The following is a 230,686-nucleotide window of genomic DNA, read 5'->3' on the forward strand; positions in this document are numbered from 1 at the left end:
TGTCTTAATAAAAATATTTTTTCTATTCAGAGCACAAAGCATATTGCGTGTTGCAAAGAAGAGTTTATGATTGGCGCCTGAAAACTGCGTTTTCTATTCTTTACGTTACTACGATTCCCTTAGAGCGACCGCTTAAGTATAGTTAGGTAACCTATAGCTACATTATTTATGGACTTAACTCGGGAAATGTAAGGAAGGTACTATGCAGTTTCTTTGGCCTGTTCGTGTTTATTATGAAGATACTGATGCTGGTGGTGTTGTTTATCACGCCAGTTATCTGAAATATTTTGAACGCGCTAGAACTGAACTACTCAGAGAAAAAGGTTTTCATCAGCATGATTTACGGGAGTATAATCATGTTGTATTTGTTGTACGTAAATTATCAATAGAATATATTGCGCCAGCTCGACTTGATAATCTTTTGCAAGTAGAAAGTGAAATTACCACATTGCGTGGTGCTTCGATGACATTTTCTCAAAAAATTATTAATGAAGATGGTTGTGTATTGTGCAGCGCAGAAGTGCTCGTTGTCTGCGTAGATTCATCAAAAATGAAGCCAGTAGCGCTTCCTAAGTCCATTATCGCGGAGTTTAAGTAGTGGCTGACATGAATGTTATCGATCTCTTCCTAAAAGCAGGGCTTTTAGTCAAGTTGATCATGTTGCTTTTAATCGGATTTTCTATTGCATCTTGGGCGATTATTATTCAGCGAACTAAAGTTCTGAATGCCGCCGATCGTGAAGCTGCAGATTTTGAAGATAAATTCTGGTCAGGTACTGATTTGGCACGTTTATATAAAGATAGCCAAGCTCGTCGTGATGAATTATCTGGCTCAGAGCAAATTTTTCATTCTGGCTTTAAAGAATTTGCCCGTTTGCATCAAGCAAACGTTCATGCTCCTGATGCGGTTGTTAATGGTGCATCAAGGGCTATGCGTGTTTCTTTCAATCGTGAATTAGAATCTTTAGAGAATAATATTCCTTTCCTTGGTACTGTCGGTTCTATCAGCCCATATATTGGTCTGTTCGGTACAGTCTGGGGGATTATGCACGCATTTATTGCATTAGGTAGTGTTAAACAAGCAACATTACAAATGGTCGCCCCCGGCATTGCTGAAGCTCTGATTGCAACAGCTATCGGTTTATTTGCGGCAATCCCCGCAGTTATGGCTTATAACCGGTTTACGCAGCGTGTAAATAAACTGGAACAAAGTTACGATAACTTTATGGAAGAGTTCCTGACGATTTTACATCGCCAAGCTTTTACCTCCGCAGAAAAGAAATAGTTAACGCAGAAGGAGAGAGCTGATGGCACGGGGTCGCAGTAGCCGCCGAGGCGTAAAATCAGAGATTAACATTGTTCCTTTGCTCGACGTATTATTAGTGCTGTTACTTATTTTTATGGCAACAGCACCTATTATCTCGCAAAGTGTTGAGGTTGATCTTCCTGAAGCAACAGAGACACAAACTGTTTCAAGTAACGATAACCCTCCTGTAATTGTTGAAGTTGCAGGTGTTGGGCAATACAACATTCGTGTTGATCAGGAAGTGTTAGAATTATTACCACAAGAACAGATTATGGCTGAAGCTAAACGACAACTGGAAAAAAATCCGAAAGTTGTCTTTCTTATTGGCGGTGCTAAAGATGTTCCTTATGATGAGATAATTAAAGCGCTCAACATGTTACGTCAAGCAGGTGTTAAGTCTGTAGGTTTAATGACTCAGCCTATGTAATTAGGTTGAAATAAGTTTGGATGATAGCGTGGGAAAGAAGACGAAACCAACCCGAAGTAAATTGAGCGGTTCAGTTATCTTGTCTACCGCCTTGCATTTACTCGTTGTCGCATTGCTTATCTGGGGGTCATTAACTCAGAAATGGGATTTAGGTGGTGGCGGTGGATCTGATGGACAAGTTATTGATGCTATTATGGTTGATCCTAATGCGGTGGTACAACAGTATAACCAGCAAAAAGCGCAACAAGCTAACGTCCAAAAAGCCGAGCAAGAGCGAAAAGAGCGTGCTGAGCAACAAGAAGAAGAGTTGCGTCAGCAGCAAATGAAAGAACAAGAACGTTTGAAAACGTTAGAAGTTGAACGTTTACAAGCGAAAGAAGCGGCAGAAGCTCAAAAACGTGAATCTGCATTAGCTGCCGCTAAAGCAAAAGAAGAACAAAAAGTTGCAGAAGAAGCGGCTGCACAAGCGAAAGCAGAGCGCGATCGCATCTTAAAAGAACAAGCTGATGCTAAAAAACAAGCTGAGGCAGAAGCCAAGAAACAAGCAGAATTAGCCGCGAAACAAAAAGCGGAAGAAGCGAAGGCTAAAGCAGAAGCCGATGCTAAAGCCAAAGCTGAAGCGGATGCTAAAGCCAAAGCTGAAGCGGATGCTAAAGCCAAAGCTGAAGCGGATGCAAAAGCCAAAGCAGAAGCCGATGCTAAAGCAAAGGCTGCCGCAGAAGCGAAAGCTAAAGCAGCGGCAGAAGCCAAAGCAAAAGCGGCAGCTCAACAGCAAAGTAAAACAGTAAATAATTTACTTGATGGTTTAGTGGCTGATGGTAGCAAACAAAGCGGTGCATCAGCAGCAGGCCAAGGCGGTGGAAATCGTACTGGCGCAAATGGTGAAGGTGTAGATCGCTATAAAGGCCAACTGAAAATTGCAATAGAACAGAAGTTTATTGATCCTGAATTATACAAAGGTAAAACTTGTGAGCTAAGAATTAGCATTGCACCTGATGGGATGCTAATTAATGCGAAGATTGCAGGTGGCGATCCTGCATTATGCCAAGTGGCATTAAGAGCGGCGAATACAGCTACACTACCGAAGCCACCGAAAGATGTTTATGAACAAGTAAAATCATCAGTAATTGAGTTTAAACCATAAAACTGTCTGATTGTAGGAAAACATACACTAATTTATAGCTATTTTAGAATGTTATTGATGCGTTGTATGGTGTTGTTGAAAAGCGTTTGTTACTATTCTGTGCGTTATTGCGTAATAACCGCAATAATAAAAGGGAGACATGATGAAGCAGGCATTAAATGTTATTTTCGGGCTTTTGATTTTATGCGTAACCACTCTGGCTAACGCTGAAGTTCGAATTGAAATTACACAAGGGGTAAATACTGCACGCCCTATTGGTGTTGTTCCTTTTAAATGGGAAGGCACAGGTCAAATGCCAGAAGATGTTGCTGGTATAATTGCGGCTGATTTACGAAATAGCGGAAAATTTAATCCGATTGATGTGTCTCGTATACCTCAACAACCAGTTACTGCTTCTGAAGTCCAACCTGCACTTTGGACGGCATTAGGTATTGACTCTGTTGTCGTAGGACGTGTGCAACCATCAGCGGATGGCCAATATTTAGTGAGCTATCAGTTAGTTGATGTTGCTGGCTCTCCAGGTGCGGTTTTATCTCAAAGCGAGTTTAAAGTTCCATCTAAATGGTTACGTTACTCTGCACATACCGCTAGTGATGAAGTTTTTGAAAAACTGACGGGTATTCGTGGTGCATTCCGTACACGTATTGCTTATGTTGTTGTGACAAATGGTGGCGCATATCCTTATGAATTGCGCGTTTCAGATTATGATGGATTTAACCAAGATCGTGTTTATCGTTCATCACAGCCATTAATGTCACCAGCATGGTCACCAGATGGTGCTAAACTTGCATATGTAACCTTTGAAAGTGGTCAATCTGCTTTAGTGGTACAAACATTAGCAACAGGTGAGATTCGCCAAATTGCATCATTCCCAAGACATAATGGTGCACCTTCGTTTTCACCTGATGGCTCTAAACTTGCATTTGCTCTTTCTAAAAGCGGTAGTTTAAATCTGTATGTTATGGATTTAGCAAGTGGGAATATGACACAGGTAACCAATGGTAGAAGTAATAATACTGAGCCATCTTGGATGCCAGATGGGCAGACTTTGGTCTATACTTCAGATCAAGGTGGAAACCCTCAAATTTATAAGGTTAATATTAACGGAGGAACACCAGAGCGTATTACTTGGGAAGGTAGACAAAACCAAAACCCAGCAGTAAGCCCAGACGGTAGTTTCTTAGTTATGGTAAGTTCTGCAAGCGGTAGGCAACATATCGCTAAGCAGGATCTAGAAACTAATTCTGTACAATATCTAACAGATACGTTTCTGGATGAAACGCCAAGCATCGCTCCTAATGGCACAATGGTTATTTATAGCTCTACACAAGGCTTAGGCACCATTTTGCAGCTAGTATCGACAGATGGACGTTTCAAAGCGCGTCTTCCGGCGACTGACGGTCAGGTTAAATCACCTGCCTGGTCACCGTTTATGTGATGCATAAAAATTATGTATGGCAAACAAATAAAGGAACAAATAGAGATGCAATTAAACAAAGTGTTTAAAGGGTTGATGTTAGCATTACCACTCGTTGCTGTTGCAGCATGTAGCTCAAACAAAAACGACGATCAAACTGATACAAACAATGTACCAGTTGTTGAACAAGGTCCTACTGCTGAAGAATTAGCACGTCAGCAATTAGAACAACTGAAACAACAAAACATCGTTTACTTCGGTTTTGACAAATATGACATTAGCTCAGACTACGCTAACCTGTTAGATGCACACGCAGCATTCCTGCGTTCAAATCCATCAGTACGTATCACTGTAGAAGGTCATGCTGACGAACGCGGTACTCCAGAATACAACATCGCTCTGGGCGAACGTCGTGCAAACGCTGTGAAAATGTACCTGCAAGGTAAAGGCGTATCTGCTGATCAACTGTCAATCGTTTCTTACGGTAAAGAAAAACCAGCTGTACTGGGTCATGACGAAGCCGCTTATGCGAAAAACCGTCGTGCAGTACTGGATTACTAAGAGAACGGCATGAACAACAGTAACTTCAGACCTTTCTTGATGAGTCTGTTGTTACTGGTTGGCGTAGCGGCTCCTGTAGCCGCTATTGCCCAAGCGCCAATCAGTAATATCGGTTCAGGTTCGACCGATGAACGACTCGCCCAACTTGAGCGTTTTTCAAATGCTCACAGCCAGCTTTTGACCCAATTACAGCAACAACTCGCTGATTCTCAGCGTGATATTGATATGTTACGTGGTCAAATTCAGGAAAATCAATATCAGTTAAATCAAGTTGTTGAACGCCAACGCAACATCTATCAACAATTAGATAGCCTTGGTGGCGGAGCTTCAACATCAACAGAAGCCACTCAACCTGATAATACTGCTTCTTCAACACCTCCTGCGGCAACTAATTCAGGACAAGGTGATGAGAAGGCCGATTATAATGCAGCAATTGATATCGTATTGAATTCTAAAGATTACGATAAGGCAATTGTTGAATTAAACAACTTTATCAATAACTATCCGAAGTCTAGCTATCAATCAAATGCACAATTTTGGTTGGGTCAGATGTATTATCTAAAAGGTAATAAGGATCAGGCTGCAAGCACATTTGCTATTGTTGTTAAAAACTATCCAAAATCTCAAAAAGCAAGTGAAGCCTTTTATAAAATAGGTTTGATCATGCAAGAGAAAGGGCAAAAGGATAATGCTAAAGCTGTTTACCAACAAGTGATTAAGCAATATCCAAATAGCGCTGGCGCTAAATTAGCGCAAAAGCAGCTAGGAACACTCTAATTATTGACCCCGTAATGTAAAATGTTGCATTTTCGGGGTTAAATGATTGTTTTTTCAGCGGTTGAATGTTTTTTTGAAAAAAAACATTGCACAAAAACATTAAATCAGTATTATTACCCGCCGTTGCCACAGAGAATGTGGCGAGTTCGAAAAAGGGTCGTTAGCTCAGTCGGTAGAGCAGTTGACTTTTAATCAATTGGTCGGGCGTTCGAATCGCCCACGACCCACCATTTTCGAACATCAATCCGTTTTTATTGAAATGGGTCGTTAGCTCAGTCGGTAGAGCAGTTGACTTTTAATCAATTGGTCGGGCGTTCGAATCGCCCACGACCCACCATTTCAATCCCTTCTCCGTATATCTATCATTCCCTAAACAGAACAGTAAACAAACTCTTAGCTATTTTTCTATTTTTTGATAATGCAGTGCATTGTTTTATTAAACAATGAAGATAGTTTTCTCAAAATTGAAAAAACTACCTTGCTTTAATTAACAATCACATTGAAATCAGTAATGACAAACAATCGATGATGTAATCTGGGTGTATTCATTTTCAGTCAAAAATTCATTGTCAATTAGCCAATTACTGACAAGTTCTTGCGTTTTTATCGCAGTATCAATTGGGTGATTTAGCTGTTTTGAAGCATCAAGAAAAAATGCCATCATCACAGAAAGGGCGGCGGCGGCTTCATAAGGGGTACTCATTGCAAGTGTACTTTCTAATGAACGTAATGAATAAAACTTAGGTAGCCACTCTTTTAGGTTTTTTCCTTGATACCACACATCTTGTGTTGATGTTTGTAATGCAACTTGTTCAAGTAAGGCTATCAACCATTCACGCATATCATTCATGCGATAATTAGCAAACCAAAACTCATGGCGTAGAATGGCTACAGCGACTTGTGTGGCTTCAAACCAGAATTCTTGAGCATTACTGTAAGCTTCCTCTTTTGAAAGCATAGGAGGCGTTATAACGCTAATTTCAGGAAGCCCGTCACATAAACCTGTTTTATCAAGTAGGATTTGATATCCACGCTGGTAAACTGGGCTGAGCCCTTCACTTTTCATGTTAAAAATACGTTCAGGCTCTGCCATCATGATATCCATTTTGCGACCTTGAGCTAAAACATGTAAATAAATAGGCCAAAGCTTACCTTTAGGATCTTCACACTCTAATTGTAAGTTAACAAGGTCATCACCAAATTGTGATAACCAATGTCGGTTTTTTGCGAGTTCAGTCGCACCATGACCGATAAGCTCTATATCAATATCAGAATAACTGTCTATCTTTTTATTGCGGCCTAATGATCCTGTTAGTACTACAGCTTCAATTCTAGGATCAAGGAGGGCAAAAGATAGTATGTGATCGATTAAACGTGTTGTTGGCTCCATATTTCTCTCTAGTAAGTAAAACGTATAAAGTTATTTGTCGTTTTTATTGTTTAAAAAGTGAATCAGAATAATTTGTTTAGTATATAAAACATTTATTTGTTATTTTTATTAACTAGCAACATAATATTTAGTATCAAAAACACAGTACTATTATAAATATGAATTTATAATATATCTTTACTACTTTGCAAAGATGTCGCAATAACCCATATTTTCTTTGTTTTTTTCTATGATTAAGTCGGGGTTGTAAAATGGATGTCATGAGTTGGTTTAGTATCAATAATCTTTTAGTCAATATTCCGTTAGGAGAGGGAGGATATCCACTTTCATGGATTGAAGCTGTCGGTACTATTGCTGGACTATTGTGTATTTGGCTTGCCAGTCAGGAAAAAATTATTAACTATTTATTTGGACTGATTAATGTCACCTTATTTGCCATTATATTTTTCCAAATTCAGCTGTATGCAAGCTTATTACTTCAAATTTTCTTCTTCGCAGCCAATATTTATGGATGGTATGCATGGAGCAGAGTGAATGACTTTGAGCAAGCGGAGTTAAGAATACGTTGGTTAAAATCAAGTCATCGTCTCTTTTTAATTGTTGTTTCAATAGCTGCCATTGCCGCTCTTACTTTCAATATTGATACTGTATTTGGCTATTTAGCCGTTGTTGCTGTTGATATATTAAATGTCTTTGGTGCAAATTTAGCTACGCCAGTTCTTGAACCTGATGCATACCCATTCTGGGACTCAGCAATGACAGTGCTTTCTATTGTCGCGATGATCTTAATGACACGAAAACTAGTTGAAAATTGGCTAGTTTGGTCTGTTATTAACGTGATTAGTATTGTTATATTCTACAAACAAGGTGTTTATGCAATGTCTGTTGAATATATCATCTTACTGGCTATCGCGATTAATGGTTCTCGCTTGTGGATCAAAACAGCAAAACGCTCTAGCAGAAATAATTATCTCTCCTAATAAAAAAGGCTGGTAGAGTTATCTTTCTCTCCAGCCTTACTATTCATTGTTTTTATTCTTATTATTAACGCAATTTCGAATCATTATTTTGCTTAAATGCGCTATTTCCATTTATGTTGAAATTTTTAGAAAGGTGACTATAGGTGCTTTAGATTGAAAGGGTGTTTACAGATAGAAAACGAATGGTTAGATTGGAAAAGCAATAATAACATTGACTAGATAACATAGAGTGGATACACGGGAATGAATTATCAAAATGATGACCTTAAAATAACACAAATTAATGAACTCTTACCGCCAGTGGCTTTATTGGAAAAGTTTCCAGCGACTGATAATGCGGCTTTTACAGTTCGTCATGCCCGTGAAGCTATTCATCAAATCCTAGCTGGAAAAGATGATCGTCTATTAGTAGTAATTGGACCTTGTTCTATTCATGATCCGAAAGCTGCGCTGGAGTATGCACAACGTTTAAGTCTTATTAGAGAAGAGCTTAAAGACAAACTTGAAATTGTAATGCGTGTTTATTTTGAAAAACCACGCACAACTGTAGGTTGGAAAGGTTTAATTAATGATCCTCATATGGATCATACTTTTGATATTAATGAAGGTTTACGCATTGCTCGTAATCTTTTATTAACGATTAATGATAGTGGCTTGCCAACGGCTGGCGAGTTCTTAGATATGATAACGCCGCAATACGTTGCTGATTTAATGAGTTGGGGCGCAATTGGCGCTCGTACTACAGAATCACAAGTTCATCGTGAGCTTTCATCTGGCTTATCTTGCCCTGTTGGTTTTAAAAATGGTACAGATGGCACCATTAAAGTGGCGATTGATGCGATTAATGCTGCGGGATCGCCACACTGTTTTCTTTCTGTAACCAAATGGGGACATTCTGCCATTGTGCGCACAGCAGGTAATGGTGATTGCCATATTATTTTACGTGGTGGCAAAGAGCCGAATTACAGTGCTGAACATGTTGCCGCTGTAAAAGAAGGGCTTAAAAAAGCCGGTTTACCACAAAACGTCATGGTAGATTTCAGTCACGCAAATAGTTGCAAGAAATTTGAGAAACAAATGGAAGTTGGTGCTGATATTTGCCAACAAATTAGCGCGGGTGAAAAAGCATTAATTGGCGTTATGATCGAAAGTCATTTAGTGGAAGGTAGCCAATCATTAGAAAGCGGTGAGCCTTTAGTTTATGGCAAAAGCATCACGGATGCATGTATTGGTTGGGATGACACCGAAACGCTATTACGCCAATTAGCAGATGCGGTTGTGGCTCGTCGTAATAAAGCGTAATAATTAAATTTAGAGTATAAAAAATGCCACTTTTACGTGGCATTTTTTTATGTAACTCAAAATAAAATTATTTTGCTTTACCTTGGTTAGCAACAGCGGCTGCTTTTGCTGCGATTTCGTCAGCATTACCTAAGTAGTAACGTTTGATTGGTTTCATGTTTTCATCAAATTCGTAAACTAAAGGTACAGCTGTTGGGATATTCAGCTCAAGAATTTCATCTTCGCTCATGTTGTCTAGGTATTTAACCAGAGCACGCAGTGAGTTACCGTGAGCTGCGATGATAACTTTCTCACCAGAAGCAACACGCGGTTTGATAACTTCTTCCCAGTATGGTGTTACACGGTCGATAGTTAATGCTAGGCTTTCAGTTAATGGCAGTTCTGCCGCAGTTAAAGATGCATAACGTGGATCTTTACCTGGGAAACGTTCATCATCTTTAGTTAATTCTGGTGGAGTGATAGCAAAACCACGACGCCATTGTTTAACTTGCTCGTCACCGTATTTTTCAGCGGTTTCAGCTTTGTTTAAGCCTTGCAGAGCGCCGTAATGACGTTCGTTTAATTTCCAGCTTTTTTCAACTGGCAGCCATTGTTGATCAACTTGATCAAGAATGTTCCACAGGGTGTGAATTGCGCGTTTCAGAACAGAAGTATATGCATAGTCAAAAGCAAAACCTTCAGCTTTCAGCAGTTTACCTGCTTCTTGCGCTTCATTACGGCCTTTTTCGGACAACTCAACGTCAGTCCAGCCTGTAAAACGGTTTTCTTTGTTCCATACACTTTCACCGTGTCGAACTAGCACAAGCTTAGTTACTGCCATAGTTTAGACTCCTATAATTACTTTCTTAATATAAGTTTAAAATTAGCACTTCAATCATTATATGGATCATCGACAAGAACGCCAAACATAAGTGACAAAACAAGGGGGATTAAGTCAAAAATGTCGTTTGTTCGATGAATTATTGCACAGTTGTCACACCTTTTGCTTAATCGTTCAAGCTATTAATCTAGCGGGATCGGCGTGAAAAAACAAAATATCCGTTTTGTATAAAAAATAGACGAAAATGGCGTCCATAAAAACGACACATTTTTTATTTATTATTGTTCAAATAATATGCAAAAAATGTCGATTTAAATAAAAAATTCAGACCTAATTTTAGCGTTAATTTCTAAAATCATTGCCCTGATTATGACAGTAAAAATCCATCTTTAACAAATTTCTTGCTGATAGCGATAAATTTCGCCGTCTTTAATAAAAGTCAATCGATGAGTAATACATAATGGTGCGTCTTCCTGATGGTGACTCACAAATAAAAGCTGTGTATTACTATGGCTTATCATGATATCAATAAAACGCTGTACTAAGAGTCGATTCGTTGTGTCTAATCCTTGCAGTGGCTCATCTAGAATAAGCAAAGTAGGGTGCTTAACTAACGCTCTAACAATTAACACTAAACGTTGTTGTCCCCAAGATAAGGAATGAAATGGATTATTGGCATGGGCTGTTAAACCAATCAATGCTAACCATTCATCAGCGAGTTTAAGCTGTTTATCTGTCATAGCCTGATAAATACCAATGGAGTCATGAAAACCTGAAATAATGACATTTTTTACACTTGAAGAGACGCGATAGCTTTGGTGTAAGGCATTACTGACATAACCGATATGGCGTTTAATTTCCCATACTGTTTCGCCACTTCCTCTTTTACGGCCAAATAACGTTAAGTCATTACTGTAACCTTGAGGGTGATCGCCTGTAATCAAACTTAGCAATGTCGATTTGCCTGCGCCATTAGGGCCTAAGATTTGCCAATGTTGTTGCGGTTTTACTTCCCAAGTTAAATGATAAAGTACAGGTTTGTCGTTATAACTCACTACACCATTTTTTAAAATGATTGGGGAAAGTGTGGGAGATAATTGTGGGATTGCATCTGGCGAGTCTTGTTCAGGTAATGTGAAGCTTTTAAGTGTTTCACTGTGAGATAATTGTGCGATCACTGAATCAGATAAAATCGACTCCTTTTCACCTTTAGCCACTAATTCGCAATGAATAAGTAAACCTGCATGTTGAATAAAATCAGGAATATCATTAAAACGATTTAAAATAAGTACAATCGTCAGATTTTGTTGATGTAATAGTATGAGTAATTCATTTAGTGCACGACGAGAATCAATATCTAGACCATCAAAAGGCTCATCTAAGATTAATAGATCAGGTTCATTCATTAACAGTTGAATAAGCAGTATTTTGCGAGATTCACCAGTAGAAAGATATTTAAAACGTCTTGATAATAAGTATTCAACACCAAATTGTTTTGCTAATAAAAGACACTTATCATTATCTTTTACCTGCATTTGGATAACTTGAGCAACCGTTAAACCTGTGTCGTCTTCACCTTCACTAAGTAAATCTGTGTTATTGCGACGCCACTCTTCTTCGATTATTTTTTGTAATTTTTCAAAAGAGAGGCTTATCGGACGAGTAAAGGTATTAATGAACTCACCTGATAGCAAGACACTTTCTTGACATAATGCGTTTGCTAATGCGCTTTTCCCACTTCCATTACTGCCTACAAATGCCCAACTATCACCTTCATTAATTGTTAAATCATTAATTTGCAAACAGAGTGTATCGCTTAATCGAAATTGTGTTTTTTTGAGTTGCAAGTATTTCATTATTTTTATCCGTCGCTTTTTAGAGCAAGTAGAGTACTTACCAATATCGGGTTAACTAATAATTGTCAATATTTGCTGAATTATTCTTAGGCAAAAAAAGCTTAAGTGTCTTTTAAAAAATGATAACTATTTAGTCAGAAATTTTATGCAATCATATAAAAAATAACTCAAGGATGATTTTTATATGCATAAGTTTAAAAATAAAAAGATTAAACTATTATTATTTCTATTGCTAATATTAGTAAGTAAAATGAGTTTTCCCAATATTAATAATAATGGTGTTGATAAAAATAATTGTTTTTTGATTAATGAAATAAAAATAGAAAATGCTGAGTTATTAAGTGGCAAAAAGCAGAATAAACTAACATCAAAATATCTACATCGATGTTTAACAGTAAATGATATACAGAGTATTGTTAGTGTTATAACAAATGAATATATTAAAAAAGGTTATATCACTTCACAAGCATTTATTTCTCATCAAGATCTCACTAATAGTAAACTTACAATTAAAGTGATAGAGGGAAAAATAAAAGATATTTTTATTGATAATATTTCTTCTCGATTAGTCAATATTATCTTTCCATCGTACAAAGAAAAAAGACTTAATTTACGTGATTTAGAGCATGGGCTTGAACAGCTTAATCGATTAACAACGGCACAATATACATTGGATATTAAACCTAGCGATAGTGTGGGAGATTCTTCTATTTTTATTGTTCAAAACAACAAAAAATTGCCTTTTAAAAATCAATTAACCTTTGATAATTCAGGTACTAAAACAACAGGTAAAACTCTATTAGCCAATACCACAACAATAGATTCGTTATTTGGATTAGGCGAACAATGGAGTTTCTCACTGAGTACAAATACAGATTTATCTCGTTCGCACTATTCTCGCTCTTATTCTGCAAGTGTAAATATTCCTTATGGGTACTGGTTTTATCAGTATCAATTATCTCATAGTCAATCCTCTTATCCTTTCCTCAGTCATAATGTTCAACACGCTTATAAAAACAAAAATAGAGATCAGCAATTTGATATTAGTCGTTTAGTCTATCGTGATAATAAGCAGCGAATAATATTAAAGAGTTCGCTGAAAAATAAAAAAGTAAGGACACAATTAGCACAACAGAAACTACAAATAAATAGCCCCACATTAACCTCTTTATCATTTAGTCCTCAATATAGTTTAACTCTCAAACGAGGATATTTAACGATTAATCCAATGGTAGAAATGGGGCTTTCTTTTTTTGGTGCATCACCTGATTATATTGCTGAAAACTCACCTCGTAGTCATTACCGAAAACTAAGCATAAATTTAAGCTATCAACATTTATTTCTTAACAAATTTTCTTATATTACGTCATTTTATGGGCAATATACGCCAGATAATCTTTATAGTATAGAACGAGTAACAATTGATGGAATAAAAGCAGTCCGTGGATATAAAGAAACAAACCTGAATGCAAATAATGGTTTTTATTGGCGTAATGAAATAAACACACCACAGATAAATTATTTTTTAGGTGATGTTAATTTTATTTTTGCACTTGATTATGGTGTTGCTTATTCAGATAAATATGAAACAAAGAAGAATAAAATAATAGGAAGCGCAATAGGTGTTTCTTTTTATCATTCCATTTTATTTTCTCAGATATTAATGAATAAACCGTTAATTTACCCAAAATCACTAAAACCAGAACACTGGTCATTATTTTGGTCTATTTCTTTGGCTATTTAAAATTTGGAGTTTTTATGGACGAAAAGGATATCTCTCGAAAACAGCGTTTAATTAGTTATAGCATTATTTATTTAACCGCTATTTACCCATTACATCCCGCTTGGAGTTCTATAATTACTCCATCCGATAAAACAATAAAAATAAGTCAGCAAAATACAGTTCCTATTATTAATATTGCAACACCTAATGATATTGGTGTTTCTCATAATCAATTTCATTCTTTTAATGTTGGTAAACAAGGTGTTGTACTTAATAATGCAACAACTCCTGTTAATACACAATTAGCTAAACAAGTGAATGCCAATGCTAATTTAAAAGGTAATGCAGCGCATTTAATTATTAATGAGGTTGTGGGAAATGGATATTCACAGTTATTAGGAAAATTAGAAGTTGCAGGTAAACAGGCGAAAGTGGTTATTGCAAACCCGAATGGTATTACGTGTGATGGCTGTTCGTTTATTAATACCCCGGTAATTACGCTTACGACAGGAAAACCTCAATTTAGCCCTCAAGGTGCCTATTCAGCAATAGAAGTAAAAAAAGGCAGTGTTGTTATTGGTAAACAAGGTATGAATACCGAGCTGCAAAATTATGCTGATATTATTAGTCGTAGTATTGAATTAAATGGAAAAATAAACGCTAAAAATCTTTCTTTAATGCAAGGAAATAACCGTATTGATTTTGAAAAAGGAACGGTAAATAGCCTTAATGGAGAAAGTATAAAACCAACAATATCTATTGATACAAAAGCACTGGGGGGAATGTATGCCAATCAAATACGCCTAGTCAGCACAGAAAAGGGCGTTGGTGTTAATTTAAGTGATATTCAGACAACTCAAAACAGTATGAATTTAACTGTTGATGGAAAAATTACCTTTAATGGCAATATTCAATCTGAACAAGATATTAATGTTAGCAGTAAAGAACTACAAATTAACAGTAATGCAAAGTTAAAAGCAAAAAGGGATATAACTTTAGCAACTCATGCGCTAACTAATCATAGTGAAATTATCTCAGAAAAAGATATGCGTTTATTTGCAGATAAACTCACTAATAAAGGCGAAAAAGCACTTATTCAAGCAAAAGATAATTTATGGATACAAAAAAATGCACAGGGTGATCCCAGTAGTTTAATTGAAAATCAATCCGCCACGATAAAAACAGAAAAGGGTGATTTGATTATTAGAACAAAGAAGTTGGTTAATGAATCTATTACACCTTTATTTAAAGAGATAAAACAAGAGCCTGATTCTAAAAAATTTTACAGTGTTAGAAATCAATTTATTCCACCTTATCCTAGTAGCGGTTTTTTTCAGGGTAATTATGAAGCATATATTATTGCTTACATACCCGAGTTAATAGATGAAAGAAACAAGAAATGGTTTGGTATGGCAAATTTAAATGATGATTATGGTATAAATAGTGAGAGGAAAAAAATAGATTTAATTTCAAGTTATATTGCTTCTAAAATTATCTCTGGTAATAATTTATATATTCAATCCAATAGTATCTCAAATCATCAATCATATATTTTTGCAAATAATAATTCAATTTTAACTGGGAGAGATGCTTATTTTTTAGATTATTCAATAGGGCAATTAGATAAATGGGTGATATATAAAAATAGAGGCGTTTTTCCGGAAATAAATCCACTTTTTGAAATCCCCAATAATCAGGTTGAAAAATCGAAATATAGAAAAGAATATGAATATATACCATATGTTTCCACTGATATTTGTAGTTATGATTTTAAATTTGAAAATAATAATGAACATATCATGGCGAAAGGAAATTTAACTTTAGATTTTAAAAACTCTATAAATATAGAAACTAAAGTACCATTTAAATATTCTAAAATAAAAAGGCTAATAAACAAATTACACTCGGGATATAATATTTTAGCTAGTAATATACTGATTAATTCTGATTCTATTAATATATCATCAAATATAAAATCAAATAATGATCTATCTATTATCTCTAATGATGACATTACAATAAATGATGTACAACTCTCATCTAAAAATTCGTTAAGTTTAATTTCAAATAAAAATATAGAACTTAACCAAGTAGATTTAACTGCAAAAGATAGTGTTGTTCTTGCAAAAAATGGAAATATTAATTATACATTAAACCCCATTTCTGCATTTAATCAAAATAATGTTTTAACTCCTCCTGTTATTAATGTTCCTAATTCTATCTTATTTCAGTCAGGAGGGGATATTACTTTTAATAATATTGAAGTTAATAATTCTAATTCTTTCAATTTAATTTCATCTGGTAATATAAAAATTCAGAGAAATGAATCAGCACTTTTTAAGATATTACCGTATTTCCATTTATATACTCAAGAAACTGCATTATCAAAAACGGAAAGCTGGAAAGCACGAGGTGATATTACATTCACAGCTGGTAAAGATATTATTAGTCAAGGAATAAAATATCATAGTGATAAAGCCATAACCTTTAATGCCGGACAGGATATTTTTCTTTCCTCTAAATCAATAAAAGAAGCCGATCCTTTCTTTAGTGATATTCATTATCCTCAATTACAATCTAAGTTATTTTCAGATAATAACCTTATTTTAAATGCCGCTCGTGATATTGATTTAAGTTCAACAGTATTAAATTCAAAAGATAAAGTCATTGTATTAGCAGGTAGGAATATAAAGCTGGGTGCAAACGCTTATTCTGCTATTAAAGATCCCCATGAAGATGCTCAAGATATTCAGTATGCCACAGCAACGATAACCGGCAATAAATGTATTTCTATTACGCCATCAGGCACTTTAATCACAGAAGGCGGTTCACTTAAATCAGAGGGTGACATTACGATATCCAATGGTGGCAATATTCAATTGGGAGCAGTAAGAACACATTTTCGTAAAGAATCGGGTTCTGAGTTAGAAGATCTTCGTAAACAAATTAGTACTGAAATTAATAGTAGTAATAATTTAACATTATTATCTGAAGGCAGTATTTTATTTCAGGCATCAAAATTAACTGCCAATAAAGAGATTGATATCGCGGCTAAAGGTGGGTTCCTTTACGTGAAAGCGATGGAAGAAATCAGTTATTACAAAGAAGAAAAGAAAAAATGTAATAGGTGGACTTTGTGTATTACTAAAAAGAAATATACGAAAACATTTTATAACACCAATAATAAAGTCACCGAGTTTATTGCAAATAGCAATATTAATTTATTTGCTAAAGATGATATCACTTTAGAAGCTACTAAAATTGATACAGCAAAAAATGCCAAGCTAACAAGTAAAACAGGAAAAGTTAATTTTAAAGCAGTAAAAAACACTGCCTTTAAACAAGTTATTACCAATTCAAAAGATATTTATATTACTCAGCGTGATCAGGGATATACCAAAGGAACATGGGTATTACCTGAACTTTATATTGGCGGAAAGCTTACTATTGATGCCCCAAAAGGCATAACTGCAGATATTAAAGCCCAAAAAGAGCAATCATTAGAACAAGCATTAACTGTTTTAAGTAATACACCAGAATATGCTTGGCTTAAAGATCTCCAACGTCAAGAAAATATTAATTGGAATTTAGTTAAAGACACTTATTCCAATTGGGATGATAAAACTCAGCAATTAAATCCTGTTGTCGGTGCCGTTATTGCCATCGCAGTAGGGGTTGCAACTTACGGTACTGCAACGGCGGCAACCATTGGTGGAATGGCAAGTGAAGCCACCATTGCGGCAGGTGCATCAGCCAGTGTGGCTTCAACGGCATCGGTTGCGGCACAAGCGGGTTTTGCCTCTTTAGTATCTCAAGCTGCAGTCTCTTTAGCTGAGAACAAAGGCAGTATTTATAAAACTATTGAATCCCTCGGCCGTAGTGATACCGCTAAATCTATTGTTACAAGCATGGTGGTGGCAGGGGCATTGCAAGGTCTTGACCTATTTATGGGGTGGGATCAGGCAATCCAAGGAGGAACCTTACCTTCAACAGGTAAGTTACTGCTTACTGATAACGCAACATGGAATCAAGTTGCACAGCGTGTCGCCTCGCATTCAGTTGTTAGCTCAACACTGGGTACTGCCATTCAAGGCGGTAGTTTTATTGATAATTTTAAAACCGCGCTATTAAGCAATATTGGTAGTCAATTCCATGCAGAAGGTGCCAACCTAATTGGTGATAACGGTGCGGTATTAGGGCATGCAGGAAAGGTGTTAAGTCATGCAACATTATCTGGTTTATCTGCCCAAATTAGTGGAGGAAATGTTAAAGGTGCAATTGTTGGCAGTTTAGCTGCTGAAATTGCGGCTATTTCGTTGGGTGATAATACTATTAAGGCTGAGGAGTGGCAGAAAAAATCAGAATCACAAGCTCAATTTGTTAGATTATTTGGTGGCATTGCAGGTGGAATTTTTACTGGTGAGCCAGGTGGTGTATATAGTGGCGCTAGAGGGGCTGAAAATAGTTTCCGTTACAATTATCTCTCTCATCATCAGCAAAAATTAATGGAGAAAGAATTATCTGCTGAAACTAATTATTTTAAAAAGACAGCAATTTATCTTAAATGGCTATCAGCAGATATAGGACAAGATACAGGGTTTAATGCAGGCCTTGTAGCAGGTATACCAACAGGATTGTATGAAACGATTGAAGGGCTCGCTTCTCTTGCTACAAATCCATTAGAAACATACCAAGCTATCAAAGCGGTTATTCAAAGTGATAATGCTTTGGATACATTAACTCAAGCGGTTAAACAATCTTATATCGATCGTATTGAAAAGCTAGAAGCAGAATATCAAAGAGCAGGTGTATCTGGTTCATTTAATGCGGGTGTTGAAAGTGGAAAACTCATTTTTGATCTCGTAGGCTTATTTTCTGGTGGTGTTGGAGTTGCGAAAGGAAGTTCTCAGCTTATAGCTAAGACATCAGCTAAAATAATAGGAAAAACAACAAGAGTTTCATTTCCTGATGGAATAAGTTTCCAAATTGAATTACCAAAACATTTAGCTACAGTAGATAAATTTACTCAGAAAATGGGAATTTCAGGTGGTCATAATGCTAATGTATTTTATAATGTTGTAAAGGATAAAGATTTGAAAATTATAAAAGAGCTCCCAACAAATGTGCGAGGGATAACGTATATTGAATATAAAATACCTGCGAAGCATCCCCAAACCGGAGAAATAACTCATTATAAAGGTAATGGCGCTCAACCTTTTAAAAAAACAATTTATGATCCCAAAGTTTTTTCAGACCAAAAAATACTTGAATTAGGTCAAAAAGCAGCTGCAAATGGATATAAGAATGCGTTAGATAAAAATTTGCAATCTTATGATGCAATATCAGAAGGCATTACTTTTAGAGTATATTTAGATAAAGAAACAAAGATAATTACTAACTTCCATCCTAAGTAGGAGCATTATTAATGAAATTTCTATTTGAATTACCCTATGAAAAAAGTGAGCCTAGTTGGACTATAAAAAGTTATTTTGATCTTATATATAATGAAGGTTGTTTTTTAGAAGCTGTTTCTAATATTGTTCAAAAAGAGTCTTTTGTCCTTGATGGAATATATTGTTTTTTCCCAGATATGAATAGCGCTGATGCATCTGATCATTTTTTAGGTGTTGAATTTGGAGTAGGATATCCTCTAACAGATAAAGATATTGTTATTGTAAGCGAAGATACTTGTTATCAATATATTAGATTATCTTGTGAAAAGTATTTGTTAATTCATCCTGAAGATAAGATAAAAATTAAAATATTGCTATCAAAAAATAGATTAAATCACTTTAGTTTATAAATAAAATTGTAAAATACAAAAATCATTTATGTATGGATCATTGGATAGGTGAGGGAATACCCGACAGTGCAATTATTACATTGAAAACCAATTGTAGTGACGAGGTTTTAGGTGCCTCAATAAAAGAAGCTTTTACGCGTTGTATTAGTCGTAAAATTTAAATGGATACTAAGTAAAATCACCTTATGTTAATTATGGGTAAGGTGATTTTTTATTATATGAATTTATCCATGAATAATAATCAATTAATAAATAATTTACATTCTATCTATTCAGAGCTTCCTATCAATATTCATAAAATAAAGGGATATTCTGATGATGAGATAAAAAAATTGAACGTTTATATCGTATTAATGTAACAGAGCAATTATATGATTTTCTAAGTTGTATGGGGCGTTGCAGTGGTGGTTTCTTTGGTGATTCCTCGTTGTTATTTTACCGTAATAGTTTCTCTGTTAGAGATCATGTGCAGTTTCAAATAGGTAGTTGTTCTGAGCTTTGTGGCATACAAAAACACGATTTATGAGATCAAAAACCTTTCTTTTTTTCGATAGAGTCAGAAACGCAACATCTATTTTTATTAACTTATTCAGATAATCCAAATAAAGTTTATCAGTATGATGAAAATGAAGAAGTGATAAAAATACTCATTGGAATTTTAATGATTATCTAATGTATTTAATAGATAAGTCAACAAGAAATAATATAAATAATATTTTAAAATATTATTTTATTGGTGAGATGATTGAAATTTAATGATGTAAAATTATATAGTTTAAATGGGTTTTAAATAAAATTACCTTATTCTAATGATGTGTAAGGTGATTTTTTATCATATGAGTTTATTTATGAAAAATGTTCAATTAATAAATAGTTTACATTCTATCTATCCAGAACTTCTTATCAATATCCATAAAATAAAGGGGTATTCTGATGATGAGATAAAGTAGCAATAAGTGCAAAAAGCCTAGATACTCAAACGATGAGTAAACTTAATCGACCAAAACAAATTTATAATACAATTAAAGGTAATATAGATGATGTTGCAAAATTTGAAGGTTATAGATTGTCAGGAGTCAATTTACATTCAGAAATGATAGCAAAACGAGAAATTTGGCTTGCTGTACTACAATCGACAACAAAGGCTCAATGGATTGAAATTAACCGTGCGGTAGCTTATGGTAAAAGTATGAATATTGAAGTAAAGATAACGCAGGTAAAATGATGACGTTTATTAACGATAATGAGTATTGTGCTTTGATAGTAATGACAGATAAATTTTTTTGCTTAAATACTGAATCTGGTTATGGGCTAATGACAATCGATCCGAATTTTTCATCAATTATACTTTCTTTAACGTGTTCAAATAAGGAGCTTGGTGAAAGTTTAATTAAAGTTTTAGAAAATAGTCGAACTCAGCTCAAAGATGAGGAATATGACAAACTCTTTAAAAAGGAAAATATAAAAAAAACTGGAATTCATGGTTAGAATTATTACGGTATAAATATGATTATCGCTCAAAACGCCAACTTTTAGCTAATATGCTAAACTGTTCTATTTATCTTTCTAATAACAAAATATTAATTTCACCTTCTTACCATTCAAGTCTTGAAGGGTGGGAAGGAATTGGGGCATCTCATAAGGTTATTTTATCGTTAGATAGCTCATTTGATGAGATAGGTTCGGGTATTCGTCTTGCATTTAGTCGGTGTACTACTAAGAAATTTTAACTTAACGAAAGTGAGAATCCTGTATAATTGAAATGTAATATATATGTAAATTTTAGGTAATGGATACTAAAATAAATAATTAAATAATTAAATAATTAAATAATTAAATAATTAAATAATTAAATAATTAAATAATTAAATAATTAAATAATTTGATTTTGAATTAAAAAGATTGGAATGTTTCTTTTTGAAGCTCTTAATGAACTATATGAAAATTATCCAGTAGGCTATGAAGGTAAAACGAAAATAGCTGACTATTTTCGTTTTATTGTTCCAACTATTTATGCAACGATAAAAGATATTCCTGAAGAGTTAAGAAAATATATTGTAGTTTCTGATAGTATTGATTTTACCAAAGATAGATTGCTCGATAACAATAAAATTAGCGATTATTTTACTCGTATGTATTCAGAGTAAATAAACTAGCTACTCATTTTTAATAGAAATATTAATCAAGCCAAAACCATTGCTTAATATTATTTTAAAAATAATAATTAGGTGGTAGTTCTTATTTAAAAACACTTAAATGGATAAATATTCTGGAGAAAGAAAGAGAAGCGCTGAGATTTTACCAAGTGATGTTAAATCAAAAACTCTAGAATTAGGTGTTCCTGCAAGAACAACCAAACAACAATGAGATGCTATTAATAATTTTATTAAAAATGCATCTTCAAAAAATATTAAGGTTAATATTACAATAGTTGAGGAGTAAATAGTGTCTATATCAAAAAAAATAACTTAAGAGCAAGTATCTATTTTAATAATGATTATTATATTATAATAACGCTTTCAAAAAGCGGTATTTATTTGATGGATTTTAAAAAAGGTTATAAGGTTTTATCCAAAGATCCATTTGATGCAGATTTGGGGTTCTTTACAAGAAATGCATTAATCCAAAGCGAAATATTAGATGCTAATTCATCTGAATATCATGAAATGCGTAATAACGATGGATTATATTCTGAATGGATAAAAAAAATAATTAAAGAATGTGATTATAAAAATAAAACGACACTATTCAAAAACATGAACTTATGTAATGTGAATGTGACTGATGGTATTATATCTATTATTCCTTATGATCACTTACGATTGGATCATTGGATTGGTAAAAGTATACCTAACAATGCAATTATTACATTAAAAAGCAATTGCAGTGACGAGGTTTTAGGTGCTTCAATAAAAGAAGCTTTTACACGTTGTATTAGTCGTAAAGTTTAAATACTTTATTTCTACTGAGACTACTAAATAATTATTCTAATAAATAGAACTAATTAGTATTAACAATATATAGTGATTTTCTACCATATTAACTATAAAAAACAATCAATCAGTAAAGGAATATATATGTATAGCTTACGTTTTTTTATTATTTTATTTTTATTTCTACCTTATTTGTTATTTTCTTTTGTCTATGCAACGAATAAGCCTTCATTGATAAATAGTAAAATTAATCCATTATCTATAATTAGGATCCATGATCGTGTGAATTACATGGTGTCATTAACGGATAATAATGGAGAAACGGTTCAGCATTGGCATTCTGTTGATTGTAAGCAGAACAAAGCTCAGCTTTTATATAAGGATGTATTGAATGAAGAAGGGCTAACCAAAGCTCGCTATTACGGTAATAATTATCTTCGTTATGCACCAGCTCAAGACAATAAGCTGATGACAACAGAAGATATCCGCATGGTTTGTCAATTTCCAATAAAAGAATCGCGATGGGAAAGATTATCTGACACGTCTATCGGCGGTATGACTAACCTTGTTGATACTAATAGTATTCAGCATATTGGTGACATCTTATCAGTGCGCACAGGATATGATTTTGCAGAAACCATCTGGGAACCACCTTATGATGCACCTCTTGAGCTAAAGATTGAGCACTATTTATATAATTGTAAAACTCATCAGGGCGACGCTGTAGTTGCAATGAACCTAGATCGTGAGGGGTACATTACTGATTCGCTGATCACTGATGATATTATTCGTCGTAAAAATAGTTTCAAAATAGATCTTCAAATGAGACAACTTTTCAATCAATTATGTCAGTTACCAGAAGGAAAAACGTTCACTGCTGAGGGACACTTTGTACCTGCTATTAATAAGCCTGTATCAACATTGATGGGGCCAACAATGCCCAATTTAAGTAATAATAATCCGCAATGGCTTAATAAATATCCACTTTCTACAGGAATTAATAATCAAACTCAATCATTGATAAAACCATGGGCACTTCCTCGCTTTAAACAGATCCGTTATACCATAGTAAGCGAATACGGTAAGGTCAATGTACAGTTGGATGCCCAATCGGATGGTTATATACGTAATCTAGAAGATTATGGTATCTGGACAGTACAACGTTTAATGTTGGCTAATCAGTTACAATTAAAGTTTGTTATGTCTATCAGTCACGATATTTCACTACTCCGTAAGTTGCAGACAGATCTGCAATTTCCATTAGTCGTTGGCCAACAATATCAAGCACAGTGGGAAAGTATTGATTCTAAAAAAGAAGTAATAACTTCATCAATACGTTGTAATGTGTTAAGCGAAGGAGATGCAGGTAGTATAGCATCTGAGTTTAGTGGAAAATATCTGTTAGTTCAGTGTGATGAAACTCATGAAGGACAACAGAAAATCAGTAGCAAACAAGCTTGGTTGCAAGATTTTAACGTTTTTGTTCCAGTTACCATGCAAGTAGGTGATAGACTAGAAAGTTCAGTAAAACTGGAAAATATTAATGTAATACGTTAATCAGAAGTTTATTAGAATAAATTTGATTTATGTAAATATTATTTCCAATTAAAAACCATCACTTAATATTATTTCCAATTAAAAACCATCACTTAATATTATTTCTAAAATAATAACTAAGTAATGGTTTTATTTTTTTATTGAAAAGCAACCATGCTAATAATTAACACAGTGTGGCGACAATCACCTGATCGGCATTAAATAAAGCCGTTACGCTGTCATTAATATGCAATTTTTGCTCTTTAACATGCTGATTAGAACAGGTGGCACACACTTCTTGCCCACCTTCTAATGTCACCACTAATTCGCTGTTTTCACTACCCGTCTCAATTTGAGTGAGTGTGCCTGAAAGGGCATTATCATATTGTTGCGCTAAGGATGAGCCTTTTTCAATATTAACCCATGGCGCTTTAATTAAGATCAGTACTTCTTTGCCTTTTTTCAGGCCTAAGCGATCTGCACTTTTTTCTGTTAAGGCAGCACGAATAGTCGTTTTTCTATCTGCAAGTTGCACATTAACATGCTGTTGAACTTGAAGATTATCACGCTCAATAATCGTGCCAAAAAACTGGTTTCTGGCACTCGTTTGTAATGAAAAGCGAGAAATCGCCGCTAAAAGGCTATCAAGAGGGAGTGAATCGTCTTTCAATACATCAAAGGCTTTTTGCTGAATTTGACCTAGCAGATCGTAAAGTTGTAGTAAGCGCTCACAATAATGAGTAAGAGTTGCACCACCACCGCCTTTGCCACCTGTTGCTCTATCAACGAGAAGTTCGTCTGCGAGTTGATTCATTTCATTAATGGCATCCCAAGCACTTTTATAGCTAATGCCTGCCATTTTTGCCCCTTGACTAATTGAACCCGTCGCTTTGATCTGTTTTAACAGCGCAACACGGCGAGGATCGGCAAAGAGCTTATCTTGAAGTTTTAGTGTTAATAATATTTCTGCTTGCATAATGATAGGCTTCTTCTTTTTTGTGTGTTTATCGCATTTTTTGTACCGACACAAAGCGATAATTCTCTAGAATATATACAACTATAGCGTTATTATTCGTTATTCGTGAAGAAATGCCAACTCTGGCTTTCCGAATATACCATGATAAAGAGGTTATCATGCTTGAATTATTGAAAAGTTTAGGGTTTGCTCTCTTGATGGTACCCGTTGTAATGGTACTCATTATGGGCATCATTTATGGTTTGGGTGAAGTGTTTAACCTGATTTCACCAAGTCAGCCAAAAGCAGACAAAAAATCATAAAATCTCCCTCCCTGATTTAGAACAGCCCTCTAATTTTTTAGAGGGCTGTTTTTTTATTCGCCATACTCGTCATACTTCAAGCCACAGCGGTGTTGACTACACTCATTCGCACTAGTCACATACTTATGTATGCTCTTAGTGACTCATTCATTTTTCGCCTAGCTGTGACTTAAATTATTTAGAGTATATAACCTTTTCTCTATTTGTTTTTTTATCCTTATTTTTATGGTTATATTTATTGATATATAACTAGTTTCTAACATCTAATTCTTTCATTTTACGCTGTATCTTGGTATATACAGCGTGGTCATCCTTTAATTTAAGTGGAATTAGAACATGAAAAAATTATCAGGTAAGTTACTTGCTGGTGCGGTTATCTCTTTTGCTTTAGTGAGTCAAAGTTTTGCATCGGAAAAAGTAACGGTATTTGCGGCCGCTTCTCTTACTAATGCTCTTAATGAAATTTCGGCACAATATAAGCAAGAAAAGCAAACTGAAGTTGTTGCATCTTATGCATCTTCTTCAACACTAGCTCGTCAAATTGAACAGGGCGCACCTGCAAATCTGTTTATTTCAGCAGATCAGCAGTGGATGGACTATGTCATTGATAAAAATTTAATGGTTGCAGATTCACGTCATACATTATTAGGTAATGATTTAGTACTCATTGCCCCTAAAGATAGTCAATTAAATGACGTTGTTATTAATAAGGAAACCAAATGGAAATCCTTACTTAATGGCGGAAAATTAGCTGTTGGCGATCCGGATCATGTGCCTGTTGGTATCTATGCTAAAGAATCATTAGAATATTTAGGTGCATGGGATACAGTAAGCCCAGAAATGGCTCGTACTAATAACGTGCGTAGCGGTATGGCGCTAGTTGAACGTGATGAAGCACCATTAGGTATCGTATACGGTTCTGATGCGGTTGCGAGTGATAAAGTGAAAGTGGTTGGCGTATTCCCAGCTGATAGCCACAAACCTGTTGAGTATCCAATGGCAGTTGTAAAGGGTCAGGACAATAAAGCAGTTCGTGATTTTTATGACTATCTGAAAACACCTCAAGCCGCAGAAATCTTTAAGAAATACGGCTTTAGCCCACTGTAGGAATTATACTTTTGGAGATGTTAAGTGAATACGAATGGCAAGCCATCATACTAAGCCTTAAGGTATCGACTGTCGCAGTTATAATCAGTCTACCTTTTGGTATTTTTATGGCTTGGCTTTTAGTTAGGGTACGTTTTCCTGGTAAATCATTGCTTGATAGCATTATTCATTTACCTTTAGTTCTGCCACCTGTTGTGGTCGGTTATCTTTTACTGATCAGTATGGGGAGACGTGGATTTATTGGTGAATGGTTGTATAACTGGTTTGGTTTTAGCTTTACCTTTAGTTGGCGAGGCGCAGCACTTGCATCCGCAGTAGTTGCATTTCCACTGATGGTAAGGGCAATTAGACTAGCATTAGAAGCTGTCGATCAACGCATGGAGCAAGCTGCAAGAACCTTAGGGGCTTCGCCGTTGCGAGTCTTTTTTACCATAACGTTACCTTTGTCTATGCCAGGGATCATCGCAGGAATTGTGTTGGCATTTGCGCGCTCATTGGGAGAATTTGGCGCAACAATCACTTTCGTTTCCAATATTCCAGGGGAAACAAGAACCATTCCTCTGGCAATGTATACCTTGATTGAAACACCAGGTGCGGAAATGGATGCCGCCCGTTTATGTGTGATTGCAATTATTTTGGCGCTCGTCTCTTTAATGGCTTCAGAGTGGCTAACTCGTTGGGGTCGTAAAAGATTGGGGGGCGTATGCTAGAGATGAATTTTAAACAGGCGCTAGGATCACTGCGTCTGGAAGTAAATACTGAACTGCCAACAGAAAGTATTACGGCAGTTTTTGGTTTATCTGGTGCGGGTAAAACTTCACTGATTAATGTGATTGGCGGGTTAACCAAACCAGATTCAGGGCGGATTGTATTAAATAATCACACACTGGTTGATACTGAAAAGAAAATTTATCTGCCACCTGAAAAACGTAAAGTGGGTTATGTATTCCAAGATGCACGGCTGTTTCCTCATTACACAGTGAGAGGAAATCTGCTTTACGGTATGTCACCGACAATGAAAGTGCAGTTTGATCGCATTATTTACTTATTAGGCATCGAACATTTACTTTCGCGTTTTCCTATCACCTTATCAGGCGGTGAAAAGCAACGTGTTGCTATTGGACGAGCGTTGCTGACAGCTCCTGATATTATGCTAATGGATGAACCTTTAGCATCGCTTGATTTACCGCGTAAACGTGAGTTACTGCCGTATTTAGAAAAGCTCTCTCAAGATGTACAAATTCCTATTTTGTATGTGAGCCATAGCCTTGATGAAATTATTCGACTTGCAGATAATGTTATTGTGATGGATGCAGGAAAAATTAAGGCGACAGGTAAGCTAGAAGATGTATGGGCAAGTAGTGCATTACGTCCTTGGTTACAAAAAGAGACGTTAAGTAGCATCGCCAATGTCATGGTGGTAGAACACCATAGCCATTACGATATGACGGCAACGGCTTTTGGTAATCAAGTGCTGTGGTTGCCTCAAATAGAGGCGAAAATCGGTCGTGATGTGCGTGTGCGTATTGATGCTTCTGATGTATCACTGACTACCACTCGTCCTTCAAATAGTAGTATTCGTAATATTTTGCATATGAAAGTGGTTGAAACCATAACGAATGATGGTCAAGTTGATGTAAAACTTGTCAATGATGGCAATTATTTATGGGCGAGGATCACACCTTGGGCAAAAGATGAATTAAATATCCAAGAAGGACAATGGCTTTATGCGCAAATAAAAAGTATTTCGCTAAGTCGCCATCTTTGATTTTTTCGTTTTATCAATACATAAAAAAACCTCATCTTAGATGAGGTTTTTGTCTTTTAAAGAGAGTGATCAAGACAAAATATATTTATGGATAGTCTCAGCAATACCTGGCTGTGAATTCACTTTAGTGACCATTTTAGCGCGCGCTTTTACTTCATCTGAAGCATTACCCATTGCAACACCTAAACCAACATGTTCTAACATACTAAGATCATTAAAATTATCACCAAAGGCAATAACATCATTCATACTCATGCCATTTGCTTCAACCCAGCGTTGTAAACGACGGCCTTTGCTGTTGCCTTTTTTGGCGATATCAACTTGATCAATCCAAGACCATTCACACTCTAAGCCTACTTGTTGCTCAATTTTCTCAACTAAAGTACGCAATTCATCGTGATCAGGCGTTGTAGTGGCTATTTTCCAAATTTCATTAACATCATGCATGGCTTTATAGAAATCATCGACTTTAACGAGATTAGGGCGTTGTGCGATAGGTAATGTTTCTGACCATTTTAAAGTGCGTTGAACAGGGGAGGATAATTGGTCATAAAGCATTGCATCGTCGGCATAAACCAAGTGATGGATATCGGTTTGTTTAACGAGATCTAATACAGCTCTGGTTTCTTGTGTAGTTAGTGGATCAGACTCTAATACTTTTTTACCAATATAATCATAAAGGTAAGTTCCATTACAGCAGATTGCAGGGGTATCAAGATCGAGCGCTTGATAGAATGGATGAATAGCAACATGATGACGACCTGTTACAATTAAAACTTTAACGCCTGCTTTTCTTGCGAGATTGAGTGCTTCTAAAGATTCTGGCAGGATACGTTTTTGGTCATCAAGCAGTGTGCCATCAAGATCCAAAGCAATAACGCGATATGACATAAATAAGCCCCTTGATAGTATTAAGATGCAATGGTGTTGATGTTACACGTTAACCAATAAAAGATAAACTAGCTTAATCGTTACAATCAAACGTTAGTTATTCTATTATTCTTTATAAATCAATGGGTAATGGGTTTTAAGGAGAAGGGATGAAACAGGTAGTCTACGTAGCAAGTCCAGAGAGTCAGCAAATTCATGTTTATGCGTTAAACACCGAAGGTGAAATGGATTTATTGCAGGTTGTTGAGGTTGCAGGGCAAGTGCAACCAATGATTGCAAGTGCTGATGGAAAATACCTTTATGTGGGTATTCGTCCTCATTTTAGTGTGGTGACATTTGCGATAGCTTCTGATGGTCAGTTAGAACAAAAGGCGACAACGTCAATTCCAAGCACGCCTGTCCATTTATGCTTAGATAAAACAGGGCGCTTTTTGTTTGTTCCTTCTTATCATCAGGGTAATTTAGCTGTTTTACCTATTAATGCGAAGGGGATCCCTCAATCACCTATTCAAATTATTGAAGGCTTAAATAAGCCTCATTCATCTAACATCGATTGGAATAATAAACAACTGATTGTGCCTTGCTTAGGTGAAGATCATATCCGTTTATTTGATTTATCAGAAGACGGTCGTTTAACAGAAGCGGGTACTGAAGAGCTGACAACAGCACAAAATGCGGGCCCCCGTCATATGGCATTCCATCCTAATGGTGATGTGTTTTATTGCCTTAATGAATTAGATGCGACAATCAATATATATCGTCGTATGGGTGATTTATATCGCTTAATGCAAACGGTCGATATTGTGCCTGAAACATTTAACAGTACCCGTTGGGCGTCAGATATTCATATTACACCAGATGGCCGTTTTCTTTATGCAAGCGAACGCTCTGAAAGTTTTATTTGTGCGATGGCAATTTCAGAGGCGGGCGACTATCTGCAACCTGTGGGTTATTACCCAACACAAACACAGCCTCGTGGTTTTAATCTTGATAACACAGGCAATTATCTTATTTCTTGTGGTCAAAAATCAGATTTTGCGTCGGTTTCTCGTATTGATAAATACACTGGCGCATTAACTGAGTTAGCGTGTTACCCAGTAGGTAAAGGCGCTATGTGGGTTACCGTTGTGACGAAGTAAAGATTACTGTACCTCTAGCAAAATATTTCCTTGCTAGAGGTTTTATTTTTTATAAAAGGTTTATGAGAGATTAACAACTTTCTCAATAGCTTGAGTGAGTTTAGTGAGGTTTTCTGGCAGCATAATAAATGGTGGCATAATATAAATCAGCTTACCAAAAGGTCTTATCCAAACGCCTTCAGCAACAAAGATTTTTTGTAATTTTGCCATATTGACAGGCTCATGCATTTCAACCACACCAATTGCGCCTAAAACACGTACATCTTTCACACTTTTTGCCTGTTTTAACGGTAATAACTCGCATTTTAGTTGTTTTTCAATTTCTGCAACTTGGTTTACCCAATCGCCTTTTGCTAATAGAGATAAACTGGCATCAGCAACTGCACAAGCCAAAGGATTTCCCATGTAGGTAGGACCATGCATAAAGCATCCTGCATCGCCTTGGCTTATGGTTTCTGCAATATGGCGCGTGGTTAAGGTTGCCGATAACGTCATATATCCACCTGTCAATGCTTTACCTACACACATTATATCTGGCGATATTTCAGCATGTTCACAGGCAAACAGCTTACCTGTTCGACCAAAACCAGTGGCTATTTCATCTGCAATTAATAACACATCAAATTCAGTACATAAGGCTCTTGCGTGTTTCAAATATTCGGGATGATAAATTCGCATTCCACCAGCACCTTGAACAATGGGTTCAAGCATAACGGCAGCAATTTCTTGATGATGTTGCTCTAGCGTTGAGCGTAATGAGTGGATATCAGCGGGATCCCATTCTTCATAAAAACCTGTTTTTGGCGCATCCACAAAGAGATGATTAGGCAGATAACCTTTGTAAAGACTGTGCATGGAGTTATCTGGATCACACACTGACATGGCACCAAATGTATCGCCATGATAGCCCTGTTTTAACGCCACAATACGTTGGCGTTTTTCACCTTTAGCCTGCCAATATTGCAAAGCCATTTTAAGCGCAACTTCAACAGCAACCGAGCCAGAATCTGCGAGAAATATGCATTCAAGAGGCTCTGGTGTTATCGCTAATAATTTTCGACAAAGTGATACTGCTGGTGGATGAGTAATGCCACCAAACATCACATGAGACATATTGCTGAGCTGTGTTGTAACGGCATTATTGAGCTCTGGATGATTATATCCATGAATTGCTGCCCACCATGAAGACATTCCATCAATCAATTTTCTACCATCGGCCAAGACTAATTCAACGCCTTTTGCACTGACGATAGGGTAAGCAGGTAACGGATTACTCATCGAAGTGTATGGATGCCAAATGTGGCGTAAATCGAAAGCGATATCTTCAGGTGTCATTATATTTTTCACTTAATCATGTAAACCAATGGTGATCAATTTTAGTTGACATGATAACCCTATTATTTAAACTGGCAATCACTTTTAAAAAGGAGATTGTATTGTGAGCGCACTAAAACGTTGGACATTAAAAGAAGCCAGAGCATTGTTTGATATGCCATTTTTAGATTTGGTTTTTCAAGCACAACAAGTTCATCGTCAACATTTTGACCCTTCACAAATTCAAGTGAGCACTTTGCTTTCTATTAAAACAGGGGCTTGTCCTGAAGATTGTAAGTATTGTGCCCAAAGCGCGCGGTATAAAACGGGATTAGAAAAAGAGCGCTTAATGGAAGTGCAGCAAGTGATTGAATCTGCGAAAAAAGCAAAAGCGGCAGGTTCAACACGTTTTTGTATGGGCGCGGCATGGAAAAATCCGCATGAGCGCGATATGCCTTACCTTGAGCAAATGGTAAAAGAAGTTAAAGCGCTGGGTATGGAAACCTGCATGACACTCGGCAAATTAGATGATTCACAAGCTAACCGATTAGCAGATGCAGGACTGGACTTTTATAACCACAACCTTGATACCTCACCTGAATTTTACGGCAGTATCGTGACAACACGTACCTATCAAGACCGTTTAGATACGCTTGATAAAGTGCGTAATGCGGGTATTAAAGTGTGTTCTGGCGGAATTTTAGGGTTAGGCGAGGAAGTTAAAGATCGCGCGGCAATGCTGGTGCAATTAGCCAATTTGCCACAGCCTCCTGAAAGTGTACCTATTAATATGCTTGCCAAAATAAAAGGGACACCACTTGCAGATAATGAGGATGTCGATCCTTTTGATTTTATTCGTACTATCGCCGTTGCTCGTATCATGATGCCGCGTTCTTATGTGCGTCTTTCTGCTGGGCGAGAGCAAATGAGTGAACAGACACAAGCATTTTGCTTTATGGCTGGGGCTAACTCTATTTTCTACGGTTGCAAATTATTAACGACAACTAATCCGACTGAAGATAAAGATCACCAATTATTCCGCAAGTTAGGCCTAAATCCAGAGCGGTTAGCGGTATCAATGGGCGATAATCAGCAAGAAGAAGCGCTAATGCACGCTGTTGCCAATAAAGACACTGAACAATTTTATAACGCGGCACTGTAATGAGCTGGCAAAACTATTTAGATGAAAAACTTAATGTGCGTAGAAATACGCCATTATGGCGAAAACGCCAAGTGATAAATCATTCTAATGGGCGCTTTCTAACCACGATATCAGGCGAAAAGTATCTTAATTTTTCAGGCAATGATTATTTAGGTATTAGCCAGCATGCCGATGTGATTAACGCGTGGCAACAAGGTGCGAATGAATATGGTGTGGGGAGTGGCGGTTCAGGACATATCACTGGTTTTACACAAGCTCATGCGCAGTTAGAACAACATTTAGCGGATTGGTTAGGTTACGATAATGCGCTGTTATTTTCATCTGGTTACAGTGCCAATCAAGGCGTTATTTCGGCATTACTTGAAAAAGAAGATATCATTATTGCTGATAAACTTTGCCATGCTTCATTAATGGAAGCAGCCACATTATCACCCGCCACGTTGTGGCGCTTTTTGCATAATTCGCCAGATTCTTTATCTCAACGACTCAATAAAACGTCTGCTAATAAAATCCTAGTGGTGACAGAAGGGGTATTTAGCATGGATGGCGATCAAGCGCCATTAAGAGAAACTGCATTAATAAGCCAAAAGCACCATGCTTGGTTAATGGTCGATGATGCGCATGGTATAGGTGTTTTAGGTAAACAAGGTCGAGGCAGCTGTGATGAAGCGGCTATTAAACCTGAATTATTGGTTGTAACTTTTGGTAAAGCTTTTGGTGTGAGTGGGGCGGCTGTGCTTTGCAACAAGCCAACTGCTGAATTTTTTGAACAATATGCTCGCCATCTCATTTACAGTACCTCAATGCCACCGGCACAAGCTGTGGCTTTAAATTCCGCACTGAATGTGATTAAGCAAGCTGATAGTGAGCGGGAATATCTTCAACAATTAATTTATACCTTTCGCCAAGGTGTGGCTTCGCTCCCTATTAAATTATTGCCTTCGCAAACCGCTATTCAGCCAGTAATTATTGGTGATGAACAATTGTGCCAAACACTTTCAGATTATCTGCAATCTAAAGGGCTTTGGATAAAAGCAATCTTTCCACCTACCGTACCTCCTCAAAGTGCACGTTTACGAATAACGTTAACGACTCGCCATCACCTTTCAGATATTAAGCTGTTAATCGAGACGCTTCATGCTTTCTTCAGTCAAAACAGATAAACAACGTATAGCTCAAACATTTGGTAAAGCTGCGATTCATTATGATAATCACGCCAATATTCAGCGCTATAGCGGCAATAAATTAATGGATTTAACACGTCATGATAGTGGCAATATTGTGTTAGATGCAGGATGTGGAACGGGATATTTCAGTCAAAAATGGAAGCAACAAGGCAAGTTTGTTATTGCGCTTGATTTATCACATTCAATGTTACAAGTGGCAAAACAGCAACAGCGAGCTCATGGCTATCTACAAAGTGATATAGAGCACTGTGCGATTACGCCACAAAGTGTGGATATTGTTTTTAGCAATTTAGCGATGCAATGGTGTGATGATTTATCTGTTGCCGTTAAAACGTTAATGAACACCGTAAATGTGAAAGGAGCACTTTATTTTTCAACACTTGCCACGTCGACATTACAAGAAGTCAGAGACGCTTGGCAATCGCTTGATAATCATGAACATGTTAATCCCTTTTTATCCCCTCAAGATATCGAGAACGCCTGTGCTGGTTTCCATTGCCAATTTTCTACCGAAATTGTCACAGAACAATATGATTCATTACATGCGCTCTTTGCTTCTTTGAAGGGCGTTGGTGCCAATTTTGTGCAAGGTGATCGCCAAAAAGGCTTGATGACACGACAAAAACTTCATGCATTAGAAAATGTGTGGAAAACAGACTCAGGAAAATATTTACTCACTTATCAAATTGTTATAGGAAAAATATCACATGGCTAAAATATGGTTTTTAACAGGCACAGATACAGAAGTGGGTAAAACTGTAGTAAGCAGTGCTCTATTACAATGTGCTGCGCACCAAGGGTATCGAACCGTGGGCTATAAACCTGTAGCATCAGGAAGTGAGTGGTTGAATGAAGGTTTACGTAACTCGGATGCGTTAACATTGCAAAAATTCAGCACAGTAAAATTAGATTATCACCGCGTTAACCCTTATTGCTTTGAAACGCCGACATCGCCGCATATTGTCAGCCAAGAAATGAATCAGCCTATTGATTTTGATGTGATGTCAGAAGGCTTGTCTTACTTAAAGCAGCAAGCTGATTGGGTTTTAGTTGAAGGTGCTGGTGGTTGGTTTACTCCACTGTCAGAAAATCAATTTTTCTCTGATTGGGCTATCAATGAAAAGCTACCTGTTATTTTGACTGTAGGTGTTAAATTGGGTTGCATTAATCATGCGTTATTAACGCAACAAGCAATTATTCAGTCTGGTTTAACATTGGCGGGTTGGGTTGCAAATGAAGTTGAACCTGCGGGACGATATCAGAAAGAATATTTGGCAACATTAAAACAGCATATTAAAGCACCATTCTTAGGCAAAATACCCTATTTAAATGAAGTAAAAGAGCATAATTTTACTCCTTACCTTGATCTTTCTTGTTTAAAACTAAGTTGATAGACCGTTATTAAGTAAATTATAAAAGTCTATTTTTTATACCAATAAAAAAATAAAAAAAATAAATTTCGTCAATTTTGAGGGATATTTTAAGGTGGAAAAAAAGACGTAACCTACCGAGAGATAACAACTTTGTGTAGTTATCCACTATTCCTGTGGATAACCTTGTGTATTACCATTATAAAAATACTCTAAATAGAGAGAACACAAGGCATTGCTAAAGATTGGCGTTATTCTCAACTTTTATTTTTAATTCTTATATATCAATTAATTAAATAAAATCAATAGAGAGAGTGGTGTTGGTGTGTCTCTTTGAATAATTCATAAAAAAGGGGGTTGCTTTTTGGAAAAATCCCAGTTCCAAAATTGGGGATAACTTATGCTAATTATTCAGACAAATTTTATCAGATAGAGATTGAAGCTGGATTTTTATCCAGTATTATAGGGAGGGTCAGCGAGGAGAAGAAAATATGAGCAAAGATTTCAAACTGCATTCTGAATTTAAACCAGGTGGTGATCAACCTGCCGCTATTGCCTCACTCTGTGAAGGATTAGATGATGGTCTTGCTCATCAAACTCTTTTAGGGGTAACAGGTTCAGGTAAAACTTTTACGATTGCCAATGTGATTGCCAATCTAAATCGTCCGACTATGGTGTTAGCGCCAAATAAAACATTGGCGGCACAGCTTTATAGTGAGATGAAAGAATTCTTCCCTGAAAATGCAGTGGAATACTTTGTTTCTTATTATGATTATTATCAGCCAGAAGCGTATGTTCCAAGCTCTGATACCTTTATTGAAAAAGATGCTTCTGTTAACGAACATATCGAGCAAATGCGCTTATCTGCTACTAAAGCCTTGCTAGAACGTAAAGACGTCATTGTGGTGTCATCCGTGTCAGCCATTTATGGTTTAGGTGATCCCGATAGCTATTTAAAAATGATGCTTCACCTGACTAACGGCATGATAATCGACCAGCGTGCCATTTTACGCCGTTTAGCTGACTTACAATATACTCGTAATGATCAAGCCTTTCAGCGGGGGACATTTCGTGTCCGTGGTGAAGTGATTGATATCTTCCCTGCTGAATCTGACGATTATGCATTACGTGTTGAGCTATTTGATGAAGAAGTTGAACGCCTTTCACTGTTTGACCCTTTAACGGGGCAAATTCACTACAATGTGCCTCGTTTTACTGTTTATCCTAAAACGCACTATGTCACACCTCGTGAACGTATTCTTGAAGCGATGGAAGAGATCAAAAAAGAACTCGCGGATAGACGCAAAGTACTTTTAGCTAACGATAAACTTGTTGAAGAGCAACGGGTGACACAGCGTACTCAATTTGATCTCGAAATGATGAATGAGTTGGGATATTGCTCCGGTATCGAAAACTATTCACGCTATTTATCAGGTAGAGGCCCCGGTGAGCCACCACCAACGCTATTTGATTATCTTCCTGCTAACGGTTTACTCGTAATTGATGAATCACACGTTACTATTCCTCAAATTGGTGGAATGTATAAAGGCGACCGTTCCCGTAAAGAAACCTTAGTTGAATATGGCTTCCGTTTACCTTCTGCGCTTGATAACCGTCCATTACGTTTTGAAGAGTTTGAGGCGTTAGCACCACAAACGATTTATGTTTCAGCAACACCGGGTAAATATGAACTTGAAAAATCGGGTGATGAAATTGTTGAGCAAGTTGTAAGACCAACAGGTTTACTTGATCCGATTGTTGAAGTGCGGCCTGTGGCAACACAAGTCGATGATTTACTCTCTGAAATTCGTATTCGTGCAGCGAAAAACGAACGTGTATTAGTAACAACACTGACAAAACGGATGGCAGAAGATTTAACGGAATATCTTGAAGAGCATGGTGAACGTGTTCGCTATTTGCACTCTGATATTGATACGGTTGAGCGTGTCGAAATCATTCGTGATTTGCGCTTAGGTGAGTTTGATGTATTAGTGGGTATCAACTTACTTCGAGAAGGTTTGGATATGCCAGAGGTCTCTTTGGTGGCGATCTTAGATGCTGATAAAGAAGGCTTCTTACGTTCAGAGCGTTCATTGATTCAGACAATTGGTCGTGCGGCTCGTAATCTTGAAGGTAAAGCGATTTTATATGGCGATAAAATTACCGATTCAATGGCGAGAGCGATAAGCGAAACTGAACGTCGTCGTGAGAAACAACAACAGTTTAACCTTGAGCACGGCATTGTGCCTAAAGGATTAAATAAGAAAGTTGGTGATATTCTCAAGATTGGTCAGCCTTCTCAGGGACGTAATAAGAAAGGGCACAAAGCAACAGATATCCATGAAAATTATCCGTTGTTATCAACGGCTGAATTGGAAAAAGAGATCCAACGTTTAGAAGCCGAAATGTATCAATATGCAAAAGATCTTGAATTTGAGAAAGCGGCGAGTACTCGTGATAAGTTGCAAGCGTTACGAGCTCAATTTATTGCTAACTCTTAATTAGATAAATTAAGTTCACAAACTAATAAAGGGATATCCGTATTTTTACAGGGATTATCCCTTTTTATCTTCTATCTTCCATTTTTTGCCTTGTTTGATATTCCCTTAATGGCGTTCAACTGTTTAAATACCACCACAAACAAAGCGTCAATTATTTACAAAGATAAAAAAGACATTAAGGATAGTGAATGAGTGGTTATGTTTATGCAGGGTTTCCCAGCTCTGCTGGGGTAATTCTTGGTGTTATTCTTCTTATTATGCTTTTTAAATGGCTACGCAAATTTGCTGTACAAGATAGTGAGTTGCAAAAACCATCAACAGCGGGGCAGGAGCCCATTTTATCTGAAGCAGAAAATACGTCAGGTCAGTTGTTACCCAATGAATGGGGTTTATATGTTGCAGCACCTTATGCCGCAATGAATGAGTGGGCATATAACGAATATGATAAAGGTAAAGATGATGGTGGATTATCCGCAGGTTGGGGAATTAACGACCGTTGGGATTTAGTCTATCAACTATTTTGGTTGCTCACTCAAGGTCACACCAATGATTTTTATCAGCTACGTGACCAAATTTTGGATGGTAAAGAAGACGATGTTCAGTCATTAAAAAATGATATTTTACTTTCTGAGTTAACTGAACACGATAAAAATGAGCGTTTATGGCAAATCGATATGATGAGCACAAATCGCATGAATATCCAAAATGTGAAATACCTTATTTGGGATCTCTGTCGTTTTAACAAGCTCTGTTTAGAAGGTTGCCAACAAGGTTATATTACTCAACAAGAAGCCCAAACATGGTCATTAATGAGCGCATCAATGTTGCGTCGGATTTATGATGGTTGGGAAGATATGTGGAGAAATTTTATTGCTGCTCGTTGGTTTTGGGCAAGTGGCGATCAAGATTGGGTATCTTCTCATCAAGCTTTTACGGATGTTATACAAAATATTCTGAATGCGGAAGATACGTTGGCAACAAAAGAGAATTGGGTCATGGAGTTGCCTCCATTAGATTTAATGTCGTTTTCTCGTACTGTAGCGGGTCTTGGTTTGATGAAAAATGATGTACCAATGACGCTCGACGAAATTGAAGAAGTGATTAGTCAGCGTATTACATTAAAGCAGCTTAATAGCTAATAACACGTTGAAAACCAATAGTGATATTGTGTTTTTGTCGACAAAAAACCGCACTTGCTGTTTATTGCAAATGCGGTTTTTTTATGAAAGTAGGTAATTAAATACTATTTAACGGTCTGAGGTGATGCATTACGTTGCCCTAATTGTTGCAACGTTAACTCAATAGCTTTGCCTAATAGATGACGGTCGTGACGATAAGGAATATCTTTGGCTTCCAATTGAGCTTGCACAATTAATCGACCTTTCATCGATTCATATTGTGTTTCAGGGCTAATAATCACGGCATCTATGGTTTGCAAACCAATATAATTCTCCATCATGGCGATTTTATCAGACATCGTCATACTGGCAGCCGCAGGGCTTAGTTCTTTGCCTAAATTACCAATATAAATGGTTGTTGCACTGCTACGGCGTAATGCTTGTGCAAGTTCTGGTAGTAATAATAAAGGCATTAAACTGGTAAAAAAGCTACCGGGACCAATTAAGATCAAATCTGCTTGTTCAATCGCTTCAATGGCTTCTCGTGTAGTCGGTACTTTAGGGTAGAGATCAAGCTTTTGGGGGATCTTTGGTAAAATATCAACATTGACCTCACCATAAATCTCATTTCCTTGGTCATCTATCGCCATAAGGTCAACGGCTTGTTCAGACATAGGAATAAGGTGAGCATTCACTCTTAATAATCCGCGGATAAGATTAATGGCTTCTAAAGGTCGAACACTTAAGTTATCAAGTGCTTTAAGCATTAGATTACCTAAATTATGTCCTGCCAGTTCGCCTGTACCAGAAAAACGGTATTCAAACATTGCAGAAGCAACGGAAGGCTCAGTAATTAACTGATTAATACAATTGCGCATATCGCCCCACGCAATGCCACCTTCTTCTTGGCGAATACGGCCAGTAGAACCGCCATTGTCTGTTGTTGTAACAATACCAGTGAGACGAGAGCCTAAGTAGGAGAGTGCTGAAAGCACACGTCCAAGGCCATGACCACCACCAAGGGCAACAACACGATCTAAATCACTTAGCGTGCGATTTCGCATATTTGTTCTACTCATCTTTAAAAATTTGTCGCTAATTTATCACAATTAAATTTTAAGCCTATGATCACGACGTGATTTCATCACATTCCTAGTTTAATTTTACTTTTGATAGCCTAATATTTAATCAATGAAAGTGTTTTTACTTATGTTATTAAAGTGATTAAAGTGTCGTAAGTCGTTGTATTATAAATTATATAGCGAAAACATTATTCGCTTTTTGAAAGATTAGCAGGTAGAATCCACAATAAATATATAGGTATTAGAAACCTGTGAAAAACAGGTAAAGATTAACTCCTAGCCTTAACGTCTAAGTCATGTGTTTACAAGATATGATGTTCTGGCCGTGACGAAACAAGTCACCAGGGTGCAAGGTAGAAATGCCCGCATCTCCCGATTTGGAAAGGTGTTACTATGCAACAACTCGTTGATGCGTTTTCCCGCAAATTTTTCTATTTACGTCTTTCAATTACAGACGTGTGTAATTTTCGTTGTACTTATTGCCTACCTAATGGTTATAAGCCTAACGGTCATAAATCATTTCTTTCGTTAGATGAAATCAGCAGACTGACACAATCTTTTGCCGCGTTAGGGACAGAAAAAATTCGCCTAACTGGTGGTGAGCCTACAATGCGTCGTGATTTTACTGATATTATCGCAACCATTAAAGATAATGCGGCTATCAAAAAAATCGCAGTTACAACAAATGGTTATCGATTATCTCGTGATGTCGCTCAATGGCGTGATGCCGGTTTAAGTGCAATTAATGTGAGTGTTGATAGCCTCGATCCTCGTCAATTCCATGCTATTACAGGGCAAGATAAATTTAGCCAAGTGATGGAAGGTATTGATGCTGCATTTACCGCAGGTTTCGAAAAAGTCAAAGTCAACGTTGTGTTGATGCGCAATGTAAATGATAAAAACCTCCCTGATTTTCTAAATTGGATCAAAGATAGACCCATTCAGCTGCGCTTTATTGAATTAATGGAAACTGGTGACGGTAGTGATATATTCAACCGCTTTCATTTATCTGGTGAAGTTATTCGCCAGCGTTTACTCAATGAAGGTTGGTTACAAATTCCTCGCGCTCGTAGTGACGGGCCTGCTCAAGTATTTACCCATCCTGATTATCAAGGTGAAATCGGTCTTATTATGCCTTATGAAAAAGACTTTTGCCTAACCTGTAACCGTTTACGTGTTTCGGCCATTGGTAATCTCCATCTTTGCTTATTTGGTGAAAATGGTATTCCTTTACGCGATCTGCTTGCTGATGATAGTCAACAAGAAGCATTACAACAGCGTATCCAGGGTGGTCTTCTTCATAAACGAGAAACCCATTTTCTTCATCAAGGCGATAGCGGTATTACACCGAACTTATCTGTGATTGGTGGATAGTTTTTCGCTCTGTTATTTCGTTAATTTCAGGAGTTGTGCATGTCTCAACTAACTCATATTAATGCTGCCGGTGAAGCTCACATGGTGGATGTTAGCGCTAAAGCTGAAACAGTGCGAGAAGCGCGTGCTGAAGCCTTTGTTGAAATGTCAGCAGAAACATTAAGCATGATCACCGAAGGCAAACATCATAAAGGTGATGTATTTGCGACCGCAAGAATTGCAGGTATTCAAGCAGCAAAAAGAACATGGGAGTTAATCCCATTATGTCATCCGCTGTTATTAACTAAAGTTGAAGTGCGTTTAGAAGCACTCACAGGATCCAACCGCGTACGTATTGAATCTGTTTGCCGTTTAACGGGTAAAACAGGGGTTGAGATGGAAGCATTAACTGCGGCATCGGTAGCTGCGTTGACGATTTATGATATGTGCAAAGCTGTTCAAAAAGATATGGTGATAGGACCTGTACGTTTATTAGAAAAAACAGGTGGTAAATCAGGTCACTTTAAGGTGGAAGCATGATTAAGGTTCTCTTCTTTGCTCAAGTCCGTGAATTAGTGGGTGTTGATTCGCTTGAATTAGATTGTAAATACCACACAGTAGATGATTTACGTAAGGCATTAATTACTAAAGGTGAACGTTGGTCACTCGCATTAGAAGATGGCAAGTTACTCTCTGCGGTAAACCAATCCTTTGTTCAAGGTTCTCACGTTATTAATGATGGTGATGAAATCGCTTTTTTCCCACCTGTTACAGGAGGATAAGATGAGCGCATCAACTCGTATTTCAGTACAAACCGAAAATTTTAGTGTTGGTGATGAATACCAATGGCTTTCAGAGTGTGACAGCGATGGTGCTGTTGTGACATTTACGGGTAAAGTTCGTAATCATAATCTCGGTGATGAAGTAAGTACGCTCACGCTTGAACACTATCCAGGAATGACTGAAAAAGCACTAACAGATATTGTGAATGAAGCTCGCTCTCGTTGGCCTTTACAGCGTGTAAGTGTTATTCACCGCGTTGGAACTTTGCATATTGGTGAAGAGATAGTGTTTGTCGGTGTCACCAGTTCTCATCGCAATAGTGCATTTGAATCTGCTGAATTTATTATGGATTTCTTAAAAACACGCGCACCATTTTGGAAAAAAGAAGGGCTTTCTGAAAACAACGACAGATGGGTTGATGCACGCCAAAGTGATTATGACTCGGCTGAGCGCTGGGAATAAATCATCACACTGAATTAAACGCTACATTACTTTACTTAAATTTATTTTATGGTGACATTTCATACAGTTTAATTCGTGGAAATGTAAAATCAGTGTGATAAAATTAAATTCTAATGAGTCCATAATGGACTTTTTACTGAAATAAACGTTATTGTTAAACCTAACGTTATCACTATGATTAAAGGGTAATCATCATGGATCGATTTTCACGTTCAAATGATTCAATCGTACAGCGCACAGGTTCTGGCCTACAAACCTTTATGGCTCAGGTTTATGGTTGGATGACTGTAGGTCTGTTACTCACTGCGTTTGTTGCACTCTACGTTGCATCAAGCGAAGCATTATTATCAATGATTTTTTCTAGCAAGGTCGTCTTTTTTGGTCTGATCATTGCTCAATTAGGGTTAGTTTTCGTGTTATCTGGTATGGTTCATAAAATGAGTGGCGCAATGGCAACCTCATTGTTTATGCTCTATTCCGTGCTAACCGGTGTGACTATCTCAAGCGTATTACTGGTTTATACCGCATCTTCAATTGCTAGCACTTTCTTTATTTGTGCAGCGATGTTTGGTGCATTAAGTGTTTACGGTTACACGACTAAGCGTAGCTTAACGGGTATGGGTAGCTTCCTGTTTATGGGGCTTATCGGTATCATTATTGCTTCTATCGTGAATATCTTTATGCAAAGCTCAATGATGAGCATGGTTATCTCTTACGCTGGTGTGTTGATTTTCGCAGGTTTAACTGCTTACGACACACAAAAATTAAAAGATATGGGTAATGAAATTAACCAAGAAGATAAAGAAAATATGCGCCGTTACTCAATTATGGGTGCATTAACGCTTTATTTAGATTTCATCAACTTGTTCTTAATGTTACTGCGTATTTTAGGCGACCGTCGTTAATTTTAACGGTATCTACGGATAAACGTAGTTTAAAAACAGCATAAAAAATAAATCCCATAACTTTTATAAGTTGTGGGATTTTTTTGTGCATTTATTAAGAGAATTTTTCTGTCGCACATAATTGAAATAGAATGAAGTTTAATTATCTCGTAACCAAGGTGTAATAGTTAAACCTACTAAAGCTCCTTCAGGGCTTAATAACCGTGTGACAGTTTGTCCCCAAGGTTCAATTCGATTATCAACAAGCAGTTGATAGCCTTTTTGTTTTAAAGTTTGAGTGGCGGTATTAATATCTTCTACTTCAAATTCAACCCAATATTGTGGTATCGGCAGATCATTTGGCCAAACATCATTACCAAAGCAAGACATAGCGGCTTGCTCTAAAGGCCACAGTGCAAAATGTTTAACACCTTTTAATTCACCTTCTGATGTTGATAAATAATCACTATTATCTTCCATTGGTTTTAAAGGCAAATTAAGCGCATCTTTATAAAAAAGCTGGCTTTGTGCATTATTACGAGTAATAGAACCAAAACCGGCAACAAAGAGAATGTTTATACCAGAAATAGCAGGAGTCATAATATTCCCCTTATTGTTAAGTTAACCACTGTTTTAATATATTAATAATAATAGGTGAAAAGCTTTCTAGTTTTCCATCATCATTAGGTTTTGTTAGTTCTAGGATTAAATCATTAAGTAAATCATCATCTTCTAGTCCTTCACTAGGATCAATTCCATTAATAAATAAGATTTGTTCAATAGCGTGTTTTCTTTTACTGATTAATAAGTTATTGGGAAAAGTGCTAGAGCCTAAATTCAATATTTCAATTGCCTTTTCAGCACGGGATGTTACACCATTAACTCTACCACTAATTGAAAACTGTAATTCAGTCTCACACTCATCCATAAGTGGAGTAAGGGGAAGTGCGTGATGTTGATGAGAATCGCCGCATTGTTTCTTAGCATTGCAACTGGCGATAAGATTAGAGAACTCAAGCGTTTTATTTTGTGCTAATTGTTGAGGTTCGATATGTTCATTGTGGCAGTCATGAATTGATTTTATTTGCTGACAACAATGACCACATAAATAGAACTGCTCTTCTAGCAATACTTCTCTTATTTCTGTTCGAATTTCTGGGGTTAAATCAGCGTATTTTTTATATTTATTTTGCCTTTTCCATTGAGTTAAACTTGTGGGTTCATAATCATTTCTTTTGCTGATTTTTCTCAAGTTGAACTTCCTTTTTCTTTAGCAATAATCGTGCTTTAACTAGCTCAATATTATTTGTTGAAACATCTTGTTCTAATTCAGCTAATAAATCTTTTGCTGTTGCAATATCGGCATTTTGAATCGCATCAAGAATATCGCCGATTTGGCTTTGCACTTTTTGATTGATAAAGTCAGTATCCATAATTTCTGACAGTACGCTATTGATATCTTGCCCATAAAGTGAAGAGACTTTTTCAACCTGACCTTTTTCAATGCTGTAAACAAGAATATCTTTGTGATCGCTGATCAATAATGGTGAGTGTGTCGTTAATACAAATTGGCAGTTAGGAAAGGTTTTATCCAATAAAGCGATTAATCGTCGTTGCCATTGAGGGTTTAAGTGGATGTCAGGCTCATCAATTAAAATAATGCCTTTGCCCTTTAAGGGATTATCCAAAGTTGGATTTAAAATTGTTAAACGGCGTGCTATATCACCAACCATAGCAAGTAATGATTTTTCGCCATAAGAGAGTTGTTCAATAGAAAAGTGAGTACCGTCTTTCACTACTTTCATGGAAAGATCAGGTGTGCGCTCAATATAGATATTTTCAATCGTAGAACTGTCATCAGATAAGAAAATTTTAATGGCTTCACGTACAGCAGTTAATGCTTTATCTTGCAATTTCTTTTGCTCAGCTAACATACTTTGGTAAATTTCACTATTTACATCAGTATGTTTTTCTAACAATTTCATAATGCTTGTGTGAGGAGCCGTTTCATTTTCGATATCTTCACGGTAACGAAACCAAGCAAAGAAATCGGCATAATCTGTTTTAACTTCTAGAGCATCTTTATACGCGGATAAAATATCAAATTGACGGTTATTATTGGGCTGAATTGCGTTGTTGATTGTTGTGTCATAAGTATGGCGAGTTGCGCCATAATAAGCTGTGATGGGAAAATTTAATTCAATTTTTTCTTTTGATCGTAATGCATGGCGATATGAAGCAGAAAAATGATCTAATTGATTATCGCTAGCATAAGAAGAAAGTTTATTATTATCTGTTAAATAGCGCGCTGTTGTTAAATCAAAATCTAAAGTATTTTTATCTATATTTGAAGAGTGATTAATCAAAGTAATATTTGTTTTTTCTTTTTTATTAAAAGAAATTGTGGCGACTTCAGATAAAAGATTAATTTTAGCTTTAGTAATTAATTTCCCTTCCGCATTTTTATCTTCCAGCTTCGCTACAAACCAACTTAAACCTGTTGCAATCGCATCTAAAATACTGGTTTTCCCTGAACCATTATTACCAATAAATACAGTAATATTTGAGCCATTCTCGTTGCCATCTTTTGTGGCTAACGTGATGTCAGCATCAGTAAAAACACCATAATTTTCAAGTCGTAGTTTGCTGATTTGCATATTGCACGCCTATTGATTTTTTCTTTGGTATCAGTCTATTAGAGTTAGTTATCAAAGTACAGATTTTAAGCTATCTTCCTTTGGAAAAGATAATAGGCAATGCTACCCGTTCCTACAGCAATCACCAATAAAGGCCATAAACTGTGCCATATAACAGTGATGTCGGCATTTTTAAGGTAAATCTGTTTTGTGATATCGGTGAAATGGCGAATTGGGTTTATCCATGTGGCATGTTGTAGCCAAACGGGCATGTTTTCTACGGGGGAAATATAGCCAGATAATAAAACAGCGGGCATCATAAACACAAAGACACCAATAAAAGCCTGTTGCTGTGTCGAGCTTAATGCGGATATTAGCAAACCAAAACCCACCAGCGATAAGCCATAAATCAGCATGGTAAAGTAAAACAGCAATAATGAGCCAGAAAAGGGAATTTGATAACCAAATATACCAATAATTAACACGATAGTGCCTTGAATGGCAGCAACGACCATTGCTGGAACGGCTTTACCGACAAAGATTTGCCATGTTGAGAGAGGCGAAACTAACAGTTGATCTAACGTGCCTTGTTCGCGCTCTCTAGCAACAGAAAGTGAAGTCACAATCATGACGCCAATGGTAATAATTAATGCGACTAAAGAGGGCACAATAAACCATTTGTAATTTAAATTCGGGTTATACCAATTACGAACAACAAGTTCTGTTTTATTCAGTAAAGAAGGTGTATTGCCTGCTAATTCAGTTTGATAGTTTTGTACGATTTGCTGTACATAATTAGCGGCAATTTGCGCACTATTAGAATTTCGACCATCTAGGATTATTTGTAATTTAACAGGGACATGGCTTTCTAAATCGGCGCTAAAATTCTGTGGAAAACGAACTAATAAAAGCGCTTTACGATTATCAATAGCCTCTTTTATTTCATGTTCATTTTTAAGCAAAAGAGTTTGAGAGAATGCACTTGCTTTGGCGATACGCTGGGTTAACTCAATAGATTGTTTACCATTATCTTCATCAAAAATGGCAATAGAGGCATTGGTAACATCTAATGTTGCGGCAAATGGAAATAAGATCATCTGAAAGATAACTGGCATTATTAAGATAATGCGAGTTTGAGGCTCTTGTAATAATGACTGTAACTCTTTCATTATCAGGGTGAGAAGACGATAAAACATAAATACTCTCCCTTTAATCTAATCGACGTCGTGTTGCTAACGCCGTTAAGCCAATAAAGAATATGGCAGAAACGATCAACAACCACATATCTAACATTAATATCAATGGAATATCGCCAGCTAAAAATAGTGTTTGCAAACTACTCACAAAATAACGCGCAGGAATAAAATAGGTCACTACTTGAATAAAAAATGGCATGCTATCAATTTCAAAAACAAAGCCTGATAACATAATTGCAGGCAAAAATGCAGCATTTAACGAAATCATCGCGGCATTAAATTGATTACGCGTTAGTGTGGAAATAAGTAATCCCATACCTAAAGCAGTAGCTAAAAAGAGCGACGTAATGCCACCTAAAATCCACAATGATCCCCGATAGGGCACACCAAGCACAAATACAGTGACTACCATACATAGCACCATGACAAAACTCCCTAACACTTGGTAAGGAATAAGTTTTGAGAGAAGAAGCTCAGTACGTGTAATTTGAGTGGAAAGTAAGGCTTCCATAGTGCCTCTTTCCCATTCACGAGCAATCACTAACGAGGTAAGAATAGCCCCCACTACCGTAATAATAATGGTGACGGCACCTGGAATAATATAGTGCTGACTAATTGCGGCAGGGTTAAACCAATAGCGAGGTTCGATTTCAATTAATGGCGTTGTATCAATACCTTTACTGATAGCCTGTTGTTGTAACCATATTTGCCAAACCCCTTTTGTGTAAGCTTGTACAAAGTTTGCCGTATTAGGCTCACTGCCATCGGTGATCACTTGAATGGGGGCTTTAGTATCTTGGCGAGCAAGTAATTCAGCAAAATTAACAGGAATAACCACAATGCCACGGATTTGCCCCGCCTGCATTTTATCAATTAATAATTGTCGATTATCGCTAATAGTTGCATTGATATAGGGTGAATTTGTGAAGGTGTAAACAAGTTCTTGTGCTGGTTGGCTTTGTTGATTAGTTAAAATGCCAATATTTAATTTGCTTGAGTCTAGATTAATGCCATATCCAAAAATAAACAGCAAAGTAAGTGGGATAACAATAGCAATTAGGGCACTGCTGGGATCACGAGTAATTTGCTTTGTTTCTTTTAAACACAGTGCGTATAAACGTCGCCAAGAAAAGCGGGCATGAGATGATTGAGCTGAATTATGCATGTTTTTCGCTCCCTTTATCATTTTCACTTTCAAGTTTTTTATCGTAATCCAGCACTAAACCAATAAAGGCATCTTCCATTGAAGGGGTTGGATTATCTTTGCTGGCAACCATTTTTTTCAGAGAATCAGGCTCGCCAGCTGCAATGATTTTGCCTCGATAAACCAAACCAATGCGATCGCAATACTCTGCTTCATCCATAAAGTGAGTGGTAACCATCACGGTCACTCCTTTATCCACCATGCCATTAATATGTAGCCAAAACTCTCTTCGCGTTAATGGGTCAACACCTGATGTAGGCTCATCTAAAAAGAGAATATCAGGCTCGTGCATTAATGAGCACGCAAGGGCAAGGCGTTGTTTATAACCTAAAGGTAAGGTTTCAGTGATTTGATTCACCATCGGCTGTAAACCAAAGGCAGTTATCATATCGTTGATTTTATCGCGTTGTTGTTTGCCATGTAAGCCATAAACACCTGAGAAGAATTTCAAGTTTTGTCCCACTTTAAGGTTGCCATAAAGTGAGAATTTTTGTGCCATATAACCTAAATGTTGACGCGCTTTTCCAGAGCTCTCTTTCAAGTCCATACCTAGCACAAGGGCTTTACCGCTGGTGGGGACTAATAAACCACACATCATTTTAAAGGTTGTCGATTTACCTGCACCGTTAGGGCCTAATAAACCGAAAATTTCACCACGTTTAACTTGGAAATCGACATGATCAGTCGCTGCAAATTGACCAAACATTTTGGTTAACTGTTGCGCTTCAATCACGGTTTCATTAGGTGCGGGAGGGATCTGAGGCATAATTTCAGCTAATTCAGATTTATGAGAAGGACCGCCTCCTAATAAATCTATAAAAGCATCTTCAAAGCGAGGTGTAGCAGGAATAAGCTTCGTATCAGATTTACCCAAAGCGCTTAGTAATTCAGTTTGATTATTCTGTTTTTTCAGGATCAAACGAACGGATTGCCCTTGAATAACGCCATCCGTAACTTGAGGTTGAATAATGGCCTGTTGTAACACTTTTCTACGCTGATGACCTTCAACATTAAGTAGAAAAGAGCGACCTGCCATTTTTGCTGTTAAATCTTGAGGAATACCACTATAAAGTAGCTCTCCTTTGTTAAGTAAGAGAATGTTTTTACATTGCTCTGCTTCATCAAGATAAGAGGTACTCCATAGTATCAACATGCCATCGCTGGCCAAAGCATGCACCATTTGCCAAAGCTCACGGCGTGCAATGGGATCGACACCCACGCCTGGCTCGTCAAGAAGCAGAACTTTAGGACTACCTAATAAAGTACAAGCCAGCCCAAGCTTTTGTTTCATGCCTCCAGACAGATTACCTGCAAGGCGAGATGTAAAGCGAGTGAGATCAGTAAAAGTGAGCAGTTGTTGATAAACTTTTTTACGCTCTTCACCCACGACATTTTTTAAATCAGCATAAAGATTGAGGTTTTCTAATACTGTTAAATCTTCATACAGACCAAATTTTTGTGGCATATAGCCAAGAATAGCTCTGACATCGACACTCTGTTTTTGCGGATCCATTCCTAAAATACGAATATCACCAGCATCAGGCTTTAATAAGCCTGCAAGCATACGAATTAAGGTTGTTTTGCCTGCGCCATCAGGGCCAACTAAACCCGTCACAGAGCCACCTGTAATGGTGGCTGTTAATGACGAAACAGCGGGGCTTTCCAGTCCTGTAAAGTGTTTTTCAACACCGAGAAGTTCGATAGTGTAATCAGCGAGTCCCATTTTTCCCCCACACTTAATGAGAGGAAGCAAATTTTAAGGTGACAGGCATACCTTGGCGTAATGCGTCATCAGCATCCGTCACAACTACTCTGAGGCGATATACTAAATCGGTTCTTAACTCCGGTGTTTCAACACTTTTTGGGGTAAATTCGGCTGTTGGTGAAACAAATCCAATCGTACCGTGATAAGGTTTATCTTTACGTCCATCGGTGTATAGATAAACTTCTCGATTAGGAACAGCTTCGCTTAAGTGAGTTTCACTGATATAAGCTCTGACCCAAACAGGGTTAGTTAATGACACCGTAAATACAGGGCTTCCAGCCGATAATATTGTACCGGGTTCCACCGCTCGAGTTAGCACAGTACCTTGTGATGGAGAGATTAGTTGCGTGTCTTGGAGGTTTAATTCAGCTTGTGCAACAGCGGCTTTAGCTTGCATAACTTGTCCTTTCGCCGCATCAATGTCTTCTTTTCGATAACCATTTTGATACTGATTGAGCTTATCTTGTGCCGCTTTTAAGGCAGCCGCCGCTTGATTGCGATTATTTCTTGCGCTATCTAAATCATTGGCTGAGATGACTTTTCGGTTAGCAAGATCTTGCTGACGTTTATAAAAGTTTTCTGCATATTGCCAAGCGGCTTGCTTTAATGACACATCAGATTGAGCTTGCGCGATTTCTTCAGTGCGATATCCCGCTTCCATTAAGGCTAATGCGGCGATAGCACTATCTCGTTCGCCATATGCTTTGTTAAGCGCATTACGATAAGGTGCATCGTCGAGCTGACCTAATAATTGTCCTTTTTCAACGGGCGCACCCTCATCAACATGCAATGTATCTAATTTTCCAGCAACACGAAAACTAAGATTGACTGTACGGATATCGACATTGCCATAGAGTACTAATTCAGACTCTTTGTTTTCTTCGTAATAATAGATACCTGCAACAATACTGATAATAATCATTAAGATGATAAAGAAACTGATTTTTTTAGTTTTCATAATAACTCTATTTATGCGTGATGAGTGTTAGTGTAAATCTCTCTTAATCCATTGAGTAATAAAGTAATATGAGTTTTTAACGTGTTGGAGATAATCTGATACTCATTCTTACCAATTCTATCCCATCCCGTTTGTCTTAGAATGGTTTCCCTTACTAAGCGAAATGATAACACTTCTCCTAATATAGCGTGAGTATGTAGCATTGTTGCAGGAAGTGTTTCATCTAAACCGATATAAATAGCTAATAACTTGTTTACTCGCCTTAAAAGTGGCGATAACGCTTGCTGGTGGATAAGAGAATACGCTTCGGTAGGGACAAGCTGTTCCCTTGCCATAATGCGACTAAGATGAATATTTTCTTTATCAAGCACAAGACGAGCATATTGTAAAAAACTATCTGTAATAAGCGTTTGCAGTAATGGGAGGTGTTCTACTGGGTTAGGCCGTTCAAGAAATTCGTCAAGAATGACCACGGTCGGTTCAAAATCAAGGCGAATAAGATCAGCAATATGTTGTGCAACGGCGAGATATAGCCCTTCTTTGGAACCAAAATAATAAGCGATAGCGGCAATATTTTGTTGAGCAGCTTGTGCAATTTGGCGTGTTGTGGCGGCATCTGGCCCATTTTTACCAAAGATCTCACATGCCGCTTCCAATAATTGTCGTTTTGCTAGTTCACCGCGCGTTGTCTTCTGGTGGATGTCTGACATGATAGAAGATACCTTACTTAAGTAAAATGTAACAAAACCAATGATATTAAAAACAGCGATAACAAGGCGTATTATATTAGATGATATTGAACAATAGGGAAAATTTGTGATAAATAATCGAATAAAGCTGATGTGTAATAAAAAAAGTGTAATCTATTATTGAAAATTATTTTTGTATTCTGAATATAGCAAAAACTGTTAGAATAGGTGTTATTAGGTTAACCTAACAAGATTCATTCTCTTTCATCACTGTCTATACCTAGAAATGATAGTACCTATAGAGTAATAATGCCTATAGATTGACAGTATGAAAGCCCGTCATTTTTAATTTCAATCACCGTGTTATACGTTCTGGTTGTAGGAGACTACTGTTTTGACCGATTTTACATCGCTTGGTTTAAGTGAGGCGCTTCTCCGCGCTATTGATGAACAAGGGTATAAAACCCCAACCCCTATTCAACAGCAGGCGATTGAGCCGATTTTGGCGGGTAAAGACGTATTAGCGAGTGCGCAAACAGGCACAGGTAAAACAGCAGCTTTTACATTACCAATACTGGAAAAGTTATCTCAATCAGCAGTAAAAACAAAAGGTCGTCAACCAGTTAAAGCGCTGATTTTGACACCAACGCGCGAGCTTGCGGCTCAAATTGCTGAAAACGTAAAAGCGTATAGCCGTTATATTCCTATTCGCTCGTTAGTCGTTTTTGGTGGTGTGAGCATTAATCCACAAATGATGAAGTTACGTGGTGGTGTTGATGTACTGATTGCAACTCCTGGACGTTTACTCGATCTTGAACATCAAAATGCGGTTGACCTTTCTCGCGTTGAAGTTTTAGTGCTTGATGAAGCTGATCGTATGTTAGACATGGGTTTTATCCACGATATTCGCCGTGTGATCAATAAATTACCGAAAAAACGTCAAAACTTACTGTTTTCAGCGACGTTCTCTAAAGAGATCACGGGGCTTGCTAATTCACTATTAAATAACCCTGTGAGTATTTCAGTTGCGCCAAAAAACTCGGCTGCTGAATCTGTTGATCAATATGTTCATTTAGTGGATAAAAAACGTAAAACAGAGTTGTTATCACACTTAATTGGCTTAGAAAATTGGCCACAAGTGCTTATTTTTACACGTACTAAACACGGGGCGAATAAGCTTGCTGAACATTTAAATGCCGATGGTATTAAATCAGCTGCTATTCATGGCAATAAAAGCCAAGGTGCGAGAACGCGTGCTTTAGCTGACTTTAAAGACGGCAAATTAAAAGCGTTAGTAGCAACAGATATTGCGGCTCGAGGTCTTGATATCGACCAACTGCCTTATGTGGTCAATTTTGAATTACCGCAAGTGGCAGAAGATTATGTTCACCGTATTGGTAGAACGGGTCGTGCTGCTGCAACGGGTAAGGCTATTTCACTTGTTTGTGTTGATGAACATGGTTTATTAGCTGATATTGAACGTCTATTAAAACGCGAAATTCCACGTTTAGCATTAGAAGGTTACGATCCTGATCCTTCAATTAAAGCGGCTCCTTTACATAAAAAACCAAAGAATAATGCACCGCGTAGAAGTGGTGGTCGTGCAGATATTCGCGGTAAAGATAATCGCAACAATAGTCGTAAAGAGGGCGATAGCGAAGGTAAAGAGTCTGGACGTAATAAAAGCAAAGAAAACTACCGTAATAAAGATGGCTCTCGTACCGGAAAATTAGGGCCTCGCCGTTCACGTAAAAGTGATGAAGGTAGTGATAATCAAAGCCCTTGGTCAAAAGCTAGAAAAGAGTTTTGAGGTTAAAAAGTGCGAGTTCTATTAGCGCCAATGGAGGGGGTTTTAGACCCCCTTGTGAGAGAATTACTCACTTCGATTAACGATTACGATCTCTGTATTACAGAGTTTGTACGAGTTGTAGACTCATTACTGCCAACGAAAGCGTTTTATCGCTTATGCCCTGAATTGCAGACAGAAAGCCGTACTAAAAGTGGAACTCTGGTGCGAGTGCAATTATTAGGACAACATCCACAGTGGTTGGCTGAAAATGCTTTTAGAGCTGTTTCTTTAGGCTCTTGGGGCGTTGATTTAAACTGCGGTTGCCCTTCAAAAACGGTTAATGGCAGTGGTGGTGGAGCTTCACTTTTAAAACAGCCAGAAACGATTTATCAAGCCACAAAAGCGATGCGTGATGCTGTACCTTTAGAATTGCCAGTATCAGTTAAAGTGAGACTAGGCTGGGATTCTTCAGCGTATAGCCATGAAATTGCAGATGCCGTGGCACAAGGTGGTGCAACAGAAATCACTGTTCATGGCAGAACAAAAGAAGATGGTTATAGCGCGGAAAAAATCAATTGGCAGGCCATTGGTGAGATCCGCCAAAGACTCTCTATTCCTGTGATTGCTAATGGTGAAATTTGGAACCGTGAAGACGCATTAGCCTGCTTAGCCACAACAGGTTGCGATGCGATAATGATTGGTCGTGGTGCAATGAATACCCCTAACTTAAGCCGAGTTGTAAAAGGCATAGAAGCTAGAATGCCATGGTCAGAGGTTATCCAACTATTAAAGCGCTATGTTCGTTTAGAAAAGCGCGGTGATACGACGATTTATCATGCATCACGTATTAAGCAGTGGTTTAGCTATTTACGCAAAGAGTATCCAGAAGCCGATGAGTTATTTAGGCAAATTCGAACACTAAAAACCTCGCCAGAAATCGCTGTAGCAATAGAAGCGTTGTAATTTAAAAATCATCTCATTTGATAAAAAAATAGTGCTAATTAATCAGCGCTATTTTTTTGTTTGCTAAGTCATAATCTTTCTGTTTATCTTAAATATAATGTTACTTATCTCCAATAATTGGAAAAAATAACTATTTCGACTTACACTCAATAAGTGACATTTTTAGGTATGTTGTTTATATCATGACTATTTTTAGGGGGAAATATGGGAATTATTGCTTGGATTATCTTTGGTTTGATCGCGGGTATTTTAGCGAAATTCTTAATGCCTGGCTCTTATGATATTGGTCTGATATGGACTTGTATTCTGGGTATTGTCGGTGCCGTTGTGGGTGGTGCAATTAGTAGCTTCTTTGGTAAAGGTAAAGTAGACGGATTTAATTTTGGCAGCTTTGTAGTTGCGGTTATTGGTGCCATTGTTGTGCTCTATCTTGCAAAGATATTTGCAAGTTAATACTTTCACGCCAAACAGAGAGTGATAATAAACCCGCGTAATGCGGGTTTACTTTTTTAAGGCAAAAGCTGATTAAATTAGCATTCACAAGGGAGGGCACTTTCAGCGCCCCATTGCGCCCAAGAGCCGTCATAAAGTGCAATAGATTGGCAACCGAGTACCGTTAACGCTAAAAATAAAATAGCTGCTGTCATGCCTGAGCCACAAGTAACAATGATTGGCTGTGATAAATCCACGCCTGCTTGCTCAAATATTTGCTTCAGTTCCGCATTATCTTTTAATTGCCCATCAGTCACTAATTCATTCCAAGGTACATTTTTACTGCTGGGAATATGTCCACTGCGCAAACCAGGGCGAGGTTCTGGTGCTCTGCCATAAAATCTGTCTGCCGAACGAGCATCTATCATCTGTTTTTGTTTGGTATTGAGATTATCAAGAAGCTGTTGTTTATTGGCATAATGTTGAGTATGACGCTCAACCACAAAAGGCGAAGTTGCTGGCGTAGCAATGACTTCACCTTGTTGGATTTCAAATCCAGCATCAATCCAAGCTTGTAATCCACCCGCTAAAATACGCACATTGCGACAACCTAATGTCGTGAATGTCCACCAGCCTCGTGGCGCTGAAAATAAATTACCTTGATCATAAATAATGACAGTAGTGGTATTAGAAATACCTAATTGCGTCAACGTTTCTGAAAATAGTGCATCAGAAGGTAACATATGGGGGAGTGACGTGGTTTTATCGGCGACTTCATCAAGATCAAAAAAATGCGCATGTGGAATATGACGTTCAAGATAAAGTGCTGAATAGTCAATGTCTTGTGTTGGCATCGGCGCACTGACATCAAGGATCACAAGGTCGCTATCATTTTGATGTTCAAATAGCCATTGGGGCGTGACAAAGTAATCATATTCCATAGGGCAACCTCATTTATTTTGTTGAAGGTGAGCTGTCGGGTATTGCTGGAAATTGTTGTGTTGGCGATGTTTCAGGTTGAGCTTGTTTGTTTTCTATTGGTGTAGTTGAACGGGTATAAATATTTAATCCCGCAAGGAAAACGCCACCGATAGAGCCAAAAGCAAGTAGTGCGATAACAACGATAATTATTTTTTTCATAATGTTCATTTGCAGATGAATGTTGCGCAAAAGTATATCGAGATATGAGGTTGAAACAAGCGCTAAGTCTCCAGATTGAGGAAAAATACAGAATAAAGGAGAGGCGTTCTATCGCGTTAAATAGGGTGAATAGAGATGTAAAAAAGGCTATTTACCTTTATAAATAGCCTTAATTACAGTACAAGTTGTGTTAATGATTTCAATCAAAGGTTACAGTCAATGATAAGAAAAACCCCTTAAACTCAGGAGTAAATGAGTTTAAGGGAAAGGGGTAACGCAACTTAAGACTTCATTTAAAATACAACTTAATTTTTACGAGTAAAGGAACCAGAATGTCATTGCTAAGTTCACAATGGCTGCCACAGCCATAGGAATAGCGGTTCGTTTAACTATTTGGAATGGTGAAACATTCGCAATACCTGCAATGGCGACGATGGCTGCGGTAATCGGTGAAACAGTACGACCAAAGCTTGTCATAATTTGCATAGGTAGAATTAAGGTAATGACATCCACTTTTAAGAAAGCCGCAATTTTCGGTGTTAAGGCTGCAAATGAGAAGAATGCAGCATTACCAGAGCCCATTAAGAATGCCGCTAAGGCAAGAATGGCACTCATCACAAGGATCATGGCGACAACACCGAAACCTGCATCTTGAGCAGAGCTAATAAGTGTATCGACTGCACCACTTTTTAATAAACCATTAGCAAAAAACTCACCCGATACAATTAACGATACCACTAAGACAAATTGCTTACCCATTCCTTCAAAAAACAGCATAAAGCTATTCATTACGGCCTTTGCATCACGTAAACGAACATATTCAAAGAGAAGTGCAATCACTGTACTGATAACCATCGCTGTGGTGACTTCTAATTTAATATAAGGGTGTAATAAAGGACTAAAGCCAATAATGAGTACCAAAGGGATCACGGGTAATAAGGCATAAGACAGTGGAATTTTGTTTCCTTCTTCTTTAACTGCATCAATTGTTGTTGGGTCAAAAACAAATCCTTCACGTTTATCCCACCAGCGTTGAATAAAGAAATGGGTAATCGCAACAGCAATAATAATAGGAATAGTAATAGGCAACTGGTGCTGAACAAAATAAACGGCAGGTTCAATATCCGCAGTTTTTGCTGCCATAATGACGTTACCAGAGCCAGGACCATGGTCGATAAACTGGCAGCATCCAATAACCGCTAAAGCAGAAAGTGGGCTAATGCCAGAACGAATTAATATCGGATACATGGTGACCATTAATAGCATTCCCAAACCAGCATGACTTGGAATAAAAATAACCAAGATTTGGGTAACTAAAAATGAAATAACCAAAAGTAAATAAGGCGATTTAATTGCTTTTAAAGGTTTTTCAAAAATGGCAAATAAAGCACGGCTTGCGCCAACGTGTTCCATATAACGAGAGAAACCCGCAATAGCCATTAATGTTAAGCCCAGTCCCGCTAAGCGAGAACTCATAATATCCGTAAAGATTTGGAAAATATCAAAATACTTAAATTGCGTTGATTTATTTTCTGATAGTAACGGATTAAGATCGAGAGAAGCAGTTAGGAGCAGTAGCAATAAGCCCCCGAGTAATAATACTGGCTGAGGTTTATAACCTCTAGCCAGTAGATAAACCACCAACGCGGTTACCAGCGCGGCAATGATTAAACCTGTCATAGTAAATTCCCTAGTAGTGACGCAATAATATTGTTGTTATTTATTTAATGCTGAGAACGCTTGTGTAATGTCTGCAATTAAATCCTCAGTTGCTTCAAGCCCGATATGTAAACGAACAAAAGGACCGTGGCCTTCATGCCAATCAGAAGCACTTCTTGCTCCCGCAACATTTGCAGGTAAAGCAAGGCTTTCGAATCCACCCCAAGATGCACCAATACCAAAAAGTGTAAGAGCATCAATAAATTGTTCTGATTGTTTGGCGGTATAACCTTGTTTAAATTCAATGGTTAATAAACCGTTGCTGCCTTTACAATCACGTTTCCATAAATCATGACGAGGGTGATTAGGTAATTCAGGGAACCACACTTTTTCAACTTCAGGACGTGTTTCTAGCCATTGCGCAATAGCAAGAGCAGATTTGCCATGAGCTGCAATACGCTGTCCCAGTGTTCTCATACCACGAAGCACTAATGCCGCATCATCAGGGCTGCTGGCTTGACCTAATGCTTCAGGCAATGCACCAATTTTTTCCCATGCTTTTTCATTCGCAACCATAATTCCCATCATCACATCAGAGTGGCCGCATAAATATTTAGTCGCTGCAATAACTGAGACATCAGCACCTAATTCCAGCGGGTTATAAAGCCATGCAGAGCCCCAAGTATTATCAACACCAACAGGAATATTTCTTTCATGCGCAATACGGCAGATTTCAGGTAAGTCGAGCATTTCATAAAGTAATGAACCCGGTGATTCGACAAAAATAAGCTGTGTATTGTCTTGAATTTTTTGCTCAAAATCTGAACCATCTGTTTTAAAGAAGCTATAAGCAATGTTATTGGGTTCAAGAAAAGCAGAGGCAATTTTACGCACGGGTTCATAAACAGAATCTGCAAATAAAACATGACCACCACTGCGAGCATATCCCATAATGGTCACAGCGATAGCTGCCAATCCAGTAGGGAACAGTTGAGCGCGATGGCCACCTTCTAGCTCAGTTACTAAAGCTTCCAGTGCAAAAGCGGTTTCAGTACCACGAGCGCCGTAACTCAATACGCGCTCTGTTGCACGACGATCACGGACATCACGCCAGCTTTTAATAGAATCAAAAACAATGGTGCTGGCTCTCATAACGGGTGGATTAACTGGACCTGAGGTTTTAATTTCTTGGCGTCCACTGTGTATCAGTTTTGTTTGTTTATTTTGTTTCATTATTAATATCTCCAAATATAGAAATAGAGTTCCCCGGTAATTAAATAAAACCTTTAATTACTTTTTTCTCTGCGCTTATTCTGTTTCTATTATTTATAACAAACTTATTTATTTTTAAAATAGCTCTTTTTAAAAAAAGATGATCTTCATCTAATTTTTTAGCATTAATTATTCTAATTAAATCTTAAATAACATTTAAGATTCAAAAGTTATAACTAATAAATAAAGAGTTATTTGTAACATATTGAATTAATGTTATTTTTTGATTGATTAGAAATTTTTTAATTTAGATTAAAATTATCAAAGTGTTTTTTTAGAGATTATATTGCATAAATAAAATAACAATCTAACAAGTCGTTTGATTAAAAAAACGATTTTTTTATTATTCTTTTAACAGGGGAAATAATTATGGGAACCAGCGTTTTTGATTCGGTTTTATTAAAGAATTTATGGTCAACAGAAGAAATGAGAACTATTTTTTCTGATAAAACGAGAATGCAAAATTGGCTTGATTATGAAGCGGCATTAGCCATAGAACAAGCAGAATTAGGGTTGATCCCAAAAGAGGCGGCAAACGTTATTGCAGACACCGCAAAGCTTGAAAAGCTCGATATGGATTATGTATTAGAACAAGTGCGTTTGACTCGCCATCCATTAGTGCCAACTATTCGTGGTTTAGAACATGCTTGCCCTGAACATTATGGTGAATATGTTCACTTTGGACCAACCACACAAGATGTGATTGATACAGGTCTTGTACTGCAACTTAAAGATGCTCATCATACTTTCCTTCGTGATATCAAAATATTAGGTCGTTCATTATTATCATTAAGTGAAAAACACCGAAATACCCCAATGGTAGGGCGTACATTAGCATTACAAGCACTGCCAATCACTTTTGGTCATAAAACTGCAATTTGGTTAACAGAATTAGCCCGTCATTATCAACGTCTTAAAGAAATTGAACCACGTTTATTTGTGGGAAGTGTCGTCGGAGCGGTGGGCACAAAAGCCTCTTTAAGTGATAAGGCTGATGAATTAGAAGCGCGTGTATTAAAACGTTTAGGTTTAGGTGTGCCTGAAATTTCATGGCAACCTGCACGTGATAGATTTAGCGAATACGGCATGTTGATTGGCTTAATTAGCGGTACATTAGGTAAAATTGCCAATGAAATTTTGATATTAGCACATAACGAAATTGATGAATTATCAGAGCCTTTCAGCAAAGGACAAGTCGGTTCTTCAACGATGCCTCATAAACGCAATCCAGCTATTGTTGAAAATGCCGCTTGTGTCAGCAATACCTTAAAAGCAAACCTTTCTGTTTTAACCGATATGATGAAACATCAACACGAGCGTGATGGTGCAATCTGGAAAATGGAATGGAAAATCATGCCAGAACTGTGTCTGATGCTGTCTGTTATTTTTGATAATATGAAAACAGTATTAGGCGGGTTAAATGTTCATGTTGAAAAAATGCGCAAAAATATGGATATTTTGGGTGGCTTTATGCTGGCTGAACGCGTGATGTTTGCATTATCTGATAAGGCAGGTAAACAAACGGCACATGAAATTGTGTATGAAGCATCAATGTCAGGGCAAGAAGAGGGCATTACCTTCGTAGAAGCAATTAATCGTGATACACGTATTCGTGATCATATTACGCAAGAAGAACTTGATGCATTGTTAGATCCAACGACTTATGTGGGTAATGCGCCAGCTCAGGTTGATCGCGTTGTCGCACAAACCAAAGCCTCTGGCTGGTTAAATGACTAAGTGAATTAATTACCTCCAACCTTCTTATTATCTAAAAGCCGGTGATATTGCTGGCTTTTTCTTATCAATTTCGAGGTGTTTATGACATTGAGTCAGCAGTTAGCCCAATTTATTACCACAACCACATTTTCTGATTTACCTGCTCAAGTTGTTAGCCGAGCTAAAATTCATTTATTAGATACATTAGGTGTCGCTTTGGCTGGCAGTGTGCAGCAAAGTGCAATTCAAGGACGACAAGGCGTTGCTTTTTTACCTGATAGCCAAGGTGATATCCCTATTTGGGGAAATTCACAAACGGCAAGTACAACCGTGGCAGCTCTTGCCAATGGAATTGCAGCACATGCTTTAGATTTTGATGATACACATACCGATTCCATTACACATGGTAGTGCAGTATTAACACCGATTGCTTTTTCATTGGGTGAATCTATCGGTGCATCATCACAAGATATTTTAACGGCGTGGGTGATTGGCTGGGAAGTCGCGGCAAGAGTAGGCTTAGCAAGCCATAGTGGATTTCATCAGCGTGGTTTTCATGCCACCGCAATTGCTGGTATTTTTGGCGCAACGGCTTGTGCTGCTTCGCTATTAAAATTGACGCCTGAACAAACTGTGAATGCATTAGGGTTAACAGGAAGCCAAGCAGCAGGAGTAGCTGAATATCTTACTAATAGCTCATCTTCTAAATGCTTTCATGCGGGATGGGCTGCACAATCAGGTATTATCGCCGCATCATTAGCAAAAGGTGGAATGACAGGCCCTGAAACAATATTTGAAGGTCGGTATAGCCTTTATCAAACCCATGGTATTCGAGAGCAAGCGCAACCAGAACAAGTTGCATTGGGATTAGGTGAAGTATGGGAATTTTTAAATGTTTCTATTAAGCCTTATCCGGTGTGCCATTTTGCTCATGCAACGGTTGATTGTGGGCGTAATTTGCTGAAAAAAGGGATCACCGCTGATGATATCGAGAGTGTCGAGTGCGTTGTCGATCCAGTAGCTGCTGCTTTGATTTGTGAGCCACCTGAAACAAAATGGGCACCTCAAACAGCTTATGGCGCTAAATTTAGTTTACCGTGGTTATTTGCTGCGGGTTTTTTAGATAATGCATTAACACTATCTTCATTATTACCTGAAAACCTCCAACGGGAAGATATTCAATCGTTAGCGAAGCGTGTAAGTTATCGTTATCCCGAAAAAGGAGAAATTCCATTTCCTACTTATTTTCCCGGGTTAATTTTCGTGACATTAAAAAATGGCGAAAAGATCACGGAGAGATTAGATATTCAGTATGGTAACCCGAAGAATCCAATGACAGATAAAGATGTGATCAGTAAGTTTTACGATAATGCATCTTTGGTGATAGAAGCTGAACAATCGGCACAATTAGTTGAGAAAATACTGCATTTCGACAATGTAACTATTTCAGAAATAACACAATTATTACGTGTTAAAAAATAGAAGGTTAAGCTGAAATAGTATAAACAAGATTATTGTGTGAAGGATTGGTTTTATTTGCCAATCCTTTATCTATTGCCTTGCACACATAAATTCAGATGTACAAACTATCTTTTCCCCAATTTTCACCGTACCTGAAAAGCTAACAATAGTGCGTCGCTGTCGGCGAAATTGGATCTCAATAACTAGCTGATCGCCTGCTTTTACCGCATCATAAAACCGAGCATTCTTTATGCTGGCAAAATAACATTGCTGATCCTCACTCATAGGTGAAAGGTAGTAATGTGCAAGAATGCCCGAAGCTTGAGCCATGCTTTCAAGAAGTAATAAAGGTGGGTAGAACTCGCCAAAAACAACGGTATCATTGGTTGTGACATTTTTGATGGCGGTTAATTTGCCACTGGCAAGCTCAGTTGGCTCAGAAATAACGCGATCAATTAATAAGAATGGATAACGATGAGGCAATATTTCCATTATTTCACTGATGGAAATGGGCATATATTTTCTCCTCGTTATGATGATAGAACAAATAGGCTTTTTACAATAAAGGTGGCTATTATTCCATTCTTATTCAATATGGTACAGTATTGAGCTATGTTTTAGCTAAGAAATTTGGGTTAAGTGGATAACAAAGACCAGAATAGGAAAAATCCAGTCTTTGTTACTTCTCATTTTTTGATGAGTTATCGAAATAATTTATTTTTTTGGTTATTCTTGTTGTAGCGTGATATCTGCATGATTAATCACTTCATTTTGTTCATTTTTCAATGAATCAAACAGAATTTGTGCCGCTTTCCCTGGGCTATTAGAATTAAAATAAAGGTTATAACGGATCGCAGGTAAAGCAGGTAAACCTTCTTTTTCGCCTAAAATACGCAAATCATCACCAGAAAGCTCAATCGAACGCGCCATAATCCCTAAACCAGCTCGTACTGCCGCTCTTGCACCAGAAAGTGTGGTTGCAATATAAGCAATTCGCCAACGAATACCTTGCTGATCAAGATGATTTATCATCATATCGCGGTAAGTGCTTGGCTCATCAAGCACCACGAGAGGTAACGGCTCATCAAGATCAAATCTAAAATGTTTTCCGCAATACCATAATGAAGGTGAAACGCGTAATACGATTTTAGGATAACCCACATGCTCTTCAGTAGAGATGGCTAAATCTAGCTCATTGTTTTCTAACATAGACATTAAAAACGGACTACGTTTAACAATAATTTCCATAATTAAGCGAGGATAAGCGCCTGAAAAACGAGCGAGAAGTTCAGGTAAAATCGTGTTTGCGGTGTCATCGGGAGAACCAATTTTTAAAATGCCGTCAATCTCTTCATGCATTAGTGAAAGGCATGCCTCATCGTTAAGGCGTAAAATACGGCGAGCGTAATTAAGCAGTTGTGTACCCGCTTCTGTCAGTGTTTTATTTCGACCTTGGCGAGCAAATAGCTCTTTTCCAAGTAGAGACTCCAGTCGTTGCATCTGTTGGCTAACGGCGGATTGTGTTCGGCAAACGGATTCCGCCGCTGCAGCAAAGGTATTTCCATCGACAACGGCGACAAAGGTTCGAAGTAAATCAAGTTCTAAGTTAAAAATAGGGCGTTTTGCGGAAGTCATTATAGATATCTCTTAACTGGTGTTGTTGTGCTTAATAAAACAAAAGAAAAATATTTTTATAAGACTATTTTGGATGTTACTCATACTATGAAGAGTTGAATGAATAATCCATAACAAAGAGCAATAATTTCGAGAAGTTATCCATTCTTTGATGAAAAAGAGAGTAAATAAAGGTAACTACTGATTTTTATACAGTGTTATGAGACAATGACGCCTTTCTTAAAATCAGTTACAGAGTGGTTATGTCCCTTTCTCAATCCGTTAAAAATCAAATAAGTCAGTGGTATAAAGCCCTACCAGAGCATATTGAAGGGTTTATTCCGCGTGCCCCACAGCGTGAAATGATTGCTGAGGTAGCCAAGACTTTTTCTGATGAAATGGGGCGCCATCTTGTTATTGAAGCCCCTACTGGGGTGGGTAAAACACTCTCTTATCTTATTCCCGGGATTGCAATTAGCCGTGATGAGAAAAAACCATTGATAATCAGTACGGCGAATGTTGCACTGCAAGATCAAATTTATAGCAAAGATCTGCCATTACTTAAAAAAATCATTCCTGATCTTACGTTCACAGGCGCTTTTGGTCGTGGCCGCTATTTATGCCCTCGCAATTTAGATGCGATTTGTGCCACTGAAGGCGAGCAAATTGACTTAATGTTTTTGCTTGAAGATAAAGTGGATGTGGCGACCAGTGCAGAAAGAGAAATTTGCCAAGAGCTCAAAAATGATTTCACTAGTTTCGGCTGGGACGGATTACGCGATCACCATAAACGAGCATTAACCGATAGTTTATGGCGTAAAATCAGTACGGATAAAATGAATTGTTTAGGGCGTAATTGCCAATATTATCATCGTTGTCCTTTTTTTATTGCGCGCCGTGAAATTGATGAAGTCGATGTGGTTATTACCAATCACGCTTTAGTCATGGCAGCAATGGAAAGTGAATCCGTGTTACCTGATGCTAAAAATCTGCTTTTGGTACTTGATGAAGGGCATCATATTCCTGATGTTGCGCGAGATGCACTTGAAGTCGAAGGGGAAATAACCTTAGTTTCCCTTAATAATCAGCTTGATAATATCACTCGTCATGTTAGTCAGTATTTAGCGCAATTTATTCCTGTAAGACCGCCTAAATTGGCTGATCCTATTCGTTTTGATGCTCATATTGCTAAGTTACGTGAAGCCTATCAAGAGGTTGATACATTCACGCGAGCACTATTACCAGAACGTAGTGAACAAGATGAATATCTCTTCCCGTTAGGTGAATTACCTGAACAACTTCTGTTAAGTTGCCAGACCTTATTTAAGCTAACGGATGGTTTAAAAATGCTGGGCGAAGCTATTTTAAACGATTTAACAGAACGGACAGCGAAAGAAGATGTTGTGCGTTTACATCGTGCCATTTTAACTACCAGTAGGATGGTGGGTTATTTAGAAAATATGGCGAAACTTTGGCGCTTAGCCACATTAGAGCAAACTTCAAAAGCACCAGTATCCAAATGGTTAACTCGTCGTTACGATAAAAAACAGTCTCATCTCTATTTTCATTGTGCTGGCATTCGGGTTAGTGAGCAATTGACGCAATTATTATGGAAAAATATTCCTCATGTGGTTATTACGTCTGCAACATTACGTTCATTAAATAGCTATTCTCGTATTCAAGAATTGACGGGATTAAGCGAGCAATTTGATGATCGCTTTATTACGTTGTCTTCGCCTTTTGAGCATCAAAAGCAAGGCAAACTCGTGATCCCCAAAATGCACTATGAGCCAACTATGCACCATGAACGTGAGCATTTAAAAGAGATGGCTCGTTATTTTCGCCAAGAAATGGAAGAGAATAATCATCGAGGGCAATTGGTTTTATTTAGCAGCCAACGTGCAATGGATGGTTTTTTAGAAGAAGTGAAAGATTTGCGTTTATGCTTATTAGTACAAGGGGATCAGCCACGCTATCGATTAGTTGAAACACATTGCAAGCGTATTGATGCGGGTGATAATAGTGTATTAATTGGCTTACAATCTTTTGCTGAAGGTCTAGATTTAAAAGGTAATTACTTAACGCAGGTACATATCCATAAAATTGCCTTTCCTCCAGTGACTGATCCGGTGATTGTAACTGAGGGAGAGTGGTTAAAATCACTCAAACGTTATCCTTTTGAAGTGCAAAGCTTACCCAGTGCATCGTTTAATTTAATTCAGCAAGTTGGGCGCCTTATTCGTAGCCATCACTGTCATGGTGAAATTGTCATTTATGACAGACGTTTATTAACAAAAAACTACGGTTCACGCTTATTAACTGCACTGCCAGTTTTTCCAATTTATCAACCAGATATGCCTAAAGAGAAGTGATTTTATATTATATTATAGAGATTTTACTTTTGTTAGTGATTTATGCTTCTCTAACTTACTTTGATATATTTATTAATGTGTTATTAATAAATATAGGCTATTTACTATAATTTTTTATTCTTAATAAAAGAAAAATTGTTTTTTTTGTTTAAAATAATACAAGTCATCTTATGGTTAAATATATTTAATAATTTCGTTTTATTTTTATTTAAGGTTCCATCTGGTATTATTAACTTGTATTTTTTATGAATCTTATTAATGATTAAAAAATAAAAATATCTTATATTTAAAATTAAATAATTATTTTACATAAATTAATGTAATTATAACAAAATAAACAATTATATTGTAATGCTCTTATTTTTATTAATTTAGAAAAAGTGAATACTTTATTTAGAAATTATCAGCCTGATGTTTTTTTAAATTATTTATTTTATATTAAATAGTATGCGATAATCTTTTTTTATTTAGTTAAGATAAATGCTCAATAAATTTATAAAAAATAACATCCGTTTTAACTATATGATTTGTTTTAATTTTTTGTATTGATTTTCTCGTTTTTTTATAGAGTTATTTTTATTGTTTTATTTCTATTTTGATATGTATCAATAAAATTAAATATATTTAATTAATAAGGTTGTAAGCTGTTTTTTTTTAATTTCTCTTCAGTACAATATATCTCATAAACACCCTATCACTTATTGAATTAAAAAATCTCTCCTGATTTTCTTAAATGAAACGATGATTGCTGATAGGGTGTTTTTTCTCAAATAAACTAGGTTCTTTAAGGTTAATACTTATTTTAAGTATTGATCTTTTTATTAATAAAATCATATAAATATATTTAACAAAAATAAGTTTTAATCCTTTATATATTACTACTTTTAAACGGTAGTTTTATTTATATATTAAAGCAGGAGCATTGTAAAAAATGAAATCTATTCTCCCTACAAAAGAAGAGAGTGACGAGAAATTATTATCTCGACGTTCTTTCTTTTCATTTGCTGGAAAGATGAGTCTTGCGGCAGGGGTAACCGCTGTAACGGCGGGATGTGATGGTAATATTTCTGGAGGTACTGGCTGGGTTCCCGAGCAATACAATGCAAAAGGTACTTTTCCTGTACAAGTCCGAGGCCGAATTCCTATTGATCCTAATAATGTGGCAATTTGTCGTGATGATAAAAAATGCATTTTATGTGGTCAATGTGTTGAGGTGTGTGAAAAAGTACAAACGGTGATGGGAAATTACGATTTACCGTTAATTGATAGCGTTCCTTGTATTGATTGTGGGCAATGTACGCTTTGGTGTCCAACAGGTGCGATAACAGAAGTTGATGATACGGATAAGGTGATTAGGGCGTTATTAGATCCAACACTGCATGTTGTTGTTCAAACTGCGCCCGCTACGCGCGTTGCTTTGGGTGAAGAGTTTGGTATGCAACCGGGTAAGGATATTGAGTTACTGCAAGTTGCTGCACTGAGAAAACTGGGTTTTGATAAAGTTTTTGATACGAACTTTTCTGCTGATCTGACCATTATGGAAGAAGCGACAGAATTACTGCAACGAATTCAAAATAATGGCGTATTACCACAATTTACATCGTGCTCGCCGGGTTGGGTTAAATTCTGTGAAATGTTTTATCCTGAATTAATACCTAATTTATCTTCAGCAAAATCACCCATGACAATGTTGGGAACGATGATAAAAACCTATTATGCCAAAGAGCAAAATATCGATCCTACCAAAATTGTCTCTGTTGCCATTATGCCATGTACCGCTAAAAAATCAGAAGCGGCACGCCCTGAAATGAATGGCGCTAGCGTGTTATGGGAAAAACCTGATCTTCGTGATGTTGATATCGTGCTAACAACAAGAGAGCTCGCCAGATTAATTAAAAGTCACAATATCGATTTAACGTCTCTTCAACCCGCAAATTATGATCGCTTAATGTCTGAATACAGTGGTGCTGGTGCTATTTTCGGCGTGACAGGGGGCGTGATGGAAGCGGCGGTCAGAACCAGTTACTACTTTATTACAGGTGAAAGACCACCAGAGCCTTTATTTAATTTGCAACCTGTACGTGGATTAGAAGGTATTAAAGAAGCCGCTCTGGATATTCCGGGAGTGGGGGAAATTCGCGTGGCAGTTTGCTCTGGTATGGGAAATGCGCGTCCTGTCTTAGAAGCAATTCAAAAAGGGGAAAAACAGTGGCACTTCGTTGAATTTATGGGATGTCCTGGTGGGTGTATTGCGGGAGGAGGACAGCCTCGTTCGGCATTACCGCCTTCTGATGAAATACGTGCTTTACGCATGAAAGCGCTTTATAGCAAAGATGAACGCGCCACAATCCGCTTGAGTTATGAAAACAGTGAAATTCAAAGTATCTATAAACAATTTTTAGGTGAACCTTGTGGTGAACGTGCTCATCAATTGCTTCATACGCATTACCAAGATCGCAGTATTCATTTTAACAAAAAGAAAGCTTAAAGATTGAGGAAACACATTATGTCTAAAGGTGTATTAGTCGATCTTACAAAGTGTATCGGCTGCGGTAGTTGTACAGTTGCATGCAAAATGTACAACGAAAATAAATGGATAGAAGACAGACAACCCACAAGTGGTGAGAATGCCAAACTCGCGGATGAAAACTGGACAGTTATCAAAACAGTCACGGTTGAGAAAGAAGATAAAGCGGTTTGGCGTTATGTTAAAGAGCAATGTTTTCACTGTATTGATCCCGCTTGTGCTTCAGCATGTTTTGCAAAAGCCTTCCAAAAAACACCCGCAGGGCCAGTGGTTTATTATCCTGATCTCTGTGTGGGTTGCCGATATTGCATGGTGGCATGCCCGTTTGATATTCCTAAATATGAGTGGGAAAAGTCACTTCCTTATGTCACTAAATGCATGATGTGCTCATCTCGTGTGGAAGAAGGGCAATCTCCCGCATGTGTTGCAGTATGTCCTACTCAAGCCTTGGTATTTGGTGAGCGACAAACCTTATTAGAAAAAGCCAGAGAAACCATCACGAATAATCCAGAATATGTTCAACATATTTATGGTGAGAAAGAAGTAGGGGGGACTGAATGGCTCTATATTTCTGATGTGCCATTTGAACAGCTTGGCTTTAAAACGGGATTAACGGAAAAACCACTCTCTTCTTATACCTCTGATTTTATGAAATATACGCCGATAGCAGGCGCTACTTGGGCTGTGATTTTGGGTGGTATTGCCATGTTTAATCACAGAAAAGATAAAGTGAGCCGCGATGAGCAATCCCATCAGCATCTAGATCATAACCAGAATAGTACTGATGAAGAAACAAGGAGATCAGAATGAGTGTTATCGATAATTCGACCCACTTTGGTAAGTGGCGTTTTCCTATGACACCAGTGCGCTGGGTGCTTGTTGCTATCAGTTTGATTGCCGTAGGGCTTATCTTATTTCGCTTAGTCACAGGATTGGGATTAGTGACCAATCTTAATGATGAATGGCCTTGGGGGCTTTGGATCTCTTTTGACGTGATGTGCGGTGTGGCGTTAGCTGGGGGCGGGTATGGTACTGCGTTAATTGTTTACGTATTTAAACAAGAACAATTTTCAAGTATTGCTCGAAGTGCAGCATTAACGTCATTAATTGGTTATTTATTGGTGATGGTCGGGCTTTTCCTTGATATCGGGCAGTGGTGGAATTTCTGGCGTCCATTAGTTTCTCAAGGGCATAGCTCAGTACTTTTTGAAGTCTTTATTTGCGTCTCTGTTTATACCAGTGTGCAATTAATTGAATTTGGAGAAGTGGCAACTGAACGAGTTGGACGAAAATACCATAATTTTTTCCGTAAAATATTACCGGTATTGTTAGTCATTGGTATTGCAATTCCATCAATGCATCAATCATCACTTGGGGCGCTTTATTTATTAATGGTCGATAAACTGCATCCATTATGGTGGTCGCCAATTATTTTCTTCCAATTTTTAATTTCGTCGTTTTTTGTTGGCCCTGCAATGATCGCAGTTGAAACTGCATTAGCAGGCCGAGCGTTTAATCACAAAGTGCCAATGTCGGTATTAAGCGGATTAGTTCGAATTTCAGGTTATGCAATGCTGGTTTATTTAGCGTTGAAATTCGGCAGTATTATTGCAGAAGGTAAAGTGCATTACCTTTTCGAAGGCAGCTTTGAATCTTTATTCTTTTGGATTGAAGTTGGTTTTGGCGTTATTGTGCCGTTAATTATCTGCTTCTCACCATTAATAAAACGTCGTGGCTGGCTGGTAACCTTTGGTGCGCTAGTCGCTTCGGGGGTTATTTTAAACCGTTATAACGTTGTGGTGACAGGTATGGTGACATCAACGGGTGTCTCTTATTGGCCATCGCTACCAGAATTAACTATCACTCTTGGTCTAGTTTCAATGGGAGCGCTCGCTTATTTATTTATCTGTGAAAACTTCCGTATTATTGAACATGAAGACGACAAACATTAATTAACTTAATGCCCAATTTAATTGGGCATTTTTTATAAATAAAAACAAGAAAATACTCTTTTTTATTCTTTTATTAATGATAAATAGAACGATAAATATGCCTATTTTAAAAAAATCCTTGTGGTTTATTTCATCCTCTTTGCTTTCGATTACACCAATATTGAGTTATTCCCAAGCGAATGAAAATAAATCAGAACATATTATTGTCAGTGGACAAAAAGAAGGTCATTCGTCAAATCGTATTTATAACATTGAAGCTGAGAAAATAAGCAATATAGCAGGGGGAACTAATTTAATTACGGTTGATCATGAAAATCGCTTATTAACGTTGAATGATGCCTTAAAGGATCAACCCGGTATCGTGATACAAAGTTTATTTGGTGGATTAGATCAACCTCGTTTAAGTATTCGAGGCTCAGGTGTTCAAAGTGCGCCACTTTCTAGAGGGGTATTATTACTCCAAGACGGACTACCTCTTAATGAAGCCGATGGTAGCTTTCACTCAAGTATGATTGATGTACGAGATGCACAATTTATTAGCATTCGCCGCGGTGCAAATAGTACACAATTGCAAAGCAATAACTTAGGGGGAGAGCTTGATTTTATCACCTATACAGGACGAAATAATCAAAATCAATTGCGTTATGAGCAAGGTTCTTTTGGGCGTCAAGGTCTACAAATGGCGTTGGGCGGTTATAGTGATGATCATCCTATTGATGCCAGAATAAGTCTAAGTTATGACCATTATGATGGGTATCGAGAGCACTCTGCTTCTCAACGTAAAACAATGCGCTCAACACTCGGGTATACTTCAGACAACTTTGAAAATAGAACATGGATTAATTGGACTGATCTGCGTTTTGATGTTCCTGGCCCAGCAACCTTACAAATGGTTGAGAATGATCCTAAAGCGGTATTACCTGCAATTAAGAAAAAAGATCCCCATAGAAATGTCGAACAATTACGTATAGCCAATAAATCGACATGGAATAGTGGTGCTCACGATATTCAATTTGGCTGGTGGTATTCACAAACACATGATAATTTCAAAACACCCAGTCATTACCAATTTGTGAATTATTATACTAAAGGCGTTCAATTTAATTATAAATTAGAAACTCAGCATATTAGTTATCGTGCCGCGTTAGCTTGGGATCACTCGATAATGAAAGATGATATCGAGAAAAATCCCAAAGGCTGGCTAGGACGATATGATGGACGAGCTGAAAATATCTATGCGTCTTTAGGCGCAGGAATACATATTAGTAACAGTGTGTTGTTTAATCTGGATATAAAAGGAACTCATGCGAAAAGAGATGTATTTTCGAGCCATAATTCTCTTGAACAGTCCTTTAATTTCTTAACACCTAAAGTTGGGCTGATTTGGTATCCTAATTACAATGCACGCTTATTTGCTAATGTCAGTATGAGCCAAGAGCCGGCTTCCTTTAATGATATTATTAATCCTAAAGCGCCGTTAAATAAGGTCAATCTGTTAAAACTTTCACCTCAAAAAGCAACCAGTTTTGAAATTGGTAGTGATATTGAATTAACAGATAATATCAGTTTAAGTACGGTGCTTTATCGCAGTTTTATTAAAGATGAATATATTACATCCCACGATCAAAATGGGAATATTGTTGATATTTATAATTATCCTGCAAAAACTCGCCATCAAGGTGTTGAATTCAGTATCAATGCGATTCAACCGCTTCGTGTTGGTGATTTTCTCTATCGCGCAACATGGACGTATAATGATTTTCGCTTTATGGGCGGGGAATATAATCGAAAATATATTGCAGGTATTCCTAGAAACCTTATTTCGGGTGAAATTAACTATCAATTAAATGGATTGAGATTTGGTCCTACACTGTATTGGTCACCCACAAATGTTGCTGTTGATCATGGTAACCATCTTAATATTCAAAAGAGTAAACCCTATGCATTATTAGGATTTAATGCACATTATCAATATGATAATCAGTGGTCTACTTATTTGAATTTAGACAATATTACGAATAAACGCTATGCAGCAAGCACTTTGGCCAATCCAACAGTGAAAAAGAATGATGCCTTACTTTTCCCTGGGAATGGTTTTAGTGTTAATGCGGGTGTGGTGTATACATTTTAATTCAATCAGAAAATAGACAAAGGCTGCCTTACATGGCAGCCTTTTTTATATTAATCATGTCTCTTTACACGTAGATTAATTTTCAATATTGGCTTCAATAAACCATAGGAATTTATCAAGATCACGCGATGCAGCAGTAAACATATCGGCGGTATCTTCGTCTTCAACTTCGTCAATGGCTTTACGAATATCATTAGCAACAACAGCATAACGATCAGCCAGTGCTTTTAGGTGATCTTGCACATCATGAATATCCAGTGGATAAGCTTTCAGTGGTGTTTTTTTACCGACAACTTGCGCGGTGCCTAATACTGTGCCACCTAACTGAACAATACGCTCTGCGAACTCATCAGTGTGCTGATTAATGGTATCGCGGAAGCCATCAACCATCTCATGAACAGAAATAAAGTTTCTGCCACGCATATTCCAGTGCGCTTGTTTTGTGATGAGAGATAGGTCGATAAACTGCGTCACCATCTGTTGCAATAATTCAATAGCGTGCAGTTTTACGCTGTCATCGAGGTTATTACGGGTATAAAGCAGAGTTGAAGGTGTGGATTTGACTAATTTAGCAGTACTCATAATCGTTCTCCCTAAATAATTAATAACTCAATATCTTAATTTCTGTTAATGATGATAGTGAATTATTAATGGTTAGTCTTATCGATTGATACTATTAAATTGATAGGTCATCTATTAAAAAAATCTAATCTATCGAAATAGTCTATTTAGGGTAAGACAATGAGCGCAAAATAGCAATGATAGGTCAGTAAAGTTATTATTGAATAAGAAAAAAGGATCATAAGATCCTTTTTAAATAAATATTTATTTCTTATAAGAAAATACGGTTAAGTAATTATTTAACCTCTTCAATTTTGGTTTTATTTTTCATGGTTGCTGTTGAACCTATAGAGGCTAATACAATAAAGGCAAGGGCAATCCATTGAATTAGTGTCAAATGTTCGTGTAAGAAAATAATACCAATAAAGGCACCCATACAAGGCTCTAAGCTCATTAGAGTACCGAACGTTTTAGCGGGTAAACGTGTAAGCGCAATCATTTCTAAGGTGTAAGGAAATGCAGTTGATAAAATTGCAATGGCTAATGCAACTGGTAAAATTGACCAGCTAAACATAATGTCAGGGCTACTTTGTAACATACCAATAGGAACGAAAATAAAGGCAGCCACTAATGAGCCAATTGAAACTGTTGCCGCACCGTAGCCTTTACCTGCACGTTGTCCGAATACAATATATAGCGCCCAACCTACACCAGCACCCAGTGCATAAAGAATACCTAGAGGATCTAATCCATGAATATTATCGCCAATAGGTAGCAATAATCCTAAGCCTGCAATGACTAAAATTATCCATAAAAAGTCGATGGCTCTGCGTGATGAAAACATAGCAACAGCTAAAGGGCCTGTAAATTCAAGGGCAACAGCAATTCCTAAAGGAATAGTTTCAAGAGCAAGGTAGAAAAGGTAATTCATTGCTCCTAAAGATAAACCATATAGAAACAGTGGCATAATTGATTTTCGAGTAAATTTGAGTCGCCACGGTTTAAAAATAAAAAAGAGGATCAAAGTACCCAATAATAGACGTAACGCCGTTACAGCTGGGGCACCAATAACAGGAAATAGGCTTTTAGCAAGGGATGCGCCGCTTTGAATTGAAAGCATGGAGAGAAGCAAAAGAAGCACAGGGTAAAACACCTGTAATTTAGCTGAGTGTCTGGCTGACAACATCCTATAAAACCTCGTCAATAATCAATCGTTATGTGTTCTCTGTTAGCAGATAACAAAGGATCGCATAATATAAAATAAAATCACCGACTTTAATATAGCTATTCATTAATAAATATTTTTTATTTTAATTTAGTTGAGTGCGATTAGCTAAAATATAACTTAATTTATTTTTAATAAAATAAAAAATGACGTCTCATAAATATAAGCATTAATAATGATTAAATATATATGTGAAATAAAAAGCGTAAAAACACTTTTTTTAACCTTTTTTATTAAAAATACCTTCAGTATAATTCCAAGCTCGATTTAACTAGCTAAAAGAGAATAAAGAAATGAGTAAAATAAAATCTATCGCAGTGTATTGTGGTTCTAGTTTAGGCGCTTCACCTATTTATAAAGAACAAGCAATTATTTTTGCCAAAGAGCTAGTTAAACGTAATATTACCTTAGTTTATGGTGGTGCCAGTGTCGGTATTATGGGCACTCTCGCTGATACTGTATTAGCTGAAGGCGGAAAGGTGATAGGGGTTATTCCTACACTATTAGAAGGGCGTGAAATATCGCATAAAAATCTGACCGAACTGCATGTTGTTGAAACAATGCATCAACGTAAAAATAAAATGATAGAACTGGCTGGTGGTTTTGTCGCTTTACCTGGTGGTTTCGGTACATTAGAGGAGTTTAGTGAAGTCTTTACATGGAGCCAAATTGGTTTGCACCAAAAACCATTGGGCATACTTAATATTAATCAATTTTACGATCCGCTTTTGATGATGATTGATAAAATGGCGGATGAACAATTCCTACATGAAAAATATCGCCATATGGCGATTGTGGAACAATGCCCTATTCAATTATTAGATAAATTTGAAACATATATTGCACCTCCAGTAAAAACCTATAACAAATAAAGGTAAAAAATGGTAATCATAAGAAAAGCAATATTGTCTGATGTAGAAGAAATTAATACTCTTTATATCCATTTATTTGATGAAATGGCAACATTACAGCCAGAAAGATTAAAGCCGGGTAAGCAAGATGAAGCATTTATTATTAATGGAATAAAAAATAATAAGTTTCATCTTTTGGTTGCAGATTTAGATGGCAAAGTGGTTGGATTTAGCATAGCGCAAATTCAAGAAACACCTATGTTTAACTGCTTGGTTCAACGTAAATATGCTTATATTTACGATATCGTTACTGATCCTACGGTACGTAGCCAAGGCGTAGGCCGTTTATTGTTGACCGCAATGAAAGAGTGGGCAAAATCAGAAAAAATGACGCATCTCGAATTGTCTGTATTAGCTGAAAATGGTGCCGCTAAACGTTTTTATGAGCGAGAAGGATTAAAAGAAGTCAGCACAATGATGGGAATTGCTTTATAATTTTATTAAATCTATCTTATTTTTCATAAGATTAAGTGCGATGATAAAAATAAACCCGCTTTTTAAGCGGGTTTATTAATTATATTATTCAGCTAAATTGTGGGTTTCCCCGCAATGATCGTACACAATACCCTGACATTTTCAACATCTTCTGCCGATATTTCAAACAGGTTTCTATCTAATACGATTAAATCGGCAAATTTTCCGACTTCTAATGATCCAATTTGTTTATCCATATCTAATGCTTGAGCGGCATTAATGGTAGCAGCACGTAGGACTTCAATTAACGTAAGGTTACGATCATTATCAAGGCGTGGGCTTGCTGCATCTTTTTGGCGAGTCATCGCAACTTTAAAATCGTACCATTCATTAAGTGGGTCAATTGGCCAATCGCTACCAAAAGCAACAGTAACGCCAGCATCAATAAACTTGCCAGCAGTCTCTAAATAGTCACAGCGAGATTTACCTAGCATTTCAATATCTTTTTCGATATTGCTCTGTTCTGCTGCTGCCCATTGGAAGGAGAGGAAAGGGAAGGCTTTTAGTTGTGTAAAACGGGCATAATCTTTTTCACACATCAATTCATTATGTGCAAGCCCCGGTCTTATGTCTTTTTCAGGTAAGGCTTTGCGCATTGCACTAATAGCATCAAGTGCCGTACTAATTGCACCTTCAGCAACAGTATGAATATGAGGGTGATAACCCGCACGGGCAATTTCTGTGACTAACGGTGTTAAAATTTCAGGTGAGAAATAGAGATCGCCAATATGTTCAGAGTCTTGCCAGTGTGGCGTATCATCAGTGCCAACGTTAATACGATAAGGTGAGTGCAAGCGCGCTGTCATAATCGGCGCTTGTAATACACCATCAAGGAAAAGTTTGATATGGCGGATCGCAACACTGGGTTGAGCACCTTCGCTGATTTGATGCCATTGCGAAAAGCGAGTGACAGCATGGCATACAGCGTTTGGAATATCCTCAATACAAGGTACATCATCTGGCGTGATTTCAACGGCATTCTCTATGCGCAGGGTTAATTCACCTGCTTGTCTTAACGTGTTGAAGGCGCGTAATTGAGGCTCACCCACACGAGCATCCATAATCGTGGTTACGCCTTGTTCATTTAATAATTTTTGAACATGGCGAGCTATTTGTAAATTTTGATCTTCAGTTAATGGAGGCAAGCTATCAATGGCTTGCATTGCTGGCGCATCTTCAAGAATACCAATCGGTGTTCTATCACCATCACGTTCAATATTTCCATCAGGTGGATCGGGCGTTTCAGTGGTGATATTTAACAGTTCTAAAGCGCGAGAATTAGCAAGAACACTATGACAATCGCTAGAAAAGAGCAAAATAGGGCGAGTCGTATTTAAGGTATCAAGGTGATAACGTGTCATTTGCACACCTTCAGGTTGCATACCTTCACGATACCATGCGGAAACTTTTAACCATTCGGTATCACTATCAATAAAGTTTTCATCAAGGTATTTCTGAATACGTAATAAAATGTCATCGATAGAGAGTGATTGATAATCAAGATGGCAACCCGCTAGTGTTGCGCCTCCCCAGAATGGGTGCATATGTGCATCAATAATGCCCGGCATGACCATTCTTCCCTGTAAATCAATCTGCTCAGTATTTTCATTACAGTAAGAAAGTAACCCCTCTTTTTTACCTGAAGCAATAATCACACCTTGGCTGATCGCGATAGCATCAACAATAGTGTCATTATGATCAGCGGTATAAATAAGTCCGTTGTAATAGAGAGTGTCTGCAATTTGAAATGTCATTCTTCTACCTTGTATTGCTTTTTTAGCACGTAGAATGCGTGCTTAAATGATTATTTTGTTTATAGGGCATCCTGTTGCGTTTTGACGCGGGCGGTCATAGTAGAATTAAATCAGAGTGAATACTACAAGCTTGTTACATCGACTTAATGATGAATATGAATACAACTTAGAGATTGAGTGAAATAAGGTAAGCTTAAAGAATATAGACTTACCTTATTCAAGCATCAGCGTGGTTAATTGTCTGGTAAATTGGTTGAGCACACTTCGCAATGTGGATTTTTAGGTAATTTGAATTCACGAAATTGCATTCGCATTGCGTCAAACATCAACACCTTGCCATGTAAATGTTCACCATACCCTGTAAGCAGTTTGATAGCTTCAACGGCTTGTAAAGTACCAATAGTGCCTACAACAGGCGCCATTACGCCAGCTTCAACACAACTTAAAGCGTTATCACCAAAAAGATGACTTAAACAGCGATAGCAAGGCTCATCATCTCGATAGGTGAATACGCTGATTTGACCTTCCATCCGAATAGCCGCACCAGAAACGAGCGGTTTTTTCTGATGAAAACAGAGGCGATTAAGTTGCTCACGCACTGTCACATTATCAGTGCAATCCATAACAAGGTTATGGTGGCTAATAAGCTCCGCTAAAGCTTCATCTTCAAGTAATGCATCAACGGTTTCTATTGTGACATGAGGATTAATTGCTTCTAATGTTGCTTTCGCAGATAGTACTTTGGGTTGACCAATCGTGGCGTCGCGATGAAGAATTTGTCGCTGAAGATTAGAAAGGGAAACCGTATCAAAATCTAATAAAGTGAGTTTTCCTACACCTGCTGCTGTAAGATATTGTGAGGCACTACATCCTAAGCCACCTGCACCAACTATCAGTACAGAGGCACTTTTCAGCGCCTCTTGACCATCAAAATCAAAGCCCCTTAATACAATCTGGCGATTGTAACGTAGTGTTTCTTCATCCGTTAATTCAATACTCATAAAGGCTATTCGCTTTTTAATAGAGAATTAAATAGCTCGATAGTAACAGTTTCGCCAGCTGCAACTTTACCGCGTTCACGCTCTAAAACGATAAAGCAATTAGCGGCACTAAAAGAGCTATAAACATGGGAACCTTGATGCCCAGATGTTTCGACTTGCCATACGCCCTCGGCATTAATACTGGCAATACCACGTTGGAAATCAAGACGACCCGCTGATTTTTTCAATGGAGATTGTGCAATAGCTTGGAAACGTTGCGGTGCTTTCCAATGGCTAAAACCAGATAGGCGTGCAATTAACGGTTGAACCAATTGATAGAATGTCACTGTGGCTGACACGGGATTACCCGGTAAACCGCAGAACCATGCATTGTGTAAGCGACCGAAAGCAAAAGGTTTTCCCGGTTTAATGGCTAATTTCCAAAAACCAATTTCGCCAATTTCATCAAGAATTTGTTTCGTATAATCGGCTTCGCCTACAGAAACACCGCCACTGCTGATGACTAAATCTGCTTCTTGATCAGCCTTTTTAAAGGTTTCACGCAGTTTTTCTGGTGAATCAGGAATAACGCCTAAATCTAAAACTTCACATCCTAGTTTTTCAAGCATTAAACGTACCGCAAAGCGGTTGGTATCATAAATTTGTCCCGCTTTTAATGGCTGACCGATAGTTTGTAATTCATCACCCGTTGAGAAAACAGCGACTTTTAAACGACGATAAACTTGTACTGTTGCTACACCTAAAGAGGCAATTAAAGGTAATTGCGCTGTTGAAAGCTTCGTGCCAGCAGGTAATACAATATCGTTTTCTTTAATATCTTCACCAATACGGCGAATATTCTGGCCTTTTTTAGCAGGCTGTGAAAAACGGACACCATGTTCGGTCACTTCGGCTTCTTCTTGCATAATAACAGTATCAACACCAGCAGGAACCATAGCTCCTGTCATAATGCGTACACATTGCCCAGCTGGGAGTTCTCCCTCAAAAGGAATACCCGCGAACGATTTACCAGCAACAGGAAGTGGAGTTTGAGCTTCTAAGTCAGCGTAACGAAGTCCATAACCATCCATTGCCGAATTATCAAACGGTGGCACATTCAGTGGAGAGGTAATATCTTCACTTAGAATATAATCTGCGGCGTTATTTAATGGAATGTTAAGGGTATTGGTAATTGCCAGCGGTTTTTCAAGTAGTTTTTCTAGCGCTTCATCAAGAGATAATAAACCGCTAACGTGACATTGACTCATCATATACTCCAAGATCTATCGAAATGTTCTGTTTTATTTCATGATACTAATCTATCACGATGAACATCATCATGTCAGAGATCATCTTGTGAATAGAAAGAAATGAAACTTTTTATTGCAAAAATGTTAACTGATTGGAGTTAATATGTTGCTTGTTCTGTTATTAATGAGTAGCACATTTAAAATGATAAAACAAAATAATGGATATCCATGAATACTTCAAATCACCAAAGTCATTCAGCGCAAGCTTTTCATATCGCGTTTAGCGGGTTTCTTGCTTTAGTGGTTGCAATGGGAATAGGGCGCTTTACCTTTACACCGCAAGTGCCGTTGATGATTGCAGAATATCAATTGACGTTAACAAGTGCGGGAATTGTCGCTGCATTTAATTATCTTGGTTATCTTGCAGGCTCCTATGATGCGATGAAAGCTGTTAAAGGTGTGGGGTATCGCTTGTGGGCGGGTCTTTGGGGGGCGGTGATAATCACGCTGTTGTCTGCTTTTTTAAATGATGCTTTTACACATAGTATTGCACGTTTTTTTATTGGTTGGGCAAGTGGTTGGACATTAGTGCTGGTGGCTTCATGGGCTAACGAGTTACTGGCTCGCCTTAATCGACCTGCATTAAGTGTGGCTGTTTATGCAGGAACGGGTGCTGGTATATTTATCAGCGGTATTCTTGCTGTGTTAATTATGAAATGGCAAATGAGTGCAGCGGCAGGGTGGTTAATTTATGGTTCTCTTGCTTTTATTTGTGCCATATATGTGAGCTACCATCTTCCAAAGCCTTGGACAATGAGCAGAGAGGAAGTAAAAGTCACCTCTTTAACGCTTACGCCAGCGATAAAAAGGCTGATTTGGGGTTATACCTTTGCTGGGTTTGGCTATATTTTACCCGCAACTTTTCTTTCTCAAATGGCAGCAGAACGCTTTCCAGGGAGCTTAATTGCGCAATTTGTTTGGCCTGTTTTTGGTGCTTCTGCAGCATTATGTATTGGGATCGCTATTTTCACGCGTAATGTATTAAACACGCAGTTACGTTTAGCCATTACGCTTTGGTTACAAGCGTTAGGCATACTGATTGCGCTGTGGGTTCCTACCATTACTGGGTTGGCGATAGGGGCATTTTTAATTGGTGGCGGCTTAATGTGTGCAGTACAACTGGCGTTTTTACGAGGTCGTGAATTAGCGCCTCAACATGGGCGTTATATGGCGGGTTTACTCACCACTTTTTATGCCATCGGGCAATTAGTTGGCCCCGTAATTTCTTCACTTTCAACAGCATTGACGGGAAAATTAGAACCTGCTCTTTATGTCGCTTTTATTGTATTGATAATCGGTGGTTTTCTGGTGTGTTTAAAAGAAAAAAATCAGGCTTAAACTAAAAATAGCTCATACAAAAATGCAATAATTTCATAACGGAAAATGCGGTATTGCTGGATAATGTGATTGAGGTCATCTAAAGTGTAGGCTGTTGTTGCTAATAGCGATAACGGCTACTTAATTAATGTGTTTATCGGAGAGTCCAATGTCATCATTAAGTAAAGAGGCGCAATGGGTGCACGCTGCGTTAGTTGAACGCGGTTTGGAAACGCCTCTTCGTGAACCGAAACTCTCTCCAAGTGAGAGCAAACAGCAAATTGAACATCATATGACAGAAGTGATGAAGCTGTTAAATCTAGATTTAAGCGACGATAGTTTAGCTGAAACTCCTCGTCGTATCGCTAAAATGTATGTTGATGAAATTTTCTCAGGGCTGGATTACCACAATTTCCCCAAAATCACACTAATCGAAAATAAAATGCAAGTTGATGAAATGGTGACGGTACGAGATATCACATTAACAAGTACTTGCGAACACCACTTTGTCACCATTGATGGTAAAGCTATTGTGGCTTATATCCCGAAAGATAAAGTGATTGGGTTATCTAAAATTAATCGAATTGTGCAATTCTTTGCTCAGCGTCCTCAAGTTCAAGAGCGCTTAACGCAGCAAATCCTTATCGCATTACAAACGTTACTAGGCACAAAAAATGTGGCTGTTTCTATTGATGCGGTTCACTATTGTGTTAAAGCTCGTGGTATTCGTGATGCAACTAGTGCAACAACAACAACTTCATTAGGCGGGTTATTTAAATCTAGTCAAAATACGCGTCAGGAGTTTCTGCGCGCTGTTCGTCATCTTTGAGATTTAAATAAAAATGAATGAATCGTCTCATCAACGTATTGAAGCCCTCGATGCGTTGAGAGGAATGGCGATCCTTGGTATTTTATTGCTCAATATTTCAGGTTTTGCATTATTAAGAGTGGCTTCATTTAATCCATTACATTCGGGAGAAGCCTCTTTTGGTGATCGTATAACATGGATGGCATTAAATCTGTTTGCTCAAGGAAAATTCCTCTTTATTTTTGCGTTGCTATTTGGTGGTACGCTTTATCTCCTTTTGTATAAAGGAACTCGTTTTAATTTATCGCGATTAGTTGTACTGGCATTAATTGGTGTTATTCACACATTATTTATTTGGGAAGGGGATATTTTATTTCCATATAGTATATGTGGTTTATTTGTTTTTGCGTTTATCAAATCAATCGCAACAAAGCACCAATTTATATTGGGAGTGATACTCTATTTTTGTGGTGCACTGATTTTAGGTGCGCTGTTTTACTATTATCGTGATTTTATTGATACCGTTTGGTATAGCACGCCATATTCTCAATTGTCTGAATCAGATTGGAAAACAGGGCCTTATTTAAATAGTGTTTATTATCGTTTGAATGAACTAAGTCTTTTTGTTTTTAATCTAGTACGTCAATACAGTTGGTTTTTGTTTGGTGCGATGTTGATGGGTTCTGCATTAATGGCATCAGGTTGGTTGCAGCAGAAATTTAGTCGCGCTCATTATGGTCATGTGGCACTTTATTTCCTCACAATTAGTTTAAGCTTACAAACGGTTATTGTGCTGGTGGATTATTATCTTGATTGGGATTACCGCTGGGCGGCTATTTGGGCACAACCTTTAACCATGTTGATCCAAGTGATGCAAAGTTTGGGGTATATTGCGCTGTTTTATTGGAGTTGGAATATTATTCAACACTCTTATTTTGCCTATGCTTTACGTTGTGTTGGCAAAATGGCATTAACAACCTATTTAATGCAAAGTGTTATCGGTATTTATTTATTTCAGCGTATGGGGCTATTTAATCAATTTACTCTACCTGAACTGATGCCTTTTGTTGCCGTCATTTGGGCAATCAATATTGCTTTTGCTGTGATTTGGTTACGTTATTTTCCACAAGGGCCAATAGAGTGGATTTGGCGTAAATCAGCCTCGAACTTAGCACAATTCTTTTAGCTTTTTTCATGATTATTTTCATTTAGAGGAAGTGATTCGACTTCCTCTGGTGAAACCGCAGGATAACCTTTAATGCCTTCAGGAATAGATTGTATTGCGGGAATAGTTTCTGGCGGCCCTAAAAAGCGTGGTTCGCGGTTTAGAATATAAACATCAATCATGGCACCTGCTCTGGCAAATACTTCACGTACACGTACTTTAAACATGCTTTTAGGCGATGCAACCGCAAAGCATTGTGCATCAATTCCTTTTTCTAATGCGATAAAAACAGCTCGTTCACAGTGAAAACGCTGAGTAATAATGGTAAATCCATCTGTACCAAATACCTCTTTTGTTCGTACTACTGAATCAAGTGTTCTGAAGCCTGCAAAATCCATCACAATACGAGAGGCAGGAATGCCCGCTTTAATGAGATCCTTACGCATCGTATTTGGTTCATTATAACTATGTTTTGCATTATCGCCGCTGAGCAATAAATACTGAATTTTGCCACTATTATAAGCATTTACAGCGCCTTGGATGCGGTATTGATAAAACTGATTTATATAACCGCTGGTATAGTACTTTGATGTGCCTAACACCATGCCCACTTTTTTAGCAGGTAATGTATCCACGTCTTCAAATATATAGGGATTGGTTTTCCACCCGATCCAGCGATCGCAGGCAATCAAGGTGACTGCAAGTAGAATAAAAATTGTGAGAAAAAGATAAATGAGGCGTTTTAGCATGTCCTTGCCTTAATGACGCAAATAACGAATGACTTTCATAATAGTTAAGGCTACTTGAGCGGCGATAGGGAAGCAAGAAAAAAGCGCCTCATATTAAGTAATGACGCGCTTTTCGGAATGGTACTTAGTGTTTCAAACTACTTAGAACGAGGTTCTTTTGTAAATACGGTACTCTGGTGACCAATAGTTACGTTCAATTGCTTCTTCTAATGCTGAATCAGAAGTAACAGTAGCAACACCTTGTACTTGTGCTTCTTTTGCAACTTGTTTTGCGATATAGCGCGAAACTTTTTGAATATCAGCCAGTAAAGGTAACAGAGAACCATCACCGTCTTTTGCCATTGGTGAGCAATCTGCTAATGCGCGACTTGCCACCATCAACATGGCATCAGTAACACGTTTTGCACCACATGCGATAACACCTAATCCAATACCTGGGAAGATATAAGAGTTGTTGCACTGTGCAATTGGATATTCTTTATCTTTGTATTTAACTGGTGCAAATGGACTACCTGTTGCCACTAAAGCTTGTCCATCAGTCCAGTTGATAATATCTTCAGGACGCGCCTCTACACGAGACGTCGGGTTAGATAATGGCATTACGATAGGGCGTTCACAGTGTTTGTGCATTTCACGAATAATTTCTTCAGTGAATAAGCCTGCTTGTCCTGAAACACCAATCAAAATAGTTGGTTTTGCATTCTTAACCACTTCTAGTAGTGAAATAGCATCGCTTTCGGTTTGCCAATCAGCAATAGTTTCGCTTTTTTGGATAAGTTTGCTTTGGAAATCAAGTAAATTTGGCAGTTTGTCTGTTAATAAGCCGAAACGGTCAACCATAAAGATACGTTCACGCGCTTGCTCATCACTTAAACCTTCAGATTTCATTTGGGCGATGATTTGCTCGGCAATACCACAACCCGCAGAACCTGCGCCTAAGAAAGTGACAGTTTGATCTTTTAATTGGCGACCCGCAGCACGACTTGCTGCAATTAGGCTACCTAAAGTGACCGACGCTGTACCTTGAATATCGTCATTAAAGCAACATAATTCATCACGATAACGATTTAATAAAGGCATCGCATTTTTTTGTGCGAAATCTTCAAATTGTAGTAAAACATTTGGCCAGCGACGTTTAACAGCTTGGATAAACTCATCGACAAACTCGTTATATTCATCACCTGTAATACGAGGATGACGCCATCCCATATACAGTGGATCGTTTAAGCGTTGTGGATTATTCGTTCCCACATCTAGCACAACAGGCAGGGTGTAAGCTGGGCTAATACCACCACACGCGGTATATAAAGAGAGTTTACCGATAGGAATGCCCATACCACCGATACCTTGATCACCTAAACCAAGAATACGTTCGCCATCAGTCACAACAATCACTTTTACGTTTTGTTTAGTGGCATTTTGTAGCATATCGTCGATATTGGCGCGGTTAGGGTAAGAGATAAATAAACCGCGAGCGCGACGATAAATATCGGAGAAATGTTCACAGGCTTCACCCACTGTTGGTGTGTAAATGATTGGCATCATTTCAGTGAGGTGAGATTCTAATAAACGGTAAAATAGAGTTTCGTTAGTGTCTTGAATATTTCTTAGGTAAATATGTTTATCGTTATCGTTTTTGAAATCAAGATATTGGCGATAAGCGCGTTCAACCTGTTCTTCAATGGTTTCTACTGCTTCAGGCAGTAAACCATGTAAGTTAAAGGTGCTGCGTTCTTCATCGCTAAAAGCACTACCTTTATTTAACAGGGGAAATTCAAGCAGGATTGGGCCTGCATACGGGATGTAGAGAGGGCGTTTACTTTCGTGTTCCAGTTCCATGAAAAATACTCTTGTAAGGCAGTTAGTCACATGACAATTGTAGATCCTACAAAATAATAAAAATATGTACAGCTTATGTTATTTTTTTATGATTTTTATGCTTGGAAATGAGAGATAGATACGGTTGTTACAACTTTTTCTGGTAAGCATCAGCAAAATTTACATGCTGATGCTTTTTTTAGGAGAGATTTTTAGAGGAATAAGTTAAAACTTTTTACAAAGTGATGCGTTGCATTTGGCGGCAACCTAAAGCAGTTAATGTTGCTTGTGTTGCATCCCATTGAGTTAAAATTGTCTCTGCTTTTTCAATTAAGACAGCAGATTCAATATCCATCACACACTCACCTGCCATATTTAATAAAATTAATGCCGCTTGTAATGGCGGTAAACTTGGATTAAATGCGGCATTTTCAGCGTAGCTACCTTGGAAAATTTTGCCATTTTTCATTTGAACAGCAATACCACTGTGCGATCCACTATAAGGAGCATGGCTACGATTGGCAGCTTGTAGTGCCTGTTGTGCTAATTCACTAGGGTTATCAATTTTGTAACCGTGATTAACTTTGTCCATTAATAAAGAGGTGATATTGAGATCTTTCGGGCCAAAGCTATCAGGTAAATAATCGCCTAATGTTGCCATTTTTCTACCCGGCAACTGAATTTGAATATGGGTGCCACTGTTCAATTCGTTCATAAACTGGCGGCAATGACCACAAGGTGTATAGTTAACGGTGACTGAGATTAAGCGAGATTCACCACGTAACCATGCATGAGTCACGGCGCTTTGTTCAGCATGAACCGTTTGTTGTAGCGGTGCGCCAGCAAATTCCATATTGGCACCGAAATAGAGATTACCACTTTCGCCACGAGCAATCGCACCCACTTTGAAATTAGAGATTGGCGCGACAGCACAAGCTGCGGCAACTGGTAGAAGTGCTAGGGCTAAGGCATCATCATTACATTGTAACTGTGTTTTTATGGCATTGACCTGTTCTGCCGTAAACATTGCAGGGAATTCATCCTGCTCAAGATAAGGAGCAAGTGCTTGTTGTAACTGAGGGGATAAATCTGACCAAATTGCCTGAAAACGAGTATGCATACATGAGTCTCCCATTAATCTTTCTGTATTATAAGATTCTAGGCATCTTTACCCATTCTTATATGTGATGAAAATCATATTTTCAATGAAACAATTGCAACAAATTCATTAATTGAGAGATGTATCTCAAATTTATAGTAAAAATCCCCGAAATAAATTTAATTAAATCGAGGATTTAAGAATGGAGAATAAGAAAGGTATCAACTATAAAGATGCAAAATAATAGGGAAGATAAATGGCGCTGTAAGGGAAGTAATAATCCCACAGGTCATTAATGCCAGTGAGCTATAAGCACCTTCAATATAATCGACTTCAGCCGCTCTTGCTGTTCCCACTGCGTGAGAAACGGTTCCCATTGCTAAACCACGAGATGCGTGAGTAGGAATACGCAGTATTTTAAAGAGTGTGTGACCAAAAATGGCACCTAAAATACCTACTGCAATAACACATGCAGCACTGATTGCAGGAATACCACCTATGGAATCTGCGACAGCCATTGCGATAGGCGTTGTCACTGATTTAGGTAAAATTGATGCAGCAATTTCGGGTGTTGCTCCTGCCCATAAGGCAATTGCAGTACCACTGACCATTGCGGCAATACTACCAATAAAGCAAATACTGATCAGCGATTTCCACTGTGCGCGAATTTGGTGTAATTGCTGGTAAAGCGGTATCGCTAAAGCAACAACAGCAGGTTGCAGTAAGTCATTTAAAATACGACTACCTGCAAAATAATGCTCATAAGGTGTGTGCGTGATTAATAGAATGGGAATAATAACTGCAATACCAATAAGCAACGGGTTTAATATTGGTAATTTATAACGAGCCGCAAGTTTACGTGATAAATAAAAGACGATTATGGTGAGAGGAAGTGACCACCAGATATTCATTAACATTAACATTTTTTCTTCTCACTTAACGCTTTATCGTCGTCTTTTTCTTTTGCTACAACAACATCTTCAACTTGGTCTGGTTTTGCACCAACAATAATGCGTTCACGATGAACGTAGTGTGAACAATAAGCAACCAATGCCATTACACCAAAGGTACTGACTATACAGGCTAAAACAATCGGGAAGAGTTGCTGACTTAATAAATCATAATAGTTCATGACGGCTACCCCGATAGGAATAAAGAGTAATGTCATATTTTTTAATAGAATATTGGCACCCGGTTTTACCCAGCGTAATGGAATAAGCTGGAAAGCAAGTAAACCAAAAAGGATCAGTAAGCCAACAATACTGCCTGGAACCGCAAAGGGCAAAAGGGCTGAAATAAGATTACCTGCAAAAAGACAAAGATAAAGTACCAAAAAAGATCGTAGATAGTGCCAAAGTGTAATCTGCACTCGTGCCCGTTTAGATTTCATAAGTAAGTGTCCCAAATCAACTAACAGATTTATCATACACCGATTTTGAAAGTGTGCTACGGATCACAATAAAAAAAGAGCGGGGCTCTTATAGAACCCCGCCATTTATTTATTTGGCAAATGAATCTTGGTTGTTATTTCACTTGTTGACCCGGTTTTGCACCAGAATCTGGGCTGAGTAAGAAGATATCTTTATCACCAGGGCCTGCTGCCATTACCATGCCTTCCGAAATACCAAAACGCATTTTACGAGGTGCTAAGTTTGCTACCATAACGGTTAGACGACCTTCCAACACTTTTGGATCTGGGTATGCTGTACGAATACCAGAGAATACTTGGCGAGTTTCACCGCCTAAGTCCAAAATTAGTTTCAGCAACTTGTCTGATCCTTCAACAAAATCAGCTTGTTTAATTTCAGCAATACGCATATCGATTTTCGCAAAATCATCAAAGTTGATGGTTTTTTGAATTGGGTCATCTGCTAATGGACCAGTCACTTCTTTTACTGGTGCAATGGTGCTTTTAGATGCTTCAACCATTGCATTAGCTTTATCCATTTCAATGCGGTTAAACAGTGCTTTGAATTTTGTAATATCTTGATTTAGCAGTGGTTGCTCAAGCGCATCCCATGTTAATTCAGTTTGCAAGAAGGCTTCTGTACGTTCTGTTAATGAAGGTAAAACAGGTTTCAGATATGTCATCAGTACACGGAATAAGTTAATACCCATTGTACAGATAGCTTGTAGCTGTGCATCTTGACCTTCTTGTTTTGCTACAACCCACGGCGCTTTTTCATCAATATAGCGGTTGGCTTCATCCGCTAATGCCATGATTTCACGAACTGCTTTACCAAACTCACGATTTTCAAATGACTGTGCGATAGTTTCTTTCATATCAACAAAGTGTTGATAAAGCTTAGCATCATCTAAAGAATCAGCTAATTTGCCATCAAAACGCTTGCTGATAAAACCCGCTGTACGTGATGCAAGGTTAACGACTTTATTAACAATATCGCTGTTAACACGTTGAACAAAGTCTTCTAAGTTTAGGTCAATATCGTCAATGCGTGAGGAAAGTTTTGCCGCATAGTAATAACGCAGGCAATCTGCATCAAAATGATCAAGGTAAGCACGAGCTGTAATAAAGGTGCCACGAGATTTTGACATCTTCGCGCCATTGACAGTGACATAACCGTGAACAAACAGGTTGGTTGGCTTGCGGTATTCGCTGCCTTCTAACATGGCAGGCCAGAATAAGCTGTGGAAATAGACGATATCTTTACCAATAAAGTGATAAAGGTCTGCTTTGCTGTCTTTATTCCAGAACTCATCAAAACTTAAATCACCACGCTTTTCACATAAGTTTAAGAAAGAGCTCATGTAGCCGATTGGTGCATCTAGCCATACATAGAAATATTTACCCGGTGCATCTGGGATTTCAAATCCAAAATAAGGTGCGTCACGAGTGATATCCCACTGTTGTAAACCGCTGTCAAACCACTCTTGCATTTTATTCGCAACTTGCTCTTGCAGAGCACCAGAGCGGATCCACTCTTGTAACATGTTGCTAAATGCAGGTAAGTCGAAGAAATAGTGTTCAGTTTCACGCATAACAGGTGTTGAACCTGATACAACAGAGCGTGGATTAATTAATTCTGTTGGGCTGTAAGTTGAGCCACAAACTTCACAGTTATCACCATATTGGTCTTGCGCTTTACATTTAGGGCAAGTGCCTTTTACAAAGCGGTCAGGCAAAAACATGCCTTTTTCTTCATCATAAAGCTGAGAAATAGTTTTGCTTTTGATGTGACCATTTTTTTTCAGTGCAAGATAAATTTTAGTCGATAATTGGCGACTCTCTTCACTGTGTGTAGAGTGATAATTGTCGTAACTGATATTAAAACCAGCAAAATCCTGTTGATGCTCTTTGCTCATTTCTTCAATCATGGCTTCTGGCGTAATACCCAGTTGTTGAGCTTTCAGCATAATTGGAGTGCCGTGAGCGTCATCAGCGCAGATGAAATGAACTTCTTTGCCGCGCATTCGTTGATAACGGACCCAGATATCTGCCTGAATGTGCTCAAGGATATGACCGAGATGAATTGAACCGTTAGCATAAGGTAACGCGCAGGTTACCAATAATTTATTCGCGACGTGAGACATAGTAAGGATCTTACTTCCATAAAATTAATAAAAGGGACTTTGATGTTAACCGATCCGTCATGATGTCGCTAGGGCAATAATCGAGTTTTTGCAAGAGAAATTTCAGTTGGCAAATTGAGGTAAGGCATTAACGTAGTCATCTACTATCTGATATGATAGATGCACTCATATATTTAATAAATAATGAAAACGAGAGGAGCCGGGATGAGTGATAAATCCCCCGAGCAGACCACCCCTGAGATTCTGAACGAAAAAGTTTCAGGTGTCTTGTCTACTTTTGAACACCCGACATTGAAGCGTAATCTGCTTTCTCTAAAAGCATTACATCAATGTGCGATGATTGACGATGTTCTTCATATCGAGTTAGTGATGCCATTTGTTTGGAAAAAACCTTTCCAAGTCCTAATCGAAGAAAAAACAGCTGAACTTCGCAACATCACTGGTGCAAAAGCCATTGAATGGAAACTCAAGCACAATATTTCAACCTTACGCCGTGCAAATGATCTACCAGGCGTTAATGGTGTGCGTAATATTCTTGCTGTGAGCTCTGGTAAAGGTGGCGTTGGTAAATCAAGTACAGCAGTTAACCTTGCATTAGCTCTTGCACAAGAAGGTGCTAAAGTAGGTATTCTTGATGCTGATATTTATGGACCGTCTATTCCGAATATGTTGGGTACCACAATGGAGCGTCCAACGTCTCCTGATGGACAACATATGGCACCGATTATGGCTTATGGTTTAGCATCTAACTCTATCGGTTATTTAGTTACAGATGATAATGCAATGGTATGGCGTGGTCCTATGGCGAGCAAAGCATTAATGCAAATGCTCCAAGATACGCTATGGCCTGATTTGGATTATCTCGTTATCGATATGCCGCCGGGAACAGGTGATATCCAATTAACCTTATCTCAAAATATCCCTGTAACCGCTGCGGTTGTGGTAACAACACCACAAGATATCGCGCTGGTGGATGCAATGAAAGGGATCGTCATGTTTAAGAAAGTCAATGTACCTGTATTAGGTATTATTGAAAACATGAGCGCGCATATTTGTAGTAACTGTGGTCACCTTGAACCTATCTTTGGTACTGGTGGTGCGGCGAAATTGGCAGAGAAATATCATTGCCAATTATTAGGTCAAGTTCCTCTTCATATCTCTTTACGTGAAGACTTAGACCGCGGGCAACCAACAGTGATGCGTGATCCTGAAGGCGAATTTGCTGATATTTATCGCGAAATCGCATCAACAGTGTCTGCTCAAATGTATTGGGATGGCGATGCAATCCCAACGGAAATTTCTTTCCGCGCAGTGTAATGACAGTAAAATAATACGTTGAGTTATTTGCTGATTTAAATGGAGAGCTATTTGGCTTTCCATTTTTTACATGCGATTTCCGACTGTTTTTGATAAAAAACGAATAGATTTCTGGTTTTACGCTGGAACCAGAGTGATTTCAAAACTATAATCTGCGCTAGCGTAATATTTACATATTATTACGTTATCCCTCTTTTTATTTCAAACCAGGTTTTTGATTATGGCTGACACAGCACATCAGTGCACAATTGTAGGTATCGCTGGAGCTTCTGCTTCGGGTAAAAGTCTTATTGCAAGTACACTTTACCGCGAATTAAGAGCGCAAGTAGGTGATCATAATATCGGGGTGATACCAGAAGATTGTTATTATCGTGACCAAAGTGATTTAACGATGGAAGAACGATATAAGGTCAATTATGACCACCCAAATTCGATGGATCACGCACTTTTATATCAGCATTTGTGTGAACTAAAAGCAGGAAAAACCATCGAACTCCCTCAATACGACTACGTTGCTCACACTCGCAAAACAGAATCCATTCCTTTTCAACCTAAAAAAGTTATTATCATTGAAGGCATCTTGTTATTAACAGATAAACGCCTGCGTGAAGAGATGGATTTCTCTATCTTTGTTGATACGCCATTAGATATTTGCTTAATGCGTAGAATTAAACGTGATGTGAATGAACGTGGACGTAGCTTAGACTCAGTCATTGAACAATATAATAAAACCGTTCGTCCTATGTTCTTCCAGTTTATTGAACCTTCTAAACAATATGCCGATATTATTGTACCTAGAGGGGGTAAAAACCGCGTTGCGATTGATATTCTGAAAGCAAAAATTGGGCAGTTCTGCGAATAATAGGTTCATTTGTGGGCAGCTTTCATGCATGATGAAACTGCCTGTTTAACTTGAAGAAGGAAATAAAATGCGATTATGCGACCGTGATATTATTCAGTGGCTGGATGAAGGTAAATTAGTCATTGAACCCCGCCCGCCCGTCGAGCGAATTAACGGCGCAACAGCAGATGTTTGCTTAGGAAATCAATTTCGTGTTTTCCAAGGTCATACTGCTGCTTATATTGATTTGAGTGGCCCTAAGGCTGAAGTGAACGCTGCGCTAGAACGTGTAATGAGTGATGAAATTGTGTTACCTGAAGGTGAAGCATTTTTCTTACATCCGGGTGAATTAGCGTTAGCGGTGACACTTGAGTCAGTCACTTTGCCTGATAATGTTGTTGGATGGTTAGATGGACGCTCATCATTAGCCCGTTTAGGTTTAATGGTACATGTTACCGCACATCGTATTGATCCCGGCTGGCATGGACAAATCGTATTAGAATTTTTTAATTCAGGTAAACTTCCTCTCGCATTAAGACCAGGTATGGTTATTGGTGCATTAAGCTTTGAACCTATGTCTGGTTCTGCTGATAGACCTTATAATCGTCGTCAAGATGCAAAATATAAAAATCAACAAGGTGCTGTTGGTAGTCGGATTAGTGAAGATTAACTATCTTTATAATCATCATTATCATGTTCACTAAGCGGGTAATTATATGAAAAGGTTTTTGACAACACTGGCTATCTTGCTTGTGGTTATTTTGGCAGGCTTAACAGCGTTAGTTTTACTCATTAACCCGAATGATTTCCGTGGATACCTTGTTGAAAGGGTCGAAAAACAAAGCGGTTATAAACTCACATTACAAGATGATATGCGTTGGCATGTGTGGCCAAAGTTAAGCATTATCAGTGGTAAAATGTCATTGACAGCACCAGGTGCTGAAATGCCTTTTATTACTGCCGATAATATGCGTCTTGATGTTGAGTTATTACCGCTACTTTCTCATCAACTTGAAGTAAAAGAAGTCATGCTTAAAGGTGCCGTAGTTCGCCAAACACCTGAAAGTAAAGCTATTCCTAAAATATCACCGCCTTCTACTCCTCGAGATATTTCTCACCCAGTTGTCGAACCTAGAGCCAATAATTGGCAGTTGAATATCGCCAAAGTAAAAATTTCAGACAGCTTAATTATTTGGCAAATGAAAGACGGTGAGCAACTTAATTTACGTGATATTGATTTATCGTTGAAAACAGACGAGAAAAAACAAGTTAGTCTTGAAATGAGCACGAAAGTGAATCGTGACCGTCGTGAGATCACGCTAAATGTTGCTGCTGATGTGGATATGAACAGCTATCCTTACCAAGTTACGGGTAAGATCACACAGTTAGATTACGCTTTATCAGGAGTCGAGATCCCTGAAAATGGAATTGTAGGAAGTTTAACTTCAGATTTTACGATCCAAAATGAGGGCATAAGAAAAGTTTCACTTGAGAACTTAAATCTCACAGCTAATGATAGTCAATTGCAAGGTAATATCAGTGCAGAATTTGCAGATGCTACTCGCTATCAAGTTGATTTAAAAAGTGAAATGCTAAATTTAAATACTTTATTGCCAGAATTAGCAACAGCTAACGTATCAGAAAATGCGTTATTAGTGCCAACGACTGATAATCATATACCTCCTTCATTTTCATTATTTAGTACAGCCCATGCGGCACCCGCACCGAATGCCACCATTATGGCAAAACCGGTTATTACTTCAGTTACCATTGAAAATAAAGAATATGATCTAACGAGTTGGGGTGATATTGAGTTTACACTGAAATTAGCCCTGAATAAGCTTCTCTATAAAGATTTAGAGATTAATAATTTTAAACTTGATGCATTAAATAACCCTAATTCACTGAATATTCAAACCTTAACAGGGCAAATCCTTCAAGGTGATTTTTCACTGCCAACGGTTATCTCAACAAGCATTGTGCCAGCGCATATCAGCATGGATATCACAATGAACAATATTCCATTAGAGCCACTATTGCGTGTCTTTAATCAACCTGAAAATTTCAGTGGATTAATTTCAGCAAAAGGGAATTTAGAAGGAACGGGATATAACCGAAAAGCTTTTTATCGTTATTGGCAAGGTACACTTAATACCTCTGTTACCCAATTTAAAATGCAGGGATTTAATGTACCACAGGTTATTCAGCAATCAGTCGCTCAAGCGACGGATAAAGTGATTTACCCTGAAGATATTGAAAGTTATACCCAAGCAGATAATGTGATTGCCCAATTTAAGTTAGCGCCAAAAGGAAAAGTAACCGTTAATTCACTTGATGCTCAAGCAGAGGCTTATCAAATTAAAGGGCAGGGCAAAGTGGATCTTCAACGCCATGATCTTGATGTGATGTTACTTGTTAATATCAAAAAAGGTTGGGGTAAAGAAAATGAATTTATCCGTCAATTGGCTAAAATTGAAATTCCATTAAGACTCTATGGTGATTGGAATGCTATTCAATATGAACTTAATATTGAAAAATTATTGCGCGATCAATTACAGCAAAAAGCCAAGCAAGCTATCGATAATTGGCTAAATAAACAAGATGCCGAAAGCCCTGAAGTAAAAGCACTTAATCAGCTATTGAAGAAAATCTAGTTTCACGATTTTTAACTTCATCACATTCTTAATAAAAGCACACTATTTTGATAATTGTGTGCTTTTTGCTTTATATCTATCATTTAATTTATGTTTTGAATGAAAAGTAAGCATTCGTGCTATGTATATGTAAAAAAATAGTCGTTTTTTTTGATATATGTCATACACTGCAACGTTGCCTTTGGGCAGAGTGTGTCAATCGCACTAAACGCAAAAATGATGATAAAAATAAAAAACTTCATTTTATAAATGACTATTTTAGACAGGATAAATAAATGATCGAAATTCTTATCGGCGCCTTCGTTGCCGTAGGTGTTGGACGTTATATCGTAAAAGGCTATTCAGCAACAGGTGTCTTAATGACGGGTGGTCTGTTATTACTGATCATCAGCGTAATTATGGGAAGGGCTGTTTTACCTGCGAGTGCGACTGCAACAGGCTATGGCTTAATTGATATTGTCGAGTATGTGAAAAATCTACTAATGAGCCGTGGTGGCGATTTAGGTATGATGATCATGATACTTTGTGGTTTCGCTGCTTATATGACGCACATTGGCGCTAATGATGTTGTTGTAAAATTAGCATCACGCCCACTGAAAATGATTAACTCACCTTATCTGCTGATGGTTGCGGCTTACATTGTTGCATGTTTGATGTCACTGGCTGTTTCATCAGCAACAGGTTTAGGTGTGTTATTAATGGCAACGCTGTTCCCTGTTATGGTGAATATGGGAATTAGCCGCGGAGCTGCTGCTGCAATCTGTGCGTCTCCAGCTTCTATTATCTTAGCGCCAACATCAGGTGATGTTATTTTAGCTGCTGAAGCATCTCAAATGCCGCTGATTGATTTCGCATTTAAAACCACATTGCCTATCTCTATTGCTGCAATTATGGGTATGTGTATCGCTCACTTCTTCTGGCAGCGTTATCTTGACCGTAAAGAGCATATCGAAACAGAAATGTTAGACGTGAATGAGATCAAAACTCACGCACCAAGTTTCTATGCAATTTTGCCTTTCACGCCAATTATCGGTGTTCTCGTTTTTGATGGTAAATGGTTACCAGAACTTCATATTGTTGCCATTATTATTATCTGTATGATTTTAGCGGCTGTTATCGAATTTATTCGTAGTTTCAGTGCAAAACAAGTTTTTGAAGGCTTAGAAGTGGCTTACCGTGGTATGGCAGATGCATTTGCACAAGTTGTGATGTTATTAGTCGCTGCTGGGGTATTCGCTCAAGGTTTAACAACCGTTGGCTTTATCAATGCGCTAATTGAAGGTGCTCAGTCATTAGGCTCAGGTGCCATTGTGATGATGATTGCACTGGTATTAATTACCATGTTAGCGGCAATGACCACAGGCTCTGGTAATGCGCCATTCTATGCATTCGTTGAGTTAATTCCTCGTTTAGCAAGCAATATGGGTGTTAACCCAGCTTATTTAACCATCCCAATGTTACAAGCTTCAAACCTAGGTCGTACATTATCACCAGTTTCTGGTGTTGTCGTTGCCGTATCGGGTATGGCAAAAATTTCACCTTTTGAAGTGATGAAGCGTGTTTCTGTACCCGTATTAGTAGGGCTGGTTATTGTTATTGTTGCAACTGAAATTCTTGTACCAAGTACATTAGGTTAATTATTAACTCATTGAATTAATAATAAATTATTATTTTAAATTTTATTGGCGGGCTTTGTGTGAAAACAAAGCTCGTTTTTTATGGTACATAAAATGCAGATAAAAAATATCCGCCTTAAAGGCGGATATTTTGCTATTTTGACAGGGATTACGCTTCGTCAACGTTTTCTTCGTCTTCTGGTGTAGGTTCAACAATTCGAACTTTATTAATTCGATGGTTGTTCACTTCTAACGGCTCAAATTCAATGCCATCAATAAGGATCTTCTCACCAACAGTTGGAACACGTTGTAAATGCTCCATTAATAAGCCTGCTAAGGTTTCATACTCACGTTTTTCATCCAGTTTGATTGGAATATAAAGCACTAAGTCTTCAAGTGGTGTAAAACCGTTTACAGTCCATGAACCGTCTTCGTTTTGAACCAAATCATGACGTGAATCGTTTTCTTCAGAACTGACAGGTAAGTTACCTGCAATAGTTTCCATAACGTCAGTCAGCGTCACGATCCCTTCTACTGAACCAAATTCATCTACAACAAAAGCGAAGTGAGTGTGAGCACTGCGGAACTGTTCTAACGCTTGCAGTAAAGATAAACCTTCAGGGAAAATCAAAGGTTGAGTGACCAATAAACGTAAGTTTAGAGGTTCATTACGCAACTGTTGATTCAGTAGTTGAATAACATTAACAACACCGACAGGTTCATCACCAGATTGTTCATCTGTGATCACTAGGCGAGAGTGAGGATCCTTTTCCAATAATTGGCGAATATCATCTTGTGTTGCATTTAAGTCTACGTATTCAACATCATGGCGAGACGTCATGATACTGTTAACATTACGTTGGCTTAAACCAAGCACACGTACAATCATTTGGCGTTCTTGAGGATCAAACACTTCTTCTGAACTGGAGACTAAATCAGATGTGTGAGGATCTAATTCAGAAGATTCAGGTTTACCATTAATAATACGTAGAACCGCTTCTGCTGTACGTTCACGCAAAGAGCGAGAAGCCGATAAGAAACGGCGACGGTTAAATTGTGCAAGCTGATTAAAGACTTCTATCATGATAGAGAAGCCAATCGCTGCATATAGGTAACCTTTTGGAATGGCGTAGCCAAAGCCTTCGGCAACTAATGCAAAACCAATCATCAGCAAGAAGCTTAAACACAAGATAACAATAGTTGGGTGGTTATTGACGAAATTTGTTAGAGGCTTACTTGCAAGGATCATCAAGAACATTGCAATAGTAACAGCCGCAATCATAACACCTAAATGATCAACCATACCCACAGCGGTTATCACTGAGTCAAGCGAGAATACCGCATCCAGCACGATAATTTGTGCAACGACAGACCAAAAGCTGGTCGTTTTGCGTTGTTTCCCTTCGTTGTGATCTTTACCTTCTAGCCGTTCATTAAGCTCCATTGTGGCTTTGAACAGCAAGAATATCCCTCCGAGAAGCATGATCAAGTCTCTTGCACTGAAAGGATGATCAAACAGTGTAATAAGAGGTTTTGTCAGAGTGATAAGCCAAGAGAGACTAAATAACAACACAATTCGCATAACAAGGGCACACAATAAGCCTGTTATACGTGCTTTATCTCTTAGTTTTGCTGGGAGTTTATCTGCCAGAATAGCAATGAAAACAAGGTTATCAATACCAAGTACGATTTCGAGAACAATTAAGGTGGAGAGTCCTACCCAGATTGTCGGATCTAAGATCCATTCCATACAGTTTGTTTTACCTTCTATAAAGACGGCATATGCCGACTTGAGAATAATGAGCAATTTGAAGGAATTTTTCAATAAATTATTATCAGTAACAGGGGAATAATTTCATTTTGTCTAAAAGATTGTGATACCAATTACATCAATAACTACCACCAAGTGAGAGAGTGAGTTACTATGTGATCAGGTTAACAAATTGTCAGTACATTGATACTGGCAGGTTTATTTTCAGACGGGAGTTATTTTCATGTCCAAACAGCAAATCGGCGTGGTTGGTATGGCAGTTATGGGACGTAACCTTGCGCTAAATATTGAAAGCCGTGGTTATTCTGTATCTATTTACAACCGCTCAAGCGATAAAACCAACGAAGTTATCGCTGAAAATCCAGGTAAAAAACTGGTTCCGAATTATTCTATTGAAGAGTTTGTTGATTCGTTAGAAAAACCGCGCCGTATTTTATTAATGGTAAAAGCGGGTGAAGCAACGGATAAAACAATTGCTGCATTGACACCGCATTTAGATAAAGGCGATATCCTTATCGATGGCGGAAATACTTTCTTTAAAGATACTATTCGTCGTAACCGTGAATTATCAGCGCAAGGCTTTAACTTCATCGGTACAGGTGTTTCTGGTGGTGAAGAAGGTGCATTAAAAGGCCCTTCAATCATGCCTGGCGGACAAAAAGAGGCTTACGAATTAGTTGCTCCTATCCTTGAAAAAATTGCGGCTGTTGCTGAAGGTGAACCTTGTGTAACTTATATCGGTGCTGATGGTGCGGGTCACTATGTGAAAATGGTTCATAACGGTATCGAATATGGCGATATGCAGCTGATTGCAGAGGCGTATTCAGTATTAAAACACTCACTAGGCCTAACTAATGAAGAATTAGCAGAAACCTTCACCGAGTGGAATAAAGGTGAATTAAGCAGCTATCTAATTGAAATTACAGCTGATATCTTCCGTAAAAAAGATGACGAAGGTAAATATCTTGTAGATGTTATTCTTGATGAAGCGGCAAATAAAGGTACAGGTAAATGGACTAGCCAAAGTTCTTTAGACTTAGGTGTGCCAGTTACTCTTATCACTGAGTCTGTATTTGCTCGTTATATCTCTTCATTAAAAGATCAACGCGTTGCTGCATCTAAAGTATTATCAGGCCCAACACCTAAAGCATTCTCAGGTGATAAAAAAGCCTTTATTGAAAATGTTCGCCGTGCACTGTATTTAGGTAAAATTGTCTCTTATGCTCAAGGCTTCCAGCAACTGAAAGCAGCATCAGACGAATATAACTGGGATTTAAACTACGGTGAAATCGCGAAGATTTTCCGTGCGGGTTGTATCATCCGTGCTCAATTCCTGCAAAAAATTACAGATGCCTATAACGAAGATGCAAGTATTGCAAATCTGCTGTTAGCACCATACTTTAAACAAATCGCTGACGATTACCAACAAGCTCTGCGTGATGTTGTTTGTTATGGCGTACAAGCAGGTATTCCTACTCCAACATTCTCTGCGGCTATTTCTTACTACGATAGCTATCGTGCAGAAGTGTTACCAGCAAACTTAATCCAAGCTCAACGTGACTACTTTGGTGCGCATACTTATAAACGTACTGATAAAGATGGCGTATTCCATACCGAGTGGATGGAATAAATAAGATTAAATATTCGGTTATTTTAATCGAAATATAACAAATAAAAGGTGCTCAAATAGAGCACCTTTTTTATAGAAGTGACCCACCCTAAATAAGGTCGAGATTTTTCCAATCTATTGCTCAGAGCCTTTCACATAATGAGGTTCTTCATTTACATTATCAGAGACTAAATTATCATTAGCAAAGTCTTCTCTGGATATTTTGCCACTAAAAATATCATTCATTCTCTCTTTGTCTAATGCATTTTCCCAACGAGCGACAACAATGCAAGCACAAGCATTACCGACAATATTGGTCAATGCACGGCATTCTGACATAAAGCGATCTATACCTAAGATAAGCGCCATACCTGCGACTGGAACACTAGGTACAACCGATAGCGTTGCTGCTAAGGTAATAAAGCCCGCGCCAGTGACACCCGCTGCACCTTTTGAGCTGATCATGGCAACAAACAGTAACGTAATTTGTTCTGTTAACGACAAATCAACGCCTGTTGCTTGAGCGATAAATAAAGCTGCCATAGTCATATAGATATTGGTGCCATCTAAATTAAAGGAATAACCTGTAGGAATAACTAAACCCACGACAGATTTTTTACAGCCCAGTTGCTCCATTTTACTCATTAATGTGGGGAGTGCAGCTTCAGATGAAGAGGTACCTAATACTAACCATAACTCGTCTTTAATGTATTTAATTAAAGAGAGAATGGAGAAGCCGTTATATTTGGCAACAGCACCTAATACCACGAGAACAAAAAGTAATGCAGTAAGATAAAAAGTAATCACTAACAACATTAAATTGCCAATAGAAGAAATACCATATTTACCTATGGTAAAAGCCATGGCACCAAAGGCACCAATAGGTGCTAACTTCATTAGCATACCAACCATCTTAAAGACGGGGTCGCAAAGATGCTGTAAGAATTTTAATACAGGTTCACCCTGTGAGCCTATTGATGCTAATGCTAGACCAAAAATCACAGAAACAAACAATACTTGCAAGATATTACCGTTAACTAATGGGCTAACGATAGTATCTGGGATGATATTCATTAGAAAACTAACAAGAGAAGAGCTGTGTGCTTGTGTGACATACATTTCTACTCGACTACTATCTAATGATTCAGGAGAGATATTTAAGCCATCACCAGGGCGAATAATATTAGCGGTTATTAATCCAATAACCAGCGCAATAGTTGAAAAGGTTAAGAAGTAAATCATTGATTTACCCGCTACTTTTCCTACTGTTTTCATATTGTTCATGCCAGCAATACCGGTGACGACGGTTAAGAAAATCACAGGTGCAATAATCATTTTGACGATTTTGATAAAACCATCACCTAGCGGTTTGAAGGATTCACCCACATCAGGATAAAAATGACCAAGCAAAATACCTAGAATGATAGCGATAATCACTTGGACATATAACACACGATAAAAGGGGAGCTTGCGGGATGAAATCTGCATAAAATTTCCCTGTAACTGAAAGATATTGACTAAATAAAAAAGAAATTATGATGTAAATTATTATTTACATTTATTTTGTTGTGACAGGTAACTTAAAGGTATGAGTAAATCAGGTCAATAAAATAAAGTTGATTTTATCAAATATTGTGCTCTTCATCTAAAAAATTAGATTTAATTTCAATTTATTACTATTTATGGAATTTATTTTTCTTAAATCAATAAGTTAATGAAATTATGGTTTGTTTTAATTTATTGTATTTATTTAATGATATGTATATTTGGCTTTATTTTTTGGTGAATAAAATAGTTTAAATGTAAAACAACATGAAAGGGAAGTGGTGAGAAAAGAAATGTGAGGCAATGGTTTGTTTTTATTGAATTATTTTGAAAATAAAAGAGCGCATAAGCGCTCTTTTATGGATTGTAGAAAATGATTTTTATTTTACTGGGATCTTAATTGAGTTATCAGACTCAATGTTAATAGGAGCTAATGGAGCATCTTCAACAAATTCGCTTGATGCTCTACCACTAAAGACATCATTCATTCTTTCTTTATCTAAGGCATTTTCCCAGCGAGCAACAACAATACAGGCACAAGCATTACCAACAAGATTGGTCAATGCGCGACACTCTGACATAAAGCGGTCAATCCCTAGAATTAATGCCATACCTGCAACGGGAACACTAGGTACAACGGATAAGGTTGCCGCTAAAGTAATAAAGCCAGCGCCAGTAACACCCGCAGCACCTTTTGAACTTATCATTGCGACTAAGAGTAGAGTGATTTGTTCTGTTAATGAAAGCTCAATACCTGTGGCTTGTGCAATAAATAGAGCAGCCATGGTCATATAGATGTTAGTACCATCTAAGTTAAAGGAGTAACCCGTTGGAATAACTAAGCCGACGACTGATTTTTTACAGCCTACATTTTCCATTTTACGCATTAAGCTAGGTAAAGCTGCTTCTGAAGAAGAAGTACCTAATACTAACCAAAGTTCATCTTTAATATATTTAATTAAAGAGAGAATAGAGAAGCCATTATATTTTGCAACAGCGCCTAACACGACAAGAACAAACAATAATGAAGTAATGTAGAAAGTCAGAACAAGCAATACTAAGTTACTGATTGATGAAATACCGTATTTTCCAATGGTAAAGGCCATGGCACCAAAAGCGCCGATAGGTGCTAATTTCATTAGCATACCGACCATTTTGAATACTGGCTCTGAGAAGTTTTGTAAGAACTTAAGAACTGGCTCGCCACGAGCCCCTATAGAGGCTAATGCGATACCAAAGACCACAGAAACAAACAGTACTTGCAGAATATTGCCGTTAACTAATGGGCTGACAACAGTATCAGGGATGATATTCATTAAGAAACCAACAATAGAAGAATCATGGGCTTTTGCGACATAACTTTCTACTTTGCTCGCATCTAATGAAGCAGGAGAGATATTTAAACCATCACCTGGGCGAATAACATTTGCAACGATTAACCCAATAATTAATGCAATCGTAGAGAAAGTCAGGAAGTAAGCCATGGATTTACCCGCAACTGTACCTACCGCTTTCATATTATTCATACCTGCAATACCCGTTACTACTGTTAAGAAGATAACAGGTGCGATGATCATTTTTACAATTTTGATAAATCCATCACCAAGTGGTTTAAAGGATTCACCCAAATCAGGGTAAAAATGCCCGAGCAAGATACCAAGTAAGATGGCAACGATAACTTGCACATAAAGCACTTTATAAAGCGGTTGTTTTTTAGTTGAAGTTTGCATGAAGATTTCCCTGCACCTATTGGTACATTGTTTATATATTTATTTGTATGTTAGAAAATAACTGAGTTGTAAATAGAATTTTACATTATTGTATTTTTATTGATGCTAACTTAAATGTACTACTAAATCAGGTCAATAAAATAAAATCTATTTAGTTAATTATTGAGTGCTGAATCGAAAAAAATAATTTAAATTTTCTGCTTGGTACATTTTATAGTGTTATAGCTAAGGTAATGTGGAATTTATGGGGGTTATTCTGACTTTTTGATTATTTTTGGTGTTAAGTGCTACTTGCGCTTTGGATTAGATTATCTAATATTACTTTTAAGTGTGTAAATATATACATACAGCAAGAATTGTTATCATACTAACAATTACCCTTGGCTAAATTTATCTCTAGGGTAATTGTTAAATATAAGTTAGCTGTTTTTATTATTCGTTTTCTTCATCACGAATAAAAGAGATTAATTCAGGTTGTGCAATGCGTTTGTAATCTTGCGTATTCAGAATAATAGAACGCTCTAATGTGCCCGCATTAAAAGCTAGCTCATCAAAGCGTTCAAAAAGCAAAGGGTCAGCGACAAGCTTCAATGCAGGATGAAAACTAAAAGGGGGAATTGCACCAAATACGCATTGAGTAAGATCATCCACTTCTTTAGGGCTTGCCAGCGATGCTCTTGTTCCACCAATTTGGTGAGCGAGTTTTGACAGATCAGCCTGTTTATCGGCGGGTAATATTGCAAGAACATGTTGTTTAACGCCGTTACCTTTTATATGGCAAACAAGTCCTTTTGCTCCCTGTCCTAATTGTGTTCCTCTGATTTTTGCAACTTCTTCAGAACGACCTGCGGTAGGGTGTTCCATAACACGGTAAGTAGCGTGGTTTTTATCTAATAAAGCAGTAAGTTGCTCAAAAATAGTCAAAGACATCAATGACTCCTGAATTTAATAAGTTATTTCTTTGATGTCATTATACGACTTTAAAAAAAATATTCTGCTGTGATGTTCACGGCTGGTTTTGATTATTTTGATAAGCTTTTCAAATTATTTTGTTACAAATGATAATATGTTAATAGTATTATCCTATTGAATTAATAGGGTATTTGGGCTTCTTTATTTAATTACCTGTAATAAAATGATAAACAAATTGATATTTATTCATTATTTTGATGATGATCAATTTAAGAACAAAAAGAATAGAACATATTAAAACGTAGATTTAATTACTAAAAAGGAAGTCAATAATGGCAGTTTCAACATTCTATATCCCTTCTGTAAATAAAATTGGTGCTGGTTGCCTTGCTGATGCTGTAAATTCAATGAAAGACTTCGGTTTTCATAAAGCGTTGATCGTCACTGATAGCATTTTAAATCAACTAGGTGTTGTCGATAAAGTAAGCAAGTTACTGACAGAGGCTGGTATTTCTAGCGTTACTTATGATGGTACTGCACCGAACCCTACTGTTGAAAACGTAGAAGCGGGTTTAGCTCTGCTGAAAGAACATCAATGTGACTGTGTGATTTCTTTAGGTGGTGGTTCACCACATGATTGTGCTAAAGGTATCGCGTTAGTGGCTTCTAATGGTGGAAAAATTGCAGATTATGAAGGTGTTGACCGTTCAGCTAAACCGCAATTACCACTGATTTCAATTAATACCACAGCAGGTACAGCATCAGAAATGACACGTTTTTGTATCATCACAGATACTGCGCGTCATATCAAAATGGCTATCGTTGATAAAAACGTGACACCAATCTTATCTGTAAATGATTCAGAGTTAATGATTGGTATGCCAAAAGGTTTGACCGCTGCAACAGGTATGGATGCATTAACTCATGCTGTTGAAGCGTATGTTTCAATTGCTGCAAATCCAATCACTGATGCGTGTGCATTAAAAGCAGTTGCTATGATCAGCGAATCTTTACGTAAAGTTGTTGATAATGGTGGTGATGCAACAGCGCGTGAAAACATGGCTTATGCTCAATTCTTAGCAGGTATGGCATTTAATAACGCTTCTTTAGGTTATGTACATGCTATGGCTCACCAATTAGGTGGTTTCTATAACTTACCTCATGGTGTGTGTAATGCGGTTTTATTACCACATGTTCAAGCTTATAACATTCAAGCAGCAGCAGGTCGTTTAAAAGATATCGCACAAGCTATGGGTGTTGATGTTTCTGCAATGAGCGATGAGCAAGGCGCGAAAGCGTGTATCGAAGAAATTCGTAAAATGGCTAAAGATGTTGGTATTCCAGCTGGTCTGAAAGAATTAGGCGTGAAAGAAGAAGATTTCAAAACATTAGCTGAAAATGCGCTGAAAGACGCTTGTGCAATCACTAACCCAGTTCAGGGTTCTGAAAGTGATGTTATCGAGTTATTCCGCCAAGCAATGTAATGCTTAGAAAATAAAAAGCTAATTAAGCTATTACTTTTTATTTTTTTTAAAAATGAAGCCGATACTTTATTTTGTATCGGCTTTTTTCATCTTTATTAAGGTGATATCAATTACTCTGCTTTTTTATGACGTTCTTGTAGGCAACCGATAACATCAGTGAGTGATAATGATTGGTCTTGCAGTAATACCATTAAGTGATAGAGCAAGTCTGAGGCTTCATTTTTTAGCTCTTCTCTGTCATTAACAGTTGCGGCCAGCGCTGTTTCTACACCTTCTTCGCCCACTTTTTGCGCTATTCGTTTTGTACCACTGGCATAAAGGCGGGCAGTATAAGAGCTATCTGGTGAGGCATTTTTACGTTCACGTAATAAATTTTCAAGCTCGTAGAGGAATCCCCACTGGCTTTGTGCAGGCGCAAAGCAACTCTCAGTGCCATTATGGCAAGTTGGGCCAATCGGATTGGCTAAAATAAGTAAAGTATCGTTATCACAGTCAGGATAAATATTGACTAATTTGAGAAAGTTGCCTGAGGTTTCACCTTTTGTCCATAAACGCTGTTTAGTGCGTGAATAGAAGGTAACATTCCCACTTTCTAGAGTGACATTTAATGCTTCTTTGTTCATGTAACCTAGCATTAATACATCACCTGAAATGGCATTTTGGATAACCACAGGCATGAGATTATCGACTTTTTTCCAATCTAGTTGCGCTAATGTTTCACTATTCATTATATTCTTACCTTAACGTCATTCTTTGCAAGATACTGTTTTAATTCGTTGATATTAATTATTTGTTTATGAAAAACAGAGGCTGCAAGAGCGCCATCAACATTGGCTAATTTAAATGCATCAAGAAAGTGTGACATTTCACCCGCACCGCCAGAGGCAATAAGAGGAACATCTGCAACTTGGCGTATTTGAGCTAATTGTTTCAAGTCATAACCTTGTCTGACACCATCTTGATTCATCATATTTAAAACAATTTCACCTGCACCTAATCGCTGAACTTCACGTACCCAATCAAGGGTTTTCCAGTGTGTTTGCTGAGTACGTTTTTCATCACCTGTGAATTGATAAACTAAATATTCACCTGTTTTTTCATCAAACCAAGTGTCAATACCCACAACAACACATTGCACACCATAACGTTCAGCAAGACGCGAAATAAGAGAGGGATCTGAAAGTGCAGGTGAATTAATTGATATTTTATCTGCACCAAAAGAGAGAATTTTCCCAGCATCTTCAATAGAGCGAATACCACCAGCAACACAAAATGGAATATCAATCACTTCAGCAACGCGTGACACCCAGCTTTTATCAACCACACGGCCATCAGAAGAGGCGGTAATATCGTAAAATACCAGTTCATCAGCGCCTTCTTTGGCATAGCGTTCAGCAAGAGGGACAATATCACCAATGATTTCATGATTACGAAATTGAACACCTTTAACGACTTGCCCATCACGAACATCAAGACAAGGAATTATGCGTTTTGCCAACATGATATCGCCTCTTTTAATGTAAATTTGCCTTCTAATAATGCTCTACCAACAATAATACCGGCAACACCAGATGCTGGAAGATCTGCGATATCTTGTAAATCACCAATACCGCCCGAAGCTTGGAATAAAATATCAGGGAAACGCTGGCTAATTTCTTTATACAGTTCAACGTTAGAACCTGCTAATGTGCCATCACGAGAAATGTCGGTACACAACACATGCTTTAAACCCACACTTTGATAAAGCTTGATGATATCTTCAAGAGTATAGGGGGAGTTCTCTTGCCACCCACTGACAGCTACCCACTTTTTGCCTTGTTTATCAATGCGAACATCAAGGGCTAACACAATGGCATCTGCACCATAGCGCTCAAACCATGTTTTCACCATTTCAGGCTGACTGACTGCGGTAGAGCCAATAACAACACGGCTTGCACCTGCTTCTAATAGTGATTTCACATCATCTTCAGTGCGAATACCTCCACCCACTTGTACAGGCACATTGACACAAGCAACAAGCTTTTTTAACAGTGGAATTTGGCGAGCAGACGGATCTTTTGCACCCGTTAAATCCACTAGGTGAAGTAGCTTTGCGCCATCTTTTTCATATTGTTGGTAGCGTGTCAGCGGATTATCATCATAATCACGCTGTTTTGCATAATCACCCTGATGAAGACGAACCACTTTCCCATCAATTAAATCTAATGCTGGAATAATCATAACGGGTTACATCTCCAAAAAATTCTTGATAAGTTGAGCGCCCGCGTTCCCTGAACGTTCTGGGTGAAATTGCACTCCATAAAAATTATCTTTTTGAATTGCGCTACTAAAGCGAGAGCCGTATTCAGTTTCCGCAATCGTCGATTCATTGAGCGCTAGAGCGTAGCTATGAACAAAATAGAACCAAGCATTGTCATCAAGTGAACGAAAAAGAGGGTGCCCCGGTTTTGCTAATACTTGGTTCCAACCCATATGGGGTAATGGTAAACCCGCTGTATCAAGCTTATCTATGGTGCCATCAACTAAACCTAATAAAGGAATATCTTTACCTTCTTCGCTTAGTGAAGCCAATATTTGCATACCTAAACAAATCCCTAAAACAGGTTGTGTTAAGGCTTTAATTAAAGGAATTAACTCACGAGCTTTGAGTTGTTCCATTGCCGCTCTAGCTGTTCCTACGCCGGGTAAAAACAGTTTATCCGCAGATAACACCACGTTTTTTTCATAGGACACTATTGGATCATAACCGAGTCGCTTAACGGCGTAAGCGACAGAGGCTAAATTGGCACAACCCGTATCAAGAATAACCACTTTCATCACAGAACACCTTTTGAACTTGGTAACGTATTTCCTTCAACACGAATAGCTTGGCGCAATGTACGACCAAAGACTTTAAATAAGCTTTCAGCTTTGTGGTGATCGTTTTTACCTTTCGATTTCAGGTGCAACGTGCAACCCATGGTGTAAGAGAGGGAACGGAAAAAGTGTTCAATCATCTCTGTACTTAAATCACCGACGCGTTGATATTTAAATTCGGCTTTGTACTCAAGGTGTGGACGACCAGAAATATCTAACGCACAACTTGCAAGGCACTCATCCATTGGTAATGTAAAACCAAAGCGAGCAATACCTCGCTTATCACCTAATGCTTCACGTAATGCTTCACCCAAAGCAAGACCGGTATCTTCCACTGTGTGGTGATCATCAATAACTAAATCACCTTTTACATTGATATTCATGCGAAAACCGCCGTGTGTGGCAATTTGATCAAGCATGTGATCAAAGAAACCAACACCAGTGCTGATCTGACTATCACCTTCGCGATCTAGCCAGATATCAATGGCGATTTGTGTCTCTTTTGTTTTTCGCTCAACGTGAGCGTAGCGATCTTTTTTCGTCAGTTGTTCTGTAATGCCCGCCCAATTGAGTTTATCGGCATTATAAAGCATGCCTTTGATACCCATATTTTCAGCTAGCTGAATATCAGTTTGTCTATCACCAATGACATAACTGTTATCTTTATCTAGTGCGCCATCAACTAAATACTGAGTAACAAGTCCTGTTTCTGGTTTGCGACAAGGGCAGTTGTCTTCAGGTTTATGAGGACAAATTAAAACATCATCAAATGAGATCCCTTGTGATGAAAAAATCTGCATCATTAAATTATGAGGAGGATCGAAATCTGCTTGAGGAAAACTTTCTGTGCCTAATCCATCCTGATTTGTGATCATAATGAGTTTATAACCTGCTTTTTGTAGCGCAGTTAGTGCGGGGATCACGCCGTTTTCAAAGGCAAGTTTATCGAGTCTATCAACTTGGTAATCTGTGGGTGGTTCCGTGATTAAAGTACCATCACGGTCGATAAAAAGAATTTTTTGGCTCATGGTTGAGATCCCTCAGTTGCGATTTTTTGTTGTTATCGTTTTTAATGTTTTATACGTTTGCAGTTTGAATATTTTTTATGGCATTAATCACGCTATCACATTCTTCTGCTGTACCGATAGAAATACGCAAACAGCCATTAAGCCCATATTGACGCTGTTGATCGCGTAAAATAATCCCTTGTTCCCATAAAGTACGGAAAACCAGATTAGCATCAGTGAATTTCACTAAAATATAGTTGGTTTCACTGTTATAAACCTGTTCTACATTAGGCAATTTTTTTAACCTATCAGATAAAATGCTTCTGTTACGTGTAATTTCTGCCACTCGCTTTTTCATTATCTCAATACTTGCTTCTGTTAATGCTTGCGCAGCAATATCGGCAACAGGTGTTGAAAGTGGGTACGGTGCGATCACCTTTAGTAATAATTCAATGACCGGCGGGTTGGCAAGCGTAAAGCCACAACGAAGCCCTGCTAAAGCAAAAGCTTTCGATAAGGTTCGCAAAATAACTAAATTCGGATAATCTTCAAGCCATGAAACAATTGACGCTTGTGGGCAAAATTCAATATAAGCTTCATCGACTGCAACAATCGCTTTGTCTTTCGCCAACGCTAATACATCCCGAATAAGAGAAGGATTAACAATATTTCCAGTTGGATTATTTGGGCTGCATAGGTAGATAAGTTTTACATTATCAAGCTGTGACGCTATTGCTTTAACATCAGGGCTCCAATCAGCAAGTGTAGGGACAACACGCTGCTCTATACCAAAGGTTTCAGCACTAACGCTATACATACCGTAAGTAGGAGGGCAATAAAGTACAGCATCTTTATCTGGCTCACAAAAAGCGCGAATAAGTAGTTCAATCGCTTCATCTGCACCACGGCTAACTAAGACTTGATTCGCATTCACACCTACGTATGCAGCATAACGATTGATCACATTAACAGGCTGGCATTCAGGGTAACGATTTAAGTTTTTTTCATTAAAAGTAAAGTCAGGCGCGATAGGGTATTCATTGGCATTTAACCACACAGAACCATTTCCGCCTAAGCGTCGAGCAGATTGATAAGGTGTTAATTCTCGTACATTTTTTCTTGCAAGTGTATTGATATCAAATTCAGTTTTCATCACTCTTTTTCCCCTGAGCTAAAGCGTTAACGCGAAGTGTGACAGCATTTTTGTGTGCGGTGAGTTGTTCTGCTTGCGCTAATATTTCAATAGTCTGTGCTAAATCAGATAAACCTTGTGCTGTGAGTTTCTGTACTGTCATACGTTTCATAAAATCAGCTAAGCCTAAGCTTGAGTAGGTTGCTGTATAGCCATAAGTCGGTAGAACGTGATTAGTACCAGAAGCATAATCTCCCGCAGATTCAGGCGACCAAGCACCAAGAAAAACAGATCCAGCGCTGGTAATGCTATCAACACGACTATCAGCATCATTAGTTTGAATAATTAAGTGTTCTGGACCATAGCTGTTACTAATTTCAATACACTGGTCGAGATCACGAGTAATAATGACGCGGCTTTCTGCAAGTGCTTGTTTAGCGATTTCAGCGCGGCTTAATAGCGCCAGTTGTGTTTCTGTTTCAGCAATAACGGCTTTAGCGAGTGTTTCATCAGGTGTTAATAATACAACTTGTGAATCAGGGCCGTGTTCAGCTTGTGAAAGTAAGTCAGCGGCAATAAATGCAGGATTGGCATCCGCATCAGCAATCACTAATACTTCAGAAGGGCCTGCTGGCATATCGATTGCAGCACCTTGTAGTGATTGACTTGCTTGGCGTTTGGCTTCAGTGACATAGGCATTACCAGGGCCAAAAATTTTATCAACCTTAGGAATAGATTCAGTACCAAATGCCATAGCTGCAATCGCCTGTGCACCACCTACTTGGAAAATTTCATCAATACCAATTTGTTGAGCAATATATAAAATTTCATCAGCAATAGGGGGCGGCGAGCAAAGAATAACTTTGCGACAACCCGCAATACGGGCGGGAATACCTAACATCATTACTGTTGAGAGTAATGGTGCCGAACCTCCCGGAATATAAAGCCCTACCGCATCAATGGGTCTGCTTACTTGTTGGCAAAATACACCCGGCTGAGTTTCCACGTTGATAGTGTTAGGAATTTGAGCCTCATGAAAGCGACGAATATTATTCATCGCCTGTGCTATTGCCTGTTTTATTTTGCTATCAAGTCTTGATGAGGCTGCATCAATTTGCGATTTTGACACCAAAACACTTTCCGGCGCTGCCTTATCGAATTTTTGGCTGAGTGCTTTAAGTGCTTTATCTCCATCATTGCGTACCTGTGAAATGATGCTAGCAACTTGTTCTGTAATTGAACCTGATGCAGAAATAGCAGGGCGAGTTAATAGCACTTGTTGCTGTTCTTTAGTGCATTTATTCCAGTAATTTAATGTATTAAAACCCGTTTTCATCATTTCACCTTATTCCATCATTTTTTCAATTGGTAAAACAAGAATTGAACTTGCACCTAATGCTTTAAGTTTTTCCATTGTTTCCCAGAATAGGGTTTCGCTACTAACCATGTGCATTGCAACGCGATTTTGGTCACCTGCCAGAGGTAAAATAGTCGGTCTTTCAGCTCCCGGAAGTAATGCAATGACATCTTCAAGACAATCACTTGGTGCGTGTAACATAATGTATTTTGATTCTCGAGCTTGAATAACGCCTTGAATACGCGTTAATAAGCGGTCGATAAGTGCTTGTTTATCGGTTTCCATGTCACCATCGCGTTGGATCAAACAGGCTTTTGAGCGATAAATCACTTCGACTTCTTTTAAACCGTTGGCTTCTAATGTTGCACCAGTAGAAACTAAGTCGCAGATAGAGTCAGCAAGACCTGCACGAGGGGCGACTTCAACAGAGCCATTTAATAAACAGGATTTAAACTTGATGCCTTTTTGGTCTAAATAGCGTTTGAGCAGATTTGGATAGGAGGTCGCGATACGAGTATTATTTAAGCATTCCACACCTTGATAATCGAAATCAACAGGGGTTGCGAGAGATAAGCGACAGCCACCGAAATCAAGACGACGTAGTGTCAGATAATTTGGGTTTTCACCTTGTGAACGACGCTTTAATAGCTCTTCTTCTAAAACGTTTTCACCAATGATCCCTAAATCAACAACGCCATCCATTACCAATCCTGGAATATCGTCATCTCTAACACGCAAAATATCGATTGGCATATTTTCAGCGTAAGCAATCAGGCGCTGTTGATTTAAGTTAATTTTGATGCCACAACGTGCTAAAAGAGCACGAGAATCATCGCTTAAACGTCCTGATTTTTGCATTGCGATCCTTAATCTTGCTTTATCTAACATATTATTACCCTATCATTGTCCATATTTTTGTTATGAAAATTAGCTATAAAAAAACCCCGGAAGTTGCCTTCCGGGGTTTTAGTTGTTATCTGCATTCAGACCACCGGAAGCGTTTCTTAAACGTCTTCCAGCACTCATCGCCTGAAAGACTAGTCAGGGTGATGGTGATGATGGTGGTTTAGTTGAATGCTATACATAATTATTTTCCTAGCTAATAACACTATTTGTTATTTAATAATGCCCGTTACTGTTAATCTGTATTTAGTAACCAATATTTAGTAACCAATATTGAGTAACCTGCATTTAGAATTTGTCTGCCTTTCAACCTACATGATTTACAAAGCAGAAAGCAACCTATTTTTTAATAATAATTTAATTATTTTGTAACCTTTTGTTTTTAATGTAATTTTAATATTTCTCTTATTTACTTAATGGAACAAGTAGGCGAGTATATAGGGAGATGCTAAACGTTCACGAAATATAAGTAGTATTTATAAGTAATGGCGAAACTAAAATTTTATAGCATACTTTGACTAAGCCATTTAAGTAGGGGAGCAAAATGAAACGAATAACCATCGTAGGATTAGGTTGGTTAGGTTTACCACTTGCCGTTGCGTTGCGTGATGCAGGCTATCAAGTTAAAGGGACTAAAACCACTGAAGATGGTGTAGAAGCAGCAAGAATGAGTGGCATTGACTGCTGTTTAGTGAATTTAACACCCGCAATTGAATGTGATAGAGATGATTTTGATTACTTAATGGAAACTGACGTTCTCATTATCACGTTACCACCCAGTGCTGCTGGTGGAGGTTATGATTATGTTGAAGCCATTCAGACGCTGGTGGATAGCGCAATGTCTCGCCATGTTACGAGAGTCATTTACATTAGCTCTACTTCTGTATATGGCAATCAAACAGGTAATATCACGGAAGAAATGGATATTCGACCAGAAACACAATCAGCAAAAATGTTAGCAGAAGTTGAGAACTGGCTACACCGTTTACCGTTGACTACAGTTGATATTCTTCGATTAGCAGGATTAGTCGGGCCGGGTCGTCATGCAGGACGTTTTTTATCAGGTAAAAAACAGGTAAAAGGCGCTCATCAATGCGTTAACTTAGTCCACTTAGACGATGTGATTTTTGCAGTCGAACAACTTCTTGCGCAGAATGAAGGTGGTCATTTATATAATTTATGTGCTCCAATTCACCCTAAAAAGAAAGAATTTTACTCAAGAGTGTCGAATCAACTCGATCTTATTCCGCCAGAATTTGTTGAAGAAGAGAAGCCTTTAATACGAGAAATTGATGGTCAGGAGATCTGTCGAGATCTTGGATTTCATTACCATTATCCAGATCCCGACAAAATGCCAATGAATTAACTTAATTTACAGGCAATAACACGATATCACGGAAAATAGGTCTTTCACTTAATTGTGCAAACCAGCGCTCAATGTGAGGGAAGTTAGGTCTATCTTTGCAAACTTCAAGCCACGGGTAGACCAATGGTGCGATCGCCATATCGGCAAGAGAGAATGCATCTCCTGCGAAATAAGTTGTTTTTGCAAGTTGGTCGTCAGCTATTTTGATTAATTTATTCAGCTTCTCTTTCAACGCGTTAACAATCTCAGGATTTTGCTGCTCTTTAGGCGTGCGAACAATCATGATCATCATTTGTTGAATGGGAGAAAATAAGCTGCCATTTGACCAATCCATCCATTTTTCTACATTTGCTCGTTGTTTCGGATCAATGGGATAGAGGGTATTATTTTCATATTTTGTACATAAATAACGAATAATGGTATTAGACTCCCATAAAGCAAAGTCATCATCTTGTAAGGTTGGAATAGAAGCGTTGGGATTCATCGCTAAATAATTTGCTTCATTGAGTCCACCAAAAGGGCCACCAACGTCGATTTGTTCATAAGGAACATTTAATTCTTTTAAGCACCAAAGAACTTTTTTAACGTTAGATGAGTTTTTTCTACCCCAGACTTTTAACATAAAGGTCTCCTAAACCACGATAAGTAATAAAATTTCCCTCTATAGGGCGCTAAATATGAATATAAGATAAATCTCTATATATCAATGTTGGCGTCTTATTCCAGAAAGCCATATAGTAGGAAAGCTTTAACAAATTGATATAAAAGGGTGATCGGTAATGAAAAAAAATATTCCATCTGTTCTGGGTAAGGTTACCGCGGGAATGGGTTTACTGCTAATTATTTCTAGTCCTTCATTTGCAGTAAATAATCCGGTACCTCCTCAAATAGAGGCAAAATCTTATGTATTAATGGATTACAACAGCGGAAAAATTCTGGCATCAGAGAAACCTGATGAGCGTTTAGATCCTGCTAGCCTGACAAAAATTATGAGTAGCTACGTTGTTGGGCAAGCTATCAAAGAAGGTCGTATGTCTCCTGACGATATGGTTATTGTTGGGCGTAATGCGTGGGCAACGGGAAATCCGGTATTGAAGGGATCATCATTGATGTTCTTGAAACCGGGTGATCAGGTCAAAGTGATTGATTTAAACCGCGGTATGGTTATTCAATCTGGTAATGATGCCAGTATTGCATTAGCAGAACATGTTGCGGGTAGTCAGGAAACCTTTGTTGATTTAATGAATTCTTATGCTAAGAATCTCGGTTTAAAAAATACACACTTTAAAACCGTTCATGGGTTAGATTCTGATGGACAATATACAACCGCACAAGATATGGCATTACTGACAGCAGCCATGATCCGCGATGTTCCTTCTGAGTATGAAATTCATAAAGAAAAAGAATTTACATTCAACAATATTCGTCAGCCAAACCGTAACCGTTTATTGTGGAATAAAAATATGAATGTCGATGGTGTGAAAACGGGTCACACTAATGGAGCAGGGTACAATCTTGTTTCTTCGGCAACTGAAGGTGATATGCGCTTAATTGCTGTTGTTTTAGGAACACCATCAGATAAAGTGCGTTTTGCTGAAAGTGAAAAATTATTAGGCTGGGGTTTCCGCTTTTTTGAAACGGTAACACCTGTAAAAGCAGATACACCACTGACAACTCAAAAAGTGTGGTATGGCGATAAAGGTGAAGTAGCATTAGGGGTTGCTAACGATGCTTCAATTACCATTCCTAAAGGTGAATTGAAAAATCTGAAAGCCTCTTTTACTTTAACTAATCCTGTATTAGAAGCGCCGTTAACGCAAAATCAGGTTGTAGGTACAGTTAACTTTTTATTAAATGATGAAGTGATTGAACAACGCCCATTAGTTGTAAAAGAAGCGGTTGAGGAAGGCGGTTTCTTTAGTCGTATTTGGGATTTTGTTGTTAAAACAGTATCTGGTTGGTTTAATGCTATTTTTGGTTAATTCACCAATAATGGATCTATCAAAGCGTTACTGAGTTTTTCACCCAAAAAGAAAGACTAGCTGTTATTTTTATATAAATAATCCGTAATTTTTTAACGATTACGGATTTTTTTATACTCAATAAAATAGAGAGATATCCTATTTTAGAACTTAAATAAGCCCATCTATTTTGCCTTGATTATCAACATTAACAGCGATAGCAGCAGGTGTTTTCGGTAATCCGGGCATCGTTGTGATAGAGCCTGTTAAGGCGACAACAAAGCCTGCGCCAGCAGAAACATACACTTCACGAACGTTTATTGTAAAGTCAGTCGGTCGGCCTAATAACGAGGGATCATCTGAGAGTGAATATTGAGTTTTTGCCATGCAAACAGGGAAATGAGCAAACCCCATACTTTCTATCTTTTCTAACATCTTACGAGCATGTTGGCTATAAGTCACACTACCTGCACCATAAACTTCTTTGGCAACAATCTCGATTTTTTGACTAAGTGAAGCATCATCAGGATAAATTAATTGAAATTGGCTCTGTTCATTTTCAAGCGTATCAATCACTTGCTTAGCCAATTCAATACCACCTTCGCCGCCTTTTTCCCACACTTTGGTAATTGCGAAGCGACAATCTCTATCTTGGCAAAATTGTTCGATAAACTGGTGCTCTGCAATACTATCAGTGACATACGCATTAAGAGAGACAATCACGGGTAAGCCATATTTTTTAAGGTTTTCAATGTGTTTTTCAAGATTTACAATGCCTTTTTCTAGGGCGGCTAAATCTTCATTATTCCACTCGCCTTTACCTAAGCCACCGTTATATTTTAGCGCTTTGGTGGTTACAACAATAACGGCACAATCAGGGCGTAATCCACTGACCCGACATTTTATATCAAAGAATTTTTCAGCACCTAAGTCAGCACCAAAACCAGCTTCTGTCACAGTAATATCAGCAAGTTGAAGAGCAAGTTTTGTCGCTCTTACGCTATTACATCCATGAGCAATATTAGCAAAAGGACCTCCATGAATAATGGCAGGAGTATTTTCGAGTGTTTGTACTAAATTAGGATTAATAGCATCTTTTAATAAACTCGCCATTGCTCCGACGGCTTGTAGATCGTTTGCTGTAACAGGATCACCATTATAAGAATAAGCAACAATGATGCGAGAAAGTCGCTGTTTTAAATCATCAATATCCAAAGCTAAACATAGGATAGACATAATTTCAGAAGCAACAGTAATAACAAAGTTCTCTTCTCTTGTGATACCGTCTTTTTCGCCACCTAATCCCACAACAATATTACGTAAAGCACGATCGTTCATATCCATACAACGTTTAAACACGATTTTTTTAGGATCGATATTTAAAGGATTACCTTGATAAATCGAATTATCAAGCATGGCTGCAAGTAAGTTATTGGCAGAGGTAATAGCATGAAAATCGCCAGTAAAATGAAGGTTGAGATCTTCCATCGGAACGACTTGTGAATAACCACCACCAGTTGCTCCACCTTTAATGCCAAAACAAGGGCCTAAAGAGGGTTCACGCAATGCAATAATGGCATTTTTCCCAATATGATTAAGTGCTTGCCCTAATCCAACAGTCACCGTTGTTTTACCTTCACCAGCCGGTGTTGGGTTTATTGCTGTCACTAAAACTAACTTTCCGGGCTTTTTTGTCGCAATTTTTGACCAAATGTTGTGGCTAAATTTGGCTTTGTACTTGCCATAAAACTCGATATCGTCTTGATCAATATTTAAATTTTTAGCAATGTCCTGAATAGGTAAGAGGTGTGCTTCTTGGGAGATTTGAATATCTGATTTCATTTTAATTCTCTTTTTATCCCGTTAATGATGTCTCTAGTGATCTTTATTTATCAACTCTAGACAATAATCTAAATATGGCCAATAGATTGATTAATTTGTAGTTATTTACTTTAGATAACGCGTTCATCGTCACGTCATTTAAATAATTTTTGAGGTTAGCGCCTATTTTTTCAAAAAAACTATTTTAACTAAGGATGACAATTTAATCTCATACAAAAAAGAGGATATTAAAAAAAGAAGAGTCTCAAGATTGAGGTTAATAAACAAAAAAGGCGCTGATATCAGCGCCTTATCTATCATAAATATCTGTATTTCAGACTTTCAGATTTAGTCACAAGAAATTTTAATGGCTAATCCACCTTGAGAGGTTTCACGATATTTAGCATTAATGTCTTTCCCTGTTTCGTACATTGTCTCAATGACTTTATCTAAACAAATACGAGGATCGCTAACACGACGTAAAGCCATACGAGATGAGTTTACAGCTTGTACGGCTGCGATAGCATTACGTTCAATACAAGGAACTTGTACTTGTCCTGCCACTGGGTCGCAAGTAAGCCCTAAGTTATGCTCCATCGCAATTTCTGCTGCGATACAAACTTGTTCTGGGCTACCGCCTAAGAGTTCAGTCAATGCACCTGCTGCCATTGAACAAGCAACACCGACTTCACCTTGGCAACCGACTTCAGCACCCGAGATAGATGCATTCATTTTGTAAAGTGAACCAATAACACCAGCAACTAAGAAAAAGCGAGTGTAAGAGTTTTCATTTACAGGGCGAATAAATTTATCATAGTAAGATAATACTGCTGGGATAATGCCGCAGGCACCGTTTGTTGGTGCTGTGACAACACGTCCACCAGCCGCATTTTCTTCATTCACGGCAAGGGCAAACATATTAATCCAGTCAACAACAGTCATTGGATCTGTTGTCGTTTTATCTTCTGTGACTAACATACGGCGTAATGCAGAAGCACGGCGAGGTACACGTAATGGCCCTGGTAATAAGCCTTCGGTATTTACACCGCGCTCAATACCTGACTTCATTACTTCCCAAACAGCCGCAAAATGAGCCGAAATTTCTTCTTTGCTACGTAATGCTAATTCGTTTTGCATCACTAATGCTGATAAAGAAAGGCCTGTTTCTTTGCAATGGCGACGTAAATCAGCCGCATATTGATAAGGATAAGGAACTTGAACTGCATTTTCTTCAGGTTGGCCAAAATGTTCTTCATCAACAATAAAACCGCCACCAGTAGAATAATAGGTTTTTTTCAATAAAACCTGCTCACCGTTATAAGCGGTAATGGTCATGCCATTTTCATGAAGGGGTAGATTGTTTTTATGAAAATTCATACCGCCTTCAACAGGAAAATCGACTTCTTTTATGCCATTTGCCAGCATTAAGCGACCAGTTGTTTCTACTTGTTTAATAAACGGGGCGATAGAATCAATATCGACAGTATCAGGTAAATTTCCTGCGAGTCCCATAATAATAGCAATATCCGTTGCGTGACCTTTACCTGTTAAAGATAAAGAGCCATAAACATCAACGATAACGCGGGAAACAGAAGAGAGGAGATTTTTTTCTGCAAGTAAATCAACGAATTCTTTACCTGCTTTCATTGGACCTACAGTGTGTGAGCTTGAAGGGCCGATACCGATTTTAAAAATATCAAAGACGCTAACCATAATATTCGCCTCCCTAATTAATTTAAAGGCGCAACTGTGTGATTATTAGAGTGAGAAGTGTCAGTTTTGAAGTCTAAAGCTGTAATGGCTACTTTCTTTTATGAAAGTAGCCATCAGGTGCTTTATTAGCCCATGAATGAACTAATTAAGCTATAGAAAACTGCTGAGATTGCGATAAGACCCATAATTACAACGAATGCGTTGCTGATATGGCCTTGGTATTTCTTCATCGCTGGTACTTTACGGATTGCATACATAGGCATCAGGAACAGTAACATTGCGATAATTGGGCCACCTAATGTTTCAATCATACCTAAGATGCTTGGGTTTAATGTTGCAACAATCCAAGTTGTAACCAGCATAAACAGTGCAGTGATTTTGTTTAAACGATCTTTTTCGATTGTTTTACCTTTTTCACGCAGTGATTTGATGATTAAACCGTTGAAACCTTCACGAGCACCTAAGTAGTGACCTAAGAAAGATTTAGTGATCGCAACGAAAGCAATAAATGGAGCAATATAAGCGATAACAGGTGCTTCAAAATGGTTAGCAAGGTAAGACAGAATACTGATGTTCTGTGCTTTTGCTTCTGCTAAGTTTTCTGGTGTTAAGCTAAATACACAGCTAAACACGAAGAACATTACAGTGATAACCATCATGATGTGCGCATAAGCTAAAATGCGTGAACATTTTTTCTCAGCGTTTTCGCCGTATTCTTCACGTTTTGCAACAGCAAACGCAGAGATGATTGGAGAGTGGTTAAAAGAGAACACCATTACAGGGATAGCTAACCATAGGGTTACTAATAGGCCTTGACCCATACCTGATGTTGTTGCGTGATCAAAAGAGAGAGTATCAAGGATCGCACCATTCCACTCTGGGATCAGATACAGTGCTAAGACCATCAGGACAGCAACAAATGGGAACACTAAAACGCTCATTGCTTTAACGATAGCTTGTTCACCAAAGCGAATAATCGACATGATACCGACAATCAGTACCAACGATAAAATTGCGCGAGGTGGTGCAGACATGTGCATTTGGTTCACAATAAAGCTTTCTACTGTATTGGTGATAGCAACACTATAAACCAATAGAATAGGATAAATTGCGAAGAAATAGAGCAGGGTGATTAATTTACCTGCTGTTTTACCAAAGTGTTCTTCAACAACTTCAGTGATATCTTCACCTGGATTTTTACCTGATAACACAAAGCGGCACATACCACGGTGTGCAAAGAAGGTCATTGGGAATGCAAGTACTAACATGATCAACAGAGGAATTAAACCACCAATCCCTGCGTTGATAGGTAAAAATAGAACGCCAGCACCGATAGCCGTACCGTATAAACCTAACATCCATACTGTATCTGACTTACGCCATGTTTTGTAATCACCTTGGGTGTTACCCGACGCGATAGAACCAACTTTGGTTGTATCCATAATACTCTCCGAAATAACGCGGTAAAAAAAATAATGAATAAAAATAAGAGCGCGATTGTATTTCTTTTTAGAAATAATCACGGCATAAATTTAATTATGAATAAATGAGTGCATTGAGTACCTGGTGTTATCTCAATATCTTCAATTACCACATACAAAATCTTTAAATTTCAAAAGAATTAGACTCTTCCAAAATTTGAAAAAATATTCAATAAGTTTATATCCAGACTTAAGAGGTGCAGAATATAGTGTTTTTCAGGATAAACTACCGTGATCACCATCTCAAATGCTAAATATAACTGAAAAACCTGAAAATGTAACATTTTTTATATTTTGTGTTTTTCGAGGCGGTTTTTAAAACATTTTGAAATAACTTTCCAATTTTAAAGGAAATACAAAATAAAGCTAAATACTTAAATATTCATATGTTAATGATTATTTTTAGGTATTTTTATTAACTAGAAAATAAATGATTAAAATCAACTAGGTTATTTTTGTTTACAATTAAAACATTACATTAACCACATATCTAATTGAAATATAATGATAAATTATTTTCTCTAATTAATGTTTAAAACTAGACAAAAGAATATAGAAACAATGCAATATGATTATTTATTAATGAATTTCTTTTATTTTATGAAATGTATATAGCTATATTTCATTTATAAGTAGAATATTGTTTATAAATACGACAATGAATTTGTTAATAAATGAGTTTGGTAGGTTGTTATATAACGAATATAAAAGTTTCATTTTGATTAAAATAACAACATATTTATTTTTTTGGACAAATACTATAATAGTAGAGAATATTTTTATTTATATATTAATATATTGAAGGGCGGTCTCACTTAAGTTAAATATAAAAAAGACCACAATAAATGTGGTCTTTTTCGGTATAAGAAAGGTTATGCCTTTGTCCAACCTTTGCGAATAGGATAAGCAAAACAGAGCTGATAGAGCTGTTGTACCCATTTTTGGAGTATATTTCCACCTTTAGACCAGAAGATCTGGCAAAGGCCACAAGAAAGTAGAGCAACGATAAAAGCTCCAATCATATCGATTGGCCAATGTACGCCAAGATAGATACGCGCCCAAGCAATCGCAAGTCCTAAACCGAGCATAATATAGCCAATACGTTTGCTGTTATGCCAAAAGAGATAAGCTAAAGCAATGGTGAAAACAAACGTACCATGGTTACTTGGGAATGATGGTGTTGCATCGTGATCAAGAAAGTTGTAGCCAATGTTAGCTGCAAAAGGGCGTTCATGAGGAGCAATAGCACCAATCACCCAAGAGATAGAAAGTGCGATACCTAAAGAGATAGCCGCTTTACATACCAATGTTCTTTGCTGGCTAAGATATTTTTCATTACCCCATAACCAATAGAACACTAAAGATAACGGAAAAAGATAGACAAGGTACTTAGCAATAATTATCGCCGTACCGATTTCTAAAGGAGATGCCGCAGGTGTTGCATTCATCATTGAAAATACGGCTAAATTGAATTGTTCCAGCAAAGTAGGCTCCATACATGTCGTACTGATAAGCGATGTTTATGATGCATAATACGCAAGTTTTTAAGGGTAAATGAGGGAGTAATAGGGGTAAAGTGTTTTTTTCTTATTTAATTGTGCTTTTTTAAAAGATTTGCCAGTTTTATACAAAACTGAGCTAAAGCACTCTTAAAAAGAGTATTGCGCTTATGTTATTGCTCCTACATCGTTCTTTTTCTTATCTTCAACGAGGTATAACTTTATGTGGTTCCAGAAAAATATAGTCCTTAGTGCAAGGTCTAGAGGATTTCACTTAATTACACAAGCATTGATTCAAGAATTACCAGAACTAAGACAATATAAAATCGGAATTGCTCATTTTTTTATTCAACATACATCGGCCTCATTAACGATTAATGAAAATGCGGATCCAACAGTACGAAGTGACTTTGAAAACTTCTTTAATCAAAACGTAAAAGAGAACGAAGATTACTATCTTCACACTTATGAAGGCAGTGATGATATGCCCGCGCATATTAAAAGTAGCTTACTTGGACAAAGTGTCATGGTTCCTATTAGTCAAGGTGAGCTGAATTTAGGGACTTGGCAGGGGATTTATCTCGGTGAACATCGTAATCACGGTGGTAATCGTCGTATTATTGTGACATTGCAAGGTGAGTGTTACTAAATTTCAAGCAATAAAAAACCCGACAGCTATTTCACCAAAAGGGTTGAAACTATCGGGCTCCTCAATATTTGGGGACATCAAAGAAAAGCAGTGGCACTAATTCAGACTACGGGTTAGAAAGAAAGTTCGCTGACTAATGAAAAAAAATAGAATTTTTTTTTGGAAAGAGTGAGATGATAGAGAAAAGATGGATGATACAAAAAGAGAAAGCGCTAAAACATATTGATAAATAAACTGTTTTAGCGCTTTTAAATTAGTTGTAGATGCCTAAATTTTCTTTAGCATAAGCTTCAAAATCTGTGCAACCACCAATGTGTTTCTCATCAATAAAAATTTGTGGCACAGTTTCCACAGGTTTACCGACAGTTTTAGATAAATCAGCTTTTGTAATTCCTTCAGCTTGAATATCTACATAGCGGAAATCAAAATCGTCACGTTTTTCAGACAAAGTTTCAGCCAGTTGTTTCGCACGAACACAATATGGGCAACCTGGGCGACCAAAAATGACAACAAACATACGACACTCCTTATTGAGGAAATAAAATTCAGGCATAATAGTTTCTATTGGTTGTTACTATGCCCTTTTATTAGGCTAAACAAAAACAGTTATTGCCTTTTAGTGTGATAAATTATACCAATTTGCCGAATAATGAGATAGGACTGCAACACAGCATTTAGCGGAGAAATGATGGAAAAGCCTTCAAATCGAGATATGAAATCACTGTCAGATATGCCAAAACCCATTATCATCATTGAAATAATTGGGATTATTCTATTGGTGGTTGCTTATCTTTATATCAACCAATATATGACCTCTCCGCAGTGGCTAGGAACATATACAGGACAGTTAACGTTGGTTGTTTTAGGGGTTATCTGCATGATCCCGCCAGCTATCCATATTGTATGGCGTGCTATTTATCGATTAACTTTTTTAGGGATTGACCATAAATCCCTAAATAATAAAAAGAAAAAAGAGAATAACGAAGAATAGCTATCTGTTTTTCCTCAAAATATCTTAGAAACTAAGAAAATCCAATGTGTAAATTGGCTTAATTTTCTTAGTTTTTCTATTTATTAGTGCCTTCAAGATAGAAAAAGTGGCAAAATAGCGCCAATGCCAAAAGGCACTCTTTTTTTTGCGCGTAAAGGTTATTTGAATGAACGCTGTTGTGACTACCGATCTGGATCAGCTAAAGTCTTGGCTTGATGAACTACAGATTGCTTATTATGAATGTGACTCTTGTCAGGCGTTACATTTACCGCATCTTCAATATATCAGTGGCATTTTTGATGCTAAAATTGATATTCTTGAGGATGTACTTGTATTTACCGCTATCGCTGAGCTAAAACCGTCAGCAATAGTGCCTTTAATGGCAAATCTAAGCCAAATTAATGCAAGCTCTTTATTTATTAAAACATTTCTAGAAATTAGTGATGAGAACTTACCAAAATTAGTTTTCTGCCAATCATTCCCAGTTGCTGCGGGTATCTCACTTAATCAATTTGACCTATTCTTACAAAAAGCAGAAGAGCAATCTGCTGAAGTCGTCAGCGAAATTTTTAATAACGGTTTCTTGTATGGCGAAAAGCAAGAAAGTGAAAACGAAGAAGATGAGGAAGAAGATGTTGAGATAAACAGCGCATCAACTGACTCCTCCTATACTGTACATTAATATTAATCTCCATAACGGTTACAAAATCTTATGCAATGCGCACGATTTAGTGCGGGTGAATGTCATTCTTGTGAGTGGCTTTCTCTTGCTTATCCTGAACAAATCAAGAAAAAACAGCACAGCCTATTAGCATTACTTCCAGAAGATTATGCTTTTGATAAATTAGCGCCAGTTGAAAGCCAACAGGCGCAATTTCGTAATAAAGCAAAAATGGTCGTCAGCGGGAGTGTCGAAAGACCCGTCTTAGGTTTAAAAACTAAAGATGGTGTTGCTGTCGATTTATGCGAATGTCCACTGTACCCAGTTTCTTTTGCCTCCGTGTTTCCTGTTCTAAAAACATTTATTGCAAAAGCAGGGTTAGTTCCTTACGACATCGAACGTCGCCGCGGTGAACTCAAGTTTATTTTATTAACTGAGAGTCGAAGTAATAGCACCATGATGTTGCGCTTTGTTTTGCGCTCAGAAAAAAAACTAGAACAACTTCGCAAAGCACTTCCTTGGTTACAAGCGCAATTGCCTCAATTAGCCGTTATCTCCGTGAATATTCAACCTATCCATATGGCTATTTTGGAAGGCGAGCAAGAAATTATTCTGACTGAAAAAACGTTCTTGGATGAATCATTTAACCAAATTCCATTGCATATTCGTCCAAGAGGCTTTTTTCAAACTAATCCAGAAGTTGCCTCATCACTTTATGCTACTGCTGGGTGTTGGGTAAGAGAATTAAATATCACGCATCTGTGGGATATGTTTTGTGGATCTGGGGGGTTTGGGTTGCATTGTGCGGATAAATCAACCCAATTAACAGGTATTGAAATTAGTCCAGAAGCTATTGAATGTGCGCGTTTATCAGCTCAGGAATTAGGGCTAGAACATGTTGAATTCCAAGCGTTAGATTCAACGGGCTATGCATTAGCAAAAGAGTCTGTTCCTGAATTAGTACTTGTGAATCCACCTAGGAGAGGTATTGGTGAGGCGTTATGCGGTTATCTAAATAAAATGAAACCTCACTTTATTCTTTACTCAAGTTGTAATGCTCAAACCATGGCAAAAGATATTCAGCAACTTTCTCACTATCAGATAGATAGAGTGCAATTATTTGATATGTTTCCTCATACTTCTCACTATGAAGTGCTTACGTTATTGGTATTACAAGACAACTAAGATATTTATTACAAAATAGTGATTGAGTGTTAGTATAAATAAGCATTTAACGCTCGATGGATAACATCGGGCGTTTTCTTTTTTATTAGATAGGCATTCTATTTTATGCAGAACTTAAAAGCGTTGTTATTAGTGATGGTGTTATTGGGGCCTTTGGGGATCGATCTCTATTTACCGACGATACCTGCGATTGCTCAAGATTTAGGAAGTAGTGTCTCTCTTATTCAATCAACTATCGCTTTATTTATTTTTGTCCTAGGTGTAGGGCAGCTTATATCAGGGCCTTTAGTGGATAAGTTTGGCCGTAAACCAATCGCTATCGCGGGGATACTTATCTATATTGTGGGTTCTGTTATTGCAACGATTTCGACAGACTCAACGCTTTTTATTATCTCACGATTATTACAAGCTTCAGCTGTGTGCTGTACTTCTGTTGTCGCTTTTACCTGTGTTCGTGACTGTTTTAATGGTAATGAAGCTGCCCGCGTTTTTGGTTTTTTAAATGGTACGTTAAATATTATCCCTGCATTGGCACCATTATTAGGTGGATTATTGGCAGAATATTGGGGATGGCGTGCTCCTTTCGGATTTTTAATTTTCTACTCCATACTTGTTTTAATTCTAATTGCGCGTTTTTTACCAGAAACAAAGCCTGAAAATACTGCTCAATCAAAACAAAAATTAGGTAAAACATACCTTGAGATTTTATGCAGTAAACGCTTTTTGACTTTTGCTTTAGTGAATGCGGGCACAATGGGGATGGCATTAACCTATGTGTCATTTGCCCCAATTGTATTGATGAAAGATGCAAAATTATCAGCACTGATTTTTTCTATTGTTTTTGGTGTAAATGGTTTTTGGATCATGTTTGTCAGTTTTTATGCGAACCGCGTTATTCACCGTGTCGGCAGACCTATTTGTTTGATCTTAGGGAGCGGATTAATGGGATTAGGCTGTGTGAGCTTATTAGGTGGCTTGTTGTTTATTCCTGCCGAAATGCAAAATCATTGGTTGATCTATATGCTTCCTGTAGCAAGTGCATGTGCTGGTCTTGCTTTTATTATGGGACCCGCGACAAGTTATGCGCTTGAGCCTTATTCAAAAACGGCAGGTATTGCCTCTGCATTAGTGGGTTTTATTCAAATGGCAGGTGGTGCCGTCTTTGGTTTAACGGCATTGGCTTCACCAGTACAACCTAAATTAGCGTTAGCTATTGTGATGTTACTCGGTAGTTTATTAGCGTTGAATGCTTATCGAGTAAGCCACAAAGAAGCGTTAATGGAAAAACAGGCTACACAAGAATAGAACAAGTATTTGTTGTTTATTCTGACATAAAAAACACCCCAAAGTTGGTGTCCAACTTTTGGGGTGCAGTTCATAACCTGCTGGGGTGTTTTTATATCGACAGTTCGGCTTACGCGTTTTTAATTACGATGTTCAAACTCTAAGGCTTTTTTCTCAATTAATCTCATTAAAAGTGTCAGTATTCCGTTGATACACAGATAAATAATACCTGCGGCAACAAAAACCATCACATCATAACTTTGACCAAAGACTTGTCGGCTATAACCTGTTAACTCAAGTAAGGTGATAGTACTGGCAAGTGAGGTACTTTTGAATATTAAGACTACTTCGTTTGAATACGATGAAAGCGCACGCTTAAATGCGTAAGGTAATATCACTCTTGCTGTTTGTACTGGTGACATTCCTAGCGCTTGGCAAGATTGCCATTGTCCTGACGGAATAGCTCTTACAGCACCATAGAAAAGTAAGGTTGAATAAGCCGCACTATTTAATGCTAATGTGACCATTGCACAAAACCATGGTGTTGATAATAACTCCCAAATCAACGGGAAGTTTTTCAACGCAGGAAATTGCCCAGGACCATAATAGATTAAGAAGAACTGCACCAATAATGGCGTACCAGTAAATAAGGTAATATAAGCTTTTACAATCGGGGTAATGATGGGAGTTTTTAATGCCAAGATAAAGGTCATTAATACCGATAAAGTAAATGCTACCAATAAAGCCACAAAAGTTAATGAAAGGCTTGTTGGTAATCCCGGTAAAATATCAACAATATAATCCCACATTATGAGGCACTCCGTTCAAATCGAGTCGTTCTCATTTCTAGCCATTTCAGGATATATTGACTGACTAATGTAATTGCTAAATAAATCAGAGCAACAATGCTATACCAAGTAAAAGGCTCTTGAGTTCTATTGGCGATACTTTGTGTTTGTAGCATTAAATCATTGACGCTGATTAATGAGACTAACGCGGTGTCTTTTAATAGAACTAACCACTGATTACCTAAACCTGGTAAAGCATGACGCCACATTTGAGGCATAATAAAACGTAAGAAAATAGTAATACGCCCCATGCCTAATGCTTGACCCGCTTCCCATTGTCCTGTTGGTACAGCTTTTAATGCGCCACGTAAAGTTTGTGAAGCATAAGAAGCATAAAGAAGTGAAAGGGCGATAACACCGCAATAGAAAGGTAAAGATTCAGTATCACCAAAATCAATTTGCAAGGTGAATGAACCTAATTCAATACCATCCATTAGCATCATGACACCTTGCAAGGTACCATAATAGACAAAAAGAACCACCAGCATTTCTGGTAGTCCTCTAATTAGTGTTACCCAGCATGTTCCTAAGAAAGCAAAGGCTTTCCATCTCGCGGATTCCCAAGCTGTAAACAGCATGGCAAGAACTAATCCGATAATAAGAGCAGAAATAGCAAGTGAGACCGTTGTGACGGCCGCACCTGCTAGAGTTGTTATTTCATTCATCTATTAAGCTATTGTTGTTATTGAAATATCGTTATTCAAACCATTTTTTATAAATGACATCATAGGTGCCATCAGCTTTTACTTCAGCTAATGCTTTATTTAATTTATCTTGTAAATCAGCATTGCCTTTTCTTACTGCGATTGCAAGACCAGTACCAAAATAGTTAGGATCTGCAACTTTGTCACCTACAATACCTAATTCAGGATTCTTTTTCAGCCATTCATTAACAACAGCTGTGTCACCAAAGATAGCTTCGATACGACCATTTTTCAGATCTAATACTGCATTTTGGTAACTGTCATAAGGAACCGTTTTCATCTCTTTGTGTTGTTCATTGATGAATTTCTGATGGGTTGTCCCATTCTGCACACCAATTTGCTTGCCTTTTAGGCTTGCAACATCAGAGATTTTACCTGTTACTGTGATAAATACTGCTGAGTTATCATAGTAAGAATCAGTGAAATCAACTTGTTTTTGACGCTCTGGCGTAATATCAATGCCTGCCATTAATGCTTCAAAACGACGGAATTTCAGACTAGGAATTAAACTATCAAATGACTGATTGGTAAAGGTACAATCAGCATTAATTTTTGCACACATTGCATTCGCTAAATCAACGTCAAATCCCACAATTTGATTATTCGCATCAATCATTTCAAATGGAGGATACGTTGCTTCCGTTGCAAAACGAATTGTCTCTTTCTCAGCCGCAGTTGCAGAAAGTGTAATACTGGTCAGAAGTGCTGCAAATAATATTTTTTTCATTGTCTGATCCTGATTTAGTGTGACAAGTAATTAGCAAAAGCTTCCGTTTGTGGAGCAGTGAAACGATAGTTATCACCTTGCTCTATAATACGGCCGTTTTCCATATATACAACTTTGCTCGCGGCTTTGCGTGCGATTTCAACTTCGTGGGTCACAATCACTTGTGTAATACCCGTTTCAGAAAGCTCTTTAATTATATCAACAACTTGAGCGGTAATTTCAGGATCTAATGCTGCCGTTGGCTCATCAAATAAGAGAACTTGAGGCTCCATCATTAATGCTCTAGCAATAGCAACACGCTGTTGCTGTCCCCCTGATAAATGCAGTGGGAAGCGTTCTGCGTATTCACTTAAACGTAAACGTTCAAGTAATTTCATTGCTTTTTCTTTGGCCTGTGGTTTTGATAAACCTAATACACGGCAAGGTGCCTCAATTAAATTATCAAGAACCGTTAAATGTGGCCATAAATTGTATTGTTGAAATACCATGCCCACATTTTGACGTAATGAACGAATTGCCTTTGCGTTGGGTTGTTGGCTAAAGTCAAAATGTAGACCCGCAATTTCTAATTCGCCTGAACGTGGCATTTCTAATAAATTAAGAACTCTCATTAGTGAGCTCTTACCTGCACCACTTGGTCCTAATAGAACCATTGTTTCACCAGCAGAGCATTCTAGATTAATATCATAGAGTGCTTGGTGCGAACCGTAGAAACAATTTATGTTTTTTAATTGAATACTCATGCGTTTTTTCTGAATAGTCATTAACTGGTTCAAATAATAAAACGGTAAGAATAATTATGCAACTAAAACTGCATAATAAAGTGGTTTTTTTACGTAAAAATGGGTAATTCGGCTATTTTTTTTCACTGTTAGGTGAATTTTTATCCAGTTTGTAAGCGTTAGTACTTATTGTTTTAGCCATACCTTTGAAAATAAATAAGTGTGCTGGCATCATGGCAAACCAATAAAGTAATCCACTAAATCCTGCGGGATGCCACCAAGCACGAACATCTATTGAACGAAGATTACCACTGTCGTGGATCGTAAAAGAGAGTCTGCCTAAACCGGGTGCTTTCATTCCAAATAACAGTGTGAGCTGTTTTTCAGGCTCAAGTTTGATCACTCGCCAGCCGTCAATCATATCGCCAAGCTCTAATGTTTCTCTTGATGGGCGCCCATAATTGACTTTATTTCCAGCGATATCATCCATAATGGCGCGTGTTTTCCATAGCGCATTACCATAGAAATAGCCTTGTTCTCCGCCAATTTGTTGCACTGTATGCCAAAGGGATGCCGCGCTTGCAGGTGTGGATACTGTGCAGCCTGCATTTTTAGGGTAATAACCATAACCGGGTTTCCAGCGACTACGGACAGCCGAAGAGTAACCCCAATCTTGGTTATCTAAAGCCGCTTCTTCATCAGCGAGTGTTTCTTTTACCGCATCATCAAATTTAATTAGAGATTGAGGAATAAGTTTACGTAATGGCGCATCGTTGGCAGGGAGATCATATTTAAGCCCTTGGATCAGTTCCTTGGCAATAGAGGTGGGCACAGACGTTATCATACTGATAAACCCTGCCGAAATTAAACTAGCTGGCATCGGAATAGGGATTAGCATCCGCTTTTTACCTGAAATTTTAATGAAGCGCTCAAAAAGGGTTTGATAGCTGATGTATTCAGGGCCACCAGCATCAAAAATTCGGTGCTGATGTGTAGGGTGATGAATAATTTCCGTTAAATAGTGAATTAAGTTTTTTAAGGCAATAGGGGAGGATTTTGAACGAACCCAGCGAGGTGGCGTAAGAATAGGAAGGTTATAAACCATATCACGCATAATTTCAAAGGCAGCAGAACCCGGTCCTACAATCATTGAGGTACGGATTTCTGTTACAGGAATAGTGCTGGTTCTTAAAACTTCACCTGTAAGTTTTCGTGCAATAAGATGAGGTGAATATTGCTGATCTTCATGTTGTAAGGCACTTAGAAAGATAATTTGTTGAACGTTTGAGCCTTCAAGTGCTTCAACAACATTTATGGCAGCTTGACGCTCTAGTTCAACTAGATTATGCGCATCTCCCATACTATGAACAAGATAATAGACAATATCGGTATCTTGCATCACCTTTTTAAGTGTTTCAGGATTGTGGAGATCGACAAAAATACAGCGTGTATTTTCCCAACCTTGAGACATCATCCAGTCAATTCTACGGGCACCTGCCGTGACTTGATGACCTTGTTTTATCAGAGCTGGAATAAGATTTTGACCAATATGTCCACTGGCACCAAGTACTAATACACGTTGTTGATTCATTGTTAATCCATTGTAAAAAGAGAACGTTATCGTTCTATTGTTACTGATTTTTCTATGAAGTAAAGAACGCCATCAAGATTGGTGTGATTAAACTTAACACGAATCCATGCACAATAGCTGCGGGAACGATGGCAACACCACCACTGCGTTGTAAAACAGGTAAGGTGAAGTCCATTGATGTTGAACCACAAATCCCTAATGCTGTATTTCTATAACGATTAACAATAATAGGAATAAGCATGATTGCCGCTAATTCTCGCATTAAGTCATTAAAGAAAGCGGTACTCCCGATAACGGGACCAAATGCATCTGTTAAGACAATGCCTGATAAAGAATACCAGCCATAACCTGATGCTATTGCTAATCCCATTTTCAAAGGTAATCCCAGTAAATAAGCGGCTAAAGCTCCACCTGCAAGGGCGCTAACGCCCATTACTACCGCGACTGTTGTACCTCGACGGTTAATTAAAATTTGTTTTGGGCTCATTCCGCTATTACGCAATTGTAACCCTACTAACCAAAGTAAGAAGATAAGCGCGCCTTGGCTGGCATGAGAGGCGTAATGAAAAATTGACCAGCCAGTTAATCCCACAAAAAAACCCACAACGACAACACCGCATAGTTGCAGTGATTCGAGCACCATTTTGATGCGTGATGGAGGCTTGGATTGCTTATGAGCAGGCACATGCCAAGGATCTTTTTTATCGAGTAACCATAAGAACACTAAGTTTGCGCCAAAGGTACATAAAAAGAAAACACTGGCATAAGCAAGAATGGAGACTAAGTTTTCACCAATATTATCTAGCATGGCTAAACTAACGCCCATTAGAAATAGGATAACGTAAACCATCGCGCTAAGTAGGCGGTTTGCTAGATGAAGCAATGGGCGGTTTAACTTAATCAAATATCCTACAAAAAGTGGAAGTAGGATAATCAATAACCCTGACAGCATTTCTATTCCTTACTGAGTGTGCTCAAATTATAAAATAAACTAATAACGTGAATTGGATTATAACATTTACTTATGATGTTGTGGATACAGAAATTAAGATAAGTCTAAAATATTTATTAAGGGTAATGAGCCTACCACGTTTAGGTGTAAGAGGCTTTAATTGTTTGAAATGCGAACGATTTGGGTATATATCGAATAGTTGAGTAAATTTTATTACGGCGCGCTTTAACTGTGATATTAATGAAAACATCCATTAAGTGAAATTATTAGCTGATTAAGCATAAAATTAAGATAGAAAGCATAAAATAAAACCAGAGCTTAGTCATAACTTGCGAGGGAATTTATGTATTTAGAAAGAGTGGAAATAGTTGGATTCCGTGGACTTAATCGTCTCTCATTACCTCTTGATATGAATACAGTCTTAGTGGGTGAAAATGCGTGGGGTAAAAGCTCATTACTTGATGCATTAACACTCAGTTTAGGTATTGAAACCTATCAATATGCATTTACACCTGAAGATTTCCATCGTTTGCCGAATGAACCTGAAGAAAATGGCAAAAAAAGCCTACAAATTATTTTAACGTTTACCGAATCTCGCCCAGGACGTCATCGTTCTTATCGTTTCCATAAAATAGCGCCTGTATGGGTTGAAAATGGTGACGATCTTAAACATATCTATTATCGCATCAGTGCTGAACTGGATGAGCAGAAAAATGTAAAAACATTCCGCTATTTTCTTGATAAAGAAGGAAAGCAAATTCGCTTACCTAATGGACAAACTCAAGAAATCATTGCAGAGATTGTTAGGCTTTATCCTGTTCTCCGCTTACAAGATGCGCGTTTTGTACGTGATCTTGCCTCTGACGTTATCGATTCTCACAACAGCCCTCATCGAGAAGCGTTTAATAACAAAATGAGCGAGTTAACCAAAGCGTTAGTCAAAAATCCTGACGAGTTATCAGATGAGGATTTACGTGAAGGCCTTGATGCAATGCAACAACTGTTAGGGCACTATTTTGCAGATCACGGTTCGTTGCTGTTCAAATCTCACTCTCGCCATAGCAAAGTCAACGAGCCTCATGTACGCGGCTGGCATGCGTTAGAAAATATCAATAAAGTGTTGGCAAAACCCAATCAGAGAAGTATTCGATTAATTATCTTGGGGATGTTTTCTTCTATTTTACAGTCTCGTGGTAGTGTTGCGCTGGATCCGTATGCAAGACCTATCGTGATTGTTGAAAACCCAGAAACGCGTTTACATCCTATTATGCTTTCGGTGGCTTGGGGATTACTCAATCTTTTCTCATTACAACGGATCACAACCACAAACTCAGGTGAACTGCTTTCACTAGCACCGTTGCAGAGCGTTTGCCGTTTAGTGCGTGATACCGATAAAGTTGCTGCTTACCGTGTTGGAGGTCAGCAACTACATTCTGATGAAGAGCGGCGTATCTCATTTCATATTCGTTATAACCGACCTTCTGCGTTATTTGCGCGTTGTTGGTTATTGGTAGAAGGTGAAACAGAGATTTGGTTAATGAACGAATTGGCAAGGCAATGTAATTATTTCTTTGAAGCGGAAGGAATAAAAGTCATTGAGTTTGCTCAATGTGGGCTTAAGCCATTATTAAAGTACGCAACTTATATGGGGATAGAATGGCATACCTTAGTGGATGGTGATGAAGCAGGTAAGAAATATGCCGCTACCGTTAAGGATTTTGCGTTAAAAAGCAATGATGCAGAGCGTGATAGATTAACGAAGCTTCCTGCGTTAGATATGGAACACTTTTTATACAAAGAAGGCTTTCGCAATGTATATCATGATGTCGCAGGTGTGCCAGATAATGAAAAATGGCCAACTCGACGCGTGATCATTAAAGCAATTCAACGTTCATCCAAGCCTGATCTCGCACTAATGGTGGCTAATAATGCGGCTCAACGTGGAGTAGACTCCATCCCTTCAATACTGAAAAGTATGTTTTCTCGTGTTGCATGGCTTGCCCGAGGCAAAGCGAATTAATTAAGTTCGCCAATAAGTGAATTATTGCGTAATTACTGATCTTAATATTGAGTTGTGGCATTAAGTTGCAACTCAATCTCACGGCTTTTATTTAGTCTTATTGTATTAGAAGGATATTTTATGGCTTTTTTATCTTTAAAAAAGCAAGGGAAAGTGATCACCCTTATTTTGATTATTGTGGCAATTGCGATGTATTTTTTCTGGCCGAGAGAAAATACACCCACCTATCAAACTCAAACAATTACACGCGGTGATCTGGCAAAAGAAGTGACCGCAACAGGTAAGCTTGATGCTGTGCGTAAAGTTGATGTCGGTGCGCAGGTTAGTGGTCAGCTACAAACTTTATATGTAAAAGAAGGGGATGTTGTTAAAAAAGGTGATTTATTGGCGATTATTGATCCTAAAAAAGCGCAAAATGACGTCATTGAATCTCAAGAAACAAACAATGAATTAAAAGCCAACCTTCAACAAGCACAGGCTGAATTGCGCTTGGCACAATTGACATATCAACGACAATTAAAGTTGATTGCTACCCATGTGATTGCACAAGAAGAGCTTGATCGCACTAAAACCGATGTTGAAGTGAAAAAAGCACGCATCATCACTTATGAAGCGCAAATTAAAAAGAACCAAGCGACTTTAGATACAGCAAAAACAAATCTGCAATATACGCGTATTACGGCACCTATGGATGGTGTTGTCACGTTTATTAAAACCCTTGAAGGTCAAACGGTGATTGCAGCGCAAGAAGCGCCGACTATTTTAACTTTAGCTGACTTAGACACAATGCTAGTAAAAGCAGAAGTATCAGAGGCAGATGTTATCTATTTAAAACCTGATCTCATCGCCTCTTTTACCGTTCTAGGTGCGCCAGATAAAGCCTTTAGCGGTAAGTTAAAAGATGTTTTACCCACACCTGAAAAAATTAATGATGCCATTTTTTACTATGCACGTTTCGAAGTGCCTAATGACCAACACTTATTACGTTTACAAATGACGGCACAAGTTAAAATTCTTATTGAAAATAAGAAAGATGTGCTTCTCGTCCCGCTTTCTGTGTTAGGTGATGATGCTGGAATTAATGAATATTATGTTGATGTATTGGTTAATGGTCAGCCAGAAAGACGCACAGTAAAAATAGGAATGCGTACTGATGTTTATGCAGAAGTTCTCAGCGGATTGAAAGAAAACGATGAGGTTATTCTGGGTGAAACTTCAGGAGAAGCATGATGCCTGCATTATTAGAGCTCAATGAGGTTAGCCGTTTATATACGAATGGTGAAGAAGAAACCGTTGTTCTCAATAAAATTTCATTAACGATTAATGCCGGAGAAATGGTGGCGATTATTGGCGCTTCTGGCTCCGGTAAATCGACTTTAATGAATATTTTAGGTTGCTTAGATAAACCAAGTAGCGGTGAATACAAAGTTGCAGGTCAAAGTGTTGCGAAAATGGAAGGCGATCAACTTGCTGCATTACGCCGTGAGCATTTTGGTTTTATCTTCCAACGCTACCATTTAATGTCGCATTTAAATGCAGAACAGAATGTTGAAATTCCTGCAATTTATGCAGATAAAAATGCCACTCAAAGAAAAGAAAGGGCTCGTGAATTATTAACGCGCTTAGGATTAGGTGATCGCGTTGATTATCGCCCTAATCAACTCTCTGGCGGTCAGCAACAGCGTGTAAGTATCGCTAGAGCATTAATGAATGGTGGGGAAGTCATTCTTGCCGATGAGCCGACAGGAGCATTGGATAGCCATTCTGGTAAAGAGGTGATGTCCATTCTTAAGCAATTAAATGAACAAGGGCATACGGTTATTATCGTAACCCATGATCCGTTAATTGCGGCACAGGCTGAGCGAATTATAGAAATAAAAGATGGTAAGATTATTAATGATAATTACCATCAAATAACAGCAAATAAAGTTAAAAAAGAGACAACCTCTGTTTTAGCTTCTTCTTATTTAGGGCAAATATTTGGGCGTTTCACACAAGCATTAGATATGGCTTGGCGTGCAATGGTTGTGAATAAAGTACGCACTTTGCTAACGATGCTCGGCATTATTATTGGTATCGCCTCTGTCGTCACTATTATTGTGATTGGCGATGCAGCTAAAAGCATGGTGCTGGCAGATATAAAAGCTATTGGCTCTAATACTATTGATATCTATCCTGGGAAAGATTTCGGCAGTGATTCGCCTGAAGATAGGCAATCATTAACTATCCAAGATGTCTACGCACTAAAGCAACAATCCTACATACAAGCGGTGACACCACAGGTGCAATTTAGTACGCGATTACGTCGTGGAAATCAAGACTCACCTGCCACTGTTGCGGGTGTCAGTGATGATTATTTTTCTGTCTATGCCATGAAATTCGCTCAAGGACATTCATTTACACCTGATATGATCCAACGGCAAGCTCAAGTTGTAGTGATTGATCAAAATACATTACGCCGATTTTTTCCTACTAAAAAAGAGGTGATTGGTGAGCAAATTATTATCCGTAATATTCCCTCTACGATTATAGGGGTGGTTGCTGAACAAAAATCGAATTTTGGTGATAATAAGTCATTACGAGTATGGGTACCTTACAGCACATTAAATAGCCGAATTTTAAATCGGGCTTACCTTGATAACATCACAGTAAGGGCGAAAGAGGGCTATGATGCGAGTGTGGCAGAGCAGCAAATACTTCGCCTATTAACGATTAGACATGGTAAGAAAGATATTTTCACCTATAACATCGACAGCTTGTTGAAAGCCGCTGAAAAAACCACACAGACAATGCAACTGTTTCTGACATTAGTTGCTGTTATTTCGTTGGTGGTTGGTGGTATTGGTGTAATGAATATTATGTTGGTTTCCGTAACTGAGAGAACACGAGAAATAGGAATTAGAATGGCGGTTGGTGCCAGAGCGAGTGATGTGATGCAGCAATTTCTTATCGAATCTGTTTTAGTTTGTTTAGTGGGTGGATTATTAGGGATTGGTCTTTCATTTGGTATCGCAATGATTGCCAGTGTGATGTTGCCTGATTGGCATTTTGTTTTCCAGCCTATTGCCTTAGTCAGTGCGTTTATCTGTTCAACTGCTATTGGAATTATTTTCGGATTTTTACCTGCAAGAAGTGCAGCAAAAATGAATCCAATAGATGCTCTCGCGAGAGAATAACGCAAGCCATAAGATAAAAGCCCTTAATAGAAAGGGCTTTTATTTGAATGAATTAGGCATTCTTTTAAATTAAAAGTATCGAACTGCATTGTGTAAAAGGTATTTTTATTGGGTTTATCTATACTGTCAATTATCCTCTATTCAATAATAGGAATGATAAGGTCAGCATGATCACCTTTAGGTCCTTTTATCGTGCTATAATTAACTTTCTGTCCCGCTTTAAGTGTGCGGTAGCCTTCCATTCTAATTGTTGAATAGTGGGCAAAAATATCTTCGCCACCATTTGCCGGGGTAATAAAACCAAAACCCTTAGCATTATTGAACCACTTTACTGTACCTGTCTCCATACTTAGCTTCTCTCATATACTTGTATTTATTTGTTTAACATCACTTTCAGTATATTTACTGAGCTGTTCATAAAACATACTCTATTTTATTGTTTAAGTCGTCAAGAGGTGAAGGGGATAGAAAGTGTTTCAATGAGGCGAAATTTTGATGTAGCTAACGCTTTGTTATTTTTTGGATGTAAAAAGAGGGAATAAAAAAGCGTTGATAGGCAGACTTTCCTGTGAGATGGTAAACTAAATGTCATAATTGAAAGTGACGTTTAACAAAACTATGAGTAATGCAAAACAATGGGTCAGTTTGATTTTTTAACAGAAACCACGTTAAGGGATGATGTTCATCAGCTAAATGAGCCACCAGCAATGTATAAGGTGATCTTGAATAATGATGATTACACCCCCATGGATTTTGTTGTAGAAGTGCTTACGATGTATTTTTTCCTTAGCGAGGAAAAAGCAACGCAAATTATGTTGGACGTTCATCATAAAGGAAAAGGAGTTTGTGGGGTTTATAGTGCGGATATTGCCGAAACAAAAGTGGCTCAAGTTAATCTGTATGCAAGAGAAAACGAATACCCACTTTTGTGCACTCTTGAACAGGCATAATCCGGTTAGTTTTTTAAGGAGGAGGTGCTTATGCTTAATCACGAATTAGAGCTGAGTCTTAATGTTGCATTCGCGAAAGCCCGTGATAACAGACACGAATTTATGACTGTAGAGCACCTGTTGTTGGCGCTATTAAGTAATAAATCGGCACGCGAAGCATTGGAAGCTTGTAAAGTCGATCTAGTAGTCTTACGCGAAGAACTTGAAGTCTTTATTCGTAAAACGACCCCAATTCTGCCTGAAAATGTGGACAGAGAAACACAGCCAACGCTGAGTTTTCAGCGTGTATTACAGCGCGCTGTTTTTCATGTTCAATCATCAGGCAAAAATGAAGTCTCTGGCGCTAATGTGCTGGTGGCTATTTTTAGTGAACAAGAGTCTCACGCAGCTTACTTATTACGTAAACACGACGTTAGTCGCCTTGATGTCGTTAACTTTATTTCTCATGGCATTTCAAAAGAAGATCAACAAAACGAAGATCTTTCTGACATGAATGATATGAACGCACAATCTCAACAAGAGATGCCTCAAGGTGACGATCATATGGATAATTTTACCACTAACCTTAATCAGTTAGCGCGCCAAGGTAAAATTGATCCCCTAATTGGGCGCCAAGCTGAATTAGAAAGAACAATCCAAGTGTTATGCCGCCGTCGCAAGAATAACCCATTATTAGTGGGCGAATCGGGTGTCGGTAAAACAGCTATCGCAGAAGGGCTTGCATGGCGTATTGAGCAAGATGATGTACCTGATGTGATGAAAGGTTACACGATTTACTCACTCGATATTGGTTCGCTATTAGCGGGAACAAAATATCGTGGCGATTTCGAAAAACGGTTTAAAGCATTACTGAAAACCCTAGAAAAAGATGAAAAAAGCATCTTATTCATTGATGAGATCCACACCATTATTGGTGCAGGAGCAGCATCGGGGGGACAAGTTGATGCGGCAAATTTAATTAAGCCTTTACTGTCAGGTGGTCGAATTCGCGTTATAGGCTCTACGACTTATCAGGAATTTAGCAATATCTTTGAAAAAGACAGAGCACTTGCGCGTCGTTTCCAAAAAATTGATGTGACTGAGCCATCTCCAGATGAGACGGTTTTGATCATTAAAGGATTGCGCCAGAAATACGAAGCGCACCATGATGTACGTTATACCAATAAAGCGATTCAGGCCGCGGTGGACTTATCGGTTAAATACATCACCGATAGACATCTACCTGATAAAGCTATTGATGTCATCGACGAAGCAGGTGCAAAAACACGTTTAGTTGCACCAAGCAAACGTAAGAAAACCATTAATGTCTCTGATATTGAGTCGGTCGTGGCTAAAATTGCACGAATTCCTGAAAAAACAGTTTCTAGCAGTGATAAATCAATGCTGAAAAATCTCGATAACCAATTAAAAATGTTGGTATTCGGTCAGGATCAAGCAATTCATGCCTTATCTGAATCGATTAAGATGAGCCGTGCAGGATTAAGCCAAGATAATAAACCCGTGGGGTCGTTCTTATTTGCTGGTCCTACGGGGGTAGGTAAAACGGAAGTCACTGTACAGTTAGCAAACGCATTAAATGTAAAACTGTTACGTTTTGATATGTCGGAATATATGGAAAGACATACGGTCAGTCGTTTAATTGGTGCTCCTCCTGGTTATGTTGGTTTTGATCAAGGTGGATTATTAACAGACGCTGTCATTAAAAACCCATATTCTGTTGTGTTACTTGATGAAATTGAGAAAGCACACCCTGATGTATTCAATATCCTGTTACAGGTAATGGATAACGGTACATTAACTGATAACAATGGACGTAAAGCAGATTTTCGTAATGTTATTTTAGTGATGACAACCAATGCGGGTGTACGTGAAACTCAACGTAAATCGATTGGGTTTACAGAGCAAGATAACAGTACTGATGCGATGGTTGAAATCAAAAAAGCCTTCTCACCAGAGTTCCGTAACCGTTTAGATAGTATTATTTGGTTTAATGCATTATCACCAGAAATTATCTCTATGGTGGTGGATAAATTTATTGTCGAACTGCAAGTGCAGTTAGATGATAAAGGGGTATCTCTAGAAGTTAGCCAAGAAGCACGTCAATGGTTATGTGATAAAGGTTATGACAGAGCGATGGGCGCAAGGCCAATGGCGCGTGTTATTCAAGAAAACTTGAAAAAACCATTAGCTAACGAGATTTTATTTGGTTCTCTTGTTAATGGTGGTTCAGTTTCTGTAACACTAGATAAGCTGGCAAGCAAATTGAATTATGAGTTTGTTAGCCAAGAAAAACTAGCCAAGAATGAAGATACCGTTATCTAAGGATAGCGGTTAATCTCAACTATAAAAGCATACACCACAGGTGAGCATCAATAAATGCCTTGCCTGTGGTGTTTTTTTCACCCGTTATATGACAATAGCGGGAGAGAACAGATTGGGATCAACGGCTACGGAAGATGATACGGCCTTTGCTCAGGTCATATGGGGTCAGCTCAACGGTAACCTTGTCGCCTGTCAGGATACGAATATAGTTTTTACGCATTTTTCCTGAGATATGAGCGGTAACGACGTGTCCGTTTTCTAATTCAACGCGGAACATCGTGTTTGGCAGAGTATCCAGTACAGTGCCTTGCATTTCAATGTTGTCTTCTTTGGCCATCTAATCCTCTAAGTTTTAATAACCATATTTTTTAAACGGCAAGATAATGCCGAAAATATTGTCCTATGTAAAGGAATGTTATTGGATAGCAATGGTGTTCACCTTGCTATTGCACTTAACATCCTTACCGCAACTTGCGTTTTACTTTGCTAAAGTAAAAGTAATAACAGAAGTCGTAATTCTTTATTTTGTGGTATTTGTAGCAATAAAATAACAGCACCCAAACCACATAATGGGTGTGTAAGATAAAATTTTTGTATAAACCTTTTTTGCATAAATAACAGAATGGCATTCTCGATTCTGTCTTAAATAAGAAGGGCTTTACAAAAACAAGCAGTGATTATAATTCCAACGATTGCTGATACCAACACTTTTTATCAATAATCACTTTTTTCCAACGAGATAACGCAACTAAATAATGTTCACGAGAGATCTCAGTGGCACCTAACGAGGCAGTATGAGAGTTTAGCACCTGACAATCAAATAGTTGACCCCCATAACGAAGAAAATGGTTATAAAAAGCAATAAAGGCACATTTAGAGGCGTTATCTCTACGGCTAAACATAGATTCGCCACAAAAAACGGCACCCATGTTTACACCATATAATCCTCCAACGAGTTCATCACCTTCCCAAACCTCAACAGAGTGAGCTTCACCTTGTTGATGAAGCCCTTCATAACCTGTTTTTATATCAGGGCCTATCCACGTACCTTCTTCACGTACAGAACAAGCCTCAATAACTGAAGCAAAGGCATGATTTAACGTGATTTTATAAGGCTGGTGCCGAATAAATTTACGTAAACTGCGCCCAATATGCAAATCACCAGCTGGTAAAACGGCCCTTGGATCAGGTGACCACCAAAGTGGTTCTTCATAAGGAAAGTACCAAGGGAAAATACCCGATTGATACGCAACACGTAATCGTGAAAGGGAGATTTCTCCCCCTATCGCTAATAAACCATTAGGCTCTTTTAAAGCTAAGTGAGGCTCTGGAAAATCTAAATCATTATCATCCAATTGAAACAACGGCATATTATGCCTCGTGCGTTGGTGTTAATAGAGCCTGTCTTTGATGAAATTTAGCATAATGTCCTTGTTGTTGTAACAATGAAGCATGAGTGCCTGTTTCAACGATTTTTCCGCCATCCATAACGCAGATTTTATCCATTTTATCTAAACCGTGAAGTCTGTGTGTGATCATTAATACAGCTTTACCTTGGCAATGCTGATGCAAGAGTACAAGGATTTGCTGTTCTGTATCGGCATCAAGGCCTTCTGTTGGCTCATCAAGCAATACAAGAGGTGCATTATGGAGTAGGGCTCTTGCAAGTCCTAAACGTCGCTGTTCGCCACCAGAGAGCTGTCTACCACCATCACCCATCCATGCATTTAAGCCTTCCTCATTTTCAAGTAGTTGCCCAAGACCAACTTGCTGAAGAACATGTTTAATCTCTTCATCTGTTGCATCTTCTTTAGCCATTGTTAAGTTTTCTCTTAATGTATGACTAAAAACATGAACACGTTGAGGAACAACTGACATCATTGAACGTAATGTCGCTTCATCATAATCAGCAATAGGCAGATTATTTAAACTGATAGTGCCGTGAGTCGGATCAAAAGCTCGATTGATCAACTGCAATAGCGTCGATTTACCACACCCTGTTTTTCCTAGTAATGCAATGTGTTGTCCAGCTTCAATCGTTAAATCAACATGATTGATCACTTGCATTGGTTGGGCTGGATAAGTAAAGCAAATATTGTGCATTGTAAGTGTGGCGCGATTATTTTTTTCTCCCCCTTTTTCAGGGAAAGTGACATCGGGTTTTTGCTCAATTAAATGAGAAATTCGTGTTGCTGATGTCATCACTTGACCTAAATGCTGGAAAGCGACAGTAACAGGCGCTAAAGATTCAAATGCTGCCAATGCACAGAACGTAAATAAGGCAATTAACGCTTCTGGCATAAAGCTATTGTCGATACCATCAGCCGCCAGCCATAAAATTAATGTTGCTGTTAGGCCTGATGCGAGGATCATCAATGATTGCGATAAACCAGTTAAATTTGCTTGTTGTGCTTGTCTATGTAGCCATTTAGCTTCAAGTTGCGCCAGATTTTGTCTAAAACGAGGTAATGCGCCAAAAACAGTTAGCTCGGCTTGTCCTTGCAACATGCTAGTTAATACTGTGCGGTATTGACCTCGTAAATCGGTGAGATCACGACCAATAGGTTTACCCGCGTAGTAGAATACGAAAGGCAAAACAATCAGCAAGGTAAGCATAATGCCACCTAGCGTATTGGCTAAACGTGCATCGATTAAACCAAGGCCAAACATAATTGTCATAATGACAACAAAAGCGGCAATGATAGGGGAAATAACGCGAATATAAAGATGATCGAGCGTTTCAACATCAGCAACTAAGCGGTTTAGTAACTCACCTTGACGAAAACGTGCAATTCCACCTGGCGAAAGAGGGAGGATCTTTTTAAAGGTGAATACACGTAGGTGCGATAATACGCGAAACGTTGCGTCATGGCTGACAAGCCTTTCAAAATAACGACCCGCAGTACGAAAAATTGCAGCACCTCGAACACCCGCTGCGGGTAGCATATAGTTAAAGCTATAAATACCCGCAAATCCCGCAAGAGATGTACCTGCTAAAAACCAGCCCGATAGTGTTAAAAGACCAATACTCGCCAGTAACGTCAGAATTGCAAGGATAATCCCCAGCAATAACATAAACCAGTGACGTCGATAGAGCGCAAGAAAAGGAAGCAATACTCTCATGATTAAAGTTCCTCTTTACGATGAGCAAGAAGGCGAGCAAAAGTGCCGTTCTGTTGGCTTAATGATGCATAAGTGCCAGTTTCAATAATCTGACCTTTTTCCATCACCCAAATTTGGTCGTAACCCAATGTTTCTTCAAGTAGATGGGTAATAAGCAAGGTTGTTTGATTTAATGAAGCGTTATTAAGCGCATGCATGACACGTTGTTCACTATGAGAATCAAGGCTTGCTGCGGGTTCATCTAATAACAAAAATTGACAAGGCGACAATAAAGCACGAGCAACAGCAATACGCTGAGCCTGACCAACAGAAAGGCGTGCAGCACTATCGCCAATAATCGTATTTAAGCCGTCAGGTAACTCATTAATAAAATCGCTGACATACGCTTTTTCAATGGCAAGATTGATTTGTTCATTGCTGGCATTAGGATTACTTAAGCGAATATTATCTAGCAAGGTTTGTTCTGGTAAATTAGGATTTTGACCAACCCAGCTTAAACATTGACGCCATGCTTCAGGTGAGAGTTGCGTCAATTCAACGCCATTAACTTTTAATGAGCCACGATAAGGTAAAAAGCCGAGTAGCGCATTTAATAGCGAGCTTTTGCCTGCACCACTTAGGCCCACAATCGCAATTCGTTGATTAGGGTTAATGGTAAAGTTTAATGGACCTGCGAGTTTAACACCTTGATGAGATAGAATTTCTAGTTCATGAGCTGTAATCTCAATACTTTCTGTTGTGTCGATGCGCTCATTACCTGTGAATTGTGGCTTTTCACCATCGGCTTCTAAAAATTCAACCAGAGATTCTGCGGCGCCAATGGCTTGTGCTTTGGCATGATAGTAAGTTCCTAAATCACGCAAAGGTTGAAAAAATTCAGGGGCTAAGATCAGCGCCAAAAAGCCTGAGAATAGTGTGACACCTAAGCCATAACTACCGAAACTAAGTTCACCTAAGTAAGAAAAACCAAAGTAAACAGCCACAACAGCGATAGAAACAGCGGTAAAGAATTCCAATACGCCTGACGAAAGAAATGCCATTCTTAGCACTTCCATTGTACGTTTGCGGAAATCTTCTGTTGCTTCGGTGATTTGTTTAACTTCTGCATTACCACGGTTAAATAACCGTAATGTATCTAGCCCTCTTAATCTATCTAGGAAGTTACCACTTAAACGACCTAATGCGAGGAAGTTTCTGCGGTTAGCATCTGCTGCACCTAATCCAACTAATGCCATAAATAGCGGGATCAGTGGGGCGGTGAAAAATAGAATCAAGGCAGCAGCCCAGTTAACAGGGAAAATGGTGATAAGGATAAGAATAGGCACAATAGTAGAAAGATACATTTGCGGAATATAACGCGCATAGTAATCTTGCATATCTTCTATTTGCTCTAGAATAATTGTTGCCCAACTCCCTGCGGGTTTGCCTTTAACCCAAACAGGACCTAGCTCTTCAAGTTTATCAAGCACAATTTTACGAATTTGTTGCCTGACTGCCATACCACATCGATAACCTACACGCTCTCTTATCGCCATCACTACAGCGCGTAAGATAAAAATACCAATAAGGGTGAGAAAGGTAGGTATATGTATATCACGACTCAGACTGTCCATGATAAATGCTTGAAGTAAAACAGCTAATAACCATGCTTGTGCAATAATTAATAAACCGCTTACAACACCTAAGATCATTGATAGCCGTAGCCATCGGCGGGCTGGAGCACTTTGCTGTTTCAGCCATCGAACCAATTCACTTTGTTTAGTTTTATCCATAAGAAAAGATTCAAATTTGCAGGTGAGATACACAGTATCAGAAAGGCCAAGGGTAAGTAGTTATACGCTTTGGCAACCAGGCTAGTATGTTACATGGTAAAAGGCGCTACTGAAATAGCGCCTTGAAAGGAAGTGATGATTTTAGTTGGATTTTAGTGCGTCTAAGTAACGTTCTGCATCTAAAGCAGCCATACAGCCTGTACCTGCGGAGGTAATTGCTTGACGATAAATGTGATCCATTACGTCACCTGCTGCAAAAACACCCTCGATAGAGGTTTGTGTTGCATTACCTTGAGTACCTGATTGTACTTTGATGTAACCATTGTCTAATTCTAATTGACCATCAAAAATAGCGGTATTAGGGCTATGTCCAATAGCAATAAAGACACCCATAACCTCTAATTCTTCGGTTTTATCGCTCTTAGTATCTTTTAAGCGAACTTTAGTTACACCCATATCATCGCCAAGAACTTCGTCTAAGGTGCGATCAGTATGCAAAATAATATTGCCACTGTTGACTTTGTCCATTAAACGGTTAATTAAGATTTTTTCAGAACGGAAAGAATCACGGCGGTGGATCAGATGAACTTCTGATGCGATATTCGCTAAATAAAGAGCTTCTTCCACAGCGGTATTTCCGCCACCGACAACAGCGACTTTCTGGTTACGATAGAAAAATCCGTCACACGTTGCACAAGCCGAAACGCCTCGGCCTTTAAAAGATTCTTCTGAAGGTAAACCGATATAACGTGCAGAAGCACCTGTTGCGATAATTAATGCATCACAAGTGTATTCTTGTTCATCACCAAATAGGCGGAATGGACGGTTTTTCAGATCGACTTTATTAATATGGTCAGAGATAATCTCTGTATTAAATTTTTCAGCGTGCTGAAACATGCGGTCCATTAATCCAGGACCTGTTAACCCTTCTGGGTCACCGGGCCAGTTTTCGACTTCTGTTGTCGTTGTCAGCTGACCGCCTTTTTCAACACCCGTAATCAGTACTGGTTCTAAGTTTGCTCTTGCAGCATAAACGGCGGCGGTATAACCCGCAGGGCCTGAACCTAAAATAATAAGTTTGCTATGTTTGATGGTGCTCATGTATACCTCATCTCTGATTAGGCGTGATGCGAATTGAGGGATTGTAGGAGAAATAAGACGTTAAAAAAAGCCAATGACGAGAAATAGACATAATATTTTAGCTATTTTAGCAATAGTTAATACTAATATAGTTTAATAATTATAGAGTTATATTGGGCTAACATCATCGAATTAACCTGAAACATTTTGCTTTACAATTGATGTTTATCTTGCGTATATAGAGAATAACATAGCGCCTTGTTCTGATTTTTACTCATTTGCTTTGACAATCCGCTGTACATTTGCGAAAACATGATTGTTAAAGATAATTATCCTCGGATGTTGTACGTATTATTTTTTAGACAGACAGGGCATAGGATAGTTACTTTGTGATATTTGCTAATGAGTATTTGGATAAAATAGAACTTTTATCTGGCATTAAAAGAAAATAGATTGGTAGTTTGCTCTGACCGTTTGATACCGAAGTTTCGACAGTGATGCTGAAGGTGTACAGGTATGGGTATAGGAAAATAAAGTAAGAGAAAAAGAGAAAGAGAGTATAGAGATGATTGATAATAAAAAACGTCCGGGTAAAGATCTTGATAGAATAGACCGGAATATTCTAAATGAGCTTCAAAAAGATGGTCGTATTTCAAACGTTGAGCTATCTAAACGTGTAGGTTTATCACCAACGCCTTGTTTAGAGCGTGTACGTCGTTTAGAACGCCAAGGATTTATTTCTGGTTATACTGCACTGTTAAACCCACATTACTTAGATGCATCATTACTAGTATTCGTGGAAATCACATTAAACCGTGGTGCACCAGATGTTTTTGAACAATTCAATATGGCTGTTCAAAAACTTGAAGAAATCCAAGAATGCCATTTAGTTTCTGGTGATTTTGACTATCTGTTGAAAACTCGTGTACCTGATATGTCCGCTTACCGTAAATTACTCGGTGAAACACTGTTACGTCTTCCAGGCGTTAATGACACACGTACATACGTGGTTATGGAAGAAGTTAAACAAAGTAACCGTCTTGTAATTAAAACTCGCTAAGCCAACTTAATAGGTTGGTGCAAAGCAGGAAAAAGTTAGGTACACTCCTGTCTATGCATACAGTTTCAACGCTGGGATATCTCAGCGTTGTTCCGTTTTAATTCACCCTAAGTTAAACCTGGAGAGCCCTCTTTGAGCCAGGAATATACAGAAGATAAAAATATTCGTTTAACAAAGATAAGCAACCGTCGCCGTATTTGGGAGGCTATTCTCATCCTCATCGGCATTGGCGCTGTCTTTTTAATGGTTTCATTACTTAGCTTTCATCCCTCTGATCCTAGCTGGTCACAAACCACTTGGAATGAGCCTATTCAAAATTTAGGCGGTAGTATTGGAGCATGGTTAGCTGATATTCTATTTTCTGCATTTGGTTTACTTGCCTATGCAATTCCTGTCGTCGTGGTTTTTGGGTGCTGGAATTCTCTACGCTACCAACAAAATCGTGAATACACTGACTTCTTTTCCCTTGCACTACGCACGATTGGTGCTTTGGCTCTGATCTTTACCTCTTGTGCATTGGCTGATCTTAATTTTGATGATATCTATAATTTCAGCTCTGGTGGTGTTATTGGAAGTTTGTTTAGCAAAGCCCTATTACCGTGGTTTAATGTTTTAGGTGCTACTCTTGCTCTGTTATCTGTTTGGGCTATTGGCTTTACACTGTTTACCGGCTGGTCTTGGTTAACAATCACAGAAAAGATTGGTGCCGTTATTTTGGGAAGTGTTGGTTTTATTACCAATAGAGGCCAAAATGAAGCTGATTACGAGGATGAAGAAGAGGAAGATGATACTCAAGACGTTGTTACAGAATTAGCTGATAATTTAAATCAAAAAGAAAATCAGCAATCTGAATTAGCAACAGAAGAGAGTGATGATATTTTATTTTCTGCGCCTTCAGCACTTGAGCTAGCTCGTCAGCAAGAGATAGACACATTACAAGTTAAAGCAGAACAAGAAGATGATTTGCCATCTTTCTCTGCAACAAATGACATAGCAGATGGACATGCGCAAACATTGACGCAAGCTGATCCTCTTGTGCCAGCAACGGTTTCACAACCAACTCATACAGAGGAAGAGCCAGAACATTACCGTTTTGATATTCCAGAAGCATTTTTGAAAAAAGAAGCTCAATCAGAAGTCAATGCGCCTTCAAGTTCAGTTTACTCAATACCAGAAAAGAATATACCTTCTGTGATGCCGTTTGATAATGAACCTATGGCACAGCCATCGTCCGTATCAACAGATAGTGTAATGCCTGCCAGAGCTGAACCTACATTCTCGTTAGCACCTGATACAGACCCTTTAACGCAAGCAGCTACAGTGGCAGCAGGTGTGGCAGCAACGAGTGCTCTTGTTAGTCATGGCTCTCAAGTTAAACAAGGATTAGGCCCTGAATTACCACGCCCAAATCCAGTGCGATTGCCAACACGCCGTGAGCTTTATGGCATTCATATACCTTCACAACGCGAAGCTGAATTGCGTCGTCGTGAGGAAGCCGTTCAATCTGAATCTGAAGATGAGTTAGCTGATATTCAAGAACAAGCGAATTTCGAACAAGAGTTGCGTCAGCAATTCCTCGAACAGCAACGCGAACGTTATGGTGAGAACGATAGTGTTGATCCTGAAGCTATTATTGGAGCCCATCAGCCAAATATTACAACACCATTACCTTCATTTGATCATCAACAAGATGATTATCGTGATGAACCAACGGTTACCGCGAATACGTTCTCTTCCACAGAAGAGAATAACAGCGATATTGATGAAGATGAGCAATATCAGCAACAATTAGCAGCACAATTTAAGCAACAATTGCAGGATCGTTATGGTGATGATGTTTCGTTAGATGATAACGAAGATGAGGTTTTACCTCAAATATCAACATCAGCACCTTCATTGCAAGCAACAACGGGTTATCAACCTCATATTCAACATTCATTCGCTTCACAATCAGCGCAACCGACTCAAACTATTGAGAAAAAAGTTGAATACCCAGCCAGCAATGCATTTCTACAAATTTCGCCTCGTGATGAAGAAGAGGAAGAATACAGCCCTAAAATTGAGTTAGAAAGAGAGCTCACAGCATTAGAGGCGTTCTCGCCAATTGATGATCTATTGGATGAAGATCCGATAGAGCCAGTGTTTACACCGATTGTTTCAGAACCTGTTACGCCACAAGCTGTACCTCAATCACGTATTGAGCCTCAGCCTAATATGGCTCAGCATTTTGCACAGCAACAGCAACAGCAACAGCAACAGCAACAGCAACAGCAACAGCAACAGCAACAGCAACAGCAACAGCAACAGCAACAGCAACAGCAAGAATCGTTAATTCACCCATTCTTGATGCGTAATGATAGACCATTGCTGAAGCCAACAACGCCAATGCCTTCTCTGGATCTACTAACAACGCCACCAGTAGAAGATGAACCTGTTGATATGTTTGAGCTTGAGCGTATTGGTAAACTTATTGAAGCTCGTCTTAATGATTACCGTGTTAAAGCCAAGGTGGTTGGCATTTCACCAGGGCCTGTTATCACTCGTTTTGAACTTGAACTTGCACCAGGTGTAAAAGCTGCGCGTATATCAAATTTATCACGCGACTTAGCTCGTTCATTGTCTGCTATTGCAGTACGTATTGTTGAAGTTATTCCGGGCAAACCTTATGTAGGGCTGGAATTACCTAACAAAAAACGTCAAACCGTCTATATGCGTGAGTTGTTAGATAGCGATGCATTTCGTGATAGCCGTTCTCCATTGACTGTTGTTTTAGGTAAAGATATCGGTGGTCAGCCAGTTGTTGCTAATCTGGCTAAAATGCCTCACTTACTTGTTGCTGGTACAACAGGTTCAGGTAAATCTGTCGGTGTGAATGCGATGATCATCAGCATTCTCTATAAAGCGAAACCAGAAGATGTTCGCTTTATTATGATTGACCCTAAAATGCTTGAGCTTTCGGTTTATGAAGGTATTCCACATCTTCTAACAGAAGTCGTTACCGATATGAAAGATGCCGCAAGTGCTCTGCGTTGGAGTGTGGCTGAAATGGAACGCCGTTATAAACTGATGTCGGCATTGGGTGTGCGTAATCTTGCAGGTTATAACGAAAGAATTAAAGAAGCAGAAGCGATGGGACGGCCAATTCCAGATCCATTCTGGAAACCAACAGACAGTATGGCAACAGAAATGCCAACGTTGGAAAAAGAGCCTTATATCGTGGTTGTTGTTGATGAATTTGCTGATTTAATGATGACAGCAGGTAAGAAAGTCGAAGAGCTGATTGCACGTTTAGCACAAAAAGCGCGTGCTGCGGGTATTCACCTTGTGCTTGCAACGCAAAGACCTTCCGTTGATATCATTACTGGGTTAATTAAAGCCAATATTCCTAGCCGCATTGCGTTTACTGTATCGAGTAAAATCGACTCTCGAACTATCTTAGACCAAGGTGGTGCAGAATCATTACTAGGTATGGGGGATATGCTTTATGCACCTAATGGTTTTGTACCTGAGCGTGTTCACGGTGCTTTTGTGAGTGATGATGAAGTTCATGCAGTCGCAACCGACTGGAAAGCACGCGGTCGTCCTCAGTATATTGAAGCTATTACTAAATGCAGTGAAGAAGGTGAAGGTAATAGTGGTGGTGGATATGACGATGGCGAAGAGCTTGATCCGTTATTTGACCAAGCTGTAGAATTTGTGGTTGAAAAACAACGTGTTTCTATTTCTGGAGTGCAACGTCAATTTAGAATTGGCTATAATCGTGCAGCAAGAATTGTGGAACAAATGGAAATGCAAGGTATTGTCAGTGCGCCAAATCACAACAATACACGTGATGTCCTTTCGCCACCACCTTCAGATATGTAATATCTTGAAAACACAGTTATCAGCTAATGAGATAGCATGATAATCTGCACAACATCATCAATAATTTATGCGCCGACATTATGTCGGCGTTATCTCATGCCGAGGCTTGTAGAATGAAAAAAGTATTATTTACAGTGTGTGCGATGACATTATTTAGTAGCCAAGCCGCTTGGGCTGATGCACGTCAGGATTTGCAACAACGATTAAATAAAGTAAATAGTTTTCAAGCAAACTTTAGTCAAACCGTGACCAGCAATGAAGGCTCACTTATCCAAAAAGGGGAAGGCAGTTTAAAAGTACAACGCCCTGATTTGTTTAATTGGCACATGACAGCACCGGATGAGAGCACATTGATCTCTGATGGTAAAACATTGTGGTTTTACAATCCTTTTGTCGAGCAAGTTACAGCAACTTGGTTGGAAAGTGCTACAACCAATACGCCTTTTATGCTGATCGCCCGTAATGACAGTAAAGAGTGGCAAAACTATGACGTGAAACAGTCTGGTGATCGTTTTGAGTTAACACCTAAAGTAGAAAATAACTTAAAACATTTTACGATAACTGTATTACCTAACGGACAAATTCAGCAATTTGCAGCTACAGAACAAGACGGTCAAGTAAGCAATTATCAATTGACTGCACAGACTGCCGCACCAATCGATGCATCCGCGTTTCGCTTTACTCCTCCAGCGGGTGTGACTGTGGATGACCAACGTCAGTGAGGATATTTTGAGTAATTTATCACTCGATTTTTCACGCAATGAGTTCCAACCTTTAGCCGCAAGAATGCGACCTGAAACGTTGGAACAATATATCGGACAAACTCATTTACTTGCCGAAGGTAAACCATTACCTCGAGCGATTAAAGCAGGTCAATTGCATTCCATGATCTTATGGGGACCTCCTGGTACGGGTAAAACTACCCTTGCTGAGATCATTGGTCGCTATGCACAAGCTGATATAGAACGATTATCTGCGGTGACATCGGGTATTAAAGAAATTAGAGAATCTATTGAAATTGCGCGCCAAAATCGCAATGCAGGGCGTAGAACGATCCTGTTCGTTGATGAAGTTCATCGTTTTAATAAGAGCCAACAAGATGCCTTTTTGCCTCATATTGAAGACGGTACAATCACTTTTATTGGCGCAACAACAGAAAATCCCTCTTTTGAATTAAATTCAGCATTGCTATCCAGAGCAAGAGTTTATTTATTACGTTCATTAACCGAAGCTGATATTGAGCAAGTGCTACAACAAGCGCTGGACGATCCTGAACGGGGTTTAGGCGGACGTAATATTATTCTGCCAGATGATACACGCAAAATGATTGCACAATTGGTTAATGGTGATGCGCGCCGTTCATTAAATTTGCTTGAAATGATGGCGGATATCGCTGAAGTTGATAATCAAGGAAAACGAGTATTAACACCAGCATTACTGACAGAAATCAGTGGTGAACGAAGTGCTCGTTTTGATAATAAAGGTGATCGCTTTTACGATCTTATTTCTGCATTACATAAATCAGTCAGGGGATCAGCGCCTGATGCTGCTCTTTATTGGTATGCAAGGATCATAACAGCCGGCGGTGATCCGCTTTATGTTGCTCGTCGCTTATTGGCGATTGCGTCAGAAGATGTGGGAAACGCCGATCCTCGTGCTATGCAAGTGGCAATAGCTGCATGGGATTGTTTCACGCGTGTTGGTCCCGCCGAAGGTGAGCGCGCTATTGCTCAAGCAATTGTATATCTGGCTTGTGCTCCCAAAAGTAATGCTGTTTACACTGCATTTAAAGCAGCCATTGCTGACGCTAAAAGTAAACCTGATTATGATGTACCTGAGCATTTGCGTAATGCACCAACAAAATTAATGAAAGAAATGGGGCTTGGTGCTGAATATCGGTACGCTCATGACGAGCCTAATGCTTATGCTGCTGGTGAGGTCTATTTTCCTAAAGAAATGGCTGATACACAGTACTATTACCCAGTGAAAAGAGGGTTAGAGATCAAGCTTGCAGAGAAATTAGACTGGCTTACTCAACAAGATCAAAATAGTACGACAAAACGCTATCGCAAAATGTAAAGATGCGGTAAGGTTATTCAATTATCATTAATTTCTTAACTATGCCTTGTCTCAGATATCTTTTTTATAAGATAGGAGAGAAGGTTTTTATTAATCTATCAATAAGCACAGGATAAGCATGCTCGATCCAAATCTACTGCGTAATGAGCTAGACGCGGTCGCCGAAAAACTGGCTCGCAGGGGATTCATCCTCAATGTGGAAAAAATTCGTCAACAAGAAGAACGCCGTAAGGTGTTACAGGTTGAAACTGAATCCCTGCAAGCAGAACGTAATTCCCGATCGAAGTCCATTGGTGCGGCAAAAGCGCGTGGTGAAGATATTGAGCCACTTCGTCAAGAAGTTAACCTGTTAGGTGAAAAACTTGAAGCTGCAAAAGCCGAACTTGAAGTGCTTCAAGCGGAAATTCGTGATTACGTTTTAACTATCCCAAATATGCCAGATGATGCTGTTCCAAATGGCAAAGATGACAGCGAAAACGTTGAAGTTTCTCGTTGGGGCACACCAAAAACTTATGATTTTGAATTAAAAGATCATGTGACTTTAGGTGAGCTAACAGATGGTTTAGATTTTGCTTCTGCGGTAAAAATTACCGGTTCACGTTTTGTTGTGATGAAAGGTCAAGTTGCACGTTTACATCGTGCTATTACACAATTTATGTTGGATCTGCACACAGAAGAGCACGGCTACCAAGAAATGTATGTTCCTTACTTGGTTAACCACGCAACTCTGTACGGTACAGGTCAGTTACCTAAATTTAGTGAAGACTTATTCCACACTAAACCGTTAGAAGAAGAAGCAGAAAGCCAATACGCACTTATTCCAACAGCGGAAGTGCCTGTGACAAATATGGTAAGAGACGTCATTCTTGAAGAAGACGACTTGCCATTGAAAATGACAGCTCACACACCATGCTTCCGTTCAGAAGCAGGTTCTTATGGTCGTGATACTCGTGGTTTAATTCGTATGCACCAATTTGATAAAGTTGAGCTAGTTCAAATCGCTCATCCTGAAAAATCAATGGAAGCATTAGAAGAGCTGACTGGTCATGCTGAAAAAGTACTGCAATTACTGAATCTACCTTACCGTAAAGTGGTACTTTGCACTGGCGATATGGGCTTTGGTTCACGTAAAACTTACGACTTAGAAGTTTGGGTACCAGCTCAAAATACTTACCGTGAAATCTCTTCATGTTCAAATATGTGGGATTTCCAAGCACGTCGTATGCAAGCTCGCTTCCGTTCTAAAGGTGATAAGAAGATCCAGTTAGTTCACACTTTAAATGGTTCGGGCTTAGCAGTAGGTCGTACTTTAGTCGCAATTATGGAAAACTATCAAATGGCTGATGGCCGTATTGAAATTCCAGAAGTGTTACGCCCATACATGAAAGGTTTAGAATATATCGGTTAATTATTATCTAATTAATTGAGTATTAATAATTTAACCCCCTGCTTAGGCCGGGGGTTTTTTATTAACTGTAGTAAATATTTAACGCTATTTATTTGTTTTTTATAAGTCATTAAATCCACAATATTTTATTTCATCAGAGTTAAATCTCAATAAAGAGCGTATCAAAAATAATTTAATTCTAAGGTATGTCTTTTTTGTTTATCTCTTTTTCATTCCTTGCTTGACAATTTCTCATATTGACATTAACTTGGATTTCTAGATGTTTAGCCGTCTAGATTTCTATTTAATAGGTGAGTTGATTAAAATGATAACACTAAAAAATGTCAGCAAAATTTATCAGCGAGGGAAAAAGCAAACTATTGCTGTTGATGATATTAATTTGAATATTGAGCAGGGAGATATCTTTGGCATCATTGGTTATAGCGGTGCTGGGAAAAGTAGCTTAATTCGTTTATTGAATCGCTTAGAGCCTGTAACAAAAGGAGAAGTGATTGTTGGTAAATACAACATTACTACCAGTAGTGAACGTGAGATCCGTAAAATCCGCCACTCAATTGGTATGATCTTTCAACATTTCAATTTGCTATGGTCACGCACCGTTAGAGAGAATATTGAATTCCCACTTGAAATTTCAGGGTTAGATAAGAAGCAACGTTTTCAGCGTGCGAGTGAATTAATGAAGTTAGTTGGGCTTGCTGATAAAGCTGATGAATATCCATCAACATTAAGTGGTGGGCAAAAACAACGTGTTGGTATTGCTAGAGCGCTGGCAAATAATCCTGATGTTTTATTATGTGATGAAGCAACATCTGCATTAGATCCAAAAACAACACAAACAATTTTAGCACTACTCGCTGAAATTAATCAAAAAATGAATATTACGATTGTGTTGATCACGCATGAAATGCAAGTTGTAAAAGCGATATGCAATAAAGTAGCCGTTATTGAGCAAGGAAAAATAATTGAACAAGGCGAAGTAGTAAAAATATTTAACCAACCAAAACATAAAGTGACACAACAGTTTTTATCACAATCAGTACATGTAACAGATAACAGTGATGATATTGAGAATATAAAGCAGCAAAGCACAGTAATAAAACTGTTACTGCAAGAGGGTAAAAAATATGACTATTTACTTTATGATTTAATTTCTAAATTTAATGAACCAGTTAATTTAATAAAGGGCAGTTTTTCACAAGAAAACGGGTTTATTTATTTACAGCTAAATAATAAATCGGATGAAATCATCCAATATCTTGAGAATAATAAATTTGATATAGCGGTCGTGTGATATGGATGAAATACAAAGTTGGTTTAATAGCTATTTACCTCATTTAAAACTCAATGTACTCGGTGAAGAAACATTAAATACATTATATATGACACTGGTTTCTGGTGCATTATCCTGCTTATTAGGGATCTTAATTGGCGTGGCATTATTTTTAACAGCAAAAGAGGGTTATAAAGAGCAACTTTCTATTTATCGAATACTCTCATTTATTGTAAATATTTTTAGAGCCGTTCCTTTTATTATTTTAATTATTTTATTGTTCCCTTTTACTAAATTAATTGTGGGAACCATATTAGGTGTTAATGCAGCGTTACCTGCATTAGTGATTTCAGCAGCAGCCTTTTATGCCAGACTAGTTGAATTAGCATTACGTGAAGTAGACAAAGGTGTTATTGAGGCAAGTCTTTCAATGGGCGCTAATTTGCCTACGTTAATATTTAAAGTGTTATTACCAGAATCATCACCTGCACTTATTTCTGGCTTAACTGTCACGTTGATTTCTTTAGTGGGTGGAACCGCAGTTGCAGGCGCAATTGGGGCGGGTGGACTAGGTAACTTAGCTTATTTAGAAGGATTCCAACGCAGTCATCTTGATGTGGTTTGGGCTGCGACTTTAGTGATTTTATTTATTGTATTATGCATTCAGTTATTAGGAGATAGTGTTGTAAGAAATATAGATAAACGCTAATTAAAGAATTAATTCAATTAAAAATCAAATTTAAAAAAATAAGGTTACAATAATGAAACTAACAGTATTTAAAAAACTGGGATCACTGCTACTTATTAGTCTAGTGCTCTCTGCTTGCAAACCATCAGATGAAAAATCAGAGAATAAATTAATTATCGGCGCATCAAGTACACCTCATGCAGAAATTTTAGAATTTGTTAAACCGCAATTAGCAAAAGAAGGGCTAGAGTTAGATATTCGAATTTTTAATGATTATATTATTCCCAATCAAGCATTAGCCGAAAAAGAATTAGATGCTAATTTTTTCCAACATGTACCTTATTTAAATAAAACACTAGCAGATCACCCTGATTGGAAATTAATTTCTGCGGGAGCTGTACATATGCATCCATATCGTTTTTTCTCGCAAAAATATAAAAGTCTGCAAGATTTACCTAACGGTGCAAAAATGATTAGTAGTAATAACTTGGCACAACATGGACATATATTAAAACTATTCCAAGATGAGGGCTTAATTAAATTACGTGATGGCATCGATCCTGATGACTCCACAATTGATGATATTGTAGAAAATCCTCGTAATATTAAATTCTTATTCACCTATGATGGCCCATTGCTGCCACAAATTTATAAAAACGGTGAAGCAGATGTCGCTTCTATTGATGGGCACTTTGCCATTAATGCTGGGCTAGATTTAAGCAAAGAAGTAATTTATACAGAGCCTGCGGCTAACAGTAAGTTTGCCAATGTGGTTGTTATAAGAGAAGAAGATAAAAACGATCCGCGTATTGCTAAATTAATGGCACAACTAAAAGCGCCTGAAACCAAAAAATTTATTTTGGATACCTTTAAAGGCGAAGCAGTTCCTGTTCCATAATTAGTTTATTTTTAAATTAATGTATCAAAGAGTGGTGTAAGAGATTATGCCACTTTTTTGTTTTTTATAAGAGGGATTATAAAAAGGTTTTTAATAAAGAAATGACTATTTAACAAAAATATAACGCAATCCGCCATTGGTTAAACCGATCACGGCAGATCCTATTTATGCTGTTAAATTAGACCTATCACTCGAATTTACCCCCGTTATTTTATGACGTTTCTATTTAATTAGAACCCTACAAAAGAGCATATTCTATGATAGTTTCTAAACAGCAGTTACATCAATTAATAAAAAATAAATTACATCATGCAGGATTGAGTGAGTCTCATGCTGATACGGTGGCTGATGTCTTAGTCCATGCTGATGCCAAAGGTATTCATTCTCATGGTGCTGTTCGTGTAGAGTATTATGCAGAGCGGATCAGTAAAGGTGGTACAAATACGGCTCCTGATTTTACTTATACTGAAACGGGACCATGTAGCGCTGTATTTGATGGAGATAATGGAGCTGGGCATGTTGCAGCGAAAGACGCAATGGAACGCGCAATTAAAATGGCACAAGAGAAGGGAGTTGCAGTTGTTGGTGTAAGACGAATTGGTCATAGTGGTGCGCTATCTTACTTTGTTGAACAAGCATCGCAAGCAGGCATGGTAGGTATTTCGTTGTGCCAGTCTGATCCTATGGTTGTTCCTTTTGGCGGCTCAGAAGTCTATTACGGCACTAATCCTATCGCTTTTTCAGCTCCTGGAGTAGGTGATAAACATATTACATTTGATATGGCGACAACCGTACAGGCATGGGGCAAGGTACTCGATGCGCGTTCACGGCATGTCGATATTCCCGATACTTGGGCAGTCGATGAAAGTGGTAAACCTACGACTGATCCCTTCGCAGTAAAAGGCTTATTGCCTATTGCTGGGCCTAAAGGCTATGGCTTAATGATGATGGTTGATGTGTTGTCCGGTATCTTGCTTGGACTTCCTTTTGGTAAACATGTCAGTTCGATGTATCACGATTTAACTCAGGGGCGAGAGCTAGGGCAATTACATATTGTTATTAATCCTGCTTTCTTTACTGATACCTCATTATTTAGAGAACATATCTCACAGGCTATGGGGGAGTTAAATGCAATTAAGCCAGCTCCTCATGTGGAGAAAGTGCTTTATCCTGGTGAGAATAGTCAAATAGAAGAACAAAGAAGTGAAAAAGAAGGTATTGATATTGTTGATGAAATTTATAATTATTTAATATCTGATGCACTTTATAATAAATCTTATGATAATAAAAACCCGTTTGCGGGTTAATGATGTAAGCTATGTATTCTAGATAATAAAAAGCAGTAGGATTTACGGTCTACTGCTTTTTTATTTAAGTAAGCTAATGCTAAGAATTAACTGACTAATTTACCAATATTGGATTCAGCGGTTTTATTAAGAGAAATCGTTCCATTTCCACCATTTCCACCATTATTTCCTTGGTTGCCTACATTATGGTGATAAAAAACGTCACGATAAGAGCCATACATCGCAGTGTAAGAAAGAGGAATAGTAATTAATAACCCTAAACCAAATGGAATAATACTCACTACCAGAATAAATAGCAGTAAAATAAAGAAGAAGAATCCACCCGCTAAATTTATTTTTACTGCCGAAAGGCTCGCTTTAACAGCAGGGAGCGCTTTATAACCGTTTACTAATACCAACGCAGGGACAAACCAATATGCAGCAGTACTAATTGTACCAAAAATAGCAATAATAATGATAAATAGAGTAAAACCTGATGTGTTATCTGCCATCATTTCAGCAATAATTTCTTCAGAATAATCACTAGAAGCTGCATAGATAACGTCCATCATGGCTGCACCAGAGATAATAACTGCGAGAATAATCCCAAACAGCAAAATAAGGAAACTGATGCCGTAAGCGCCCATTATACTTAGATAGCGTTTGTTATAAAAACCAAAGAATAGATTATCAACGTCCATCCGTCGGGTTTCATATTGCTGATGGGCAATGGCAATAAGGCCTGTAGCTAATACAGTAGTAATAAAAGGTGATATGATTGGACCTATTAGCGGAATAAATCCAAGAATGGTCGATATAATAAGACTAACGATAAAGTAGATAATAATAACGCCTACCCACATCCAAAAACGTTCTTTTATTAAATCCCATCCCAGTCCTAACCAACGTACTCCGCCTGAGGCACCTCGTGCTTGAGGAATAGGCGTAAATACCTCTTGAGGCTCTGTTAGCGATGAATTATTGTCTTGTTCCATTTCCTGTACCTTAATCCCAATATCTTTAGTTTATAAATATAAGATTTCTATAATATCTTTTTGTTTTGTTATTAATCAACTGTATTCAACTTAATATAGGTTAAGGATAATCTTAGAATGTATATTTTTACTTGTGAGGACAGACATTCTTTAATTAATACAAAATGATTTAAATAATTTAAGTTAACTTCATCTCATTAAAAAATAACTTTATTTGTTTTGAATATTTTTAATTATATAAAAACAAAAGAGCAGCGCTTTAATGCGCTGCTTCTTAAATTAATCTTAAGTAGAAAAGCTTAGTAGATCACTTTATGGCCATAAGATTCAAGAATTGATTTTACATTTTCCATCGTCTCTTTTGACGGTGGATGAATGCCATCTAGCTTGTATTCTTCTCCTAAAGCTACCCATTTATGTTTGCCGAGTTCGTGGTAAGGAAGAAGTTCTACTTTTTCGATATTTTTCATATCTTTAATAAATTCGCCTAAACGATGAGCAGAATCATCATCATCAGACCAACCCGGTACAACTACATAACGAACCCATGTTTTTTGGCCTCGTTTTGCTAAATAACGTGCGAATTCAAGTGTACGCTGGTTTGATACACCAACGAGCTTTTGGTGGATCTCATCATTGACTTGTTTTAGGTCGAGCATCACTAAGTCAGTGGCATCCATTAATTCATCAATAACGGGATCATAACGACGAACAAAGCCATTAGTATCTAGGCAGGTATGGATATTTTCTTTCTGACAAGCACGAAACCAATCACGTACAAACTCTGCTTGCAAAATTGCTTCGCCACCTGAAGCAGTAACACCGCCGCCAGAAGCATTCATAAAATGACGATAGGTAACCGCCTCTTTCATTAGTTCATCAACTGTGACGATTTGCCCACCATGAGTATCCCATGTGTCACGGTTGTGACAATAGAGGCATCTCATTAGGCATCCTTGAAAGAAAACAATGAAACGTATTCCGGGACCGTCAACAGTACCGCAGGATTCAAATGAGTGGATACGACCAAGTACGGACATAACAGGGTTACTCCAAAACTGTCTAATAAAAAGGCCCCAAAGTAGGGGCCTTTATTCTAAGCGATTTTATCTACTTTCTCAGTAAATAAATGCATATAGTTATCTTTATTACATTGTTTGTGTAAATGTACGGGTGATAACGTCTTGCTGTTGCTCTTTAGTCAGTGAGTTAAAGCGAACTGCATAACCAGAAACACGGATAGTTAACTGAGGATATTTCTCAGGATCTTCCATTGCTTCTAACAGCATTTCACGGTTCATCACGTTGACGTTCAGGTGTTGACCACCTTCGATGCCCGCTTCGTGGTGGAAGTAACCATCCATCAGACCCGCAAGGTTTGCTTTACGAACATCATCATCTTTACCTAATGCATTAGGTACGATTGAGAAGGTGTAAGAAATACCATCTTTCGCATAAGCAAATGGCAGTTTCGCAACAGAAGTCAGAGAAGCTACCGCACCTTTTTGGTCACGACCGTGCATTGGGTTAGCACCTGGTCCGAATGGTGCACCTGCACGACGACCATCTGGGGTATTACCTGTTTTCTTACCGTAAACAACGTTTGAAGTGATAGTCAGGATTGACTGTGTAGGTACCGCATTACGGTATGTACGCAGTTTCTGAATTTTCTTCATGAAACGTTCAACTAAGTCACAAGCGATGTCATCTACACGAGAATCGTTGTTACCAAATTGTGGGTATTCGCCATCAATTTTAAAGTCAACTGCTAAGCCGTTTTCATCACGGATTGGAGAAACTTTTGCATATTTGATTGCAGACAGTGAGTCAGCAGCAACAGACAGACCTGCGATACCACATGCCATTGTACGATATACGTCACGATCATGAAGTGCCATCAGAGCTGCTTCATAGCTGTATTTATCGTGCATGTAGTGGATAACGTTCAGCGCAGTTACGTACTGAGTTGCTAACCAATCCATAAAGTGATCCATTTTGTTCATCACAGTATCGAAGTCTAATACTTCGTCCATGATTGGAGCATGTTTTGGACCTACTTGGATTTTCAGTTTTTCGTCAACACCACCATTGATGGTATACAGTAAGGTTTTCGCTAAGTTCGCACGAGCACCGAAGAACTGCATTTGTTTACCAACAACCATTGGGCTAACACAACATGCGATTGCATAGTCATCGCTGTCGAAGTCAGGACGCATTAAGTCATCATTTTCGTACTGGATTGAAGAAGTATCGATTGAGACTTTAGCTGCATATTTTTTGAAGTTGATAGGCAGTTGTTCTGACCACAGGATGGTCATGTTTGGTTCTGGTGATGGACCCATTGTGTACAGGGTATTTAAGAAACGGAAAGTATTCTTAGTTACCAGAGTACGGCCATCTAAACCCATACCTGCTAAAGATTCTGTTGCCCAGATTGGGTCACCAGAGAACAGTTCATCATATTCAGGAGTACGTAAGAAACGAACCATACGTAATTTCATGACTAAGTGGTCAATTAATTCCTGAGCTTGTTCTTCTGTCAGTAAGCCAGCTTCAATATCACGTTGGATGTAGATATCTAAGAAAGTAGATACACGACCAAATGACATTGCAGCACCGTTTTGAGATTTAACAGCGGCTAAGTAACCGAAGTAAGTCCATTGTACTGCTTCTTTTGCGTTTTGCGCTGGGCGAGAAATATCGTAACCGTATTTCGCAGCCATTTCTTGGATTTGACCTAAAGCAGCGTGCTGCTCTGCGATTTCTTCACGCAGTTGGATAGTCATTTCCAGATCTTCGCCTTTTTCCATTCTTTCTTGTAAAGAGGTGAATTGGGCAAATTTATCTTTACGCAGGAACTCAATACCATACAGTGCAACACGACGGTAGTCACCGATGATACGGCCACGACCATATGCATCTGGTAAACCTGTTAAGATACCAGATTTACGGCATTTCATGATGTCTGGAGTATAAACATCGAAAACGCCTTGGTTGTGAGTTTTACGGTAATCAGTAAAGATTTTTTTCAGTTCTGGGTCCAGCTCACGGTTGTAAGCGTGGCAAGAACTTTCAACCATACGGATACCACCGAATGGGATGATCGCACGTTTCAGAGGTGCATCAGTCTGTAAACCTACGATTTGTTCTAAATCTTTAGAGATATAACCTGCATCGTGAGATGTGATAGTTGAAGCAACAGAAGTATCAAAATCAACCGGCGCATGCGTGCGGTTTTCGATTTTGATGCCTTCCATAACTTGTTCCCAAAGTGTATCAGTTGCTTTAGTGGAACCTGCTAGGAAAGATTCGTCGCCTTCATATGGAGTATAGTTTTTTTGGATAAAGTCACGAACGTTAACATTGTTCTGCCATTCACCTTCAGAAAAACCTTTCCATGCTTCAGCAAATTTTTCATTTAAATCAGACATGATACTTCTACCTTTTTACAATGGAACTTAAGAAATCAGTCATACCTGCGTGGATTAATGTTTATCGCCACGCAGATGCATTAACCAGTATACCAAACCGACTAGGACTGCTCCGCCAATAATGTTACCGATAGTGACAGGTAATAAATTGTCAGCGAGGAAATTCGAAACTGTTAAATCCGAAAATTGTTCGGGTGATGCACCTACTTTAGTCCAGAATTCTGCGGGTGCAAAATTCTTAATAACAATACCTAAAGGGATAAGGAACATGTTAGCGATACTGTGCTCAAAACCACTAGCAACGAACATACCGATAGGTAAAATTAATGCAAAGAGTTTATCAATTAGTGTGCGACCTGCATAGCTCATCCAAACTGCAAGACAAACCATTAAGTTAGCTAAAATACCTAAACAAACTGCTTCAATAAAAGTGTGTTCAACTTTATGTTGTGCTGTTTGTAAGACATTAAGCCCCCAAAGCCCATTCGCTGCCATATGCTGACCTGCGAACCACATTAAGGCGACAAAAAAGAGTGCGCCAACAAAGTTACCAAGATAGACATTTATCCAGTTTGCAAACATTTTGCCCCAAGATATACGTCCAGTTGCTTTAGGAATAATAGTAAGAACAGTAGAGGTGAATAAGTCAGCGCCACAAACGACGACGAGCATTAACCCCAGAGAGAAGCAGATCCCACCGACTAATTTAGCCAGCCCAAATGGAACAGATGCGGTACCTGTAGTAGCAGTAATATAAAAAACAAAAGCAATTGATATAAACATACCCGCGGTAAATGCAGATAAGTAAGTCGTTGGAATATGTTTATTTGCTTTATAACAACATGCATCATCGGCAACTTTTGCCATATCTGCAGGTGATAATAAATTAAAAGGGCTGTCAGCTTTCATACTAACACTCTCTTATATGTTGGAATAATTATAGCACGCAATAATAGTAGCAAAGGGGCTTACTTCTAAAATTGATATGGATCATGGTCGCTCATTAGAATCCCGTTTTTAGTGCGTAAAAACCCGCTATTTTGGCTATAACTATTTGATTAATAAAATGAAAAAATTTTTTAAAAATTATCAAAAAATTTTAGACTAGCTGGATAAATAAAGTAGAAAGTAAATATAAAGTATTATTTAAACCCCGCATGTTAAGAATTAAAAATTAAATTTAACGCCTTATTTACTTTTGTCATAAATATAAACATTACTTTATTTGTGGTTAATCTTTAATGATTACTCCAGACATATACCCATTATAAAAATAAGGTTTTTTAATTTTTGAGATCTGGTTAAACAAATAGCAATTTAAACTATATTTAAGTAATATTCTTGGTGTAAAAGTTCAATATGTATTTATAGTGTCATATTAAATGCCTTAAATCGTCACTTTTGCCATATTTTGACAATTTTGTCAGATGGCAAATTTGTCAACATGACAAATCTGTCAATATTTTATTTTTAGCAAAATAAAACACTCTACTTTTCAATAGAGTGTTTCAATTTAAATACGCGCTTATTATTCAGTTAAAGTTAATTATTATTTAATAAATAACCTTAAACAAAATAGCCTTATTTAGTCGATTGACGTTTTGCTTTCTGTAATTTCTCATAGGCAGCAAGTAATGACTGATGAACAGGTAAATTAGCTAAATCAGGATCAATAGTTTGTAATCCGTAAAATGCTTGTTTGCCTTGTATTGCATTTAAGGCTGCTTGTAATGTTTTTTCGCCATACATACGAGAAAATGCGTACATATATTGTTCTGGTTCACGCTCAGTCTCTTGTTGTAATAATAAGAGATTGTGTAAACAGCGATAATAGTTTTGACGCTCTGGCGTAAATAAAGAAGCATTAAAGTCTTGAGTCCATTCAACCCAAACGAGCGCTTGATCAAGATCGCCACCCGCAAGCGCTAACATTGATTTTAATTCACCTACACGCAAATGGCTCCAACCATTATCTTTGCCCGGAGCAATACCAATCATCTCTCTGATACGTGTAAAGTCATCTAAACCATCTTCATCAAATTGACCAATAAGAGAAAGATACTCTTCTTTAGTGCCTTCGCTCGTTGGTAGAGAAAGAATGGTGTCACGCCAATGTACACCCATAATGTTATTGGCTAATTGTAAATCCTCAGCAGGATAAATATCAGATAAGCCCGGTACTAAAATACGACAAGCGTAAACACCTAGGTGTGAGTAGTCCATGATATAGACTTCTGCATCGCACTGCTGGCAAAGTGACATTAAGGTATGGAACTCTTCTTCTGTCGTACCACTGAAGTTCCAGTCAACAAATGCGTAATCGGCATCTTTCTTAAATAGATCCCAACTAATTAAACCACTTGAATCAATAAAGTGTGTTTCAAGGTTAGTATGATCACCAACTTCTTCATCATCAAAGCTTGGCGGATTAAAGACATCGAGATCTTTAAGGCTACGGCCTTGCAATAATTCAGTGACAGTACGCTCTAAAGCCACACCAAAATCAGGGTGAGCACCAAAAGAGGCAAAACAGGTACCATTTTGTGGGTTGAATAATACGACACAAATAACAGGGAATTGACCGCCTAAAGAGGCATCAAAACTAAAGATTGGGAAACCTTCTTGCTCTAATGTTTCAATCGCTTCAATAACAGCAGGGTAGCGAGCTAAAACTTCTTTAGGAATTTCAGGTAAGCTAATTCTCTCAGTGATAATGCGATTTTTTACATAACGTTCAAAAACTTCAGAAAGCCCTTGAACTCGTGCTTCATTCTTTGTATTTCCCGCTGACATGCCATTAGAAGCATATAAATTAGCAATAATGTTTACAGGAATATAAACAGGTTTTTCATCAGATTGACGTATAAATGGCAGAGCACAGATTCCGCGATCATGATTACTTGATTGTAAATCAACTAACTCACTACCACATAACTCACCTTCTGGATCATAAAATTCGCGTAAACGCGCATCTAATAAGCCAGCGGGAACAGAATCATCTTCTGTTAGTGGGAACCATTTTTCACTTGGATAATGAACAAATTCACCTTCTGCAATATCAGCACCTAACCAGAAATCAGAGAAGAAATAATTGGTTGAAAGACGTTCAAAGTATTCGCCTAGAGCAGAGGCTAATGCCGCCTTTTTGCTGGCACCTTTACCGTTAGTAAAACATAAAGGGCAATCTTTATCGCGAATATGCACAGACCAAACGTTTGGTACAGGGTTTAACCATGAAGCTTCTTCAATGTTAAATCCTAAGTCGGTTAATTTTTGCTGAAAGCTAGCGATAGAATCTTCCAGTGCGGCATCTTTGCCAGGAATAAATGTTTGTGACATGGCAGGTTTCATCAATATTTTGCTGGTGATAGTTAGGGGGCACATGATACTGAAATCCCCTGTAATGCACTAACGATTTCTTATGTCGAAAAATAACCAACTATATAGAAGCCTCATTATTTATTTGATATATGAGTTTTTTTAATAAATTCGTTTGATTTATCACGGAATTGATAATTAAAAATCATCATAATTAGATTTATTTATTAATTCATAAGGGATCGAAAAAAATGATGAAGAAAACATTGCTTGCCAGTTTGTTAGCTGTAATCAGTGGTTCTGTTTTCGCTTTGCCTAATGTCACTATTCTTGCAACAGGTGGAACGATTGCAGGCGGCGGTGATTCAGCAACACAGTCTAGCTATACGGCAGGTAAATTAGGCATTGATGTGTTGATCAATGCAGTGCCTGAAGCGAAGCAAGTGGCTAATTTAAAAGGTGAGCAAGTCGTTAATATCGGTTCTCAAGATATGAATGACCAAGTTTGGTTAAAACTCGCTAAAAAAATTAATGAAGATTGCGGTAAAACCGACGGGTTCGTGATAACACATGGTACTGATACCATGGAGGAAACAGCTTATTTTCTTGATTTAACAACTGCTTGTAAAAAACCTGTTGTAATGGTAGGTGCAATGCGTCCTGCTACGGCATTAGGCGCTGAAGGCCCTTTAAACTTATTTAATGCGGTTGTGATTGCCAGTGATAAAGCCTCTGAAAATCGTGGTGTGTTAGTCACTATGAATAACGCGGTGATTAGTGGTAAAGACGTTGTTAAAATGAATACTACTGAAGTACAAGCATTCCAGCCTGTTAACGCAGGTGCTCAAGGTTATGTGCATAACGGTAAGGTTCATTATTATACTGCGGCATTACCTCGTGCAGATAAAGCCGCATTTGATGTGAGCAAACTAACCGAATTGCCAAAAGTTGGTATTGTTTATAACTACTCCAATGCGTCTGATTTACCAGCAAAAGCCTTTATTGATAATGGCTACAAAGGTATTGTTAGTGCAGGTGTGGGTAACGGTAACTTATATACTGATATTTTTAATACCTTAGCTGATGGCGCGAAAAAAGGTGTTGCAGTGGTTCGTGCAAGCCGTGTGCCAGTAGGATTTACCACCCAAAATGGTGAAGTGGATGATGCAAAATATGGCTTTATTGCGTCAGAGCGCTTAAATCCACAAAAAGCGAGAGTGTTATTACAGTTATCACTGACTGAAACTCAAGATCCTGCAAAAATTCAAGAAAACTTTGAAAAGTATTAAGTTAAACAAGTCTAAATAATAACAAGGCCTCATTCGTGAGGCTTTGTTATATTAAAAATCACATCATATTCATTGATTCTTTTTAGCGCTAGATACCACAACTTTCGCTGTAAAAAACGCCACAAACGGCGTAAAAGCAAACACAATAAACAGCCAATGTGCAGCATTTTGCGCGCCAAGAATACCTCCTGGATCTGTTAACCCTGCCATATTAACCACAGTCCCTGAAATAGATGCACCGACAGCTGTTGAAAACAATTGAATAGTGGTAATGGATGTTGCCGCTTTTTGAGCTTCTTGTCCCTGAGAAACGTGTAAAACACGGGTTAAATAATGAGGCCATGCCATACCAATTCCGGCACCTGTAAAAAAGAGAGCGATACAAATAATGATAATCTGCCCATAAGGTACGGTTAAAACATTAGAGATAAATAAACCGAGGATCACAATGGCTGAAAAATTAATCATTGGGCCAAAACGCATTAACCGCTGTGCAGTAGATTGTTTACTTGATGAAGACACAATGGCAGAGAAAGACCAACCCGCACCAACCAATGCCGCTAAATAACCTGAAAGTAGTGGGGTAACATTATGGATAATTTGCAAGAAATAGGGCACAAAGACTTCTGTTTGTACACTAATCCCTAATAAAGCCATTGTGAGATATATGGGTGCTAACGGTGCAGAAAAAGAAAATGTCCCTCTAGGAAATAAGCCATCATTTGATTTTTTATCAATATTGACTAACAGGAGAATAAAGATAAAAGCAAATATAAAGGATAAGGCGTTATATAAAATAACGTTATAAAGACTACCAATAGAAATAGATAATACAGCAAGCATTAATAAAATAAGCTGCTGATAAGGTAATGGGGTTTTCGCGACGATATTATCAGCATTATTTTCGGTAGGAAGAATAGTAAATAATAAAATAGCGTAAGGAATACCTACAAATAAAATAGACCAAAATGCACCGCGCCAAACATCATATTCAGCAAATATTCCACCTAGCGCAGGGCCTAATAGTGTTGATATTCCCCACATGCTAGACATTAATGCCATGGCTCTAGACCAAAGTGGTTGAGGAAACATGACCCGAACTAAAGAGTAAGCAAGAGCCAGCAACATTCCTCCGCCAGCTCCTTGAATAAATCGCCCTAAAAGTAATATCTGCATTGAGGGTGCTGTCGCACAAATAACAGAACCTGCTAAAAAGCAAATTGTGGCAAAAAGATAACTATTGCGGGGTGCAAGTACGCTCAGTAATCGAGAAGTTAATGCAGAAGAGAGAATTGAAGCCAGAATAAAAACAGTGGTGTTCCATGCATATAAATTAAGCCCACCAATATCACGTACAATTGAAGGTAGCGTTGTGATCGTAATATAGACATTAATTGCATGTAATGCGACACCTCCTGCCAAAGCGAGCGATTTTAGACTATTTTTTCCATGAAGAAGCATTCCCCAGCTCGCTTCTTCTTTTTTATTTACACTCCCCGACATAAAACACTCCTAACCATTATTTTTATGCTCTGCATATTATGCGTTAGTTCACAATAATCATTGCGCCAATTTAACGGGAATGATACAACCGATAAAGGTCATTTTGTAAAAACATATTCAGATAGGGTGAATTTGAATGAGTCAGGTATATAACTTTAGTGCAGGTCCGGCTATGTTACCGGCAGAAGTCCTTCGTCGTGCAGAATTAGAATTATGCAACTGGCATGAACTTGGGCGTTCGGTTATGGAAATTAGCCACCGCAGTAAAGAGTTTCTTGAGGTTGCTCATCAGGCAGAACAAGATCTTCGCGATCTTCTCAATGTGCCAGAAAACTATAAAATTCTTTTTTGCCACGGTGGTGCTCGTGGCCATTTTGCTGCTTTACCTCTCAATTTATTAGGCGATAAAGCAAGCGCTGATTATATTGATGGTGGTTATTGGGCTAAAAGTGCAGCCGAAGAAGCTGAAAAATATTGTTCGCCGAATATCATTAAAATTAAAACAGAAATTGATGGCAAAATTGGCGTTAAGCCAATGAAAGAGTGGCAATTAAGTGCTGATGCTGCTTATGTGCATTATTGCCCAAATGAAACCATTGATGGTATTGCCATTCATGAAGAGCCAGATTTTGATGACAGCAAAATTGTTATTGCTGACTATTCATCTTCTATTTTATCTCAACCGATAGATGTTAGCCGTTTTGGTGTTATCTACGCGGGTGCACAAAAGAATATTGGTCCTGCGGGTTTAACGATTGTCATTATTCGTGAAGATCTATTAGGTAAAGCGCGTAAAGAAACGCCTTCCGTGTTTGATTACACTGTGCTTGCTGAAAATGATTCCATGTTTAATACACCACCTACCTTTGCTTGGTATTTATCAGGTATGGTCTTTAAATGGCTGAAAGAGCAAGGTGGTTTGCAAGAGATGGCAAAACGTAACTATGAAAAAGCAGCGCTTATTTATAGTGCAATTGATAATAGTGATTTCTATATCAATCGTGTTGCCACAGAGAATCGTTCACTAATGAATGTACCTTTCCAAATGTCTTCTCCTGAGTTGGATTCTGTATTCCTAAAAGAGGCAGAAGCGCAAGGTTTAGTCGCATTAAAAGGTCACCGTGTATCAGGTGGTATGCGTGCTTCAATTTATAACGCAATGCCATTGGAAGGTGTTCAAGCATTAGTTGACTTTATGGCTGATTTTGAACGTCGCCATGCGTAAGAAATAAAATTTAGAATAAGAAAATCTGCTTAACATACAGGTTTTCTTATTCATTCAATATTCAAGATGTTAATAATTAAAATTGAATTACTTAGTGCAGAATTAATAAATAAAAATATAAGTATCTAAATAATTTTATATTTAATTAAATAACATCCCTCTTAATTTATTTGTCTATTGGAGTTTTTACCTGTTTATGGAATCGTTAACATTACAACCTATCGCTCATATCGAAGGTGTTATTAATTTACCAGGATCAAAAAGTGTCTCTAACCGTGCGTTGTTATTAGCGGCTTTAGCTAAAGGTAAAACTCGTCTAACCAACTTATTAGATAGTGATGATATTCGTCATATGCTTAATGCATTAAAAGCGTTAGGTGTGCAATATCAATTATCAAATAACAATACGGTATGTGATATTGAAGGGCTCGAGGGAAAGTTTAAAACAAATTCGCCATTAGAGCTCTTTTTAGGTAATGCAGGTACAGCAATGCGCCCATTAGCGGCTGCATTAAGTCTTGGTGAGCACGATATTATTCTTACGGGTGAACCTCGTATGAAAGAGCGTCCAATTGGGCATTTAGTTGACGCTTTACGCCAAGGTGGCGCAAAAATTGACTACCTTGAACAGACAGATTATCCGCCAATTCGCTTATGTGGTGGTTTTTTAGGTGGTAATGTTGAGGTTGATGGGCGTGTTTCTAGCCAATTTTTGACTGCATTATTAATGACGGCACCTTTAGCTGAGCAAGATACTATTATCACTATTAAAGGCGAATTAGTATCAAAACCTTACATTGATATTACCTTAGCATTAATTAATACCTTTGGTGGGAAAATTGAAAATCAAGACTACCAACGCTTTGTTATAAAAGGTGGGCAGCAATATCAATCACCAGAAAAGTACCTTGTAGAAGGTGATGCTTCATCTGCTTCTTACTTTTTAGCCGCTGCTGCCATTAAAGGTGGCACTGTACGAGTTACAGGTATAGGTAAAAATAGCTTACAAGGGGATATCCATTTTGCTTCTGTGCTTGAAAAAATGGGCGCAAAAGTACGCTGGGGTGATGACTATATAGAGTGTGAGCGTGGAACGTTAAAAGGCATTGATATGGATATGAATACTATCCCTGATGCAGCAATGACCATTGCTACCACGGCACTTTTTGCTGAAGGTGAGACTGTTATCCGTAATATCTATAACTGGCGTGTAAAAGAAACTGACCGATTAGCGGCAATGGCAGCAGAGTTACAAAAAGTAGGTGCGATAGTTGAAGAAGGGCACGACTACTTAAAAGTAACGCCACCAAAACAGTTAATCACTGCGGATATCGAAACTTATAATGATCACCGCATTGCGATGTGTTTTTCGCTGGTGGCACTTTCAGATACGCCAATTACTATTCTTGATCCAGGATGTACTGCAAAAACCTTCCCTGATTATTTTGAGAAATTAGAAACACTTTCTCAACGTAATAATTAATGTGAAAATCATTAATTAAAATGAGTCAAAATTAAATCAATTAAATCGGTAGTATTGGACTTTTTAAAGAACAATACTGCCGATTTTTTATTGTGATTAGATTAATTTTTCTAAAAAATACACTATCTCGAAAAAATAATATTAAATAAGACCCTTTAGTGCTTATCTGCTTGTTTCTTCCTATACATTGTATGCGTATAATGTCGCGCATATATTAATACTGTTTTTCTCTGTTTGAATACAATGCCTATTATATCAATGTAATAAGAGCAACAAATACAGAAATGCAGTGCCCACGAAAAGGAGAAACTCATGGCGGTTATCGTCCCTGTTATAACTGTTGATGGGCCTAGCGGAGCAGGTAAAGGAACATTATGCCAAGCATTAGCGAAAGCGTTTGGCTGGCATTTACTCGATTCTGGCGCTATTTATCGTGTATTGGCATTAGCGGCTTTACATCACCATGTTGATATCACCTCAGAAGATGCTTTAGTTCCCCTGGCTGCAAATTTAGATGTACGTTTTATTCCTAATGAGAATGGCTTAAGTGTCATTCTTGAAGGTGAAGATGTTTCAACTGAAATTCGAACAGAAACAGTTGGGAATACGGCATCACAAGCTGCGACTTTTCCTCGTGTAAGAGAAGCATTACTGCGTCGTCAACGCGCATTTCGTACAGCGCCGGGCTTAATTGCAGATGGTCGAGATATGGGCACAATTGTTTTTCCTGATGCTCAAGTAAAAATATTTCTAGAAGCGAGTGCAGAAGAGCGCGCGCGTCGTCGCATGTTACAGTTGCAGGAAAAGGGCTTTAATGTTAACTTTGAGCGCCTTTTATCCGAGATAAAAGAACGCGATTACCGTGACCGGAATCGCGCTGTTGCGCCACTTGTTGCGGCGAAAGATGCATTAATTCTCGATTCTACAAGCTTGTCTATTGACGAAGTCATTGAAAAATCGTTGACTTATGCTAAAAAAAATCTGCAATTATCAGCGTAATTAATTTTTATTTCGTTTATACTAGGTAATTATCAAAATCGGGTTGACGTGTTAATGAAAACACAACAATGCCCGATGACCTTGTCACAAAGGATGTAACGAGGTATGTGAAACAACCCCATTCGGCCGGATGCTAAATGGACGTTAATTAAATTTACTTGAAGATCATTAACATGACAGAATCTTTTGCTCAACTCTTTGAAGAATCCCTAAAAACAATCGAAACTCGTCCTGGCGCTATCGTTCGCGGCGTTGTAGTTGCTATCGATAAAGACGTTGTTCTGGTTGATGCAGGTCTGAAATCAGAATCTGCTATTCCTGTAGAACAATTCAAAAACGCTCAAGGCGAATTAGAAATCCAAGTGGGCGACGAAATTGATGTTGCTCTGGACGCGGTTGAAGATGGCTTCGGTGAAACCGTTCTGTCTCGTGAGAAAGCTAAACGTCACGAAGCGTGGCTGATGCTGGAAAAAGCTTACGAAGAAAACGAAACTGTTGTTGGTATCATCAACGGTAAAGTTAAAGGTGGTTTCACTGTTGAACTGAACGGCATTCGTGCGTTCTTACCAGGTTCACTGGTAGACGTTCGCCCAGTTCGCGATACAACTCATCTGGAAAACAAAGAGCTTGAGTTCAAAGTCATCAAATTAGACCAAAAACGTAACAACGTTGTTGTGTCTCGTCGTGCGGTTATCGAATCTGAAAACAGCGCAGAACGCGATCAGTTATTAGAAAACCTGCAAGAAGGCATGGAAGTTAAAGGTATCGTTAAGAACCTTACTGACTACGGTGCATTCGTTGATCTGGGCGGTGTTGACGGCTTACTGCACATCACTGACATGGCTTGGAAACGTGTTAAACACCCAAGCGAAATTGTCAATGTTGGCGACGAAATCACTGTTAAAGTCCTGAAATTCGACCGTGAACGTACTCGCGTATCATTAGGTCTGAAACAACTGGGCGAAGATCCATGGGTAGCTATCGCTAAACGTTATCCAGAAGGTACTAAACTGACTGGTCGTGTAACTAACCTGACTGATTACGGTTGCTTCGTAGAAATCGAAGAAGGCGTTGAAGGTCTGGTACACGTTTCTGAAATGGATTGGACTAACAAAAACATTCACCCATCTAAAGTTGTTAACGTTGGTGATGTTGTTGAAGTTATGGTTCTTGACATCGATGAAGAACGTCGTCGTATTTCACTGGGTCTGAAACAGTGCAAATCTAACCCATGGCAGCAGTTCGCAGAAACTCACAACAAGAACGACCGTGTTGAAGGTAAAATCAAGTCTATCACTGACTTCGGTATCTTCATCGGTTTAGACGGCGGTATTGATGGTCTGGTTCATTTATCTGACATTTCTTGGAATGTTGCAGGTGAAGAAGCAGTTCGTGAATACAAAAAAGGCGACGAAATCGCTGCTGTAGTTCTGCAAGTTGATGCTGAACGTGAACGTATCTCACTGGGCGTTAAACAATTATCAGAAGATCCATTCAATAATTACCTGTCTGCTCACAAAAAAGGTGCTATTGTTTCTGGTAAAGTAACTGCTGTTGACGCTAAAGGCGCAACTGTAGAATTAGCTGACGGTGTTGAAGGTTACCTGCGTGCTTCAGAAGCTTCACGTGACCGCGTTGAAGATGCAACTCTGGTTCTGAATGTTGGCGAAGCTGTAGAAGCTAAATACACTGGCGTTGACCGTAAAAACCGCGTTATCAACTTATCTGTTCGTGCTAAGGACGAAGCAGACGAGAAAGACGCTATCGCTTCTGTAAACAACAAAGAAGAAGTTGGTTTTTCAAACAACGCTATGGCTGAAGCTTTCAAAGCAGCTAAAGGCGAATAATTTAAGTTATTAACGGAAGGCAACGTTAATCGTTGCCTATTTATCGGTAGTTTAGGGAGGTAATATGACCAAGTCTGAGTTAATCGAGAGACTTGCAGGCCTACAATCTCATCTTTCGGCTAAGACGGTTGAAGAAGCTGTAAAAGAAATGCTTGATCATATGGCTGATACTTTAGCTGATGGTGAGCGTATCGAAGTCCGCGGATTCGGCAGTTTTTCTCTACACTACCGTGCGCCGCGTACGGGTCGTAACCCGAAGACTGGTGATAAAGTAGATCTGGAAGGTAAATACGTTCCACACTTTAAGCCAGGTAAAGAGTTACGTGACCGTGTAAACATTTATACGGAATAATAACTCCTGTCGAAATGGCACGATGTTAGTTAACTTTCTCAAAAACGGTGCTTAGGTGCCGTTTTTTTATTACCAATTATTATGACTTTTAGCGTATTTTTCTGCTCTCTAATCTTCTTCAATCTCTGATCTTGAATTGATTGATTTGCTCTATTTACTTTATCCCACTAGTACCTACCTTTCTTACTTCTTCTTTACTACTGTATTCTGCTTTAGTTGTAATTTCTCTATTTAATTACCTGTATCACTTAGTTGTTTTGCTTTTTACGAGTTTCTTCTCAAAATTCATTGTATGCAACAAGAGATCTTTTTCTTTTTATAAAGCATCGCTAAAAAATGACCTAAACGTCTTTCTTTAACTGAATGGTAATATCATGATATTTAAAGAATGATTGAAGGTAAGGATGCTGAAAATGATTTTATTGAATCGAATGATAAATTTTTTTGAGTTAAGGGTGGTATCAATAAAACAGAGGTGCTTTCATTCAACCTATTTTCAAAAACTCTATTTCACAAAGTTAACTTTAGATAATATTGCTTTAGCAATGATATTAGGTTGCTTACCGTTATTAGCTCAACATACACTTTTTAGCCAAACTATTTATTCTATTATTATTCTAGTTGCTCTATTTCTATTATTTGTTCCTTTTTGCTCATTCCGATTTTTAGCAATATTTCTGTTTTTCTGGGTTTATTCAAATATGGCTGCGTCATCGTTAATGACGAGAACGGAACAGTTTGCTGATAATATGGCAACATTTGAAACCAAAGTTATGGGATATCGCCAATTAGCAGATGGTAATATTATTATCAAAATACCTATTACGAAAAAAACGCTCTTTTCATCATCTGTTTACGCTAACGTGTATTGGCGAAATCCGCCTAAAAATATAGCGGTAGGGCAATATTGGAAGTTTAAGATTCAATTCAGAGCTGTACATAGCTATTTAAATGAAGGTGGGTTTGATAGCCAAAAATATGCCGTTTCTATGAAAGAAACTCTAACGGGTAAAGTGATGACGGCTAAGTTTATCCGAGATGATATATCACTGCGTATTCAGCTTATTCAGACCATCTCAGCTTATTGGCAAACAGCAAAAAATAAAGGTGAAATAATTGCTTTAGTCTTAGGTGATAAGCGATATATCGAACCTGAAAAAAAAGATCTCTATATGAAAACAGGAGTTGCACATTTAATTGTGATATCGGGTTTACATATAGGTTTAGCTGCCTTTGCTGGTTGGGTTATTGCAAGAGGTATTCAATTTCTTTTTCCTATTAGATGGATTAATCCACAATTTCCATTAGTTATAGCTTGGCTATGTGGTGTTTTCTATGCCGCGTTATCGGGTTGGGGAATACCAGCAACAAGAGCTGTTATTGGATTAACCGTTTGGGTGATTTTGCATTGGGGGAGCCGATTATTTTTACCGTGGCAATGGGCACTTTGGAGTGCTGCACTCATTCTTATTGTTGAACCTCTTTCTATACTTTCAGCCAGTTTTTGGCTCTCATTTTCTGCTATATTCGCCATTATTTTTTGGTATTGGATGTACCCATTAAAAGCTAAATATAATTATCAAAAACGGTGGTTTATTTTAAGATTAGTACATTTACAATTTGGTTTATTAATTATTTTATTACCATTTCAATTATATTTATTTAGTGGTGCTAATTTTTTTAGTTTTATTGTTAATTTATGGGCGGTTCCTGTTATTTCTTTTATTACTGTACCATTAATAATGCTTGGATTATTGACATTTTTTCTCTCATTTTTTCAACCGATAATTTGGCATTGGGTTGATCTTTCAATAAACCTTGCTTTTTGGTGTGCTCCATTATTTTTACCATTTTGGCAAGATAGTGGCGCTATCCCCTTATTATTAGGATTTTTGGGAATTGGTATTATTTTAGTCATCAAAATGTCATGGTGGTATCATCATTTTATTTGTATTGTGGCTATTGCTACTATTTTATATTGTGAATTCGCCGCTTCTTCACGCTATCAATGGCGAATGTCTATGCTAGATGTTGGGCATGGTTTAGCGATTATTATTGAAAAAGAAGGAGAGGCAATTATTTATGACACTGGAATACGTTGGAAAAGTGGTGGTTCAATTGCAAAAAGTGTCATTATTCCTTATTTAAAAAGCCATCGACTTAAACCCGTTGCATTGATAATTAGTCATGATCATCTTGATCATACGGGTGGTATTAAAGATTTAATAAAAGCTTATCCTAACTTAAGCATTCGTAGTAGTTTTGACGATCCTTCGCATTTACCTTGCTTAAGCAATAAATCATGGCAGTGGAAAGAGCTTCAATTTGATGCATTATGGCCACTGAATAAATCACTTTCTCCGAAGAATAATCAATCCTGTGTAATTAATGTCAGCGATGGTAAACACAATATTCTTTTGACTGGAGATATAGAGAAAGAAGCTGAAGCTCAATTGGTAAGAGTAAAAAAAGAACAACTGAAAGCAGATGTTTTACAAGTCCCTCATCATGGTAGTCAAACATCATCCACATTGATGTTTATTCAAGCTGTATCACCAAAAATTGCACTTGTTTCTGCTGCTCGTTATAGCCCTTGGCGTTTACCTTCTGATAAAGTACATCATCGCTATAAAAAAGAAGCTATTAATTGGCTAACAACCTCTATTAGTGGGCAAGTTTCTATCGAGTTTAATCAAGATAATATTGATGTATTTACCTATAGACGAGATATTTTACCTCGTTGGTATCATCAGTGGTTTGGTATTTTGACGTTTCCCGAGTAGAATGTCCGGCTAATTATTAAAAGTTTGGTAATATATATGAATGATATAGATCTATCAACGTGGCAAACATTCCGCCGCCTATGGCCAATGATCCGACTTTTCAAAGCGGGTTTAATCACTGCTGCAATTGCATTAATTATCAATGCGGGCGTGGATGCATTTATGATTTCTTTATTAAAACCGCTTCTTGATGAAGGTTTTGGTAAAGCGAGTAATGACGTATTAAAATGGATGCCTTTTGCCGTTATTGGACTGATAGTTCTGCGTGGTATATCTAACTTTATTTCAAGTTACTGTCTTTCTTGGGTATCAGGAAAAGTGGTAATGAATATGCGTCGCCGACTGTTTTCCCATATTATGGGAATGCCGGTGAGCTTTTTCGATCAGCAATCAACAGGGACTTTACTCTCCCGTATCACATATGATTCAGAACAAGTTGCCTCTTCATCATCAGGTGCATTAATTACTGTTGTACGTGAAGGTGCCTATATCATCGGGCTATTCTGTTTGATGTTTTACTATAGCTGGCAATTGTCTCTGATCCTTATCGTTATCGCGCCTATTGTTGCTTTTGTTATTCGTTTAGTATCGACTCGCTTTAGAACGATCAGCAAACGAATTCAAAATAGCATGGGGCAAGTGACAACTAGTGCAGAACAAATGCTAAAAGGGCATAAAGAAGTTCTGATTTTCAATGGTCAAGAAGTTGAAAATAAACGCTTTAACCATGTGAGCAATCATATTCGCCGTCAAGGTATGCGTATGGTTGTTGCGTCGTCAATTTCAGATCCTATTATTCAATTGATTGCTTCTTTCGCATTAGCATTTGTCCTATATGCAGCAAGTTTCCCTGAAATTATGGATACATTAACAGCTGGTACAATAACGGTTGTTTTCTCCTCAATGGTTGCATTAATGCGTCCATTGAAATCGCTGACTAATGTGAATGCTCAATTTCAGCGTGGTATGGCTGCTTGTCAGACGCTATTTGCTATCCTCGATATGGAGCAAGAAAAAGACACAGGTAAATTAGAGCTGAAGAAACCGACTGGTGATATTGAGTTTCGCAATGTCACTTTCCAATATGTGACGAAAGATACACCAGCTTTAAAAAATATGTCATTTACTATTCCAGCTGGGAAAACTGTTGCATTAGTTGGACGCTCAGGTTCGGGTAAATCTACGATTGCAAACCTGATCACACGTTTTTATGACATTAATGAAGGTGAGATATTGATTAATGGTCATGATATTCGTGAATACACATTGAAATCTTTGCGTAATCAAGTGGCTCTGGTTTCTCAAAATGTGCATCTTTTTAATGAAACTGTAGCAAACAATATTGTCTATGCTTGTGAAGATCAGTATACCCGTGAAGATATTGAAAAAGCGGCGAAAATGGCACATGCGATGGATTTTATCCAAAAAATGGATAAAGGCTTAGATACTGAAATTGGTGAAAATGGTGTGCTACTTTCAGGCGGACAACGTCAGCGTATTGCAATTGCAAGAGCGTTATTGCGAGATTCACCAATTCTTATTCTTGATGAGGCAACATCAGCACTAGATACAGAATCAGAGCGTGCTATCCAGTCAGCACTTGATGAACTACAGAAGAATAGAACTTCTTTAGTGATTGCTCACCGTTTATCAACGATTGAGAAAGCGGATGAAATATTAGTTATTGAAGACGGTGAAATTATTGAACGCGGCGCACACCTTGATTTGATTGAGAAAAAAGGTATTTATGCTCAACTTCATAGGATGCAATTTGGCAAATGATTGAACGGATTTGGTCTGGTAAATCTTGGTTTTATATCCTATTGCTTCCATTCTCATGGTTGTATGGTGCGATCACACTGTTAAGGCGTTTTGCATATCAAAAAGGGTGGTTAGCATCATGGAAAGCCCCTGTTCCTGTTGTGGTTGTTGGCAACTTAACTGCAGGTGGGAATGGTAAAACACCTGTTGTGATATGGCTTGTTGAGCAATTAATACAGCAGGGATTTAAACCAGGTGTTGTGTCTCGTGGTTACGGCGGGAAATCAGACCATTATCCATTACTTTTGACATCCGATACATCACCTTCTATGGCAGGTGATGAACCTGTATTGATTCATCATCGAACAGGTGCTCCCGTTGCGGTTGCACCTAATCGACGAGATGCAGTAAAAGCGTTATTAGCTCAATATGAGCTTGATGTGATCATCACTGATGATGGTTTACAACATTATGCATTACAGCGTGATTATGAAATTGTTGTTATTGATGGTCAACGTCGGTTTGGCAATGGTTGGTGGTTACCAGCAGGGCCTATGCGGGAGCGTGCGGGGCGCTTAAATTCAGTAGATGCAATTATCGTTAATGGCGGAGTAAGCCAAGGTAACGAGATAAGCATGGTGCTGGAAGGTGATATTGCTGTTAATCTTAAAACGGGAGAAAAGAAACCTGTTCAGCAAATTAAAAAGGCTGTTGCTATTGCTGGAATTGGTCATCCACCTCGATTCTTTAACTCTTTACATGAAAAAGGGATAGAGTTAATCACAACAAAAGCATTTAGTGATCATAGTGATTATAGCGCTCAAGAATTACAGGATCTAACGCCAGATTTAGAACCCCTTATTATGACAGAAAAAGATGCCGTTAAATGTCAGCATTTTGCGCAAGATAATTGGTGGTATTTACCCGTTAGCGCTGAATTAAATAGTCAATCTGTGCTAAAACAAGTCAGTAATTTAATTTACGGCTCGAAAAAAACTTGTATCTGATCTGAAACAATGATATTTATAGTGGGAATCAGGATAGCGTTACATAAAAGATTACCTACCTACAGTTGCATATCGCTTTTGTCGTAGTTCAATTTAACTCGCAATTACCCTATCTACTCAAAAGCCTTGTGTGGAGAGTTTGTGGATCTTGAATGTAGGGTTAATATTTTGTGCAGTGAATAGCGTTGGCTTTTGTGCACTATGAATAATAAAAACCATTTTTGATGGTGACTAGTTATCTCTATATTCGGTTATCTTTTTTATCAGTGCTCAATAAATATCAATATGTCATCTTTTTGTCATATTGATACTGTAAATATTTATTGTGCTTTAAGATATTTATTAAGCTTAGCTATCACGATTTTGAACATTTATATTGAATAATAAAATGCACTACTTAAATTAATGTGTTCAGAATTTAATTGGGGTTTTATATAAGAAGACTTAATAAAAAGTAGGATGCATTTGTATAGGAAAATAAAACTATACAAAGAACAAAAGGAGTTTATCTATCATGACATTACAATTAAGAATGGGTCGCGTAAAATGGTTTGACAATAACAAGGGTTATGGTCTTATTGTTGCAAGAGACATTGAACAAGAAGTTTATGTCAATAAAAAAGCGATTGCCAATACAAAAAATAAAGCATTAACAGAAGGTCAAGACGTTGAGTTTTCTGTTATCAGAACTGCAGCAGGTTTAGAAGCCGCTGATGTTATTGGATTTTAAATAAGGTTTAGCCTTGTTAAAGTTGTAGATAAAACGGTAGTTTAACATTGAGATTAAATTATCGTTTATGCCTATTTTTAGGTAGGTAGGCGGAAATAGTTTACCACCAAGCTGAATAAGTAATATAAAAGAGTTATTTCGTTAATTAGAATGCAATAAAGATAATAAAAAGGTTAAATTATTATCAATAAAAGCTGAATGTAATTCTTTATTAATGATGTTGCAGACTCAACGATAAAAAGCCACACTAATGTGGCTTTTTTGTTGCTTATAGTAAAAGAGAAAATAATAAATTTATTAATAACTAAAATAATTTTCGAATTATCACTAAACGAGAGGTTTTGAGTATTAACGCTGATCCTTCCTTATGATATCCTTTTGCCATATAAAATGATTAACCCTTGAGAGGGACAAAATGGATCACCGCTTACTTGAAATTATTGCTTGCCCAGTTTGCCACGGCAAACTTATCTTTGATAAAGAAAACTCAGAGCTTATCTGCAAAATTGATCATTTAGCTTATCCTGTTCGTGACAATATCCCCGTTCTTCTGGAGAATGAAGCAAGAGAATTATCACTAGAAGAGGAAAAGTAACTTCATGTTCACGGTCATTATCCCAGGTCGATATGCATCGACCCGTTTACCGGGTAAACCCCTCGCGGATATTCATGGCAAACCTATGATTGTTCGCGTGATGGAACAGGCTATGCGCTCTGGTGCAAACCGCGTCATTGTTGCAACCGATAACTTAGATGTTGTTGCAGCAGTTGAAAAAGCGGGCGGGGAAGCGTGTATGACTCGCGAAGATCACCATTCAGGTACAGAACGTTTAGCAGAAGTCATTGAAAAATATCAATTTGCAGATGATGAAATAATCGTTAACGTACAAGGTGATGAGCCTCTTATTCCACCCGCTATTATTACCCAAGTTGCTGAAAACTTAGCAAATTGTGGTGCAGGAATGGCAACATTAGCGGTGCCTATTGTTGACTCAAAAGAAGCTTTTAATCCTAACGCGGTGAAAGTCGTGATGGATGCAAAAGGTTTTGCACTTTATTTCTCTCGTGCAACCATTCCTTGGGAAAGAGACCGTTTTAATTTATCACATGATGAAATTGGTGAGCATTATCTTCGCCATATTGGCATCTATGCTTACCGTGCGGGCTTTATACGTCGATATATTACTTGGGAACCAAGCCCATTAGAATCTATTGAAATGTTAGAGCAACTGCGTGTGCTGTGGTATGGCGAAAAAATCCATGTTGCAAAAGCATTAGAAGTTCCTGGTGTGGGTGTAGATACACAAGATGATCTTGTCGCAGCAAGAGCGGCATATCGAGCGCTTAACCAAGAATTTTAGTCTTTGAGCGACAACAAATAATATCAACGGCACTTAATTTTAATTAAGTGCCGTTTTTGTCTCAGTCAGCAAAGATATTTTTAATTATTAGCTTTCTTCTTTATCAGATTGATGATCTTCATTTCCAGGAATAGTGGCGGGTTGTCCAGCCGGTTTTATTGATTGCCACATCGATCCTAAAAACTCATACCATGCACGTTCACTGTGCTGAAAATAAGTGGCGGAGGGAAAATATTTCTCCCAAGGATGTAATGGTGAAGTGATAGCCAATTGGTTAGCTGGCGCAACGATAGGGTTCATGCTTCGTGCTAAAAAGAAACGTTCAGCGCGTGCTAAATGGTTGGCAGACGTCACAAGCAAAAATGGTTTCTTTCCAATTAATTTATCAACTTCATAGGCTTCTTCTTCTGTATCTTTCGGTGTTGATAGTGCGATAGTTTTATCCGCAGGTACACCTAAAGATTGTGCCACCTGAGCCGCTACCTCTGCACTACTTATCTGATTAACACCTGCTCCCCCTGTAAAAATCAGTGTCGAATTGGGATTGCGGTAATAAAGTCTTACACCTTCAGCAACACGAAACAAACTATTGTTAAGAAGATTAGAACTTGGTGCCCATTCTGGGTTATAAGTAAATCCACCACCTAAAACAACAATGTAGTTCACATCTTGTTGCGAATTTTCTCGTAATTCATAACGAGCTTGATACTCTTTTTCACTTGGCATTAATAGTGTATCGGCAACAGGTTGTATGCCTAGAATAGTTAACAGAACAAGCGCAACAGTGAGTAGGCTTTTTCCGGTTTTTTGCCAACGTGTAAACCAAAGTAGTGCTAATGCAAAAAAGGCGATTAATAAGAGCAAAGGCAAGGGCATCAGAAAGCCTGCAACATATTTTTTGAGCAAAAACAGCATAAATCATCCTAGATTGAGTGAAATACATGCAATTGATAGCGAAAGTTTAGTGAAAACTAGGGGAATTCCAAGACGTTGTGTCAAAATAGCTAACACAACAACGATTCACTAAGTTTTCATCAATAGAAATAAAGAACCGTTTAATTATTTATAAAACGATAAACGTTTGAACGTTAATTTTTTCATTAATAAGCGTTATATTTGTACTGCGCTTTGCGAATAGTCTGATTCATGACTTATTTCTTTAGAGAAAACAGTCAGTATCATAGAACACTGGTAAAATTGCCGTCTTTATTTATGTACAGTGTCTCATATTTTTGAATTTATCAGAACGCAGAGAGCGCAAGTAGTAAGTTGTTATCATGAGGCGTTTTAATGTCAGATCGTAATTTTGACGATATTGCAGATAAATTCTCCCGCAATATCTATGGCACAACAAAGGGTAAAATACGTCAAGCGGTGATTTGGGAAGATTTACAACAATTATTGACCCTTTTACCTAACCGAAGTTTGCGTATTTTAGATGCAGGTGGAGGTGAAGGTTATTTCTCTCGTCAGCTTGCTAAATTAGGACACCAAATTATCTTATGTGATTTATCACAAGAGATGCTTAATCGCGCACAAGAAGCTGCGATTGAAGAGGGTGTCATCGAGAACATGATGTTTATTTGTTGTGCGGCTCAAGAGATTAAAGAGCATATAGATGAAGGGGTTGACTTAATTCTATTTCATGCAGTATTGGAATGGATCACGGATCAGAAAGACGCAGTAAATGTTCTTACCGATATGTTGCTACCTAATGGTATCTTATCGCTAATGTTTTACAATGCGAATGGTATTGTCATGAGAAATGCGATTTTAGGGAATTTTCATCTGGCAAATCCTGAGATCCCACGTAGAAGAAAAAAATCGCTATCACCTCAAAATCCATTACAACCAGAAGATGTTTATCAATGGTTAGATGAGTTTTCGATGACAATATTGGGAAAAACGGGTGTTCGTGTTTTCCATGATTATTTGCAAAGTCGTCAGTTACAAAATAAAGATTTTCCATCGTTGCTTGCATTAGAGCAACGATATTGTCGGCAAGAGCCCTATATCAGTCTGGGGCGTTACATTCATGTCATGGCACAAAAGCGTGTAAATTAAGGATGTACTATGAGTGATTTTACCCAGACCGTTCCTGAGTTAGTGTCTTGGGCGAGAAAAAATGATTTCTCAATCTCACTGCCACCAGAAAGATTAGCTTTTTTGATGGCTGTCGCTGTATTAAACAGCGAGCGCCTTGATGGCGAAATCAGTGAAGGGGAGTTAATTGATGCCTTTAGGGAAGTGTGTAAAGGCTTCGAACAACCAGCAGAATCAATACAAGTTCGCGCGAATAATGCCATTAATGACATGGTAAAGCAGCGGCTTTTTAACCGTTTTACCAGTGAATTGGTAGAAGGTAATGCAATATACCGTTTAACCCCGTTGGGTATTGGAATTAGTGATTACTATATTCGCCAACGCGAATTTTCATCATTGCGCTTATCTATGCAACTTTCTATTGTGGCGGGTGAGCTTGATTCAGCGGCAAGCTCTGCTGAAGACGGCGGTGATGAATATCATTGGCATCGTAATGTTTTCGCGCCTCTAAAATATTCAGTGGCGGAAATTTTCGATAGCATTGATTTATCTCAGCGAATTATGGATGAGCAGCAAAATACAGTAAAAGAAGATATTGCTGCGTTATTAAACCAAGATTGGCAAGCGGCTATTTCAAGCTGTGAACAGCTGTTATCTGAAACATCTGGTACATTAAGAGAGCTACAAGATACGCTTGAAGCAGCTGGCGACAAACTTCAAGCCAATCTCTTACGTATTCAGGAAGCAAACATGAATACGGGCCATGTTGAGCAAATAGATACATTAGTATTTGAACTTCAAAGTAAGTTAGACCGCATTATTAGTTGGGGTCAGCAATCTATTGATTTATGGATTGGATACGACAGACATGTCCATAAATTTATTCGTACAGCGATTGATATGGATAAAAATCGTATTTTCTCTCGCCGTTTACGTCAATCCGTACAAACCTATTTCGACAACCCGTGGGCATTAACTTACGCTAATGCTGATCGGTTGTTTGATATGCGTGATGAAGAACTGGTTCTACGTGATGAAGAAGTCACGGGTGAGTTACCCGAAGAGCTTGAATATCAAATGTTCAGTGAAGTGAACGAACAGATAGCGCAATGGGTAGAGCAAGAGCTTGCTTCTTACAAATTAGAACAAAGAGCATTAGATCTCAGTTCAGTGTTAGTTGAATATCTTAATCGTTATCCGCAACAGAAACATTTCGATGTTGCACGTATTGTCATTGATCAAGCAGTACGATTAGGTGTAGCGAAAGCTGAGCTCGCAGGATTACCTGCAAAATGGTCAGAAATTAACGAATATGGAGCTAAGGTACAAGCGCATGTCATCGATACATACTGAACAATTTATGCCAGCAAAACTGGCGCAGGCATTAGCGAACTCACTTTTTCCTGAACTGGATAGCCAGTTACGTGCAGGTCGACATATCGGTATAGACTCTCTGGATAATCATGCTTTTTTGATGGATTTTCAAGATGAGTTATCAGACTTTTATGCGCGTTATAACGTCGAATTAATCCGAGCGCCAGAAGGATTCTTCTATTTGCGACCGCGTTCAACCACACTTATTCCACGCTCTGTTCTCTCTGAAATGGATATGCTGGTGGGGAAAATTCTTTGTTATCTTTACCTTAGCCCTGAGCGGTTAGCCAATCAGGGAATATTCACCGTTCAAGAGCTGTTCGATGAATTAAGAACATTAGCAGATGAAACCAAACTTTTACGTTTAGTGAATCAACGCTCAACAGGTTCTGATCTTGATTTGCAAAAATTACAAGAAAAAATAAGAACCTCGTTAAATCGTTTACGTCGTTTAGGCATGATTTCATTCTTATTAAATGATATGCAGCGTTTCTCGATCACAGAATCTGTTTTCCGTTTTGGTGCAGATGTGCGTAGTGGTGATAATCCGCTTGAGGCTCAAATGCGCATGATCCGTGGTGGTGAAGCAATGGCGCTTGAAGATAGCTCAGAAACACTTAACGACGATGAAGAAAATGAAGATGAGCAATTACAATCCAGTGAAGATGATGCGGAGGGAGAAAATAAATGATTGAACGGGGAAAATTTCGCTCATTAACACTTATCAACTGGAATGGGTTCTTTGCTCGTACTTTTGATTTAGATGAGTTGGTGACTACGTTATCAGGTGGTAATGGTGCGGGTAAATCAACCACTATGGCTGCATTTATCACAGCTATGATCCCTGATCTTACTTTGCTTCATTTCCGTAATACCACAGAAGCAGGATCGACAAGTGGATCTCGTGATAAAGGGTTATACGGGAAATTGCGCCCTGGTGTGTGTTATGCCGTATTAGATGTGATCAACTCGCGTCACTTACGTGCTGTGGTCGGTGTTCGCTTACAGCAAATTGCAGGACGTGATAAGAAAGTTGATATCAAACCCTTTATGATCCAAGGGCTGCCAATGGCAGAAAATCCAACAGAAATTTTAACGCAAGCTGTTGCAGATCGCCAAGCCCGTGTTTTACCGCTTAATGAATTAAAAGAAAAAGTTGAAGCCATTGATGGGGTTGTTTTTAGACAATTTAACTCTATCACTGATTTCCACGCGGTGATGTTTGATTTAGGGGTTATTCCTAAACGTTTACGCTCAGCAAGTGATCGTGCCAAATTCTATCGTTTAATTGAAGCCTCATTGTATGGCGGTATTTCAAGTGCGATTACACGCTCTTTACGTGATTATTTACTACCTGAGAATAGTGGTGTAAGAAAAGCTTTCCAAGATATGGAAGGCGCATTACGTGAAAACCGAATGACGCTTGAAGCTATTCGAGTCACTCAATCTGATCGTGACTTATTTAAGCATTTAATTACAGAAGCGACATCTTATGTTGCAGCTGACTATATGCGCCATGCTAACGAACGACGTGTTCATCTTGATGAAGCTTTAGAAGTACGTCGTGAATTATGGAGTCAGCGTAAATCCATTAATAACGAAGCGTATCGTTTTGTTGAAATGGGGAAAGAGCTAGAAGAGCAACAAGCGTTATCTTCTGATCTTGAAGCCGATTATCAAGCGGCAAGCGACCGACTAAACTTAGTGCAAAATGCGGTTCGCCAACAAGAAAAAATTGACCGCTATGTTGCTGATGTCGAAGAAATCACTTTTCGCTTAGAAGAACAAAGTGAAGTTGTTGAAGAAGCAGCTTCTAAGAAAGAAGAGCTTGAAGCGAGGGTGGAGTCTGCTGAAGAAGAAGTTGATGAACTGAAAAATCAGTTGGCAGATTATCAACAAGCATTAGACGTACAACAGACGCGTGCTATTCAATATCGTCAAGCTGTACAAGCGTTAGAGCGCGCTAAAGCACAGTGTGATATTGCGGATTTAGACGAGAAAAATGCTGAACAATGGGCTGAACGTATTCAAGCCAAAATTCAAAACATTACGCATTCATTACTCTCTATGGAACAGAAACTCAATGTTTCTGAAGCGGCTAAAACGCAATTTGATCAAGCCTATAAACTGGTAAGTTCAATTGTAGGTGAGGTTGAACGTCAAAATGCATGGGATGCGGCAAAAACAGCATTACGTGAATGGTCTTCTCATCGACATCAAGCGGATAGGGTTCATCCTATTCGCATGCAGTTGGCAGAATTAGAGCAACGCCTGCATCAACGAAATAGTGCAGAGCGCCAGCTTGAAGAGTTTAACAAACATCATGGCAAGTCGATGGAGCCTGATGATTTGTTAATTCTTCAAGATGAGTTAGAAGCCAAAATTGAAGAGCTTAGCGATTATGTTAATGAGTCTGGCGAACACCGCATGCAAATGCGCCAAGAGCTGGATCAACTTAAACAACAAATTGAAAAGCTGAAAAAACAAGCACCCGCATGGCTTGCTGCACAAGATGCGTTAACACAATTATGTGAACAGACTCGTCAATCTTTTGAAACGGGTCATCAAGTAACAGAATATATGCAACAGTTACTTGAGAAAGAGCGAGAAGCAACCGTATTACGTGATGAAACTGCAACTCGTAAACAGCAGATTGAAGCACAAATTGAACGTTTAAGTCAGCCAAGTGGTGCAGAAGACGGACGTTTAATTACATTAGCGGAACGTTTTAATGGTGTTTTATTATCAGAAATTTATGATGATATTACGTTAGACGATGCGCCTTATTTCTCTGCATTATATGGCCCTGCACGTCACGCAATTGTTGTGCAAGATCTCTCGTTGATTCAGGAACAATTAGAAACATTAGAAGATTGCCCTGAAGATCTCTATTTTATCGAAGGTGACCCACAATCTTTCGATGATAGTGTATTTAATGCTCAAGAGATGGATAAAGCGGTTCTTATCAAAAGTACTGATAGACAATGGCGTTATTCTCGCTACCCTGAAATTCCGCTTTTTGGTCGTGCTGCGCGTGAAAATCAATTAGAAATTTTATCGCGTCAGCGTGATGAACTTTCTGAGCTTTACGCAACACAAGCTTTTGATGTACAGAAGATCCAACGTGCCCACCATGCCTTTAGTCAGTTTGTGGGACAACATATTTCTGTGGCATTTGAGGCTGATCCGGAAGAGAATATTCGCCAGCTTAATCAACGACGTAACGAGCTAGAAAGAGCGTTAGCGCAATACGAAGAGAGTACTCAACAACAGCGTCAACATTATGCACGTACTAAAGAATCGCTGAATCTTCTTAATAAACTTATTCCTCAAGTTAATATCTTGATGGATGAAACTCTGATTGATCGTGTTGAAGAGTTACGCGAAGAGCTGTATGCCGCTGAAGAGTCAATGCGTTACTTACAGCGTCACGAAAAAGCATTAGCAGCATTAGAGCCTATCGCTTCAATCTTGCAAAGTGATCCACAAGCGCATGAACAATTAGCGCAAGATTACGAGCAAGCAAAAGCAGAGCAACAACGTTATCAGCAACAAGCTTTCTTACTGGTGGAAGTGGTACAGCGTCGCCCACACTTTAGTTATAGTGATGCCGTTGAGATTGTCAGTGAAAATAGTGATCTTAACGAGAAGCTACGTCACCGTTTAGAGATGGCAGAAACAGAACGTGCTACGGCAAGAGAACTTTATCGTCAGCAACAAGCTCAATGTGCTCAATTTAATCAAGTGCTTGCCTCATTAAAAAGCTCTTTTGACACTAAATCTGAATTGCTCAGAGAGCTTGAGCAAGAGATGAGTGATACGGGTATCCAGATTGATGTTGGTGCTGAAACAAGAGCAAAAGAGCTACGTGACCAGCGCTATTCTGCGGTAAGTGCAAACCGTACTCGTATTAGTCAACTTGAGCGTGATATCGCATTGAGTGAAGCAGAGCGAGATAATCTCACCAAGAAAATTCGTAAACTTGAGCGTGATTACGTTCAAATTCGTGAGCATGTTGTGAGTGCAAAAGCGGGTTGGTGCGCGGTTATGCGATTAGTGAAAGAAAATGGTATGGAGCGTCGCTTACATCGACGAGATTTTGCTTATCTTTCTGCTGATGAGCTACGTTCAATGTCGGATAAAGCGTTAGGTGCTTTACGCCAAGCGGTTGCTGATAATGAATATTTACGTGATGCGTTACGTCGCTCAGAAGATGCGAAATACCCAGATCGTAAAGTTCAGTTCTTTATTGCGGTATACCAGCATTTAAGGGAACGTATTCGTCAAGACATCATTAAAACTGATGATCCGGTTGATGCAATTGAACAGATGGAAATCGAACTTGCTCGCTTAACTGAAGAGTTAACTAGTCGTGAGCAAAAATTAGCGATTAGTTCACGAAGTGTCGCGAATATTATTCGTAAAACTATTCAGCGTGAGCAAAATCGTATCCGGATGTTAAACCAAGGTTTACAAGCAGTTTCATTTGGTCAGGTGCGAGGTGTCCGACTCAACGTCAATATTCGTGAAAGTCATCAAGTGTTATTGGATGTGTTATCTGAAGAAGATAACCAGTATCAAGATCTATTTAAAAACCAAAACCTTACTTTCTCTGAAGCAATGGCGAAGCTTTATCAGCGTTTAAACCCTCAAGTGGACATTGGTCAACGTATGCCACAAACCGTGGGTGAAGAGCTGTTAGATTACCGTAATTACCTTGAAATGGATGTTGAAGTTAATCGTGGACCAGAAGGTTGGTTAAAAGCAGAAAGTGGTGCTTTATCAACAGGTGAAGCGATTGGTACGGGGATGTCAATTCTGGTTATGGTGGTACAAAGCTGGGAAGAAGAATCGCGACGTTTAAGAGGAAAAGATATCTCTCCTTGTCGTTTACTCTTCCTCGATGAAGCTGCGCGTTTAGATGCGAAATCTATTGCAACGTTATTTGAGCTTTGCGACCGTCTTGATATGCAGTTAATTATTGCGGCACCAGAAAATATCAGCCCAGAAAAAGGAACAACCTATAAATTAGTGCGTAAAGTGTTCAACGGCACTGAACATGTACATGTTGTTGGCTTAAAAGGTTTTGGTCAACAGGCTGAAAAAGATAAAATCGGATCATCAAATGTTGCTGAAATAACAGAATAATTTTATCCCATTATTAGCCTCAAAAGGGCAAGAATAAAGGCGCTGCGGGCTTATGCTTATAGCGCCTTCTTTTTTCAAAGTGTTACATAGATCAAAAAATGAAAGCAAATTAACAAAAAAATGAAATTTTAAGTGGTATAACGTGCGCCATATCTCATTTAAATGTAATAATGATGTTTATGATTGTTCCCGTATGTGATTAATATAAAAATTTAAAGGAAAAAGAATGCGTAAAGTCACGTTAGCTTTTAGTGCAATTGCTTTAGCGTTAAGCTTAAACGGCGCAGCAATGGCAAAAGTACATCTACCAGAAGTTGTTAGCCCAGGTGTTACTGTTGCACAACTTGCACAACAACAACCAATTCATTGGGTTTCTGTTGCTGATATTGAAAAAAGCCTTGCAGGTCAAGCGCCGATGGCGGTTGGTTTTGATATTGATGACACCGTTCTGTTCTCAAGCCCTGGTTTCTACCGTGGTAAACTAGAATACTCTCCAAACGATTTCAGCTACCTGAAAAACCCAGAATTCTGGAACAAAATGAATAATGAGTGGGATAAATTCAGTATGCCTAAACAAGTCGGTATCGATCTTGTTCAGATGCACCTAAAACGTGGGGATACTGTTTATTTCATTACTGGTCGTACTCAAACTAAAACTGAGACTGTGACCAAATATGTACAAGAAGGCTTAAACATTCCTGCTGATAAAATGCAGCCGGTTATTTTTGCTGGTGACCAACCTGGCGCAAATAACAAAGTAAGCTGGATGCGTGATCATAAACTGAAAATTTACTACGGTGATGCTGATGCTGATATCGCAGCAGCAGATGAACTGAATATCCGTGGTATTCGTATTCTGCGTGCGGCTAACTCTTCTTACCAACCACTGCCAAAAGCAGGCCAGTTTGGTGAAGAAGTTGTTATCAATTCAGAGTATTAATCTTTACCCTTTGTTTACCTTTATTTGTAAGGCGTAGGAAACTGCGCCTTTTTCTATTTTAAAATACCTTCCATTTAAATAATCTTATTTATCTATTCACAATTCTTTATTATTTCCTGAATGCTTATTTTCAATATGTCTATTTTTTGTTCTTTTATTGTATCTTTAATTTAAATTATATATTTGAATATAAAAGTAGCTAGATAGTCTTTTTTTGATTAAATAAAACCAAATTTCTATCAGGGGCTTACAAAACTTTAAAAATATTAGTTTATTCCTATAAAACTCTTTGCCTAGCTCATCTAATATTCTAGGATACCAAAATAATAATAAGGAATGAGGGTAGAGGATTTATGGCGCATCAACCAATTAAAAGAGCAATCGCATATTCAGTTGTTATAGGTACACTCCTTTCTGGTCATTATGCAATAGCCACAGAAACAGAGTCGGTGACTTTATCTACACCCGAAACAGAAAACGCAACATTGGTTCCTGTCACTAGTGAAGTTATGCCAGCACCTGCAATTGTAGTTATGAAGGTTCCACAATTGACTGAGTTAGCAGTAAGAACAAAACTACAATCATGGAGCTCAACGGGATATAAACCGTTATATTTAAATCAGTTAGTGAAAGTTTACCAAGCAAGTGATTTAGCATTAATCTGGCAAGATGAAAAAACAGTACAGCAATTACAGCAACAAATTGCTGAAGTGGCGATGTCGGGAACCCAACCTCAATTTGGGCAATGGTTAATACAACTAGAGTCGCCTGAATTAACAAAAGAAGCACGCGACCTTATTTTATCAGATGCTTTTTTAGGCTATATCAGTTTTGTTGAGCAAGTAAATAAATCAGGTATATCTTTACTGTATCGAGATGTGATGCAAACATTACCATCACCAACTGATAAGTCAGTCGTGGAATTACAGCAAAATATTCAAAATAACACCTTAGGTAGCTTTGTTATTTCTTATGCACCGTCTCATCCTTATTACGCCTTAATGAAAGAGGAAGTGCGAAAGCAGTTACATAGTTCAGTTGTTTGGCCAGAAATGAAAGGAACAACATCATTAAAGCCAAATCAATCATCACAAGAAGTTGTACCGCTGAGACAGATTTTACGTAATTTAAAATTAATTCCTGAGTTGGCAGCGAATGAGCAGGAAATTGTGACAACCGTTTATGATGCGCCTTTAGTTGCGGCTGTTAAATTATTTCAAACTGCTCATGGATTAGAGCCGGATGGTGTTATTGGGCGACAAACGCGAGTGTGGTTAAATATAACACCAGCACAGCGCGCTAGCATTATGGCATTAAATATTCAACGTCTTCGCCTGACGCCAGCCATTGGTGATACTGGAATTTGGGTTAATATTCCTGATTTCTCGCTCTATTTTTATGCCAATAACGAGCTTATTCTCGACTCAAAAGTCATTGTCGGTCGCCCAGATAGAAAAACACCGATTATGAGTAGTGCACTAAATAATGTTGTGGTTAACCCACCTTGGAATGTGCCAACAAGCATGACTCGTAAAGATATTGTGCCTAGAGGTAAAGCAGATCCTAGTTACTTTAGTCGTAAGGGATATACCATTTATTCAGGGTGGGGAAATGATGCTTATCCTATTAACCCTTACGATATTGATTGGCAAAATATGAGTGCTAATAACTTCCCTTACCGAATTTGGCAGGCTCCGGGACCAACAAACTCATTAGGCCGTTATAAATTTAATATGCCAAATTCAGATGCGATATATCTGCACGACACACCAAATCATTCACTGTTTTCAAAAAATATGAGAGCAATCAGTTCAGGCTGTATTCGTGTTAATAAAGCCTCTGAACTTGCTTCAATTTTATTGGGCGATGCGGGATGGAAACAAGATAGAATTGATGCGGCACTAAAACGTGGTTCAACACAATATGCGCCAATTCCTGAACGTATTCCGGTTTATTTATATTATCAAACAGCATGGGTGGCTCAGGAAAATGCACCTCAATATCGTGCAGATATTTATGGTTATGACAAAGCCACGACTAATGCACAACCTTATTTAGAGAATATTAAGAAATACTTGTGATATAAATAAATATAAATTGAATAAAGGGTAGCTAATTTGGCTATCCTTTATTTCTATATAAATCAATAAGATGAAATTATTCTCTTATGATTATTAATAGGGTAATTAAAAATATAATAAATTATAAAATATTTTTAAAATTTCCATTAAAAATAGAATGATAAAAATGAAATTTAGTATAAATAACTAAACTTATAAAATTACTAATGGCATTAAATTGAAATGAAGTGTTATTTACAATACTATACAAACTGTAAGAAACAATTCGAGAAAAATATTGTCATAATAAAGGTTCTTCTTCCTGAAATAATTTTTTGAGTGCATATACTATGGATATTATTGATTCACATCGCCGTAAATGGCTGGGGTTTGGTATGGCCGCAGTGGGGTTAGGGTTATTACCTTCTCATGCATTTGCTTCACTAGCGACACCTCGTCCAAAAATCCTTCGCTTTAATAATTTAAATACAGGTGAAACTATTAAAGCCGAGTTTTTTGATGGAAAACGTTATAATAAACATGAGCTTGCTAAACTAAATCATCTCTTTAGAGATTACCGTCAAAACAAAATAAAAACGATAGATCCTGCACTGTTTGACCAAATCTACTTATTGCAAGTAATGCTTAATAACAATAAACCCGTTGAGCTTATTTCAGGTTATCGTTCTTTAGTGACAAATAATAATCTACGTCATAGTAGTAGCGGAGTGGCAAAGAAGAGCTATCACACGCGTGGTCAAGCAATGGATTTTCGTTTAGTCGGCACTGATCTTTCTAAAGTGCGTCAAGTTGCATTAAGAATGAAAGCAGGTGGTGTAGGCTATTATCCAAAAAGTAATTTTGTGCATATTGATACAGGGCCTGTCCGCTCATGGTAATCTATTGAGAATTAGATAATAAAGAGTGGAGTGATTCATGATGTATCACATTGTACCTGTGACAAACTATATGCAAAATTGCACCCTTATTTGGTGTGATGAAACGAAGGAAGCAGCAATTGTTGATCCCGGTGGTGATGTTGAAACGTTAATTGCAGAAATAGAAGAACGCCAATTAACATTGACCAAAGTATTATTAACACACGGACACTTTGATCATATTGCAGGCACCTCACAAATTGTTGAGCACTTCAATGTCCCTGTTTACGGTCCTCATAAAGATGATAATTTCTTATTAGAGGAATTAGAACAACAGTGCCGTATGTTTAATTTCCCTTGCGGAAAATCATTTACACCAGATAGTTGGTTAAATGAAGGTGATACCGTCACGATAGGTAAAACAATTTCGTTATCTGTCTTACATTGCCCTGGTCATACTCCAGGACATGTTATTTTTGTTAATCATCAGAATAAACTTATCTCTATGGGAGATGTGTTATTCAAAGAAAGCATTGGTCGTACTGATTTCCCTCGTGGAAACCATGCCGATCTTATTGCTTCAATCAAAAATAAAGTATTACCTTTAGGTGATGATTATCTGTTTATTCCGGGACATGGTCCTATGTCTAATTTAGGGCATGAACGCCAATATAATCCTTTTTTACAAGATGAAATGCCAATCTGGTAATACTGATAATATCCATTAATTAACGAAAAGCTCTTTATTATAAAGGGCTTTTTTTATGAATAAAAAAGTGTGGTTTATCTTTCTTTTATATCAATAAAAAAGCCATGTTATTTAATAACATGGCTTTTATCTTAATTACACTTTAGAAGGCAATTAGAGTACAGCAACAATGGCTTCGCACAGTGGAACCATATTCTCAAGGGTTAAACCTGCAACGTTAATACGGCCTGAACCCACGATATAAATACCATATTCAGCACGTAAACGCTCAACTTGCTCTTTATTTAAACCACTAAATGAGAACATCCCATTTTGGTCAATAATAAAGCTAAAGTCTTGCTTGGCGCCTTTTTCTTGTAGCGTTGTTACTAACAATTGACGCATACGCTGAATACGTTCACGCATGGTTGTGAGTTCTTCAATCCACTCTTCTTTTAACTCTGGATTAGAAAGAATCGTCGTTACCACTGAAGCGCCGTGTGCTGGTGGGTTAGAGTAGTTTGCACGAATAATGGCTTTTGCTTGGCTAAAGGCTTTTTCCGCAGTCTCACTGTCTTTTGTGACAATAGTACATGCGCCTACACGCTCATTATAAAGGCCGAAATTTTTAGAGTACGAACTTGCGACAATAAGCTCAGGATTTTTTTCTGTAAAGAGGCGTAAGCCTTGGGCATCCTCTTCAAGACCACGCGCAAAACCTTGGTATGCAAAGTCAAAGACAGGTAGCCAGCCTTTTTCTGCTGATAAGGCTGCGAGTTGGCGCCATTGTTCTTCTGTTGGATCAATACCGCTTGGGTTATGACAGCATCCGTGGAATAACACTACGTCGCCAGCCTGTGCATTTGCAAGGCTTGCCAGCATGCCTTCAAAATCTAACCCGCGATTTTCTGCATCATAATAATCATAATTACAGATCTCAAGACCTGCAGTTTGGAAAATATTATTATGGTTAGGCCAAGTTGGATTACTGATCCAGACACGTTTTGCTGTTGTTTGCTGAGCAATGAAATCAGCGGCGATACGTAAAGCGCCAGTACCACCCGGTGCTTGAGCTGTGCGTGCGCGCTTTTCAGAGATAATAGGATGTTGTTCACCAAACAGAAGTGCTTGGGTCACATTGCCAAATTCAGGGATACCGCTAATAGGAAGGTAGTTTTTAGTGGTTTCGTTTTCTAACAGGTATTTTTCTGCTTTCTTAACAGTGGTTAAAACAGGAGTTTTGCCTGTCTCATCCTTGTAAACACCAATTCCTAAATTAATTTTGTTTTCACGAGGATCAGAACGGAAACTATCAGCTAAACCCAGAATAGGATCGGCTGGTGCAGCAATGATTTTCTCAAACATAGTGTAATTGTTCCCTAAGCTCAAAACGAAGCCGAAATATGAGTATCAAGAGTAACGCTATGAGGCCTTTTTGCCAACTGTTTGTAGTGAAATTAACAAGAAGTTGTGAACTAAGTGAGAATAAATAGCAAATCAAGATGTAAATAAGTGAATATCCTGTGATTACATTAACATATAAAAATTATCACTAAAAACACCTAATTGTTTAGTATGATAAACTTTTTGATAATTTGAAAAATAAAGAAAAGGGGGGATATTTTTAAGCGAATAAATGGCGTGTTGTGATGGTTAAATTGTATAAATAAAAAAGCAACACCGAAGTGTTGCTTTTCAAATCAATTAACTTGACTGTTTAATTACCTATAAGCGGTAATTAGAACTGATAAGTCAGACCTAAACCAACTACGTTGTCGTCGTTGATGCCCAGTTTGTTATCAGATTTCAGCAGGTTGATTTTATAGTCAACAACTGCAGTCATGTTTTTGTTAAATTTGTAGAAAGAACCTACAGAGATATATTTAACTAAATCTTCATCACCAACATAAGCAATACCAGTGTCTGTTGTTTGGTTCAGATTTTTACCTTTAGATTGAACATAACCTAAAGATGGTTTCAGACCTAAGTCAGCAAAGTCATACTGTGCAGTTAACTCGATGTTTTGAGTTTTGTTAGCAATGCCTTTATTGAAGCTAGTCATGTTACGGGTTTCACCGTACATAGCTGCTAAGTAAACATTGTTAGCTGCAAATTTAGCACCAACGTTCCATGCTTCTGCACGAGAACCTTTAGCAGTGCTGTTATCTTGTTGCCAAGAAGTACGAGCAGAGCTTGAATAACCACCACCCAGAGTTACGCCCCAGCCTAAATTATAAGCTGTAGAGAAACCAAAGCCGTCACCATTAGCTTTTTTACCATCACGTTTGTTGATAGTATTTTCGTTGTTTTTACCTTGATATTGCAGAGCAAAGTTCAGGCCATCAACATAACCAAACATATCAGTGTTACGATAAGTTAAAACACCGGTAGTACGGCTAGTCATGTAAACGTCAGTTTGTGCCATGGAGTCGCCGCCCCATAAAGGCAGAACGTCTGTCCATGCGTTGGTGTCGTAAATTACACCGTAGTTACGACCGTAGTCCAGTGAACCGTAATCTGCAAATTTAAAACCAGCGTAAGCAAAACGAGCACGTGAATCAGTATCACCTTCAGTATTGCTTGTGCGGATTTCATATTCGAAACGACCAAAACCAACTAAATCTTTATTGATTTGAGTTTCGCCTTTGAAGCCGATACGTGCACGAGATGCATCACCGTCTTCACCTGAATCTTTATCAGCGAAGTAATGACGAACGTCAACTTTACCGTAGATGTCTACTTTGTTGCCGTCTTTGTTATACATTTCAGCTGCGTTTGCTGCACCAGCAAACATTAAAGCTGGGATTACCACTGCAAGAAGATTGCGCTTCATCATTATTATTACCCTCATTGGTGTTATTCAGACACCTTTGCCACTGCCAGAAATAGTTTCTTAATTTTTATGGAACTATTTATGAGAGTTAAGTGTCGTCTGTGTCGGGAGACAGTGTTCCATTGGTAAAAAATTTTATCTACCCCCAATTTGCTACAAAAACGAAAAAAGTGTAACAAATTGTAACTATGTATTTCAAAGTGTGTATTTCGGGGAACTTTTGAATCAAATAACAGCCATGCATAAAAAAAGCCAACCTTGTGGTTGGCTTCTTCACTTAAGTTAAACTTGTGCAATAAAACAGCAGTGCAAATTTTTAGCTGAATACTAATTAATCACTAAATTAGAAATCAGCATTTCTTGGTGTACGAGGGAATGGAATAACTTCACGAACGTTTGCGACACCCGTCACATAAGCAACTAAACGTTCAAAGCCTAAACCAAATCCTGAGTGAGGTACGGTGCCATAACGACGCAGGTCGCGATACCACCAGTAGTCTTCTTTGCTCATTCCCATTTCGTCTAAACGTTTATCAAACATATCTAAACGCTCTTCACGTTGAGAACCACCGATGATTTCACCAATTCCTGGCGCTAACACGTCCATTGCTGCAACTGTTTTACCATCTTCATTCATACGCATATAGAATGCTTTGATATCTTTCGGATAGTTTTTCACAACAACAGGTGCTTTAAAGTGTTTCTCTGCAAGATAGCGCTCATGCTCAGAAGAGAGATCAACACCCCAGTAAACTGGGTTTTCAAATTTCTCACCACAGTTTTCAAGCACAGTGACCGCATCGGTATAGTCAATTTGAGCAAAATCAGAGGTAATAAAGTTCTCTAAGCGTGTGATAGCGTCTTTATCGACACGTTGTGCAAAGAACTCCATATCATCTTTACGCTCTGCTAATACAGCCGCAAAGGTGTATTTCAGCATTTTTTCAGCAAGGGCTGCAATATCGTTAAGATCAGCAAATGCTACTTCAGGCTCTACCATCCAGAATTCAGCGAGGTGACGACTGGTATTTGAGTTTTCAGCACGGAATGTTGGGCCGAAGGTGTACACTTTGCTTAATGCAGAGGCGTAAGTTTCACCATTTAGCTGACCAGAAACCGTTAAAAACGCTTCACGGCCAAAAAAGTCTTCACTGAAATCGACTTCGCCTTTATCTGTGCGTGGCAGGTTGTTCATATCTAATGTAGAGACGCGGAACATTTCACCTGCACCTTCTGTATCTGCCGCCGTAATCAGTGGCGTAGAAACCCAGAAGAAGCCTTGTTCATCGAAGAAACGATGTAGTGCTTGTGCTAATGTGTGACGAACACGAGCAACCGCACCAATTAAGTTAGTACGAGGACGAAGGTGAGCAACTTCACGTAGGTACTCAATACTATGACGTTTGGCGGCCATCGGATAAGTTTCCGGATCATCGACCATTCCTACCACAACAACATGAGTGGCTTGAATTTCAAAGTTCTGTCCCTGGCCCGGAGATTCAACAATTTTACCGGTGACTTCCACAGAACAGCCTGTGGTTAAGTGCAGCACTTCATCTTGATAATTCGGTAAATTATTATTAATGATGGCCTGTACTGGATTAAAGCAGGAACCGTCATAGACGGTAAGGAATGAGATACCAGCTTTTGAATCTCTTCTTGTACGTACCCAACCGCGAACGGTGACGTCTTCGCCAACCGCGATACGGCCTTGCAGTACGTCGACTACAGGCGCAACGATCATAAATAAATCTCTCTTCGTTTAATTAAAATAATTGTTTGGTTAATTCACTCTGCCCCTGTCGGACAGTTTTTCTATGTTACTTGCAATAGCGCAGGAAACAAGTAGGAAATTTTAGTTTAAAGAGTCAATAAAGAAGAGAAAAGCTTTTGTATAAAATAAATTGATAAAAATAGGTGAAATATTGATAAAGGCAGGTGTTATGACAAAAGAAAGGGCAATTATTACCCTTTCTTTTATTAATGAAGATTTTTAGCTAATTAACAGGCCTGTTTAACAAGAGGAACGTCAAAGGCTTTGCGTAGCTTGTCAACAAAGTCATTATCGTCACAAATTGTTTTACCTGGGCTATCTGATAATTTAGCCACTGGCTTACCATTACACTCCACCAGCTTAATCACAATATTAAGAGGCGTTATTTCAGGTATGTTACAAGTGAGTCGAGTACCAATACCAAAGATTAGACGAATACGCTTATGGAAATGCTTATAAAGTACGAGTGCTTTTTGAAAATCGAGGCTATCAGAAAAGACTAATACTTTATTCATGGGATCAATGCCCAATTTTTCATAATGCGCGATCGCTTTTTCACCCCATTCAATCGGATCGCCTGAGTCATGACGTAAACCTTGGTAGCTTTCTGCAAAGGCTTTATCAAAATCACGCAAAAACGCATCCATTGTAATGCAATCTGTTAATGCAATACCTAATTGATCTGGATATTCATCTAACCAAGATTGCAAGGCTGCACGTTGGCTATTTGCTAGTTCAGGGCTAATCTGCTGATGAGCTTGAAACCACTCGTGAGCTTGTGTTCCCACAGGAGCTAAATGCATACGCTCAGCTAAATGATAGTTACTTGTACCAATAAGATAAGGGAAATGATTTTTCAGCTCATCCACAATCGCACACTGCACATCATAAGAGAAACGGCGGCGAGTACCAAAATCCATTAATTTAAAATCAGCTAAGTCAATCTGTTGTTCAGCCGCATCACGGTAGAAGATGTCAATTAATTTACGTAGTTGATTAACTGCATCATCAGGCGTGATTTGAGGAGAACGAGCACGATGTACAATTTCACTCACTAAAGCCAACAAAGGAACTTCCCATAGAATAACTTCGCGCCAAGGCCCCGTTATTCTTATCGACAGTTGGTTTTCAGGTATTGTTGAAATTTGGACTTGTTCTGGTTTAAAGCGAAAATGCTTAAACCATTGCAGATAGTCATTTTTGAAAAAGGGGAGGCTCTGAAGATAGTCAAATTCTTCATTCGTTAATGACAAGTCTGCCATCATATTAACTTGATGGCGTAAGGTTGTTGCATATTCACCTAGACGTTCATCACTCCGACAGCGGAACTCAGCAACGACAGGAATATCACTATAATGGTGGTAAACCGCTTGTTGCATGTGGAGCTTATATGCATCGGTATCCAACAGTGATGTAATAATCGGTGTAGCGTCTAAAATCATAGCGCGTCAAGCATCCTCACGGAGCGTTTTTATGTCTGCTAAATCGTTAAGGTTGGAGAGTATACCCGAATATGACGACAAAGCGTCACTATTCAACAATATTTCTCTGCGACATAAAAACAAGCTGTAAAACTTAGATGAGTTTACCACGTTAAACATAATTTGGGAGTATATTAGCATCATTTACCAAATAAATTGATTACATGTATTAATAAACTATTAACATTCTGTTGACTTTTAATGGTTTCAATTGAATATTCGACTGGCTAAACAGATTTTTGACGAGTAAGCTTTGGCAATATAACCGTTAAATAGTCGTGTTAACTAAAAGGTTTTTTCTATGACACAACAAAGAATCGCGAAATTTCGCAAAGATTATCGTGCCCCTGACTACACAATCACCGATTTACATCTTGATTTTATCTTAGACAAAGAAAACACCCAGGTTACAGCGATAAGCCAATGTAAACGCCTAAACTCAGATGCGACAGCATTAGTGTTAGATGGTGAAGATTTAACATTAAAATCAATCGCAGTGAATGATGTTGCTTGGACACACTATAAAGAAGAAAACGGCAAACTCATCATTGAACAACTGCCCGAACAATTTACATTAAAAATTGTTAATGAGATTAACCCATCAGCTAATACCGCATTGGAAGGGTTGTATGTTTCTGGTGATGCATTATGTACACAGTGTGAAGCTGAAGGCTTCCGCCATATTACTTACTATTTAGATAGACCTGATGTATTAGCTCGTTACACCACAACAATCACGGCAGACAAAAAACAGTATCCTTATTTGTTGTCCAATGGTAACCGTATTGCACAAGGTGAACTGGATGATGGTCGTCATTGGGTAACATGGGAAGATCCACATCCAAAACCAAGTTATTTATTTGCTGTGGTAGCGGGTGATTTTGATGTGTTACGAGATACTTTTATCACCAAAAGCGGTCGTGAAGTTGCTTTAGAGCTTTTTGTTGATAAAGGTAATTTAGATCGTGCAGATTGGGCAATGACATCATTGAAAAATGCGATGGCATGGGATCAAGCTCGCTTTAATTTAGAATATGATCTCGACATCTATATGATAGTTGCTGTTGATTTCTTTAATATGGGGGCAATGGAGAATAAAGGGCTGAATGTCTTTAACTCTAAATATGTGCTAGCGAAAAGTGAAACGGCAACTGACAAAGATTACTTAGGTATTGAGTCTGTTATTGGGCATGAATATTTCCATAACTGGACAGGTAACCGTATTACTTGCCGTGATTGGTTCCAGTTAAGCTTGAAAGAAGGTTTAACCGTTTTCCGTGATCAAGAATTTAGCTCTGACTTAGGCTCTCGTTCTGTTAATCGTATCAATAATGTACGCGTGATGCGTACCGCTCAGTTTGCAGAAGATGCAAGCCCAATGGCGCACCCAATTCGTCCTGATAGTGTGATCGAAATGAACAACTTCTATACTTTAACAGTATATGAAAAAGGTTCAGAAGTGATCCGAATGATCCACACTTTATTAGGCGAAGAGCAATTCCAAGCTGGCATGCAGATGTATATTCATCGTCACGATGGCAGTGCTGCAACTTGCGACGATTTTATTCAAGCAATGGAAGATGCTTCTAATGTTGATCTTACTTTATTCCGTCGTTGGTATAGCCAATCAGGTACACCACAACTGACAGTTCGTGATAGTTATAATGCTAATAAAAAGCAATACACTTTAACTGTTAGTCAAATGACGCCACCGACAGCCGATCAAACTGAAAAGCAGCCATTACATATTCCATTAGATATTGAATTATATGATACCAAAGGCGATGTGATCCCACTGCGTTCACAAGGTCAAACTATTTCTAATGTATTGAATGTGGTACGTGAAGAGCAGCAGTTTGTCTTTGACGATGTGCCAGAAAAACCAATCCCATCTTTATTACGTGAGTTCTCTGCGCCTGTAAAACTTGATTATCCATTTACGGATGAGCAACTCTCTTTCTTAATGAAATATGCACGTAATGCATTTTCACGTTGGGATGCTGCTCAAGCATTATTGGGTCGCTATATAAAAGAAAACGTGGCTCGAGTTCAAAAGGGTGAAATCTGCATTCTGCCTGAAATGGTGGTTGATGCTTTCCGTGCAGTATTACTTGATAAAGATATCGATCCTGCATTAGCTGCACTTATTCTGACATTACCAACAGATGTCGAAGCGGGTGAATCATTTAGTATTATTGATCCAGTTGCTATCCATAAAGCGCTTGGTTTTATTCGTAAAACATTAGCAACTGAAATGGCAGATGAGTTCTCTGCTGTTTATCATTCAATGCATATCGGTGCTTATCGTGTTAATCATGATGATATTGCAAAACGTGATTTACGTAATGTGTGTCTAGCTTATTTAGCAGTTGAAAATGAGCAAACAGGTAATCAACTTGTCGACGCGCAATATCACAACAGTGACAATATGACGGATGCACTTGCCGCATTGAATGCAGCAGTGATGGCACAGTTACCTTGTAAAGATGCATTGCTACAAGAGTTCGATGACAGATGGCATCAAGATGGTTTAGTGATGGACAAATGGTTTAGTTTACAAGCCATGAGCCCAGAAAAAGGGGTGTTACAGAAAGTACGTAGTCTGTTATCTCATCGCTCATTTACACTTGCAAACCCTAATCGTACTCGGGCGTTAATTGGTGCATTTGTGAATAATAACCCTGTGGCATTCCATGCTGAAGATGGCTCTGGTTATTTATTATTGACAGAAATTCTGACTGACTTAAATAGTCGCAACCCACAAGTTGCTTCACGCCTTATTGAGCCGTTTATTCGTTTAAAACGTTATGATGCAACTCGCCAAGATAAAATGCGTGCTGAGTTATTAAAACTGAAAGCGCTTGAGAATTTGTCTGGCGATTTATATGAGAAAATCACCAAAGCATTAGCTGATTAATATCATGTCTTATATCACTTTATGAGTGAAGAAATAGTATAAAATCAGCAAGATAATCAGATCCCCAGCATAGTCTGGGGATTTTTTATGGCGAATTGTGAAATTGAAACGTTTACTTTTCATGCTTTTATCTATATGATGCTCGACGCTTAAATTGTCGTAGACATATCATTCCTAATACCCGATATTCTCAATGGAGATCGTATGTATTATTCCTTAGTAAGGAAGGCATTGTTTCGGCTAGATCCTGAACGTGCCCATGATTTTACCTTCCGTCAGTTAAAACGTTTATCTCATTCCCCATTTCAATTTCTTATTCAGCAGTCACTTCCTTCTAAACCTGTTTCCTGTATGGGACTCTCATTTAAAAATCCACTTGGTCTTGCCGCCGGTCTTGATAAAAACGGTGATTGTATAGATGCACTGGGTGCAATGGGATTTGGTTTTATTGAAGTTGGCACGGTGACACCACGTCCTCAAGTGGGAAATGATAAACCTCGTTTATTCCGCTTAGTGGAAGCCGAAGGCTTAATTAACCGTATGGGATTTAATAATCTCGGTGTTGATAACCTAATTGAAAATGTAAAACAATCCCGTTATGGCGGTGTACTGGGCATTAATATCGGTAAAAATAAAGATACCCCAGTAGAGCAAGGTAAAGATGACTATCTGATTTGTATGGAAAAAGTCTATGCTCATGCTGGTTATATCGCAATTAATATCTCATCACCAAATACCCCAGGTTTGCGTACATTACAATATGGTGAAGCATTAGACGATCTGCTATCAGCAATTAAAAATAAACAATTAGAGTTGCAAGGAAAATATCAAAAATATGTTCCTGTTGCAGTTAAAATTGCGCCTGATTTAACACATGAAGAATTAATTCAAGTTGCAGATAGCTTAGTGCGTCATCATATTGATGGTGTTATTGCGACAAATACCACATTAGATAAATCATTAGTGAGTGGATTAAATCATTGTAATGAAGCGGGTGGATTAAGTGGTCGTCCGGTACAATCAAAAAGTACACAAATAATCCGTCAATTAAATGAAGAATTAAAAGGTGCATTACCTATTATTGGTGTAGGTGGAATTGATTCACTAACGGCAGCTAGAGAAAAAATGGATGCTGGTGCTTCTCTAATTCAAGTCTATTCAGGATTCATTTATCAAGGTCCTGCACTTATCAAATCTATAATTAATCATATCTAAATACATTTAATAATGAGTTAGGGGCTTTTCTTCTGCCCCTAACTCGTTTATATTGCCCCTAGTTGGTTATTTTTTATTAAATTGCACTGATTGTGCTTAATTAATAGTAAAATGAATCCTGTTTTTGTTAGGTGATATTAAATATTTTATTTAGGTCATTTAATTTTGATTGTTTATCAGAGTATAAAACAGGGAATGAATCGAAGGGGGATTAATTAGTGATAATAAAACCCGATGATCGCTGGCGTTGGTATTTTGATGTTGAGCAACAAAAATTAATGCTTGATTTAGCAAATGGTATGGTTTTTCGTTCCCGCTTTCCAAGCAAAATGTTGAGTGAGAGTGCTCGACAATCAGCATCTTTTACCGTCGATGATGCAGCTCTTTATTATGGATACGATGAGCAAATTCGACAAATAGATATGCCATCAGAATCAAGAGCTGAATTAGCTTTAAATGCATTAATAGCCCATCGCTTTTTAAAGCCACTGATGCCTAAGAGTTGGTATTTTGAAGTTAACAATAATCAAATCAACCCTTATTTATCTCAAGTGGTAGAAGCCTCATTAAAAGAAGAAGGCGAAACCGCTCTTTTTTTAGTGACTGAAGTGGGGGCTCAAGCTTGTTTATGTTTATTAGCTCAACCTCAGTTAACATTATTTGATAGAACTCTTAATTTTTGTGACCCAATAAAAATTATGAATGATAGGTTAAGCAATTACCATAAAGAGTCAGAGTCAGGATCATTTTTGTACGAGAAAGTTATTTAACAAAAAGAGTAAAAAGGACTTACTCTTTTTATCGTCACTCATTATTTATAACATTCTAAAAACAAATTCACCCCAAATAATACTCCCTAAAATCAAATCTTCATTACTCTCTTTCTGTAATCTTTTTCTAAAAAATAAAATGAGTTTATTGATAATTCATTATTGAGTTCTTAATAAGATAATTCTTATTAAATAAACTGTTTTATTTAAAATAAAAAAGAAGGTAAGGGAAAATTATCTTCTTTATGTCAAATGTGAGCTATAGATCAGGAGGTTTATAACACTCGTATCAAAAAACAGAATAGTCAAATAATGGTGTGTTGGTCATATTAGATCACTATCGTCATTGTATGATTGAATATAAAAAGGAATTTATATGAGTGAACGTGTCAAACCGATCGAGGTCATGAAGCGTAATATTTGCCCTGTATGTGCAAAAATAGATTGCATCTTTTTAACAAAAGATAAGCATTGTAAAGAGATGATGGATGCTTTCAGGGAAGGTGATATAACCAAAGCGATAAAAATTTATTCTCAGCGTTATCTACAGTATGCGGGGATGATGAGTGGTAGTTTAAAGAAAGCGGTTGGATCATATGATTCTATTGTTCAAATGTTAACTTCGGCACCTAAGCAGTAAATCAGTATTTCTGCTGAGTTAAATACAGCAATAACATCTGCTCAATCTACGTTAATCCCAGGAAAGAGTATCAATAAAGCTAATTTAGCCCCAGTGGCTATTTTTACTTCAGTGGTAACAACGACAAATGCAACGGTTGCATCAGAAACGTTGGGGGCTATTTTAGGTCGTGCATTAGGTTTAGGTGCAGGCCTCATGCTGTATTCTCCTCCAGTTGGAGTAGGGAGTGATAGATACCCTTCGATGATTTATCAAGAATTTCCCCAAAATAAAGAAACTGCGCTTACTGCGGCAGGTCAGAGATTAAATATTCCTAAAGAAGCGCAATTAAGAGATATTGCAAAGCAAAAAGGGATAATTAATACCTCGGCTACTGTTATTGAACAGGCAGTTAATGGAACAAAACAAATTGAGTTAGTGAAAACGAATGTACCAGTTAAAACTCGAGTAGTTGAAGCGAGAAAAACTGTTGAGAAAGGTATTTTTGCTTATACTTTACCAAATGAGAAACAAGAAAGAATTGTTCAGATTGGTAGTGCGGAGATCTTAACGGGTACTGAATTACCTCAGCCAGAAAGACATAGATATCTACTTGGTAAGGTATATGATATTCCTAGGTTTAATAACTTACCTTTAGATGCCCCCACTTTTTTTACAGAAAGTGAGAAAGAACAGTCTTCGCTGAAAGAGCCTATAATTTTGGTGTTTCCATGGGAATTGGGAATAAAACCAATTTATTTATCGACAGGGAAAAAAGATAAACCCCGCCAAGGCGTAAAAGAGCGTGGTCATAGTTATCATCCAGCACCAAAAACTGAAGATATTAAAGGATTGGGTATCCTTAAGCCTGTCTAAGGTAAAACACCTAAACAAGGTGGAGCAGGCAAACGTAATCGCTGGAAAGGTGATAAAGGGCGAAGGATCTATGAGTGGGATTCACAGCATGGTGAGCTGGAAGGATATCGCGCTAGTGATGGACAGCATATTGGGGCATTTGATCCAAAAACGGGTAATCAGTTAAAACCAGCAGATCCTAAACGCAATATCAAAAAATTTCTATAAGGTAGATAAGATTATGGGATTGAAATTACATACTCAGTGGTTTGATAAAAAAACAGAAGAAATTATAGGCGAGGAATACTCAAAAGATTTTGGTGATGATGATTTTTTGATTGATGAAACAATTGATCCGAAAGATGAAAATATCATTAATAATGGGGTTTTTGATTTACATGAAGATTGGGTTAAAGCTATTCAAAAGCATGTTACACATAAAATTGAATTGAATAAGTATATTTACCAAATTTCTTTCGATTACCGTGATAAATGGTAATGAACAAGCGCATATAATATTCACTTACATCATTTTGAAAGTCTCTTAACGGAGACTTTTTTTTGCACTGGAGATATCATAGAAAAATCAGTTGGTTAATAAACTAACTTGCTTATTCCCAATAAATTTTTTTCATTACCTTTGTACTTAATAAGGTGATGCAGTTCTGGAAAATCATAATACTGCCAATGCAATGGTATCGAGGGTGCATCAATAAACTCAGTTATATATGATTGGGGTAAAATTAATCAATTTAATATTTACTGATAACGATATATATCATACATAACTGTGTTTATATTGAGTTCTTTATTTCATTTTTTTGTTTATATCTATTTGATTTTTATTATCTTTAAGTGAAAGTTTCACATTACCTTTAGGAATGCAACTACAGGCTAAAATCTTACCTGAGCGTTTAATTGCTCCGGCTTTTAATGCATTAACATCGCCTTCATCTAATTGGATAACACAAGAGCCACAAAGGCCAGCTCGGCAACTATAAGGAATAGCATAACCATTATTTTCAAGCTGTTCTAACAGGACTTCTTGGTTATTACCCTCAAAAATTTCACCGTTAAATTCAATGCTGACAGTTTGCTCTTGTGCGTGTTCAACAATAGGTGTTGATTGTGTTTCAACAGGTGCCGTTACAAGATATTGTTTCGCTTCTTTATAAGCTAATACCTCAACAGTATCTCCCACACGAATTATGCCAGTTTGACGAATGATGACATTTTGACCAAAATCGACATCACCTGTTTCATCGCTACGGAATGTTTGCAGTGTTGCGAGTGGTTCTGTGTTAGGATGTTTAACACCTTTATCTATACTTATAGTGGTCATGATGCAACGGCTACAAGGTTTCATCAGGTCCATCACAACAGAGCCAACACGAATAGTCTGCCAAGTATCTTCTTCAAAAGGCTTTGCACCTGTTATGAGGATATTACCTCGAAATTGCTCAATATTAATTGAAGCGGGGCAACGCTGTTGTAAGTATTGAAATGAGGCTTCATTAATTAATAAGTAAGGGTAACCATCAGCGAAAGAAACAGCGGTTTCTGGATTCTTTTTCACTCGGCGTGTCGATTTTTCGCCAGTCCAACGAAGTTGAACATCCATTTTTAAATAACGACTGAACCACTGATTTATTTCATCTGGAGCCACATACGCGGTAAAATGGTTGCCCCAAACTTCTGTCGGTTGCAATGTGGTTTCAAAATCTTGATAGGTGATAGCAATGCCTTCACCATCAGGAGCTTGAATATAAATACCATTTGCCATGACAGTGGGAATAAAACACAGCAAAACGGGAAATTTTCGTGCCGTGATAAAAGTCCCTTCAGGGGTGGTTATCATAAAATCGCGATCAAACGTGAATCCGCTCTCACGAGCAAATGCATGAGAAAGTCGAATTCCCTTCATTGATTTAACTGGGTGTATATAAAGGCGTGAAACGTTGATCATCAGTGCTCCCAAAAAGACATTATTATTTTTTATAGCCAGTAACTTTATGACAACGTAATACAATTAGCTATAATGCCCAACAATTTTATTTTAGGTGGTAACAATATTATGCGCTCTCTGTTTGCCAGCACAGGCCGAGGTCTGGAAGAACTATTAAAATCTGAACTTGAACACTTAGGTGCTCAGGCTTGCCAGATAACACAAGGCGGTGTTTATTTCCGTGCTGATGATAAAACCATGTATCAGTCTTTACTTTGGAGCCGTTTAGCGTCGCGTATTATGTTGCCGTTAAATGAATTCAATGTTTATAGTGATCTAGACTTATATCTTGGTGTGCAGGCAATTGATTGGAGTGAGATTTTTACTGTTGATCAGACTTTTGCTATTCATTTTAATGGCACGAATGACATTATTCGTAATAGCCAATATGGCGCATTAAAAGCGAAAGATGCCATCGTTGACTCATTCCAACGTAAAATAGGGCAACGTCCAGATGTCGCTAAACAATCTCCTGATATCCGCTTAACTATCCATCTTCATAAAGAAAAAGCCTCGCTATCTTTAGACTTAAGTGGCGATGGTTTACATCAACGTGGTTATCGTGATTTAACAGGTCAAGCGCCTTTAAAAGAAAATTTAGCTGCTGCAATTATTATGCGTTCAGGTTGGAAAACTGACACACCATTAATCGATCCAATGTGTGGCTCTGGTACATTATTAATTGAAGCAGCTATGATGGCGACTGATTGTGCGCCAGCATTAAATCGTGTGCATTGGGGATTCCGTCATTGGTTAGGCCACGATGAAGCGCTATGGAAAGAAGTGACTCATGAAGCTTTTGCCCGTTTCCGTGAAGGCAAAAAGAATACAACAGCGCGTTTTTATGGCTTTGATGTTGATAAACGTGTGTTGGATATGGCGAGAGCCAATGCCCGCAGAGCGGATGTGGCTGAACTGATTACATTTGCTCACGGTGATGCAGCTAAACTGACAAACCCTGTTTCAACAGAAATAAAAGGGACAATTATCAGCAATCCACCTTATGGTGAGCGTTTAGAAAGTGAGCCTGCATTAATTGCACTGCATAGCCAATTAGGAAGAGCGATAAAAGCACACTTCCCAGGTTGGAGATTGTCACTATTTAGTGCATCACCTGAACTGTTAAGTTGCATTCAATTGCGTGCTGAACGAGAGTTCAAAGCAAAAAATGGTCCTCTTGATTGTGTACAAAAGAACTATTTACTTTCTGATACACCATCCACGATTAACACTGGACTTGCGGAAGATTTTGCAAACCGTTTACGTAAAAATGAGAAAAAACTCGCGAAATGGGCAAAACAACAGCAAATTGAATGTTATCGCTTATACGATGCTGATTTACCTGAATATAATGTTGCTGTAGACCGTTACGGCGATAAAGTGGTTATTCAAGAGTATGCACCACCTAAAACAGTTAATGAACACAAAGCCCGCCAGCGTTTATTTGATGTAATTAGCGCAACAATGGAAGTACTGGCATTACGTTCTGATCAACTGATTTTAAAAACACGCCAACGCCAAAAAGGTAAGCAGCAGTATGAAAAAATGGCCGAAAAAGGTGATTTCTTCTTAGTTGACGAGTTTGGTGCAAAATTCTGGGTAAATCTAACCGATTACCTCGATACAGGATTGTTCTTAGATCACCGTATTGCACGAAAAATGCTGGGTGAAATGAGTAATGGAAAAGACTTCTTAAATCTTTTTGCTTATACCGGTACGGCTTCTGTTCATGCAGGAATTGGTGGTGCAAAAAGCACAACAACTGTTGATATGTCCCGTACTTATCTTGAATGGGCTGAGAAAAACTTCCAAGCGAATGGCTTATCAGGTAGACAACACCGTTTAATGCAAGCAGATTGCATTCAATGGTTAATGCAGAGCAACGAACAATTTGATGTGATCTTTATCGATCCGCCTACGTTTTCTAACTCAAAACGAATGGAAAATACCTTTGATGTACAGCGTGATCACATTGAACTAATGAAACATTTAAAACGTTTGTTGAGAAAAGGCGGAACAATTATGTTCTCAAATAATAAACGTGGATTCAAAATGGAACATGACGAGTTAGCAAAAATTGGGTTGTGTGCAAAAGAGATAACACAGAAAACATTATCACAAGACTTTGCACGTAACCGTCAAATTCACAATTGCTGGCTGTTAACTCATGCTGGTGAGGAATAATTTACAATGCCGTTAATTAGTTTGACTGGGGCTTACTTATCTTTCAGTGATGCCCCACTATTAGATAGCACCGATTTATTTATTGAAGAAAATGAACGCGTTTGTTTAGTTGGGCGCAATGGTGCGGGTAAATCAACACTATTAAGAGTGTTATCTAAAGAGCAACCTTTAGATGATGGTCAAGTTGTTTATGAGCAAGATCTTGTAACTGCTCGCTTACAGCAAGATCCCCCAAGAGATATTGAAGGCACTATTTTTGACTTTGTTGCAGAAGGCGTTGAAGAAGATGCTAAATATCTAACGGATTATCACCATATTTCTAAACTGATTGAGACAGATCCTTCTGATAAAAATCTCAATAAAATGGCAGAGCTACAAGAAGTACTTGATAGTCGTAACTTGTGGTTGCTTGATAGCCGAATTGCAGAAGTACTAGAAAAACTCGGTTTAGAGGGTGAAGCAGAGCTTTCTTCTTTATCAGGTGGTTGGTTAAGAAAAGCAGCATTAGGGCGCGCACTAGTCAGCGCACCAAGAGTACTATTTTTAGATGAACCAACAAACCACCTTGATATTGAAACGATCCTTTGGCTTGAGAAATTCTTAAAAGATTTCCAAGGAAGTATCGTGTTTATTTCCCATGACCGTTCATTTATCCGTAATATGGCAACGCGTATTATCGATCTTGATCGTGGAAAACTTTCTTCATGGCCGGGAAATTACGATAAGTATCTTGAAAGCAAAGAAGAAGCATTGCGTGTTGAAGAGCAACAAAACGCAGAGTTTGATCGCAAATTAGCGCAAGAAGAAGCGTGGATACGCCAAGGCATTAAAGCACGACGCACTCGTAACGAAGGTCGTGTAAGAGCATTAAAAGCACTGCGTGTTGAGCGTAGCGAACGCCGTGAAGTGTTAGGCAGTGCTCGTATGCAGGTCGAAGAAGCAACTCGCTCTGGTAAAATTGTATTTGAACTTGAAGATGTTAATTACAGCATTGGAATGCGTAAGTTAGTTCGTGACTTTTCTGCCAAAGTACAACGTGGTGATAAAATTGCGCTGGTGGGGCCAAATGGTTGCGGTAAAACCACTTTATTGAAACTCATGTTAGGCGATTTAAAAGCAGACAGCGGACGAGTTCATTGTGGTACTAAGCTTGAAGTCGCTTACTTTGATCAGCACCGTGCGACACTTGATCCTGATAAAACAGTCATGGATAACCTTGCAGAAGGTAAGCAAGAGGTGATGGTAAATGGCCGTCCTCGCCATGTACTTGGTTATTTGCAAGATTTCTTATTCCCACCTAAACGTGCGATGACTCCTGTTCGCGCACTTTCAGGGGGTGAGAGAAACCGTCTATTATTAGCACGTTTATTCTTAAAACCTAGTAATTTACTTATTCTCGATGAGCCAACCAATGATCTCGATGTTGAAACATTGGAATTACTAGAAGAGCTCGTTGATGCTTACCAAGGCACTGTTTTACTGGTTAGCCATGACCGTGAATTTGTTGATAATAGTGTTACTGAGTGTTGGATCTTTGAAGGTGATGGTGTTATTAACAGCTACGTTGGTGGATATTACGATGCTCAGCAACAACGAGCACAGTCGGTTTCACTAAAGAGTGAGACAAATAAATCACGCAACGCACCAGAAAAAGCTGAAAAAGAAGCAAAAGTAAAAGATAGCTCTAAAAAGAACACTCGTACTAATAAGTTAAGTTATCATTTGACACGAGAGCTTGAGCAACTTCCCGCTAAATTAGAAAGCTTAGAAACGCAGTTAAGTGAATTACAAGAAGAAGTAAGTGGGGCGGATTTCTTTACTCGTCCTCATGAAGAGACAGAAAAAGTCTTAAAGGCGCTTGCTGACAAAGAACAAGAGCTTGAAACGGCTTTTGACAGATGGCAAGAGCTAGAATTGATGCAAAACGGCGAATAGCCAACCGAAAACGGGGCATCACGCCCCGTTTTACTTTCTGGATTAAATATTCTTTTATTGATTATTCTAAATAAGAGGTGTCGCTGTGTGCTCTGGTCAACAACATCGTCATGAACATAAACATGAGCAAATATTATGTCCTCAGTGCGATCTGGTGGTCAGTGTTCCTGAATTAGTACAAGGAACAAAAGCAACATGTCCTCGCTGCCATACTGTGCTAACTGCACGTTGGCGCCAACCTTTTTATCAACCTGTTGCGTTAGCAATCAGCGCATTGTTTATGCTGTTAATGGCGAGCCAATTTACTTTTGTTAGTATGGAAGTGGCAGGTATTGCTAATAATGTCACACTGATGCAAATTCCAACGGTGATGTTTAGTGAAAACTACGTTGAACTAGGTGCCTTTTTCCTATTGTTTGTGCAGATTGTGCCCGCTTTTTGCATGATCGCAATCTTGCTTCTTTGCACACCCGTTAAATTACCAAGAAAGCTACAAATTTGGTTATCGCGTATTTTATTTCAACTAAAATCGTGGTGTATGGCAGAAATTTTTCTTGCAGGAATTTTAGTTAGCTTTGTAAAATTAATGGCTTATGGTGATATTGGGCTGGGGTTGAGTTTCCCACCTTATGTGCTTTATTGCTTATTTCAAATTCGTGCTTTCCAATGTCTTGATAGGCATACTTTATGGGAAAAATTAGAGCCTCGTCCTGCTTATCCTGACATAGAATCGGGTAAGCCGGGATTAAAACAAGGTGTAAGATTATGTCGTTCATGTACGGCAATTTTACCTGCCGACCAATATGAATGTAGTCGTTGTGAAGTCAAAGGACATGCAAGAAGGCCGAAAAGCTTGCAATGGACAGTATCACTGTTGATTACTTCGTTGATCCTCTATATCCCCGCGAATTTATTGCCGATTATGGTGACTGAGTCATTGGGTAATAACCTTTATTCAACCATTATGGCAGGGGTTATTTTGCTCTGGGAAGATGGTTCTTATCCTGTTGCAATGGTGATATTTATTGCCAGTATTATGGTGCCAAGTTTAAAAATGGTAGCAATAGCTTGGTTGTGTTGGGATGCACACAAATCTAATGGGAAAAGAGATCCTGCTAGAATGCATTTTCTCTACGAAGTTGTTGAATATGTAGGGCGTTGGTCGATGATTGACGTCTTTGTAATTGCTGTTTTAGCTTCATTAGTCAGAATGGGACGTCTGATGAGCATCTATCCTGATTTTGGTGTGGTGCTATTTGCATTGGTTGTAGTGCTAACTATGTTCTCTGCAATGATGTTTGATCCTCGGTTGACGTGGGATAAGTGTACAACCGATGATGATAAACCCACGATTAAGGAGCCTAAGGGTGACTGAAAAGAATGAAACTGCTTTAACTGAAGCAAAAATTAACAAACTAAAAAGCTGGTCTCCAGTTTGGATCATACCACTTGTCACCTTACTGATAGGTGCATGGATACTTTATTATCATTTCAGCCATCAGGGTCCAGAAGTTACATTAATTACCTATAATGCAGATGGCATTGAAGCAGGTAAAACCAAAATTAAAAGCCGCAGTGTGGATATCGGTTTAGTTGAAAGTGTCACACTCGATAGCAATTTTAGTCGCGTTATCATCACAGCGCGCCTTGATACTGGCATGAAAGAGTTATTACGTGCAGATACCGCATTCTGGGTTGTAAGACCGCAAATAGGTAAAGAGGGTGTAACGGGTTTAGGCACCTTGCTTTCAGGCGCATATATTGAGCTACAACCGGGATTAACGGGTAAAGAAGAAGATGAGTTTAACCTTCTTGATTCACCGCCACTCGCTTCGCCTGATGCAAAAGGTATTCGCATTAATTTAGTGAGTGAAAAAGCAGGTCAATTAAATGCAGGCGACCCAGTTTTATTTAGAGGTTACCAAGTTGGTTCAGTTGAAACCAGTGAATTCAATATTGATACAAGAGATATGCATTATCAACTCTTTATCAAAGCACCTTATGACAAAATGGTGACATCTAATGTGAGATTCTGGAAAGATTCAGGTATCGCCTTTGATATGTCTTCATCGGGTGTTCGTGTTGAAATGGCATCACTTTCCACATTGTTTAGTGGTGGCGTTAGTTTTGATGTTCCAAACGGATGGTTACCAGGCGATCAAATTGCACCTAAAACAGAATTTAAACTTTACGATAATGAGAAGAGCATTCAAAACTCGCTATATACTGATTATCGCAGTTACATTATGTTTTTCTCTGATTCTGTAAGGGGATTACAGGCGGGGGCACCTGTTGAATTCCGTGGAATTCGCATGGGTACTGTTGTTCAAGTACCTTATTACACTAAAGGCATGCAACAATCACTGGATAAAGATTTTCGTATTCCAGTGCTAATTCATGTTGAACCAGAGCGTTTTGCTAATGATGTTGGTGAAAGTTTTGACTTCGTCAAAGAGATCACTTCAGCCTCTAATAATGGGCTAAGAGCTTCTTTAAAATCGGGAAATCTTTTAACTGGTGCGCTTTATATTGACCTTGATTTCTACCCTGATGCAACAAAATGGGAAGGCCCTCAAGAAGTTGCTGGTTTCCAACAAATACCGACTACAAGTTCAGGTTTAGCGCAAATTCAGCAAAAAGTCATGACATCTCTTGATAAGATCAACAATCTTCCTGTTGAGCCAATGCTTAAAGAGATGACGGCAACGTTAGCTGAAAGCCAAAAAGCAGTTGCTGAAGCGAAAGAGACACTAAAAGCATTGAATGCCATGATTGGTAGTGATGAATTTAGAAATCTTCCTAATGATATTCAACAGTCATTGAAAGAGATTAATCGCAGTATGCAAGGCTTCCAACCGGGCTCTCCTGCATACGGAAAAATGATTGATAATATGCAGCAGCTTGATCAGGTTTTAAGAGAGATGCAGCCTTTATTGAAAACATTGAACAATAAGAGCAACGCATTAATTTTTGAAGCGAAGGAAGGTAAAGATCCAGAACCGAAGAGGGCTGAAAAATAATGAAATACATCATTGGGGTATTTGTATTGATGCTAACGGCATGTTCAAGTCAGATTGATAAAACGTATTATCAGTTGCCCGATGTTTATCAAGGTGGCGTGTCAGAACAAGTCTCGACAACACAGTCAGCCAAGAAGCCCCAAATTTGGGTTCAGCCGATCCGTTTGTCTAATATGCTAGTTAATGCAGGAATTGTTTATCAAACGACGGATATTAACTATACCGTGGCTAATCAACATTTATGGATTAATCCACTTGATCAGCAATTACAACAGAACCTTATTTCAGGTTTAACAAAAGCATTGCCGGATACAGTTGTTGCTAATCAACCGGTTGAAGATAATCTTGCGAAATTAACCGTTACCGTTAATTACTTCCAAGGCCGTTATGATGGGCAAGTGATTATTTCAGGTGACTGGATCTACGCTGAAAATAATAAGGTTATTAATCAGCCATTTTCTTTAGTTTTAACACAAACGGAAGATGGTTATCCTGCTTTAGTGCGTACATTAGGGCAGGGATGGGAGCAAGTTGTTTCTGAGATAGCGAAAGCAATTCAAGCTCAATACTAACTGATTTAGCATTATGTTTATTTAAACCCAATATTCTTTTAAATTGTATTTAAGTTGAATATTGGGTTTTTGTTTATATCTAAAAGAGAAAAGATGAAGAATAGTTAAGCTTGGCGTATTGCATAGCATTTTTTTTAGAAGATATGTAACTTGTATTTGAAGAGTTTGAATTAATAGAAGTATGTAAGAGGTATTAATAGCTTATTTTACCTCCAATGATGGCTAATTCCTTAATAAAGCAAAGGTAATTAAAAAGAGTTTTCTACGAAAAAATAAAAATAGAGCAAAAAGTTATATTTATAAACTAAGTCTTATATTGATATAAACATAAAAACAAACATTATTATATCTTATTTAATTTATTGATTTTCTAAGATAAAAATAAAGAAAATTGTTTTTAATTAATAATACCCATTAAATATCAATTAGTTATGTTTTTGTTTGGGTATAACCCATTAAAAGAATTAGATAATATTTAAATTAAATCATTAAATAAAATAAATAATAACATTTGGTATTACATTTTTAGCTGGCTCAACATCACAAATATGACATTTGTATTAACTTCTTTACTTGCTTAAATGCGCAATAAAGCGTATCAATTTATAGTGGTTGTTGAAAAAACAATCATTATCTTTCCGCTTAAACTTAGAACGTGAGGGTTGTCTAGATATGAAAAGACAGAAACGAGATCGTTTAGCAAGAGCATTATCGAAAGGTTATCAAGCTGGTATGCAAGGTCGTTCAAAAGAACTTTGCCCTTATTTCGCCATTGATGCGCGTTCACATTGGCTTGGAGGCTGGCGACAGGCGATGGAAGATCGCCCTAGTCTGGTAAAATAAATAACCCGTCGTAGTGAAATATGTCATGGCTAATTTTGAGTCCTATTGAATATTATCACTAAGATTTTACCGACAATCAAAACGAGGGTTATTTATATATATTCCTATGTACATATTGAGCATAGGACAATTTGAGTATAAATAACAAACAATCAATTTGGATATAAAAAAGGCTTACATTTTTGTAAGCCTTTTTACGTTATATTGTCATTATTTTTTTATTCTGATCTATAAGAATTTCTACGTAAACGAAACCCATAAATAGTAAGAAAAATAGCAAGTATTGTATTAACAGAATTATAGAGCCAATCAATTTTTTCTGAAGTAAACCAAGGTATAGAAAATGTAAATATCAGAAATATGCCACAATAAAACATAAAGTCTGCATTTTTTTAGATACTTTTCCTTTATTAATCACTTATTTTCCTTAAATTATTTTTATGACGATTAATTTAACTTAAAGATTTCCTTTTGATTTTTTAAATAACTTATATAAATTTGGACTATATAAACATAATGAGGTTATAGAAAAACCTAAGATCCATTTTATATTGAATTGATTAGCATACATACAAATAAATATAATCAATAAAACTGTGATCTTATAGCCAATTGCTTTGCAAAGAAAAAAGATAAGATCAATCAGAAAGCTCAACAGTTCTACTATTGCGCTTATAATCATATCCATACGATTATTTCTTGACGTAATCTACTTATACTAAGTGGATATAAATTTTAAGTTTAGTATTTGTTTGGAATAAAAAAAGTTCACTTAAATTAAATTTATCTTTATATATAAATTTTATTTATTAATATAATGACACTATACATCGATTAATTTATGATAGCGACTTTTATTTACAAGGAAGATTTCAATGAAAAAACCAATATCATTATGGATAATATTAATTGTTTTTATTTTCTTTACTTTAGGGCAATTAATATCTTCATTTACTAGTGTTTCTACTTTAGTGGGCATATCTATAAAAGATAGCGAAAATTTAAATTTAATAGCTTATCTTTCTATATTGTGGAGTTTGATACAAACTTTTACTCTCCCAACTTTATATGTTATTACTCTTTTTGTTATCTTTATGAATAAAGAAATAGCATCGATGATGCTAAAAATATTCTGGAGTATATCAATGCTTCCTATCACTATTGCAATAGTCGTAGGTATGCAAAATACATTGGATAATACAAGTGGTAGTAATCAAGCAGAAAATTCAGGTGAAGTATTAGGGATCTTATTTTTAGTAGGATTACTTGTTTATCTTACATACAGCTTATTTTTCTCTCTTAAAATTAAACAATATTTTCAGTATCTAAAAGATAAACAATCGACAGCATGTATTGATAAAAACTGAGTTGAATATGATCTGTTTTTTATAAAAAAATAAATACGTTGTTAGCATAGATAAAAAAATACCGTGTACTTTATGTTACACGGTATTTCTATAATAGATTCGGGTTGTTATCTATCTTAGAATGCAGTTGTATCTTTAAATAAGCCAACTTTTAAGTCTTTTGCTTCATAAATCAGCTTACCATCAACATACACTTCACCATCGGCAATACCCATGATCAGTTTACGATTGATAACACGTTTGAAATCAATTTTATAGGTAACTTTCTTTGCTGTTGGTAATATTTGCCCAGTGAATTTAACTTCACCAACACCAAGCGCACGGCCTTTACCTTCACCACCAAGCCAGCCAAGATAGAAGCCAACAAGTTGCCACATGGCATCTAGGCCTAAGCAACCTGGCATAACAGGATCATTCACGAAGTGGCAATCAAAGAACCATAAATCTGGCTTGATATCGAATTCTGCTTCGATAAAGCCTTTATTATGGGTGCCGCCATCTTCTGTCATTTTAATGATGCGATCCATCATTAGCATATTACCAGATGGCAGTGGTGGGCCATCTTGGCCAAATAATTCACCACGGCCTGAAGCAATGAGGTCTTCTTTAGAATAAGATTCGCGTTTATCAACCATTGTCTATATAGCCTTTATCAAGTGTAAGACAACAGAATAGCTTACACTTGTACGCTGAACAACTCCGATCACTTGAAACAGAATTATCTGAATAGACGTAAGAACCAAGGTAATTTAGGTCTATCCTGATTATTTGCAAGTGTTATACGATCATGAATAACAGCTAACAAGTGTGAGTCTGATTGTTCTGGTTCACATTGCTCTTCATAATATGGCTGACGCGTCAGTAACGTTATCGCTTCCGCTACATGAGTGACAGGCCAAATATGAAATTTTTCTTCTTTTACCGCTTGTTGCACATTTTCGTTGAGTACAAGATGGCGAATATTGGCAAGAGGAATAATTACGCCTTGTGCACCAGTTAGCCCTCTTTGTTGGCAGATATCAAAGAAGCCTTCGATTTTCTGGTTTACGCCGCCAATCGGTTGGACTTGACCAAATTGATCAACGGCACCTGTAACAGCAATTTGTTGATCAATAGGTTGTTGTGCCAGAGTGCTAATAAAAGCACATAATTCAGCCAGAGAGGCGCTATCACCATCCACCTCACCATATGATTGTTCAAAAACAATCGAGGTGCTAAATGGCTGTGGTTGGTCTAAACGTAATTCTGAGTTTAAGTAAGCTTGCATAATCATCATTCCTTTAGCATGAAGATTGCCACCAAGCTCAGCTTTTCGCTCAACATCTGTAAACTCACCATCACCTATATGTGCAACGCAGGTAATGCGAGTCGGTTCTCCGATTAAATCAGGATATCCAGGGTAATCCAAGACAGAAAGTCCATTGATTTGACCAACAGCTTCACCTTCTGTTTGTATCATTACTTGGTCTTGTAAAATCTCATCACGACTACGTTCTAATAAATAACTGTGTCGCCATAGGCGATTTTCTTCTGCTTTTTTCAATGCATCAGCATTTAGAGAAGGACCATGATTAAAACGAATTGCATAACGAAGCTGGCGTAAGATCCATTCTAAATCTAGGCTCAGCATTAGCTGATCTTCATGTTGTCTTGCTGCTTGTGTTAGCAAGACTTCCCAAGCATCCGCAGATAGAGAAGGGAGGCTATATTTTTGGCACAATGAATTTACAAAGCCACACCATTGAGAAAGAGCGGTTTCGTCTTCTAAATACATATCGTATTCATATTCACCATATAAAGCTGTGCTACTTAGCTCAGGCTCCATAAATTCAAGCTCTTCAAGGCTTAATCTATCACCGACTAAAATAACCCGTAAATTGAGAGGCATGCTTTCAATAGGCAAAGGCAGGGATTGATTGTCATTCCAAACAAGCCATTCAAAACGCTGCTCTTCAACCATTTTTTTAAGGCGGAACCACATTAGTGGTTGTGCAAGTAAAGATTTTATAGAGAGGACTAAAATGCCTCCATTTACTTTATGCAATAAACCTGGGCTGAGGGTAACTTCGTCTTTATGGCAATAGAATGAACCAAAGAGTTGTTCTGGCTCTATCCATTGGCAACAAGTAATAGATTCTGATGATGAAAATGCACCTTGTACATTTTCTTGCCAATCGATTTTATTGGTTTCTGCTTGATAACTGCCAACAACAGGATCAGTTTTGATCCCTGATTGCGTTAATGTGTCTGTCAGCATATCAAAGTAAGCAGTAGAATCATCCGCTTTTAACAGCATAAACTGCCCTGAATCTGCATTGTTTAACCATTGCAGGCTTTCATACAGGCGAGGTTGAACCTCACGAAGTAGAGATGCAGGTAATTGAGATGCTGTTTGAAAGAAAGTTTGGTAGGAGGCGTAATCAGGACGTAACGCCTGCCATTCTAATTCGTTGTTTTTCAAGGTTACCGTTTTTATTATTGATTAGTGAAAAGAGATAATTAGATATCGTATAAGTCGATACCTATCCTGCAATAAGACGGTTCTTTAACTGTCATCAACTGCATAGGCAGGGAATATGTACCGCTACGACCTTATAATGACGGGTTAATAATTGGTCATTAAGGTTTTATGATAGCGACGCTCGATTCTATCATAACGTGCTCAGAAAACTATCCCTTATCAAGGCTTGTTATTAATTGATAAGAAAGATTATCTAAAATAACTTTGCCTATAAAATAGTCAAAAAATTTCGGTTCAGTGGCAGTATTTTTGTAAAATTGTTGATATGCTACTATATAGTTACGTTGTCACGGGGATTTGTATGAAATATCAACAATTAGAGAACCTAGAATGTGGCTGGAAGTGGGCCTATCTAGTAAAAAAACACCGTGAAGGTGAATTAATTACCCGTTATATAGAAAAAAGTGCCGCTGATGAAGTTGTCGAGCAATTGTTGCTTCTTGAATCACAACCATTAAAAGTTTTAGAGTGGATAGATTTGCATATGAATCCTGATTTATCTAATAGGATGAAGCAAACGATTAGAGCTCGCAGAAAACGTTATTTTAATGCTGAGCATCAGCATACGCGCAAGAAATCAATCGATTTAACGTTTAAAGTTTGGCAACGCTTATCTGCATTGTCACAACGAAGAGGGATCACATTATCAGAAACGATCGTGCAATTAATTGAAGACGCTGAACGAAAAGAACAATATGCATTAAAAGTGCATAGTTTAAAAGATGGACTCATTGAGTTATTAGAACGCGATAAAGAAAAATAAGTTACATTATTCTTAGCTTACTGGCTTCGACAATTTATTTGTTTTTATTGTGATATTTCATACTGGCCTGAAAACGTTCTTGTCTTTATATTTTGATCTAATTTTATCTCCATAAAAGAAAAACCCTGCCAATGGCAGGGTTTTGAATTCATCAACAGTAGATTATTCTACTATCTGAATTATTTACCAGCAGGAACAACAACTTCAGTTGTACCTTGGATTTCGATCTCAACACGACGGTCTGGCGCTAAGCAATCGATCAGAGCTGAACGAGCTTTAACGTTGTCACATGTGTTGCCAGTAACTGGGTTTTCTTTACCACGACCTTCTGCAGAGATGCTGTTTGCAGGGATACCTTTAGAAACCAGGTAATCAACTACAGATTGAGCACGTTTTTCTGACAGAGGCAGGTTGTAGTTTTGTGAACCGATACGGTCAGTGTAACCGATAACTACTACACGACCTTGAGTTGGGTCGATGTTAGCCAGTTCAGCGTACAGACCATTCAGAGCTTCTTGACCTTCAGCTTTCAGAGTAGATTTGTTGAAGTTGAACAGAACGTCTGAACGCAGAGTAAAGGTTTTGTTCTCAACAACTGGAGCTGGAGCTACAACTGGTGCTGGAGCTACAACTGGAGCTGGAGTTTCTTGGTTGAAGCGGTAAGCAACACCAACACTCAGCATGCCGTTGTCTGGACGTGCATTCAGAGTACCTTTATCACCGATGTTGTTGATCCATTGATATTCAACACGGGTAGCGATGTTTGGAGTGATCGCGTATTCAGTACCTAATGCGAATACTGGAGAAACGCCAGTATCGTTATTAGAGAAACGTTCTTGAACTGGAGATGCTGAAGTAGCATTTTTAGTTGCAGAAGAATCTGCACGCCATACCATACCACCTAAACGAGTATAAACGTCTAAGTCTTCCATTACTGGATAACTTAATTTAGTGGTTAATTGGATACCTTGAGCACGGAATGCACCGTTGTCATATGAACCTTTATAAGTCATACGACCTAACCAATCGTAACCCAGTTCAAAACCTAAGTATTGGTTGTATTGATAACCAGCAAATGCACCTGCACCTAATTGATCACGGTGAGTGTTACCATTACCGATAGAAGTACCATCGAAATGGTTGCTAGTACCTTGGTATTGAGACCAACCTAATTTACCACCGGTATACCAGGTATTGTCTTTTGGAGCTGCTTGCGCTGCAGTTGCGAAAGCTGCCACTGCCACTGCTAATGCGATAGCTGTCTTTTTCATTTTTACGCCTCGTTATCATCCAAGTTAGGCATTTGGCTTTAAGCCTTATTATTTGCCCTTGGTTAAATTATTGTTAGGAATCCAATGCTTTCATCAAATGATGATCCCGAAAAATGGGATTTAAAGCATAACCTTAACGACATAAAGTCTACAATGAACTTAAAAAGTTACAAGTAATCCTTTAAAATTCGACTTAAAATTTTAAAAAGATCCGTCTTATTCCACAATGGGAAAGATTCTGTATTTTTGTTAAATTTCTTGTAACTATATGATTTAGGTTATAAATACTTTTGACTTATCTTAAATGACACAAGGGTGTTTTGAGTATTAGGAAAACTCTTAAATTTCACTAATGGTAGTGAATTGAATGAATTTTTACGGAATTCAAATGTCGTTTAGATGTATTAGTACTTTCTAAATGGATATTTGAATTAACTTGCTGTCGCATAATAAACCCAAGGGTTTTTCCTTTACTTGCAGCAGATTCTAATCGTTTCATCTCTTCTGACGATATTTCTGGTAACCAACCGAGTACTACACTGTAATTACCACTCATCAGTGCTTTTTCCATTAAATCAACAGTAGTTATCATATTTATATGATTTAACTGGATTATTTTGTTAAGTGGTAATCCTGCGTTTTTTAACCAAGTACGATTTAGTTTTTGTTGTGGGTTTAGCCACAATAACCAACGCGATTCATGACTATACTGTTTCAGTAATGGCAAAAGGATGTGATTAATGACGAGCGGGTTTTGGTAGAGAAGTTCACTCACCATACCTTGTTTATTATTACTATCGTAAGTCGCCACTGTTGAAGGGATAGATAGAGGTAATACCTCATTTGAGATCTCTTGGAGAATGGCGTTCTGTCTTGTCGGAGATGATGTTGAGAGTTTCATATTTACCTCGTTCCATATGTACTGTATGAATATACAGTATCTCTATATTTCGCTTAAATCAAGCTCATTTTTTTGAAAGTTCCTCTCAAATTTTATGTAAATCTCTATTTTTAAGTCGTCAACTATTGGCAATATAAAGGAAATTCTTTATTGTCCTTCTTGTTATGTTTATGCATGTTTTTGAATTCAAATATAAAATTTAATCTTAAAGTATGTGTTGGAGTTTCAATGTTATTTTTACCTGAGCAAAGGAAGGCTCATTTATTATCGCGTATTGCGCAATATGGAGAGTTAACAACAAAGTCTCAATTTGGTGGTGTTAGCTTAATGATTGATGATGTTATGTTTGCTATCACGTCAGATAATGAGTTTTATTTAAAAGGAAGTGGTTTTTTAGAAACTCTTTATAAGGCAACAAAAATGAGTTCCTATACCTATTTGAAAAAAGGAATTCCTATCATATTGCGTTATTACCATATAACGGATTCGCTATGGAAAAATCAGCAGAAATTAGATCAATATATTGATATGTCATATCACTACAGTATTCAAGAATATTTAGGACAACGAAAGAAGCCTTGCAGAATAAAAGACTTACCTAATCTAGGTGTGATATTAGAAAAAAGGTTGAATCAAATTGGCATTAATCAAGTTGAAGAACTGCGTTTAATCGGTGCTAAAGCGTGTTATCTAAAATTAATGCATAGCCACAATTTGAGAAATAGTGAACTTTTACTTTCATTGGCAGGAGCTATCGTTGGGTGCCATCGTTCTGTATTACCTAGTCAACTTAAAATGGAGTTATTAGATTGGTACAACGAATTATCTTTTCAATAAGATAAAAGTAATGACTGTTATTTTCTCTAATGTACTTATGGCAATTAGAGAAAATAACGTCAATATGGGACTAAACTTGGGGTTTAGGTAGGCTGTTTGATTCGCTTTGCTCAATAATTTGGATACAACTAATAATTTGTGGCAGCAAATCCAATAGTAATCGGATTTGAGTGAGTACTAATTGAATGCGAGGATTATCTGCATTAGGTAATAGGTTGATCCTTTCAATTAATTCTACATGAGATTGCTTAAATCCTTCGTCTTGTGGCGTTTTGCGACGTAAAGCAGAATCGATATAACAAACCGTATCATTAAGCAATGTAAGTACATTCTCATCTTCTATTTTTGAACGATGAACGCCAAGTGCAGAAATATAACTGAGTAAAGTGTGATTTAAGCAAAGCAACTGGAAAGCCACTTCTTGGGATGCTTGATAACTTTTTGGCTCTGATGACATGTTTGAGATCAATGATGCTAATTCACCATCACTGCTATGAGCATTTCGACGAGCAATTCGATAACTCAAGCTATTATTTTTTCCTTGGTAATATTGAATAAGGATGGCGTCAAGATAATAGCAGTTATTCGTCATTGTTTTTTGAATAACAACGGGCAGTTGACGGAATTTCCAATCAGGCCAAATAAAGCTAACAGCAAACCATGCTATGGCACAGCCAATTAAGGTATCGATAATACGAGGAAGGGCAACATCATAACCTTCACCAAGCAAATTGAAGCTTAATAAAACCAATAAAGTAATAAATAGTGTGGCATGTGCATATTGTATGGTTCTAAATGCGAAAAAGAGCGTACCCGTTATCACAATTAAAACAAGTTGCCCTTCAATTGAAGGAACAAAATATAAAATAGGGAAGCCAATTAAAATACCAATAATAGTACCACTTACTCGTAAGGTAAGACGTCGGCGAGTGGCATTGTAGTTAGGTTGGCAAACAAACAGACTGGTGAGTAATATCCAATAACCTCTGTCTAATTGGAAGAATTGAATAATGGCATAGCCAATACATAAAACGAGTGACATCCTAACGGCATGTCTAAAAAGCGCCGATTTAGGTGTAAGGTGTTCTTTTATTCTTAGTGCAATATCGCGCCATCCAGTTAAACCATCATCAGAAAGTTGCGTTTCTTCCTTTTGGTCGTGGGATATTTGGTATTGCTCTGTACTAATACTTCGTAAAAGCGCATCAATACCTTGAAGATTTTGCAGTAAATTATTTAAAGGCGTTATTAATTGTGGCTCTGAAGTCGTATTTTTTAAATGATTTAGTGCATTCTCTAAATAATTTATAGCACGTTCTAATGAAGGGTTATGCTGATATTTTTTATGCCAAAGAATAGATTGTGCAACTTGTTCACAAGCTCGTGCCTGCATAGAAAGCAAACGTTGAAAACGAAATAACACATCGCTATGTCGCAATTCATTACTTAATAGTTGGTATTGAACATGCGACGAACTTGCTCGCTCATGAATATCTTGAGCAACAAAATAGTAATGAAGAGTGAAACGGCTACTACGTTGGCCTCTATCACCTTTTAATCGACTTAATAATGTAACTTTAGTTTGGTTCATCGTGTCAATTAATTGGCTATTTGCCATTGCTAAATTATAAAGCGAATGTTGATAGTCATCTTCGATATCAGGATCAAATAATGTCGCTTTAGCTTCGAGGTAAGTGGCAAGTTGTTGGTAGCAACGAGTTAAATTGTCCTGAACTGGGCGAATTGGGAATAATAAGTGACCAACTAATGTTAATGAGTTATACCAAATAGCGCCTAACAGTAGTAAAACGGGTTGTTCATACCATTCAGGGAAAATAGGCATACCGAGCATAGTATAAATTGCGATTAATAAAGCACCAAACGCAATGGTTGCGTACCGTTGGCCTAAAGCGCCTAATAAAATAAATCCCCAAGTAGAAATGGCTAAACCACAAAAGAATAAAATAGGATATGGGTAAAGTAATCCTATTGATGCTGAAGCAAGAAGAAAACAGCATAAAGTGATAACAAGGTTTTTTAAACGGCCAACAAGCCTATCATCTAAGTCAGTTAATGCTGCCGCAACCACTCCTAAAGTTAGCGGAATTGTGTATTTAGGCTCTTGCCCTAAGATCCAAGGAAACAAAGTCGTTCCTGTAAGCGCGATTATTATGCGAATATAATATAAAAAGTGGCTATTATAGATAAATCGGCGGGCGCCATTTAGCAAAGTGAACACAAAAAGCCCTTAAATAAACAAGATGAAGATAATTACCTCTTAGAATATAGGGTTTATCACCGATTAAAAAGAGCTTAACAACAGACTATTTG

The 230,686-nt window shown here is 38.0% G+C and carries 189 protein-coding genes, 2 tRNA genes, 3 pseudogenes, 1 riboswitch and 1 other annotated feature; of the genes and pseudogenes, 114 read left to right on the plus strand and 80 right to left on the minus strand.

Features of this window, described 5'->3' with window-relative positions:
• Window positions 1-202 precede the first annotated feature (202 nt).
• From ybgC to ACNART_RS06655, 9 genes are all read left to right on the plus strand, one after another.
• Window positions 203-598 carry a tol-pal system-associated acyl-CoA thioesterase gene (ybgC, locus tag ACNART_RS06615; RefSeq protein ID WP_109373956.1) on the plus strand — a complete coding sequence of 132 codons (396 nt, stop codon included), beginning with the start codon at window positions 203-205 and terminating at the stop codon, window positions 596-598.
• Window positions 598-1,284: a Tol-Pal system protein TolQ gene (gene tolQ / locus ACNART_RS06620; protein WP_198620416.1), complete on the plus strand. Its 687-nt coding sequence runs from the start codon at window positions 598-600 to the stop codon at window positions 1,282-1,284. The genes ybgC and tolQ overlap by 1 nt, the downstream gene beginning before the upstream one ends.
• A gap of 22 nt (window positions 1,285-1,306) precedes the next feature.
• Window positions 1,307-1,732 (plus strand): colicin uptake protein TolR, encoded by a 426-nt coding sequence (tolR, locus tag ACNART_RS06625; protein ID WP_109373958.1) that lies wholly within the window; start codon window positions 1,307-1,309, stop codon window positions 1,730-1,732.
• 28 nt (window positions 1,733-1,760) lie between these two features.
• Window positions 1,761-2,876 (plus strand): cell envelope integrity protein TolA, encoded by a 1,116-nt coding sequence (gene tolA / locus ACNART_RS06630; protein ID WP_416303481.1) that lies wholly within the window; start codon window positions 1,761-1,763, stop codon window positions 2,874-2,876.
• 142 nt (window positions 2,877-3,018) lie between these two features.
• Window positions 3,019-4,314, plus strand: a complete 1,296-nt coding sequence (tolB, locus tag ACNART_RS06635; RefSeq protein WP_109373960.1) for a Tol-Pal system beta propeller repeat protein TolB — start codon at window positions 3,019-3,021, stop codon at window positions 4,312-4,314.
• Window positions 4,315-4,359: 45 nt separating this feature from the next.
• Window positions 4,360-4,854 carry a peptidoglycan-associated lipoprotein Pal gene (gene pal / locus ACNART_RS06640; RefSeq protein WP_100159459.1) on the plus strand — a complete coding sequence of 165 codons (495 nt, stop codon included), beginning with the start codon at window positions 4,360-4,362 and terminating at the stop codon, window positions 4,852-4,854.
• A gap of 9 nt (window positions 4,855-4,863) precedes the next feature.
• Complete coding sequence (ybgF, locus tag ACNART_RS06645; protein WP_100159460.1) at window positions 4,864-5,631, plus strand: tol-pal system protein YbgF; 768 nt, start codon at window positions 4,864-4,866, stop codon at window positions 5,629-5,631.
• A gap of 154 nt (window positions 5,632-5,785) precedes the next feature.
• A tRNA-Lys gene (locus ACNART_RS06650) sits at window positions 5,786-5,861 on the plus strand.
• Window positions 5,862-5,892: 31 nt separating this feature from the next.
• A tRNA-Lys gene (locus ACNART_RS06655) sits at window positions 5,893-5,968 on the plus strand.
• Window positions 5,969-6,136: 168 nt separating this feature from the next.
• On the opposite strand, the gene ACNART_RS06660 is transcribed toward ACNART_RS06655, so the two are convergent.
• Entirely contained in the window at window positions 6,137-7,021 is an 885-nt protein-coding gene (locus ACNART_RS06660; RefSeq protein ID WP_198620418.1) for an aminoglycoside 6-adenylyltransferase, read from the minus strand.
• Between the two features lie 251 nt (window positions 7,022-7,272).
• Between ACNART_RS06660 and pnuC the strand changes: the two genes are divergently transcribed.
• Entirely contained in the window at window positions 7,273-8,001 is a 729-nt protein-coding gene (gene pnuC, locus ACNART_RS06665; protein ID WP_269812636.1) for a nicotinamide riboside transporter PnuC, read from the plus strand.
• Window positions 8,002-8,244: 243 nt separating this feature from the next.
• Complete coding sequence (gene aroG, locus ACNART_RS06670; RefSeq protein WP_198620419.1) at window positions 8,245-9,303, plus strand: 3-deoxy-7-phosphoheptulonate synthase AroG; 1,059 nt, start codon at window positions 8,245-8,247, stop codon at window positions 9,301-9,303.
• 67 nt (window positions 9,304-9,370) lie between these two features.
• On the opposite strand, the gene gpmA is transcribed toward aroG, so the two are convergent.
• Both gpmA and modF read right to left on the minus strand, forming a co-directional pair.
• Entirely contained in the window at window positions 9,371-10,123 is a 753-nt protein-coding gene (gpmA, locus tag ACNART_RS06675; RefSeq protein ID WP_099075932.1) for a 2,3-diphosphoglycerate-dependent phosphoglycerate mutase, read from the minus strand.
• Window positions 10,124-10,512: 389 nt separating this feature from the next.
• Complete coding sequence (gene modF / locus ACNART_RS06680; protein ID WP_368927185.1) at window positions 10,513-11,979, minus strand: molybdate ABC transporter ATP-binding protein ModF; 1,467 nt, start codon at window positions 11,977-11,979, stop codon at window positions 10,513-10,515.
• Between the two features lie 184 nt (window positions 11,980-12,163).
• Between modF and ACNART_RS06685 the strand changes: the two genes are divergently transcribed.
• From ACNART_RS06685 to ACNART_RS06725, 9 genes and pseudogenes are all read left to right on the plus strand, one after another.
• Window positions 12,164-13,723, plus strand: a complete 1,560-nt coding sequence (locus ACNART_RS06685) for a ShlB/FhaC/HecB family hemolysin secretion/activation protein (RefSeq protein ID WP_368927183.1) — start codon at window positions 12,164-12,166, stop codon at window positions 13,721-13,723.
• Between the two features lie 14 nt (window positions 13,724-13,737).
• Complete coding sequence (locus ACNART_RS06690; protein WP_416303482.1) at window positions 13,738-19,116, plus strand: DUF637 domain-containing protein; 5,379 nt, start codon at window positions 13,738-13,740, stop codon at window positions 19,114-19,116.
• An 11-nt stretch (window positions 19,117-19,127) separates the two neighbouring features.
• On the plus strand, window positions 19,128-19,505 hold the full coding sequence (cdiI, locus tag ACNART_RS06695) for a ribonuclease toxin immunity protein CdiI (protein WP_196570376.1): 378 nt from the start codon (window positions 19,128-19,130) through the stop codon (window positions 19,503-19,505).
• A 20-nt stretch (window positions 19,506-19,525) separates the two neighbouring features.
• A pseudogene (locus ACNART_RS06700) lies at window positions 19,526-19,666 on the plus strand (contact-dependent growth inhibition system immunity protein); the annotation flags it as partial.
• A 791-nt stretch (window positions 19,667-20,457) separates the two neighbouring features.
• Window positions 20,458-20,730 carry a hypothetical protein gene (locus tag ACNART_RS06705; RefSeq protein WP_349443190.1) on the plus strand — a complete coding sequence of 91 codons (273 nt, stop codon included), beginning with the start codon at window positions 20,458-20,460 and terminating at the stop codon, window positions 20,728-20,730.
• A gap of 41 nt (window positions 20,731-20,771) precedes the next feature.
• Window positions 20,772-21,235, plus strand: a pseudogene (locus tag ACNART_RS06710) (contact-dependent growth inhibition system immunity protein).
• Window positions 21,236-21,412: 177 nt separating this feature from the next.
• Window positions 21,413-21,652 carry a hypothetical protein gene (locus tag ACNART_RS06715; RefSeq protein ID WP_196570373.1) on the plus strand — a complete coding sequence of 80 codons (240 nt, stop codon included), beginning with the start codon at window positions 21,413-21,415 and terminating at the stop codon, window positions 21,650-21,652.
• A 306-nt stretch (window positions 21,653-21,958) separates the two neighbouring features.
• On the plus strand, window positions 21,959-22,456 hold the full coding sequence (locus ACNART_RS06720) for a contact-dependent growth inhibition system immunity protein (protein WP_198620454.1): 498 nt from the start codon (window positions 21,959-21,961) through the stop codon (window positions 22,454-22,456).
• Between the two features lie 273 nt (window positions 22,457-22,729).
• Window positions 22,730-23,995, plus strand: coding sequence for a hypothetical protein (locus tag ACNART_RS06725; RefSeq protein ID WP_141650230.1), 1,266 nt, complete (start codon window positions 22,730-22,732; stop codon window positions 23,993-23,995).
• Window positions 23,996-24,158: 163 nt separating this feature from the next.
• On the opposite strand, the gene modE is transcribed toward ACNART_RS06725, so the two are convergent.
• Window positions 24,159-24,950, minus strand: coding sequence for a molybdenum-dependent transcriptional regulator (modE, locus tag ACNART_RS06730; protein ID WP_100159468.1), 792 nt, complete (start codon window positions 24,948-24,950; stop codon window positions 24,159-24,161).
• A gap of 158 nt (window positions 24,951-25,108) precedes the next feature.
• On the opposite strand from modE, the gene ACNART_RS06735 reads away from it, so the two are divergent.
• From ACNART_RS06735 to modC, 4 genes are all read left to right on the plus strand, one after another.
• Window positions 25,109-25,252, plus strand: coding sequence for an AcrZ family multidrug efflux pump-associated protein (locus ACNART_RS06735; protein ID WP_071788544.1), 144 nt, complete (start codon window positions 25,109-25,111; stop codon window positions 25,250-25,252).
• Window positions 25,253-25,588: 336 nt separating this feature from the next.
• Window positions 25,589-26,359 (plus strand): molybdate ABC transporter substrate-binding protein, encoded by a 771-nt coding sequence (modA, locus tag ACNART_RS06740; RefSeq protein ID WP_198620429.1) that lies wholly within the window; start codon window positions 25,589-25,591, stop codon window positions 26,357-26,359.
• Between the two features lie 17 nt (window positions 26,360-26,376).
• Window positions 26,377-27,069 carry a molybdate ABC transporter permease subunit gene (gene modB, locus ACNART_RS06745; protein ID WP_160230862.1) on the plus strand — a complete coding sequence of 231 codons (693 nt, stop codon included), beginning with the start codon at window positions 26,377-26,379 and terminating at the stop codon, window positions 27,067-27,069.
• On the plus strand, window positions 27,063-28,127 hold the full coding sequence (modC, locus tag ACNART_RS06750) for a molybdenum ABC transporter ATP-binding protein ModC (protein ID WP_198620430.1): 1,065 nt from the start codon (window positions 27,063-27,065) through the stop codon (window positions 28,125-28,127). Before modB ends, modC begins: the two co-directional genes overlap by 7 nt.
• Before the next feature lie 69 nt (window positions 28,128-28,196).
• Here modC and ACNART_RS06755 read toward each other — a convergent pair whose 3' ends face one another.
• A complete protein-coding gene (locus ACNART_RS06755; protein WP_416303483.1) occupies window positions 28,197-29,018 on the minus strand; it encodes a pyridoxal phosphatase in 822 nt (273 codons plus the stop codon).
• A 149-nt stretch (window positions 29,019-29,167) separates the two neighbouring features.
• Between ACNART_RS06755 and pgl the strand changes: the two genes are divergently transcribed.
• The gene (pgl, locus tag ACNART_RS06760; protein WP_368927177.1) at window positions 29,168-30,157 is read left to right on the plus strand and encodes a 6-phosphogluconolactonase; all 990 of its coding nucleotides are present in this window, start codon (window positions 29,168-29,170) and stop codon (window positions 30,155-30,157) included.
• A 60-nt stretch (window positions 30,158-30,217) separates the two neighbouring features.
• Here pgl and bioA read toward each other — a convergent pair whose 3' ends face one another.
• Entirely contained in the window at window positions 30,218-31,492 is a 1,275-nt protein-coding gene (gene bioA / locus ACNART_RS06765) for an adenosylmethionine--8-amino-7-oxononanoate transaminase (protein WP_368927175.1), read from the minus strand.
• Window positions 31,493-31,595: 103 nt separating this feature from the next.
• On the opposite strand from bioA, the gene bioB reads away from it, so the two are divergent.
• The 6 genes from bioB to ACNART_RS06795 all read left to right on the plus strand — a co-directional run bounded on the left by bioB (window position 31,596) and on the right by ACNART_RS06795 (window position 38,830).
• Complete coding sequence (gene bioB / locus ACNART_RS06770) at window positions 31,596-32,633, plus strand: biotin synthase BioB (protein ID WP_160230084.1); 1,038 nt, start codon at window positions 31,596-31,598, stop codon at window positions 32,631-32,633.
• Complete coding sequence (bioF, locus tag ACNART_RS06775; RefSeq protein WP_198620434.1) at window positions 32,633-33,796, plus strand: 8-amino-7-oxononanoate synthase; 1,164 nt, start codon at window positions 32,633-32,635, stop codon at window positions 33,794-33,796. The genes bioB and bioF overlap by 1 nt, the downstream gene beginning before the upstream one ends.
• A complete protein-coding gene (gene bioC / locus ACNART_RS06780; protein ID WP_198620435.1) occupies window positions 33,771-34,535 on the plus strand; it encodes a malonyl-ACP O-methyltransferase BioC in 765 nt (254 codons plus the stop codon). Before bioF ends, bioC begins: the two co-directional genes overlap by 26 nt.
• Window positions 34,528-35,211, plus strand: coding sequence for a dethiobiotin synthase (bioD, locus tag ACNART_RS06785; RefSeq protein ID WP_198626132.1), 684 nt, complete (start codon window positions 34,528-34,530; stop codon window positions 35,209-35,211). Before bioC ends, bioD begins: the two co-directional genes overlap by 8 nt.
• Window positions 35,212-35,681: 470 nt before the next feature.
• The gene (gene uvrB / locus ACNART_RS06790) at window positions 35,682-37,691 is read left to right on the plus strand and encodes an excinuclease ABC subunit UvrB (RefSeq protein ID WP_198626133.1); all 2,010 of its coding nucleotides are present in this window, start codon (window positions 35,682-35,684) and stop codon (window positions 37,689-37,691) included.
• A gap of 188 nt (window positions 37,692-37,879) precedes the next feature.
• On the plus strand, window positions 37,880-38,830 hold the full coding sequence (locus tag ACNART_RS06795; RefSeq protein WP_368927170.1) for a DUF1266 domain-containing protein: 951 nt from the start codon (window positions 37,880-37,882) through the stop codon (window positions 38,828-38,830).
• A gap of 104 nt (window positions 38,831-38,934) precedes the next feature.
• On the opposite strand, the gene yvcK is transcribed toward ACNART_RS06795, so the two are convergent.
• Window positions 38,935-39,873, minus strand: a complete 939-nt coding sequence (yvcK, locus tag ACNART_RS06800; RefSeq protein ID WP_151434613.1) for a uridine diphosphate-N-acetylglucosamine-binding protein YvcK — start codon at window positions 39,871-39,873, stop codon at window positions 38,935-38,937.
• 279 nt (window positions 39,874-40,152) lie between these two features.
• A riboswitch (molybdenum cofactor riboswitch) is annotated at window positions 40,153-40,295 on the plus strand.
• Between yvcK and moaA the strand changes: the two genes are divergently transcribed.
• The 5 genes from moaA to ACNART_RS06825 all read left to right on the plus strand — a co-directional run bounded on the left by moaA (window position 40,285) and on the right by ACNART_RS06825 (window position 43,394).
• Window positions 40,285-41,265, plus strand: a complete 981-nt coding sequence (gene moaA / locus ACNART_RS06805; protein WP_088493379.1) for a GTP 3',8-cyclase MoaA — start codon at window positions 40,285-40,287, stop codon at window positions 41,263-41,265. Its footprint overlaps the riboswitch before it by 11 nt.
• A gap of 39 nt (window positions 41,266-41,304) precedes the next feature.
• Window positions 41,305-41,784 carry a cyclic pyranopterin monophosphate synthase MoaC gene (gene moaC, locus ACNART_RS06810; protein ID WP_023581221.1) on the plus strand — a complete coding sequence of 160 codons (480 nt, stop codon included), beginning with the start codon at window positions 41,305-41,307 and terminating at the stop codon, window positions 41,782-41,784.
• Entirely contained in the window at window positions 41,781-42,026 is a 246-nt protein-coding gene (gene moaD / locus ACNART_RS06815; RefSeq protein WP_109373984.1) for a molybdopterin synthase sulfur carrier subunit, read from the plus strand. The genes moaC and moaD overlap by 4 nt, the downstream gene beginning before the upstream one ends.
• A 1-nt stretch (window position 42,027) precedes the next feature.
• Entirely contained in the window at window positions 42,028-42,489 is a 462-nt protein-coding gene (gene moaE, locus ACNART_RS06820; protein ID WP_098943826.1) for a molybdopterin synthase catalytic subunit MoaE, read from the plus strand.
• A gap of 194 nt (window positions 42,490-42,683) precedes the next feature.
• Window positions 42,684-43,394: a Bax inhibitor-1 family protein gene (locus tag ACNART_RS06825; protein ID WP_109373985.1), complete on the plus strand. Its 711-nt coding sequence runs from the start codon at window positions 42,684-42,686 to the stop codon at window positions 43,392-43,394.
• Window positions 43,395-43,532: 138 nt separating this feature from the next.
• Here the strand turns inward: ACNART_RS06825 and ACNART_RS06830 are convergent, their stop codons facing one another.
• The 8 genes from ACNART_RS06830 to cecR all read right to left on the minus strand — a co-directional run bounded on the left by ACNART_RS06830 (window position 43,533) and on the right by cecR (window position 51,842).
• The gene (locus tag ACNART_RS06830) at window positions 43,533-43,973 is read right to left on the minus strand and encodes a glyoxalase (RefSeq protein WP_198630444.1); all 441 of its coding nucleotides are present in this window, start codon (window positions 43,971-43,973) and stop codon (window positions 43,533-43,535) included.
• Between the two features lie 16 nt (window positions 43,974-43,989).
• A complete protein-coding gene (locus ACNART_RS06835; protein WP_198626136.1) occupies window positions 43,990-44,625 on the minus strand; it encodes a retron system putative HNH endonuclease in 636 nt (211 codons plus the stop codon).
• Entirely contained in the window at window positions 44,600-46,030 is a 1,431-nt protein-coding gene (locus ACNART_RS06840; protein ID WP_416303484.1) for an AAA family ATPase, read from the minus strand. Before ACNART_RS06840 ends, ACNART_RS06835 begins: the two co-directional genes overlap by 26 nt.
• 65 nt (window positions 46,031-46,095) lie before the next feature.
• On the minus strand, window positions 46,096-47,205 hold the full coding sequence (locus ACNART_RS06845; RefSeq protein WP_198620442.1) for an ABC transporter permease: 1,110 nt from the start codon (window positions 47,203-47,205) through the stop codon (window positions 46,096-46,098).
• Between the two features lie 13 nt (window positions 47,206-47,218).
• Window positions 47,219-48,370, minus strand: a complete 1,152-nt coding sequence (locus tag ACNART_RS06850; protein WP_109373988.1) for an ABC transporter permease — start codon at window positions 48,368-48,370, stop codon at window positions 47,219-47,221.
• A complete protein-coding gene (locus ACNART_RS06855) occupies window positions 48,363-50,132 on the minus strand; it encodes an ATP-binding cassette domain-containing protein (protein WP_349443176.1) in 1,770 nt (589 codons plus the stop codon). Before ACNART_RS06855 ends, ACNART_RS06850 begins: the two co-directional genes overlap by 8 nt.
• A gap of 13 nt (window positions 50,133-50,145) precedes the next feature.
• Window positions 50,146-51,132 carry a secretion protein HlyD gene (hlyD, locus tag ACNART_RS06860; RefSeq protein ID WP_198620443.1) on the minus strand — a complete coding sequence of 329 codons (987 nt, stop codon included), beginning with the start codon at window positions 51,130-51,132 and terminating at the stop codon, window positions 50,146-50,148.
• Window positions 51,133-51,143: 11 nt separating this feature from the next.
• Window positions 51,144-51,842 (minus strand): transcriptional regulator CecR, encoded by a 699-nt coding sequence (gene cecR / locus ACNART_RS06865; protein ID WP_198620444.1) that lies wholly within the window; start codon window positions 51,840-51,842, stop codon window positions 51,144-51,146.
• Window positions 51,843-52,215: 373 nt separating this feature from the next.
• Between cecR and rhlE the strand changes: the two genes are divergently transcribed.
• The 3 genes from rhlE (at window position 52,216) to ACNART_RS06880 (ending at window position 55,026) form a co-directional block, all read left to right on the plus strand.
• Window positions 52,216-53,631, plus strand: coding sequence for an ATP-dependent RNA helicase RhlE (gene rhlE / locus ACNART_RS06870; RefSeq protein ID WP_196534301.1), 1,416 nt, complete (start codon window positions 52,216-52,218; stop codon window positions 53,629-53,631).
• Window positions 53,632-53,640: 9 nt separating this feature from the next.
• The gene (dusC, locus tag ACNART_RS06875) at window positions 53,641-54,573 is read left to right on the plus strand and encodes a tRNA dihydrouridine(16) synthase DusC (RefSeq protein ID WP_198620445.1); all 933 of its coding nucleotides are present in this window, start codon (window positions 53,641-53,643) and stop codon (window positions 54,571-54,573) included.
• Between the two features lie 204 nt (window positions 54,574-54,777).
• Window positions 54,778-55,026 carry a GlsB/YeaQ/YmgE family stress response membrane protein gene (locus tag ACNART_RS06880; RefSeq protein WP_075672760.1) on the plus strand — a complete coding sequence of 83 codons (249 nt, stop codon included), beginning with the start codon at window positions 54,778-54,780 and terminating at the stop codon, window positions 55,024-55,026.
• 77 nt (window positions 55,027-55,103) lie between these two features.
• Here ACNART_RS06880 and sseA read toward each other — a convergent pair whose 3' ends face one another.
• From sseA to metC, 4 genes are all read right to left on the minus strand, one after another.
• A complete protein-coding gene (sseA, locus tag ACNART_RS06885) occupies window positions 55,104-55,946 on the minus strand; it encodes a 3-mercaptopyruvate sulfurtransferase (protein ID WP_368927157.1) in 843 nt (280 codons plus the stop codon).
• 13 nt (window positions 55,947-55,959) lie between these two features.
• Window positions 55,960-56,145, minus strand: a complete 186-nt coding sequence (locus ACNART_RS06890; RefSeq protein ID WP_100159496.1) for a hypothetical protein — start codon at window positions 56,143-56,145, stop codon at window positions 55,960-55,962.
• Between the two features lie 312 nt (window positions 56,146-56,457).
• On the minus strand, window positions 56,458-57,825 hold the full coding sequence (gene dcuC / locus ACNART_RS06895) for a C4-dicarboxylate transporter DcuC (protein WP_368927154.1): 1,368 nt from the start codon (window positions 57,823-57,825) through the stop codon (window positions 56,458-56,460).
• Between the two features lie 36 nt (window positions 57,826-57,861).
• Window positions 57,862-59,037 carry a cystathionine beta-lyase gene (gene metC, locus ACNART_RS06900; RefSeq protein ID WP_198620447.1) on the minus strand — a complete coding sequence of 392 codons (1,176 nt, stop codon included), beginning with the start codon at window positions 59,035-59,037 and terminating at the stop codon, window positions 57,862-57,864.
• Between the two features lie 408 nt (window positions 59,038-59,445).
• Between metC and purB the strand changes: the two genes are divergently transcribed.
• Together purB and ACNART_RS06910 are read left to right on the plus strand one after the other, a co-directional pair.
• Window positions 59,446-60,813 carry an adenylosuccinate lyase gene (purB, locus tag ACNART_RS06905; RefSeq protein ID WP_160230094.1) on the plus strand — a complete coding sequence of 456 codons (1,368 nt, stop codon included), beginning with the start codon at window positions 59,446-59,448 and terminating at the stop codon, window positions 60,811-60,813.
• An 81-nt stretch (window positions 60,814-60,894) separates the two neighbouring features.
• Window positions 60,895-62,274: an MmgE/PrpD family protein gene (locus tag ACNART_RS06910; RefSeq protein WP_311748469.1), complete on the plus strand. Its 1,380-nt coding sequence runs from the start codon at window positions 60,895-60,897 to the stop codon at window positions 62,272-62,274.
• Window positions 62,275-62,343: 69 nt separating this feature from the next.
• Here ACNART_RS06910 and fabZ read toward each other — a convergent pair whose 3' ends face one another.
• Both fabZ and ACNART_RS06920 read right to left on the minus strand, forming a co-directional pair.
• Complete coding sequence (gene fabZ, locus ACNART_RS06915; protein ID WP_198620449.1) at window positions 62,344-62,769, minus strand: 3-hydroxyacyl-ACP dehydratase FabZ; 426 nt, start codon at window positions 62,767-62,769, stop codon at window positions 62,344-62,346.
• Window positions 62,770-62,979: 210 nt separating this feature from the next.
• Entirely contained in the window at window positions 62,980-63,888 is a 909-nt protein-coding gene (locus tag ACNART_RS06920; protein ID WP_109373451.1) for a LysR family transcriptional regulator, read from the minus strand.
• 242 nt (window positions 63,889-64,130) lie between these two features.
• On the opposite strand from ACNART_RS06920, the gene dinG reads away from it, so the two are divergent.
• The 5 genes from dinG to ACNART_RS06945 all read left to right on the plus strand — a co-directional run bounded on the left by dinG (window position 64,131) and on the right by ACNART_RS06945 (window position 72,849).
• Window positions 64,131-66,239 (plus strand): ATP-dependent DNA helicase DinG, encoded by a 2,109-nt coding sequence (gene dinG / locus ACNART_RS06925; protein ID WP_198630451.1) that lies wholly within the window; start codon window positions 64,131-64,133, stop codon window positions 66,237-66,239.
• Between the two features lie 931 nt (window positions 66,240-67,170).
• Window positions 67,171-68,727, plus strand: coding sequence for a [FeFe] hydrogenase, group A (locus tag ACNART_RS06930; RefSeq protein ID WP_109373453.1), 1,557 nt, complete (start codon window positions 67,171-67,173; stop codon window positions 68,725-68,727).
• A gap of 18 nt (window positions 68,728-68,745) precedes the next feature.
• On the plus strand, window positions 68,746-69,576 hold the full coding sequence (locus ACNART_RS06935) for a 4Fe-4S dicluster domain-containing protein (RefSeq protein WP_198620457.1): 831 nt from the start codon (window positions 68,746-68,748) through the stop codon (window positions 69,574-69,576).
• Window positions 69,573-70,718 (plus strand): NrfD/PsrC family molybdoenzyme membrane anchor subunit, encoded by a 1,146-nt coding sequence (gene nrfD / locus ACNART_RS06940; RefSeq protein ID WP_109373455.1) that lies wholly within the window; start codon window positions 69,573-69,575, stop codon window positions 70,716-70,718. Before ACNART_RS06935 ends, nrfD begins: the two co-directional genes overlap by 4 nt.
• A 97-nt stretch (window positions 70,719-70,815) precedes the next feature.
• Entirely contained in the window at window positions 70,816-72,849 is a 2,034-nt protein-coding gene (locus ACNART_RS06945; protein ID WP_368927147.1) for a TonB-dependent receptor domain-containing protein, read from the plus strand.
• Between the two features lie 75 nt (window positions 72,850-72,924).
• Here the strand turns inward: ACNART_RS06945 and dps are convergent, their stop codons facing one another.
• Together dps and rhtA are read right to left on the minus strand one after the other, a co-directional pair.
• On the minus strand, window positions 72,925-73,431 hold the full coding sequence (gene dps, locus ACNART_RS06950; RefSeq protein ID WP_100159508.1) for a DNA starvation/stationary phase protection protein Dps: 507 nt from the start codon (window positions 73,429-73,431) through the stop codon (window positions 72,925-72,927).
• A gap of 274 nt (window positions 73,432-73,705) precedes the next feature.
• Window positions 73,706-74,596, minus strand: coding sequence for a threonine/homoserine exporter RhtA (gene rhtA, locus ACNART_RS06955; protein WP_100159509.1), 891 nt, complete (start codon window positions 74,594-74,596; stop codon window positions 73,706-73,708).
• A 332-nt stretch (window positions 74,597-74,928) separates the two neighbouring features.
• Between rhtA and ACNART_RS06960 the strand changes: the two genes are divergently transcribed.
• Both ACNART_RS06960 and ACNART_RS06965 read left to right on the plus strand, forming a co-directional pair.
• Entirely contained in the window at window positions 74,929-75,507 is a 579-nt protein-coding gene (locus ACNART_RS06960; protein ID WP_196573867.1) for a TIGR00730 family Rossman fold protein, read from the plus strand.
• A 9-nt stretch (window positions 75,508-75,516) separates the two neighbouring features.
• Window positions 75,517-75,981, plus strand: a complete 465-nt coding sequence (locus tag ACNART_RS06965) for a GNAT family N-acetyltransferase (protein WP_198620459.1) — start codon at window positions 75,517-75,519, stop codon at window positions 75,979-75,981.
• Window positions 75,982-76,073: 92 nt separating this feature from the next.
• Here the strand turns inward: ACNART_RS06965 and ACNART_RS06970 are convergent, their stop codons facing one another.
• From ACNART_RS06970 to moeA, 3 genes are all read right to left on the minus strand, one after another.
• Entirely contained in the window at window positions 76,074-77,774 is a 1,701-nt protein-coding gene (locus tag ACNART_RS06970) for an amidohydrolase (RefSeq protein ID WP_368927143.1), read from the minus strand.
• Between the two features lie 233 nt (window positions 77,775-78,007).
• On the minus strand, window positions 78,008-78,775 hold the full coding sequence (moeB, locus tag ACNART_RS06975) for a molybdopterin-synthase adenylyltransferase MoeB (RefSeq protein ID WP_198620461.1): 768 nt from the start codon (window positions 78,773-78,775) through the stop codon (window positions 78,008-78,010).
• A gap of 5 nt (window positions 78,776-78,780) precedes the next feature.
• Window positions 78,781-80,022, minus strand: a complete 1,242-nt coding sequence (moeA, locus tag ACNART_RS06980; RefSeq protein WP_196533001.1) for a molybdopterin molybdotransferase MoeA — start codon at window positions 80,020-80,022, stop codon at window positions 78,781-78,783.
• Window positions 80,023-80,232: 210 nt separating this feature from the next.
• Between moeA and ACNART_RS06985 the strand changes: the two genes are divergently transcribed.
• From ACNART_RS06985 to yeiB, 3 genes are all read left to right on the plus strand, one after another.
• Window positions 80,233-81,402 (plus strand): YbfB/YjiJ family MFS transporter, encoded by a 1,170-nt coding sequence (locus ACNART_RS06985; RefSeq protein WP_198620462.1) that lies wholly within the window; start codon window positions 80,233-80,235, stop codon window positions 81,400-81,402.
• Window positions 81,403-81,550: 148 nt separating this feature from the next.
• The gene (gene folE / locus ACNART_RS06990) at window positions 81,551-82,210 is read left to right on the plus strand and encodes a GTP cyclohydrolase I FolE (protein WP_023581251.1); all 660 of its coding nucleotides are present in this window, start codon (window positions 81,551-81,553) and stop codon (window positions 82,208-82,210) included.
• 13 nt (window positions 82,211-82,223) lie between these two features.
• Window positions 82,224-83,375, plus strand: a complete 1,152-nt coding sequence (gene yeiB / locus ACNART_RS06995) for a DUF418 domain-containing protein YeiB (RefSeq protein WP_368927137.1) — start codon at window positions 82,224-82,226, stop codon at window positions 83,373-83,375.
• Here the strand turns inward: yeiB and sanA are convergent.
• The 6 genes from sanA to metG all read right to left on the minus strand — a co-directional run bounded on the left by sanA (window position 83,372) and on the right by metG (window position 90,572).
• Window positions 83,372-84,103, minus strand: a complete 732-nt coding sequence (gene sanA / locus ACNART_RS07000) for an outer membrane permeability protein SanA (protein WP_198620464.1) — start codon at window positions 84,101-84,103, stop codon at window positions 83,372-83,374. The two genes, yeiB and sanA, sit on opposite strands and share 4 nt — an antisense overlap.
• A 141-nt stretch (window positions 84,104-84,244) precedes the next feature.
• Entirely contained in the window at window positions 84,245-85,942 is a 1,698-nt protein-coding gene (locus tag ACNART_RS07005) for an NAD-dependent malic enzyme (RefSeq protein WP_196533004.1), read from the minus strand.
• Between the two features lie 214 nt (window positions 85,943-86,156).
• Entirely contained in the window at window positions 86,157-87,041 is an 885-nt protein-coding gene (gene cdd / locus ACNART_RS07010; RefSeq protein ID WP_198620465.1) for a cytidine deaminase, read from the minus strand.
• Window positions 87,042-87,241: 200 nt separating this feature from the next.
• Window positions 87,242-87,937 carry a CidB/LrgB family autolysis modulator gene (locus ACNART_RS07015; RefSeq protein ID WP_100159648.1) on the minus strand — a complete coding sequence of 232 codons (696 nt, stop codon included), beginning with the start codon at window positions 87,935-87,937 and terminating at the stop codon, window positions 87,242-87,244.
• Window positions 87,937-88,410 carry a CidA/LrgA family protein gene (locus tag ACNART_RS07020; protein ID WP_198620466.1) on the minus strand — a complete coding sequence of 158 codons (474 nt, stop codon included), beginning with the start codon at window positions 88,408-88,410 and terminating at the stop codon, window positions 87,937-87,939. The genes ACNART_RS07015 and ACNART_RS07020 overlap by 1 nt, the downstream gene beginning before the upstream one ends.
• A gap of 134 nt (window positions 88,411-88,544) precedes the next feature.
• Window positions 88,545-90,572 (minus strand): methionine--tRNA ligase, encoded by a 2,028-nt coding sequence (gene metG, locus ACNART_RS07025; RefSeq protein ID WP_198632260.1) that lies wholly within the window; start codon window positions 90,570-90,572, stop codon window positions 88,545-88,547.
• A 204-nt stretch (window positions 90,573-90,776) separates the two neighbouring features.
• Here metG and apbC point away from each other — a divergent pair, with 204 nt between their 5' ends.
• From apbC to dcuC (ACNART_RS07050), 5 genes are all read left to right on the plus strand, one after another.
• Complete coding sequence (apbC, locus tag ACNART_RS07030) at window positions 90,777-91,889, plus strand: iron-sulfur cluster carrier protein ApbC (RefSeq protein ID WP_036912151.1); 1,113 nt, start codon at window positions 90,777-90,779, stop codon at window positions 91,887-91,889.
• 220 nt (window positions 91,890-92,109) lie between these two features.
• Window positions 92,110-92,751, plus strand: coding sequence for a uridine kinase (gene udk, locus ACNART_RS07035; protein WP_109373469.1), 642 nt, complete (start codon window positions 92,110-92,112; stop codon window positions 92,749-92,751).
• Between the two features lie 67 nt (window positions 92,752-92,818).
• Window positions 92,819-93,400: a dCTP deaminase gene (gene dcd, locus ACNART_RS07040; RefSeq protein ID WP_006537532.1), complete on the plus strand. Its 582-nt coding sequence runs from the start codon at window positions 92,819-92,821 to the stop codon at window positions 93,398-93,400.
• Between the two features lie 46 nt (window positions 93,401-93,446).
• Complete coding sequence (gene asmA, locus ACNART_RS07045) at window positions 93,447-95,384, plus strand: outer membrane assembly protein AsmA (protein WP_198620468.1); 1,938 nt, start codon at window positions 93,447-93,449, stop codon at window positions 95,382-95,384.
• A 275-nt stretch (window positions 95,385-95,659) separates the two neighbouring features.
• On the plus strand, window positions 95,660-97,021 hold the full coding sequence (gene dcuC, locus ACNART_RS07050) for an anaerobic C4-dicarboxylate transporter DcuC (protein WP_198620469.1): 1,362 nt from the start codon (window positions 95,660-95,662) through the stop codon (window positions 97,019-97,021).
• Between the two features lie 148 nt (window positions 97,022-97,169).
• On the opposite strand, the gene ACNART_RS07055 is transcribed toward dcuC (ACNART_RS07050), so the two are convergent.
• Entirely contained in the window at window positions 97,170-98,750 is a 1,581-nt protein-coding gene (locus ACNART_RS07055; RefSeq protein WP_109373472.1) for a TerC family protein, read from the minus strand.
• Between the two features lie 244 nt (window positions 98,751-98,994).
• Here ACNART_RS07055 and gndA point away from each other — a divergent pair, with 244 nt between their 5' ends.
• Window positions 98,995-100,401: an NADP-dependent phosphogluconate dehydrogenase gene (gndA, locus tag ACNART_RS07060; RefSeq protein ID WP_023581264.1), complete on the plus strand. Its 1,407-nt coding sequence runs from the start codon at window positions 98,995-98,997 to the stop codon at window positions 100,399-100,401.
• Window positions 100,402-100,515: 114 nt separating this feature from the next.
• Here gndA and ACNART_RS07065 read toward each other — a convergent pair whose 3' ends face one another.
• The 3 genes from ACNART_RS07065 to ACNART_RS07075 all read right to left on the minus strand — a co-directional run bounded on the left by ACNART_RS07065 (window position 100,516) and on the right by ACNART_RS07075 (window position 104,585).
• Entirely contained in the window at window positions 100,516-101,868 is a 1,353-nt protein-coding gene (locus ACNART_RS07065; RefSeq protein ID WP_368927130.1) for a dicarboxylate/amino acid:cation symporter, read from the minus strand.
• A gap of 437 nt (window positions 101,869-102,305) precedes the next feature.
• A complete protein-coding gene (locus tag ACNART_RS07070) occupies window positions 102,306-103,655 on the minus strand; it encodes a dicarboxylate/amino acid:cation symporter (protein WP_198629727.1) in 1,350 nt (449 codons plus the stop codon).
• A 432-nt stretch (window positions 103,656-104,087) separates the two neighbouring features.
• Window positions 104,088-104,585, minus strand: coding sequence for a YbaK/prolyl-tRNA synthetase associated domain-containing protein (locus ACNART_RS07075; RefSeq protein WP_100159528.1), 498 nt, complete (start codon window positions 104,583-104,585; stop codon window positions 104,088-104,090).
• 314 nt (window positions 104,586-104,899) lie between these two features.
• Here ACNART_RS07075 and yiaY point away from each other — a divergent pair, with 314 nt between their 5' ends.
• A complete protein-coding gene (yiaY, locus tag ACNART_RS07080) occupies window positions 104,900-106,051 on the plus strand; it encodes an L-threonine dehydrogenase (RefSeq protein WP_198620472.1) in 1,152 nt (383 codons plus the stop codon).
• 110 nt (window positions 106,052-106,161) lie between these two features.
• Here yiaY and hisIE read toward each other — a convergent pair whose 3' ends face one another.
• From hisIE to hisG, 8 genes are read right to left on the minus strand one after another with little or no spacing between them, the layout of a single operon-like run.
• Window positions 106,162-106,779 carry a bifunctional phosphoribosyl-AMP cyclohydrolase/phosphoribosyl-ATP diphosphatase HisIE gene (gene hisIE, locus ACNART_RS07085; protein WP_198620473.1) on the minus strand — a complete coding sequence of 206 codons (618 nt, stop codon included), beginning with the start codon at window positions 106,777-106,779 and terminating at the stop codon, window positions 106,162-106,164.
• The gene (gene hisF, locus ACNART_RS07090) at window positions 106,779-107,552 is read right to left on the minus strand and encodes an imidazole glycerol phosphate synthase subunit HisF (protein ID WP_368927127.1); all 774 of its coding nucleotides are present in this window, start codon (window positions 107,550-107,552) and stop codon (window positions 106,779-106,781) included. The genes hisIE and hisF overlap by 1 nt, the downstream gene beginning before the upstream one ends.
• Window positions 107,534-108,271: a 1-(5-phosphoribosyl)-5-[(5-phosphoribosylamino)methylideneamino]imidazole-4-carboxamide isomerase gene (hisA, locus tag ACNART_RS07095; RefSeq protein ID WP_198620474.1), complete on the minus strand. Its 738-nt coding sequence runs from the start codon at window positions 108,269-108,271 to the stop codon at window positions 107,534-107,536. The genes hisF and hisA overlap by 19 nt, the downstream gene beginning before the upstream one ends.
• 6 nt (window positions 108,272-108,277) lie before the next feature.
• Window positions 108,278-108,868 (minus strand): imidazole glycerol phosphate synthase subunit HisH, encoded by a 591-nt coding sequence (hisH, locus tag ACNART_RS07100; protein ID WP_198632262.1) that lies wholly within the window; start codon window positions 108,866-108,868, stop codon window positions 108,278-108,280.
• Window positions 108,868-109,935: a bifunctional histidinol-phosphatase/imidazoleglycerol-phosphate dehydratase HisB gene (gene hisB, locus ACNART_RS07105; RefSeq protein WP_198620475.1), complete on the minus strand. Its 1,068-nt coding sequence runs from the start codon at window positions 109,933-109,935 to the stop codon at window positions 108,868-108,870. Before hisB ends, hisH begins: the two co-directional genes overlap by 1 nt.
• A 49-nt stretch (window positions 109,936-109,984) precedes the next feature.
• Window positions 109,985-111,067 (minus strand): histidinol-phosphate transaminase, encoded by a 1,083-nt coding sequence (gene hisC, locus ACNART_RS07110; protein ID WP_198629728.1) that lies wholly within the window; start codon window positions 111,065-111,067, stop codon window positions 109,985-109,987.
• Window positions 111,057-112,385, minus strand: coding sequence for a histidinol dehydrogenase (hisD, locus tag ACNART_RS07115; RefSeq protein ID WP_198629729.1), 1,329 nt, complete (start codon window positions 112,383-112,385; stop codon window positions 111,057-111,059). Before hisD ends, hisC begins: the two co-directional genes overlap by 11 nt.
• A 6-nt stretch (window positions 112,386-112,391) precedes the next feature.
• On the minus strand, window positions 112,392-113,291 hold the full coding sequence (gene hisG, locus ACNART_RS07120; protein ID WP_109373484.1) for an ATP phosphoribosyltransferase: 900 nt from the start codon (window positions 113,289-113,291) through the stop codon (window positions 112,392-112,394).
• Between the two features lie 44 nt (window positions 113,292-113,335).
• Window positions 113,336-113,465 (minus strand) — a sequence feature (His leader region).
• A 385-nt stretch (window positions 113,466-113,850) separates the two neighbouring features.
• Here hisG and ACNART_RS07125 point away from each other — a divergent pair.
• Complete coding sequence (locus ACNART_RS07125) at window positions 113,851-114,672, plus strand: SDR family oxidoreductase (RefSeq protein ID WP_109373485.1); 822 nt, start codon at window positions 113,851-113,853, stop codon at window positions 114,670-114,672.
• Between the two features lies 1 nt (window position 114,673).
• Here ACNART_RS07125 and ACNART_RS07130 read toward each other — a convergent pair whose 3' ends face one another.
• Window positions 114,674-115,294, minus strand: a complete 621-nt coding sequence (locus tag ACNART_RS07130; protein ID WP_198620478.1) for a glutathione S-transferase family protein — start codon at window positions 115,292-115,294, stop codon at window positions 114,674-114,676.
• Between the two features lie 157 nt (window positions 115,295-115,451).
• Between ACNART_RS07130 and ACNART_RS07135 the strand changes: the two genes are divergently transcribed.
• On the plus strand, window positions 115,452-116,654 hold the full coding sequence (locus ACNART_RS07135; RefSeq protein ID WP_109373487.1) for a serine hydrolase: 1,203 nt from the start codon (window positions 115,452-115,454) through the stop codon (window positions 116,652-116,654).
• A 150-nt stretch (window positions 116,655-116,804) separates the two neighbouring features.
• Here the strand turns inward: ACNART_RS07135 and ACNART_RS07140 are convergent, their stop codons facing one another.
• The 4 genes from ACNART_RS07140 to ybjG form a co-directional block, all read right to left on the minus strand.
• The gene (locus tag ACNART_RS07140) at window positions 116,805-118,475 is read right to left on the minus strand and encodes a formate--tetrahydrofolate ligase (RefSeq protein WP_198632265.1); all 1,671 of its coding nucleotides are present in this window, start codon (window positions 118,473-118,475) and stop codon (window positions 116,805-116,807) included.
• 327 nt (window positions 118,476-118,802) lie between these two features.
• On the minus strand, window positions 118,803-120,167 hold the full coding sequence (locus ACNART_RS07145) for an L-serine ammonia-lyase (protein ID WP_198620481.1): 1,365 nt from the start codon (window positions 120,165-120,167) through the stop codon (window positions 118,803-118,805).
• 125 nt (window positions 120,168-120,292) lie between these two features.
• The gene (locus tag ACNART_RS07150) at window positions 120,293-121,609 is read right to left on the minus strand and encodes an HAAAP family serine/threonine permease (RefSeq protein ID WP_160230107.1); all 1,317 of its coding nucleotides are present in this window, start codon (window positions 121,607-121,609) and stop codon (window positions 120,293-120,295) included.
• 911 nt (window positions 121,610-122,520) lie between these two features.
• Window positions 122,521-123,132: an undecaprenyl-diphosphate phosphatase gene (gene ybjG / locus ACNART_RS07155; protein ID WP_198620482.1), complete on the minus strand. Its 612-nt coding sequence runs from the start codon at window positions 123,130-123,132 to the stop codon at window positions 122,521-122,523.
• A 238-nt stretch (window positions 123,133-123,370) separates the two neighbouring features.
• Here ybjG and ACNART_RS07160 point away from each other — a divergent pair, with 238 nt between their 5' ends.
• The gene (locus tag ACNART_RS07160; RefSeq protein WP_198626152.1) at window positions 123,371-123,796 is read left to right on the plus strand and encodes a secondary thiamine-phosphate synthase enzyme YjbQ; all 426 of its coding nucleotides are present in this window, start codon (window positions 123,371-123,373) and stop codon (window positions 123,794-123,796) included.
• Between the two features lie 253 nt (window positions 123,797-124,049).
• On the opposite strand, the gene ACNART_RS07165 is transcribed toward ACNART_RS07160, so the two are convergent.
• The gene (locus ACNART_RS07165; RefSeq protein WP_036912158.1) at window positions 124,050-124,313 is read right to left on the minus strand and encodes a GrxA family glutaredoxin; all 264 of its coding nucleotides are present in this window, start codon (window positions 124,311-124,313) and stop codon (window positions 124,050-124,052) included.
• A gap of 171 nt (window positions 124,314-124,484) precedes the next feature.
• Here ACNART_RS07165 and ACNART_RS07170 point away from each other — a divergent pair, with 171 nt between their 5' ends.
• The 4 genes from ACNART_RS07170 to ACNART_RS07185 all read left to right on the plus strand — a co-directional run bounded on the left by ACNART_RS07170 (window position 124,485) and on the right by ACNART_RS07185 (window position 127,938).
• Window positions 124,485-124,787: a YbjC family protein gene (locus tag ACNART_RS07170; RefSeq protein WP_196533025.1), complete on the plus strand. Its 303-nt coding sequence runs from the start codon at window positions 124,485-124,487 to the stop codon at window positions 124,785-124,787.
• A gap of 166 nt (window positions 124,788-124,953) precedes the next feature.
• Complete coding sequence (locus ACNART_RS07175) at window positions 124,954-125,469, plus strand: YbjN domain-containing protein (protein ID WP_109373494.1); 516 nt, start codon at window positions 124,954-124,956, stop codon at window positions 125,467-125,469.
• A gap of 30 nt (window positions 125,470-125,499) precedes the next feature.
• On the plus strand, window positions 125,500-126,633 hold the full coding sequence (gene rlmC, locus ACNART_RS07180) for a 23S rRNA (uracil(747)-C(5))-methyltransferase RlmC (protein ID WP_368927120.1): 1,134 nt from the start codon (window positions 125,500-125,502) through the stop codon (window positions 126,631-126,633).
• 105 nt (window positions 126,634-126,738) lie between these two features.
• On the plus strand, window positions 126,739-127,938 hold the full coding sequence (locus ACNART_RS07185; protein ID WP_349443165.1) for a multidrug effflux MFS transporter: 1,200 nt from the start codon (window positions 126,739-126,741) through the stop codon (window positions 127,936-127,938).
• 119 nt (window positions 127,939-128,057) lie between these two features.
• Here ACNART_RS07185 and artM read toward each other — a convergent pair whose 3' ends face one another.
• The 6 genes from artM to ACNART_RS07215 all read right to left on the minus strand — a co-directional run bounded on the left by artM (window position 128,058) and on the right by ACNART_RS07215 (window position 133,461).
• Entirely contained in the window at window positions 128,058-128,726 is a 669-nt protein-coding gene (gene artM, locus ACNART_RS07190; RefSeq protein ID WP_196533029.1) for an arginine ABC transporter permease ArtM, read from the minus strand.
• Complete coding sequence (gene artQ, locus ACNART_RS07195; RefSeq protein ID WP_198620486.1) at window positions 128,726-129,430, minus strand: arginine ABC transporter permease ArtQ; 705 nt, start codon at window positions 129,428-129,430, stop codon at window positions 128,726-128,728. Before artQ ends, artM begins: the two co-directional genes overlap by 1 nt.
• Window positions 129,431-129,461: 31 nt before the next feature.
• A complete protein-coding gene (gene artJ / locus ACNART_RS07200; protein ID WP_023581291.1) occupies window positions 129,462-130,196 on the minus strand; it encodes an arginine ABC transporter substrate-binding protein in 735 nt (244 codons plus the stop codon).
• Between the two features lie 14 nt (window positions 130,197-130,210).
• Complete coding sequence (gene artP / locus ACNART_RS07205; protein ID WP_109373499.1) at window positions 130,211-130,939, minus strand: arginine ABC transporter ATP-binding protein ArtP; 729 nt, start codon at window positions 130,937-130,939, stop codon at window positions 130,211-130,213.
• Between the two features lie 112 nt (window positions 130,940-131,051).
• A complete protein-coding gene (locus ACNART_RS07210) occupies window positions 131,052-132,509 on the minus strand; it encodes a DUF2867 domain-containing protein (protein WP_416303485.1) in 1,458 nt (485 codons plus the stop codon).
• Between the two features lie 52 nt (window positions 132,510-132,561).
• Window positions 132,562-133,461, minus strand: a complete 900-nt coding sequence (locus tag ACNART_RS07215) for a lysine exporter LysO family protein (RefSeq protein WP_368927116.1) — start codon at window positions 133,459-133,461, stop codon at window positions 132,562-132,564.
• A gap of 343 nt (window positions 133,462-133,804) precedes the next feature.
• Here ACNART_RS07215 and ACNART_RS07220 point away from each other — a divergent pair, with 343 nt between their 5' ends.
• The 3 genes from ACNART_RS07220 (at window position 133,805) to macB (ending at window position 138,657) form a co-directional block, all read left to right on the plus strand.
• The gene (locus ACNART_RS07220; protein ID WP_198632268.1) at window positions 133,805-135,481 is read left to right on the plus strand and encodes an ATP-dependent nuclease; all 1,677 of its coding nucleotides are present in this window, start codon (window positions 133,805-133,807) and stop codon (window positions 135,479-135,481) included.
• A gap of 120 nt (window positions 135,482-135,601) precedes the next feature.
• A complete protein-coding gene (gene macA / locus ACNART_RS07225; RefSeq protein ID WP_416303486.1) occupies window positions 135,602-136,711 on the plus strand; it encodes a macrolide transporter subunit MacA in 1,110 nt (369 codons plus the stop codon).
• The gene (gene macB / locus ACNART_RS07230) at window positions 136,711-138,657 is read left to right on the plus strand and encodes a macrolide ABC transporter ATP-binding protein/permease MacB (protein WP_198632335.1); all 1,947 of its coding nucleotides are present in this window, start codon (window positions 136,711-136,713) and stop codon (window positions 138,655-138,657) included. The genes macA and macB overlap by 1 nt, the downstream gene beginning before the upstream one ends.
• Window positions 138,658-138,794: 137 nt before the next feature.
• Here the strand turns inward: macB and cspD are convergent, their stop codons facing one another.
• Entirely contained in the window at window positions 138,795-139,004 is a 210-nt protein-coding gene (gene cspD, locus ACNART_RS07235) for a cold shock domain-containing protein CspD (protein ID WP_109373505.1), read from the minus strand.
• 288 nt (window positions 139,005-139,292) lie between these two features.
• Between cspD and clpS the strand changes: the two genes are divergently transcribed.
• On the plus strand, window positions 139,293-139,607 hold the full coding sequence (clpS, locus tag ACNART_RS07240; RefSeq protein WP_109373506.1) for an ATP-dependent Clp protease adapter ClpS: 315 nt from the start codon (window positions 139,293-139,295) through the stop codon (window positions 139,605-139,607).
• Window positions 139,608-139,637: 30 nt separating this feature from the next.
• On the plus strand, window positions 139,638-141,929 hold the full coding sequence (gene clpA, locus ACNART_RS07245) for an ATP-dependent Clp protease ATP-binding subunit ClpA (RefSeq protein ID WP_198629734.1): 2,292 nt from the start codon (window positions 139,638-139,640) through the stop codon (window positions 141,927-141,929).
• A gap of 118 nt (window positions 141,930-142,047) precedes the next feature.
• Here clpA and infA read toward each other — a convergent pair whose 3' ends face one another.
• The 5 genes from infA to trxB all read right to left on the minus strand — a co-directional run bounded on the left by infA (window position 142,048) and on the right by trxB (window position 147,925).
• Entirely contained in the window at window positions 142,048-142,266 is a 219-nt protein-coding gene (gene infA / locus ACNART_RS07250; RefSeq protein WP_004244560.1) for a translation initiation factor IF-1, read from the minus strand.
• 340 nt (window positions 142,267-142,606) lie between these two features.
• Window positions 142,607-143,299, minus strand: a complete 693-nt coding sequence (gene aat, locus ACNART_RS07255; RefSeq protein WP_198620491.1) for a leucyl/phenylalanyl-tRNA--protein transferase — start codon at window positions 143,297-143,299, stop codon at window positions 142,607-142,609.
• Window position 143,300: 1 nt separating this feature from the next.
• Window positions 143,301-145,052 carry a heme ABC transporter ATP-binding protein/permease CydC gene (gene cydC / locus ACNART_RS07260; RefSeq protein ID WP_368927114.1) on the minus strand — a complete coding sequence of 584 codons (1,752 nt, stop codon included), beginning with the start codon at window positions 145,050-145,052 and terminating at the stop codon, window positions 143,301-143,303.
• A gap of 2 nt (window positions 145,053-145,054) precedes the next feature.
• Entirely contained in the window at window positions 145,055-146,824 is a 1,770-nt protein-coding gene (gene cydD, locus ACNART_RS07265; RefSeq protein ID WP_198626161.1) for a heme ABC transporter permease/ATP-binding protein CydD, read from the minus strand.
• Between the two features lie 141 nt (window positions 146,825-146,965).
• A complete protein-coding gene (trxB, locus tag ACNART_RS07270) occupies window positions 146,966-147,925 on the minus strand; it encodes a thioredoxin-disulfide reductase (protein ID WP_109373510.1) in 960 nt (319 codons plus the stop codon).
• A gap of 544 nt (window positions 147,926-148,469) precedes the next feature.
• Between trxB and lrp the strand changes: the two genes are divergently transcribed.
• From lrp to allD, 9 genes are all read left to right on the plus strand, one after another.
• On the plus strand, window positions 148,470-148,964 hold the full coding sequence (gene lrp, locus ACNART_RS07275; protein ID WP_004244566.1) for a leucine-responsive transcriptional regulator Lrp: 495 nt from the start codon (window positions 148,470-148,472) through the stop codon (window positions 148,962-148,964).
• Between the two features lie 243 nt (window positions 148,965-149,207).
• Window positions 149,208-152,828 carry a DNA translocase FtsK 4TM domain-containing protein gene (locus ACNART_RS07280; protein WP_416303575.1) on the plus strand — a complete coding sequence of 1,207 codons (3,621 nt, stop codon included), beginning with the start codon at window positions 149,208-149,210 and terminating at the stop codon, window positions 152,826-152,828.
• 113 nt (window positions 152,829-152,941) lie between these two features.
• Window positions 152,942-153,550: an outer membrane lipoprotein chaperone LolA gene (lolA, locus tag ACNART_RS07285; protein ID WP_368927111.1), complete on the plus strand. Its 609-nt coding sequence runs from the start codon at window positions 152,942-152,944 to the stop codon at window positions 153,548-153,550.
• Between the two features lie 7 nt (window positions 153,551-153,557).
• Window positions 153,558-154,907 (plus strand): replication-associated recombination protein A, encoded by a 1,350-nt coding sequence (locus ACNART_RS07290; protein WP_198620527.1) that lies wholly within the window; start codon window positions 153,558-153,560, stop codon window positions 154,905-154,907.
• Window positions 154,908-155,025: 118 nt separating this feature from the next.
• Window positions 155,026-156,315, plus strand: coding sequence for a serine--tRNA ligase (gene serS / locus ACNART_RS07295; protein ID WP_109373512.1), 1,290 nt, complete (start codon window positions 155,026-155,028; stop codon window positions 156,313-156,315).
• 304 nt (window positions 156,316-156,619) lie between these two features.
• A complete protein-coding gene (locus ACNART_RS07300; RefSeq protein WP_198632272.1) occupies window positions 156,620-157,606 on the plus strand; it encodes a methionine ABC transporter ATP-binding protein in 987 nt (328 codons plus the stop codon).
• Window position 157,607: 1 nt separating this feature from the next.
• Window positions 157,608-158,294, plus strand: coding sequence for a methionine ABC transporter permease (locus ACNART_RS07305; protein WP_198620496.1), 687 nt, complete (start codon window positions 157,608-157,610; stop codon window positions 158,292-158,294).
• Window positions 158,295-158,346: 52 nt separating this feature from the next.
• Window positions 158,347-159,171 (plus strand): MetQ/NlpA family ABC transporter substrate-binding protein, encoded by an 825-nt coding sequence (locus tag ACNART_RS07310; RefSeq protein ID WP_198626163.1) that lies wholly within the window; start codon window positions 158,347-158,349, stop codon window positions 159,169-159,171.
• A 257-nt stretch (window positions 159,172-159,428) separates the two neighbouring features.
• Window positions 159,429-160,478: an ureidoglycolate dehydrogenase gene (gene allD, locus ACNART_RS07315; RefSeq protein WP_416303487.1), complete on the plus strand. Its 1,050-nt coding sequence runs from the start codon at window positions 159,429-159,431 to the stop codon at window positions 160,476-160,478.
• Window positions 160,479-160,564: 86 nt separating this feature from the next.
• On the opposite strand, the gene ACNART_RS07320 is transcribed toward allD, so the two are convergent.
• The 5 genes from ACNART_RS07320 to ycaO all read right to left on the minus strand — a co-directional run bounded on the left by ACNART_RS07320 (window position 160,565) and on the right by ycaO (window position 168,222).
• Window positions 160,565-161,452: a BPSS1780 family membrane protein gene (locus tag ACNART_RS07320; protein ID WP_349443161.1), complete on the minus strand. Its 888-nt coding sequence runs from the start codon at window positions 161,450-161,452 to the stop codon at window positions 160,565-160,567.
• Window positions 161,453-161,751: 299 nt separating this feature from the next.
• Entirely contained in the window at window positions 161,752-162,492 is a 741-nt protein-coding gene (gene pflA, locus ACNART_RS07325; RefSeq protein ID WP_023581312.1) for a pyruvate formate lyase 1-activating protein, read from the minus strand.
• 108 nt (window positions 162,493-162,600) lie between these two features.
• Window positions 162,601-164,883 carry a formate C-acetyltransferase gene (gene pflB / locus ACNART_RS07330; RefSeq protein WP_311748494.1) on the minus strand — a complete coding sequence of 761 codons (2,283 nt, stop codon included), beginning with the start codon at window positions 164,881-164,883 and terminating at the stop codon, window positions 162,601-162,603.
• A 54-nt stretch (window positions 164,884-164,937) separates the two neighbouring features.
• Window positions 164,938-165,792, minus strand: coding sequence for a formate transporter FocA (gene focA, locus ACNART_RS07335; protein WP_100159566.1), 855 nt, complete (start codon window positions 165,790-165,792; stop codon window positions 164,938-164,940).
• 672 nt (window positions 165,793-166,464) lie between these two features.
• Window positions 166,465-168,222 carry a 30S ribosomal protein S12 methylthiotransferase accessory factor YcaO gene (gene ycaO, locus ACNART_RS07340; protein ID WP_198620528.1) on the minus strand — a complete coding sequence of 586 codons (1,758 nt, stop codon included), beginning with the start codon at window positions 168,220-168,222 and terminating at the stop codon, window positions 166,465-166,467.
• 230 nt (window positions 168,223-168,452) lie between these two features.
• Here ycaO and ansB point away from each other — a divergent pair, with 230 nt between their 5' ends.
• A complete protein-coding gene (gene ansB, locus ACNART_RS07345) occupies window positions 168,453-169,490 on the plus strand; it encodes an L-asparaginase 2 (RefSeq protein WP_416303488.1) in 1,038 nt (345 codons plus the stop codon).
• 69 nt (window positions 169,491-169,559) lie between these two features.
• Here ansB and ACNART_RS07350 read toward each other — a convergent pair whose 3' ends face one another.
• Entirely contained in the window at window positions 169,560-170,993 is a 1,434-nt protein-coding gene (locus ACNART_RS07350; protein WP_198632275.1) for an MFS transporter, read from the minus strand.
• Window positions 170,994-171,129: 136 nt separating this feature from the next.
• Between ACNART_RS07350 and serC the strand changes: the two genes are divergently transcribed.
• From serC to kdsB, 11 genes are all read left to right on the plus strand, one after another.
• Entirely contained in the window at window positions 171,130-172,218 is a 1,089-nt protein-coding gene (gene serC / locus ACNART_RS07355; protein ID WP_368927107.1) for a 3-phosphoserine/phosphohydroxythreonine transaminase, read from the plus strand.
• Between the two features lie 196 nt (window positions 172,219-172,414).
• Window positions 172,415-173,701, plus strand: coding sequence for a 3-phosphoshikimate 1-carboxyvinyltransferase (gene aroA, locus ACNART_RS07360; protein WP_198626167.1), 1,287 nt, complete (start codon window positions 172,415-172,417; stop codon window positions 173,699-173,701).
• 312 nt (window positions 173,702-174,013) lie between these two features.
• Window positions 174,014-174,700, plus strand: coding sequence for a (d)CMP kinase (cmk, locus tag ACNART_RS07365; protein WP_098943727.1), 687 nt, complete (start codon window positions 174,014-174,016; stop codon window positions 174,698-174,700).
• A 173-nt stretch (window positions 174,701-174,873) separates the two neighbouring features.
• A complete protein-coding gene (rpsA, locus tag ACNART_RS07370; RefSeq protein ID WP_006537421.1) occupies window positions 174,874-176,547 on the plus strand; it encodes a 30S ribosomal protein S1 in 1,674 nt (557 codons plus the stop codon).
• A 64-nt stretch (window positions 176,548-176,611) separates the two neighbouring features.
• The gene (gene ihfB / locus ACNART_RS07375) at window positions 176,612-176,899 is read left to right on the plus strand and encodes an integration host factor subunit beta (RefSeq protein WP_006537420.1); all 288 of its coding nucleotides are present in this window, start codon (window positions 176,612-176,614) and stop codon (window positions 176,897-176,899) included.
• Between the two features lie 431 nt (window positions 176,900-177,330).
• Window positions 177,331-179,682, plus strand: a complete 2,352-nt coding sequence (locus tag ACNART_RS07380) for a DNA internalization-related competence protein ComEC/Rec2 (protein WP_416303576.1) — start codon at window positions 177,331-177,333, stop codon at window positions 179,680-179,682.
• A gap of 36 nt (window positions 179,683-179,718) precedes the next feature.
• Window positions 179,719-181,464, plus strand: coding sequence for a lipid A ABC transporter ATP-binding protein/permease MsbA (gene msbA, locus ACNART_RS07385; protein WP_109373525.1), 1,746 nt, complete (start codon window positions 179,719-179,721; stop codon window positions 181,462-181,464).
• The gene (lpxK, locus tag ACNART_RS07390) at window positions 181,461-182,450 is read left to right on the plus strand and encodes a tetraacyldisaccharide 4'-kinase (RefSeq protein WP_198620504.1); all 990 of its coding nucleotides are present in this window, start codon (window positions 181,461-181,463) and stop codon (window positions 182,448-182,450) included. The genes msbA and lpxK overlap by 4 nt, the downstream gene beginning before the upstream one ends.
• A 514-nt stretch (window positions 182,451-182,964) precedes the next feature.
• Window positions 182,965-183,180 (plus strand): cold-shock protein, encoded by a 216-nt coding sequence (locus ACNART_RS07395; protein ID WP_023581324.1) that lies wholly within the window; start codon window positions 182,965-182,967, stop codon window positions 183,178-183,180.
• Between the two features lie 415 nt (window positions 183,181-183,595).
• The gene (locus tag ACNART_RS07400) at window positions 183,596-183,775 is read left to right on the plus strand and encodes a Trm112 family protein (protein WP_004244593.1); all 180 of its coding nucleotides are present in this window, start codon (window positions 183,596-183,598) and stop codon (window positions 183,773-183,775) included.
• A gap of 4 nt (window positions 183,776-183,779) precedes the next feature.
• The gene (gene kdsB / locus ACNART_RS07405) at window positions 183,780-184,541 is read left to right on the plus strand and encodes a 3-deoxy-manno-octulosonate cytidylyltransferase (RefSeq protein ID WP_072069670.1); all 762 of its coding nucleotides are present in this window, start codon (window positions 183,780-183,782) and stop codon (window positions 184,539-184,541) included.
• 87 nt (window positions 184,542-184,628) lie between these two features.
• On the opposite strand, the gene elyC is transcribed toward kdsB, so the two are convergent.
• Entirely contained in the window at window positions 184,629-185,456 is an 828-nt protein-coding gene (gene elyC / locus ACNART_RS07410; RefSeq protein WP_368927103.1) for an envelope biogenesis factor ElyC, read from the minus strand.
• Window positions 185,457-185,831: 375 nt separating this feature from the next.
• Between elyC and cmoM the strand changes: the two genes are divergently transcribed.
• From cmoM to aphA, 5 genes are all read left to right on the plus strand, one after another.
• Window positions 185,832-186,605 carry a tRNA uridine 5-oxyacetic acid(34) methyltransferase CmoM gene (gene cmoM / locus ACNART_RS07415; RefSeq protein WP_198620506.1) on the plus strand — a complete coding sequence of 258 codons (774 nt, stop codon included), beginning with the start codon at window positions 185,832-185,834 and terminating at the stop codon, window positions 186,603-186,605.
• Window positions 186,606-186,614: 9 nt separating this feature from the next.
• On the plus strand, window positions 186,615-187,937 hold the full coding sequence (mukF, locus tag ACNART_RS07420; protein WP_198620507.1) for a chromosome partition protein MukF: 1,323 nt from the start codon (window positions 186,615-186,617) through the stop codon (window positions 187,935-187,937).
• The gene (gene mukE, locus ACNART_RS07425) at window positions 187,918-188,649 is read left to right on the plus strand and encodes a chromosome partition protein MukE (protein WP_368927100.1); all 732 of its coding nucleotides are present in this window, start codon (window positions 187,918-187,920) and stop codon (window positions 188,647-188,649) included. The genes mukF and mukE overlap by 20 nt, the downstream gene beginning before the upstream one ends.
• Window positions 188,646-193,106 (plus strand): chromosome partition protein MukB, encoded by a 4,461-nt coding sequence (mukB, locus tag ACNART_RS07430; protein WP_198620508.1) that lies wholly within the window; start codon window positions 188,646-188,648, stop codon window positions 193,104-193,106. Before mukE ends, mukB begins: the two co-directional genes overlap by 4 nt.
• Before the next feature lie 226 nt (window positions 193,107-193,332).
• Window positions 193,333-194,046, plus strand: a complete 714-nt coding sequence (aphA, locus tag ACNART_RS07435; protein ID WP_109373533.1) for an acid phosphatase AphA — start codon at window positions 193,333-193,335, stop codon at window positions 194,044-194,046.
• 531 nt (window positions 194,047-194,577) lie between these two features.
• Here aphA and ACNART_RS07440 read toward each other — a convergent pair.
• A complete protein-coding gene (locus ACNART_RS07440) occupies window positions 194,578-194,703 on the minus strand; it encodes a hypothetical protein (RefSeq protein WP_368927098.1) in 126 nt (41 codons plus the stop codon).
• Here ACNART_RS07440 and ldtD point away from each other — a divergent pair.
• From ldtD to ACNART_RS07455, 3 genes are all read left to right on the plus strand, one after another.
• Window positions 194,673-196,127: a L,D-transpeptidase gene (gene ldtD / locus ACNART_RS07445; protein ID WP_368927096.1), complete on the plus strand. Its 1,455-nt coding sequence runs from the start codon at window positions 194,673-194,675 to the stop codon at window positions 196,125-196,127. The genes ACNART_RS07440 and ldtD overlap by 31 nt on opposite strands.
• A 329-nt stretch (window positions 196,128-196,456) precedes the next feature.
• On the plus strand, window positions 196,457-197,005 hold the full coding sequence (locus tag ACNART_RS07450) for a DUF882 domain-containing protein (RefSeq protein WP_368927094.1): 549 nt from the start codon (window positions 196,457-196,459) through the stop codon (window positions 197,003-197,005).
• A gap of 37 nt (window positions 197,006-197,042) precedes the next feature.
• Complete coding sequence (locus tag ACNART_RS07455; protein WP_196533060.1) at window positions 197,043-197,693, plus strand: MBL fold metallo-hydrolase; 651 nt, start codon at window positions 197,043-197,045, stop codon at window positions 197,691-197,693.
• A 153-nt stretch (window positions 197,694-197,846) separates the two neighbouring features.
• On the opposite strand, the gene ACNART_RS07460 is transcribed toward ACNART_RS07455, so the two are convergent.
• The 4 genes from ACNART_RS07460 to pncB all read right to left on the minus strand — a co-directional run bounded on the left by ACNART_RS07460 (window position 197,847) and on the right by pncB (window position 203,721).
• Window positions 197,847-199,037 carry an amino acid aminotransferase gene (locus ACNART_RS07460; RefSeq protein WP_198620511.1) on the minus strand — a complete coding sequence of 397 codons (1,191 nt, stop codon included), beginning with the start codon at window positions 199,035-199,037 and terminating at the stop codon, window positions 197,847-197,849.
• 373 nt (window positions 199,038-199,410) lie between these two features.
• A complete protein-coding gene (locus ACNART_RS07465) occupies window positions 199,411-200,508 on the minus strand; it encodes a porin (RefSeq protein ID WP_109373537.1) in 1,098 nt (365 codons plus the stop codon).
• A gap of 340 nt (window positions 200,509-200,848) precedes the next feature.
• Window positions 200,849-202,249: an asparagine--tRNA ligase gene (gene asnS / locus ACNART_RS07470; protein WP_160230120.1), complete on the minus strand. Its 1,401-nt coding sequence runs from the start codon at window positions 202,247-202,249 to the stop codon at window positions 200,849-200,851.
• A gap of 257 nt (window positions 202,250-202,506) precedes the next feature.
• Window positions 202,507-203,721: a nicotinate phosphoribosyltransferase gene (gene pncB, locus ACNART_RS07475; protein ID WP_198629745.1), complete on the minus strand. Its 1,215-nt coding sequence runs from the start codon at window positions 203,719-203,721 to the stop codon at window positions 202,507-202,509.
• A 340-nt stretch (window positions 203,722-204,061) separates the two neighbouring features.
• Here pncB and pepN point away from each other — a divergent pair, with 340 nt between their 5' ends.
• The 6 genes and pseudogenes from pepN to ACNART_RS07505 all read left to right on the plus strand — a co-directional run bounded on the left by pepN (window position 204,062) and on the right by ACNART_RS07505 (window position 210,635).
• Window positions 204,062-206,677: an aminopeptidase N gene (gene pepN, locus ACNART_RS07480; RefSeq protein WP_368888114.1), complete on the plus strand. Its 2,616-nt coding sequence runs from the start codon at window positions 204,062-204,064 to the stop codon at window positions 206,675-206,677.
• Between the two features lie 204 nt (window positions 206,678-206,881).
• Window positions 206,882-207,892: a quinone-dependent dihydroorotate dehydrogenase gene (gene pyrD, locus ACNART_RS07485; RefSeq protein ID WP_099074980.1), complete on the plus strand. Its 1,011-nt coding sequence runs from the start codon at window positions 206,882-206,884 to the stop codon at window positions 207,890-207,892.
• 218 nt (window positions 207,893-208,110) lie between these two features.
• Window positions 208,111-208,662: a cell division protein ZapC gene (locus ACNART_RS07490; RefSeq protein WP_196533064.1), complete on the plus strand. Its 552-nt coding sequence runs from the start codon at window positions 208,111-208,113 to the stop codon at window positions 208,660-208,662.
• Between the two features lie 376 nt (window positions 208,663-209,038).
• Window positions 209,039-209,302 carry a hypothetical protein gene (locus ACNART_RS07495; protein WP_198629747.1) on the plus strand — a complete coding sequence of 88 codons (264 nt, stop codon included), beginning with the start codon at window positions 209,039-209,041 and terminating at the stop codon, window positions 209,300-209,302.
• A 750-nt stretch (window positions 209,303-210,052) separates the two neighbouring features.
• Window positions 210,053-210,364 (plus strand): annotated as a pseudogene (locus ACNART_RS07500) (colicin E3/pyocin S6 family cytotoxin); the annotation flags it as partial.
• A 13-nt stretch (window positions 210,365-210,377) separates the two neighbouring features.
• Window positions 210,378-210,635 (plus strand): colicin E3-like toxin immunity protein, encoded by a 258-nt coding sequence (locus ACNART_RS07505; protein ID WP_160230123.1) that lies wholly within the window; start codon window positions 210,378-210,380, stop codon window positions 210,633-210,635.
• Window positions 210,636-210,944: 309 nt separating this feature from the next.
• Here the strand turns inward: ACNART_RS07505 and ACNART_RS07510 are convergent, their stop codons facing one another.
• Window positions 210,945-212,102, minus strand: a complete 1,158-nt coding sequence (locus ACNART_RS07510; RefSeq protein WP_198620514.1) for a YcbX family protein — start codon at window positions 212,100-212,102, stop codon at window positions 210,945-210,947.
• Between the two features lie 108 nt (window positions 212,103-212,210).
• Here ACNART_RS07510 and rlmKL point away from each other — a divergent pair, with 108 nt between their 5' ends.
• The 7 genes from rlmKL (at window position 212,211) to ACNART_RS07545 (ending at window position 222,062) form a co-directional block, all read left to right on the plus strand.
• Entirely contained in the window at window positions 212,211-214,325 is a 2,115-nt protein-coding gene (rlmKL, locus tag ACNART_RS07515; protein WP_198620515.1) for a bifunctional 23S rRNA (guanine(2069)-N(7))-methyltransferase RlmK/23S rRNA (guanine(2445)-N(2))-methyltransferase RlmL, read from the plus strand.
• 6 nt (window positions 214,326-214,331) lie between these two features.
• Window positions 214,332-216,260 carry an ABC transporter ATP-binding protein gene (locus ACNART_RS07520; RefSeq protein ID WP_198620516.1) on the plus strand — a complete coding sequence of 643 codons (1,929 nt, stop codon included), beginning with the start codon at window positions 214,332-214,334 and terminating at the stop codon, window positions 216,258-216,260.
• An 85-nt stretch (window positions 216,261-216,345) separates the two neighbouring features.
• Entirely contained in the window at window positions 216,346-217,635 is a 1,290-nt protein-coding gene (gene pqiA, locus ACNART_RS07525) for a membrane integrity-associated transporter subunit PqiA (RefSeq protein ID WP_109373546.1), read from the plus strand.
• Window positions 217,628-219,280 (plus strand): intermembrane transport protein PqiB, encoded by a 1,653-nt coding sequence (gene pqiB, locus ACNART_RS07530; protein ID WP_198620517.1) that lies wholly within the window; start codon window positions 217,628-217,630, stop codon window positions 219,278-219,280. The genes pqiA and pqiB overlap by 8 nt, the downstream gene beginning before the upstream one ends.
• A complete protein-coding gene (pqiC, locus tag ACNART_RS07535; RefSeq protein WP_109373548.1) occupies window positions 219,280-219,852 on the plus strand; it encodes a membrane integrity-associated transporter subunit PqiC in 573 nt (190 codons plus the stop codon). The genes pqiB and pqiC overlap by 1 nt, the downstream gene beginning before the upstream one ends.
• Before the next feature lie 672 nt (window positions 219,853-220,524).
• Entirely contained in the window at window positions 220,525-220,695 is a 171-nt protein-coding gene (gene rmf, locus ACNART_RS07540) for a ribosome modulation factor (RefSeq protein ID WP_023581348.1), read from the plus strand.
• An 875-nt stretch (window positions 220,696-221,570) separates the two neighbouring features.
• On the plus strand, window positions 221,571-222,062 hold the full coding sequence (locus ACNART_RS07545; protein WP_349443153.1) for a hypothetical protein: 492 nt from the start codon (window positions 221,571-221,573) through the stop codon (window positions 222,060-222,062).
• Between the two features lie 116 nt (window positions 222,063-222,178).
• Here the strand turns inward: ACNART_RS07545 and fabA are convergent, their stop codons facing one another.
• Window positions 222,179-222,697, minus strand: a complete 519-nt coding sequence (fabA, locus tag ACNART_RS07550) for a bifunctional 3-hydroxydecanoyl-ACP dehydratase/trans-2-decenoyl-ACP isomerase (RefSeq protein ID WP_023581351.1) — start codon at window positions 222,695-222,697, stop codon at window positions 222,179-222,181.
• A gap of 83 nt (window positions 222,698-222,780) precedes the next feature.
• Window positions 222,781-224,523: an AAA family ATPase gene (locus tag ACNART_RS07555; RefSeq protein WP_198620520.1), complete on the minus strand. Its 1,743-nt coding sequence runs from the start codon at window positions 224,521-224,523 to the stop codon at window positions 222,781-222,783.
• Window positions 224,524-224,884: 361 nt separating this feature from the next.
• Between ACNART_RS07555 and matP the strand changes: the two genes are divergently transcribed.
• Window positions 224,885-225,346 (plus strand): macrodomain Ter protein MatP, encoded by a 462-nt coding sequence (gene matP, locus ACNART_RS07560; protein WP_088493264.1) that lies wholly within the window; start codon window positions 224,885-224,887, stop codon window positions 225,344-225,346.
• 179 nt (window positions 225,347-225,525) lie between these two features.
• Here the strand turns inward: matP and ompA are convergent, their stop codons facing one another.
• Both ompA and sulA read right to left on the minus strand, forming a co-directional pair.
• Window positions 225,526-226,617 carry a porin OmpA gene (gene ompA / locus ACNART_RS07565; protein ID WP_198620521.1) on the minus strand — a complete coding sequence of 364 codons (1,092 nt, stop codon included), beginning with the start codon at window positions 226,615-226,617 and terminating at the stop codon, window positions 225,526-225,528.
• A 349-nt stretch (window positions 226,618-226,966) separates the two neighbouring features.
• A complete protein-coding gene (gene sulA, locus ACNART_RS07570; protein WP_109373552.1) occupies window positions 226,967-227,518 on the minus strand; it encodes an SOS-induced cell division inhibitor SulA in 552 nt (183 codons plus the stop codon).
• A gap of 228 nt (window positions 227,519-227,746) precedes the next feature.
• On the opposite strand from sulA, the gene ACNART_RS07575 reads away from it, so the two are divergent.
• Window positions 227,747-228,355, plus strand: coding sequence for a TfoX/Sxy family DNA transformation protein (locus ACNART_RS07575; RefSeq protein ID WP_109373553.1), 609 nt, complete (start codon window positions 227,747-227,749; stop codon window positions 228,353-228,355).
• Window positions 228,356-228,425: 70 nt separating this feature from the next.
• Here the strand turns inward: ACNART_RS07575 and yccS are convergent, their stop codons facing one another.
• Window positions 228,426-230,594 (minus strand): YccS family putative transporter, encoded by a 2,169-nt coding sequence (yccS, locus tag ACNART_RS07580; protein WP_198620523.1) that lies wholly within the window; start codon window positions 230,592-230,594, stop codon window positions 228,426-228,428.
• Window positions 230,595-230,686: the final 92 nt, after the last annotated feature.

The organism is Proteus sp. LHD240705 (assembly GCF_047921555.1).
Taxonomy (GTDB): Bacteria; Pseudomonadota; Gammaproteobacteria; order Enterobacterales; family Enterobacteriaceae; genus Proteus.

What these genes read in the sequence shown, in the direction of transcription:
- ACNART_RS06850 (WP_109373988.1), bottom strand. Translation starts at nt 48,370, where the DNA reads ATGCATAATTCAGCTCAATCATCTCATGCCCGCTTTTCTTGGCGACGT.
- artQ (WP_198620486.1), bottom strand. Translation starts at nt 129,430, where the DNA reads ATGAATGAAATAACAACTCTAGCAGGTGCGGCCGTCACAACGGTCTCA.
- ihfB (WP_006537420.1), top strand. Translation starts at nt 176,612, where the DNA reads ATGACCAAGTCTGAGTTAATCGAGAGACTTGCAGGCCTACAATCTCAT.
- hisB (WP_198620475.1), bottom strand. Translation starts at nt 109,935, where the DNA reads ATGAGCCAAAAAATTCTTTTTATCGACCGTGATGGTACTTTAATCACG.
- ACNART_RS06985 (WP_198620462.1), top strand. Translation starts at nt 80,233, where the DNA reads ATGAATACTTCAAATCACCAAAGTCATTCAGCGCAAGCTTTTCATATC.
- aroA (WP_198626167.1), top strand. Translation starts at nt 172,415, where the DNA reads ATGGAATCGTTAACATTACAACCTATCGCTCATATCGAAGGTGTTATT.
- ACNART_RS06970 (WP_368927143.1), bottom strand. Translation starts at nt 77,774, where the DNA reads ATGACATTTCAAATTGCAGACACTCTCTATTACAACGGACTTATTTAT.
- ompA (WP_198620521.1), bottom strand. Translation starts at nt 226,617, where the DNA reads ATGAAAAAGACAGCTATCGCATTAGCAGTGGCAGTGGCAGCTTTCGCA.
- cydD (WP_198626161.1), bottom strand. Translation starts at nt 146,824, where the DNA reads ATGGATAAAACTAAACAAAGTGAATTGGTTCGATGGCTGAAACAGCAA.
- ACNART_RS06735 (WP_071788544.1), top strand. Translation starts at nt 25,109, where the DNA reads ATGCTTGAATTATTGAAAAGTTTAGGGTTTGCTCTCTTGATGGTACCC.
- moaD (WP_109373984.1), top strand. Translation starts at nt 41,781, where the DNA reads ATGATTAAGGTTCTCTTCTTTGCTCAAGTCCGTGAATTAGTGGGTGTT.
- ACNART_RS06725 (WP_141650230.1), top strand. Translation starts at nt 22,730, where the DNA reads ATGGTGTCATTAACGGATAATAATGGAGAAACGGTTCAGCATTGGCAT.
- ACNART_RS07220 (WP_198632268.1), top strand. Translation starts at nt 133,805, where the DNA reads ATGTATTTAGAAAGAGTGGAAATAGTTGGATTCCGTGGACTTAATCGT.
- purB (WP_160230094.1), top strand. Translation starts at nt 59,446, where the DNA reads ATGGGAACCAGCGTTTTTGATTCGGTTTTATTAAAGAATTTATGGTCA.
- bioF (WP_198620434.1), top strand. Translation starts at nt 32,633, where the DNA reads ATGAGCTGGCAAAACTATTTAGATGAAAAACTTAATGTGCGTAGAAAT.
- dcuC (WP_368927154.1), bottom strand. Translation starts at nt 57,825, where the DNA reads ATGACAGGTTTAATCATTGCCGCGCTGGTAACCGCGTTGGTGGTTTAT.
- ACNART_RS06945 (WP_368927147.1), top strand. Translation starts at nt 70,816, where the DNA reads ATGCCTATTTTAAAAAAATCCTTGTGGTTTATTTCATCCTCTTTGCTT.
- rmf (WP_023581348.1), top strand. Translation starts at nt 220,525, where the DNA reads ATGAAAAGACAGAAACGAGATCGTTTAGCAAGAGCATTATCGAAAGGT.
- ACNART_RS07165 (WP_036912158.1), bottom strand. Translation starts at nt 124,313, where the DNA reads ATGTTTGTTGTCATTTTTGGTCGCCCAGGTTGCCCATATTGTGTTCGT.
- dcd (WP_006537532.1), top strand. Translation starts at nt 92,819, where the DNA reads ATGCGATTATGCGACCGTGATATTATTCAGTGGCTGGATGAAGGTAAA.
- ACNART_RS06965 (WP_198620459.1), top strand. Translation starts at nt 75,517, where the DNA reads ATGGTAATCATAAGAAAAGCAATATTGTCTGATGTAGAAGAAATTAAT.
- ACNART_RS07380 (WP_416303576.1), top strand. Translation starts at nt 177,331, where the DNA reads ATGATAAATTTTTTTGAGTTAAGGGTGGTATCAATAAAACAGAGGTGC.
- ybgF (WP_100159460.1), top strand. Translation starts at nt 4,864, where the DNA reads ATGAACAACAGTAACTTCAGACCTTTCTTGATGAGTCTGTTGTTACTG.
- ACNART_RS06930 (WP_109373453.1), top strand. Translation starts at nt 67,171, where the DNA reads ATGAAATCTATTCTCCCTACAAAAGAAGAGAGTGACGAGAAATTATTA.
- ACNART_RS07215 (WP_368927116.1), bottom strand. Translation starts at nt 133,461, where the DNA reads ATGCTGTCAGGGTTATTGATTATCCTACTTCCACTTTTTGTAGGATAT.
- gpmA (WP_099075932.1), bottom strand. Translation starts at nt 10,123, where the DNA reads ATGGCAGTAACTAAGCTTGTGCTAGTTCGACACGGTGAAAGTGTATGG.
- sseA (WP_368927157.1), bottom strand. Translation starts at nt 55,946, where the DNA reads ATGGAATATGATTACTTTGTCACGCCCCAATGGCTATTTGAACATCAA.
- ACNART_RS06660 (WP_198620418.1), bottom strand. Translation starts at nt 7,021, where the DNA reads ATGGAGCCAACAACACGTTTAATCGATCACATACTATCTTTTGCCCTC.
- metG (WP_198632260.1), bottom strand. Translation starts at nt 90,572, where the DNA reads ATGTCTCACGTCGCGAATAAATTATTGGTAACCTGCGCGTTACCTTAT.
- ACNART_RS06855 (WP_349443176.1), bottom strand. Translation starts at nt 50,132, where the DNA reads ATGGGACTCGCTGATTACACTATCGAACTTCTCGGTGTTGAAAAACAC.
- ACNART_RS07160 (WP_198626152.1), top strand. Translation starts at nt 123,371, where the DNA reads ATGTGGTTCCAGAAAAATATAGTCCTTAGTGCAAGGTCTAGAGGATTT.
- aroG (WP_198620419.1), top strand. Translation starts at nt 8,245, where the DNA reads ATGAATTATCAAAATGATGACCTTAAAATAACACAAATTAATGAACTC.
- bioC (WP_198620435.1), top strand. Translation starts at nt 33,771, where the DNA reads ATGCTTTCTTCAGTCAAAACAGATAAACAACGTATAGCTCAAACATTT.
- macA (WP_416303486.1), top strand. Translation starts at nt 135,602, where the DNA reads ATGGCTTTTTTATCTTTAAAAAAGCAAGGGAAAGTGATCACCCTTATT.
- ACNART_RS07320 (WP_349443161.1), bottom strand. Translation starts at nt 161,452, where the DNA reads ATGGAACAAGACAATAATTCATCGCTAACAGAGCCTCAAGAGGTATTT.
- ACNART_RS07170 (WP_196533025.1), top strand. Translation starts at nt 124,485, where the DNA reads ATGGAAAAGCCTTCAAATCGAGATATGAAATCACTGTCAGATATGCCA.
- ACNART_RS06795 (WP_368927170.1), top strand. Translation starts at nt 37,880, where the DNA reads ATGAGTGGTTATGTTTATGCAGGGTTTCCCAGCTCTGCTGGGGTAATT.
- modE (WP_100159468.1), bottom strand. Translation starts at nt 24,950, where the DNA reads ATGCAAGCAGAAATATTATTAACACTAAAACTTCAAGATAAGCTCTTT.
- hisA (WP_198620474.1), bottom strand. Translation starts at nt 108,271, where the DNA reads ATGATTATTCCAGCATTAGATTTAATTGATGGGAAAGTGGTTCGTCTT.
- pyrD (WP_099074980.1), top strand. Translation starts at nt 206,882, where the DNA reads ATGTATTATTCCTTAGTAAGGAAGGCATTGTTTCGGCTAGATCCTGAA.
- dcuC (WP_198620469.1), top strand. Translation starts at nt 95,660, where the DNA reads ATGATCGAAATTCTTATCGGCGCCTTCGTTGCCGTAGGTGTTGGACGT.
- pnuC (WP_269812636.1), top strand. Translation starts at nt 7,273, where the DNA reads ATGGATGTCATGAGTTGGTTTAGTATCAATAATCTTTTAGTCAATATT.
- ACNART_RS07440 (WP_368927098.1), bottom strand. Translation starts at nt 194,703, where the DNA reads ATGCTAAATCACTTGCTTGGTAAACTTTCACTAACTGATTTAAATATA.
- hisIE (WP_198620473.1), bottom strand. Translation starts at nt 106,779, where the DNA reads ATGAATAGTGAAACATTAGCGCAACTAGATTGGAAAAAAGTCGATAAT.
- cspD (WP_109373505.1), bottom strand. Translation starts at nt 139,004, where the DNA reads ATGGAGACAGGTACAGTAAAGTGGTTCAATAATGCTAAGGGTTTTGGT.
- artM (WP_196533029.1), bottom strand. Translation starts at nt 128,726, where the DNA reads ATGTGGGATTATATTGTTGATATTTTACCGGGATTACCAACAAGCCTT.
- pqiC (WP_109373548.1), top strand. Translation starts at nt 219,280, where the DNA reads ATGAAATACATCATTGGGGTATTTGTATTGATGCTAACGGCATGTTCA.
- ACNART_RS06845 (WP_198620442.1), bottom strand. Translation starts at nt 47,205, where the DNA reads ATGTTTTATCGTCTTCTCACCCTGATAATGAAAGAGTTACAGTCATTA.
- cecR (WP_198620444.1), bottom strand. Translation starts at nt 51,842, where the DNA reads ATGTCAGACATCCACCAGAAGACAACGCGCGGTGAACTAGCAAAACGA.
- mukF (WP_198620507.1), top strand. Translation starts at nt 186,615, where the DNA reads ATGAGTGATTTTACCCAGACCGTTCCTGAGTTAGTGTCTTGGGCGAGA.
- focA (WP_100159566.1), bottom strand. Translation starts at nt 165,792, where the DNA reads ATGAAAGCTGACAGCCCTTTTAATTTATTATCACCTGCAGATATGGCA.
- yvcK (WP_151434613.1), bottom strand. Translation starts at nt 39,873, where the DNA reads ATGCGAAATCGCACGCTAAGTGATTTAGATCGTGTTGTTGCCCTTGGT.
- lpxK (WP_198620504.1), top strand. Translation starts at nt 181,461, where the DNA reads ATGATTGAACGGATTTGGTCTGGTAAATCTTGGTTTTATATCCTATTG.
- ACNART_RS07135 (WP_109373487.1), top strand. Translation starts at nt 115,452, where the DNA reads ATGAAAAAAAATATTCCATCTGTTCTGGGTAAGGTTACCGCGGGAATG.
- pncB (WP_198629745.1), bottom strand. Translation starts at nt 203,721, where the DNA reads ATGATTTTAGACGCTACACCGATTATTACATCACTGTTGGATACCGAT.
- asnS (WP_160230120.1), bottom strand. Translation starts at nt 202,249, where the DNA reads ATGATCGTTGCGCCTGTAGTCGACGTACTGCAAGGCCGTATCGCGGTT.
- ACNART_RS06890 (WP_100159496.1), bottom strand. Translation starts at nt 56,145, where the DNA reads ATGAAAAAAATAATTATCGTTGTTATCGCACTACTTGCTTTTGGCTCT.
- trxB (WP_109373510.1), bottom strand. Translation starts at nt 147,925, where the DNA reads ATGAGCACCATCAAACATAGCAAACTTATTATTTTAGGTTCAGGCCCT.
- elyC (WP_368927103.1), bottom strand. Translation starts at nt 185,456, where the DNA reads ATGCTGTTTTTGCTCAAAAAATATGTTGCAGGCTTTCTGATGCCCTTG.
- moaE (WP_098943826.1), top strand. Translation starts at nt 42,028, where the DNA reads ATGAGCGCATCAACTCGTATTTCAGTACAAACCGAAAATTTTAGTGTT.
- modB (WP_160230862.1), top strand. Translation starts at nt 26,377, where the DNA reads ATGTTAAGTGAATACGAATGGCAAGCCATCATACTAAGCCTTAAGGTA.
- ACNART_RS06715 (WP_196570373.1), top strand. Translation starts at nt 21,413, where the DNA reads ATGTTTCTTTTTGAAGCTCTTAATGAACTATATGAAAATTATCCAGTA.
- uvrB (WP_198626133.1), top strand. Translation starts at nt 35,682, where the DNA reads ATGAGCAAAGATTTCAAACTGCATTCTGAATTTAAACCAGGTGGTGAT.
- kdsB (WP_072069670.1), top strand. Translation starts at nt 183,780, where the DNA reads ATGTTCACGGTCATTATCCCAGGTCGATATGCATCGACCCGTTTACCG.
- bioD (WP_198626132.1), top strand. Translation starts at nt 34,528, where the DNA reads ATGGCTAAAATATGGTTTTTAACAGGCACAGATACAGAAGTGGGTAAA.
- ACNART_RS06935 (WP_198620457.1), top strand. Translation starts at nt 68,746, where the DNA reads ATGTCTAAAGGTGTATTAGTCGATCTTACAAAGTGTATCGGCTGCGGT.
- ACNART_RS07175 (WP_109373494.1), top strand. Translation starts at nt 124,954, where the DNA reads ATGAACGCTGTTGTGACTACCGATCTGGATCAGCTAAAGTCTTGGCTT.
- ACNART_RS07145 (WP_198620481.1), bottom strand. Translation starts at nt 120,167, where the DNA reads ATGGTTAGCGTCTTTGATATTTTTAAAATCGGTATCGGCCCTTCAAGC.
- mukB (WP_198620508.1), top strand. Translation starts at nt 188,646, where the DNA reads ATGATTGAACGGGGAAAATTTCGCTCATTAACACTTATCAACTGGAAT.
- ACNART_RS07300 (WP_198632272.1), top strand. Translation starts at nt 156,620, where the DNA reads ATGATAACACTAAAAAATGTCAGCAAAATTTATCAGCGAGGGAAAAAG.
- sulA (WP_109373552.1), bottom strand. Translation starts at nt 227,518, where the DNA reads ATGAAACTCTCAACATCATCTCCGACAAGACAGAACGCCATTCTCCAA.
- ACNART_RS07005 (WP_196533004.1), bottom strand. Translation starts at nt 85,942, where the DNA reads ATGGAACTGGAACACGAAAGTAAACGCCCTCTCTACATCCCGTATGCA.
- cydC (WP_368927114.1), bottom strand. Translation starts at nt 145,052, where the DNA reads ATGAGAGTATTGCTTCCTTTTCTTGCGCTCTATCGACGTCACTGGTTT.
- ACNART_RS07545 (WP_349443153.1), top strand. Translation starts at nt 221,571, where the DNA reads ATGAAAAAACCAATATCATTATGGATAATATTAATTGTTTTTATTTTC.
- tolB (WP_109373960.1), top strand. Translation starts at nt 3,019, where the DNA reads ATGAAGCAGGCATTAAATGTTATTTTCGGGCTTTTGATTTTATGCGTA.
- mukE (WP_368927100.1), top strand. Translation starts at nt 187,918, where the DNA reads ATGTCATCGATACATACTGAACAATTTATGCCAGCAAAACTGGCGCAG.
- nrfD (WP_109373455.1), top strand. Translation starts at nt 69,573, where the DNA reads ATGAGTGTTATCGATAATTCGACCCACTTTGGTAAGTGGCGTTTTCCT.
- rlmKL (WP_198620515.1), top strand. Translation starts at nt 212,211, where the DNA reads ATGCGCTCTCTGTTTGCCAGCACAGGCCGAGGTCTGGAAGAACTATTA.
- ACNART_RS06685 (WP_368927183.1), top strand. Translation starts at nt 12,164, where the DNA reads ATGCATAAGTTTAAAAATAAAAAGATTAAACTATTATTATTTCTATTG.
- ACNART_RS06920 (WP_109373451.1), bottom strand. Translation starts at nt 63,888, where the DNA reads ATGACTTCCGCAAAACGCCCTATTTTTAACTTAGAACTTGATTTACTT.
- allD (WP_416303487.1), top strand. Translation starts at nt 159,429, where the DNA reads ATGATAGTTTCTAAACAGCAGTTACATCAATTAATAAAAAATAAATTA.
- pepN (WP_368888114.1), top strand. Translation starts at nt 204,062, where the DNA reads ATGACACAACAAAGAATCGCGAAATTTCGCAAAGATTATCGTGCCCCT.
- aphA (WP_109373533.1), top strand. Translation starts at nt 193,333, where the DNA reads ATGCGTAAAGTCACGTTAGCTTTTAGTGCAATTGCTTTAGCGTTAAGC.
- serC (WP_368927107.1), top strand. Translation starts at nt 171,130, where the DNA reads ATGAGTCAGGTATATAACTTTAGTGCAGGTCCGGCTATGTTACCGGCA.
- moeB (WP_198620461.1), bottom strand. Translation starts at nt 78,775, where the DNA reads ATGAGTATTGAATTAACGGATGAAGAAACACTACGTTACAATCGCCAG.
- ACNART_RS07460 (WP_198620511.1), bottom strand. Translation starts at nt 199,037, where the DNA reads ATGTTTGAGAAAATCATTGCTGCACCAGCCGATCCTATTCTGGGTTTA.
- ACNART_RS07395 (WP_023581324.1), top strand. Translation starts at nt 182,965, where the DNA reads ATGACATTACAATTAAGAATGGGTCGCGTAAAATGGTTTGACAATAAC.
- rpsA (WP_006537421.1), top strand. Translation starts at nt 174,874, where the DNA reads ATGACAGAATCTTTTGCTCAACTCTTTGAAGAATCCCTAAAAACAATC.
- cmk (WP_098943727.1), top strand. Translation starts at nt 174,014, where the DNA reads ATGGCGGTTATCGTCCCTGTTATAACTGTTGATGGGCCTAGCGGAGCA.
- ACNART_RS06755 (WP_416303483.1), bottom strand. Translation starts at nt 29,018, where the DNA reads ATGTCATATCGCGTTATTGCTTTGGATCTTGATGGCACACTGCTTGAT.
- lolA (WP_368927111.1), top strand. Translation starts at nt 152,942, where the DNA reads ATGAAAAAAGTATTATTTACAGTGTGTGCGATGACATTATTTAGTAGC.
- pgl (WP_368927177.1), top strand. Translation starts at nt 29,168, where the DNA reads ATGAAACAGGTAGTCTACGTAGCAAGTCCAGAGAGTCAGCAAATTCAT.
- udk (WP_109373469.1), top strand. Translation starts at nt 92,110, where the DNA reads ATGGCTGACACAGCACATCAGTGCACAATTGTAGGTATCGCTGGAGCT.
- moaA (WP_088493379.1), top strand. Translation starts at nt 40,285, where the DNA reads ATGCAACAACTCGTTGATGCGTTTTCCCGCAAATTTTTCTATTTACGT.
- yeiB (WP_368927137.1), top strand. Translation starts at nt 82,224, where the DNA reads ATGAATGAATCGTCTCATCAACGTATTGAAGCCCTCGATGCGTTGAGA.
- hisD (WP_198629729.1), bottom strand. Translation starts at nt 112,385, where the DNA reads ATGATGAAAACGGGTTTTAATACATTAAATTACTGGAATAAATGCACT.
- cdd (WP_198620465.1), bottom strand. Translation starts at nt 87,041, where the DNA reads ATGCATACTCGTTTTCAGGCAATTTGGTCAGATTTATCCCCTCAGTTA.
- matP (WP_088493264.1), top strand. Translation starts at nt 224,885, where the DNA reads ATGAAATATCAACAATTAGAGAACCTAGAATGTGGCTGGAAGTGGGCC.
- ACNART_RS07510 (WP_198620514.1), bottom strand. Translation starts at nt 212,102, where the DNA reads ATGATCAACGTTTCACGCCTTTATATACACCCAGTTAAATCAATGAAG.
- ACNART_RS07495 (WP_198629747.1), top strand. Translation starts at nt 209,039, where the DNA reads ATGAGTGAACGTGTCAAACCGATCGAGGTCATGAAGCGTAATATTTGC.
- modC (WP_198620430.1), top strand. Translation starts at nt 27,063, where the DNA reads ATGCTAGAGATGAATTTTAAACAGGCGCTAGGATCACTGCGTCTGGAA.
- artJ (WP_023581291.1), bottom strand. Translation starts at nt 130,196, where the DNA reads ATGAAAAAAATATTATTTGCAGCACTTCTGACCAGTATTACACTTTCT.
- rhtA (WP_100159509.1), bottom strand. Translation starts at nt 74,596, where the DNA reads ATGTTGTCAGCCAGACACTCAGCTAAATTACAGGTGTTTTACCCTGTG.
- sanA (WP_198620464.1), bottom strand. Translation starts at nt 84,103, where the DNA reads ATGCTAAAACGCCTCATTTATCTTTTTCTCACAATTTTTATTCTACTT.
- ACNART_RS07075 (WP_100159528.1), bottom strand. Translation starts at nt 104,585, where the DNA reads ATGTCTTTGACTATTTTTGAGCAACTTACTGCTTTATTAGATAAAAAC.
- artP (WP_109373499.1), bottom strand. Translation starts at nt 130,939, where the DNA reads ATGAGTATTCAATTAAAAAACATAAATTGTTTCTACGGTTCGCACCAA.
- ACNART_RS06840 (WP_416303484.1), bottom strand. Translation starts at nt 46,030, where the DNA reads ATGCAAATCAGCAAACTACGACTTGAAAATTATGGTGTTTTTACTGAT.
- ansB (WP_416303488.1), top strand. Translation starts at nt 168,453, where the DNA reads ATGATGAAGAAAACATTGCTTGCCAGTTTGTTAGCTGTAATCAGTGGT.
- pal (WP_100159459.1), top strand. Translation starts at nt 4,360, where the DNA reads ATGCAATTAAACAAAGTGTTTAAAGGGTTGATGTTAGCATTACCACTC.
- moeA (WP_196533001.1), bottom strand. Translation starts at nt 80,022, where the DNA reads ATGAGTCAATGTCACGTTAGCGGTTTATTATCTCTTGATGAAGCGCTA.
- ACNART_RS07520 (WP_198620516.1), top strand. Translation starts at nt 214,332, where the DNA reads ATGCCGTTAATTAGTTTGACTGGGGCTTACTTATCTTTCAGTGATGCC.
- ACNART_RS07130 (WP_198620478.1), bottom strand. Translation starts at nt 115,294, where the DNA reads ATGTTAAAAGTCTGGGGTAGAAAAAACTCATCTAACGTTAAAAAAGTT.
- ACNART_RS07065 (WP_368927130.1), bottom strand. Translation starts at nt 101,868, where the DNA reads ATGCAGATTTCATCCCGCAAGCTCCCCTTTTATCGTGTGTTATATGTC.
- infA (WP_004244560.1), bottom strand. Translation starts at nt 142,266, where the DNA reads ATGGCCAAAGAAGACAACATTGAAATGCAAGGCACTGTACTGGATACT.
- tolR (WP_109373958.1), top strand. Translation starts at nt 1,307, where the DNA reads ATGGCACGGGGTCGCAGTAGCCGCCGAGGCGTAAAATCAGAGATTAAC.
- hisC (WP_198629728.1), bottom strand. Translation starts at nt 111,067, where the DNA reads ATGAAAACTGAATTTGATATCAATACACTTGCAAGAAAAAATGTACGA.
- ybgC (WP_109373956.1), top strand. Translation starts at nt 203, where the DNA reads ATGCAGTTTCTTTGGCCTGTTCGTGTTTATTATGAAGATACTGATGCT.
- modF (WP_368927185.1), bottom strand. Translation starts at nt 11,979, where the DNA reads ATGAAATACTTGCAACTCAAAAAAACACAATTTCGATTAAGCGATACA.
- ACNART_RS07575 (WP_109373553.1), top strand. Translation starts at nt 227,747, where the DNA reads ATGTTATTTTTACCTGAGCAAAGGAAGGCTCATTTATTATCGCGTATT.
- ACNART_RS06910 (WP_311748469.1), top strand. Translation starts at nt 60,895, where the DNA reads ATGACATTGAGTCAGCAGTTAGCCCAATTTATTACCACAACCACATTT.
- msbA (WP_109373525.1), top strand. Translation starts at nt 179,719, where the DNA reads ATGAATGATATAGATCTATCAACGTGGCAAACATTCCGCCGCCTATGG.
- macB (WP_198632335.1), top strand. Translation starts at nt 136,711, where the DNA reads ATGCCTGCATTATTAGAGCTCAATGAGGTTAGCCGTTTATATACGAAT.
- bioA (WP_368927175.1), bottom strand. Translation starts at nt 31,492, where the DNA reads ATGACACCTGAAGATATCGCTTTCGATTTACGCCACATTTGGCATCCA.
- ACNART_RS07280 (WP_416303575.1), top strand. Translation starts at nt 149,208, where the DNA reads ATGGTTTCATTACTTAGCTTTCATCCCTCTGATCCTAGCTGGTCACAA.
- ACNART_RS07125 (WP_109373485.1), top strand. Translation starts at nt 113,851, where the DNA reads ATGAAACGAATAACCATCGTAGGATTAGGTTGGTTAGGTTTACCACTT.
- ACNART_RS07070 (WP_198629727.1), bottom strand. Translation starts at nt 103,655, where the DNA reads ATGCAAACTTCAACTAAAAAACAACCGCTTTATAAAGTGCTTTATGTG.
- ACNART_RS07450 (WP_368927094.1), top strand. Translation starts at nt 196,457, where the DNA reads ATGGATATTATTGATTCACATCGCCGTAAATGGCTGGGGTTTGGTATG.
- ACNART_RS06880 (WP_075672760.1), top strand. Translation starts at nt 54,778, where the DNA reads ATGGGAATTATTGCTTGGATTATCTTTGGTTTGATCGCGGGTATTTTA.
- ACNART_RS07350 (WP_198632275.1), bottom strand. Translation starts at nt 170,993, where the DNA reads ATGTCGGGGAGTGTAAATAAAAAAGAAGAAGCGAGCTGGGGAATGCTT.
- ACNART_RS07400 (WP_004244593.1), top strand. Translation starts at nt 183,596, where the DNA reads ATGGATCACCGCTTACTTGAAATTATTGCTTGCCCAGTTTGCCACGGC.
- clpS (WP_109373506.1), top strand. Translation starts at nt 139,293, where the DNA reads ATGGGTCAGTTTGATTTTTTAACAGAAACCACGTTAAGGGATGATGTT.
- yiaY (WP_198620472.1), top strand. Translation starts at nt 104,900, where the DNA reads ATGGCAGTTTCAACATTCTATATCCCTTCTGTAAATAAAATTGGTGCT.
- lrp (WP_004244566.1), top strand. Translation starts at nt 148,470, where the DNA reads ATGATTGATAATAAAAAACGTCCGGGTAAAGATCTTGATAGAATAGAC.
- serS (WP_109373512.1), top strand. Translation starts at nt 155,026, where the DNA reads ATGCTCGATCCAAATCTACTGCGTAATGAGCTAGACGCGGTCGCCGAA.
- ACNART_RS06825 (WP_109373985.1), top strand. Translation starts at nt 42,684, where the DNA reads ATGGATCGATTTTCACGTTCAAATGATTCAATCGTACAGCGCACAGGT.
- ACNART_RS06830 (WP_198630444.1), bottom strand. Translation starts at nt 43,973, where the DNA reads ATGACTCCTGCTATTTCTGGTATAAACATTCTCTTTGTTGCCGGTTTT.
- ycaO (WP_198620528.1), bottom strand. Translation starts at nt 168,222, where the DNA reads ATGTCACAAACATTTATTCCTGGCAAAGATGCCGCACTGGAAGATTCT.
- ACNART_RS07150 (WP_160230107.1), bottom strand. Translation starts at nt 121,609, where the DNA reads ATGGATACAACCAAAGTTGGTTCTATCGCGTCGGGTAACACCCAAGGT.
- modA (WP_198620429.1), top strand. Translation starts at nt 25,589, where the DNA reads ATGAAAAAATTATCAGGTAAGTTACTTGCTGGTGCGGTTATCTCTTTT.
- asmA (WP_198620468.1), top strand. Translation starts at nt 93,447, where the DNA reads ATGAAAAGGTTTTTGACAACACTGGCTATCTTGCTTGTGGTTATTTTG.
- ACNART_RS07310 (WP_198626163.1), top strand. Translation starts at nt 158,347, where the DNA reads ATGAAACTAACAGTATTTAAAAAACTGGGATCACTGCTACTTATTAGT.
- moaC (WP_023581221.1), top strand. Translation starts at nt 41,305, where the DNA reads ATGTCTCAACTAACTCATATTAATGCTGCCGGTGAAGCTCACATGGTG.
- hisF (WP_368927127.1), bottom strand. Translation starts at nt 107,552, where the DNA reads ATGTTGGCAAAACGCATAATTCCTTGTCTTGATGTTCGTGATGGGCAA.
- aat (WP_198620491.1), bottom strand. Translation starts at nt 143,299, where the DNA reads ATGCCGTTGTTTCAATTGGATGATAATGATTTAGATTTTCCAGAGCCT.
- ACNART_RS07015 (WP_100159648.1), bottom strand. Translation starts at nt 87,937, where the DNA reads ATGTTAATGAATATCTGGTGGTCACTTCCTCTCACCATAATCGTCTTT.
- hisH (WP_198632262.1), bottom strand. Translation starts at nt 108,868, where the DNA reads ATGAAAGTGGTTATTCTTGATACGGGTTGTGCCAATTTAGCCTCTGTC.
- ACNART_RS07305 (WP_198620496.1), top strand. Translation starts at nt 157,608, where the DNA reads ATGGATGAAATACAAAGTTGGTTTAATAGCTATTTACCTCATTTAAAA.
- fabZ (WP_198620449.1), bottom strand. Translation starts at nt 62,769, where the DNA reads ATGCCCATTTCCATCAGTGAAATAATGGAAATATTGCCTCATCGTTAT.
- dps (WP_100159508.1), bottom strand. Translation starts at nt 73,431, where the DNA reads ATGAGTACTGCTAAATTAGTCAAATCCACACCTTCAACTCTGCTTTAT.
- fabA (WP_023581351.1), bottom strand. Translation starts at nt 222,697, where the DNA reads ATGGTTGATAAACGCGAATCTTATTCTAAAGAAGACCTCATTGCTTCA.
- apbC (WP_036912151.1), top strand. Translation starts at nt 90,777, where the DNA reads ATGAGTGATAAATCCCCCGAGCAGACCACCCCTGAGATTCTGAACGAA.
- ACNART_RS07210 (WP_416303485.1), bottom strand. Translation starts at nt 132,509, where the DNA reads ATGAATCAACAACGTGTATTAGTACTTGGTGCCAGTGGACATATTGGT.
- cmoM (WP_198620506.1), top strand. Translation starts at nt 185,832, where the DNA reads ATGTCAGATCGTAATTTTGACGATATTGCAGATAAATTCTCCCGCAAT.
- ACNART_RS07455 (WP_196533060.1), top strand. Translation starts at nt 197,043, where the DNA reads ATGATGTATCACATTGTACCTGTGACAAACTATATGCAAAATTGCACC.
- ACNART_RS07185 (WP_349443165.1), top strand. Translation starts at nt 126,739, where the DNA reads ATGCAGAACTTAAAAGCGTTGTTATTAGTGATGGTGTTATTGGGGCCT.
- ACNART_RS07465 (WP_109373537.1), bottom strand. Translation starts at nt 200,508, where the DNA reads ATGATGAAGCGCAATCTTCTTGCAGTGGTAATCCCAGCTTTAATGTTT.
- dinG (WP_198630451.1), top strand. Translation starts at nt 64,131, where the DNA reads ATGTCCCTTTCTCAATCCGTTAAAAATCAAATAAGTCAGTGGTATAAA.
- ACNART_RS06960 (WP_196573867.1), top strand. Translation starts at nt 74,929, where the DNA reads ATGAGTAAAATAAAATCTATCGCAGTGTATTGTGGTTCTAGTTTAGGC.
- folE (WP_023581251.1), top strand. Translation starts at nt 81,551, where the DNA reads ATGTCATCATTAAGTAAAGAGGCGCAATGGGTGCACGCTGCGTTAGTT.
- gndA (WP_023581264.1), top strand. Translation starts at nt 98,995, where the DNA reads ATGTCCAAACAGCAAATCGGCGTGGTTGGTATGGCAGTTATGGGACGT.
- hisG (WP_109373484.1), bottom strand. Translation starts at nt 113,291, where the DNA reads ATGTTAGATAAAGCAAGATTAAGGATCGCAATGCAAAAATCAGGACGT.
- pflA (WP_023581312.1), bottom strand. Translation starts at nt 162,492, where the DNA reads ATGTCCGTACTTGGTCGTATCCACTCATTTGAATCCTGCGGTACTGTT.
- ACNART_RS07020 (WP_198620466.1), bottom strand. Translation starts at nt 88,410, where the DNA reads ATGAAATCTAAACGGGCACGAGTGCAGATTACACTTTGGCACTATCTA.
- ACNART_RS06690 (WP_416303482.1), top strand. Translation starts at nt 13,738, where the DNA reads ATGGACGAAAAGGATATCTCTCGAAAACAGCGTTTAATTAGTTATAGC.
- clpA (WP_198629734.1), top strand. Translation starts at nt 139,638, where the DNA reads ATGCTTAATCACGAATTAGAGCTGAGTCTTAATGTTGCATTCGCGAAA.
- ACNART_RS07140 (WP_198632265.1), bottom strand. Translation starts at nt 118,475, where the DNA reads ATGAAATCAGATATTCAAATCTCCCAAGAAGCACACCTCTTACCTATT.
- rlmC (WP_368927120.1), top strand. Translation starts at nt 125,500, where the DNA reads ATGCAATGCGCACGATTTAGTGCGGGTGAATGTCATTCTTGTGAGTGG.
- metC (WP_198620447.1), bottom strand. Translation starts at nt 59,037, where the DNA reads ATGAAACAAAATAAACAAACAAAACTGATACACAGTGGACGCCAAGAA.
- ACNART_RS07055 (WP_109373472.1), bottom strand. Translation starts at nt 98,750, where the DNA reads ATGGAATGGATCTTAGATCCGACAATCTGGGTAGGACTCTCCACCTTA.
- pflB (WP_311748494.1), bottom strand. Translation starts at nt 164,883, where the DNA reads ATGTCTGATTTAAATGAAAAATTTGCTGAAGCATGGAAAGGTTTTTCT.
- hlyD (WP_198620443.1), bottom strand. Translation starts at nt 51,132, where the DNA reads ATGAAAACTAAAAAAATCAGTTTCTTTATCATCTTAATGATTATTATC.
- ACNART_RS07505 (WP_160230123.1), top strand. Translation starts at nt 210,378, where the DNA reads ATGGGATTGAAATTACATACTCAGTGGTTTGATAAAAAAACAGAAGAA.
- cdiI (WP_196570376.1), top strand. Translation starts at nt 19,128, where the DNA reads ATGAAATTTCTATTTGAATTACCCTATGAAAAAAGTGAGCCTAGTTGG.